At 71.8% G+C, this 224,254-nt stretch carries 221 protein-coding genes, 5 tRNA genes and 2 pseudogenes (1 of these 228 cut by a window edge); 87 read left to right on the top strand and 141 right to left on the bottom strand.

The genetic code is table 11. The annotated features are described in order from the left end of the window. The 41 genes from ABD350_RS09045 to ABD350_RS08845 form a co-directional block, all read right to left on the bottom strand. Positions 1-231 carry the start of a GH25 family lysozyme gene (locus tag ABD350_RS09045; RefSeq protein WP_344347304.1) on the bottom strand. Its footprint begins 1,200 nt before the window's first position, so the window shows 231 of its 1,431 coding nt (coding positions 1-231); the start codon lies at positions 229-231; its stop codon lies off the left edge, out of view. 67 nt (positions 232-298) lie between these two features. Then, entirely contained in the window at positions 299-724 is a 426-nt protein-coding gene (locus tag ABD350_RS09040) for a hypothetical protein (protein ID WP_344347303.1), read from the bottom strand. A 99-nt stretch (positions 725-823) separates the two neighbouring features. Continuing rightward, positions 824-1,372, bottom strand: a complete 549-nt coding sequence (locus ABD350_RS09035) for a hypothetical protein (RefSeq protein ID WP_344347301.1) — start codon at positions 1,370-1,372, stop codon at positions 824-826. 9 nt (positions 1,373-1,381) lie between these two features. Then, entirely contained in the window at positions 1,382-5,344 is a 3,963-nt protein-coding gene (locus tag ABD350_RS09030; RefSeq protein ID WP_344347300.1) for a LamG domain-containing protein, read from the bottom strand. Between the two features lie 49 nt (positions 5,345-5,393). After that, positions 5,394-9,095, bottom strand: coding sequence for a phage tail tape measure protein (locus tag ABD350_RS09025; protein ID WP_344347299.1), 3,702 nt, complete (start codon positions 9,093-9,095; stop codon positions 5,394-5,396). A gap of 51 nt (positions 9,096-9,146) precedes the next feature. After that, on the bottom strand, positions 9,147-9,617 hold the full coding sequence (locus ABD350_RS09020) for a phage virion morphogenesis protein (protein ID WP_344347298.1): 471 nt from the start codon (positions 9,615-9,617) through the stop codon (positions 9,147-9,149). A gap of 228 nt (positions 9,618-9,845) precedes the next feature. After that, positions 9,846-10,205, bottom strand: coding sequence for a hypothetical protein (locus tag ABD350_RS09015; RefSeq protein ID WP_344347296.1), 360 nt, complete (start codon positions 10,203-10,205; stop codon positions 9,846-9,848). Between the two features lie 43 nt (positions 10,206-10,248). After that, on the bottom strand, positions 10,249-11,496 hold the full coding sequence (locus ABD350_RS09010) for a phage tail tube protein (protein WP_344347295.1): 1,248 nt from the start codon (positions 11,494-11,496) through the stop codon (positions 10,249-10,251). A gap of 2 nt (positions 11,497-11,498) precedes the next feature. Further along, entirely contained in the window at positions 11,499-11,822 is a 324-nt protein-coding gene (locus ABD350_RS09005) for a hypothetical protein (protein ID WP_344347294.1), read from the bottom strand. A 51-nt stretch (positions 11,823-11,873) separates the two neighbouring features. Continuing rightward, positions 11,874-12,410 (bottom strand): hypothetical protein, encoded by a 537-nt coding sequence (locus ABD350_RS09000; RefSeq protein ID WP_344347293.1) that lies wholly within the window; start codon positions 12,408-12,410, stop codon positions 11,874-11,876. Continuing rightward, a complete protein-coding gene (locus ABD350_RS08995) occupies positions 12,407-13,255 on the bottom strand; it encodes a hypothetical protein (RefSeq protein ID WP_344347292.1) in 849 nt (282 codons plus the stop codon). Before ABD350_RS08995 ends, ABD350_RS09000 begins: the two co-directional genes overlap by 4 nt. A 27-nt stretch (positions 13,256-13,282) precedes the next feature. Continuing rightward, positions 13,283-13,639 (bottom strand): hypothetical protein, encoded by a 357-nt coding sequence (locus ABD350_RS08990; RefSeq protein WP_344347291.1) that lies wholly within the window; start codon positions 13,637-13,639, stop codon positions 13,283-13,285. 86 nt (positions 13,640-13,725) lie between these two features. After that, positions 13,726-15,222: a hypothetical protein gene (locus ABD350_RS08985; protein ID WP_344347290.1), complete on the bottom strand. Its 1,497-nt coding sequence runs from the start codon at positions 15,220-15,222 to the stop codon at positions 13,726-13,728. A 77-nt stretch (positions 15,223-15,299) separates the two neighbouring features. Then, positions 15,300-16,895 (bottom strand): hypothetical protein, encoded by a 1,596-nt coding sequence (locus ABD350_RS08980; protein WP_344347289.1) that lies wholly within the window; start codon positions 16,893-16,895, stop codon positions 15,300-15,302. Then, positions 16,895-17,269 (bottom strand): XkdF-like putative serine protease domain-containing protein, encoded by a 375-nt coding sequence (locus tag ABD350_RS08975; protein ID WP_344347288.1) that lies wholly within the window; start codon positions 17,267-17,269, stop codon positions 16,895-16,897. Before ABD350_RS08975 ends, ABD350_RS08980 begins: the two co-directional genes overlap by 1 nt. Next, complete coding sequence (locus ABD350_RS08970; RefSeq protein ID WP_344347287.1) at positions 17,269-20,469, bottom strand: phage portal protein; 3,201 nt, start codon at positions 20,467-20,469, stop codon at positions 17,269-17,271. Before ABD350_RS08970 ends, ABD350_RS08975 begins: the two co-directional genes overlap by 1 nt. Before the next feature lie 30 nt (positions 20,470-20,499). Continuing rightward, positions 20,500-20,907, bottom strand: a complete 408-nt coding sequence (locus tag ABD350_RS08965; protein WP_344347286.1) for a hypothetical protein — start codon at positions 20,905-20,907, stop codon at positions 20,500-20,502. Positions 20,908-20,921: 14 nt separating this feature from the next. After that, positions 20,922-21,242 carry a hypothetical protein gene (locus ABD350_RS08960; protein ID WP_344347285.1) on the bottom strand — a complete coding sequence of 107 codons (321 nt, stop codon included), beginning with the start codon at positions 21,240-21,242 and terminating at the stop codon, positions 20,922-20,924. Between the two features lie 12 nt (positions 21,243-21,254). Continuing rightward, positions 21,255-23,717: a hypothetical protein gene (locus ABD350_RS08955; protein WP_344347284.1), complete on the bottom strand. Its 2,463-nt coding sequence runs from the start codon at positions 23,715-23,717 to the stop codon at positions 21,255-21,257. A gap of 25 nt (positions 23,718-23,742) precedes the next feature. Beyond that, positions 23,743-24,381 carry a hypothetical protein gene (locus ABD350_RS08950; RefSeq protein WP_344347283.1) on the bottom strand — a complete coding sequence of 213 codons (639 nt, stop codon included), beginning with the start codon at positions 24,379-24,381 and terminating at the stop codon, positions 23,743-23,745. Between the two features lie 2 nt (positions 24,382-24,383). Then, entirely contained in the window at positions 24,384-24,602 is a 219-nt protein-coding gene (locus tag ABD350_RS08945) for a hypothetical protein (protein ID WP_344347282.1), read from the bottom strand. Then, the gene (locus ABD350_RS08940) at positions 24,599-24,781 is read right to left on the bottom strand and encodes a hypothetical protein (RefSeq protein WP_344347281.1); all 183 of its coding nucleotides are present in this window, start codon (positions 24,779-24,781) and stop codon (positions 24,599-24,601) included. The genes ABD350_RS08945 and ABD350_RS08940 overlap by 4 nt, the downstream gene beginning before the upstream one ends. Before the next feature lie 20 nt (positions 24,782-24,801). Next, positions 24,802-26,430: a phage terminase large subunit gene (gene terL, locus ABD350_RS08935; RefSeq protein WP_344347280.1), complete on the bottom strand. Its 1,629-nt coding sequence runs from the start codon at positions 26,428-26,430 to the stop codon at positions 24,802-24,804. A gap of 22 nt (positions 26,431-26,452) precedes the next feature. Next, complete coding sequence (locus ABD350_RS08930; RefSeq protein WP_344347279.1) at positions 26,453-26,920, bottom strand: hypothetical protein; 468 nt, start codon at positions 26,918-26,920, stop codon at positions 26,453-26,455. 26 nt (positions 26,921-26,946) lie between these two features. After that, positions 26,947-27,528 carry a hypothetical protein gene (locus tag ABD350_RS08925; RefSeq protein ID WP_344347278.1) on the bottom strand — a complete coding sequence of 194 codons (582 nt, stop codon included), beginning with the start codon at positions 27,526-27,528 and terminating at the stop codon, positions 26,947-26,949. Between the two features lie 5 nt (positions 27,529-27,533). Then, positions 27,534-27,845: a hypothetical protein gene (locus ABD350_RS08920; protein ID WP_344347277.1), complete on the bottom strand. Its 312-nt coding sequence runs from the start codon at positions 27,843-27,845 to the stop codon at positions 27,534-27,536. Positions 27,846-27,930: 85 nt separating this feature from the next. Further along, positions 27,931-28,188, bottom strand: a complete 258-nt coding sequence (locus tag ABD350_RS08915; protein ID WP_344347276.1) for a hypothetical protein — start codon at positions 28,186-28,188, stop codon at positions 27,931-27,933. Between the two features lie 66 nt (positions 28,189-28,254). After that, the gene (locus ABD350_RS08910; RefSeq protein ID WP_344347275.1) at positions 28,255-29,778 is read right to left on the bottom strand and encodes a hypothetical protein; all 1,524 of its coding nucleotides are present in this window, start codon (positions 29,776-29,778) and stop codon (positions 28,255-28,257) included. 129 nt (positions 29,779-29,907) lie between these two features. After that, positions 29,908-30,273, bottom strand: a complete 366-nt coding sequence (locus ABD350_RS08905; RefSeq protein WP_344347274.1) for a hypothetical protein — start codon at positions 30,271-30,273, stop codon at positions 29,908-29,910. 131 nt (positions 30,274-30,404) lie between these two features. Further along, positions 30,405-30,605 carry a DNA-binding protein gene (locus ABD350_RS08900; protein WP_344347273.1) on the bottom strand — a complete coding sequence of 67 codons (201 nt, stop codon included), beginning with the start codon at positions 30,603-30,605 and terminating at the stop codon, positions 30,405-30,407. A gap of 119 nt (positions 30,606-30,724) precedes the next feature. Continuing rightward, a complete protein-coding gene (locus tag ABD350_RS08895) occupies positions 30,725-31,321 on the bottom strand; it encodes a hypothetical protein (protein ID WP_344347272.1) in 597 nt (198 codons plus the stop codon). Between the two features lie 55 nt (positions 31,322-31,376). After that, the gene (locus ABD350_RS08890; RefSeq protein ID WP_344347271.1) at positions 31,377-32,441 is read right to left on the bottom strand and encodes a PhlD; all 1,065 of its coding nucleotides are present in this window, start codon (positions 32,439-32,441) and stop codon (positions 31,377-31,379) included. Between the two features lie 101 nt (positions 32,442-32,542). After that, a complete protein-coding gene (locus ABD350_RS08885; RefSeq protein ID WP_344347270.1) occupies positions 32,543-33,433 on the bottom strand; it encodes an MmyB family transcriptional regulator in 891 nt (296 codons plus the stop codon). Positions 33,434-34,033: 600 nt separating this feature from the next. Then, positions 34,034-34,648 (bottom strand): hypothetical protein, encoded by a 615-nt coding sequence (locus ABD350_RS08880; RefSeq protein WP_344347269.1) that lies wholly within the window; start codon positions 34,646-34,648, stop codon positions 34,034-34,036. Then, entirely contained in the window at positions 34,645-35,157 is a 513-nt protein-coding gene (locus tag ABD350_RS08875; RefSeq protein ID WP_344347268.1) for a hypothetical protein, read from the bottom strand. Before ABD350_RS08875 ends, ABD350_RS08880 begins: the two co-directional genes overlap by 4 nt. Further along, complete coding sequence (locus ABD350_RS08870; protein WP_344347267.1) at positions 35,154-35,735, bottom strand: hypothetical protein; 582 nt, start codon at positions 35,733-35,735, stop codon at positions 35,154-35,156. The genes ABD350_RS08875 and ABD350_RS08870 overlap by 4 nt, the downstream gene beginning before the upstream one ends. A 95-nt stretch (positions 35,736-35,830) precedes the next feature. Further along, on the bottom strand, positions 35,831-36,013 hold the full coding sequence (locus tag ABD350_RS08865) for a hypothetical protein (RefSeq protein WP_344347266.1): 183 nt from the start codon (positions 36,011-36,013) through the stop codon (positions 35,831-35,833). A gap of 1 nt (position 36,014) precedes the next feature. Next, entirely contained in the window at positions 36,015-37,550 is a 1,536-nt protein-coding gene (locus ABD350_RS08860; RefSeq protein ID WP_344347265.1) for a hypothetical protein, read from the bottom strand. A gap of 210 nt (positions 37,551-37,760) precedes the next feature. Then, positions 37,761-37,964, bottom strand: a complete 204-nt coding sequence (locus tag ABD350_RS08855; RefSeq protein ID WP_344347264.1) for a hypothetical protein — start codon at positions 37,962-37,964, stop codon at positions 37,761-37,763. Beyond that, positions 37,961-38,152: a hypothetical protein gene (locus ABD350_RS08850; RefSeq protein ID WP_344347262.1), complete on the bottom strand. Its 192-nt coding sequence runs from the start codon at positions 38,150-38,152 to the stop codon at positions 37,961-37,963. Before ABD350_RS08850 ends, ABD350_RS08855 begins: the two co-directional genes overlap by 4 nt. Positions 38,153-38,366: 214 nt before the next feature. Beyond that, positions 38,367-38,615, bottom strand: coding sequence for a helix-turn-helix transcriptional regulator (locus ABD350_RS08845; RefSeq protein WP_344347261.1), 249 nt, complete (start codon positions 38,613-38,615; stop codon positions 38,367-38,369). A 300-nt stretch (positions 38,616-38,915) separates the two neighbouring features. Here ABD350_RS08845 and ABD350_RS08840 point away from each other — a divergent pair, with 300 nt between their 5' ends. Together ABD350_RS08840 and ABD350_RS08835 are read left to right on the top strand one after the other, a co-directional pair. Beyond that, positions 38,916-39,962: a helix-turn-helix domain-containing protein gene (locus ABD350_RS08840; protein WP_344347260.1), complete on the top strand. Its 1,047-nt coding sequence runs from the start codon at positions 38,916-38,918 to the stop codon at positions 39,960-39,962. Between the two features lie 81 nt (positions 39,963-40,043). After that, positions 40,044-40,436 (top strand): hypothetical protein, encoded by a 393-nt coding sequence (locus ABD350_RS08835; RefSeq protein WP_344347259.1) that lies wholly within the window; start codon positions 40,044-40,046, stop codon positions 40,434-40,436. A gap of 119 nt (positions 40,437-40,555) precedes the next feature. Here ABD350_RS08835 and ABD350_RS08830 read toward each other — a convergent pair whose 3' ends face one another. Next, the gene (locus tag ABD350_RS08830) at positions 40,556-40,855 is read right to left on the bottom strand and encodes a hypothetical protein (protein WP_344347258.1); all 300 of its coding nucleotides are present in this window, start codon (positions 40,853-40,855) and stop codon (positions 40,556-40,558) included. A 165-nt stretch (positions 40,856-41,020) separates the two neighbouring features. On the opposite strand from ABD350_RS08830, the gene ABD350_RS08825 reads away from it, so the two are divergent. The 32 genes from ABD350_RS08825 (at position 41,021) to ABD350_RS08670 (ending at position 60,104) form a co-directional block, all read left to right on the top strand. Continuing rightward, entirely contained in the window at positions 41,021-41,266 is a 246-nt protein-coding gene (locus ABD350_RS08825; RefSeq protein ID WP_344347257.1) for a hypothetical protein, read from the top strand. Continuing rightward, entirely contained in the window at positions 41,263-41,445 is a 183-nt protein-coding gene (locus ABD350_RS08820) for a hypothetical protein (RefSeq protein ID WP_344347256.1), read from the top strand. The genes ABD350_RS08825 and ABD350_RS08820 overlap by 4 nt, the downstream gene beginning before the upstream one ends. A gap of 147 nt (positions 41,446-41,592) precedes the next feature. Further along, positions 41,593-42,999: a hypothetical protein gene (locus ABD350_RS08815; protein ID WP_344347255.1), complete on the top strand. Its 1,407-nt coding sequence runs from the start codon at positions 41,593-41,595 to the stop codon at positions 42,997-42,999. A gap of 88 nt (positions 43,000-43,087) precedes the next feature. After that, positions 43,088-43,306 carry a hypothetical protein gene (locus ABD350_RS08810; RefSeq protein WP_344347254.1) on the top strand — a complete coding sequence of 73 codons (219 nt, stop codon included), beginning with the start codon at positions 43,088-43,090 and terminating at the stop codon, positions 43,304-43,306. Positions 43,307-43,370: 64 nt separating this feature from the next. After that, positions 43,371-43,766, top strand: a complete 396-nt coding sequence (locus tag ABD350_RS08805) for a hypothetical protein (RefSeq protein ID WP_344347253.1) — start codon at positions 43,371-43,373, stop codon at positions 43,764-43,766. Further along, positions 43,763-44,239: a hypothetical protein gene (locus ABD350_RS08800; RefSeq protein ID WP_344347252.1), complete on the top strand. Its 477-nt coding sequence runs from the start codon at positions 43,763-43,765 to the stop codon at positions 44,237-44,239. The genes ABD350_RS08805 and ABD350_RS08800 overlap by 4 nt, the downstream gene beginning before the upstream one ends. Positions 44,240-44,362: 123 nt before the next feature. After that, complete coding sequence (locus ABD350_RS08795) at positions 44,363-45,310, top strand: hypothetical protein (protein WP_344347251.1); 948 nt, start codon at positions 44,363-44,365, stop codon at positions 45,308-45,310. A gap of 143 nt (positions 45,311-45,453) precedes the next feature. After that, on the top strand, positions 45,454-45,918 hold the full coding sequence (locus ABD350_RS08790; protein ID WP_344347250.1) for a hypothetical protein: 465 nt from the start codon (positions 45,454-45,456) through the stop codon (positions 45,916-45,918). Positions 45,919-45,944: 26 nt separating this feature from the next. Further along, complete coding sequence (locus ABD350_RS08785) at positions 45,945-46,244, top strand: hypothetical protein (protein ID WP_344347249.1); 300 nt, start codon at positions 45,945-45,947, stop codon at positions 46,242-46,244. Between the two features lie 114 nt (positions 46,245-46,358). Next, positions 46,359-46,961, top strand: a complete 603-nt coding sequence (locus ABD350_RS08780; protein ID WP_344347248.1) for a hypothetical protein — start codon at positions 46,359-46,361, stop codon at positions 46,959-46,961. A gap of 143 nt (positions 46,962-47,104) precedes the next feature. After that, a complete protein-coding gene (locus ABD350_RS08775) occupies positions 47,105-47,800 on the top strand; it encodes a hypothetical protein (RefSeq protein ID WP_344347247.1) in 696 nt (231 codons plus the stop codon). A 124-nt stretch (positions 47,801-47,924) separates the two neighbouring features. After that, positions 47,925-48,380: a DUF2958 domain-containing protein gene (locus ABD350_RS08770; protein WP_344347246.1), complete on the top strand. Its 456-nt coding sequence runs from the start codon at positions 47,925-47,927 to the stop codon at positions 48,378-48,380. 144 nt (positions 48,381-48,524) lie between these two features. Beyond that, positions 48,525-49,073: a hypothetical protein gene (locus tag ABD350_RS08765; RefSeq protein ID WP_344347245.1), complete on the top strand. Its 549-nt coding sequence runs from the start codon at positions 48,525-48,527 to the stop codon at positions 49,071-49,073. An 83-nt stretch (positions 49,074-49,156) separates the two neighbouring features. Then, positions 49,157-49,954, top strand: coding sequence for a M48 family metallopeptidase (locus tag ABD350_RS08760; RefSeq protein ID WP_344347244.1), 798 nt, complete (start codon positions 49,157-49,159; stop codon positions 49,952-49,954). 88 nt (positions 49,955-50,042) lie between these two features. Then, a complete protein-coding gene (locus ABD350_RS08755; RefSeq protein ID WP_344347243.1) occupies positions 50,043-50,777 on the top strand; it encodes a hypothetical protein in 735 nt (244 codons plus the stop codon). 82 nt (positions 50,778-50,859) lie between these two features. Next, positions 50,860-51,237, top strand: coding sequence for a hypothetical protein (locus ABD350_RS08750; RefSeq protein ID WP_344347242.1), 378 nt, complete (start codon positions 50,860-50,862; stop codon positions 51,235-51,237). A gap of 88 nt (positions 51,238-51,325) precedes the next feature. After that, positions 51,326-52,240, top strand: coding sequence for a DUF6197 family protein (locus ABD350_RS08745; RefSeq protein ID WP_344347241.1), 915 nt, complete (start codon positions 51,326-51,328; stop codon positions 52,238-52,240). Positions 52,241-52,322: 82 nt separating this feature from the next. Next, positions 52,323-52,529, top strand: a complete 207-nt coding sequence (locus tag ABD350_RS08740; RefSeq protein ID WP_344347240.1) for a hypothetical protein — start codon at positions 52,323-52,325, stop codon at positions 52,527-52,529. A gap of 74 nt (positions 52,530-52,603) precedes the next feature. Continuing rightward, positions 52,604-52,987: a GNAT family N-acetyltransferase gene (locus ABD350_RS08735; RefSeq protein ID WP_344347239.1), complete on the top strand. Its 384-nt coding sequence runs from the start codon at positions 52,604-52,606 to the stop codon at positions 52,985-52,987. Positions 52,988-53,080: 93 nt separating this feature from the next. Next, entirely contained in the window at positions 53,081-53,704 is a 624-nt protein-coding gene (locus tag ABD350_RS08730; RefSeq protein WP_344347238.1) for a hypothetical protein, read from the top strand. Between the two features lie 73 nt (positions 53,705-53,777). Continuing rightward, positions 53,778-53,963 (top strand): hypothetical protein, encoded by a 186-nt coding sequence (locus tag ABD350_RS08725; protein WP_344347237.1) that lies wholly within the window; start codon positions 53,778-53,780, stop codon positions 53,961-53,963. Positions 53,964-53,992: 29 nt separating this feature from the next. Then, positions 53,993-54,445, top strand: a complete 453-nt coding sequence (locus ABD350_RS08720; RefSeq protein WP_344347236.1) for a hypothetical protein — start codon at positions 53,993-53,995, stop codon at positions 54,443-54,445. A 197-nt stretch (positions 54,446-54,642) separates the two neighbouring features. Next, positions 54,643-55,008: a hypothetical protein gene (locus ABD350_RS08715; protein WP_344347235.1), complete on the top strand. Its 366-nt coding sequence runs from the start codon at positions 54,643-54,645 to the stop codon at positions 55,006-55,008. A 255-nt stretch (positions 55,009-55,263) separates the two neighbouring features. Then, positions 55,264-55,611 (top strand): hypothetical protein, encoded by a 348-nt coding sequence (locus ABD350_RS08710; RefSeq protein ID WP_344347234.1) that lies wholly within the window; start codon positions 55,264-55,266, stop codon positions 55,609-55,611. Between the two features lie 69 nt (positions 55,612-55,680). After that, on the top strand, positions 55,681-55,956 hold the full coding sequence (locus ABD350_RS08705) for a hypothetical protein (RefSeq protein ID WP_344347233.1): 276 nt from the start codon (positions 55,681-55,683) through the stop codon (positions 55,954-55,956). 318 nt (positions 55,957-56,274) lie between these two features. Then, on the top strand, positions 56,275-56,490 hold the full coding sequence (locus tag ABD350_RS08700; RefSeq protein ID WP_344347232.1) for a hypothetical protein: 216 nt from the start codon (positions 56,275-56,277) through the stop codon (positions 56,488-56,490). 81 nt (positions 56,491-56,571) lie between these two features. Next, positions 56,572-56,952 (top strand): hypothetical protein, encoded by a 381-nt coding sequence (locus ABD350_RS08695; protein ID WP_344347231.1) that lies wholly within the window; start codon positions 56,572-56,574, stop codon positions 56,950-56,952. Positions 56,953-57,069: 117 nt separating this feature from the next. After that, on the top strand, positions 57,070-57,438 hold the full coding sequence (locus ABD350_RS08690; RefSeq protein WP_344347230.1) for a hypothetical protein: 369 nt from the start codon (positions 57,070-57,072) through the stop codon (positions 57,436-57,438). Between the two features lie 131 nt (positions 57,439-57,569). Beyond that, complete coding sequence (locus tag ABD350_RS08685; RefSeq protein ID WP_344347229.1) at positions 57,570-57,716, top strand: hypothetical protein; 147 nt, start codon at positions 57,570-57,572, stop codon at positions 57,714-57,716. Between the two features lie 772 nt (positions 57,717-58,488). After that, entirely contained in the window at positions 58,489-59,235 is a 747-nt protein-coding gene (locus tag ABD350_RS08680) for a hypothetical protein (protein WP_344347227.1), read from the top strand. 75 nt (positions 59,236-59,310) lie between these two features. Then, a complete protein-coding gene (locus tag ABD350_RS08675; protein ID WP_344347226.1) occupies positions 59,311-59,661 on the top strand; it encodes a hypothetical protein in 351 nt (116 codons plus the stop codon). Between the two features lie 20 nt (positions 59,662-59,681). Then, positions 59,682-60,104 (top strand): hypothetical protein, encoded by a 423-nt coding sequence (locus tag ABD350_RS08670; RefSeq protein WP_344347225.1) that lies wholly within the window; start codon positions 59,682-59,684, stop codon positions 60,102-60,104. Between the two features lie 273 nt (positions 60,105-60,377). Here the strand turns inward: ABD350_RS08670 and ABD350_RS08665 are convergent, their stop codons facing one another. The 18 genes from ABD350_RS08665 to ABD350_RS08580 all read right to left on the bottom strand — a co-directional run bounded on the left by ABD350_RS08665 (position 60,378) and on the right by ABD350_RS08580 (position 70,500). Beyond that, a complete protein-coding gene (locus tag ABD350_RS08665; protein ID WP_344347224.1) occupies positions 60,378-60,974 on the bottom strand; it encodes a hypothetical protein in 597 nt (198 codons plus the stop codon). A 93-nt stretch (positions 60,975-61,067) separates the two neighbouring features. Beyond that, positions 61,068-61,478, bottom strand: coding sequence for a hypothetical protein (locus ABD350_RS08660; RefSeq protein WP_344347223.1), 411 nt, complete (start codon positions 61,476-61,478; stop codon positions 61,068-61,070). Between the two features lie 20 nt (positions 61,479-61,498). Next, entirely contained in the window at positions 61,499-61,702 is a 204-nt protein-coding gene (locus ABD350_RS08655) for a hypothetical protein (RefSeq protein WP_344347222.1), read from the bottom strand. A gap of 220 nt (positions 61,703-61,922) precedes the next feature. Beyond that, positions 61,923-62,423, bottom strand: coding sequence for a single-stranded DNA-binding protein (locus ABD350_RS08650; protein ID WP_344347221.1), 501 nt, complete (start codon positions 62,421-62,423; stop codon positions 61,923-61,925). 22 nt (positions 62,424-62,445) lie between these two features. Continuing rightward, a complete protein-coding gene (locus tag ABD350_RS08645; RefSeq protein WP_344347219.1) occupies positions 62,446-62,781 on the bottom strand; it encodes a hypothetical protein in 336 nt (111 codons plus the stop codon). 5 nt (positions 62,782-62,786) lie between these two features. Beyond that, positions 62,787-63,668, bottom strand: coding sequence for a hypothetical protein (locus tag ABD350_RS08640; RefSeq protein WP_344347218.1), 882 nt, complete (start codon positions 63,666-63,668; stop codon positions 62,787-62,789). After that, entirely contained in the window at positions 63,665-64,150 is a 486-nt protein-coding gene (locus tag ABD350_RS08635) for a hypothetical protein (protein ID WP_344347217.1), read from the bottom strand. The genes ABD350_RS08640 and ABD350_RS08635 overlap by 4 nt, the downstream gene beginning before the upstream one ends. Then, entirely contained in the window at positions 64,132-64,662 is a 531-nt protein-coding gene (locus tag ABD350_RS08630; RefSeq protein WP_344347216.1) for a RusA family crossover junction endodeoxyribonuclease, read from the bottom strand. Before ABD350_RS08630 ends, ABD350_RS08635 begins: the two co-directional genes overlap by 19 nt. 18 nt (positions 64,663-64,680) lie before the next feature. Then, positions 64,681-65,079, bottom strand: a complete 399-nt coding sequence (locus ABD350_RS08625; RefSeq protein WP_344347215.1) for a hypothetical protein — start codon at positions 65,077-65,079, stop codon at positions 64,681-64,683. After that, the gene (locus tag ABD350_RS08620; protein ID WP_344347214.1) at positions 65,076-65,633 is read right to left on the bottom strand and encodes a hypothetical protein; all 558 of its coding nucleotides are present in this window, start codon (positions 65,631-65,633) and stop codon (positions 65,076-65,078) included. Before ABD350_RS08620 ends, ABD350_RS08625 begins: the two co-directional genes overlap by 4 nt. Positions 65,634-65,707: 74 nt before the next feature. Beyond that, positions 65,708-66,586: a hypothetical protein gene (locus tag ABD350_RS08615; protein WP_344347213.1), complete on the bottom strand. Its 879-nt coding sequence runs from the start codon at positions 66,584-66,586 to the stop codon at positions 65,708-65,710. Between the two features lie 24 nt (positions 66,587-66,610). Continuing rightward, on the bottom strand, positions 66,611-67,048 hold the full coding sequence (locus tag ABD350_RS08610) for a hypothetical protein (RefSeq protein WP_344347212.1): 438 nt from the start codon (positions 67,046-67,048) through the stop codon (positions 66,611-66,613). Between the two features lie 245 nt (positions 67,049-67,293). Continuing rightward, positions 67,294-67,542: a hypothetical protein gene (locus tag ABD350_RS08605; RefSeq protein ID WP_344347211.1), complete on the bottom strand. Its 249-nt coding sequence runs from the start codon at positions 67,540-67,542 to the stop codon at positions 67,294-67,296. Positions 67,543-67,589: 47 nt separating this feature from the next. Further along, positions 67,590-68,144: a hypothetical protein gene (locus ABD350_RS08600; RefSeq protein ID WP_344347210.1), complete on the bottom strand. Its 555-nt coding sequence runs from the start codon at positions 68,142-68,144 to the stop codon at positions 67,590-67,592. Positions 68,145-68,440: 296 nt separating this feature from the next. Then, the gene (locus ABD350_RS08595; protein ID WP_344347209.1) at positions 68,441-68,842 is read right to left on the bottom strand and encodes a hypothetical protein; all 402 of its coding nucleotides are present in this window, start codon (positions 68,840-68,842) and stop codon (positions 68,441-68,443) included. 1,252 nt (positions 68,843-70,094) lie between these two features. After that, a tRNA-Ile gene (locus ABD350_RS08590) sits at positions 70,095-70,171 on the bottom strand. A gap of 177 nt (positions 70,172-70,348) precedes the next feature. Then, positions 70,349-70,421: transfer RNA gene (locus ABD350_RS08585), tRNA-Asn, on the bottom strand. Positions 70,422-70,427: 6 nt separating this feature from the next. Further along, positions 70,428-70,500 (bottom strand) — tRNA-Asn (locus ABD350_RS08580). A gap of 158 nt (positions 70,501-70,658) precedes the next feature. Here ABD350_RS08580 and ABD350_RS08575 point away from each other — a divergent pair. The 4 genes from ABD350_RS08575 to ABD350_RS08560 all read left to right on the top strand — a co-directional run bounded on the left by ABD350_RS08575 (position 70,659) and on the right by ABD350_RS08560 (position 76,261). Then, a complete protein-coding gene (locus ABD350_RS08575; protein WP_030777052.1) occupies positions 70,659-70,952 on the top strand; it encodes a hypothetical protein in 294 nt (97 codons plus the stop codon). Between the two features lie 60 nt (positions 70,953-71,012). Beyond that, positions 71,013-72,452: an FGGY family carbohydrate kinase gene (locus ABD350_RS08570; protein WP_344347208.1), complete on the top strand. Its 1,440-nt coding sequence runs from the start codon at positions 71,013-71,015 to the stop codon at positions 72,450-72,452. A 150-nt stretch (positions 72,453-72,602) separates the two neighbouring features. Further along, the gene (locus tag ABD350_RS08565; protein WP_344347207.1) at positions 72,603-74,336 is read left to right on the top strand and encodes an ABC transporter ATP-binding protein; all 1,734 of its coding nucleotides are present in this window, start codon (positions 72,603-72,605) and stop codon (positions 74,334-74,336) included. Then, positions 74,336-76,261, top strand: a complete 1,926-nt coding sequence (locus ABD350_RS08560) for an ABC transporter ATP-binding protein (RefSeq protein ID WP_344347206.1) — start codon at positions 74,336-74,338, stop codon at positions 76,259-76,261. The genes ABD350_RS08565 and ABD350_RS08560 overlap by 1 nt, the downstream gene beginning before the upstream one ends. Positions 76,262-76,293: 32 nt before the next feature. Here the strand turns inward: ABD350_RS08560 and ABD350_RS08555 are convergent, their stop codons facing one another. The 5 genes from ABD350_RS08555 to ABD350_RS08535 form a co-directional block, all read right to left on the bottom strand. Next, positions 76,294-77,460, bottom strand: a complete 1,167-nt coding sequence (locus ABD350_RS08555; protein ID WP_344347204.1) for an RNA polymerase sigma factor — start codon at positions 77,458-77,460, stop codon at positions 76,294-76,296. Positions 77,461-77,625: 165 nt separating this feature from the next. Next, positions 77,626-79,533, bottom strand: a complete 1,908-nt coding sequence (dnaG, locus tag ABD350_RS08550; protein WP_344347203.1) for a DNA primase — start codon at positions 79,531-79,533, stop codon at positions 77,626-77,628. Positions 79,534-79,580: 47 nt separating this feature from the next. Continuing rightward, positions 79,581-80,846, bottom strand: coding sequence for an NAD(P)/FAD-dependent oxidoreductase (locus tag ABD350_RS08545; RefSeq protein ID WP_344347202.1), 1,266 nt, complete (start codon positions 80,844-80,846; stop codon positions 79,581-79,583). A 104-nt stretch (positions 80,847-80,950) separates the two neighbouring features. Then, on the bottom strand, positions 80,951-82,249 hold the full coding sequence (locus tag ABD350_RS08540) for a deoxyguanosinetriphosphate triphosphohydrolase (protein ID WP_344347201.1): 1,299 nt from the start codon (positions 82,247-82,249) through the stop codon (positions 80,951-80,953). Between the two features lie 113 nt (positions 82,250-82,362). Next, the gene (locus ABD350_RS08535) at positions 82,363-83,151 is read right to left on the bottom strand and encodes a sirohydrochlorin chelatase (RefSeq protein ID WP_344347200.1); all 789 of its coding nucleotides are present in this window, start codon (positions 83,149-83,151) and stop codon (positions 82,363-82,365) included. Positions 83,152-83,350: 199 nt separating this feature from the next. Between ABD350_RS08535 and ABD350_RS08530 the strand changes: the two genes are divergently transcribed. The 6 genes from ABD350_RS08530 (at position 83,351) to ABD350_RS08505 (ending at position 90,894) form a co-directional block, all read left to right on the top strand. Continuing rightward, the gene (locus tag ABD350_RS08530; RefSeq protein ID WP_344347199.1) at positions 83,351-84,028 is read left to right on the top strand and encodes a SanA/YdcF family protein; all 678 of its coding nucleotides are present in this window, start codon (positions 83,351-83,353) and stop codon (positions 84,026-84,028) included. A gap of 133 nt (positions 84,029-84,161) precedes the next feature. Further along, positions 84,162-86,414 (top strand): molybdopterin oxidoreductase family protein, encoded by a 2,253-nt coding sequence (locus ABD350_RS08525; protein WP_344347198.1) that lies wholly within the window; start codon positions 84,162-84,164, stop codon positions 86,412-86,414. Positions 86,415-86,485: 71 nt separating this feature from the next. Beyond that, positions 86,486-87,319: an arylamine N-acetyltransferase family protein gene (locus tag ABD350_RS08520; protein WP_344347197.1), complete on the top strand. Its 834-nt coding sequence runs from the start codon at positions 86,486-86,488 to the stop codon at positions 87,317-87,319. Between the two features lie 208 nt (positions 87,320-87,527). Beyond that, positions 87,528-89,177, top strand: coding sequence for a M4 family metallopeptidase (locus ABD350_RS08515; RefSeq protein ID WP_344347195.1), 1,650 nt, complete (start codon positions 87,528-87,530; stop codon positions 89,175-89,177). A gap of 323 nt (positions 89,178-89,500) precedes the next feature. Continuing rightward, positions 89,501-90,046, top strand: coding sequence for a hypothetical protein (locus tag ABD350_RS08510; RefSeq protein WP_344347194.1), 546 nt, complete (start codon positions 89,501-89,503; stop codon positions 90,044-90,046). 272 nt (positions 90,047-90,318) lie between these two features. After that, positions 90,319-90,894, top strand: a complete 576-nt coding sequence (locus tag ABD350_RS08505) for a class F sortase (RefSeq protein WP_344347193.1) — start codon at positions 90,319-90,321, stop codon at positions 90,892-90,894. Positions 90,895-90,920: 26 nt separating this feature from the next. Here ABD350_RS08505 and ABD350_RS08500 read toward each other — a convergent pair whose 3' ends face one another. Beyond that, positions 90,921-91,265: a winged helix-turn-helix transcriptional regulator gene (locus ABD350_RS08500; RefSeq protein ID WP_344347192.1), complete on the bottom strand. Its 345-nt coding sequence runs from the start codon at positions 91,263-91,265 to the stop codon at positions 90,921-90,923. Between the two features lie 99 nt (positions 91,266-91,364). Here ABD350_RS08500 and ABD350_RS08495 point away from each other — a divergent pair, with 99 nt between their 5' ends. The 6 genes from ABD350_RS08495 to ABD350_RS08470 all read left to right on the top strand — a co-directional run bounded on the left by ABD350_RS08495 (position 91,365) and on the right by ABD350_RS08470 (position 98,226). Next, positions 91,365-92,252, top strand: coding sequence for an NAD(P)-dependent oxidoreductase (locus tag ABD350_RS08495; RefSeq protein ID WP_344347191.1), 888 nt, complete (start codon positions 91,365-91,367; stop codon positions 92,250-92,252). Between the two features lie 304 nt (positions 92,253-92,556). Beyond that, a complete protein-coding gene (locus ABD350_RS08490) occupies positions 92,557-93,771 on the top strand; it encodes an NAD(P)/FAD-dependent oxidoreductase (RefSeq protein WP_344347190.1) in 1,215 nt (404 codons plus the stop codon). Then, positions 93,772-96,381, top strand: a complete 2,610-nt coding sequence (gene nirB, locus ABD350_RS08485; protein ID WP_344347189.1) for a nitrite reductase large subunit NirB — start codon at positions 93,772-93,774, stop codon at positions 96,379-96,381. Continuing rightward, positions 96,378-96,749 carry a nitrite reductase small subunit NirD gene (nirD, locus tag ABD350_RS08480; RefSeq protein ID WP_344347188.1) on the top strand — a complete coding sequence of 124 codons (372 nt, stop codon included), beginning with the start codon at positions 96,378-96,380 and terminating at the stop codon, positions 96,747-96,749. The genes nirB and nirD overlap by 4 nt, the downstream gene beginning before the upstream one ends. Positions 96,750-96,797: 48 nt before the next feature. Continuing rightward, positions 96,798-97,382, top strand: a complete 585-nt coding sequence (locus ABD350_RS08475) for a TetR/AcrR family transcriptional regulator (protein ID WP_344347187.1) — start codon at positions 96,798-96,800, stop codon at positions 97,380-97,382. Positions 97,383-97,458: 76 nt separating this feature from the next. Further along, positions 97,459-98,226: an SDR family NAD(P)-dependent oxidoreductase gene (locus tag ABD350_RS08470; protein ID WP_344347186.1), complete on the top strand. Its 768-nt coding sequence runs from the start codon at positions 97,459-97,461 to the stop codon at positions 98,224-98,226. Positions 98,227-98,285: 59 nt separating this feature from the next. Here the strand turns inward: ABD350_RS08470 and ABD350_RS08465 are convergent, their stop codons facing one another. The 3 genes from ABD350_RS08465 to ABD350_RS08455 are packed head-to-tail and all read right to left on the bottom strand — an operon-like array spanning position 98,286 to position 101,255. Beyond that, complete coding sequence (locus ABD350_RS08465; protein ID WP_344347185.1) at positions 98,286-99,119, bottom strand: carbohydrate ABC transporter permease; 834 nt, start codon at positions 99,117-99,119, stop codon at positions 98,286-98,288. After that, complete coding sequence (locus ABD350_RS08460; protein WP_344347184.1) at positions 99,112-100,014, bottom strand: carbohydrate ABC transporter permease; 903 nt, start codon at positions 100,012-100,014, stop codon at positions 99,112-99,114. The genes ABD350_RS08465 and ABD350_RS08460 overlap by 8 nt, the downstream gene beginning before the upstream one ends. After that, positions 100,011-101,255 carry an ABC transporter substrate-binding protein gene (locus ABD350_RS08455; protein ID WP_344347454.1) on the bottom strand — a complete coding sequence of 415 codons (1,245 nt, stop codon included), beginning with the start codon at positions 101,253-101,255 and terminating at the stop codon, positions 100,011-100,013. The genes ABD350_RS08460 and ABD350_RS08455 overlap by 4 nt, the downstream gene beginning before the upstream one ends. A gap of 216 nt (positions 101,256-101,471) precedes the next feature. Here ABD350_RS08455 and ABD350_RS08450 point away from each other — a divergent pair, with 216 nt between their 5' ends. The 3 genes from ABD350_RS08450 (at position 101,472) to ABD350_RS08440 (ending at position 103,212) form a co-directional block, all read left to right on the top strand. Further along, positions 101,472-102,050, top strand: a complete 579-nt coding sequence (locus tag ABD350_RS08450) for a DUF4232 domain-containing protein (protein WP_344347183.1) — start codon at positions 101,472-101,474, stop codon at positions 102,048-102,050. Positions 102,051-102,230: 180 nt separating this feature from the next. Next, a complete protein-coding gene (locus tag ABD350_RS08445) occupies positions 102,231-102,692 on the top strand; it encodes an excalibur calcium-binding domain-containing protein (RefSeq protein WP_344347182.1) in 462 nt (153 codons plus the stop codon). A gap of 157 nt (positions 102,693-102,849) precedes the next feature. After that, on the top strand, positions 102,850-103,212 hold the full coding sequence (locus ABD350_RS08440; RefSeq protein WP_344347181.1) for a hypothetical protein: 363 nt from the start codon (positions 102,850-102,852) through the stop codon (positions 103,210-103,212). Between the two features lie 126 nt (positions 103,213-103,338). On the opposite strand, the gene ppdK is transcribed toward ABD350_RS08440, so the two are convergent. Continuing rightward, positions 103,339-106,059, bottom strand: coding sequence for a pyruvate, phosphate dikinase (gene ppdK, locus ABD350_RS08435; protein WP_344347180.1), 2,721 nt, complete (start codon positions 106,057-106,059; stop codon positions 103,339-103,341). A gap of 492 nt (positions 106,060-106,551) precedes the next feature. After that, positions 106,552-107,790, bottom strand: a complete 1,239-nt coding sequence (locus tag ABD350_RS08430; protein WP_344347179.1) for an ROK family protein — start codon at positions 107,788-107,790, stop codon at positions 106,552-106,554. 120 nt (positions 107,791-107,910) lie between these two features. On the opposite strand from ABD350_RS08430, the gene ABD350_RS08425 reads away from it, so the two are divergent. From ABD350_RS08425 to ABD350_RS08415, 3 genes are read left to right on the top strand one after another with little or no spacing between them, the layout of a single operon-like run. Continuing rightward, the gene (locus ABD350_RS08425; protein ID WP_344347178.1) at positions 107,911-109,401 is read left to right on the top strand and encodes an MGH1-like glycoside hydrolase domain-containing protein; all 1,491 of its coding nucleotides are present in this window, start codon (positions 107,911-107,913) and stop codon (positions 109,399-109,401) included. Continuing rightward, positions 109,398-111,335: an amylo-alpha-1,6-glucosidase gene (locus tag ABD350_RS08420; protein ID WP_344347177.1), complete on the top strand. Its 1,938-nt coding sequence runs from the start codon at positions 109,398-109,400 to the stop codon at positions 111,333-111,335. Before ABD350_RS08425 ends, ABD350_RS08420 begins: the two co-directional genes overlap by 4 nt. 60 nt (positions 111,336-111,395) lie before the next feature. Then, on the top strand, positions 111,396-113,105 hold the full coding sequence (locus ABD350_RS08415; RefSeq protein ID WP_344347176.1) for an alkaline phosphatase family protein: 1,710 nt from the start codon (positions 111,396-111,398) through the stop codon (positions 113,103-113,105). 33 nt (positions 113,106-113,138) lie between these two features. Here the strand turns inward: ABD350_RS08415 and dusB are convergent, their stop codons facing one another. Together dusB and ABD350_RS08405 are read right to left on the bottom strand one after the other, a co-directional pair. Then, positions 113,139-114,272 carry a tRNA dihydrouridine synthase DusB gene (gene dusB, locus ABD350_RS08410; protein WP_344347175.1) on the bottom strand — a complete coding sequence of 378 codons (1,134 nt, stop codon included), beginning with the start codon at positions 114,270-114,272 and terminating at the stop codon, positions 113,139-113,141. A 53-nt stretch (positions 114,273-114,325) separates the two neighbouring features. Continuing rightward, positions 114,326-115,195, bottom strand: coding sequence for a helix-turn-helix transcriptional regulator (locus tag ABD350_RS08405; protein WP_344347174.1), 870 nt, complete (start codon positions 115,193-115,195; stop codon positions 114,326-114,328). Here ABD350_RS08405 and ABD350_RS08400 point away from each other — a divergent pair. Together ABD350_RS08400 and ABD350_RS08395 are read left to right on the top strand one after the other, a co-directional pair. Continuing rightward, complete coding sequence (locus ABD350_RS08400) at positions 115,194-116,726, top strand: MFS transporter (protein WP_344347173.1); 1,533 nt, start codon at positions 115,194-115,196, stop codon at positions 116,724-116,726. The two genes, ABD350_RS08405 and ABD350_RS08400, sit on opposite strands and share 2 nt — an antisense overlap. Before the next feature lie 45 nt (positions 116,727-116,771). Continuing rightward, a complete protein-coding gene (locus ABD350_RS08395; protein WP_344347172.1) occupies positions 116,772-118,226 on the top strand; it encodes an MFS transporter in 1,455 nt (484 codons plus the stop codon). A 9-nt stretch (positions 118,227-118,235) separates the two neighbouring features. Here the strand turns inward: ABD350_RS08395 and ABD350_RS08390 are convergent, their stop codons facing one another. Beyond that, positions 118,236-118,793 (bottom strand): DUF2690 domain-containing protein, encoded by a 558-nt coding sequence (locus ABD350_RS08390; RefSeq protein WP_344347171.1) that lies wholly within the window; start codon positions 118,791-118,793, stop codon positions 118,236-118,238. Positions 118,794-118,986: 193 nt separating this feature from the next. Between ABD350_RS08390 and ABD350_RS08385 the strand changes: the two genes are divergently transcribed. The 5 genes from ABD350_RS08385 to ABD350_RS08365 all read left to right on the top strand — a co-directional run bounded on the left by ABD350_RS08385 (position 118,987) and on the right by ABD350_RS08365 (position 122,303). Beyond that, on the top strand, positions 118,987-120,201 hold the full coding sequence (locus ABD350_RS08385) for a helix-turn-helix domain-containing protein (protein ID WP_344347170.1): 1,215 nt from the start codon (positions 118,987-118,989) through the stop codon (positions 120,199-120,201). Positions 120,202-120,355: 154 nt separating this feature from the next. Further along, on the top strand, positions 120,356-120,649 hold the full coding sequence (locus ABD350_RS08380; protein ID WP_344347169.1) for a hypothetical protein: 294 nt from the start codon (positions 120,356-120,358) through the stop codon (positions 120,647-120,649). After that, positions 120,646-120,879, top strand: coding sequence for a DUF7848 domain-containing protein (locus tag ABD350_RS08375; protein ID WP_344347168.1), 234 nt, complete (start codon positions 120,646-120,648; stop codon positions 120,877-120,879). The genes ABD350_RS08380 and ABD350_RS08375 overlap by 4 nt, the downstream gene beginning before the upstream one ends. A gap of 98 nt (positions 120,880-120,977) precedes the next feature. Beyond that, on the top strand, positions 120,978-121,112 hold the full coding sequence (locus ABD350_RS08370) for a hypothetical protein (RefSeq protein ID WP_344347167.1): 135 nt from the start codon (positions 120,978-120,980) through the stop codon (positions 121,110-121,112). After that, positions 121,113-122,303 (top strand): methyltransferase domain-containing protein, encoded by a 1,191-nt coding sequence (locus ABD350_RS08365; protein ID WP_344347166.1) that lies wholly within the window; start codon positions 121,113-121,115, stop codon positions 122,301-122,303. A 14-nt stretch (positions 122,304-122,317) separates the two neighbouring features. Here the strand turns inward: ABD350_RS08365 and ABD350_RS08360 are convergent, their stop codons facing one another. Together ABD350_RS08360 and ABD350_RS08355 are read right to left on the bottom strand one after the other, a co-directional pair. Then, a complete protein-coding gene (locus ABD350_RS08360) occupies positions 122,318-122,914 on the bottom strand; it encodes a TetR/AcrR family transcriptional regulator (RefSeq protein WP_344347165.1) in 597 nt (198 codons plus the stop codon). Positions 122,915-122,938: 24 nt separating this feature from the next. Next, positions 122,939-123,949 carry an aldo/keto reductase gene (locus tag ABD350_RS08355; RefSeq protein WP_344347164.1) on the bottom strand — a complete coding sequence of 337 codons (1,011 nt, stop codon included), beginning with the start codon at positions 123,947-123,949 and terminating at the stop codon, positions 122,939-122,941. 167 nt (positions 123,950-124,116) lie between these two features. On the opposite strand from ABD350_RS08355, the gene ABD350_RS08350 reads away from it, so the two are divergent. Further along, on the top strand, positions 124,117-125,169 hold the full coding sequence (locus ABD350_RS08350) for a chitinase (RefSeq protein WP_344347163.1): 1,053 nt from the start codon (positions 124,117-124,119) through the stop codon (positions 125,167-125,169). A 65-nt stretch (positions 125,170-125,234) separates the two neighbouring features. Here ABD350_RS08350 and ABD350_RS08345 read toward each other — a convergent pair whose 3' ends face one another. Beyond that, entirely contained in the window at positions 125,235-126,617 is a 1,383-nt protein-coding gene (locus tag ABD350_RS08345) for a glycine--tRNA ligase (RefSeq protein WP_344347162.1), read from the bottom strand. A gap of 160 nt (positions 126,618-126,777) precedes the next feature. On the opposite strand from ABD350_RS08345, the gene ABD350_RS08340 reads away from it, so the two are divergent. From ABD350_RS08340 to ABD350_RS08325, 4 genes are all read left to right on the top strand, one after another. After that, complete coding sequence (locus ABD350_RS08340; RefSeq protein ID WP_344347161.1) at positions 126,778-127,743, top strand: metal ABC transporter substrate-binding protein; 966 nt, start codon at positions 126,778-126,780, stop codon at positions 127,741-127,743. A gap of 17 nt (positions 127,744-127,760) precedes the next feature. Next, a complete protein-coding gene (locus ABD350_RS08335; RefSeq protein ID WP_344347160.1) occupies positions 127,761-128,534 on the top strand; it encodes a metal ABC transporter ATP-binding protein in 774 nt (257 codons plus the stop codon). Continuing rightward, positions 128,534-129,436 (top strand): metal ABC transporter permease, encoded by a 903-nt coding sequence (locus ABD350_RS08330; protein ID WP_344347158.1) that lies wholly within the window; start codon positions 128,534-128,536, stop codon positions 129,434-129,436. The genes ABD350_RS08335 and ABD350_RS08330 overlap by 1 nt, the downstream gene beginning before the upstream one ends. 62 nt (positions 129,437-129,498) lie before the next feature. After that, entirely contained in the window at positions 129,499-129,909 is a 411-nt protein-coding gene (locus ABD350_RS08325) for a Fur family transcriptional regulator (protein WP_344347157.1), read from the top strand. A 98-nt stretch (positions 129,910-130,007) separates the two neighbouring features. Here the strand turns inward: ABD350_RS08325 and ABD350_RS08320 are convergent, their stop codons facing one another. From ABD350_RS08320 to ABD350_RS08305, 4 genes are read right to left on the bottom strand one after another with little or no spacing between them, the layout of a single operon-like run. After that, positions 130,008-130,850 (bottom strand): isoprenyl transferase, encoded by an 843-nt coding sequence (locus tag ABD350_RS08320; protein WP_344347156.1) that lies wholly within the window; start codon positions 130,848-130,850, stop codon positions 130,008-130,010. Between the two features lie 31 nt (positions 130,851-130,881). Continuing rightward, positions 130,882-131,628 (bottom strand): DNA repair protein RecO, encoded by a 747-nt coding sequence (gene recO, locus ABD350_RS08315; protein ID WP_344347155.1) that lies wholly within the window; start codon positions 131,626-131,628, stop codon positions 130,882-130,884. Between the two features lie 30 nt (positions 131,629-131,658). Then, on the bottom strand, positions 131,659-131,874 hold the full coding sequence (locus ABD350_RS08310) for a hypothetical protein (protein WP_344347154.1): 216 nt from the start codon (positions 131,872-131,874) through the stop codon (positions 131,659-131,661). Then, on the bottom strand, positions 131,871-132,071 hold the full coding sequence (locus tag ABD350_RS08305; RefSeq protein ID WP_344347153.1) for a hypothetical protein: 201 nt from the start codon (positions 132,069-132,071) through the stop codon (positions 131,871-131,873). Before ABD350_RS08305 ends, ABD350_RS08310 begins: the two co-directional genes overlap by 4 nt. Before the next feature lie 352 nt (positions 132,072-132,423). Between ABD350_RS08305 and ABD350_RS08300 the strand changes: the two genes are divergently transcribed. The 5 genes from ABD350_RS08300 to ABD350_RS08280 are packed head-to-tail and all read left to right on the top strand — an operon-like array spanning position 132,424 to position 138,932. Continuing rightward, a complete protein-coding gene (locus ABD350_RS08300) occupies positions 132,424-134,046 on the top strand; it encodes an ABC transporter substrate-binding protein (protein WP_344347152.1) in 1,623 nt (540 codons plus the stop codon). Positions 134,047-134,050: 4 nt separating this feature from the next. Then, on the top strand, positions 134,051-135,007 hold the full coding sequence (locus ABD350_RS08295) for an ABC transporter permease (RefSeq protein WP_344347151.1): 957 nt from the start codon (positions 134,051-134,053) through the stop codon (positions 135,005-135,007). After that, positions 135,007-136,983 (top strand): dipeptide/oligopeptide/nickel ABC transporter permease/ATP-binding protein, encoded by a 1,977-nt coding sequence (locus ABD350_RS08290; RefSeq protein WP_344347150.1) that lies wholly within the window; start codon positions 135,007-135,009, stop codon positions 136,981-136,983. Before ABD350_RS08295 ends, ABD350_RS08290 begins: the two co-directional genes overlap by 1 nt. Beyond that, positions 136,980-137,984, top strand: a complete 1,005-nt coding sequence (locus tag ABD350_RS08285; RefSeq protein ID WP_344347149.1) for an oligopeptide/dipeptide ABC transporter ATP-binding protein — start codon at positions 136,980-136,982, stop codon at positions 137,982-137,984. Before ABD350_RS08290 ends, ABD350_RS08285 begins: the two co-directional genes overlap by 4 nt. Further along, entirely contained in the window at positions 137,985-138,932 is a 948-nt protein-coding gene (locus ABD350_RS08280) for a dihydrodipicolinate synthase family protein (RefSeq protein ID WP_344347148.1), read from the top strand. 484 nt (positions 138,933-139,416) lie between these two features. Here ABD350_RS08280 and ABD350_RS08275 read toward each other — a convergent pair whose 3' ends face one another. The 4 genes from ABD350_RS08275 to leuA all read right to left on the bottom strand — a co-directional run bounded on the left by ABD350_RS08275 (position 139,417) and on the right by leuA (position 144,296). Then, positions 139,417-140,340 (bottom strand): RNA polymerase sigma-70 factor, encoded by a 924-nt coding sequence (locus ABD350_RS08275; RefSeq protein WP_344347147.1) that lies wholly within the window; start codon positions 140,338-140,340, stop codon positions 139,417-139,419. 113 nt (positions 140,341-140,453) lie between these two features. Beyond that, positions 140,454-141,653, bottom strand: coding sequence for a sialidase family protein (locus ABD350_RS08270; RefSeq protein ID WP_344347146.1), 1,200 nt, complete (start codon positions 141,651-141,653; stop codon positions 140,454-140,456). 50 nt (positions 141,654-141,703) lie between these two features. After that, the gene (locus ABD350_RS08265; RefSeq protein ID WP_344347144.1) at positions 141,704-142,399 is read right to left on the bottom strand and encodes a TerB family tellurite resistance protein; all 696 of its coding nucleotides are present in this window, start codon (positions 142,397-142,399) and stop codon (positions 141,704-141,706) included. A gap of 175 nt (positions 142,400-142,574) precedes the next feature. Next, positions 142,575-144,296 carry a 2-isopropylmalate synthase gene (gene leuA / locus ABD350_RS08260; protein WP_344347143.1) on the bottom strand — a complete coding sequence of 574 codons (1,722 nt, stop codon included), beginning with the start codon at positions 144,294-144,296 and terminating at the stop codon, positions 142,575-142,577. 342 nt (positions 144,297-144,638) lie between these two features. Here leuA and ABD350_RS08255 point away from each other — a divergent pair, with 342 nt between their 5' ends. From ABD350_RS08255 to ABD350_RS08245, 3 genes are read left to right on the top strand one after another with little or no spacing between them, the layout of a single operon-like run. Next, positions 144,639-145,709, top strand: coding sequence for a M4 family metallopeptidase (locus ABD350_RS08255; protein WP_344347142.1), 1,071 nt, complete (start codon positions 144,639-144,641; stop codon positions 145,707-145,709). A 21-nt stretch (positions 145,710-145,730) separates the two neighbouring features. Then, positions 145,731-145,997 carry a protealysin inhibitor emfourin gene (locus tag ABD350_RS08250; protein WP_344347140.1) on the top strand — a complete coding sequence of 89 codons (267 nt, stop codon included), beginning with the start codon at positions 145,731-145,733 and terminating at the stop codon, positions 145,995-145,997. Between the two features lie 44 nt (positions 145,998-146,041). After that, complete coding sequence (locus ABD350_RS08245) at positions 146,042-147,358, top strand: GH1 family beta-glucosidase (RefSeq protein ID WP_344347139.1); 1,317 nt, start codon at positions 146,042-146,044, stop codon at positions 147,356-147,358. Positions 147,359-147,361: 3 nt separating this feature from the next. On the opposite strand, the gene era is transcribed toward ABD350_RS08245, so the two are convergent. Next, positions 147,362-148,315, bottom strand: a complete 954-nt coding sequence (gene era / locus ABD350_RS08240; RefSeq protein WP_344347137.1) for a GTPase Era — start codon at positions 148,313-148,315, stop codon at positions 147,362-147,364. A 174-nt stretch (positions 148,316-148,489) separates the two neighbouring features. Between era and ABD350_RS08235 the strand changes: the two genes are divergently transcribed. Both ABD350_RS08235 and ABD350_RS08230 read left to right on the top strand, forming a co-directional pair. Continuing rightward, positions 148,490-149,800 carry an ammonium transporter gene (locus ABD350_RS08235; RefSeq protein WP_344347135.1) on the top strand — a complete coding sequence of 437 codons (1,311 nt, stop codon included), beginning with the start codon at positions 148,490-148,492 and terminating at the stop codon, positions 149,798-149,800. Continuing rightward, on the top strand, positions 149,797-150,135 hold the full coding sequence (locus tag ABD350_RS08230; RefSeq protein WP_344347134.1) for a P-II family nitrogen regulator: 339 nt from the start codon (positions 149,797-149,799) through the stop codon (positions 150,133-150,135). The genes ABD350_RS08235 and ABD350_RS08230 overlap by 4 nt, the downstream gene beginning before the upstream one ends. 43 nt (positions 150,136-150,178) lie before the next feature. On the opposite strand, the gene ABD350_RS08225 is transcribed toward ABD350_RS08230, so the two are convergent. The 16 genes from ABD350_RS08225 to hrcA form a co-directional block, all read right to left on the bottom strand. Continuing rightward, positions 150,179-150,532, bottom strand: coding sequence for a cytidine deaminase (locus ABD350_RS08225; protein ID WP_344347133.1), 354 nt, complete (start codon positions 150,530-150,532; stop codon positions 150,179-150,181). 47 nt (positions 150,533-150,579) lie between these two features. Then, on the bottom strand, positions 150,580-150,939 hold the full coding sequence (locus ABD350_RS08220; RefSeq protein WP_344347132.1) for an MmcQ/YjbR family DNA-binding protein: 360 nt from the start codon (positions 150,937-150,939) through the stop codon (positions 150,580-150,582). Beyond that, entirely contained in the window at positions 150,936-152,237 is a 1,302-nt protein-coding gene (locus ABD350_RS08215) for a hemolysin family protein (protein WP_344347130.1), read from the bottom strand. The genes ABD350_RS08220 and ABD350_RS08215 overlap by 4 nt, the downstream gene beginning before the upstream one ends. A 9-nt stretch (positions 152,238-152,246) precedes the next feature. Further along, positions 152,247-152,744, bottom strand: a complete 498-nt coding sequence (gene ybeY, locus ABD350_RS08210; protein WP_030777220.1) for an rRNA maturation RNase YbeY — start codon at positions 152,742-152,744, stop codon at positions 152,247-152,249. 12 nt (positions 152,745-152,756) lie between these two features. Beyond that, positions 152,757-153,839 (bottom strand): PhoH family protein, encoded by a 1,083-nt coding sequence (locus ABD350_RS08205; protein ID WP_344347129.1) that lies wholly within the window; start codon positions 153,837-153,839, stop codon positions 152,757-152,759. Positions 153,840-154,065: 226 nt separating this feature from the next. Beyond that, entirely contained in the window at positions 154,066-155,223 is a 1,158-nt protein-coding gene (locus ABD350_RS08200) for a carbohydrate kinase family protein (RefSeq protein WP_344347128.1), read from the bottom strand. Between the two features lie 92 nt (positions 155,224-155,315). Next, positions 155,316-156,605, bottom strand: coding sequence for a glucarate dehydratase family protein (locus tag ABD350_RS08195; protein WP_344347127.1), 1,290 nt, complete (start codon positions 156,603-156,605; stop codon positions 155,316-155,318). Between the two features lie 140 nt (positions 156,606-156,745). Beyond that, positions 156,746-157,750: an adenosine deaminase gene (locus ABD350_RS08190; protein WP_344347125.1), complete on the bottom strand. Its 1,005-nt coding sequence runs from the start codon at positions 157,748-157,750 to the stop codon at positions 156,746-156,748. A 20-nt stretch (positions 157,751-157,770) separates the two neighbouring features. Further along, complete coding sequence (locus ABD350_RS08185) at positions 157,771-158,676, bottom strand: ribonuclease Z (RefSeq protein ID WP_344347124.1); 906 nt, start codon at positions 158,674-158,676, stop codon at positions 157,771-157,773. Positions 158,677-158,682: 6 nt separating this feature from the next. Further along, positions 158,683-159,036 carry a histidine triad nucleotide-binding protein gene (locus ABD350_RS08180; protein ID WP_344347123.1) on the bottom strand — a complete coding sequence of 118 codons (354 nt, stop codon included), beginning with the start codon at positions 159,034-159,036 and terminating at the stop codon, positions 158,683-158,685. A gap of 71 nt (positions 159,037-159,107) precedes the next feature. Continuing rightward, positions 159,108-162,338, bottom strand: coding sequence for a S41 family peptidase (locus ABD350_RS08175; protein WP_344347122.1), 3,231 nt, complete (start codon positions 162,336-162,338; stop codon positions 159,108-159,110). Between the two features lie 57 nt (positions 162,339-162,395). Beyond that, on the bottom strand, positions 162,396-162,788 hold the full coding sequence (locus ABD350_RS08170; protein ID WP_344347121.1) for a VOC family protein: 393 nt from the start codon (positions 162,786-162,788) through the stop codon (positions 162,396-162,398). Positions 162,789-162,807: 19 nt separating this feature from the next. Next, positions 162,808-163,545, bottom strand: a complete 738-nt coding sequence (locus tag ABD350_RS08165) for a 16S rRNA (uracil(1498)-N(3))-methyltransferase (protein ID WP_344347119.1) — start codon at positions 163,543-163,545, stop codon at positions 162,808-162,810. Continuing rightward, positions 163,542-164,630: a nitronate monooxygenase gene (locus ABD350_RS08160; protein WP_344347118.1), complete on the bottom strand. Its 1,089-nt coding sequence runs from the start codon at positions 164,628-164,630 to the stop codon at positions 163,542-163,544. The genes ABD350_RS08165 and ABD350_RS08160 overlap by 4 nt, the downstream gene beginning before the upstream one ends. A 166-nt stretch (positions 164,631-164,796) precedes the next feature. Further along, entirely contained in the window at positions 164,797-165,933 is a 1,137-nt protein-coding gene (dnaJ, locus tag ABD350_RS08155) for a molecular chaperone DnaJ (protein WP_189756483.1), read from the bottom strand. Beyond that, positions 165,934-166,950, bottom strand: a complete 1,017-nt coding sequence (gene hrcA / locus ABD350_RS08150) for a heat-inducible transcriptional repressor HrcA (RefSeq protein WP_014672649.1) — start codon at positions 166,948-166,950, stop codon at positions 165,934-165,936. Positions 166,951-167,111: 161 nt separating this feature from the next. Here hrcA and ABD350_RS08145 point away from each other — a divergent pair, with 161 nt between their 5' ends. Next, positions 167,112-167,834 (top strand): MBL fold metallo-hydrolase, encoded by a 723-nt coding sequence (locus tag ABD350_RS08145; protein WP_344347117.1) that lies wholly within the window; start codon positions 167,112-167,114, stop codon positions 167,832-167,834. Positions 167,835-167,902: 68 nt separating this feature from the next. Beyond that, on the top strand, positions 167,903-168,775 hold the full coding sequence (locus ABD350_RS08140) for a DUF3097 domain-containing protein (protein ID WP_382466648.1): 873 nt from the start codon (positions 167,903-167,905) through the stop codon (positions 168,773-168,775). A 98-nt stretch (positions 168,776-168,873) separates the two neighbouring features. Here ABD350_RS08140 and hemW read toward each other — a convergent pair whose 3' ends face one another. From hemW to lepA, 4 genes are all read right to left on the bottom strand, one after another. Next, positions 168,874-170,106, bottom strand: a complete 1,233-nt coding sequence (gene hemW, locus ABD350_RS08135) for a radical SAM family heme chaperone HemW (RefSeq protein WP_344347116.1) — start codon at positions 170,104-170,106, stop codon at positions 168,874-168,876. Positions 170,107-170,161: 55 nt separating this feature from the next. Next, on the bottom strand, positions 170,162-171,982 hold the full coding sequence (locus ABD350_RS08130) for a SpoIIE family protein phosphatase (RefSeq protein WP_344347452.1): 1,821 nt from the start codon (positions 171,980-171,982) through the stop codon (positions 170,162-170,164). Positions 171,983-172,171: 189 nt separating this feature from the next. Continuing rightward, positions 172,172-174,043 carry an AMP-dependent synthetase/ligase gene (locus tag ABD350_RS08125; protein WP_344347115.1) on the bottom strand — a complete coding sequence of 624 codons (1,872 nt, stop codon included), beginning with the start codon at positions 174,041-174,043 and terminating at the stop codon, positions 172,172-172,174. A 262-nt stretch (positions 174,044-174,305) separates the two neighbouring features. Next, entirely contained in the window at positions 174,306-176,180 is a 1,875-nt protein-coding gene (gene lepA, locus ABD350_RS08120; RefSeq protein WP_344347114.1) for a translation elongation factor 4, read from the bottom strand. Positions 176,181-176,405: 225 nt separating this feature from the next. On the opposite strand from lepA, the gene rpsT reads away from it, so the two are divergent. Further along, positions 176,406-176,672 (top strand): 30S ribosomal protein S20, encoded by a 267-nt coding sequence (gene rpsT / locus ABD350_RS08115; protein WP_004001350.1) that lies wholly within the window; start codon positions 176,406-176,408, stop codon positions 176,670-176,672. Between the two features lie 431 nt (positions 176,673-177,103). On the opposite strand, the gene holA is transcribed toward rpsT, so the two are convergent. From holA to leuS, 13 genes and pseudogenes are all read right to left on the bottom strand, one after another. Then, entirely contained in the window at positions 177,104-178,093 is a 990-nt protein-coding gene (holA, locus tag ABD350_RS08110) for a DNA polymerase III subunit delta (RefSeq protein WP_030604975.1), read from the bottom strand. Between the two features lie 87 nt (positions 178,094-178,180). Then, complete coding sequence (locus tag ABD350_RS08105) at positions 178,181-178,426, bottom strand: hypothetical protein (RefSeq protein ID WP_344347113.1); 246 nt, start codon at positions 178,424-178,426, stop codon at positions 178,181-178,183. Positions 178,427-178,796: 370 nt separating this feature from the next. Then, on the bottom strand, positions 178,797-179,678 hold the full coding sequence (locus ABD350_RS08100) for a YceI family protein (RefSeq protein WP_344347112.1): 882 nt from the start codon (positions 179,676-179,678) through the stop codon (positions 178,797-178,799). 187 nt (positions 179,679-179,865) lie between these two features. Further along, positions 179,866-180,147, bottom strand: a pseudogene (locus tag ABD350_RS08095) (ComEC/Rec2 family competence protein); the annotation flags it as partial. A 778-nt stretch (positions 180,148-180,925) separates the two neighbouring features. After that, entirely contained in the window at positions 180,926-182,854 is a 1,929-nt protein-coding gene (locus ABD350_RS08090; protein WP_344347111.1) for a TniQ family protein, read from the bottom strand. Between the two features lie 16 nt (positions 182,855-182,870). Continuing rightward, on the bottom strand, positions 182,871-184,130 hold the full coding sequence (locus ABD350_RS08085; RefSeq protein ID WP_344347110.1) for an ATP-binding protein: 1,260 nt from the start codon (positions 184,128-184,130) through the stop codon (positions 182,871-182,873). Continuing rightward, complete coding sequence (locus ABD350_RS08080) at positions 184,127-186,379, bottom strand: transposase (RefSeq protein WP_344347109.1); 2,253 nt, start codon at positions 186,377-186,379, stop codon at positions 184,127-184,129. Before ABD350_RS08080 ends, ABD350_RS08085 begins: the two co-directional genes overlap by 4 nt. Next, on the bottom strand, positions 186,376-187,269 hold the full coding sequence (locus tag ABD350_RS08075; RefSeq protein WP_344347108.1) for a TnsA-like heteromeric transposase endonuclease subunit: 894 nt from the start codon (positions 187,267-187,269) through the stop codon (positions 186,376-186,378). Before ABD350_RS08075 ends, ABD350_RS08080 begins: the two co-directional genes overlap by 4 nt. A 180-nt stretch (positions 187,270-187,449) precedes the next feature. Beyond that, positions 187,450-189,933, bottom strand: coding sequence for a ComEC/Rec2 family competence protein (locus ABD350_RS08070; RefSeq protein ID WP_344347107.1), 2,484 nt, complete (start codon positions 189,931-189,933; stop codon positions 187,450-187,452). After that, on the bottom strand, positions 189,930-190,646 hold the full coding sequence (locus tag ABD350_RS37930; protein WP_382466647.1) for a ComEA family DNA-binding protein: 717 nt from the start codon (positions 190,644-190,646) through the stop codon (positions 189,930-189,932). Before ABD350_RS37930 ends, ABD350_RS08070 begins: the two co-directional genes overlap by 4 nt. A 574-nt stretch (positions 190,647-191,220) precedes the next feature. After that, positions 191,221-192,066, bottom strand: coding sequence for a DegV family protein (locus tag ABD350_RS08060; protein ID WP_344347105.1), 846 nt, complete (start codon positions 192,064-192,066; stop codon positions 191,221-191,223). 72 nt (positions 192,067-192,138) lie between these two features. Then, entirely contained in the window at positions 192,139-192,879 is a 741-nt protein-coding gene (locus ABD350_RS08055) for a hypothetical protein (protein ID WP_344347104.1), read from the bottom strand. A gap of 173 nt (positions 192,880-193,052) precedes the next feature. Continuing rightward, a complete protein-coding gene (gene leuS / locus ABD350_RS08050) occupies positions 193,053-195,935 on the bottom strand; it encodes a leucine--tRNA ligase (protein ID WP_344347103.1) in 2,883 nt (960 codons plus the stop codon). Between the two features lie 402 nt (positions 195,936-196,337). Here leuS and ABD350_RS08045 point away from each other — a divergent pair, with 402 nt between their 5' ends. Then, the gene (locus tag ABD350_RS08045; protein ID WP_344347102.1) at positions 196,338-197,609 is read left to right on the top strand and encodes a ferric reductase-like transmembrane domain-containing protein; all 1,272 of its coding nucleotides are present in this window, start codon (positions 196,338-196,340) and stop codon (positions 197,607-197,609) included. Then, a complete protein-coding gene (locus ABD350_RS08040) occupies positions 197,606-199,216 on the top strand; it encodes a ferredoxin (protein WP_344347100.1) in 1,611 nt (536 codons plus the stop codon). Before ABD350_RS08045 ends, ABD350_RS08040 begins: the two co-directional genes overlap by 4 nt. A gap of 118 nt (positions 199,217-199,334) precedes the next feature. On the opposite strand, the gene ABD350_RS08035 is transcribed toward ABD350_RS08040, so the two are convergent. Next, positions 199,335-199,407: transfer RNA gene (locus ABD350_RS08035), tRNA-Ala, on the bottom strand. A 115-nt stretch (positions 199,408-199,522) separates the two neighbouring features. Between ABD350_RS08035 and ABD350_RS08030 the strand changes: the two genes are divergently transcribed. After that, complete coding sequence (locus tag ABD350_RS08030; protein WP_344347098.1) at positions 199,523-200,734, top strand: glycosyltransferase 87 family protein; 1,212 nt, start codon at positions 199,523-199,525, stop codon at positions 200,732-200,734. On the opposite strand, the gene ABD350_RS08025 is transcribed toward ABD350_RS08030, so the two are convergent. The 8 genes from ABD350_RS08025 to ABD350_RS07990 form a co-directional block, all read right to left on the bottom strand. After that, positions 200,724-200,957 carry a hypothetical protein gene (locus tag ABD350_RS08025; RefSeq protein WP_030653820.1) on the bottom strand — a complete coding sequence of 78 codons (234 nt, stop codon included), beginning with the start codon at positions 200,955-200,957 and terminating at the stop codon, positions 200,724-200,726. The two genes, ABD350_RS08030 and ABD350_RS08025, sit on opposite strands and share 11 nt — an antisense overlap. A gap of 434 nt (positions 200,958-201,391) precedes the next feature. Next, a tRNA-Ala gene (locus ABD350_RS08020) sits at positions 201,392-201,464 on the bottom strand. A gap of 92 nt (positions 201,465-201,556) precedes the next feature. After that, on the bottom strand, positions 201,557-202,225 hold the full coding sequence (locus ABD350_RS08015; protein ID WP_344347097.1) for a histidine phosphatase family protein: 669 nt from the start codon (positions 202,223-202,225) through the stop codon (positions 201,557-201,559). After that, a complete protein-coding gene (rsfS, locus tag ABD350_RS08010; protein ID WP_344347096.1) occupies positions 202,225-202,668 on the bottom strand; it encodes a ribosome silencing factor in 444 nt (147 codons plus the stop codon). Before rsfS ends, ABD350_RS08015 begins: the two co-directional genes overlap by 1 nt. A gap of 125 nt (positions 202,669-202,793) precedes the next feature. Then, the gene (locus tag ABD350_RS08005; RefSeq protein ID WP_344347095.1) at positions 202,794-204,587 is read right to left on the bottom strand and encodes a LytR C-terminal domain-containing protein; all 1,794 of its coding nucleotides are present in this window, start codon (positions 204,585-204,587) and stop codon (positions 202,794-202,796) included. Between the two features lie 16 nt (positions 204,588-204,603). Then, the gene (gene nadD, locus ABD350_RS08000; RefSeq protein ID WP_344347094.1) at positions 204,604-205,290 is read right to left on the bottom strand and encodes a nicotinate-nucleotide adenylyltransferase; all 687 of its coding nucleotides are present in this window, start codon (positions 205,288-205,290) and stop codon (positions 204,604-204,606) included. Positions 205,291-205,346: 56 nt separating this feature from the next. Continuing rightward, the gene (locus ABD350_RS07995) at positions 205,347-205,511 is read right to left on the bottom strand and encodes a hypothetical protein (RefSeq protein ID WP_030777300.1); all 165 of its coding nucleotides are present in this window, start codon (positions 205,509-205,511) and stop codon (positions 205,347-205,349) included. Between the two features lie 166 nt (positions 205,512-205,677). Continuing rightward, positions 205,678-205,842 (bottom strand): hypothetical protein, encoded by a 165-nt coding sequence (locus ABD350_RS07990; RefSeq protein WP_344347093.1) that lies wholly within the window; start codon positions 205,840-205,842, stop codon positions 205,678-205,680. A gap of 103 nt (positions 205,843-205,945) precedes the next feature. Between ABD350_RS07990 and ABD350_RS07985 the strand changes: the two genes are divergently transcribed. Then, the gene (locus ABD350_RS07985) at positions 205,946-207,028 is read left to right on the top strand and encodes a M48 family metallopeptidase (protein WP_344347451.1); all 1,083 of its coding nucleotides are present in this window, start codon (positions 205,946-205,948) and stop codon (positions 207,026-207,028) included. Between the two features lie 98 nt (positions 207,029-207,126). Here ABD350_RS07985 and ABD350_RS07980 read toward each other — a convergent pair whose 3' ends face one another. The 5 genes from ABD350_RS07980 to proB all read right to left on the bottom strand — a co-directional run bounded on the left by ABD350_RS07980 (position 207,127) and on the right by proB (position 212,135). After that, entirely contained in the window at positions 207,127-208,194 is a 1,068-nt protein-coding gene (locus ABD350_RS07980) for an SCO2583 family membrane protein (RefSeq protein ID WP_344347092.1), read from the bottom strand. Positions 208,195-208,291: 97 nt separating this feature from the next. Further along, a complete protein-coding gene (locus tag ABD350_RS07975; RefSeq protein WP_344347091.1) occupies positions 208,292-208,858 on the bottom strand; it encodes an SCO2584 family spore wall biosynthesis protein in 567 nt (188 codons plus the stop codon). A 121-nt stretch (positions 208,859-208,979) separates the two neighbouring features. Beyond that, the gene (locus ABD350_RS07970; RefSeq protein ID WP_344347090.1) at positions 208,980-210,266 is read right to left on the bottom strand and encodes a glutamate-5-semialdehyde dehydrogenase; all 1,287 of its coding nucleotides are present in this window, start codon (positions 210,264-210,266) and stop codon (positions 208,980-208,982) included. A gap of 149 nt (positions 210,267-210,415) precedes the next feature. Further along, positions 210,416-210,841: a hypothetical protein gene (locus ABD350_RS07965; RefSeq protein WP_344347089.1), complete on the bottom strand. Its 426-nt coding sequence runs from the start codon at positions 210,839-210,841 to the stop codon at positions 210,416-210,418. Positions 210,842-211,028: 187 nt separating this feature from the next. Continuing rightward, positions 211,029-212,135: a glutamate 5-kinase gene (gene proB, locus ABD350_RS07960; protein ID WP_344347450.1), complete on the bottom strand. Its 1,107-nt coding sequence runs from the start codon at positions 212,133-212,135 to the stop codon at positions 211,029-211,031. Positions 212,136-212,396: 261 nt separating this feature from the next. On the opposite strand from proB, the gene ABD350_RS07955 reads away from it, so the two are divergent. Then, the gene (locus ABD350_RS07955; protein ID WP_382467024.1) at positions 212,397-213,074 is read left to right on the top strand and encodes a hypothetical protein; all 678 of its coding nucleotides are present in this window, start codon (positions 212,397-212,399) and stop codon (positions 213,072-213,074) included. 73 nt (positions 213,075-213,147) lie between these two features. On the opposite strand, the gene ABD350_RS07950 is transcribed toward ABD350_RS07955, so the two are convergent. The 3 genes from ABD350_RS07950 to ABD350_RS07940 are packed head-to-tail and all read right to left on the bottom strand — an operon-like array spanning position 213,148 to position 219,430. Further along, positions 213,148-214,293: a glycosyltransferase family 4 protein gene (locus tag ABD350_RS07950; protein WP_344347088.1), complete on the bottom strand. Its 1,146-nt coding sequence runs from the start codon at positions 214,291-214,293 to the stop codon at positions 213,148-213,150. Continuing rightward, complete coding sequence (locus ABD350_RS07945; RefSeq protein WP_344347086.1) at positions 214,290-217,163, bottom strand: bifunctional glycosyltransferase/CDP-glycerol:glycerophosphate glycerophosphotransferase; 2,874 nt, start codon at positions 217,161-217,163, stop codon at positions 214,290-214,292. Before ABD350_RS07945 ends, ABD350_RS07950 begins: the two co-directional genes overlap by 4 nt. 8 nt (positions 217,164-217,171) lie before the next feature. Next, positions 217,172-219,430, bottom strand: a complete 2,259-nt coding sequence (locus ABD350_RS07940) for a bifunctional glycosyltransferase/CDP-glycerol:glycerophosphate glycerophosphotransferase (RefSeq protein WP_344347085.1) — start codon at positions 219,428-219,430, stop codon at positions 217,172-217,174. Positions 219,431-219,690: 260 nt separating this feature from the next. Between ABD350_RS07940 and galE the strand changes: the two genes are divergently transcribed. After that, positions 219,691-220,662 (top strand): UDP-glucose 4-epimerase GalE, encoded by a 972-nt coding sequence (gene galE / locus ABD350_RS07935; RefSeq protein WP_344347084.1) that lies wholly within the window; start codon positions 219,691-219,693, stop codon positions 220,660-220,662. Positions 220,663-220,734: 72 nt separating this feature from the next. Here galE and obgE read toward each other — a convergent pair whose 3' ends face one another. The 5 genes and pseudogenes from obgE to ABD350_RS07910 all read right to left on the bottom strand — a co-directional run. After that, on the bottom strand, positions 220,735-222,180 hold the full coding sequence (gene obgE, locus ABD350_RS07930) for a GTPase ObgE (RefSeq protein WP_030777329.1): 1,446 nt from the start codon (positions 222,178-222,180) through the stop codon (positions 220,735-220,737). A gap of 137 nt (positions 222,181-222,317) precedes the next feature. Beyond that, the gene (gene rpmA / locus ABD350_RS07925) at positions 222,318-222,572 is read right to left on the bottom strand and encodes a 50S ribosomal protein L27 (protein WP_023550764.1); all 255 of its coding nucleotides are present in this window, start codon (positions 222,570-222,572) and stop codon (positions 222,318-222,320) included. Between the two features lie 14 nt (positions 222,573-222,586). After that, positions 222,587-222,907, bottom strand: coding sequence for a 50S ribosomal protein L21 (rplU, locus tag ABD350_RS07920; protein ID WP_028422127.1), 321 nt, complete (start codon positions 222,905-222,907; stop codon positions 222,587-222,589). A gap of 209 nt (positions 222,908-223,116) precedes the next feature. After that, positions 223,117-224,178: an iron-containing alcohol dehydrogenase family protein gene (locus ABD350_RS07915; RefSeq protein ID WP_344347082.1), complete on the bottom strand. Its 1,062-nt coding sequence runs from the start codon at positions 224,176-224,178 to the stop codon at positions 223,117-223,119. After that, positions 224,166-224,254 (bottom strand): annotated as a pseudogene (locus ABD350_RS07910) (phosphocholine cytidylyltransferase family protein); the annotation flags it as partial. The pseudogene ABD350_RS07910 and the gene ABD350_RS07915, both read right to left, overlap by 13 nt.

Below are 224,254 nucleotides of genomic sequence, written 5' to 3'. Positions count from 1 at the left end.
GACCGAGTTGCACTGGTCAACGAAGAACTGCGCCTGCGCCTGCACGTCGCCAGGGCGGGCGAAGTGGTAGAAGCCGACGATCGCGCCGGCCGCACGCGCGTATGCAGCCTGCGCGGACTGCTTCGGGTTGATGTAGGAGACGCCCTCGGTGGCCTTGACGAAGACGAAGGAGAGTCCCCCAACATCGGGGGTGGAGGACTGGTAGGAGCTGACGTCGATGCCGGTGAGCATCAGATGACCTCCATGGGTCGGGGCAGGGCGGCGCGGCGGCGCCGGCCGGGCGTGGGGTGTGCGGGGTCTACGCGTCGTCGTCGTGGTGGCTGACGATGCGTGGCGGCGGCGCGGGCAGCTCGATGCCGAGTTTCGCCGCGAGGGCCTGGTTGACGAGCTGCTGGTACGTTGCGTCGCGGTTGTAGGCGTCCCGGAAGGAGGAGCCGGAGTTCGGGACGAGTTCGGCGGCGAGCGCCCGGACGGCTTCCTGGCTCTCCCGGACATCGGCGACCTCCTGCCGGAGCGCGGAGACGTGCTCCAGGACGCCGGGCCGGGGCGGTGTCGAGTCGGGGTCGCCGAGGAGCTGGTCGAGGCGGTCCCAGCGGTGTACGCGCCGGCGCAGGGTGGGCCGGATGCGGCGGGCGAGGGCGGCGACGGTAAGGACGGTGCCGAGGGCTCCCCCGGCGACGGAGATGGTCTCGAGGGCGTCGGTGCCCGAGGACGCGAGGTACACGTGGTGCCGCCTATAGGGAGCGGGCCCCGTGCCGGATGGGTGCGCGGGGCGGTCGGTGGGGGGATGGCGGGCCGCCGGCGTGCGGCGGCCGGCCGGTGGTCAGCCGGTGATCCAGGCGACGGAGAGCGAACTGCACACGTCGCCGCCAGGGTTCGTGTTCAGGGCGGCGCCGCTGGCCTGGTTGCCCTGCACCTCGAGGTAGTCGCCGACGTCGCAGTACACGTGCGTCGCGGTGACGAGGCCGTGGGAGTGACCGGCTGGCGACGCCGGCGTCTTCACGAACGTGCCGTTGATGGCTCCGCCGTTCTGGGTGAGGCGGACCGCGCGGGCGCCGGTCGCATTGGCGACGAGGCCGACGGAGCCGATGACGAGGTATGTGCCGGCGACCTGGACGGTGTAGCGGCTGCTGTTTGTCGTCGTGCTGTGGCCGTTGTCCGAGTCGTAGTCCTCGGTGTCGAGGGTGAGGGACGTCCAGGTGTTGTCGGCCAGGGACTGGGCGGTGCTCTGGTGGGCGCGGAACCTGGGCGCGCCGTTGCCGGCCGACCCCATGAGCCAGTCGCCCATCGCCTTGACGCTGGCGTTCCACAGGGCGCCGGTCAGGTAGGTGCCGGGCGCCTCGGCGGCGATGACGGGGACGGTGCGGGCCACGGGTGTCTCCTAGTAGGCGAAGGCGATCGAGTCGAACGCGGCGGTGGCGTCCCACGCGGTGGGGTCGTTCTTGCCGGCGGGCAGCGGTTCGCAGACGACGTCACCGGCGGCGTGCGTCTTCGTCGTCGCCGTGGTGGTCGTGACGGTGGCCGTCGTCCATCCGGGGCTGGTCGCGCTGACCGCGGCCACGGTGACGGTCTCGGCGTTCGCGGTGCCCTGGCCGAGGGTGAGTTGCTGGCCGGGCGTGAGCTGCGATGCGAGCGGCGCTCCGCCGTTCTCCGGGACGGTGTGGATGGTGAAGGTGTCGAGGTACTGGACGCCGTCGGTGCAGTTGTAGAGCAGGTACACCAGGGGGCGGACGGCGACGATCTCCGGGCGTACCCGCTGGGGGTTGCTCGGGTCGGTGTTGGGGCCGGCGCCGCCCGGGGTGGCCGTGCCCGAGACGTATCCGGTGTACGTGGTGTAGGTGGACCCGGGCTGGGTGCCGCGGGCCGCGCAGTAGATCTGCGCCGAGAGGGTGTTCTGCCCGCTGATGTTGACGCGGTTCCCGTCGGCGTCGATGCCGGTGAGGCCGACGTACACGTTCGGCGAGCCCGTGGTGGGCGCGGTGGCGGTACGGATCGTCGCCGACACCCGGTACGTCGTCGTCGGGTCGTACGGGATGGCCGTCTGGTCTTCCATGATCGTGTACGTCGTGGCCTTGGCGGCCGATGTCTGGGTGCCGTCCGTGGCCGTCGTAATCGGGCCCTGGGGGGCGTTGCCGCCGACGACCTGCCAGGTGCCGGGAGTCGTGAAGCCCCAGTTGTAGACCTGGGTGACCTGCGGGGCGTTGATGCTGAGTGTCGTCCGGCCGACCGTCGGGGCCGCGGCGAGGGTGGTGTGCCAGGCGGCGAAGACGCCGTAGGGGGTGAGGTCGGCCGGCGAGCACTGGAGGGTCAGCCACGCCTCGCCGTCGTCGGTGAACTCCCACACCAGGTTCTCGACGTAACAGTCGATCTGGACCGCCGGCGCGCCCGGGGGTCGGCGCATCACTCGTATCCGGGTGCCGAGTTCCAGGCCGAGGCATACCGGCCAGAGGGCGGGTACGGCGCTAGGGTGCAGCTTCAGGGAGCTGACGCGGGTGGCTGGCTGCCGGTACCGGGACAGGAGGTAGTTGGCCGCGTCCTGGCACTCGTTGGGGTCCTGCGCGTTGATCGTGCGGGACATGGTGCGGGGGAAGTAGGAGGTGACCGAGGCGTCGTCGACGGCGTAGAAGTTCTGGCTGGTGCCCTCTTGGGTGACCGTGACCTGGTTCGACAGGTGTGTTGAGTCGAAGTCGAGTTGGCAGTCCTCGTAGGGCAGCTCGCCGAGGTCGACGCGCTCCCCGAACGTGTGGACCGGGGCGGACGCGTTGTAGCGGGCGCTGCGGCCCCTGAAGGTGATGTTGCCCGTGGCGTCGAAGTAGTGGGCGCCGTTCTCGGTGTCAACGACCGCTTGCAGAGCGGTCATGGCGTCCTGACCGTCGATGTTCGCCGGGCCCATGGCCGTGGTCAGGCCGGGCTGGATGTTTTTGCCGCCGGTGTACCCGGCGTAGCGGAGGATCCGGGAGTACCGGGCGTCGGAGGACTCGCCGGCGCAGTTGTTCCGCCACGCGGCGTAAATCTGGTACATCGCCGCCGTCGACAGGGCGGTCGGGAACTCGGCGAGGAAGCTCATGTCGCCCTTGAAATTGAACGTCGTGCCGTTGCCGACGGTGGGGTCGACCCAGCAGCCGACGTTGTCGGAGACGAGGCCGGACGGCTCGAGGTCGCCACCGATGTTGGTGTACTGCCAGTACCACTCGTCGACGCGGATGTTGATCTTCTGCCCGTTCCGGTTGTAGCTGACGAGGGCGAGGTGCCAGTTGCCGTCGTTGACCACGGGGTTCTGGGCCTTGAAGTAGAACCAGCCGCCGGACGTCGGCCCGCCCAGGCTGACCCGGAAGTAGCCGTCGCTGTCGATCCAGAACCACATCTGGGAGCCGCCGGGCATGCCGTTGGTCCGGGTCCGGGAGAATGCGGACCACAGCACCACGCGGGAGGCGATGGTCGTCGGGCCGGTGTAGCGGAAGGCGATCATGCGCGTCCACTGGCTGAGGTCGGCGGGGCCGAGGATGCCGGCCGAGCCCAGGTTGATGAAGGAGGCGCCGCCCGTGACCAGGTTGGTGCCGGGGTTGCTGTTGTTGACGGTGGCGACGGTGCCCGTGCTACCGGTGTACGCGCGGTCGGGGTCGTTCGCGGTGACCGCGTTCCCGAGGGTGATGCTGCCGGCGCCGTACTTGCCGATGCCGATCTGCACGCCGGGGTTGTTGCCGGTCCAGTCGGCCAGGAGCGTGCTGCCGGCGGGTTCGTCGAGCCTGTAGACGAACCGCGGCGTGTAGGTGTTCAGCTCCATCGTCAGGGCGTCGTTGAGCTGCCGCTGGCTCAGCAGGGAGAACGCATCGACGGCGGTCGGCTCGACGACCCCGTACAGGCCCTGCATGTCCCACTGCGACGGCCACCGCTCGGTGAACCCGGCGTACAGCGGGTACCAGGCGCCCGGGCACGTCCACGTCGACGCGACCGCGCCCTCCTCGACCTGGACGCCGTCGATCTGGACGGAGGCGGCGGCAGCCGCGGACGTGGCCAGGGTGACGCCGACGTTGATACCGGCGGCGTTCGCCGGCGCGGTGGCGGTGAGGACGAGGGTCGTCCACCCGGCCGACGCCGCCCCGGTGAGGGTGCTGGTCGTGCCGTAGGCGTAGGAGTTTGGGGTCGTGGTGGTGCCGGCGGCGTACCAACCGAAGTGCGGTCGGACGGTGAGGCTGGTCGACGCGGTGACGTTCCGGACCTGCATCTGAACCGTGTACGTGCGGCCCGGGACGACGGCCAGGCGCGGCCAGTGCATGATGCGGGCGGGCGCGGTCGCGCCGGCCGGCACGGCGAACTGGAGGACGGTGTTGCCGAGCCATGCGTCCGTCGCCGTGACGAACGATCCGCCGGTGTCGGTGTCGCTGAAGATCTCGGTGGCGGGGCTGATCGCGCCGGTGGCCTGGCCGGCGTCGCCGCCGGTTGCGAGGGCCGGGTCGGCAAGGTTCCTCGACCGCGGCCACTGGGCGCGCTTGCGGTACGGCTGGTAGGGGGCGATGTGACCGGCCCACGGGCCGGCGTCGTTGGCGGGGTCCAGGGCCGCGTCGGTGTTGGCGAGGGTCATCGACGCCTCGCCGGATCGGATCTGGTCGAGTTCGTACTGCCGGCCCCGCTGTATCGACACGGTGCCCCGTGTGCGGTCCGTGACGTCGACGAGGCGGTCCTGAGGTGAGGTTCCGGCGTTGGCGTTCCAGAACGGACCCCAGGCGGCCTCCACGCGCGGCCAGTTGGGATTGAACGGGCCGCCGACGCGCGTGTTGACGTGGGAGAAGACGGCGGCGTTCCCGGGGAGTTCCGTTGCGGTCGCCGACGTCTCGAGGCGGAGGGTGACGTTCGTGGCGTCGAAGCCGTAGGGCAGGGATCCCCACTCGGTCCACGTGAGGCCGTCGGGGGACGTGCCGGCGTAGAAGGCCCCGCCGGCCTCGCGCAGCCGCCACCAGCGGTGTGCGTGCGGGTCGTATGCCGGCAGGGTCAGCGTCGTCATGCCGCCGGTCTGCGCCGCGAACTGGAAGACGCCGCTCTCGAGGCGCATCGTGATGGCGTTCGAGTCGTCGTAGCGGATCCGCATCACCGTGCGGACGTGTCCGGCACCGTTCGCTGCCGGCCGGACCTGCACGTACACGTACGAGCCGGTCGCGTCGTAGAGGACGCCGGCGGTCGTCGCCAGCCTGTTGATGGCGCCCGACGCGGTCGGCACGGCCACGGACACCTCGGCGTTGACCGTGTCGAGCGTGGTCGCGCCGGGCGTTGTGGCGCCCCACAGGGCCGTGTTGAGGGTCGGCGCGGTGAACGCGTCGACGAGCGTCTCCAACTTCGGGTTGGCCACCGGTCACCACCAATCTGGCGCCGGTGGCGCCCCTCGAGCTGTCTGGTTGTCAGCGCTTGTACGCGGTGTACGTCGTCGGGTTGCGCATGCCGAGGCGCAGCATCTGCTTCTCGACGACGTCGCGGAGCTTCTTCTCGGTGAGGACGTGGCCCTCGACCGCGACGTGCACGGTGTTGTGGACGACCGTGCCGCGGCCGTTCGGGCCGGTGATGCCGCCGACGGCGAAGTTGGCCCCGCTGGTGCCGGCAGCCGCGACGGACCCGGCGAGCCGGTGAACGGCCCGGGTCGCGTGGTGCGCGCCGCCGTTGACACCGTTTGCGAGGCCGCGCGGGATCCACTGGCCGATCGCGGCGAACACCCTGCTGGGGCTCTTGATGCCGAGGGCCTTCTTGATCGCCGCCTGCATGGACTTGGCAATCTTGAGCATCTGCTTTTCGATGGCCTTCTCCTGGGACTGGAGTCCCTTGATGAGGCCCTTCGCGGCGTTGATGCCGTTGCCGTACATAGCGTCGGCGACCGCCTTGCCGGCGGTGTCGGCGGCGCTGTTCGTCTGCTTGTTCAGCTTGTTGATCTGGTCGATCTGGCCCTTGGTGGCCGACTGGAGTGCGGCGGCTGTCGCTCCGCCCTGGTCGACACCGGCCGCGGCTATCTGGGCGATGAGGTCGGCGGACAGGCCCTTCCTCTTGAGGGCTTGCAGTTGCGCGGCGAACGCCATCGCCTTCTGCATCTGGTCCTGCATCTTGTTGACGACGTCTTGCGAGGTGAGCGCGATGCCGTCCTGCGGGGCCTCGGTGACGATGGAGAACCCCTGCTTTATGCCGTCCGAGACGGACTTGACCTCGTCCGACCACTTCTTCTGGAGGTCGGACAGCTTCTTCTGCGCGTCCTTGATCTTCTGGGCGACCGAGTCACGCTTGGAGGCCAGCGCCCGGAGGGTCTTGTCCTCCCTCTTCGCGTACGCCTCGAGTTTCTTGATCGTCGCCTCGTGGGCGGTCACCCACTTGTTGCTGACGCCGCGGCTGCCGCGCAGGTCGGCCACCTTGTTGTACGTCCGCATGAGCAGGGACTCGATGCGGTTCGTGGCCGTCTTGACCTTGGCCGTGGAGCCGGTGAGGCCGTCGACGAGGCCAGTGTTCAGGTAGATGCCGATCTCGCGAAAAACCCGGGAGGGAGAGTGGATGCCGAGGACGGACTTCATCCCGCTGACCATCCCGGAGCCGATCGACTTGACCTTGTCGATGGCTGCGCGCCCCATGGACGTGACGCCCTGGATCATGCCGGCGATCAGGTCTTTGCCGGCGCTCAGCAGCAGCCGCCCCATGGCGCCGAGGCCGGCCTTGATCCGCGCGGGCAGGCCGTGAACCCAGGCGATCAGGTCGACGGCCTTCTGTACCGTCGCCGTCTTGAAGCTCGACCAGGCGGACGTCGCGACCGAGACGATGCGGCTGCCCAGGGCGGCGAGGGCCGCCTTCGCCCGCCCCGGGAGGCCAGCGATCCAGCTGATCAGCGACTTTCCGACGGCAACCGTGCCGTGGTACGCCGAAACGAAGCCGGCCCTGATCTTGTCCCAGTACTTCACGATCAGAGCGACCGCGATCCCGATAGGCCCCGTCAGGATCACGAGCAGCAGCGGCCAGTGCGACTTCGCGAACGAGACGACCCAGCCGATAGCCGCGCCGATAGCCTGAAACGCGGCGTTGACGAGGTTCCGGAACCAGGCGATCTTGTTGTACGCCAGGACCAGGCCGGCGACGAGGGCGACCAGGCCGCCGATGATGAGCGTGATGGGGTTGGCGCTCATCGCCAGGTTCAGCGCCCATTGAGCGACCGCGGCAGCCCTCTCCGCGATGGCGGACGCGACCAGGGCGACCTTCTGCGCCGTCCAGGCCGCAACCGCCCTCAGAGCGGCCAGCGCGGACGCGGCCATGCTGCGCGTGTACGCCAGGGCCTGGACGCTGGCGGCCCTCATGGCCGTGCCGACGCCCCGCACGCCGGACACGAGGCCCGTCCATGCGGCCTTCCCCGCGGTCGCGGACACCCGGCCGATGCTCAGGGCGAAGTTTTTGACGGCTCCGCCGGCGGTCTTGGCGCCGCTCGCCGCGGCGTCGAAGCCCTTGCGGAGTGCGCCGCCGAAGGTGCCCGCCTTCCCGGATGCCTCCCCGGCGGCGACCTCGGCGGACCGAAAGCCGCGCACGACGTTCGCGCCGGCCTTGACCGCGCTGACGCCCATCTTCCCGAAGGAGACGACGGTCTTCGCCGCGGACATGGTCAGCTTCGCGGCATACGCGACGACGGACAGGACGAGGACACCGCCGATGACGGCCGCGAGGGCGACGGCGACGTCCTTGTGCTGCCCGAACCAGGCGACCACGGAGGTGACGACCGGGATCAGCTTGGTGCCGATCTCGATGGCCAGCACCGAGATGGTCTGCTTGGCCTTGTCGAGCTGGACGTTGAACAGCTTCTGGGTGGCGTCCCAGCCCTCGACGTCCTTGGAGGCGTTGTTGAAGCTCTCGCCGACCTTCTTGACGCGTTCGTGGAATCCCTCAGTGCTCTCCCCCGTCAGCTGGAGGGTGGTGTTCAGGCCGATGGCCCCGCCGGTCATACGCCTGATGGCGTCGGTGTAGGTCGTCGCGGCCGGCCCGCCGCGCTTCAAGGCGTCGTTGAACCCGTGGCTCTTGTTCTGGAGGGTTGCGTACTGCTGCAACAAGTTCGCCTGGGACGGTGTGAGCCCCTTCAGCGCCTTGCGCCAGTCCCCGAGGGAGATGCTGCCGTCGGAGTACGACCTGGCCAGACCCTGGATGCTCTTGGGCATCTCCCGGATCATGATGGTGGCGTCTTCGGCGGCCTGCTTCGAGTCGTTGAAGGTGGAGAGGAGGATCTTGCCGGACGGGCCCATCTTGGACAGCACCGTCGTGGTCAGCAGGTCCAGGGTGCCGGTCAGGCCGCGTTCGCCGATCTTGGTCGAGACGTCGGTAGCGGACAGGCCGAACCGCGCCATCGTCTGTGCCGCGACGTTGTTCGGGGAGGCCAGGGACCGGATGGTGGAGGCCAGTTCCTGGGTACCCTCGCGCGCGCTGGTGCCGTGCTGGGTGAGTGTCGCGAGGGCGCCGGCGACCTCTTCGAACTTGATGTGATTCGCGGACGCAATGGGAAGGACCGTCGCCAAAGAGCCGGAGAACTGCTCCATGGTCATCTTGCCCTCGCCGGCCGCAGTCTTCAGACCGTTCATGACCCGGATGGAGTCGGACGCCTTGAGGTGGTACGACGCCATCACCGACGTCATCGCGTTGGTGACGGTGTCGAGGCGGGCGTTCTCCTCGCGGGCGCCCTGGGCGGCGGCCTTGAGCACCTTGAGGCCCTCGGCGCCGCGGTACCCAGCCTTCTCGACCTGGTACATGCCGTCGGTGAGGTTGCGCCAGTCGGTGCCGGTGCCCGAGGCAATGTCGAGGATGCCCTGCCGGACGGTCTTGAGGTTCTTGAGAGTCTCGCCGGCCGCGGTGTGCAGGACCATCGTCTCGGCCTCGAAGTCGCCGGCCATCTTGACCGAGGCGACGCCGACGCCGGCTCCGATGAGGGAGACGGAGCGGCCCATCTGGGCGAGGCCGGCATAGGCGGTGGCGCCGGCCCGCTTGAAGCCGGCCGCGGTGCCGTCGACCTGCGTACGGGCCTCCGCGAGTGTGCCGCGGAGCTGGGTCATGTCGCCCAGGAGGCGGACGACAACGGGCGGCAGCAGCGAGCCCTCGGACACGGCGCCCCCTTCTCTGGGCAGGGCGCCGTCCGGGCGCGATGGTGCGGTGGGTCAGTGGCGGTTCATGGCCGCGTGCCAGGCGGAGGAGTAGAGGCGGGTGAGGACGCCAGTCCGGACCAGCCGCTCGTAGGCCGGCCGGACGTACGGGCGGGGCGGTAGCTCGGTGGCTCCGCCGCGGCCGGTGACGCCGCCGAGTTCCTGGATCCGGCCGTATACGGCGGTCGGTCCGATCGATGCCGCCCAGCGGCCGGTGCCGAGTGGGGCGGGGCCCTTGACGGTGATGGATCGGCGCAGGGTGCCCGTCACGAGGGAGGGGGGCTCTCCCGGGCTGGACGGTGTCGGTGTGCCGCGCGGGTGGCTGGTGCGGGCCAGCTCGACCTTGATCTCCCGCTCGACGAGGTGGGCGGCCTGCGCCGTCGCCGTGCGGGTCGCCGCGTTGAGTGAGGCGATCATGCCGGTGAGGGCTTGCCCCAGTGCGGCGGCCCCCGCGACCTCGATTCCACCGTGGCCTCCGTGGCCCATGCGGTCACCCCCGTTCGGCTTCCCGCATCGCCTGCTCGTGCGCGGCCTCCTTGGCCGCATCGACTTCGAGCGCCATCAGCGGCAGCCAGACGTCGACCCACGCCGGCAGTTCGTCGACCTGGGCCGGTGTCCACCCGTACCGCTCGGCGTACCAGAGGTAGTCGTACGCCTGATCGACGGCGGTGATCGGGTGGCCGGCGGGGACGGCGTGCCCCTCCAGCCGTGCCCTTAGGCGGCGGAGGGCTCGGTAGGGGACGCCGGGTCCTTGGCGTCCTTCGGGTCGGGCTTGCCCGGGAACAGGAGCTGACGGGCGGGCTCGACCGCCTCCGACAGGGCGTCGTCGTCCTCGAGCGGCACCAGGTCCAGGGACGCCGGCATCTCGCTCGGGATGGGGAACGGGTACGACCAGTCGATGATGAGGACGGCCAGGAGACCGTTGATGAGGTCGAGGGCAGCGCCGACGTCGCCGCCCTCCGTGTCGTGTACGGCGCGGAGCGCCTTCTGCTTGTCGCCGCGGCGCAGGGTGTGCGGGTCGCGGAGCTGGACCCAGGCGCCGGAGGGGAGGGTGACGCGGTTGGTCGTAGACATGGGGCTCCGTTCGAGGGGGTGAGGGTGGAGGGGGAAGCGTGGCCTAGTAGGTGCCGGGCGGGACGTTGTTGGTCGCCGAGACCTTGATGGGCGAGTAGCCGCCCGATCCGCCGGCGTTCGCCGTGTTGAACAGGGCGGAGAAGCTGTTGCCGTACTCGACGGCCGCCTTCCCGCCGTCGGCCTCGGACTCGGTGAACGCGGCGATGCCGCAGTCGACCTGGAAGACGACCTTCTGCGCGCCGGTCAAGCCGTTGTCGATGTACAGCTGGAGGCTGGGCTGCGTGTTGTTCAGCATCCAGAGGAGAGGACTCTCGTCGGCGGCGACGAAGTTGAGCTTGCCGTCAACGCTGAGGCCGCCGCGCTGGATGATGTACGGGGTCTGCGTGCCCGTGACGGTGAAGTACGGGCTGAGTTCCCGCTTGATCGTCAGCTCGCCGTCGGTGACGGTGGCCACCTGCGTCACCCCGGACGCCGGCCCGCCGATACCGACGGTCATGCGCCAGGAGGCGACCGGGAGCACGGTCGACGGGGCCGCAACCGGGGCCGTGGCCAGGGGCACGGACGGGAACGACGTCCCCTTACCCGACCAGGTGAGCAGTTCCGACTCGGCGTTCCACTTCAGACCGAGTTCGCTGACGCAGAACCCCGGGTACTGGCGCGCCCCGGACGTCCCGGTGGGGCCGAGGAAGTGCGTGACGGTGTGGCTGATCGGCTGGCCCGACCCGCTGTTGAGGAGGCTGTGGACCTGCGTGAACGGGGCCGTGACCGGCTGCACGGCCTCGTTCGAGGCGTGCTGGTAGGCGAGGCCGCCGGCCGGCGTCGACAGGGGGATGGTGTAGGGACCGGATCCGGTCGGGGCGCCGGTGATGAAGCACTCCGCGGTGGCACCGGTGCCGATCTGCACGGTGGTGCCGGCCGGGATGGTCGCCACGGCGGTGATCGAGGTGGCGCCGGCCGTCACGGACTGGGACAGCGTGGTGCCGCCCGAGCCGGTCGGGGTGCCGACGTACGCGAGGTCACCGAGCACGTTGCGGAGGAAGTAGCCGATGCCGTCGCCGTAGGCGGGGCCGCCGAGTTCAAGCTCCGCCGTCTTCGTGCCGGCGATCTTCGCGAACGAGTCGCTGCCCATCGACCCGCGCCAGCTCTTGTCGTCCAGAAAGTTCTGGTTGTCCTTGGGTTTGACCTCGTCGACGAGGACCGTGGCCGTCATCGCTACGGGTGACCCCTGCGTGACCTCATTGGCGATGCCTACAAACTGCTTGGCAGGTGCGAAAGTTCTGGGCGTCGCCACCGTCACTCCTGGAAGGGCAGGGCCGGCGCGTTGTCGGCGGCCTGGTTCGGGCTCTTGCTGGTCGGGCTCCAGCGGCCGTCTGCGGGCGGGCCGAAGGGCCAGGCGTAGACGGTCGCGGGGCGGTCGGCGGTCGCGGCCCGGGCGGTGAGCGGGACGTGCGGGTACACGCAGTCGGTGAAGTGCGTGTACTCGTAGACGCCCGGGCGCGAGCCGGTCTGCTCGGCGGGGGCCGGTGACGGCGTGGAGGTACGGACGGCCGACGCGGTCACGGCCGGCTTGTCCGGGACCGACGCGGTGTCGTCCTTGGCGGGCTTGGTGGAAGGCATGCGGGCTCCGCGGGCGAGAAGGTAGTCAGAGGGGTGCGGCCGGCCGGCGGGTCAGGCGTTGACGAACTCGATCGCGACGAACGCGATCTCGAGGAAGCTCTTGGTGAGTTCGGCCTTCGTCTCGGGCTGGCCGTACCGGACGTCGATGCCGTCCATGCCGCCGTCGACGTGCTCGCCGGCCTGGAAGACGGCGCCACCGAGGGTGCGGTCCGCGCGCATGTGCTCGACGATCGCGTCGCGTAGGGCGTGCACGTCGTCCTGGGCGTCCTCGGCGTAGGCGCAGTTCGAGCGGATGAAGACGTTGAGGGTGACCTCGTAGGTGACCTGCTTCATGCCGCCGTGTTCGCCGCCGAGGGCAATCCGGCGCTCACTGTGCCGGGGGATGAAGACGACGATCTGGGCACCGGTACGGGATCCGGGCGGCTGGCCCCAGACGTAGTCGGCGTGGTCGTCGCGTTTGGCCCAGGCCCTGCGGACGACACCGACGCCGTACTTCGACAGCGGCGAGGACCGGTAGGTGCGGGTGGGTTCGTCGTAGGCGCCGCCGAGGTACCGGCAGATGCCGTCGAGGACCGATTGAACGCTCACATGCGCCTCGCGTACGAGTTGAGGATGCGCTCGGCCTCGGCGACCAGGCCCGAGCCGTCCTTGCGGCTGTCCTGCTGCCGGGTGCCCGGCGAGAGCGACGTGTCCGGGTAGGAGTCCTCGGCCGCGGTGTCCGGCCGCATCAGTTGGGCGATGGTGTAGTTGATGACCGCCAGGCGCATGTCTGCCGGCATGCCGGACAGGCCGGCGCCGCTGGTGTGCGCGTGCACGATCGGGGCCGCCAGCGGGACCGTCACGGCCGTCAGGGCCGCCGTGACGGCCGGCGGGGTCCAGGCCGGGGACACGGTGACGGTCTCCTCCGCGCCGGGCGACCACAGCCGGTATCGGGCGCCGGGCAGGATGCCAGTGGCGTCGCCGACGGTCAGGAACGTGTCGCCCGGGCCGGCGGTGTCGGTGAGGACCGTGGACACCCAGCCGGCGGTGTACGTGATGTCGGCCCAGACCCGGCCGCGGACCGCGGTACGGCCGACGGGTATGTAGATCGTCTGGTTCGTGTCGACCCGGGCCGCCGGCGCGGCCTGGTACGTCATGCGGGACAGGGTCGAGCCGTAGGAGACCGCGGCGACGGACAGCACCGGCCGGTCCGACGGGAACAGCACGAGGTGGCCGTCGTAGTCGATGCGGCCCTGGGTACTCAGGTCGACGCGGTGCGCGCCGAGCGGCTGGTTGCAGACGGTGTCAGCCCAGGCGGACGCCATCAGGAGGACGTTCGTCAGCTCCGCCGTCTGCGCGTCGGGGTCCATGATCCCAGACCGCAGCGTGTCGAGGTCGAGGTACGTCGGGTGGGCCCGGAACTCCTCGGCGGTCACGTACGGGGTGGCGGCCATCGGGTCACCTCCTCCGGTGCCGGCTGGTTACTGGGCGGTCTTCGCCGCGGCGCGCTTGGCGGGGACCTTCTTCGCCGGCGCGGGCGCGGGCTCGGCCGGGGCGGCCGGCTGGGTGAGGGCCGCGGTCGCGGAAGCCGCCTTGACGAGCTGCTCGACGGCGGACAGCAGCGTCGAGGGGTCCTTGCGGCGCTCCAGCTCCTCGTTGATGAGGCGGTTCTGCCGCTCGATGTCCGTCTCCCACATCGGCCGGCCGCGGTAGTGGAAGCCGTGGAGGCGGTCGCTGACCCCGTCGGGGAAGTCGAACGCGCCGGTCTCGTCAGCCTGGAAGTTTCCGTATTCGGGATCGTCGAGGGCGGTCACGCCCATGCGCGAGTACAGGCGCATTGTCTGCTCCAATCGGTGAGGTGGAGGAGTGAGGGGCACCAGCCGGGGCCCGGTAGCGCGCGCTACGGGGCCCCGGCGGCGGCACGTCAGCCGACGTTGGACAGGACGCCCATCGCGACGGGGGCGCGGTTCACGAACGCGCCGACGCTCCTGATCTCGAACTCCCGGCGCGGGCCGCCGCCGGCCTGGCCCGGGACGCGGCTGATGCCGTAGTCGAACTGCGCGCAGTCACGCAGGTTCCGGTACTCGAGGACGTTCGAGATGTTGGCCTGCGGGAAGGGGACGCGGTCGGTGCGGGCGATGATCGTGCCCGGGGGCAGCGAGGTGTGGACCTCGATCGGGACGGTGATACCGCCGGCCGGCGCGTTGACCAGCTCACCGACACGGCCGCCGGCGGTGACGTTCAGCCGCCCGCTGGTGTCGGTGTTCAGGAAGGTCGTCGCGGAGGACGAGCCCAGGACGAGGTTCGCGATCTGCTGCGCCTGGGCGGCGTTCATCATGAGCGCGGTCGGGGACGCCTTGATGGCATTCCACAGGGGCAGGAAGATGTAGTCCTCGATCTCGGCGATGTTGCCGCCGTCCAGGGTCAGCGCGCCGCCGTCCAGGGACTTGAAGGTGGACGGGTTCGCGGTGCCGGTGCCGGCCTGCACCCACTGGCCGTTCCCGTTGTAGTCGCCGCTGAGCGTCGCGAGGAAGCCGTCGTAGTCGTTCGCGTTCGCCGAACCGTTGTCGGCCGCCGCGTTGAACGTCGGCTTGGCGTTGACGACGCCCTTCCAGTTGCTGGTCAGGTCCGGCACCGCGGTACCGGACGGGAGCGGCTGGTCGGCGGTGATGACCTTGGTGAAGGTCACGGTGTTGACCGTGGTGGTGGTGTAGTACCGCCAGGTGTTGCCGTCGGCGGACTGGAACCAGTCGTACGCGACGGCGCCGCGGACGGCCGACACGGTCGCCACGACGGAGTTCGACGAGCCCGACGCGAACGTGGTGCTCGCGCTGTTGCCCTGGCTGTTGCCGGACCCGTAGTAATAGCCCGAGCCGGTACGGGCGGCGACGCCGACGTACACGGTGGCCGCGCCGATGGTGCCGCCGGTCGGCTGCTGCGCCAGGGTCGGCGCAGCAGGCCGGGGCAGCGCAAAGGACTGGCCGCCGAGCAGCTTGCGGTCGTCGCCGATGAGGACCTGGTTCAGGGTCTGGAACGTCGCGACCTGGAACGGATCGGCATAGCCGGTGGCGAGGTCGAAGGCGTCCTGGGTCGCCATGCCGGCGAGGCCGGTGGGCTTGTACTTCGCCTGGAAGTCCTGCTCGGAGAAGATGACCTCGTTGGCCGCGTAGTCCCAGCCCATCGACGGGTCGGGCTGCGCCGCGGTGGTGTCCATAATCGCACGCCACACGGCGTAGGGGTTACCGTCCGGGCTCTTGACGCGAGCGACGATGTCGCGGAACGGGGTCACGACCGGGATCAGGGAGACGAGCCCGGACAGGTCGTAGCTGTAGAAGCCGGTGTTCTCGAGGATGCCGGTCGTCTGCGCCTTGGCGATGCCCGCCAGGGTCTCCTCGGTGACGTTTTCGAGCGAACCGCTCAAGGGTGCCTCCTGGGCATGCAAGAACCCCCGGCGCGTCACGCGTCCGGGGGTTCGGGGTTCGGGAAGGGGGAGGGCGCTTAGGCGCGCCGCTGGTGAATCGCCTGGAGAGCGGCGATGGCGCCCTTCTGCATCGCGACCGCGGCCTCGTTCTGCTCGGCGGCGGTACCGGAGTAGAGGGTCCGCTTGAGTTCGCGGGCCTTGGCCAGGTCGACCTGGGGCGCTCCGGTGTCCTGGCCGCGCAGCATGCCGGGCGGCGGGACGGCTCCCTTGGCGAACACCTTCGGCTCGGCGGGCTGCTCCTCCAGCGTCTCGAGGCGGCCCTTCAGGGTCTCGACGATGCTCGCCAGTTCCACGACGGCCTCACCGGTCTTGGTGAGCTGTGCCGTCTGGTCGGCGCTGTGTTCGTCGAGCAGCCCCTTGACCAGCTCGCGGATGTCGCTGCTCTTGAGAATGTCGTCCGAGTCGGTGTCGGTGGTCTTGGTGACGTCGTCGCCGTCGGCCGGCGCGGCGTCGTCGGTGGTGGTGTCGGTGGTCTTGGCGACGTCCTCGGCGGGGACACCGACCTCGGCGGCCGGCGCCGGCTCGAGGTCACCGGCGGGCGGCGCCTCGGCGGGGGCCTCGGGGGCCGCCGGCTCATCGGCGGCGTCGGCGCCGGAAATCGGGGTGATCTCGGTCGGGTCGACGATCCCGACCAACTTGCCCTTGGCGTCGTAGACGGCGACCATCGGCGCCTTGCCCTCGTCGCCTTCGGCCTTGCCGATGGTGTCGACGGCCGCGGCCGGGGTCTCGACGATCTCGGGGGCGTTGCCGGTGTCCGGCTGCATGTCGGTCTCCTTCTTGGCGACCGGACGGCCGCTCTCGGTGTCGGGGGCGTCCGGCGCTGGCAGGGACGCGAGAACCTTCTGCAGAGACTCGACCGCCGAGCGGATCGCGGCCTCGTTCCTCGCGGACAGCGACCGGCCGGCCTTGGCCACCCGGGACAGGGACTCTATGACGTCCAGGTGACCCGCGTCGAAGGTGCCGAGGGCCTTGCCGACGACGTCCAGTTCAGCGGTGCCGCGTACGACCTCGGCTTCCTCGTCCACGGCGAACGGGGCCAAGACGCTGATGGCGTAGTCGATGGCGCAGGCCGCGTCTTCCAGGTCCATCGCGGAGTCGAAGTCGTCGCTGTCACCGGCCGCGGCTTCGAGGAGTTCGCGGTCGGCCATGACGCCGAGCGCGGACTTCGCGCGGGACAAGATCGAGGTCCACTTGCGGGCGGTGGCCGCGTCCACGGCCTCCCACGCCGGAGAGCCCGGGGTGCTGACGTCGCCGGGGGCGCTGTCCTCGGGCTCGGCGAGTACAACCGTCGGGTCGAGGTCGGCGTCGGCCATGTCCGCGTCCTTCGTGATGGGGGCGTCGGGCACGAGGCGGCCACCGGCCTTCTGGATGAGCTGGGCGAGGGCGCCGGGGGTGCCGGTCATCGTGACCGTCTCCCCCACCTGGTCGGCGGGTTCGGCGCCCTTGCCGATGAGATCGCGGACCAGGTCCGGCGCCATCAGGCCGGCCGGGCCGCCGTCGGCGGCCGACTTGGCCATGAGGAAGGGGAGTCCGTTCGCCGCCTTGTCGACCAGGTCGACGCGATCGATGTCGGCGTCCACCAGTTCGGTGAACTCGTCGGGGGTGTGGGGCATCAGCTACTCCGTGGGGTGATACGGCGCGCCGAGCCCTGCGGCGACCAACCGGTGACGCGCCCGGACTTGTAGAGCTGCCAGGCGTGTTCGTCGAGGATTGCGCCGACGAGCCAGTCACCGGCCTTGACGACGACGTCACCGAGGTCCCAGTCAGGGCCGCGGTAGATGTACGACTCGACGACCGTCGCGGCGCCCTCGGTGCCGTCGGCGTGGAACAGGCCGGACTCGGGGCCGTTCTGGAGGAACCGCCATGCGGCCTTCTCCAACTCCTCCGGGGAGAAATAATCACGACCGCCATCCGCCCCGCGCTTGATCATGGGGTCGGGGCCGGCCTGATAGGCGACGCCGAGGACGTAGCGCTGCTCGTCGGGCATCAGGAGCCTCCTGTCACGGGTACGAGGGCGCAGCGGCACCAGGGGTGGCCGGGCGGGGATGTCTGGCCGGACGGGAACTGGGATCCCGGCCTGCGGGCGCCACCGTCGGCGTTCTTCTGGCAGATGGGGCAGACCCGGCCGTCTCCGGCGGACGCCCACTCGATGCGCTCAATGCCGTTCGCCTGGTAGGTGCGGAGGCTGGCCTGCGATATCGCGCGGCACAGCTCCGTCGTGGCGATCATCTCGGCGCGGGTCGCGTCGGTCAGCAAGTCCTCGATCGCCTGCGCGATCGTGGTGGGACTGTCGCCCCGCTCGGCGCCTTCCGCGAGGAGCCGGCCGAGGGCCGTGACCCGGGTAGCGGCTATCGAGCGGATGGTGACGCCGGTGTCGCGGAGCAGGGCCGCGAGGCCGGCGCCGTCGCCGGCGGGCCCGAGGAGTAGTTCAGCGGCCTTGGCGTCGCCGGGCTCCCAGCCGTCCCAGTTGATGCTGGCAGCGATGCCGGCCTCTACGCCTGCGGCGTCCGCGGCGGCGACGAGGCCGATGAGGTAGCCGTCGGTGTAGATGCCGCCGATCGTCGCCTCCAGTGCGGCGGCCAGGTCGGGGGCGTTCTTCTCGAGCCAGCGTTCGGCCTGCTCGTTGAGGTCCCGGACCCGGTCGGCCTTCCGGCCGGCCGACGACCGCGGGTTCAGAGCCAGCCAGGCGTCGACGAGTCGGCGGGGGTTGACGGCGCCACGGAAGGCGGCGGCGATCCGGGGAGCCCAGTAGCGGATGGCCTTGATGTCCATCCGCCAGCCGAGCCACCGGCCGTCACCTTCGTCAGCGCCCGCGCCTTTTGGGTCGCGGGCCGCCTTGAGTAGGGGGGTCATCTTGTCGGACACGGACTCGCCGTCGTCGTGGCCGGTGCTGCCGTCGGTGTGCTGCCACCCGTCGACGTCGTCGTACGCGGCCGGCCGTCCGCACGGGCAGACGGCGTCGCCGCTGTCGAGCGCGCGCAGGACGAGGTGCAGGGAGGCGAGCAGTTCAGGCCTGACGGCCGGGTTGTCGCGGAGCTGCTCGGGGTCCCACCAGGCGACGGACTCGACGTTATCGCCGTCGGGATCGTCGGGGTTCGTCACCTGGTCACGGCGGCCGAGGTCGAGCATCGACTCGCAGGGGACGGTGTAGACGAAGCCGGCGTAACACCCGGACACCCAAGCTGGCTCGGCGACGACCAGCGCGGCCATGCCGTCGGGGTCGAACGGCAGGATGAAGTGCGTCTCCTCGCACCACTCTCGTACTGCGGTCCCGACCGGGCGTTCATCGCCCTCGCCGTGACCACCGGGGAACTCCCACATGCCGGCCGCCGGGTCGTCCGGGTCCAGCGCGCGCTGGATCATGAGGACGCGGCCGGTGTCGGCGGCGCGGACTACGAGGCCGGCGCACGCTATCTCGCCGGCGTCCTTCCGCACCGCGGCGCGGCCGTGCTGGTTGAGGCGACGGGCGGTGTGCGCGGGTACGTGGTGGAACTCGAAGTCGCGCCAAGCGCCGGACCGTCGGCGGGCCTTAGGGAACGAGCGGAACGCGGACATCTCGCGTTTGACGAGTTCGCGGTCCGGTAGGTCCGTGTCCTCGTCGTCAAGGTCGTAGCTGTGCAGGCCGGTACCGGCGGTGATACCGGCGTCGCCGCCGGCCGGTGCCCCGGCGTCCTTGGCGATGGCGCCGGCCGCCTCACGTACGGACGCCTGGTAGGCATCCTCGGCGATGTCGACGGCCACCGCGTCGGTCGTACCGGGCGCGGGGACGACGCCGGGCGGCGTGACGGCCGGCTGGGCCGGTATCGGCTGCTCCTCGGCCGGCGCGAACGTCTCGGGATCGACGACACCGCCCAGGCCCTGGATTGCCAGCAGCGGGACGGGCCCGGAGCTGGTGTTGTTGTAGAACCTCGGCGTGGGCCGGCGCGGGTCGGCGGGCAGGCCGAGGAGTTCCTCGCGGCCCTCGTCCGGGGACGCCATGCCCTTGTCGATGTAGATACCCCACGCCTGGGCGAGCTGGAGCCGGTCTTCCTTCTCCTGGCCCGTGTCGAACGCCATCTTCAGCGGGAGGCCCAGGTCGTGCTGGAGGAAGTGCGTCAGGACGTCCTCGATGTGCGCGATGAGCGGCAGGTCGCCGACGCGGTGCTGCACGTCGGCCTGCGTCTCCCCCGACGACTTGTTCACAGTCTCGGTGAAGCCCAGGTCGGAGGGGACGATGTGGTACGCCGCGCACGTCTTCCGCATGAGGAAAAGGCTGAACGAGTCCGAGAAGTCCTTTTCGTTCGACCATTCGATTCTGCCGCCGCCGGGCATCCATCGGATCTGGTGCTTCGCGGCCTGATCGCCGTACATCGCGGCGTCCCAGTAGCCCTGGAACTCTTCGATCTGCTGCGGAGTCCAGGTTTCCGGAGCGCTGGCGAAGGCCTCCGGGATGTTGCCCTCGGTGAACCGCTGGAGGAAGTACGCCTGGAAGCGGAGGTCGGTGTTGCTGTTGAGGAGGATACTCTCGAGCGGGGCATACCCATACGGGGAGTTCGACCGGGGCCGGAACGGCACGTACACGAGGTCGTTGCGGGTGAGCCAGTTCCAGGGCAGACCGTTTACGTACTGCACGTACGCCTCGGCCGGCGGCTCCGGCGAGTTGCCCCAGTAGTCGAGGAGGGGGGCGATGGTCGTGCCGTCGACGACGCGGAGACCGATCGCACGGCCGCCGCGGTTCCGGAGCCGGTAGAGGGCGCCGGCGTCGAACGCCAAGATGTCGTACAGCCAGGTCGCCAGCCACGACGACCACGGCGTCTGCCGGTCCGGCTTGGCCATGACGGCCATGCCGATGTCGATGAGTTCGTCGGCGTCACCGCGGAAGCCGCGCGCGGGGACGAGGGACCAGTCCAGGGCGCGGATGGAGTCGATGCGGTGCCAGATGCACATCTGTGCGACGTCGTATGCCTCGACCAGGCCGCGGAGCGTGTCGAAGCTGACGCGCTCGTTCGCCTTCGGCCGGGCCGAGATGTTGTACCCGGTGACGTAGTCATGGCTCCGGGGGGTGCGGCTGTACCCGTCGTACGGGGAAATCGGCGCGCCCGGGGAGAAGGGGCGCGTCGGGGTCATGCCGGCGGCTTCCTCACCGGCCTGCATGTCGGTCGGCGTCCGGGCGCCGAACGCCTTGGCGAGACGGTCGCGGAGGCTCATCGAGCGGTGCCTCCTATCTACGCGTGGGCATCAGTCGCCGCTGCCGGGGAACCAGTGGTCGGGCAGTTGCAGGGCCGGGGCGGGGTCGTCCAGCGGGGCAGGCTCCGGGGTTTCCGGTGTGCAGTTGCAGCCGGGCAGGTTCGCCGGGTTCGGGGCCGTGCACGTGCTGTCGTGGATGAGGGCGGCACCAGCAAGGCTGATGGCGTGGGCCGCGCACGCGTAGACGGTGCGGGTCATGCCGCGCGCGGTCGGTAGCGGCCCGAACTCGGGGGCGGGGAGTTGGATGTCGGCCAGGAGGAGGAGGTGCTCACGGCGGTCCTGCTCGACGGCGACGGCCGCGGCGACCTCGTCGGCGGTTGGGCGTCGTTGCCAGTGGACGACCGCGGTCTCACCGCATGCTGTGCAGGTGGGCCCGCTGGGCGGGGTCGGGGTGGCCACTGCCGGTCTCCTCGTCAGGTCACGAAGAGCTGCCCGATGTTGATGACGGGCTGCTCGGGGTCGTCGGTGATGCGCAGCCACACGGCGTACCGGCCGGGGGCGAGGGTGGGCCCGGTGCTGCCGGGCCCGATGAGGACGTGCGCCCGGTAGGCGTTGCTGCCGGGGATGGCGGCGGTGCCGTCCCAGCCGCCCGGGTACCAGGTCGTCGGCCGGGCCCCGATCGGGGCGAACGCGAAGTCGACCGGGTCCGTGGTCGGGTTGTAGGGCTGGCCGGCGACGGTGACGTCCACGTGGGCCTGGACGTACTGCCGGCTGTCGCGGTCGATGCTCTGCACGCCGGCGCCTCTCTATTCGTCGGTGTTCCAGCGCCCGCCGGTGAGCCACGCCCGCCAGGTCGCGCCGGGTTCGTGGACGGTCCAGCGAGCGACGAGGCCGACGGCGGCGAGGGTCAGGTCGCGGAGGGCCCGCGTGATGGTCAGGCCCGTCGTGACGGCGCAGGCCGCACCGGCGGCGAGGAGGAGGGTGAAGATCCGGGCGGTGCTCGCCGACGCCGTGACGGCCGTTGTGCCGGCCGTGGTGTGGCGGACGCCCCGGCGGACCAGGGCGGCGGCGAGTGTGTCTGCCCGGATCGTCAGGGCCGCCGCGCGAGCGAGGTGCCGGGTGCTGGTAGCGGTCGTCGTGTGCTCGAGGGCCGCGGCGCGCAGCAGGGTGACGGCCGGGAGGGCCGCGGCGGCGAGGGCGCGGTCGATACCGGCGCGTACTGCGGTGCCGGCGGTCGCCGTCGTGGTGAACGGCCGTGCCAGGGCCCGGGTGGTGCCCGGGGTGCCGGCGACGGCCGCGGTGATGGTCCAGCTGAGGGCCCGGGCGTAGGTGAGGACCTGGGTCACGGTCGCGACGGCCGCGGTGGTGACGCCGGTGGCGCGGGTGAGTGTGCCGACGGCGGTCGATGACGTCCGCTGGGTGGTGGCGGCGTCCCGTTCGAGGGTGCTGGCCGCCCGAACGGTCGTCGTGAAGGTGAGCAGCGCGGCCCGGACCCGGGTAAGCGTTGCGGACACGGCCGCTGTGACGGCCAGGACGGCCGCGTAGGCGAACCGGAAGGCCAGGCTGGTCGTTCCGGTCGCCGCGGTGGTGATCGTCCGTCCTACGCGGGCGTGGGTGGCGCCGTCGCCGGTCGTTGCGGTGGTGTGGTCGGTGCTGATCGTGCGGGTGAGGTGGGCGGGCCCGTTGATCGCCGCGATGTCGGTGCGGGTGAGGGCTCGGCGGATGCTCTTGTCGGCCGTCACGCTGGCGGCGAGGACGGCGAACATGTCCCGGCCAGCGGCGAGGACGGTCCGGACCGCGGCGGCCGTTGCCAGGACGACCGTGTACGCGACTGGGGCGACCAGGCCGACGGCTACGGTGCCGGTCGCCCTGAGGCGCCGGCCGATCGTGCGGGCCGTCGTCCCGGTGGCGGTCGCCGCCGCGGTGTGGGTGCGTGCGAACGTCGTCCAGACGGTGCCGGCACCCATGCCGGCGGACGCCGCGGTGTACGCGGCGCCGGTGGCCCGCCGGATCGTGCTGGCCGCGCGGGCCGGGGCGGCGACGATCGTGCCGACTGCCCGTCGCACGGCGCCGGTGACGCCGGCGGTTGCGGCCACGGGCCGGTCGATGCCCCGGCTGGTGCGCCCGGTCCCGGCGCCGGCGCCGGTGAGGGCGACGGCGGGGCCGCGGGTGACGGCGGCCGTGCCGAGTGTGGGTGTCCTGGTCTTGATGCCGAGGCCGCGTGTGAGTGCTGCGCCGGCGGTGCGCGCGGTGGGGAGCGCTGTCGCCAGGGCGCGGCGCACGGCCGGGCTGATGATCCCGGATGTGGCGACCGTTTGGGTGGCGGCGCGGCGGGTGCTGCCGGCGCTGTGCGCGGTGCCGGTGAACGGTCGGACGACGGCCCGGGCGATGCCGGTGCCGCCGGCGACGAACCCGACGAGGAGCAGCGCGCGCAGGGTGGTTGCGGCGATGGTCCGGGCGGCCGTCGCGGTCGCGGTGAATCGTCGGGCGGCGGCGCGGGTGTATGCCGCGGTGTTCGTAGCGGTCGTGGCCCGGGCAGTCGCGGCGGCGCGCCGCACGCTGCTGGCGCCGGTGCCGGTCGCGGCCCGGACGATGCCGGCGCGGCGGCCGAGGTTGGTCGCCGCGGTGGCGGTGCGGGTGAGGTCGACGGCCGCCGATGCGCGCACGAGGACGGCGGCCGTGGCGTACTTGCCGGCCGGGCTCTGCGTGCATGTCGGTGCGGTCGCCGTGGTCAGGGCGGGGTTCCACACCACGCCGTTGCCGGCGGCCGTGGTGGTGTACGTGAATCCTTCGGTGGTGCCAGCGCCGGCGGTGTTGGTCAGGTAGACATACCCCATGTAGCACTCGGCGCCGGTCGGGGTGAGTGCCGGGTAGGTGATCGTGGCGGTCGCTGTTCCGGAGGTCGTGGTGTCGCTGCTGTCGCCGGTCCAGACGGTGTTCGTGAGACTGCTCGTGAACTGGACGGCGACGAGTTCCGTGGAGACGCCGGCGATGTCGCTGTTGTAGGTGACGGTGATCGTCGTCGACGCCGTTGAGGCGATCACGCCGAGCCAGATTTCGATGGTGCCGTTCACGGTGGCCTGTGACGCCGATGCGATGCGGGTCCAGGTGTCGGGGCCGCCGCCGGTCACGGACGCGGTGCCGATGTCCGCGTCGGCGATACGGACGACGAGGACCCAGGCGTTGCCGATGACGGCGCCGGACACGGGGAGGTTGCCGACGCCGTTGCCGCGGTTCTGCTGGAGGCTCCCGACGGTCGAGATCGTCACGGGTTACCTCCTCCGGCGGGGTCGGTCAGGAGAAGGACAGCTTCGTCGTGGCGGTCAGGGAGTCGCCGGCGTTCAGCGCGAGACCGGTGAACGAGGCGTGGACGAACAGCGAGCCGTTCGTCACGGACCCCGATCCGGGGGCGTTGCCGGCGGTCACCGTGGCGCCGCTGGAGTGCGTCGTGGCGGCCGAGCCGTTGACGCCGCGGGTCACGGTCCACGTGGTGGTGCCCTGGCCCGCGGTGACGGTCATGACCTCGCTGTCCACTTGGAGGTGGAAGTTGCCCGAGCCGGGGAAGCCGGCCGCGGATGCCACGGTGATGGAGGTGGCGCTGGCGGATGACACGGCCGCGGACAGCGTCGTCGAGGCAGGCTTCGACGACGAGTCGCTCAGGAACGTCTCGGTGATCGTCTGCGAACTGGCGCTCGTCAGGGTCCCGGTGACCTGGTAGGTGTCGTTCGTGCTCGTCGTGGTCACCTGGCTGGACGTGCCGACGACGCGGGCCTCGGTGGCCTCGGTGAACGGGGCGACGTCGGACGACGCGGCGGTACCGGCGCCGGTCCCCCAGCCGATGTTCTTCGGCTCGGCCTGCGACGGCGTGGAGCCGATCAGGCGAGACGCGACGATCTCACGGCCCTTGGCGGTGAATGCGACCGTGGTGGCCATTCCTACAACTCCTTACCGGCGGCCCGTGCCGCGGATCGGTTGGCCGCTCGTGCGCGGCGGGTGAAGCGGGGCTGGCCCCACAGGCGCCACCAGAGGCGGCGGAGGGGGTTGCGGTGCCAGTAGACGCCGCGGCCGAGGTCGATGACCGTGCCGTCGGCGCGGGTGATCACGAAGTGCGTCTCGGCGGCGCGGTGCGACGCCTTAGCGGCCGGGTCGCTCATACCGCCGCCCGACGGGCCGCGGTGTGAACCGTGGCAACGTGCTCACGCCAGGCGGTGAGATCGATCTCCACGACCAGGTCGCCGGGACCAGCGCCCGCGGCTTCTTTGACGGGGACGGCGACGTGGTCCGGGCAGATCGGGCAGTCGATGGGCACGTGGGTGCCGAGTAGGGACGCCATCGCGTGCGCTCCTTGAGGGGTCAGGGCTGGCCGCGGAAGCGGGCGTCACGCATGCGTTTGCGGATGACGGCCGGGTCTTCCGACATGGCGGCGTACGGGTCGAGGTCGGGTGAGGCGTCGTCGGCCGGCGGCTCCTCGTTGGCCTGCGGTTCCGGCTCGGTGGTGGTGCCCTCGGCCTTCGCCCGGTAGTGGGCGATCCAGGCGTGCGCGCCGGTCTGGTCCAACAGGAGGTAGGCCAGGGCCTGGCTGGTCGCGTCGACCATGTCGTCGTGGGCGGCGTTCGGGAACGCGGCGGCCTCGTCGATGAGTTCCTCGGGATCGAACAGTTCGACGGCCTTCTCGGGCAGGAAGACGTTGCCGGCCTCAAGGACGGGGCTCACGGCGGTCGCCCGGGCGTACTTCGACTCCGTCGGCGTGACGGCGATGATGCCCGGAACTTTCGACTTGAGGGTCGAGATCACCGCGGTGCCGTTCGCCTTGTCCTCGACGAGTTTCGCGGTCGCCCCGGGCCAGCGCTTCACCATCGCCTCGAACGCGGCGAGGGTGTCGGTGAACGACAGGCGCTTGCGGATCTGGTCAAGGAGGTAGACGTCCGCGCCCTTGCGGGCCCAGACCTGGCCAACGACGTAGTCGCTCGACCGCGTGTCTTTGAAGGCCATGTCCCAGCTCATGATCACCTGATCGCACTCCTCGACGCGGTAGGCGTCGGGCCGGTCAGCGTCCTGCGACCACAGCGGGGTGCCGTAGCGACGCCACCACTGCCGTCGCCAGACGTCACCGGTGGTCGGCGACGGCCGGCCCTGGTACAGCGACGTCCACGTACGCGAGCCGACGTCCTGCCGGGTCTCTTCCCAGTCTTTCGCGGTACGGCCGCGGGCCGAGATCAGGTATTCACCGGGGGCGCGGCCGAGCGGGTCGGTCTGCCCCTGGTTCGGGTCGTGGTCAGCCTGTGCCGGCACGTTGATGTGCCGCCACTCGCCGCGCACGTCCTGGGCAAGGAGCCGGCCAGCAAGGTCGTCCTCGTGCCATCGAGTGAGTACGACGATGACGACGGTGTCCGGCCCGAATCGTGTGCGCGCGGTGTCCGTCCAGAAGTCCCACACCCGCTCGCGGAACACCAGGCTCTCGGCCTGGGCGCGGTCCTTGATCGGGTCGTCAATAATGAGCACGTCAACGGGTCGGCCGGTGAGGGCGCCCTGGACTCCGACGGAGTAGACGCCGCCGGCGTGGTCCTGGATCTGCCACTCGGCCGCCGACGCCGTATCCCGGCGGATCCGCAGCCCGAACTTGTCCGGGTTGGCGGCGATGTCGTTACGGATCGCGCGGCCCCACCGGCGGGCGGTGCCGAGTTCGTACGACGCAATCGCAATACGCTTGTCAGGATCACGGGCGAGCAACCAGGCGGGGAAAGTCCGGGATACGCGCTGGCTCTTGCCCTCCTGCGGGGGCATGGTCCAGATGAGGCGCCGGCAGCGGCCTTCCGCGGCGTCGATGAGGTTCTGATCGAGGAGGGACAGCGCCGGCGTCAGGACGACACGCGGGTCGAGTTCCCGGGCCAGGTCGTGCGGGGTCGGGTAGCGGTCGACGGCGTCGCTACGGCCCTCGAGTCGGTCGGCGGCGAGTGCGAGCGCGTCCATGTCGCTGGACACCTCGGGCGCCTCCTCCCGGGGGTTACTCGGCCGTGAGGGCGGTGTGGAGGGTATCGAGGACGCCGATCACGTCGGGGATTCGCATGCAGTCGATGTACATGTCGACGAGGTCGCCGTCGACGACCTTGATCTCCCACTCGCCGCCGAAGTCCTCGTCGGCCCAGTAGTAGGTGCCGGCGTCGGCGGCCTCGATGCCGTCGGGGGCGTCGTCGAACCAGCCCTTCCCCATGAGCTTGTCGATAGCGGCGCCGACGGGCGCCTGCGGCATGCCGCGGAACTCGACGGTGCCGCGGGCCTGATCGTCAACGCACACGGTGCCTTCACCGAGTCCGTCGTGCTGCCAGTTCATGCGCAGGTCGCAGCACCCGGTCGGGTAGGGCATACGGCCGAGGAGGGGGAACGCGGTGGTGGCCGCGGTGACGGCCGCCTCCTGCTGCGTCTTGAAGGCGCGTTCCCACTCGTCAAGGGCGAGTTCGGCGTCGTGTTGCAAGGTGGTGCTCCGGGGGTGCGGTGGTTCTAGACGGCACGCAGGTGCCGGGCGGCGGCCTTACGGGCGTCGTCCGCGGCCTGCCCGGTGACGCCGGCGGCGGCGAGTGCCGCCTCGAGGGCGGAGACGAGGGCATCGGCTTGCCTCTCCGTCACCCTGGCCATGCGGTCCTCGATGTTCAGCCTGGCGATCAGGCCGAGGACGTGCCCGGTACGGTCCATCGCGCGCTCGTAGAGGCTGATCTCGGCGCGTAGTTGCTCGGCGCCGGAGGCACCCTCGTACCGGATGCGGTCGCCGAGGTCGTTGACGATGGCGCTGATGGCTTCCTGCCAGGCGAGTACTTGGCCGGCGAGCTTGGACAGCGCGGCGAATGGATCGGCGACCGGAACGACGTCGAGCGCGGCGAGTACCTGCCGGGCCTCAGCGTCAGCCATCTCCGCCCGCGCGGCGGTGCGCTGGGTGCGGGTGTTCCCGCCGTGCAGCCGGCAGTGGCCGAAGCCGACGTGGTCGGTGCCCCAGCCAGCGGTGAACGTGCACGTCTCGCCGGGGGCACCCTGCCGCTTCTGCGCGCCACACCTCGGGACATCACCCCCGGCATGTTCGGGTCGCATGCTGGTCACTCTCGGCTCCGCTGGTTGAGGCGCAGCATGCGCACCCGGCGGTCACCGATGTTCAGGGCCGTCGACACGGCGTTGAGGTCGCCCTTCATCGCGGCGCCCCAGACGGCGGCCTGGAGCCGGTTGAGGCGTAGAACTTCGAGGACCCGGAGCGGGTCCATGGGGAGGCCGTCGTACTGGGTGTCGGCGACCGCGGTAGCGGCTTCGAGGGCGTCGGCGGGGTCGTCGTAGCCGAGTCGGTCGGCGATGGTGGCCCAGTCGACGCCGGCGAGGCAGAGGGTGAGGGCCTGGACGGCGCGCTCGTCGGACACAGCGGGCCTCCTGGGAGAGGGAAACGCTCACGGCCCGCTCCCCCGGTGTCGGGCGAGCGGGCCGTGTGGGCAGGATGTTCGGTTGTCAGTAGGTGCCGATGCGGGGGCCGTAGTCCTCGCCGGTCAGCTGCCGGTACCGGGCGCACGCCTCGAGGTAGATCACGCCCTCCTTGAAGCGCATACGGGCCGGGCTGGCACCGACGCGGTCCAGGATCGTGCGGAATCTGACGACGTCCGGCGCCGCTGCCTTCGTCATGCGGGCGAGGGCGGCGTAGTCGGGGTTCGCGGCGATGCCGTTACGGCGCGGTCGGCGACCCATCGTCAGTTCGCGTGCGCGTCCCATAGCGATTCTCCCTGGTCAAGCGACTGTTTCGTGTAGCTACAGAATCAGGGAGAGTCGGGAGGCTTCTCAAGCCGCTTCGGCGAGTTCGTCGGATTCGTCGACATCGGCGAAGGCGTCCTCGACACCGTCGGGCAGGTGTACGTCGACGTCGCCGCACGCCTTCGCGGCCTCGGACCGGTTGCCCTTGCAGAAGACGAGGACGTCCTGATGGGTGCGGGCGAGTCCGCGGGTGCCGGTGAAGGTGCGGCCGGCCATGATGGCGCTCGTACCGACCGCGGTGACGAGGACGGCGCCGGACGCGTAGACCAGGCCGGCCTTCACGGCCGCGCGGATCGTCGACCCGCGAAGGTCGTGCAGCGCACCACGGTTGTCGCGGGCGTCGCCGGTGACGAACACGGCGAACCTGTTGGGCTTGAGGGCCTTGGCGACGCCGGCGATGATCCGCTCGTACACCTCGTCGAACGCATCGTACGACATCGCCGACAGGTCCTTCGGGTCGTCGCTGTACTCCTCGAGGTCGTAGTACGGCGGGCAGGTGAACACCATGTCAGCGCTGTTCGGTTCGAGGGTCTTGACCCAGTCAGCGCTGTCGCCGATGGACCAGGACGGATCGGCGGCGAGCATTCGCCGGCCGGCGAACTCGTCGCGCTGCTCACGGTTCGACTCGACCTGCTCGGGGCGGAGGTCGTTGCCGTGGTACGGCCGGCCGAGGATGCCGGCGACGATGCCGCGGACGGATCCGCCGGCGAACGGGTCGAGGATCTTCCCGCCGGGCGGGCAGAACCAGCGGTACGCCAGTTCACAGACGACCGGGTCGAACACGGACGTACCCGAGGCGACGGCATCGTCCGGCCGTATGTAGTGATCCGCTTCGAACTCGGCCGCGGTCAGCGGCCGACCGAGGGCCTGTTCGACGACCCGCTTCTTGTCGTAGTACTTCGGGTCGGCCTTCGCCATGCCCTCGAAGACCAGATTGTCGCCGCGGCCGACCTCGGACCGCATGCCCAGGCTCAACCACTGCTTCTTGCGGGTACGCCACCAGCCCTGGCGGGCGTCGAGAACATCGAACGGTGGGATCAGGAACCGGTCCGCGAGGCTCGGCTTCTCCGCCGGCTCCGGGTCCGGGCCGGCGTCGTTGCTGCCGTCGAGGTCGTCGAGGTCGGGCGGGGTGATCAGCGCCATGACGTCGGAGTCGGTGTAGCCGGTGCCCTCGTAATCGCCGTCGAGGTAGCTGAGGAGTTCGGCGAGGGCGTCGTTGTCGTACCCGCCCAATTCAGCCAACCGGTTGTCGGCAAGGTTGATCCGGCGGGCCTCGTCGTCGTCGCAGAGGATGATCTCGCAGCGCGCGGTGGTGCCGTCCCAGGACCCGTCGGCGCACATCGCGCACGGGTTCTTCTCGTGGTCCGCGTACTGGCACCGGCCGGCACCGTGCGCCTGGAGGGCCTGCATCGTGTGGTTGCCGGCGAGGACGACGAGCGGGCCGCCAGGTATCTGCCGGACGACGAGACCGCGGTACTGGCCGTTCCTGCGAAGGCTGACCAGGATCTCGGCGGGGTCGCCACGCTTCGCGTTGCCGGGGAAGGGGGTCAATTCATCAAAAGGAACGTCGCGGGTCTCAACGTAGATGGCGCCGGGCATACGTGGGTCTCCCGTGAGGGGTCGGGGGTGAAGGGGGCGGGGCCCCGGCCGAGGAGTCGGCGGCCGGAGCCCCGCGCGGGGTCAGCCCTGGGCGGGAGCCGGGGCGGGCTCGACCTGCTCCGAGGCTGCGGGGGCCGCGTCATCGGCCGGGGCGGCCGGCGCGGCGGGCAGGGTGCCGTCGACGACGGCCTTGATCTCTCCGGTGGCCTTGCGCAGCTCGGCGAAAACCGCGGCGACGATCTCGTCCTTGACCTTGTCCAGCTCGGGGACGAGCGTGGCGACCAGGCCGCGAACGAAGGCGTCGAGTTCGTCCTTGCCGCCGCCGAGCAGGTGCGCGAACTCGCTCTTGATGTGGTCGACGAGGTCGCGGAACCGGCCGGCGAGGGAGTGCCCCTCGTCTTCGAGGTCTTCGACCAGGCCGTGCAGGTCCTCGAGTGGCGCGGACATGGTGCCTCCATGCAGGGAGTGTTGGTGGGGGGTGCCGGCCGCCACGCACCCCTCAATGCGTGGCGGCCGGCAGCAGAAAGGCCCCGCCGGAAACGTTCGTCCGCGCGGGGCCGGTCTAGGGGGTCGGCGGGTTATACGCCGACGGGGAGAGCGGTGCGCTTCGGCGGCACCTTCACGGCGCCGGTGGCGACGTCGCGCAGCTCGAGCCAGTCGTACAGGCCGCCGTACGAGGTGATGCGGCCCTCGCTGGCCCACCGGGTGACGGTGCCCTTGGGCTTGCCGATGAGGTGGGCGATGTCCGACGGGGAGAGGAGGACGGGCCGGTACGTCATCGAGGGTGTGCCTCCCGGAAACGCCGAAGGGCCGCCCGGCGTGGGCGGCCCTTTCGACAGAACTCTCAAGACTGCCAGGACTATGACTCACTCTGGCCAGCCAAGTCAAGTCAGTGTCGCTACACGGTATAGGTGAAGTCGCCCGTCAGAGCGGGCATGCCCACCATGGTCTTCGCCCTCGGCCGCTGCGTGCCCTTGTCGGCCGGCGCCTTGCGGTGTCGCCCGGCCGGGCGCTCCCCGGTGTCGGGCTTCCAACTACTCCACTCTTCCGTCACGACCGGCTTGCGATGCCGGCCGGTCCCCGGGATGGATGCACCGAGGGTGTAGGTGTGCAACTTGACCGGCTCAACGGTCGGTGTCCAGTGCCCGGGGGCCGTGCGGTACTCCGGCATGATCGCGGTGAGAGATTCCGTACCGGTCGGCGCCGCCGACTCAGCCCCGGCTCCGGCGGGGGCGTGGGAGAGGACGGCTTGGGCCTCACCGATGGACAGGCCCAGCGTGGACACGAGGGCACCGAGGCCCATGAGGGCGCGCAGGGTGACGCTGCCGGTTGCCGGAACCGGCCGGGGCGCGGCGTGTCTGCCCGTCGTCGACGTGTCCGGCTGCTCGTCGGCAGGGACTCGGAGCGACAGGGTCGGTGCGTCGTCGGTGACGAGCTTGAGGTGGGATCCGCTGCGGGTGCTTCGGGGTCTCGGGGTCGCTACGTCGGTAGACATCGGTGGGTGGTCCTCGCGGGCCAGGCGCGTATGCGCAGTGGAGATGTGAGGGTGGTCAGGTCCAGGCGCCGTAGATACCGGCGACGGTGAAGCCGGGGCCGAAGGCGGTGAGCAGGCCGGGGCCGGGTGCGGGCGGGTCTTCGTAGGTGCGTCGCAGGACGTCCAGGATGGCGACACCACCCAGGTTGCCGTTCTGCCGCAGGGAGTCGTGCGAGTGCTGGCCGGCCTTGTCCGCGTCAAGGCCGACTCCGGTGATGACGTCGTCGATGATGCGGGGGCCGCCGGGGTGCACCGCCGCCCACTCGACCGGGCGCTCGCCTAGCCAGTCCGTGAGGTACGGCAGGGCATCGGCGGCTGCGGTGGCCGCAGCCTTCGTCGACTCGAAGTGCAGACCCTGTTCGTCGATGGTGCCCCAGTACCGGTCGCGACTGTTCGGCATGACCAATTCGTACGGGTCGGACGCGATGAGGCCCGTCGGGGGGTGGTTGCGGTCGTCGATGCCGGTCACGATGCAGGCGCCCGCGCTGTCGCCGAACAGGCTCCTGTAGATCATCGACTGCGGGGTGTCCTCGGTCGTGTGGTAGATCGTTGAGAGGGTCTCGGCGGCGACGACCAGCACGCGCGTGCCGGGCCGGGCGTCGGTGTGGAACAGGGCTTGCGCGAGCGCGTGGGCGCCGCCGCAGCAGGCCAATGTGGTCAGCGGCGTCCGCGCCACGGTGGGCTTCAGGCCGAGGCGCTCGATGAGGTGGATATCGAGTCCGGGGACGGTCCAACTGGTGGTGTGGCTGGTGACGATGGCGTCGATGCCGCCGGGGTCGAGGCCGGCGGCATCGAGGGCCTGACGGGCTGAGGTCTCGGCGAGGTCGAGGGCGTCGTTGAACGCCACCTCGGCACGGTAGCCGACGCCGCTGGGGCGGGCGGCTTCGAACAGCGGGCGGGACCAGTACCGCTGGTCGACCCCGGCGTTGCGGATGAGTCGCTGCCACACGTTCATACGGGGGTGTGTGCGGGTGGGGTCGTCCGGGTGCCGGTAGGTGCTGGCTATGTGGTCGATCAGGGCGTCAGTCGTGATGCGGTGTGGGGCGAGGGCGATGAAGGGTCTACCGACGTGCGCGGGCACGGCGTCCTCCAGGAACGTTGACGTGAAACGGATGAAGGGGGTAGCGGTGGGGGGCTGGGCGGCCGGTGTCGGGGAGTGCTGGCCGCCCGGCCGGTCTGTGACTACGCGCCGAGGTACCGGGCGCGTAGGGGCGGGAGCGGCTGCGGGGGCTGCTCGCCAGGGTCAAAGATCATGGTCATGGTCGAGAAGGTGCTCGACGTCTTCGGGGACGAGGTGTGCAGGCTCATCCACCCGGGCCCGTGGTCGGGGTGGTTGTAGGGCCGGCAGGCGCCGTCGGGGTGTACCCAGATGGGACCGAAGTCGCGGTATATGGGTCCGGCGTCGGGGTCGGCGAGGATCCGCTGCTCCAGGTCGGCCAGGTATGCGTCGGTGGGGTGCGCGGCTCGGGCCGCCCAGACGTGTGGAGCGACCAGCGGCGCCCACGACGTCTTCCAGTCACCCAGGACGGTTCGAGCGTCCCGGTCGAGGAGCATCCACTCCATGGTGTTTTTCGGTATTCGCTGCCCAGGAAAGATCCGGGTGAACTGCCGGTTATAGGCGACCAGTTCCCACCGATGATTTGTGATGTAGGCGGCGTGCGGGATGCTGTTGAGGACGCGGAGCCAGGAGCCGGGAATCTCTTCCTCGGTGTCCGGGTGCAGCGGGTACGGCGGGTCGCGGCGCCAGGTCATACGCCACAGCCACACCCATTCATGGGGGTTCAGCTTGAACAGTTCCCCGACGCCTTTCAGGACGTGTTCGGGGGCGTTGTTCAGGCGTCCGTTCTCCAGGCGCTCATAGGTACCGCGGCCGAAGCCCAGGACCTGGTCTACCTGCGGCTGCGTCAGGCCGCCTCCGGCCGCGCGGCGCCCCTGGGGTGCGTGTCGGGTGAAGCCGTAGTCACTCGGGGACAGTTCGGACCTACGCCGCTGAAGCAGAATCCGCAGTGCCTCTTTCAGGGCGCCCTGGTCCACGTCGTCCTCTCCCCATGATCGTTGATCGATCCACATCATTACCGACTTGGTGGCGCCCATTTGCCTGCGAAATTTGCAGGCAAATGATCGAAGCGCTGGAGCTTGCCTGCACTCCGCCCTCGAAGTCCACAGGCAACCCCTCCAGAACTAACCGCATCATGCCTCTCACCTGGGGGTATAGCAGTGCGTGACGATAGTTACCATGCGTCATGAAGGTACAATGAGGGCAATAGGCGCATTCCGGCTTGACCTCCAGTAAGAGGCTTACCAGCCGGTTTTTTAGTTTCGCTTTGCCATTCGTTGCGGCGTATACGCCACACGCACTCACGCTGGACCGGGACAACAAGACGACCTGATCCGCCACTAACCCCAGCTCCTGGGGCCCGGACGCGACCACCGCACCCGCCCACCCCTGATCGAGGTCAGCTCAATGACAAACAGGACGACCGGCACGGTATGGCCCCCATCGGTACGCCGGGCAGTGGCCGTCATAACGCGGCAGGTCCCGCCGCCTGGGAGGGACGGCGGGACCCGGCATGGGGGCGGGCGGCGCGGAGTGGTCAACTATCCGGCGCTGGGGGGAGATGCCTCGGTAGATCAGCGGGAGACGGTGGGTAGATGAGCCGGTAGACACGCAGGTCAGGCCGCGGTAGATGCTTCGGTAGACGTCTCCTGGGCGGTGGTCGGGGAGGGGTCGTCGAGGTCCCTCCGGCGGACACCCCACGTCGGCACGCCGCCAACCTTCACGCTGCGGTCAACCGTGACCTTGAGAGCCGTCAATCGGACGCGCAGATCGGTCACCGTCCAGTCGGCCGTCAGGGCGGCCGTCGGAGGGTGCCGCTTGAGGTAGGCGAGGACGGTGCGGAGGTGCACCCCGGAGCCGCTACCCATGAGGGTCAGCAGGAGGGTGCGGACGGCTTCCCGGTCGAGCACCGGAGCGGCCTCCGCGGCGCCCTCCTCGTCGGCTCCGACGGCCGCCTGGGCGGTGGTCTTCCCCGCGCGCCAGGCGGCGACGGTCCAACTGCCGGCGAACAGCCACATCAGAGCGGGTAGAGCCCGGACGATGCGCCACAGCAGGTACAGGCCGATGGCCAAGAGCACGATCCGGAGCCAGCAGCCGAGGACGGCCCGCCAGCCGGTGAGGTCGGCGCGGCGACCGCGTGCGACCCAGGCGGCGGCGCGCCGGCCGAGGCTGCGGGCGACGGTGACGGAGCCGGTGGCGAGCCGGGCAGCGGGGCGAGCAAGGCGAGTCACAGCAGCCCCGAACTCTGCACGGCGGCGACCACGGCGTCACCTATGCCGTTAAGGGCGCTGGGCAGCCAGAAGAGGGCGCCGGTGACCCCGGCCGTGAGGGTCAGGACGCTGCCGACGAAGACCCCGCCGATGATCCGGCGCCGGTCCTTCGTCCCGGCCTCCTTGTAGGCGACGACGGTGAGGAACGCGACGACGATGACCACGCCGGCGCCGGTGGCGCCGAGGCCGACGAGCTGGCCAGTGGTCAGTCCGCTCGCGGATGAGGTGCCGGTCGCCGCGTCGCTGGCGCGCGCTCCCGCGCGGTTGGCGACGGGTGCTGCGTGGGTGTGGGTCCAGCCGAGGATGCCGCCGGGGCACGCGGCGGCGCAGGCCGCGGCGCCGAAGCCCCGGCCGAAGGGAACCAGGAGCTTCATCTCCCGATTGCCCTTCCACCAGGGCCGCAGGTTGGCAATCAGAACGAGGACGGCGGCGAGGAGACCGCTGACGGTGAGGGTGGTGGTGCCGGTCATCGGTGCACTCCGGTGAACAGGGTGAGGCCGTCGTACCAGTCGAGGACGCCGGGGGCGCCGAGCAGGGCGACGACGAGGAAGAAACGGGGCAGGGCGCGGCTGGGCTGGCCGGGCGGGCTGCTGTGGTGGTCGATGGCCCAGGCGGCGGTGATGGCGACGCCTGCGATGACGTAGGCGGCGAGGATGCCGGCCTCGGCCCTGGCCTGGTGCACGGTGTGAGCCCAGATCCCGACCGGGCTCCGGCCGACGGCCCACGGCACGAGAGCAGCAAGGAGCGCGGCGACCATCCGCCAGGTGAGCAGCGCGTCCCATAGCCGCTCCCACAGGCGCGGCGGACGTTCCTCCTCCACCGGGCCCTGGACGATTTCGTGCACGTGGTGGTGGTGGACGACGACCTCGGCGGGCGGTGGAGGTGGCGGTGCGGGAGGGGGCGGGCTGGTGACGACGGGCGGGGGCGGCGGGGTGCGCCACGGTGGCTCTTCGCCGGGCTCGGGCGGTCTCGGCGGCAGCGGCGCGCCGGCCGGAAGAACACGGGTGGGGGTGATGGGACGGGGACGGGGCTGGTCGGGTGTGGGCATGGTGGGGTCCTCGTGGCCGAAGGGGCGGACGCCGAGACGGCGAAGGTGGTAACGAGTGCGCAGCTCTTGTCCGTCGGGGCCCGGCTGCGCATCCGTCACTCGTCGGGCCCGTCTTCGGGTTTCGTGCGGTTGCGGTTGCGCTGGATGCGCTGGCTGGACCACTCGTCGGAGTCGAGGATGTCGTCGACGGGGGCCGCCGGGTCTCCGCTGTCGAGGAGGTTGTCGAGCCAGTCCTCCTTCTCGTCCCTGGCGTCCTCGTCGTCGGGTGTGGTGGCCACGTCAGGCCTCCTTCGCGTTGGTCATGTCGGTCGCCGCCTCCGCGATGGCGTCGGCGAGGTTGTCGGCGAGCAGGGGCTGGATGCGTTGCGCCCTCGGCTGGCCGATGCGCAACTCGCGCTGCAACAGGCGGAGGGGGGCCTTGCGGTTGTGCTCGCGGAGGGAGCGGATGTTCAGCTCCCTCGCATCCCGCATCAGCCGCTCGTCGGGGAGCGGCAGGTGCACCATGCGGCGGGTGTCGGACGACTGCTCGGCAACGGTGCGCCGGGGTGTGGACGGTTGCGCACTTGCCGCAGGTGCGCACACTTCGGGATGCGGTGCCCCCATGGGGGCCAGGTCCAGGATCAGCGCATTCGGGTGCGCATCCCTCCCGGGCGGCTGCGCACTAGGGGACGGCTGCGCAACTGCGATGGCGGATGCGGCTGCCGTCTCGAAGTCGTCCTGTGCGCCTCGCGGTTCGGCAGCGTCCAACGGATGCGCACTCGAGTGCGATGCGGTGGTGAGCATAGGGTGCAGCGGCGGTTGCGCAGCCCGGGGCCGGCGGGCGATGTTCACCAACGTCGGGGTGACTGGCACGCCGTGCTGGGTGACGAGGGATGCGAGGTCCGCATCCGTCGCATCCGGGTGCGCGGCGTGCACTCGCCGGATCGCGTCGAGAGGCTCCATAGCGCGCAGTTCGGCGCCGGCTACGCCGAGCGGGGTGGTCGGGTGGGGGGCCACTGCGGGGGTGCTGGTCCACGGGGAGACGACGTCAATCGTGCGGAGCTGATCGGCGCTGCGGCGCGCAGCCAGGAGCTGGAGGAGCTGGTGTCGCTGCTCTCCGCTCGTGCCGACGGCTGCGCGGGCGACGGATGCCTTGAGCGCAGCCCTCCCCCAGGGGCCCAGCCAGCGACGAGATGCGAGTCGTACCGCGCGGGCGGTCGCCCGGTCGCGGGTGACCTGCGCGGCGGTCCGGCCCCGGACGGCGAGCCCGAGGTAGGACAGCAGGCGCTCCCGCAGTTCGTGGCCGATCTGGGCGGGCAGGCCCGTGGAGAGGGCGTCGGGTCTGCGGACGCGGATCTCAAGGCCCATCGCGAGGTGCCACAGCAGGGCGGCCATGATGGGGCCGAAGAAGGCCCGGACGATGCCTGCCCACCAACCGCTTTCGGTGAAGGCTGGCACGATCTGGACGCTGGCGATGACCCAGACGAGGACGCCGGGTACGCCGGGGGTGCCGGCGGCGCCTTCGGCGGCGGTTGCCCGCTTGTTCGTGCGTGCCATGACGCCGCACACGACGAGCGCGATCTCGCCGGCGGCGAACATGAACAGGCGCTCGCCGCGGCTGGCCATGCCGAGGTGGTCGCGGGCGAATCCCCAACTGGTGTCTCCGCTGTAGGCGGTGCAGACGATCGCGCCGATGGCTGCGGCGAAGACGGAGGCGCCGGTGCGGCGGGCGATGAGGTAGCTGGCGGCGAGCACGGCGAGCAGCAGCAGGCCGATGGCGAGGACGGCCAGCGACGGCTCGGTGGTGGCCCACCGGGTCAGCTGGTCAGCGATCACGATGCTCCTCCGGGAGCGGGTCAGCGGCGACGGACGCGCCACGGGTAGGTGGTGAGGGGGGTGCGCTGGTCTGTAGCTGCGGTGACCAGGGCGCAGCGGCGTGGATTCCCGGCCGGCGAGCGGCTGCTGGAAGTGGTGGGGAAGGAGTCCGTTGCCGCGTGGGAGCCGGCCGCCCCGGCTCGGTTGGCTGCCGGGGCGGCCGGGGATGGTTCAGCGACTGGAGCGGTAGCGGTACCAGGGGCCGGTCTGCTGCCGGTCCCCGGTCTCCCAGTTCTCCGCCTTCTTGGCGGTGCGGCGGGCCCCGGACGTCTTGGCCCGGCGGAAGCGGTCGGCCGGGCCGGTGACGGTGACGCCGGCGGCGGGGTAGCTGCGGCTGGTCTGCGCGCCCTTGAACGGGTTCTTCATCTTCTTCATCGGCGGGCCGCCGCTCGGGTCATCGCGAGCTGGTTGCGGGCCGCCCCGGCGGCGGCCTGCCGCCCGTTCGGCGCGGTCGGATCGTTGGGGCGCAGGTCTGCGGCGCACGCGCGGAGCGTGGCAGGCTCGGCCATGAGCCGACTGGGGCGGGGCGCGCGGCGCCCCCTGGGGTCGGTACCGTTGGACACGGTCACTCCTCCTGGTACTGGCAGGCGGTGTGATCAGGTCGCCCAACGCTCCATCGCCGGGCGACCCGCCCCGGTCGGTGCTCCAACACCGGCCGGGGTCGGCCCTGACTGGTGCTCCAACACCGGGCAGGGCCACTTTTCACGAGGAAGTTTGATCCCGTGATGGGGTCAAACTTAGGGCGAAATCAACTACGGGTCAAGGTCGTTGAGTTCGTCAGACGTCAGGTGTGCGCCGGCCGCGACCGGGGCGGTGCGCCAGCCATGCATCGATGGTGGAGGAGCGCCAGACGGGCGAGCGCTGCGCCTGATCATCCGGCAGAGGGAAGTCGGCGGGGCGCACGGGGAGCCCGTCGGCGACACGCTTGCGAGTGCGCTTCAGGTACAGACGAATGGTGCCCGGCTGGACGCCGGCCCTGTCTCCCACCTGGGCGGTGTCGAGATACGGGTCGCTGTCGTGGGGCACGTCGTTAACTCCTCGTCCTCGCGGTAGCGAGAACAACGGTAACGGTTGAGCGATGAGCACGACTCCTGTCACCCCCTATCCGACCAGCACTCTCGTTGAGTTTGACCCCATCAGGGGGGCATACTACAGGGGTCCTACTGGGCCGTAAACGCCAAGACGGCCGCCGGAGGTGAGAGTCCGGCAGCCGTCCACGTAGGCGCGCGGCGGGTCGGGAGCCCGCCGAGCAATGTCCCCATATCGCAAGGACCCTCCGATGGTACTTACTCCGACGCCCGGTGCGCACCCCATGAGGGTGACCCGGTGAGTCTCGATCCGATCCTGTGGGCGCTAAAGGACGCGCCCGTCGCCGACACCCTGGAACGGATCGTCCTCGTCACGCTCGCCGAGCGCTGCGCCCGGGCCGACGGCTGCACGGCTTTCCCGTCGCGCGACACGATCGCGCAGACCGCCCTGGCCGACCCGAAGACCGTGCAGCGCGTGCTGCGCAGACTCGAGACCCGTGGCCTCATCGCCAGGGGCGACCAGTCCGCGGCCCGCTACCTCCGCGCCGACCGCCGACCGATCGTCTGGGACCTCCTCATCCCCTACAGCTGGTTCCCGAACCCTGAGCGGATGAACACCGAACGGATCCAGGCGGGCCTCCCCCCGCTGACACCGGCGGACCGCCCCGACATCCCGCCGGCACCGGAACGGAAGAAGCGCGCCGACGCCGGTAAGACCAGGTCGCAGGGGCGGGGGGACTCGCAGTCCCCCCGCGAAGAGAACGACGGGGGGACTGACAGTCCCGAACGGGGGGACTACGAGTCCCGCACGGGGGGACTTGAAGCCCCCCGAACATCCCCTAAGAACCACCCCTCTGATGCCCCCCTCCTGGACGCCGCGCCGACATCGGCTGCGCCGGCCGCCGTGGGGATACCGGGCGAGGGAGGGGGAGACGATCATTCGGTGACGGACGACCCCGCCACCACCTTCGTCGATGGCCTCCCCTACGGCCGTCAGGTGCCGAACCGCTCCACTAGGGAGCGCCTCGTCGCCGGGGTCCGGAACGCGTACGCCGCCGGCTGGACCCCGCGCGCCTTGCAGCGCCACCTCACCGACGACACCCGCAGCGCCAAGTCCCTCGTCGCCGTATACCTGCACCGCCTGGCCGAACTCCCCGACCCGACCGCCGTCGCCGCGTCCATGGCCGCCGACGCGACATACACGCCGCCGACGTACACCGCGCCGACCGTCCCGGACGCCGTCCCGCCGAACGAGGCCCTGGCCGCCGCCCGGGCCGCAATCCGGGCGCGGCGCGGTGAGCACATCCGCGGACGGGACCACCGCCCGTACGTGCCGGGCACCTGACGACGCGTCGGCGGGACTCGACTTGCGCGCGGTCGGGCCCAGCCATCTGTCGGACCCCCTGCCTAGCCTGAAGAGGTGACCATGCTCGATCTTTCTGACGCCGAGCGGCGGCTCCTCGCGTATGCCCTGGATCTGGCCGCCGAGCAGATGGCATCGCACGGCGACGAGTTCACCGGCGATGACGATGCCGCACTGGTCCGGCTGCGCCGGCTGGCCGCCGAGGCGAGGCCGGATGAAAGCGGCACCGAAGCACAGCCGCCACGGTACCGCTGGACCGTCGAGACCCATGACGATGTCGCCGACGAGTGGGCGCCCGGCACCTGGCATCTGGTCCGGTGCCTCGCCGTCGAGCGGTACGAAGCGCTCAACCAGAGCCATCCGGTACGGCGGGACGGCACGCCCGCGGAACGGCGCCTGGTCCGGGAGACGACCACGTACACCATCGAGGAGCCGACGGCATCGACCGGCGTATGACGACGGGCCCCAACCAGGTGCGGCTGGGGCCCGTAAGGGTGTGAAAGTGCTGGCTAGTTGTCGGCCTCCGAAGTGGTACTTGCGGCGGTCACGTCGTTGAGCATTCGGGGTGGTCGTCGCTACGCCTTCCTCCGTGCAGCGGACCGGGCCTTGGCGTTCTCCTCGGCCTCCTTCTTGATCTGGCGGGCGCGCCGCTTGATCTTCGGGACTAGGTCGGCCGGCGGCCGGGTCGGCATGGCGGCGCCCTCCTTGTGGAGGAACCAGTCGAGGTATGCGCGCAGGTTCTCGGCGCGAGCGCTGCCGCCGCCGACGGGGGTCTCACCCATCAGCTCAAGCGCGGCCTGGAACTCATACCACTGGTCACCGATACGAATCTGGCGGGGCGGGGTGTGGGTGTCGGGCAGGTATCCGGGTGCCATGCCGGCCACCGTACAGGTCATGTAGCTACATGTGCAAGCAGACACACGCACCGTCGTGTAGATACACGGCCCCCGCGCGCACACCTTGACGCGTAGCTACACATCCCCCTTACTGTGTAGCTACGCGGGCCGCCGAGAGCGGCCCCACATCAGGAAGGACCGACCATGACCAAGCGCACCCGCGAAGTCGCCCTCGCCGACGGCCGCATCGTACACCTCACCGCCGGCGAGATCCGCGCCCTCAGGCGGTACGTGAGGATGAACGGCGAGCACGGCAGCGGCCCGGAGGGCTACCAGTACGACCCGGGGAACGTCTCGCCCGCGACCGTCCGGAATCTGATCGAAAAGGGAATCTTCGAGATGACCCCCGCCGGCGTGCCGCGGTTCGCCAGGGGGGTGCTGTCGAAGTGACGACCACCCTCGAGCAGCCGACCGGCAACGTCGACACCCCCGAGGTCGAAACGCCGGCCGAGCCCCCGCGCTACATGCGCCGCGGGAAGTGCGACACCGGTCGGCCGCTGTGCGGGAAGCCCGCGCGCTGGTACCCGGCCGGCTGGCGGTGCGACGAGCACCGACCCAGCTCCCGCTGAACACCCCGCCGCGCCCCGGTCCCTCGACCTGACCGGGGCGCCGACAGATTCCCCCAACAAACCCCCTTGCATGTAGCTACACGCCGCCTGTACCGTGTAGCTACACCGGGCCGGAACGGACGGCCCCGAACCCACGGAGCACCGACCATGCACACCGCACACACCGCCGACGCCCTCATTCGGAGGTACAACCTCAGCGGCAACATGCTCGCCGCGATCCGCAGCGGCGCGAACGGCCGGATCCTCAGCTGCGCCGTCGTCACAGAGAAGGCCCTCGTCAACCGGGGCATCATGCACCCCACCGAGTCCACCCTGACGGCCCTCGGCCGGCAGATCCTGGACGCGCTCAACGCCGCCCGCGGCGCCGTCGAGCCGGCCACGCCGGCCGCGGGCGAGACGCCGGCCCCGGAGGTCGTCGAGGGTGTCGTCGTCCCCCACGCCGGCGTCACCAAGGGCTGCCTTCCGGTGCACGCCGACGGCTCCGACACCCGTGCCGCGATCGAGGCCCTGGGCAACCTGAAGCTCGCCGTGCTGACCGACGACTTCGAGCCCGGCGAGGGCCACGATGTCCGCGGCTTCATGGTCGACCCGCGCGGTAACGGCCGGGTGGCCGTGTACTGGGTGTTCGGTGGCGACATCCGCGAGCGCGACGGCGAACCCTTCAAGGTGGAGCTCCAGATCGCCGCCGACAAGTTCCGGGAAGCAGGTTGGACGGTCGAACGTCGCTCGGTGTTCTGCGTGTTCGCGCACCGCCCGGCACCCGTCATCCCGGTCCCCGAGTCGGAGTGGACGCAGTTCCCGGTGCAGGTAAAGGCCGGCGACCTCATCGAAGCGAAGACCGCCACCCGGAATTCGGAGCCGTCGACCATCCGCCGCCGCGTCAACCGCGAACCGTGGCTGATCGGCCGTAACTCCGCCGCGATCAGCGACGGCAAGGGCCTGGACTCGGTCTTCACCGACACCATCCGCGTCATCGACGAGACGCCGGCAGCGCCGGCCCTGATGTCCGAGGCGATGCAGCGGAACGTCGACGCAGCCAACGACGTGCTCGCCGGCGCAGAGGCCCAGCCGCCGGCCCCGGAGCGCCTGCGCGACCAGATCTCGTACGGCATCCAGTGGCGCAAGGACGGCGGGGAGTGGTTCGGGAACGTCGTCACCTCCGCCCTGGATAACCGGGACGAGGTCGACAGGTACGTCGCCGACGTGCAGGCCCTCGCCCAGCCCGGCGTCGAAGTTCGGGCGGTCGAGATCCGGCTGACGCACACCGCGCTTCCCATGCCCGGTGAGGGGAAGCAGTCCGATGTCGACCACGGGCCGGTCGAGGCCCGCACCCTGCGCTCTGGATGCCTCGTCGACTGGTACGGCGCCGAGCGCCTGGTCTGGAAGGTCGAGTACCGCCACGCCGGTAACTACCTGCGGATCCACACCGTCCCGCCGGCCGGCGAGCACCCCAGTTACTCCACCTTCACCCCGAGCCCCGAGACACGCGTTGAGCTGATCTCCCGCGGCCCGGCGGTCGACGCCACCGGCCGGCCCGTCGACGAGGAGCGCTGACCCCGGCACGGGCCGCTCGACCCGGCCCGTGCCCCTCACCCCCGGCCGGCCGCACACCGCGGCCGGCCCTCACCGAAGGGATCACGAGATGTCCGCTGCCCCCCAGCGGCCCCCGGCCTTCGAACCGGTCATCATGCCCACCGACCAGGAGGAGTACCGGCGGATGCGCCAGGAGAACCCCCGCCCGGGCCCCTGCTGCGACTCCGCCGGCCCCGTCCAGCACTGGCCGCTGTTCCAGCACTGCGGCGGCGGAAACGGCCCCGGCCTCCCTGTTCGCCCGCACTGCACCTGCGACGCCTGTTTCTGACCCCACCCATCCGGTCGGCCGCCCACACCGGCGGCCGACCCCGTGCCCAGGAAGGGACACACCTATGACGACGCAGATACCGGCCGAGGTTCCCACCGCCGAGTTCGAGCTGATCCGCCTTCTCAAGTCGACGCCGGCCAGTGACCGGTGGTCGATATGCGAGCGCCTCGAGAAGCAGCTCGGCGACCGGGCCAAAGCCCACCGGCTGTTCGAGCGTGCCGGGGCCGAGGTGATGCACGGCGAGGCGTGCGAGCGGCTCCGCCGGAACCTGCGGACGGCCCTCGAGGCCGCGACGGCCGAACTCCGTAAGGCCGAGGGCCTGGTCGTCGAGCTGTGCGGGCCGTCCGTGTACGACGTCGAGTACGCCGAGGGTGTCGCCGGCGACGACCTCCTGCACCTGATCTCCACCGCGCACCGCTCGGCCCGGATCGCGTCGACGCTGCAGAAGGCCATCGGATGAGGTGCCGGCTGTTCACCCACTGGTCCGTCGGGCTGGACTCGTGGGTGGACGCCACCGGCTACGAGCCTGCCCGAGCCCCGTGGGAGTTCACCGCGTACCTGTCGTGCGTGTGGGAGTCCATCCCGGGCGTCGAGGAGTGCGGGGTCTGGTTCTACACGGTGCCCACCGGGCCGGCGCGAGTCATCGCCGGCCGGATCGTGGCCCGGATGCACTGGAGCGTGGACGTGCCCACCGAGGCGTGGCGGGCGTGGCGCGCCGAGTACGACCGGGGGGCGCCCGTCCTCCCCGGCGTACGGCGGGACGCCCTGCGGTACCTCGCCGGCGAGCTGTTCGTGTCCGGTTCGATCGCCCCGACGGACGCCGTCCTGACCGTGACCCGGGCCCGCGAGGGTCGCCGGCCGGCGTGGCAGTCGGTTCCGGACCCCATCCGGGTGTACCGGCCCGAGGATCGCGTCCCCGCCGGTCGGCGGTAAGTGCCCGACGCCCCGGCATCCCGCCGGGGCGTTTCTCACCTCCCCCGCTTGCATGTAGCTACACACCCCCTTAGAGTGTAGCTACACATAGAGGGCGGACCGCCCCACACCAAGGAGGATCCAGTGGACACCACCGAGACGTTCGAGCCCGTCGACTCCGCCAACGTGCACAAGGGCGACCGCGTCCGGTTCGTTACCGCCAACAACGGCTTCGGTGGCGGCGACAACGTCTGGCGCACCGGCACGGTCACCAAGGTCACCGAGAAGACGGTCCGCGTGGAGTGCGACAGCAACGCCTTCGGCTCCACAGCCGTCCTGCGGCGAAACCTGGCCGCCTGGAAGGCGCGCTGTGTCACCAAGGCCGCCACCGGACAGCCCGCCGACAAGCCGGACAACACCGACGAGGAACTGCCCGCCACGGTCGTCGAGGCCGCCACCGGCATCATCGTCATCACCAAGGACGGGGACCGCCCCCAGTACGACGTGTGGCTCGACCAGAAGCACATCGGCACCATCTTCGACGAGACCGGCGCCAACCTGGCCCGTGGCGGCTTCGCCGCGTGGTCCCCGAAGGCCCAGCGCAAGGACGGCATCGTCGGCTTCTACGCCACCAAGGAGGAGGCCGGCGACGCAATCGGTCGCCTGCACCGTCCGGTCGGCCCGCGCGGCATGACCGAGCCCCGCAACCGTAGCGACAGCCTCAGCTTCCACGCCCTGCCCGCCGACCGGCAGGCCGCGGTCACCGCCCACGCTGCCCGCCTGCACGCCGAGGGTGGCCGCACCGCCGCCCGCTGCTGGAGGGACGCCCTGGACGCCGACTGGCGCGAGCACCTCGAGATCCCCGACGAGGACACGCTGCGCATGTGTGTCGCCGTCATGGGCGGCGAGATCCACACCGTGGCGCCCGGGAGCGACGACACCCACGTCTATCCGCTGTGCCGGACGGGCGGCCAGAACAACCGCCTAACGAAGTACCGCTTCGTCGACGGCGCCGACCTCACCTGCCAGCACTGCGTCGGCTACCGCGAGGGGCGCGCCGCCGCGCGGGCCCGGAAGGCCGCCCGCACCTGACCGGCCCCCGACCGCCCCGGCTCCTCGACCTGGCCGGGGCGGTCGCATTTTTTCTCGCGAACGGACTTGTATGTAGCTACACAACTAGGGCAATTTGTAGCTACACGACGGGGCGCCGAGCCCCCGACCGAAGGAGAACCCCCATGTCCCGCGCCGCCGCCCTCGCCGCCCTGGTCGCCTACAACGACCGCAACGAGCCCACCGAGAACATCGACGGCCGCATCGCCGAACTGATCGCCGAACTCGCCGACCTGGCCGGCGACCCGGAGGCCGCCATCGACGCCGCCCGCGAGAAGGCCGCCGGCCGGCGCCGCTACTACCGCAACCCGGCCGGCGAGCGTCAGAACACCGCCTCGGACCTGATGAAGCACTACGTCGCCGAGAACCACCGGGCCAGCGAGGCCGCGAACTACGCCGCCGGCGCCATCTCCCGCGCCATCAAGGCCGGCAACGAGGCAGCCCGGGTGCGGGGCGAGGAGAAGTGGCACGCGCTCACCGAGGAACGCAGCACCATCACCCGCCGCCTGATCGCTGCGTGCGGCGCGTTCGACACGGCCCGGGCCGACTGGTTTGCCGCACATGGCGTCGACGCCGACACGACCGACTGACCGCCCCACATCCCGAGAGGAACCCCATGCACGCGTGCAAGGACCGCACACACCGCCCGCAGTGGGTCGTCGTGCAGCGGAACTTCAACCGCTCCGCGTTCAACGGCTACCGGGTGACGCCGTCGGCGTACTCCCTGATCCGGTGCACGACCGTCGACTGCCGCAAGGTCTGGCGCACGAAGGCCGCCTTCGTCAACGCGCTGCCTGACGCCTGCGCCGGCTGCGGCCGGCCGGCGGACACCCGGTGCCGTATCTGCCGACAGTCACACTGCCGGCCGTGCCTGACCGACCACCACCACGAGGGCTACGGCACGCCGACCGACTGAGTTTTCCCAGATCAGGAGGTCTACCAGCCTTGCGTGTAGCTACATGTACGGGCAAGCTGAAAGCACAACGGGGCGCACCGGGCGCCCCACCAACACCCCCCAGGAGGGGTCGCCATGCAGAACACCACCACCGAGGCTCGCTGCTCGCACTGCCTGATGCCGACGGAGGTCGCGACCGACGGCGTCGCGGACGCCCACGACTTCCCGTATGCCGTGGACAACTACGGCCAGTGCAAGGGTTCCGGCAAGGCGACCCTGGCCGGCCCCGCAACCCCGCCGGCCGTCTGGGGCGCCAACTTCACAACCCTGATGGAAATCGGCGTCCTGCCCTCGCCGCTGCCGCAGGCCAAGCGCGAAGGGTGGACGGTCACCATCACCGGGGTCCGCTTCACCCACTCCGCCCACTGCTGGAAGTGCCGTCAGTGCGTGTACGTCGCCACCGAGGGCGGTGTCATCCAGATCGGGTTCGACCACAAGGGCAAGGGCTTCGAGAAGGAGCGCGCGGGCGCCCGGCCGGCTTACGACGGCCCCTGCCCGAACGGGTGTGGCAATCGGGTCGTCTTCGGCGGGCAGTCCTGGCACCGACCGAGCGCGAGGCCCGTGGCCGACGCCCGCACCGTGCAGTGGCGCGAGTGGGAGCAGCTGCGCCGCGACCTGGGCGTACACACCCCGGACATGACTCCGTCCGACCTGGCGCGCCTGCGCAGCGCGCACTGACGGTAACCCTGGGGGCGCCGGCGACTCGACCGCGCCGGCGCCCTTTTTTCTGCCCCGAACCTCCTTGCATGTAGCTACACACCCCCCTTAGTCTGTAGCTACACGCCAGGGCGAAAGCCCCTGATCAGATAGGAACACGCCGGATGAGCACCGCCACCGCAAACACCCCCCGCACCCGGATCACCGACCCGAAGGTCCAGCCGAAGGACCGGGCCATGAAGAAGGTCTGGCTGCTCGAGAACCTGATCTTCCACGCGCGCACCGGGGCCGGGGAGAAGGCGGCGGCCGAGCGCATGCTTGACCGCGCCATCGAGGCCGCACGCAAGGAAGGCGAGATCACCGGCGACAAGGACAGCGCCGGCGCCTGGTACGGCTACCGGCTGCCCGAGGTCTGGTACGGCGAGAGGTACGAGGAGGTGAAGACCCTCTCCCTGACCGAGATAGCGGCCCGGATCCGTGCGGACATCAAGCTCGCCCGGAAGGTCGAGGCGAAGCTCGGCGCCGCGACCGGCACGGAGGTCGCCGTGGTCGACGGACTCGGCGCCCTGGCCGCCATGCCGAAGACCATCAAGGTGTCCGTCACCCGTGACTACTTCGCCGGGGGCGGCTCCATCGACGTCCGTATCTACAACCTCCCCGAAAAGGGCTGGGGCTACGTCCGGGAGACGGACAACTGGGGGCAGCCGCGCTGGGTCCCGAACGCGGAGCTGCGCGGGATCATCAAGGCCCTCGAGAAGATCCACGGCTGGTACAACTTCGACGGCTCCGACGCGACGGTCGACTACTTCCACGTCAACTACTACGGCGGCGTAGAGGTCGACTGGCGCGAGCGCCCCTGACCGGCCCCGCCGCCCGCCGCTCCCCGGCCCTCGACCTGCCGGGGCGCGGCCCCCATACCCCCCATGCACCACCGACCCCGATCACCTGGGGCCGGCATCCCACCGACCCGTGAAGGGGCCCCACATGGCCGAGCAGAACACCGAGAACGCCCCCCGTAGGCTCGAGGTCACCCTCACCCCCGAGGTCTGGCGCCGCGAGCGCGGTCACGCCTTCTACCCGGCGGCAAAGGCGCTGCACGCGATACCGTCGCTGTACGGGACCGACGGCACGCCGGGCGAGCACAAGACCGTCCACGCCCACTACTTCGCCGCCTGGGGTGACTGGTACATCGTCGAGTTCGACCATGCCAGCGGGAAGGCGTTCGGCTGGGCCCGCCTCGGCGCCGACGACTCCCAGGGCGAGTGGGGGTACATCGACCTCCCCGCACTGGAGTCGTTCCGGTCGGCGCGCGGCCTGCCGAACTTCGTCGAGCGCGACTTGAGCTTCACGCCGGCGCCGGCACACGAGGTACTGCCGGCGGGCCGCCGGCGGATGCGTTGCCGGGACGAGGCATGCACAACGTGCCGGCCGGCCGACTGACCGCAGCCCGCGTCCCGACCGTCCGCCAGTCGGGGCGCACCCACTCTCTGACGAGGCAACGACGCCTTGCGTGTAGCTACATGCAGCCCTTAGGTTGTAGCTACACGGAGCGGAACGGCCGCCCCGATACCCAAGGAGGGCCTCATGTTCGGAGAGCACGAGAAGGACCTGCACCTCACCCACTTGCAGCGGACACTGCCCGTCGCGGTCGCGGTGGACGGCCGGGAGCGCCCGGTCGACCGCATGGCCCTGATGGCCGTCATACGCGAGGAGCTGCTGCCGTTCATCACCTACGGCCCCAGCTACGAGCAGGCGGTCGCCGAGGGCCTGCGCCGCGCGCTGTACCACTACAGCCTGCACCGCGGGCAGCAGTTCGCCTACTGGCTCGGCAAGACCCTGCGCGCCGGTATCAAGGCCCGCCGCGTCGAGCCCTACGACCGGGACTTCGTGCACGTCACGGCGACCGCGTGGGGTATCTCCCACGCGACCGGGACGGACATCGAGGGCGCGCAGCTGAACGTCCACGGGTTCGATGAGTCCGTGCCGAACGACAGGGGCGGCGTCGGCGTCACGTTCCGCCACCCCGTGTACGACGGCCTGCGCTTCCGGACCGTGGAGGACTCGTCAGAGTTCGCGTACCGCGCGGGGCTGCTCAAGCGGCACGGCCGCCGCTGGGCCGACACCCGCGCCTAACCCCGCCCCGCCGCCGCGCCCCGGGTCCTCGACCTGCCCGGGGCGCGGCACCCCGCCCGACAACACCTCGAAGGACACCACACGTGAGCGTTACCACCCCGCCCCTGGCCGGCCAGATCAAGGCCGCGCTCCGGGACGCCGACCTCCTAACCGCCTACACCGTCGAGGTCCGCGTCAGCACCCGCAGACGGACGCTTGGCGCCACCATCGAGCCGGGCGGCCAGGCCGTCACCCTCGCCGTCCCTGCCGGCACACAGCCGGCCGACGTCGTCGCCGACGTCCGACGCATGCAGGATCGGATCGCAGGCGCCGCCCTGAAGGCCCGCGCGGTCGCCCCCGACCACCCGACCGTGAACCTCGTCAGCGGAGAGGGCTTCCGGTGGCTCGGCCGCCCGGAGCGGCTCCGGGTCCTCGACGGGCGCGGCCCGGTGGACCGGGTGCACACCAGCGTCTACGGCTGGCGGCTGCACGCCTACCGCGACGACCTCGCCAAGCACGGCGCCCGGCCGATCATCGACTGGTACCGCCGCGAGGGCACCGCGTGGCTCCAGCGGGAGGCGCCGGCCCTCTGGTCGCGGATGACGTACCGGCAGCCCCTCCCGGCGCTACGCGTGGCGGACATCGGCAGGAGGCGCTGGGGTGTCTACCAGCACGCGCCCCACAGGGTGACCCTCGCCTGGCAGACACTCCAGCTCCCCCTCGGCATGGCGCGGTACGTGCTCCTCCACGAGCTGGCCCACGCCACCCGGCCGCCCGGCAGACCGCACGGCCCGGAGTTCTGGACGGTCGTACGGCGCGTCATGCCGGATTACGAGCGGGTCCGCCGGGACCGGGATGAGTACGGCCGCACGTTGTGGATGGGCGACGTCACCGGCCGCTGACATCACTCCTTGCGTGTAGCTACACTAACCCTCTAAAGTGTAGCTACACAGGGCGGGCGCACCGCCCCATCACCGCGTAGGAGAGCCGGTGTTCACCGAAACCATCACTGGCAAGCACGGCAACACCGAGACGGGCACTGCGACCGAGCCGCACGCCATCACCCTGCTGCGCCGCGCCGTGAAGCGCCGGGGCTGCACGGTCGAGGCCACCCGCACGGGCGGCGTCATCATCGAGTGGGACATCTGGGACGGCGGCATCACGCCGAAGAGGTGCACGATCACCCTCGAGCCGACGGCGCCGGTCGGGAACATCACGAAGACCGTGCGCGCCGACCTGGCGGCCATTGACGCCCGGTCGGGTTCCTACCTGGTCATGGAGGCCGAGCCCGAGTTCCGGATCAACGTGGGCCGCATCCGCGCCGGTCTGCACGGTGTTCCGCCGGCCGCGACGAAGAGGCTCATCGACCGGGGCCTGGTCGGCGTCGGCGCGCCGTACTCGGCGACATCGAACGGGTTCCTCGTCGAGACGCGCGTGCCGGTGCGGGTGCCCCTCGCGGCCCGGTTGGCGATGCTCGCCGCCGACCATCGGACGCGGGCCTCGGCGCCGGCCGGGTACGTGCGGCCGGCGGACATCGGCATGACGGGCACGGTCGGACTGAACAAACCCGGCCGTCGCGCCGGCATGGTGTACGACCGCAGCAGTGCGGCGAGCTGCACGTGCCGGCGCTGGACGGGCACGTACGACGGCGCTGACGAGGCGCGCCGGGCGGCCCGCAGGCATCGACAGGACGCCACCGCGGCGTTCGTCCGGGCCCTCCCGTAATCCGGGCTTGCGTGTAGCTACACACACCCTTAGATTGTAGCTACACGGGCGGACGGACCGCCCCCGACGGAAGGGTCATCCAGTGACCTGCATCGAGTTCCTGCCGGTGATCGTGACCAACCTCCCCGACACCGAGGAGCAGCCCCCGCTCCTTGTCGACCCCGTCCACGCCCGCATCGCCCGGGCCGACCAGGTCGCCGCCGGCGACACCGTCCTCGCCACCCTCCCCAACTACGGGCAGCACGGCCTGCTGACTACCGAGTACTTCAATGAGAGCTACGAGGCGCACCCGATGCCCTACGACCCGACCTGCGGCTGCGGCTCCTGCGCGAACCTCGCCGACCACGACGGCCCGGTCGTCAACCTCGGCGACACAAACCCCTGGGACGTGTGCGACCCCTGGCCGGCCGACGACCTCGCCCTGATCGTCCCCGCCCCCACCCGCCAGCTCACCGCCTGACGACCCCACACGCCGCCGTCCGGGCACCTCGACCGCGCCCGGGCGGCGGCCGCCCCACACACCCCGACGAACGCCCCGGAGGGCACCTATGCACTACAGCGCCAAGAGCACGGTCCTGCCGACGAACGCCCCCGACCTGCTCAACTGGGCCGCCGCCCACATTCAGGTCCGCGGCTTCCACGACGGCCGCGACGGCAAGCGGTTCGGGTACGACGGCTCGACGACCACGACCGCACTCCTACGCCCGGGCATGCTCGGCGCCCTCGACGTTGCCGGTGGCGACGGCCGGCAGTCGTCGGCCCGCCGCTACGACTACGACGCTCTGTACGCCGCGCGGCGCCTCGCCCTCGACGCCCTCGCCGACCTCGCGGCCGGCGGCGCTGTACTGCACGACAGGCTCCGGGTCGACGAGTACAAGCACCGCCGCTTCATCGTGCACGAGTGGGGCATGAAGGGCGGGCGTACGGGCGCCGAAGCCGCCGCGCTGTTCCGGGAGGCCGCCCTCTATGCCGAACACGCCGCTGTGGCCGCCACACGGCCGGGTCGACCCCCGCGTCGGATCCGGCCGGCGTCCGTGGCTGCGGTGCTGGAGTGGGCGGCCAGGCATCTCGAGGACGTCGGGCACAGTGCCGACCACTTCACGCATGGCCCTGGGTACGTCGAGAGCGCCCCGTGCACGATGCTGCACGCCCTGGACCGCGCGCTGGTCGCGGCGAAGCCATACCCGTCCGACGGACCCGAGGCGTGGGACGCCTACCGGGAAGCCGCCCCGACCGCGCTGCGCCTGGTCGCCGAACACGTCGCCGGCCGGCCCGTCAACGCCCGCAACGACTACGACACGAAGGCGCTCCAGCGTGCGGTCGTACTCGCCTGGGGGAACAAGTCGGGGGTCACGACGGCAAGGGTCGTCGCGGCGTTCCGTGCGGCCGTGCCGGCCGTCGAGGACGCCGGCGCCATTGAGGACGAGGTGCCGGCGGAGCCGGGGCAGGTGGCTTTCTTCTGAACCGGACTTGCATGTAGCTACACGCCCACTTAGTCTGTAGGTACACACCAAGGGGACCCCCAGCCCAGACGGAAGGACCCCGATGCCCGCGACCGACATCCCGTTCATCTCCCCGGCACTCATTGCCGCCGCCCGCAAGGCCACCGCCCTCGACCAGCGCATGCCGGCCAGCATCAAGCCCGCGGCCGAGCGCCGCTACGCCGCCAGTCAGGAGCGGCGCCGGCTCGTCGCGGAACTCCCCTTCCCCGGCATGGGCCTGGAGATCCCCCTCCACGCGTACGCCGGCTGACCCCCGCCCCGACCACCCACCCGCCCCTGCCACTCGACCGGGCAGGGGCGGGCCCGACACGAAGGCAGCACCGCATGGACACCACCGACACCACCCCCCGGATCGTCCGCAAGACCGATCCGGAGGCGTCCGAGACCTGGCTCCTGATGTACGCCGGCGACCTACTGATCGGGTACGCGGACGTCATCGAGCGCGGCGACGAGATTTGGCTCGCCGAGATCGGCGTGCACCCGAAACACCGGGGCCGCGGCCTGGCGACCGTGCTCCTTCAGGCCGTCGTCGCCGAGTACGCCGGCGCCCAGATCGCACTGTCGGCCGAGCCGTACACCCCGGTCCTTGAGAACTGGCCGCGGGAGGAGGGCTTGACGGCCGACACGCTCGCCGCCTGGTACAGCCGGCACGGCTTCCGGGCCGCCCCAGATGAGGGCTCCCCCCGTCGCATGGTCCGCGTTCCGTGACCCACCGCCAGGCTTGTGTGTAGCTACATGCACCCTTAGTCTGTAGCTACACGGGGCGGGCGGGCCGCCCCGCCTGAACAAAGGGAACCCCGGATGGCCAGCGCAGAACCCTCTCTCATCCGCACCCCCCGCGCCCAGCTCATCGCCGACCTGATCACCCCCATGAACCGCCACGGCGGCCGGGTCGTCGAGGTCGACGCCCACACGGTCATCCCCGACCTGATCGACCTGCTTGACGCCGCAAACGCCCGCGTCCGCGGCATGCGCGCGGTCGTCGTCGAACTCGACACCCCCGACGGGCCGGTACCAGCCGCGGCCCTGCGATCGGCTGTCGGCCTCGCCGAGCGCAGCGACTTCGTCAAGCTCTGGGGCCTGGCCCTGGAAGCGGTCCACGGCAAGCCGACCACCATTGACGAGGTGATTGCCTGGTCGAAGGTGCCGCTGGAAGACCGGTTCGACCAGGCATACCCGGGCGTGCAGCTCCACTCGAACAAGGGCTACGAGTCCGAGTCGACGCTCTACGCCCGCGGCTGGTCCGCCGTCGTTCAGCTCGCCCGCCTACTGCGCGCCGCAATCACCGCTTGGCCCGAGCCGAACTGGCCCACGCAGGTCCGCCGCGAGACGTTCCTGCGGAACGCGGTCGCCGCCTGGAGCGAGGGCCGCGTGGACGACCTGAGGGCACTGATCGCCGAGTACGACCAGGACGCCGGCGCCTGACCCGCCGTCGGGCCCCCCCCCCNNGGGGGGCCCGACGCCTGCACACCATCCACACCCCGAGAAAGGCCACCACATGACCGCTACGGCCACCACCGGCCCGACCTGCACCCAGCACGGCCCCATGTCGCCGCGGACCGCTCGCACCCCGGAGCAGCGCTTCACCGGCACCTGGTGGGCGTGCATCGCCCCTCGCTGCTTGAACGCCTACCTCCAGCCGTCCGCCCAGCTGCTCACCCAGCTGCGACACCAGGACGCCTGACCCACCACCGCCCGAGAAAGGCCACTACCGTGAAGCGCTCCACCCTGCTCATGTTCCACTACGCCAACCACAGCCGGGACATCGACAACCGCACGTCGATGGCCGATGCCCGCACCGCGCTGTGCATCGAGTCGGGCGTGGCCCTCGAGGACATCGACCCGGCGACCGGACACGACTGGTCGCGCCGGGCATACGACAACGTCCGGGCGTCGTGGGTCTCGACCGTGAAGTACCACGGCCTGACCGACGGGTACCTTCAGGCGGGTCTGCGCGAGGCGTTCGGCCGCTGGGCGGAGCGTCGGCCGGAGTTCACCGAGGGCGACGACTGGGAGACGGCGGCCGAGGTCGCGCACCGCACGTACTGGGATGACGAGGTGGGCCACCTGTGCAACGCCAGCGGGTGCGTCGCGTGCTACCCGCTGGCGGCGGAAGATTTGGCGATCCCCGCGGAGATAGCGGCGCTGGACGCGGCCGGCGCGTAACGCCCGCTCCCGGCCGGCAGCCTCGACGCGATCCGGCGTCGGGGCCGCCGGCGTATGCCGGCACGGTCGGCCGGCGGGGCGGGCGTCGGCACGCTGGATTCCCGTCCGAACCGGACTTGCGTGTAGCTACACGATTCCCTTAGGGTGTAGCTACACGGAGCGGATGAGCCGCCCCGCAACCCCGGAAGGGAACCGAAATGAACGAGCCCCAGAGCCTGGCCGAGAAGATCACCACCCGCGCCGAGGTCGCCCTCGCCCGCGAGGCCGACGTCCGCGCCGACTTCACGGCGTCCATCACCGCCGGTGCCGCGCTGACCCCGTACATCCTCAAGCCGGTCATGGTCGCCGAGGCCGAGGCCCAGCCGTGGCGCCAGGTCGCCCGCGCGATCAAGCGGGGCACCGACCCGGTCGCCGCACTGCGCGAGGCCCGCGAGGACGCCACGGAGACCCTGCTCGAGACCGCGCCGACGCGCAGCACCGACGGCCTCACGAACGAGGCCGACCACATCCAGCGCGAGGCCCTGCGCAAGTTCCTCCGCGACACGCGGCGCGCTATCGCCTGACCGTCGACCACCGGCCCCGCCACTCGACCGGGCGGGGCCGGCCACCCCCGGACCGTTCGCCACGCCCCCCAGCCCCGCCAGGCCGGGGGGCGTCGCCATCCGCCCGGGAACGGCCCCAGACCCACCCGCGACACACGGCGGCACTGATCGTCGGCGTCCGATTGGCCGCCCACCCCCTTGTGTGTAGCTACACAGGCCCTTAGAGTGTAGCTACACGGACGGGGACGGCCCGTCCGACCGGCCCAGGAGGCGCACATGATCAAGCACAGCCGCATCGCCCGCCGCGTCATTCGCGAGCGTTCAGCCGCCACCCGCCTCGTCAACGCCCTCCGCCGGGGCCGCGCGCGCTCGATCGCCACCCACGCCATCGCCGCGGGTGTCCCGGCCGAGACCGCGAAGGGCGTGGCCAGCGCCCTGCGCACCGTCGCCAAGCGCCTCGACGTCAAGCCGGTCCGCACGGTCAACAACCGCCGCAACGGCCGCCACCCGGGCAAGGTGCGCCACCACTACACCCCGGCACAGGTCGCCGTGCTCCGCGCGCACTACAAGCCGCGCAAGGCCGAGTACGTCGACGCGGTCGCCCGCATGGCGCTCGCCGCCTGACTCGAACACTCCGCGCGGCCCGGTCCCTCGACCTGACCGGGCCGCGCCCCGACACGCACCCAAGGAGTCGTGACTACGGACCAGCACACCACCCCCGCCGCCGAGCAGGCCGGGGAGCAGGGCTTCTACGTGAGCGCCCGCTACCAGGACCGAGCGAAGCTGCTGCTCGGCCCGTACGCGACGCACCAGGAGGCCCTGGACAACGTCGACCGGGCGCGCCGGTACGTCGTCGAGCACGACGTGCGTGGCTGGCTGTACGCCTTCGGGACGGTGCGCGGCGAGATGAAGCCCGGACGAGCGCTGCCCACCGGCCACCTCAACGACCGGCTCGGCCTGACCGAGTAGGTGCCCACCCCGCGCGCCCCGGTCACTCAACCTGGCCGGGGCGTGCCTACCGCTCGCTGCGCCCCACCGGCGGGGCCCTGACGGCCGTGTGCGGCCCGGAGATTCCGGCTGCGCCACAGGGGGTCGCGCGCGCCGTCCTGGCCGCGAGTCGGCTATGTGCCGGCCTTGCGAGGGTCATAGCGCCGGCTCCGGCGAGGCGTGCGCCGCTCTCGGTACGTGCGGCCGGGGCAGATTCTCGCTTGCGTGTAGCTACATAACCCCTTAGTCTGTAGCTACACGCCAGGGGGGAACGCCCCCGGGCCAGCGAAAGGGAACACAATGCCCGAGACGACCGCCGCCCGCGCCGCCCTTAACACCTACACCGCCACCGTCCCCGGCGAGCGCGGCGAGACCCGCCGGACACAGGCCACCGACCTGATCGTTGACCTCCTGCTGTGCTTCGAGGAGGACACCGCCCACGCGATCCTCATCGACGTCGAGCGCCGCCTCGAGGAGGAGCGCCCGGCCATCACGCCGCGATTCGTCGGCGTCTGATTCCCCGGGGGCCCCGGTCACTCGACCAGACCGGGGCCCCGGCCGCCCCAACGCCCACCGCACCCCGAGAAAGGGCACCGCATGAGCACCAACACCGACGCCACGACGGTCACCTTCCCGTCCGGCTCGACCGTCGACCTCCCCGCCGGCATGATCCCCTGCCGTCGACCGGAAGCCGTCACGTACGACGGGAGCCGGTACATCCTCGTCGGCACCACCCCGGCCGGGCGCGAGATCCGGTCCTCCTACAGCTGCGCCGCGTATAGCCGGGCCGTAGACGTGCACTCGATGCGCGCGGCCGTCGCGAAGGTGCGCGCCCGGGCCAAGCAGTACGAGGAGCGTGATCTGACGCTCAAGGCCCAGAAGGCGCGCCGGAATGCCGACTGGATGGAGGCGCGGCATGCCGTCGCAATAGCGGACTGGGCCGCCGACCCGGCACCGTGCTCCTGCCCGGAGGACTGACCGCCCATCGCTGCGCCCCCGCCACTCGACCAGGCGGGGGCGCTTGTGTGTAGCTACACATCCCCTTAGTCTGTAGCTACACGGGGCGGAGCGGCCGCCTCGGGCGGAAGGAGTCCGATGCACACCACGACGCAGGCCCTACGCGACGGAGGGACGGTGGAGCTGCCCGCCGGCATGACCCCCTGCCGCCGGCCGCTGCGCGTCCTCTACACCGGCGAGGAGCGCCGGGTCACCGCCCGTACGCCCGCCGGAGCAGCCATCTACACCTCCTGGTCGTGCGCCGCGTACGCCCGGGCGGCCGAGATCGCCGCCGAACGACTCCTGGTCGCCCGCCTGCGGGCCCGGGCCGAGGAGTTCGATGCGGCCCGCGCTCCGGCCGCTGCGGCGAAGCTACGGGTTCAGGCGGACCGCCGGGAGCAGCAGTTGGCGCTGACGCTTGCGGCGTACGCCGACGATCCGGTGCCGTGCACCTGCCCGGAGGGCTGACCTCCACCCCCCCTACGCTCCCCGGCGCCTCGACCTCGCCGGGGGGGGCGTTTCCATGTCCGGACCGGCCTCGCGTGTAGCTACATGAACGACTAGTCCGTAGCTACACACAGAACCGAAGGGGGCACCCGATGACACTCAACCAGGACACCATCGACGCCGTGTTCACCGCCACCGCCACCACCACCTGGACGGACACGAACCTGGGCCCGATGGCGCACGTGACAGTCAACGGCAAGGAGTACACCTCGACGTCCACTGTTCCGGCCGGCACCTAGCGAGCATCAGCTAAGTGTCCGCGGAGTTGATGCGGTGGCGTCCCATCCAGTCGGCAGGACTGGCGGCCACGGCGGCGGCGACCGTAACCTTCGAGGTGGGCCTCTGGTCTGACTCCAACAAGAAGTGCGGCACCGCCACGGCGTCCCTGTACACAGGGACCCACCCTTTGCAGAGGGGTGCGGTGCCGTGCTTCGTTTTGCGGAGGGTTCGGACGAACTGACCCCTTCGCGCCCTTTACCCGAGGGGCGCGCACCACACGCACTGGTGGCTCCCCGTGTCGGCGCTGGTGCCGGAGAGCTGATAGTGCGGACATGTCGCCGCGACCTCTTCGGCCGAACGTCCCGCGCCCTCCCCCGCCCGTTGAGGCGCTATACCCGTGGGACTGGCAGTCCATGCGGTACGCCGGCGCGAAGGGCGACGACCAGCTCGACACGGCGATGCGGACGTGGTGCGAGCGCCATCAGCAGGCCGTGTCGGAGTGTGAGGAGCCGGGACCGCCCTGCCCGGGCGCGCCGGCGCACGAGCACGGTGAGCCCGGCCAGCCGGGACCGTGCACGGGTTGGGAGCAGACCCGCCGGTGCATGTGCCCGGCGTGCTGTGGCGATACCCCGGACATGTACGGCTTCGTCGGGGATTACTGACCGGCCGTGCGTCCGTCACCCGGTCGAGGGGAGACAGGCAGCACGACTTTCCACCACCACTTGCGTGTAGCTACACAAACCCTTTATCGTGTAGCTACACCGAGACGGAACGCCCCAAGGAGACGCGGACATGAACGCCACGAACACCATCACCCTCACCACCAAGGACCACGAGGCGCTGGAGCTGGTCGCTGGCGGCGATGTCATCGCCTGGCTGCGCGGCGAGAAGGACTACCGCACCATCAACGGCAACACCGAGAACCGCCTCCACCGGGCCAGCCTGATCGAGGAAGTCAAGGTCGGCACTCGTACCCGCCGCGTGGCCGGCGTGACCATGAGCTACGACGTCAAGGTCTGGGCCCTCACCCAGGCCGGGCGTGAAGCCCTCGCCCCCACCGCGCCGGCCGCGGCCGAGCCGGTCGTCGAGACGGCACCGGCCGAGGCCCCGAAGGCCCCGAAGCTCACCACCGCCCGGCGGCGCGCACTGGCCCTCATCGCCGCCGGCGGCGTCACCGTCCGCGAGTCGCACATCGGGGCCCCGCTCCGGATCGCCAACACGAAGGGCGACCGCGTCCGCCGCGACGTGTTCAACGCGCTGCTCCGCGACCGGCTCATCACGGTGGACACCGCAACGTCGCTGTACGCGGGCCAGTCCGTGACCCTCACGCCGGCCGGCCGCACGGCGCTGGGCGTCGTCCCGTCGTCCGTGAAGACCGCAAACACCCGGGCGCACCAGGTGCGGGCAATCGGGCGGCAGCACGCCGACGACGCGGCGGGGATGGGCGTGTGCACGGTGTGCGGGGAGGTCGGCGAGTGGACCGCGCTGGTGGACCTGGCGCCGAACGCGTACGGCTGCTCCGCGCGTTCGCGGTACTGACCCGGATCACCGGTCGGCCCCGCCACTCGACCTGGCGGGGCCGGCCCCATCCACCGCACACCTGAAAGGCACCCCATGACCACACACCGCATCCTCTTCCAGGCCCCCGCCACCGCCACCCGCGACGTCGACCTTCCCCACGGCCTCACCGACCGCGCCGCAATCCAGGAGGCCGCCGAAGACCAGGGCATCGACTTCCCAACCGTGTGCAACGGGTGCGAGACCCACATCGACCTGTCCGACGACTGGAAGCCCGTAGCCATCGACGGCACGCCGCTCCCCAGCCCGGACGACGAGGCAACGGTGGAAGCCCTCAGCGACACCATCGAGCAGTTCTTCAACGAGGTCGACATCGAGACATTCGAGTCCGACGACCTCGCCACCGCCATCCTCCGGACCCTCAAGTGCGCCGGACTCACCAACTAACCCGCCCCCGAGAAGAGACCATGCCTCAGACACCCGACGTCATCGTCAGCCTCACCCGCTTCACCGTGTCCGTCCTCCCCGCCAACGACGTCAACCACAAGGCGTACGCTCTCCAGGTCGAACTGAAGCCCCACGGCTGGGTCGTACACGACGGTCACGTGTACTTCGATCCCGACGGCAGTGAAGCGTTCAGCCAGTCCACGGCGTACCACTTCGCCGACCACGAGGACGCCCTCGCCCTGGCCAAGCGCCTCGCCCCCGGGCTCACCGTCAACGGGCACACCGCGACCGAGGTCTACCACCAGACCCGTCGGCCGGCCGCGCTGCCCCTCGCCACGCCCTGCGCCGACGGCACCTGCACCCACCCCCTGAACTGGCACCGCGAGCCCGACGGATGCACCGTGTGCGCCTGCGCCCGATTCCGGCCGCCCACCGACAACTGACCCCGGAAACACGTGAAGGCCCCCGAGCGACGATGCTCGGGGGCTTACGCGCGTGAAGCGTCATGACCTGCGGCGAACGGCCGGACCCTCATGACCATCGGGTGTCGTGTCGCTACAGGTGTAGCTACGGGGTGATGCGGCAGTGTCGGTGCCAGGCGTCGCGGATGGTTCGGATGAGTGCGGGGGTGCCGGTGACGATGAGGCCGACGAGGCATACGAGAGCGGCCCCAGCACATGCGAGGGCCGCTATCACGAGGTCTCCGGGCTCCACGGTCACCGGGTGCCGTCCGGGGTCGTAGATGGCGGTTGCGGACCGTTCAGGCCGGTACGGAGAATGTCGAGGGTGTCGCGGGCGTGTTCGGCGGCGCCGGGGGTGGGGCGGCCGTTGTCGACGGCGAGCTGGTTGAAGCGGGTCACCAAGGCTATGGCGCGCCGGTGCCGGGCCAGTTCGGTGCGGAGCTGTTCGAGTTCGTCGTCGCGTTCGTCGAGGACGGCGTCGGCCAGGTCGTACTCGTTCGCCCCGAACCGTGGGGGTCCGCCCGGGGTGGTCGGCGGCCAGGTGAGTTCCTTGATGCGGTCACGGATGATGCCGGCGTATCGGTTGCGGCGCTCATGCCGCGCTTGGTCGTCGGCGAGTCCTCGAGGGCGCCGGCCGTGCCGGGTGGTATCGGCGAGGAGGCGTCGGATGTTCGCCGCGATCTCCGGGCCCGGGTCCGGCGGCGGGGTCGTGATGGTCGCGTGGTAGCGCAGCCCGGCCGCGCGTTCCTCCTCGGTGGGTTCGAGGAGCTTCCCGCAGTCGCCGGGGCACGGGTCGAAGATGGAGTGGACACCGGCCGGGCACTCCTCTGCGCGGGTCGGCTGGTTACGCATCGGTGCTCCTCGGATGGTCGCCGTCGGCTGGCCGGGGCGGGGCGGCGCTGGGCCGGAGGCCGTCGAACTGGGCGGTGGGCAGCGGGGGCTTTGTCATGCGTCGTCCTTGTTGCGGATCACGGCGAATATGGATGCGGCGGCCTTTCGCTTGGCGGGTATGTGCATCCAGCGCTGGGCGAGGGCGATGACGCGGCGTAGGGCGTCGGGGTCGTCGCCGGCCGGTGGGGCCGGCGGTCGTTCGGCGGGCGGCCCCGGAGTCCGCTCCGCCTGCCGGGTGGTCTCGACGGCGCGGGCCTTGCTCTTCCAGTACCGCACCGACCGCTCCAGCGCGGCGTTGCGTCGGTGGAGTTCCTCGGCCTCGAGGGCCCGGCCCGGGCGGCGGGTGGCACGGTGGAGGCCGGTACGGAGCCGCTCCCCCTCGTCCAGGGTGAGCCCTCCCTTGCGCACGGCGCGCTCGATGAGGTTCTTGATCTGGTCGGGGGTGGGCGTCTTGGGGTTGGGCATGAGGGCGGGTCCTGGCGGGTTCAGGTGGTGGCGAGCTGGGCGGCCCAGAGAGTGAGGAGGCCGGCGTGTTCCGCTGCTCGGCCGACGCAGGCGCCGCACCAGGCGAGGCCGGCGGGCGGTTCGGTGGGCATCGGGTCGAGGATGACGGCCGACGAGTCGACGACTCTCCAACCGTGCACGCCGCAGTACGCCTGTCGGCCGGCGTACTTGCCGTCTTCTCGCATGATGTGCAGGCGGCGGACTTGGCCGGCTCGGCGGCCGGAGCGGTCGTAGTATCCGCGGTAGAAGGCCCTCACTGCGTGGGCTCCTTCGTCGGAGCGGTGTATCGGTAGGTGCGGGGGCGGTGTTCGTCGCAGCGCCAGCCGCCGGCGTAGAAGCGGGCGGGCTTCCCGCACCGGGGCCGGCCGGTGTCGCAGCCGGCCTCGTGGTCGTACGCGCCGGGCATTAGAACGGGGGTTCGTCGTCGTAGTTGCTGCCGCCCTGGGCCTGGTCGTTCCAGGCGCCGCCGGCGGCCGACTGCTGCTGGTCGCTGTTCCAGCCGCCGCCCTGCGCCTGGCCGCCGCCGTAGCCCTGGTTGTTCCGGCGTACCCGCTCGACGCGGGCGGTGGCGTTCCGGAGGGACGGGCCGACCTCCTCGACGTCCAGTTCGTACACGGTGCGCTTGATGCCCTCGTTGTCCTCGTACGACCGCTGCTTGAGGCGGCCCTGGACGATGACGCGCATGCCGCGCTGGAGGGATTCGGCGACGTTCTCCGCTGCGTGCCGCCACACGGAGCAGGTGAGGAACAGCGACTCGCCGTCCTTCCACTCGTTGGTCTGCCGGGCGAAGGTGCGCGGGGTCGACGCGATGCGGAACTTGGCGACCGCGACCGCGGAAGGGGTGAAGCGGAGTTCGGGGTCGTCGACGAGATTCCCGATGACGGTGATGATCGTTTCGCCAGCCATGGCGTGTGCGCTCCAGGTGTGTTCAGGCCGCGGGGTCGCGGTCGGTGAGGTAGGGGGCGTCCGGGTCGTAGTCGGGCGTAGGGGCCGCGGTGTCATCGGTCGTGGTGGCCGGGGCGCGGCGGCGGGGCGGGGTGGCCGCAGTCGTGCGGCCGGTGGTGTACGGGGCCCCGGGGCGCCGGTACGTCTGGTGACCGAACGGGTTCCCGATGTGGTAGTTGGGGCAGTACCGGCACTCGTAGATCACAAGGCGGTGCCGGCCGGGCTGCCGACGGAGGCGCTTCCAGCGCCGTTTCGCCTCGGCGTGTGAGGCGTACGGGACCTTCGTGCGGCAGCTGATGTCCTCGTCGCTGGCGGTCACCGGCGTCATGCCGCGGCCCGCTGCCGGTTCGCCGCGGCGATGTAGTCCGGGTCGGTGAAGCGGGGCTCGTCAACCCAGGTACGGGCGCCACCGGCCTCGGTGCGTACGCGGACCTTGATCCGCTCCCAGGTGCGGCGCAGCGATTCCTCGTCCATGTCGAGGCGTTCGGCCATGATGTCCCAGGGCATGTCGAGGTACCGGGCGGCGTAGGCGATGGCGAGGGTGCGGGTCCGGCCGGACATGAGGACCTGGTCGCCGGCGAGGCGGCGGAGCGCGGCGGCGGGGTCGGCGGCGCCGAAGTCGCCCTTGTTCGCGGGCCCGGTGCGCGGGCGGGCCCGCGGGTCGTCGAGCGCATCGTCGTCCCAGGCGAGGGGTGACGCGCACTGCCCGATCTTGGCGGCCAGGCGAGCCTGCTCGGCCTCATCGGCGGGGATGCCGTGTTCCTCGGGGGCCCACGTCCAGCGTTGGTCGTAGAGGGCGCACACGGCGAGGTGCTCGATGACCGGGACGGCCTGCTCATGCTGCTCGTCGAGGAAGTTGCCGACCTTGTGCATGGGCCAGCCGAGGGCCGCGGCGAGGTCCCGGTACGGCCAGCCGAGGGTGTGCAGGGCGCGGAGCCGGCGGCGGGCGCCGAGGGGCGACGTCGTGTCGTACAGCCGGGCTTCCCGCGGGATGGGCAGGGAGAGGATGCGGCGTTCGACGTCCCAGCCGATCGGCTCCCCGCGGAACGCCCGGCGCAACTGGGCAGGGTTGATGAGGCGGGCGTGGACGGTGATCTCGCGGTCGGTGACGCCGACGTATCGCAGGGCGCGGACGTGCACGGCGGCGGTGAGGCTGCGCACCATCCGCGTGACGGGGACGGCCGGGACGGCGACGGCGGTCGTCATGTTGCTCGTGCTCCTTCCAAGGACTTGGTGCGCCGGCGGGCGTTGTCGCAGCCGCGGCACTCAATGGCGCCGCTCGGGCGGACGTAGCCGTGCTCGGCGAGGTCATGTGTGCCGGCGGGGCAGGGGCCGGCGAGGGTGACGCCGTGCAGCGCGGCGTAGAGGAGGCGTTCACGCTGCCGGCTGATGTCGTCGGTGAGGTGGGGGCCGTGAACGCACAGCCGGGCGCCGCAGCCGGCCTTGATGAGACCGACCGGCTCGGTGTCGTGGTGCAGGACCCAGGCGACGTGGCGTGCCGGGTACCGGACGTCGTCGACGTAGAGGACCGGGGTGGTGCCCTTGTCGGCGGTGCCCTGCCAGATGCGGTGGTCGCCGACGCGGTGCCGGCGGTCGCGGAACGCCCAGACGACTTCCGCAGGGACCGCGCCCGGGGTGACGGGCGCGGTCCGGACGATCCGGCGGGCGGTCACGATGCCGGGGCCCACACGGGGATGAGGCCCGGCTGGTCGCGCCAGACGTGGATGACGGCGCCTGGCTGGTCGAGGGCGTGCAGCCCAAGCTGCGGGTACGTCTTCGACAGGTCGCGGTAGCGGATGACGCGGGCGTCGTCGGCCCAGGCGCCGGCCTGGGTCAGCGCGTCCTCCGTGCTGCGGAGGAGCTTGGAGAGGTCGGGGTAGACGGTGTGAGCAACGCGGTCCTTCGGCATCCGCGCGGGCGCCGGCAGCGTGAAGTGCATCTCCCCGACAAGGGGGCCGTCGAGCTTCACGAAACCGGGGCGCCGTACTACGAGCCGCTCCGCGGCGTCCTTCACGGCGTCGCGCCAGGGCTTCACCTTCGCCGACGACTCGACGAGGATCGGAACGAGGTTGCCCTTCTTCGACCGGCGGTACCGGCCGGTGGGCTTCTTGCTGCCCTGCGGGCCGGGGACGCCGTAGACGACGAGGGAGAACTCGGGGGCCGGCAGGTCGCTGATGTCGGGGTGCAGGGGGACGGACACGGGGTTCTCCGGGGCGGGTCAGGATGTGGTCTTGTGGCGGTCCGCGCCGGCGCGGGTGATGAGCCACAGGGGGGCCGGCCGGCGTATCACGGGCGGCACCGTGGCCCGCGCGAAGGCGCTACAAGCGGCCGTGTCGTCGCGGGCCTTGTTGAGGTCGGCGGGCCAGGTGACGCCGGTCCGGTGCCGGCGGTGTCGCGTGCACGGGATGACGGCGTCGAACGGGTGCATCTCGTCGCCGGTGTAGATCAGCGTCGCGCCCTCGGCGTCGGTCGTCGTTGCGGTGCCATCACCGCGGCCGGTCCAGTCGTCGAAGAGGATCCCGAAGCCGTAGGCGATGCCGTAGAGGTAGGCGCGAGCGCGCCCCTCCTCCGCCGGCGTCGGGCCCGGCCTCTCCGAGGCCGAGCCGTCGGTGGTCACTGCTCCGCCCCGCCCTGGCCGCTGTCAGCGTCACCGGCGGTGAGGGCGCGGAGGCCGGTGAGGTGGCGGAGTTCGCCGGCGGCCCACGCCGCGGCGACGGCCTTCCTGCCGGCGTCCCCGCCCTCGAACCGCACCGAGTGCGTCCGGGTGCCCTCCTTCATGACGACGCCGGGCACCTCAAGGATCTCGCCGCCGTCGCTGCTGACGACCTCGGCGGCGCCACGCTTGGCCATGGCCTGGAGGAGCTGCTCGCGGTACGCCGGCCGGACCTCGGTGACGATGACCGTGCGGGTGATGACCTCGTCGGGGGCGTGCTCGGCGACGAACTCGGTGAACGCGTCCTCGTCGTCGACCTCGGGCTTCGGGTCGGGGTTGACGGCGGAGATGCTGGCGACCTTGATGCCGTTCGGGAGACGTACGGCGACCTTCTCCAGGTCGAAGTCCTCGAGCGTCGTCTGCGTGCCGACACGGTGCTTCTTGAGGGTGTCGGCCACCTGCGCGCTGAGAACGGTGAGAACGGCTTCCTCGAGGATCTGCTGCTTGAAGTTCTGCATGATCTGGCTCCTGGAAGGTGTCGGGGCCGGGCCGCCGCCGGTCGAGGGGCGGCGGCCCGTACGCGGGGCGAGAGTTACTTGGGGTCGACGGCCGGGGCGTCGGCGGCGATCTTGATGGCGGCAAGCGACGTCTTGCCGTCGCGGACGGCGTTCCACGCGGTGAGCACCTGGGCCATGTGCCGACCGTCGCTGACGTCGCGCTTCGCGTCCTTGTCGGTCATGACCCGGTTGCGGAGGGTCAGAACCGGGTGACGGAGGGGGAGTTCGGCGCCGTCGCCCAGGCGCTGGAAGAACCAGACGGCCTCGTCGGCGGCGATGCGTGAGGTGAGGTGGTGGGCCGCGCCGACGACGGAGGGCGGAATGTAGCGGAAGGAGTGGTACACGCGGACTGCTATCTCGGCGGAGCGGCGCAGGCTGGGGTTCGCGTCGAGGAGGGCGTTGAGTTCGGGGGTTGTGGCGCTCTCGCCCGCGGAGAACCGCTTGTCGCCGTTGTCCCAGAGCCAGACCTTGCGGGCGACGGAGGCGAGGATCGCGGAGTTGTGCTCGCCGCGGAGGGCGAAGACGTCGCCGGCGGTCCGCTTGGCGCCGCCGTCCATCGTGTCCTGCGCCTTCAGGGGCAGGCCGGTGACGACGAGGGTGGTGATGGTGACGCCCGACTTCACGACGGCGAGGAGGCGGTGCTGGCCGTCCAGGATCGTGCCGTCGTGGGCGATCTTGACCGCCTCACCGTTCACGTCCCACTGGCCGGCGAGCATCATGCGCACGTTGGCGTTGACGCGGTTCTGCCGGATCGGCCGGTTGTGGGTGTTGCGGCGCAGCATGTCCCGGGCGACGTCGGGGGTGATGACGACGAACTCGGCCTTCACGTCGACGACGGCCGGCGCAGCAACGAGCTTCGGGTGGGTGAACGGGTCGGCGGCCGGGCGGGTCGAGTGGACGACGGCAGTGGTCATTGCGGGTGTGCTCCTTCGGTGGTGTTACGCGGCGGCCGACGCGGGTGCGGCGGTCGTGAGGGAGTGCGCGAAGTCGCGCAGGGTCTGCGGGATGTCGGCGGGGTCGACGCCGAGCAGGTCGGGCCAGGCCGACAGGCGCTCGATCGGGTCGTCGGTCCAGTCGGCGTCGGGCCGGATGGTCGCCAAGTAGGCGGCGAGGGCGCGCAGGGTGTCCATGACGGCCGGTACGCGCTCGATGTAGGCGCGGGCGGTGTCGGCGGCCTCGCGGTCCGGGATGGCGAAGACGAACGGCAGGGAGCCGGTCGTCGCTTTGTAGGCGGCGGCGGGAACGTCGAGGCGCTCGCTGGTCGGGTCGACGAAGTTCAGGCCGCCGGACCAGAGTCCGAAGCGCTCGATGTCGTCGGCCATTTCGAGGGCGCTCTGCACCATGAACCAGGTGGGTGTCGTGTCGGGTGCGGGCATGGCGAGTTCTCCCGTTGGCGGATGTGGTCTTGGGTGGTGCGGCCGGGCGGGCGGGATGTCGGGGCTCGACCGCTCCGCCCGGCCTGCTTGGGGGTGGGCCCGGTTCGGCAGTGACCAAGCTAAGGCGTTTCTATTGCGCGCGCAATAGAGAGTGGGGAGATTTCCCAGGGCGTGCCCGGTGGGCACCCCCAGGCATGCCGAAGGCCCCGCCCCCCGGGTGTCGGGGGCGGGGCCTTCGGGTGGGGTTACGCGGTGCGCCGGCCGTTCGCGGCGAGCCAGCCGCGGGCCAGGTCGCGATGGAACTCGAGGAGCACGGATCGGCTGACATGCTCACCGCGCCGGCCGTACACCTTGTACGTCGGGCGGTCGGCGGCCGTGTACTTGCGGCGCAGGTCGCGGGCGCTCATCGGGTACGGGCTCGTGGCAACCACGGCTTCGGCTTCGTTCCAGGTGATCAGGTCGGGCGGGTACCGCTTGAAGAAGGCGGCGGTCACGCAGCCCGGTTGTGCTGGCAGGGCGGGCAACTTCGGTTCCGGTGGGGTCAGGCGGCGGCGACGTCGCGGTGGGTGATGTGGTGCTGGACGACCTCGGCGAGGGTGAACACCCGCGGGACGCCGGGTGCGATCGCGCAGCGGACGACGCGGCAGGTGGCGGCCCAGTCGTCGGTCGACGTCCGGGTCCCGACGAGGGACCAGGCCATGCACGCGGGGCACGCCAGTTTGCCGAGGATCCCGTCCGCGTCGCCGATGGTGAGCGCGGCCCGCAGGTCATGAACCAGGCGGAGTTGGGCGTAGTCGAGCCTGGCTTCGTCGCTCGTCTCGGCGAGTTGGGCGGCATAGTCGGCGACCGCGGTACGGCCGGCGGGGACTTCGCCCCCGTGCCGGCGCGTGAAGTCTGCGAGGGCCCGGTCGAGATCGAGGGCCAGGTCGTACACGCCCAAGTTGTAGGGCGTACCGGCATGTGTGCGGGTCGCTCGTCGCTCGGGTAGCGCGAGCGCGCCGGCAAGCCGGGTCGCGCCGGCTCTCGACCAGTGCGGGTCGGCGGCAACGGCGTAGGTGAGGGCGGAGCGCTGACGCGTGGACTCCTGGTTACTCATGTGACGCCCCCATGCGTTCGGTGATGTGCGCAGCAACGGCCGCCCGACTAGGCAGGAAGACGGAAAGTGATCTTCCGGTTGCGGCCAGCGCCCAGCATCTTGCCAGGCGCGGTGGAAGGTTTGGAGGTTGGGTGAAGGCACACGAGAGACATCGCGAAGCCTTTACCGAACGCATGCACGATTTTGGCATGCACCTCCGGAAAAAACAGAACCGCCCGTACAACCCTTCCCGCATTGCCCGTTTTTGACGGGTTGGGGGGTTGTCGGGCGGTGACGCCGGCGATAACCGGCGAACGTCAGCGCTTAGCCTTGGCGGCCTCCTCGGCGGCGTGCACCAGATCACGGAACAAGCCCGTCATCTGCACGGCCGACGTGAAGTCGACGCCAGCGTCAGGGTCCGGCGGGAGATGCCCCTGGCCTTCACGAAGGACGAGGAGACCGCTCGTCAGGCGCTCCAACTCCTTCGCCACCACGGACACGGTCGCAACCGTCGCCTCGTCGCCGAGATCGAGGCCGGCGTTCCTGAAGACGCCCGTCCAGTGCCGAACAGCCTCGGCCGCAAGTTGGCCCTCCACCGTCGCCCCTGGAAGGGCGGCCGGGTCGGCCGTGCCCGGCTGCGCGCCGCGGCGGCCGGCAAGGGAGACGACCGGGGCGAGGCTATCGCCGTCGGACTCCGGCTGGTGTGCCGTCGCTGGCATGCGTGTCTCTCTCCATGCTGAGTGGCTTGCGATCATCGCGTGTAGGCGGGCCCTCACGCCGATACATCTACCGGCAGGGTGGCAGACGGCTACGCCCACCGCCACCGTTTCGGGGAATGCCTAACCGCTCCGTAACGCATGGCTGCCCACGATACCGTCGACAATCAGCCACAAAGCAACCGCCCTCACCCACTCATGTCCAATTTTGCCGACATGATCACAAGCGCGCTGAAGGCGGCGAGCCTCATCGGGAAGCCGGGAACATGGTCCCGGCATGCGGGTGATTGTAGACAGGTCTCGCGGCAAAAGGTAGCCCCCGCTTCCGGGCGGCCGACCGGGACGAGCGTCGAGTCACCGGTGCTGGCGCGACTCGTCACCATCGCGGTGCAGCACCTCTCCTGACGGAGAGCGGAACGAGCGCGTCGCATGGCCCGGGCAGCAGAAAGCCCGACCGGTATCTAGGCGGCCGGGCTCACTGATGTATCGCGGAAGACCGTGAAACCGGGGTAGGAGCCCGGTGACGAGGTCTTGGGTGCAGACGTTGCCGTTACACCCACGCCTGATCGTACCGGTGAGGTCGACGGAGTCAACGTTGGCTGTCGGTCCGTGCGGCCCGGCCGAGACGTCGACCAACGTGTCACGCGGTGCCGTCGACCGGCCCGCCAGCCATCGGGGTGTCCGGCGTCCGGGCGATGCCCTCACGATGCGGCTTGGTCTTGATCGGTCCGGCCGTAGGCCGCGGCCCTCGCGCGCCTACAACCGCGCCTCCGGCGGGACGGCAACCACATCGCCCGCGCCACCTACTACCTCGGCCTTACGAACGGACATCAACCCACCGAACTGAGAGGGGTCCGTGAAGAGGGTCTCTGATTCGTACAACAAACCGGGGCCTTCGGTGTACGACAAGCCGTGCCGGTCGCCCTGCAACAAGCCGTGCCGGTCGGGTCCTACAAACCGTGCCGGTCGCTATCGACACTCCCGCCCGCTTCGCGCCTCTCGGAGGGCGCCTGCCGATCAAGGACGGCTCAACGCGGCTGCCCCGCTGTCGGGGTGACAGGTGCGCAGGGGGCCGAGCGGGCGCCCCCGCGCCGCGCGCGGCCTGCATCGCCGGCAGGCAGGGAGGAAAACCCGATCTGACATCTCGGCCGAGCATTGGCCGAGCTAATGATCTTGGACGGCCAGTTGGACGCATCGAAGACTGCCGCCGAGACGGCAACTATGCAGGTCAGAACGTTCCTGCGTCATCCTGCTGTGGTGGGGCGGGTGGGACTCGAACCCACGGCCGACGGATTATGAGTCCGCTGCTCTAACCGGCTGAGCTACCGCCCCATAGCGGCGTGTCGCGTACAAGTGTGCGCGCCGTCTGCCGCAGCATAGCCGCTCATACGATCTCCTGCCTCGGATGGTCGGCTTCCACGCCGCTGCTCATGACCTTGAGGACAGCGGCGCGGGCGCCGCGGTTCCCGGGGACATGAAAAAGGACCCCTGAGGGGTCCTCGTTCAGCGCTCCCCCGACTGGACTCGAACCAGTAACCTGCCGGTTAACAGCCGGCTGCTCTGCCAATTGAGCTACGGAGGACCGAAGCTCCCCCGACTGGACTCGAACCAGTAACCTGCCGGTTAACAGCCGGCTGCTCTGCCAATTGAGCTACGGAGGATCGCCTCGTTTGCATCGAACGTACCTACCTGGGTATTCGCCAGGGGGCGGCCGCTCGCTGCGACACATACATTAGCGCAAGCAGGGGGGTGCTCCGCCAATCGGTACCCTCGGCGCCAGCGCCGCACCAGATACCTACGCACGGGAAGGGTGGCAGCCATGCGCTACCGGCTCACGTTCCTCGCCGGTCTGGCCCTCGGTTACGTACTCGGCACCAAGGCCGGACGCGAGCGCTACGAACAGTTGAAGAAGTCGGCCCGGCAGATCGCGCAGAACCCCGCGGTCCGCAACACCGCCGAGACCGCCGCCCAGCAGGGCCGCGTCTACGCCGGCAAGGCCTTCCACACGGTCGGCGACCGCATCCCCGAGTCGGTGGCCCACCGGGTCCGCTCGCTCCGGGAGCGCAACGGCCACGGCACCCGCGAGGACGACTGGGGCACCAGCACCACCTGACGTTCCGCCCTCGGGCCCCTCGGCCGAAGCCGGGCGCGGCGGTACGGCAAAATTCTCCGCATGGGGATAGTCGCCGGCTTGGACAGCTCACCGGAGTTCACACGCATCGTGGTCTGCGACACGGACACCGGTGCCGTACTACGACAGGGGTACGCCCCGCACCCGGTGGAGGGCCGGCCCAGCGACATCGACCCGCAGGCCTGGCTGCTCTCCCTCGGTGAGGCGGCCGGCGGCGGTCTGCTGGAGGGGGTGCAGGCCATCGGGGTCTCGGCGCAGCAGAACGCCGTGGTCCCGCTGGACGCCCAGGGCAACACCGTCCGCCCGGCCCTGGTCGGCGGCGACAAGCGCGCGCAGGTCGCCGCCGCCGACCTGGTGGACGCGCTCGGCGGCCGGGAGGCCTGGGCGCAGGCGGTCGGCTGTGTGCCGGGGGCCGCCCAGCCGGTCACCAAGCTGCGCTGGCTGGCGAAGAACGAGCCGGAGAACGCGCAGCGCGTCGCCGTTCTGCTCCAGGCCCACGACTGGCTGGTCTGGCAGCTGCTCGGACGGCCCCTGCGGCGCACCACCGACCGCGGCGGGGCCTCCGGCACCGGGTACTGGTCGGCGGCCACCGGCGCCTACCGTCCCGACCTGGTCGAGCTGGCGCTCGGCCACCAGGCGGTGCTGCCGGAGGTGATCGGCCCCGCCGAGGCGGCCGGCACCACCCCGGAGGGGCTGCTGATCTCGGCCGGCACCGGGGAGACCATGGCCGCCGCGTTCGGGCTGGGCCTGGGCCTCGGGGACGTGGTGGTGTCGCTCGGGGCCTCCGGTTCGGTGATGGCCGTGCACCCGGAGGCGCTCGCCGACCACTCCGGGATGATCACCTCGCTCGCCGACGCCACCGGCATGCACCTGCCGGTGGTCACCACCCTGAACGCCGTACGCGCCCTGCGCGGCACCGCCGAACTGCTCGGCCTGCCGGACCTGGAGAGCCTGTCCGAGCTGGCGATGAAGTCCACGCCGGGGGCGCACGGGCTGGTGCTGCTGCCGTACCTGGAGGGCGAGCGGACGCCGAACCTGCCGCACACCGCGGGCACCCTCGCGGGGCTGCGGCGCGAGTCGATGCGGCCCGAGCACCTGGCGCGGGCCGCCTTCGAGGGCATGCTGTGCGGGCTGGCGGACGCGCTGGACGTGCTGCGCGGGCGGGGCGTGGAGGTGCGCCGGATCTTCCTGCTGGGCGCCGCCGCCGAGCTGCCCGCCGTGCAGGCGTCGGCGCCGTCGCTGTTCGGCGCGCAGGTCGTCGTACCGCAGCCGGCGGACTACGCGGCGATCGGTGCGGCCCGGCAGGCGGCCTGGGCGCTCGGGGTGTCGCAGGGCGCCCTCGATCCGCGGACCCCGCCGGCCTGGCAGGGCGCGGCGGCGCAGGTGCTGGAGCCGGGTGAGGAACTGGCCGTGGGACAGGCGGTGCGGCAGCAGTTCACCGCGGTGCGGGAGCAGACCCACCCGGGGGCATTTCACGCATAAGAGGGCACAACAGGTCTCGACTCCGCGAAACCCCGGGCCAGTAGGGGCAAACCTTCGGGTTAATCGGTTGAGGTAACGCGGGTGGAGTGTCCGACGATAGGGGCCAAGGGCAACCGACCAGCCCCTGTCGCCGACTCCGAGAGACGTAGCGTGCTCATACGACTTCTACGGACCTATCTCAGGCCCTACAAGAAACCCATCACCCTGCTGGTGGCGTTCCAGTTCCTCCAGACCTGCGCGACCCTCTACCTGCCCACCCTCAACGCCGACATCATCGACAACGGTGTCGTGAAGGGCGACACGGGCTACATCCTGTCCTTCGGCGCCCTGATGATCGGCATCTCGCTGGCTCAGGTCGTGTGCAACATCGGAGCCGTGTACTACGGCGCCCGGACCGCCTCGGCGCTCGGCCGGGACGTGCGCGGTGCCGTCTTCGACCGGGTGCAGTCCTTCTCCGCACGTGAGGTGGGTCACTTCGGGGCGCCCTCCCTCATCACCCGTACGACGAACGACGTCCAGCAGGTCCAGATGCTGGTCCTGATGACGTTCACCCTGATGGTGTCGGCGCCCATCATGTGCGTGGGCGGCATCGTGCTGGCGCTCGGCCTGGACGTGCCGCTGTCCGCCGTGCTGATCGCGGTCGTGCCGGTGCTCGGCGTCTGTGTGACCCTGATCGTGCGCCGGCTGCGCCCGCTGTTCCGGTCGATGCAGGACCGGCTGGACACGGTCAACCGGGTGCTGCGCGAGCAGATCACCGGCAACCGGGTGATCCGCGCCTTCGTGCGGGACTCCTACGAGCAGCAGCGGTTCGGCCGGGCCAACGCGGAGCTGACCGAGATGCAGCTGGCCACCGGCCGGCTGCTGGCCCTGATGTTCCCGATCGTGATGACGGTGGTGAACCTGTCGTCCATCGCGGTGGTGTGGTTCGGCGCGCACCGCATCGACAGCGGCGGGATGGCCATCGGCGACCTCACCGCGTTCCTCGCCTATCTGATGCAGATCGTCATGTCCGTGATGATGGCCACCTTCATGTTCATGATGGTGCCGCGCGCCGAGGTCTGCGCCGAGCGCATCCAGGAGGTGCTGGACACCGCCTCCAGCGTGGTCCCGCCGGCGGCCGGCGTCACCGGGCTGCGCTCCCACGGGCACCTGGAGATACGGGGCGCGGGCTTCCGCTATCCGGGCGCCGAGGAGCCGGTGCTGAAGTCCATCGGCCTGACGGCCCGGCCCGGCGAGACCACGGCCGTGATCGGCTCCACCGGCAGCGGCAAGTCGACGCTGCTCGGGCTCGTCCCCCGGCTGTTCGACGCCACCGACGGCGAGGTTCTGGTGGGCGGCGTGGACGTGCGCGAGATCGATCCGGTGCTGCTCGCGAAGACCGTCGGGCTCGTCCCGCAGAAGCCGTACCTGTTCGCCGGCACGGTCGCCACCAACCTTCGCTACGGCAATCCGGACGCCACCGACGAGGAGCTGTGGCACGCGCTGGAGGTCGCCCAGGCCAAGGACTTCGTGACGAAGCTGGAGGGCGGCCTGGACGCGCCGATCGCGCAAGGCGGCACCAATGTCTCCGGCGGTCAGCGGCAGCGGCTCGCCATCGCCCGCACGCTGGTGCAGCGCCCGGAGATCTATCTCTTCGACGACTCCTTCTCCGCGCTCGACTACGCCACCGACGCCGCCCTGCGCGCCGCGCTGGCCCGGGAGACCGCCGAGGCCACCGTGGTGATCGTGGCCCAGCGGGTGTCGACCATCCGGGACGCGGACCGGATCATCGTGCTGGACGAGGGCCGGGTGGTCGGCTCCGGCCGGCACGCCGAGCTGATGGCAGGCAACCAGACCTACCGGGAGATCGTGCTCTCCCAGCTGACGGAAGCGGAGGCCGCCTGATGGCCGGTCCCATGGGACGCATGATGGGCGGCGGCCCCGACCAGCGCTCGCTGGACTTCAAGGGGTCGGGCAAACGGCTCGTCGCCCGGTTCCGGCCGGAGCGGCTGACGATCTACGCGCTGCTGCTGTGCGTGGTCGTCAGCGTGGCCCTGAGCGTGGTCGGCCCGAAGATCCTCGGCCGCGCCACCGACCTGGTGTTCGCCGGCCTCATCGGCCGGGAGATGCCGCACGGCGCCACCAAGGAGCAGGTGCTCGACTCCATGCGCGAGCGCGGCGAGGGCCGGGTCGCGGACATGCTCAGGAGCACCGACTTCACCCCCGGCAAGGGCATCGACTTCCCGGCCGTGGGAGAGGTGCTGCTGCTCGCCCTCGGCACCTTCCTGGTCGCGGGACTGCTGATGGCGGTCGCGACCCGGCTGGTCAACCGGGCCGTGAACCGCACGATGTACCGGATGCGCGAGGATGTCCAGACCAAGCTGTCGCGGCTGCCGCTGTCGTACTTCGACAAGCGTCAGCGCGGCGAGGTGCTGTCCCGGGCGACGAACGACATCGACAACATCGGGCAGACCCTCCAGCAGTCGATGGGCCAGCTGATCAACTCGGTGCTGACCATCGTCGGTGTGCTGGTGATGATGTTCTGGGTGTCCTGGATCCTGGCGCTGGTGGCCCTCGTAACCGTCCCGCTGTCGTTCGTGGTCGCCACCCGGGTCGGCAAGCGCTCCCAGCCGCACTTCGTGCAGCAGTGGCGCTCCACCGGCACGCTCAACGCCCACATCGAGGAGATGTACACCGGGCACGCCCTGGTGAAGGTGTTCGGGCGGCAGGAGGAGTCGGCGAGGCAGTTCGCCGAGCAGAACGAGGCGCTGTACCAGGCCGGGTTCAAGGCGCAGTTCAACAGCGGCGTCATGCAGCCGTTGATGATGTTCGTGTCGAACCTGAACTATGTGCTGGTGGCGGTCGTCGGCGGGCTGCGGGTCGCCTCCGGCGCCCTGTCGATCGGTGACGTGCAGGCGTTCATACAGTACTCGCGGCAGTTCTCCATGCCCCTGACGCAGGTCGCGTCGATGGCGAACCTGGTGCAGTCCGGTGTGGCCTCCGCCGAGCGGATCTTCGAGCTCCTGGACGCACAGGAGCAGGAGGCGGACCCGGTGCCGGGCGAGCGGCCGGCCGAGCTGCTCGGGCGGGTGTGCCTGGAGCACGTGTCGTTCCGGTACGACCCCGACAAGCCGCTGATCGAGGACCTGTCGCTGACGGTGGAGCCGGGGCACACCGTGGCGATCGTCGGCCCGACCGGCGCGGGCAAGACCACGCTGGTCAACCTTCTGATGCGGTTCTACGACGTCTCGGACGGCCGGATCACCCTGGACGGGGTGGACATCCGGACGATGACCCGGGACGAGCTGCGCTCCGGCATCGGCATGGTGCTCCAGGACACCTGGCTGTTCGGCGGCACCATCGCGGAGAACATCGCCTACGGCGCCGCGCGTGAGGTCACCCGGAGCGAGATCGAGGAGGCGGCGCGGGCCGCGCACGCCGACCGGTTCATCCGGACGCTGCCCGACGGCTACGACACCGTGATCGACGACGAGGGCACGGGCGTCAGCGCCGGTGAGAAGCAGCTGATCACCATCGCGCGGGCGTTCCTGTCCGACCCGGTGATCCTGGTGCTGGACGAGGCGACGAGCTCGGTGGACACGCGCACGGAGGTGCTGATCCAGAAGGCGATGGCCAAACTGGCGTCCGGCCGTACGTCGTTCGTGATCGCACACCGGCTGTCGACGATCCGGGACGCGGACACCATCCTGGTGATGGAGAACGGGTCGATCGTCGAACAGGGCGCGCACACCGAGCTGTTGGCGGCCGGCGGGGCGTACGCACGGCTGTACCAGGCGCAGTTCGCGCAGGCCGTGGCCGAGGTGGACTAGGCGCGGGGGGCCGTCGCCGGGCGGCGGCCCCTTCAGTCCAGGTAGCCCCTCAGCTGCTCCGCGAAGGCGTGGTCGCGGAGCTTGCCCAGGGTCTTGGACTCGATCTGGCGGATCCGCTCCCGGGTCACGCCGAACAGCCGGCCGATCTCCTCCAGCGTGCGCGGACGCCCGTCGGCCAGGCCGTAGCGCAGCTGTACGACCTTCCGCTCGCGCTCCCCCAGGGTGGACAGCACCGCGTCCAAATGCTCGCGCAGCAGCAGGAAGGCGGCCGACTCCACCGGGCTCGCGGCGTCGCCGTCCTCGATGAGGTCACCGAGGGCGACGTCGTCCTCCTCGCCGACCGGGGCGTGCAGCGACACCGGCTCCTGGGCGAGGCGCAGCACCTCGCGGACCCGCTCGGGCGGCAGGTCGAGATGGGCGCCGACCTCTTCCGCGGTGGGCTCGTAGCCGCGTTCCTGGAGCAGCCGCCGCTGCACCCGGACGACCCGGTTGATCAGCTCCACGACGTGCACCGGGACGCGTATGGTGCGGGCCTGGTCGGCCAGCGCCCGGGACATGGCCTGGCGGATCCACCAGGTGGCGTAGGTGGAGAACTTGTAGCCGCGGGCGTAGTCGAACTTCTCCACGGCCCGGATCAGACCGAGGTTGCCCTCCTGGACGAGGTCGAGCATGGTCAGTCCGCGGCCGACGTACCGCTTGGCGACGGAGACGACCAGCCGCAGGTTCGCCTCGATGAGGCGCCGCTTGGCCATCCGGCCCATCACGACGAGCCGGTCCAGGTCGAGCGCCAGCTCGCTGTCCAGGTCGGGGGTGGTGCCCAGCTTCTCCTCCGCGAAGAGGCCGGCCTCGACCCGGCGGGCGAGCTCCACCTCCTCGGCGGCGGTGAGCAGCGGGATACGGCCGATCTCGCGCAGGTACTGCCGGAACAGGTCGGCCGAGGGCCCGCCGGACTCCGCCCGCGCGACGACCGGGACCTCCACCTCCGCGGCCTCGCCCGGCTCGTCCGGCTCGTCCGGCCCGTCCGACCCGTCCGGCTGCTCCGCCCGCGCCGCCTCCCCGGCGGCCGGATCCGGGTCCAGGCCGGCCCGCCCTTGCGGGGGTACGGCCACGAGGACGCCGGTCTCCGCGTCCGGGTCGTCCGCGCCGGTGCGGGTGGCGCCGGCAGTGCTGTCGGTCTGGGCGAGGGTCCGGGTCTGCACGGGGGGCGACCTCCAGGATGATCGCTGCGAAGCCGAGCGGCAGCGGCAGCGTGCGCTCCGAGGCTCGGGCACCGCCCCCAGTGTGGGGTACGACACAACACCGCCACGAGGGGCGTGCGGTGACTTTTTGCATCCGTCCGGTGACGTGCTGGTGATTCCGGCGCCCTACAGCGCCTCCGCGCCCCGTTCCCGCAGGGCCTGGTCGTACTGCTGGAGGACCCACATCTCGTTCTGCACGGCGGCCAGTTGGGCGGGGTCGCCGCCCGTGGAGAGGCGGGTCAGCTGGGACTGGATGTCGCGGATGCGGCGTTCGACGGCGCGGCGGCGGATCTGGACCAGGACCGTGCCGGCGTAGGTCTCGTCCACCGTGCGGCGCAGGATCGGCTCGACGGCGAGCTCGGTGACCATGGAGCGGACCGTGTCGTCCGGCGCGGCCTCGCGCACCCGGACCAGGTACTCCTGCGGGTCGGGCACGCCGTACTCCGCGCCGCCCGCCTCCGCGATGGCCAGCCGTACGGCCGCGTACGGCGGTGCCGTGAACTCGTCCACGCCGTACGCGTCGAACGCCGGGGAGACCAGTTCGGGCCGCTGGAGGGCGAGTTTGAGCAGTTCGCGTTCGGCGGCGTAGACGGGGTTGCGCAGGGTCAGTGCCGGGCCGGAGTTCGCCGGGCGCGGCGCCTCGGTCCACTGCCGCTCGTCCGGGCGGCGCCGGTCGGACCGCTGCGGCCCCTTGCCGCCCTCGCGGGCCCAGCGGGCCAGCTGGGCGACCCGGCGGACCACGAACTGGGTGTCGAGGATGCCCAGCATCCCGGCCAGCTCCACGGCGACCTCGTGCTGCGCGCCGCTGTTCTTGATCTTGGCGACGACGGGCGCGGCCTCGTCCAGCGCGGCGGCCCGGCCGGCCGGGGTGTCCAGGTCGTAGCGGCCCACGATCTGCCGGAGCGCGAACTCGAAGAGCGGGGTGCGCGGTTCGACCAGGTCGGCCACCGCCTCGTCGCCCTTGGCCAGGCGCAGGTCGCAGGGGTCCATGCCGTCGGGCGCGATCGCGATGTACGTCTCGGCGGCGAACTTCTGGTCGTCCTCGAAGGCCCGCAGCGCCGCCTTCTGCCCGGCCGCGTCACCGTCGAAGGTGAAGATCACGCGGGCGCTGCCGTTGTCCATCAGCAGCCGCCGCAGGATCTTGATGTGCTCCCCGCCGAAGGCCGTACCGCAGGTCGCGATGGCCGTCGTCACCCCGGCGAGGTGGCAGGCCATCACGTCGGTGTAGCCCTCGACCACCACCGCGCAGCTGGCCTTGGCGATGTCCTTCTTCGCCAGGTCGATGCCGTACAGCACCTGGCTCTTCCTGTAGATCGGCGTCTCGGGCGTGTTCAGGTACTTCGGCCCGTTGTCCGCCTCGTACAGCTTGCGGGCGCCGAAGCCGACGACCTCGCCGCCGATGTCCCGGATCGGCCACATCAGCCGGCCGCGGAAGCGGTCGATGGGGCCCCGGCGGCCCTCCTGGGACAGCCCGGAGAGGATCAGTTCCTTGTCGGTGAAGCCCTTGCCGCGCAGATAGCGGGTGAGGTGGTCCCAGCCCTGCGGGCTGTAGCCGACCCCGAAGTGCACGGCGGCGGCCTGGTCGAAGCCGCGCTCGGCGAGGAAGATCCGGCCGGCCTCGGCCTCGGCACTGCCGGCGAGCTGCTCGGCGTACCACTGCGCGGCGATCTTGTGCGCCTCGACCAGGCGGATCCGCTCGCCGCGCTGGTGGGCCGGGTTGTACCCGCCCTCCTCGTACCGCAGCGTGATGCCGGCCTGCGCGGCCAGCCGCTCGACCGCCTCCGAGAAGGAGAGGTGGTCCACCTTCATCACGAAGGTGATGGTGTCGCCGCCCTCCTGGCAGCCGAAGCAGTGGAAGAGTCCCTTGCTGGGGCTGACCTGGAAGGACGGCGACTTCTCGTCGTGGAACGGGCACAGGCCCTTGAGGTTGCCGCCGCCCGCGTTACGCAGCTGGAGGTACTCGGAGACCACGGCGTCGATCGGGACCGCGTCCCGTACCGCCTTCACGTCCTCGTCGTTGATCCGTCCTGCCACGGATGAATTCTACGGGGGCGCGGCGGCGCTCCCGGTGCCTTCGGGGGTCACGGGACGAGCCCGGCGAGCGGCACGTGCGGGTCCGACAGGGCCTCGGTGTTCACCCGGGCCCCGGAACGGATCAGGTTCTGGATGTGCTCTGTGACATCCCACACGTTCACGTTCATCCCGGCCAGTACGCGCCCCTCGCGCACCCAGAACGCGATGAACTCCCGCTTGCCCGCGTCGCCGCGGATCACCACCTCGTCGTACGACCCGGGCGGTGCCCAGCCGCTGTACTCCATGCCCAGGTCGTACTGGTCGGTGAAGAAGTACGGCACCCGGTCGTAGGCGACGTCCTGGCCGAGCATGGCCCGCGCGGCGGCCGGGCCGCCGTTCAGGGCGTTCGCCCAGTGCTCCACCCGCAGCCGGGTGCCGAACAGGCCGAGCGGGAAGGACGCCACGTCGCCGGCCGCGTGGATGTCGGGGTCGGACGTGCGCAGCCGCTCGTCCACCAGGATGCCGCCGCCGTGCGCCCGGTCGGCGATCTCCAGTCCGGCCGCCTCGGCGAGCGCCACCCGCGGTGCCGCGCCGATCGCCGCGAGGACGTCGTGCGCCGGGTGTTCCTCGCCGTCGTCGGTGCGGACCGCGAGGACCATGCCGTCCTGCCCGACGATCTCGGTGAGCCTGGCCCCGAAGTGGAAGCGGACGCCGTGCTCGCGGTGCAGCTCGGCGAAGACGTTGCCCAGCTCCGGGCCGAGGACGCCGTGCAGCGGGGTCGGCTCCGGTTCGATCACCGTCACCTCGGCGCCGTACTGCCGGGCCGCCGCCGCGACCTCCAGCCCGATCCAGCCGGCGCCCGCGATCACCAGGTGCCCGTTGTCCCGGCCGAGGTGCTGGAGCACCCCCTTCAGGCGCTCGGCGTGCGCGAGGCGGCGCAGGTGGTGGACGCCCGCCAGGCCGGTGCCGGGAATGTCCAGGCGGCGCGGTTCGGCGCCGGTGACCAGCAGCAGCTTGTCGTAGCGGACGAGAGTGCCGTCGTCACCGAAGCGGACCGTCTTCGCCGTACGGTCGATACGGTCCACGGTCTGGCCGAGGTGCAGCTCGACGTCGTGCCGCGCGTACCAGGCGGGCTCGTGCACGAAGACGCTGTCGCGCTCCGCCTTGCCGAGCAGATGGCCCTTGGACAACGGCGGACGCTCGTACGGGTGGTCGCGTTCGTCGCAGATCAGTATCACCCGTCCGCTGAAACCCTCCGCCCGGAGCGTCTCGGCCGCCTTCGCACCGGCGAGACCGCCTCCGACGATGACGAATGTCTGATCCGCGTCGACCACTTGATGCCTCCTCGTAAGGGTGCCGCCACGTGCGAGCCTCCCGCACGCAGCGTGATGCGGGAAGAGGGGGTGACCCGATCAGGCCACGGAGGGTCACTTTCCGTTCACTCGCGTCCCGTCAGTCTCGCGTGCAGCGACAGCGCGGAGGCGTCGGTGAGGGAGGCGATCTGGTCGACGATCACCCGCTTGCGCGCCCGGTCGTCGTCCGCCGCGTCGAACAGCGCGCGGAACTGGGGGTCCAGTCCGTCGGGCGCGCGGGCGGTCAGCGCCTCGGCCAGCTCGGCGACGATCACCCGCTGGTCGGCGCGCAGCCGCTCCTGCTCGGCGCGCTGCATCACATACCGGTCCGCGACCGCCTTGAGCACCGCGCACTCCATCCGGGCCTGCCGGGGTACGACCAGCCGGGCGGCGTACCGGGTGAGCCGGCCCGTGCCGTACGCGGCCCGGGTCGCGGTCTCGGCGGCCAGGCAGAACCGGCCGATGAGCTGGCTGGTGGCGTCCTTCAGCCGGGCCTGGGCGACGGCCGTGCCGTCGTAGCCGTGCGGCCACCACTCCTCGTCCTGGAGGCGGTCCAGGGCGGCGTCGAGTTCGGCCAAGTCGGTACCGGCGGGGACGTAGCGGCCGACGGCCACCTCGAACACCGCCCGCCGTTCCGGCTCCGCGTGCAGGCAGCCGGGGTCGATGTGGCCGGCGTGCAGTCCGTCCTCGACGTCGTGCACCGAGTAGGCCACGTCGTCCGACCAGTCCATGACCTGCGCCTCGAAGCAGGTGCGGGTGGCGGGGGCGTGGGCCCGGACCCAGTCGAAGACGGCGCGGTCGTCGTCGTACACACCGAACTTCGGTGACCCGGGCGCGGTGGGGTGCCCGCCGCGCGGCCAGGGGTACTTGGTGGCGGCGTCGAGGGTGGCGCGGGTGAGGTTCAGCCCGACGGAACGGTCCTCGGTGAACCGTTTCGGCTCGATGCGGGTGAGGAGCCTGAGGGACTGGGCGTTGCCCTCGAAACCGCCGCAGTCGTCGGCGAACTCGTTCAGCGCGCTCTCGCCGTTGTGGCCGAAGGGCGGATGACCGAGGTCGTGGGCGAGACAGGCCGCCTCCACCAGGTCCGGGTCACAGCCGAGGGCCGCGCCCAGTTCCCGGCCCACCTGGGCGCATTCCAGGGAGTGGGTGAGACGGGTGCGCGGGCTGGCGTCCCACATCCGGTTCCTGGTTCCCGGGGCCACCACCTGCGTCTTGCCGGCCAGTCGGCGCAGGGCGGCGGAGTGGAGGATGCGGGCGCGGTCGCGCTGGAAGGCGGTACGGCCGGGGCGTTTGTCGGGTTCGGGGGCCCAGCGTTCGGCCGACGCCGGGTCGTACGCCGGGTCGTATGCCGTGCCGTATGCCGTGGGGAGTGCGGTGCCTTCCATGGATCGACAGTAAGCCTGATCGCCTGCCTGGTTCTCCTTTCGGGCGGCCGCGGGTTCGTTGCGGCTTGTCGCGCCCACGCGGCGCAGCCGCACATCGATACGGCCCCGCGTCCCTAGGCGGCTTCGGCCCACCCTGTGGACAGGCTCTGGTCGTAGCGGTGGAGCACCAGGCGGGCCATCGTCTCGTGCGCGCCCAGCGGCGCCGAGGCGATCCATGGCGCCTGGGAAGCGCACTGCGTCGCGAAGCGGCCCGGAGCCGTGAAACAGGAAGCGACCGCCACCCGGTGCCGGCCCCCGGCCGCCAGGGCGCGCAGGGCCGTCGGGACCGTCGGGGTCGCCGCCGAGGCGTACGCGGGGACGACCGGGACGCCCAGGCGGCCGGCCAGGAGGCGGGCCGTGCGGCGGATGTCGGTGGCCGAGTCCGGGTCGCGGGAGCCCGCCGCCGCGAGGACGACCGCGGTCGTGCGGCGGGCGGCGCCGTCCAGGGTGGCCGGCCAGCCGGACTCGGTGAGGCGGGCGTGCAGGGCCTCGGCGAGCAGCGGGTGCGGGCCGAGCGGAGCGGCCACGCTCGCGCGTACCGGTGCCTGGGCGGCCAGCTCGGGGATGTCCTGCTTGACGTGGTAGCCCCGGCCGAGGAGCAGCGGGACGAGGACGGCGCGGGTGTCGCCGAGGGCGGCGAGGGTGTCGGGCAGCAGGGGCTCGTTCAGCTCGATGTGGCCCAGGCGGACCGGCAGGCCGGGGCGCAGCGCGCGGACCCGTGCCTCCAGGGCCCGGACGGTGGTGAGCGCCCGCGGGTCGCGGCTGCCGTGGGCGACCAGGACCAGGGCGGGCGGTGCCGGGCGGCGGCTGCCCGGCGGGGGGACCGGCCGGACGCGGGTGCGAAGTGGGGTCGACGCCGTCATGGCAGGATCCTGGCCCCCGCAGGTTGCGCCCCCGTTGCCGGACCGTCACGGGCGTTTTCCCTACCATCACCCCGGCCGGCGGCGGGATGTGAGGCGAACCGGACGGGCGCCGGCGGCGTCCTCCTCAGTCGGGGACGGTCGGACCGGGAACGATCCGGTCCGGGGACGATCCGGTCCGGCATGGTCAGGGGGGCGTCGTATGAGGATTCGCCGGCCACGATGGCCGCGTACCCGGGCCGGGCGGCGACGGCTGCTGTGGGCCGTGATGGCCGGGTGTGTGCTGGCGCTGCTGCCGGCGACCTGGCTGCGCCTGGCCACGGCGGACCGGCTGCGGACCACGGCGGACGTGCCGCGCACCGAGGTCGCGGTGGTGTTCGGGGCGGGGCTGTGGCACGGGAAGCCGTCGCCGTATCTCGCGCACCGGCTGGACGCGGCGGCGAAGCTGTACCGGGCGGGGCGGATCGAGGCCGTCCTGGTCACCGGGGACAACAGCCGCGCGGACTACGACGAGCCCGACGCCATGCGCGCCCACCTCACGGAACACGGGGTGCCGGACCGGCGGATCGTCGGCGACTACGCCGGCTTCGACACCTGGGACTCCTGCGTCCGGGCGAAACGGATCTTCGGGGTGGACCGGGCGGTGCTGATCAGCCAGGACTTCCACATCCGGCGGGCGGTGGCGCTGTGCCAGGCGGCGGGGGTGGACTCGTACGGCGTCGGGGTGGCCGCCGAACACGACGTGACCTGGTACTACGGCGGGACGCGCGAGCTGTTCGCGGCGGGCAAGGCGGCGCTGGACGCGGTGTTCCGGCCGGATCCGCGGTTCCTCGGGCCCCGGGAGCCGGGGGTGGCGCGGGCGCTGGCCGCCGGCCGCTGACGTGCCCGCCGACCGGTCCGCCGACCGGTCCGCCGTCCTCACGGTGGGCCGGACGGCGCGGGGAGGTGGCCGTGCCGGGGGTGTAACCGGAGGCGGCCCGGGGGCGTAACACGGCGGACGCACGCTGGGCGGCATGGAGAAGACCTCGACGCCCACCCACTGCCCGTACTGCGCCCTGCAGTGCGGGATGAACATCACGCCCCTTCCCCAGGGGGGCGTCGAGGTCACCGAACGGGCGGACTTCCCGGTCAACCGGGGCGCGCTGTGCGGCAAGGGCCGCACGGCGGCCGAGGTGCTGTCCCCTGCGGTACGGCTGACCACCCCGCTGGTGCGCGAGGGCGGCCGGCTGGTGCCAGCGGACTGGCCCGAGGCGCTGGACCGGATCGCCGGGCGGCTCGCGGCGACCCGGGAGCGGTACGGCCCGGACGCGCTGGGCGTGTTCGGCGGGGGCGGACTGACCAACGAGAAGGCGTACGCGCTGGGCAAGTTCGCGCGGGTGGTGCTGGGTACCTCGCAGATCGACTACAACGGCCGGTTCTGCATGTCGTCGGCCGCGGCGGCGGGCACCAAGGCGTTCGGCCTGGACCGGGGGCTGCCGTTCCCGCTGGAGGACATCCCGAGGACGGGGTGTGTGATCCTCGTCGGCTCCAACCTGGCCGAGACCATGCCGCCGTCGCTGCGGTTCTTCACCGAGCTGCGGGAGAACGGCGGCACGCTGATCGTCGTCGACCCGCGCCGGACGAGGACCGCCGAGCAGGCCGACCTGCACCTGGCGCCCCGCCCCGGCACCGATCTCGCCCTGGCGCTCGGCCTGTTGCACCTGGTGGTGGCCGAGGGGCGGACGGACGAGGCGTACATCCGGGAGCGGACCACGGGCTGGGAGGAGGCGCGGGCCGCGGCGATGGCGCACTGGCCGGAGTACGTGGAGCGCATCACCGGCGTGCCGGTTCCCCGGCTGCGCCAGGCCGTACGCATGTTCTGCGAGCCCGAGGCGGCGATGGTGCTCACCGCGCGCGGACCGGAGCAGCAGTCCAAGGGCACGGACACGGTGGGCGCGTGGATCAACCTGTGCCTGGCGACCGGCCGGGCGGGGCGGCCGCTGTCCGGGTACGGCTGTCTGACCGGGCAGGGCAACGGGCAGGGCGGGCGCGAACACGGCCAGAAGGCCGACCAGTTGCCCGGCTACCGCAAGCTGGACGACCCGGCGGCGCGGCGGCACGTGGCCGGGGTGTGGGGCGTGGACCCGGACAGCCTGCCGGGTCCCGGGCGCAGCGCGTACGAACTCCTCGACGCGCTCGGCACGGACGTGCGGGCGCTGCTGCTGATGGGCTCCAACCCGGTGGTGTCGGCCCCGCGCGCGGCCCATGTCGAGGAGCGGCTGCGCTCGCTGGACTTCCTGGCCGTGGCCGACGTCGTGCTGTCGGAGACGGCGGAGCTGGCCGACGTGGTGCTGCCGGTGACCCAGTGGGCGGAGGAGACGGGCACGACGACCAGCCTGGAGGGCCGGGTACTGCTGCGCCGACGGGCGGTCGCCCCGCCATCGGGCGTCCACAGCGACCTGTACGTCCTGCACGAGCTGGCCGGCCGGCTCGGCGTGGAGAAGGGCTTCCCGACCGACCCGGAGGAGGTCTTCGCGGAACTGCGCCGCGCCAGCGCGGGCGGCCCGGCCGACTACTCGGGCATCACCTACCGCCGCCTGACCGAGGAGAACGGCGTCTTCTGGCCTTGCCCGGAGGAACCGCCCGCCACGGCCGGGCCGGCCGACAGGGCGGTGATCGCCGGGGTCGTCGAGACCGCCGGGACCGCTGAAGCCGGCGGCGGGGACGCACCCCCGGTCGTTCTGCCCGGTGGCGGGGGCGTGGTTCCGGTCGGCCTGTCCGGGGGGCCGGGGGATGCCGACGGCTGCGCCCCCGTACATCACCCCGGCACTCCCCGCCTCTTCCTGGACCGTTTCGCCACCCCGGACGGGCGGGCCCGGTTCGTGGCCGTGGTGCACCGGGCGACCGCCGAGGAGCCGGACGCCGAGTATCCGCTGCTGCTGACCACCGGCCGGGTGGTGTCCCAGTACCAGTCGGGGGCGCAGACCCGGCGCGTGGCGGAGCTGAACGCGGCGGCGCCGGGACCGTTCGTGGAGCTGCACCCCCGGCTCGCGGCCCGGCTGGGCGCGGCCGACGGGGATCCGCTGGCCGTGGTCTCGCGGCGCGGCCGTGCCGTGGCGCCGGCCCGGATCACCGACACGATCCGCCCGGACACCGTCTTCATGCCCTTCCACTGGCCGGGCGAGGGCCGCGCCAACACCCTCACCAACCCGGCGCTGGACCCCACCTCCCGGATGCCGGAGTTCAAGTCGTGCGCGGTGCGGGTGGAGGTCGTAGGGCGGTCGTAGGGCCACGGTCGGAGCGCGGTTCGGTCCGGGGGACGCGGTGGGCGGGGGGCGCGCTCGCGTAGGTTCGGGGTATGTCCGACAAAGAGCACTACGACCTCGACGCCTACCTGGACCGGATCGGCTGGAAAGGTGAACGGCGAGCCGACCTGGCCACCCTGCGGGGCGTGCACCTGGCGCATTCACTGGCACTGCCGTTCGAGAACCTGGACCCGGTGGCGGGCTCGGCCCCTTCCCTGGCGCCCGGCGACCTGATGGCCAAGATGGTGCGCGGTCGGCGCGGCGGCTACTGCTACGAGCACAACACCCTGCTGCGGCTGGCGCTGGAGGCGCTCGGGTTCCGGGTGACCCCGCTGGCCGGGCGGGTGGTGCTGGGCGCCGGGGAACCGGAGAGCCGGCCGCGTACGCACGCGATGCTCCAGGTGGAGGTGGCGGGCGAGCCGTGGCCGTATCTGGCGGACGTCGGCTTCGGCGCGGTCGGCGCGCTGCTGCTGCCGGTGCCGCTGGTGAGCGGCACCGGGTTCGAGGGCGCCGGGCGCCGGCACCGGCTGGCGCGGCTGCCGCACGAGGGGCCGTCGGAGCTGTGGGAGTTGCGGGCGTACGACCCGCGGACCGGGCGGTGGCAGGGCCAGTACGTGTTCACCCGGGAGCCGTTCACGGCGGGCGACTTCGAGGTGTTCAACTGGTTCGTCGCCACCCACCCGCGCTCCCCGTTCACCCGCCGCCCCTACCTCCAGCGGGTCCTGCCCGACGGCCGCCATCTCTCCCTGGACGGCGGCCTGCTGACGGAGACACTGGCCGACGGCACGGTCACCGAGCGCGTGCTGACCGACGAGGCGGAGACGCGGCGGATGGTGGTGGAGGAGTTCGGCATCGCCGTGCCGGAGGGCACCGCCCTGCTCGGCTGAGCCGACGGCGGGCGGGCCGGTCGCCGCCCGGGGCCGGGGGGCGGGCGGTGGCGGGCGGTTCGCCGTACCTCTACGGCGGTCACCGGTTCTCCGCCAAGATCCGCAAAGCTCCACCACGACCCCTATGGACATGACATGTCATGCCCACTTAAATCTCGGGAACCAGCGCCACCCCCCACGCCTGACGGGCGCCTTCCCGAGGAGACAGATGAGCCGGATACGGCAGCATGCCCGAGGAACCCGCCGCACGGTCACCGCCGGTGTCGCCGCCGCCACCGCGACCCTGCTGGCCGTCGGCCTCTCCCCCACCGCCCACGCCGAGGGCGCACGGACCCGGGCCACCGCGATCGACAACGCGGCCTCCGCGCTCCTGGCCCACGCCTCCGCCCTGGGCCTCACCGCCCCCCAGGACACCAGCGTCCGGGACGTGATCGTGGACAAGGACGGCACCCAGCACGTCCGCTACGACCGCACCTACCGCGAACTCCCCGTCCTCGGCGGCGACTTCGTCGTCCACCTGGCCCCGGACGGCACCTACCTGGGCGCCGACCGCGCCACCCGGCGGACCGTCTCCGTGCCCACCGTCACCCCGTCGGTCTCCGGCCCCGAGGCCGCCGGTCTCGCGGTGGGCGCCCTGCGCGCGGCCCACCCCGGCACGGCGCTGAAGCAGGCCAAGGCCAAGCCGCGGCTGGTGGTCGACGCCCTGCACGGCACCCCCAGGCTGGCCTGGCGCACCACCGCCGTCGGCCTGGACTCGCTCGGCAATCCGGTCGCCCGGACCATGCTGACCGACGCCCGCACCGGCGCCCGGATCGACGCCTGGGACAGCATCGAGACCGCCACCGGCGACGGCGCCTCCCTCTACAGCGGGACCGTGCCGCTGGAGACCACCCCGTCCGGGTCGTCGTACCAGCTCAAGGACCCGACCCGGGGCAACACCTACACTGGTGACGCGGCGAACAAGACCGATCTGTGCATCCTCGGCATCTGCTTCAGCCGGGCCCCCGCGACCCTGTTCTCGGACACCGACAACCACTGGGGCACCGGTGCCGCGGCGGACCGCGCCTCGGCCGCCGTCGACGCCCAGTACGGCACCGACCGGACCTGGGACTACTACAAGAACGTGCACGGCCGTACCGGCATCGCCGGGGACGGCAAGGGCTCGTACAACCGCGTCCACTACGGCAGCAACTACAACAACGCCTTCTGGGACGACAGTTGCTTCTGCATGACGTACGGCGACGGCGACGGGACCACCTTCGGGCCGCTGGTCGCGCTCGACGTCGCCGGGCACGAGATGTCCCACGGGGTGACCTCGAAGACGGCCGCGCTGACCTACTCGGGCGAGTCCGGCGGGCTGAACGAGGCCACCTCCGACATCCTCGGCACGATGGTGGAGTGGTACGCGGACAACCCCTCCGACGCCGGTGACTACCTCATCGGCGAGAAGATCGTGAAGCCCGGCTTCGGCAAGGCGGCGCTGCGCTTCATGGACAAGCCCTCGCGGGACGGCGGTTCGGCGGACTACTGGAGCTCGTCGGTCGGCAACCTCGACGTGCACTACTCCTCCGGCGTCGCCAACCACTTCGCCTACCTGCTCGCCGAGGGCAGCGGCGCGAAGACCGTCAACGGCGTCGCCTACGACTCGCCGACCTACAACGGCGCCAAGGTCACCGGCATCGGCCGGGACAAGACCGGCAGGATCTGGTACCGGGCGCTGACGGTCTACATGACGTCCTCGACGAACTACAAGGGCGCCCGTACGGCGACCCTGAACGCGGCGAAGGACCTCTACGGCGCCGGCAGCGCGGAGTACGACGCCGTGGCGGCGGCCTGGAGCGCGGTCAACGTCGGCTGACCTCCGCCGGACGTTCCGGGGCCGGTGTCCGCCCGGGCACCGGCCCCGGTGTGCGTACCGGCGGACGCGCTGACGTGTCGTCACCCGTTCACCGGCACCGCCACTCCATTCGTGCTCTTTTCATAATTCTTCCTCCCGGTTGCCCCGCACCCGCCCGCGACCTGCCGAAACGCCGCGCGGGCTCACCCGCGCGGGTGGCGGGGCCGCCACCCGTTCACCGCATTCCTGACGCCTCCTCGGCAAGCGGGTCGGCCGCCGAGCCACTTATCTCGGAAGGGCAGGGGCGCACCCCTGGACGAGTCGGACAAGCTCTGGGGAGCACCATGCAACGCACTGCCCGTCTCCTGGCCGGTACCGCGCTCGCCGTCGCCGCCGCGGCACCCGCCCACGCCGTGGCCGCCACGGACCCGGCGGCGCCGCGCACGACGGCTCCGGCCGGCCGGCTGGAGGTCCGGCCCGCCACCGTGACGCCCGGCGGCCAGGTCACCGTGAGCACGGCCGCGTGCGGGTCGCCGGGCGCCGCGACCGGGGACGCGGGCGCGCTCGGCGCCGGCACCTTCCCGCTGGCGCCCGGCACCGAGAAGGGGCGGGTGTCCGGCCGGTTCCGGGTGCCGCCGAGCGCGCAGCCGGGCACGTACGAGATCGTCGCCCGGTGCGCCGAGGGGGACCTCCAGGTGGCGGGCGACCTGGTGGTGGCGCTCAGCGCGGTGCACGGCCAGGTGCAGCCGCGCGGAAGCGTGAAGACGGGGGTCGGCGGCGGACTGGGCCCCGACCCCGTGCAGACCACGGCGGGTGTGGCGGCTCTGGCCGTCGCCGCCGCGGGCGGTACCTGGCTCCTGCATCGCCGGGCGAGAGGCGACGGGATCTGACGGACACCCTCCGCTGTCCGTCCACCGGTACCGCACACCCCACCCCCTCCGGGTCCGACGCCCCTCGCGGCCCGGAGGGGGAGGGCATCCGAAGGACCCCACCTGGGAAAGAGGGGCCGCACATGCACGACAGCGACGGGGAGGCCGGGCGAGTCGACAGCGGTGGGGGCGCCGGGGGTGGCCGGCCCGGCCGAAGGGGCTCGGGTGGTGGGAAAGCCGGGCGGGGGCGCCGGGGTCGGCTCGGGGACGGTGTCATAGCCGCCGTCACCGTGGTGGCCCTCGGCTCGGGGGTGTGGCTGCTGGCCGGCACCGGTCCGCGGACCCCGCCGCAGCCGACGGCCGCCGAGGGCCGGGCCGAGCCCGGCGGCGAGCGGAACGCGGCCCCCGCCCTCGCGCCCTCGCCGCCGCTGCGCGTCCGCATCCCCGCGATCCGCGTGGACGCGCCCCTGACCGGCCTGTCCCTCACCCCCTCCGGCAGCCTGGACGCCCCGCCCGCCGAGGAGCGGAACCTGGCCGGCTGGTACGAGGCCGGGACCACGCCCGGGGAGACGGGCACCGCGATCGTCGCCGGCCATGTCGACAACGCCGACGGCCCCGCCGTCTTCTACCGCCTCGGCGCGCTCAAGCGTGGCGACCGCGTCGAGGTGGACCGCCGGGACGGCACCGTGGCGCTGTTCACGGTGGACGCGGTGGAGGTGTACTCGGCCCGCGACTTCCCCGACGACAAGGTGTACGGCGCCGCCCCCCGCCCCGAACTCCGCGTCATCACCTGCGGCGGCGGCTACTCGAAGACCACCGGCTACCAGGGCAACGTGGTGGTGTTCGCGCACCTGACGGAAGGCCGCTGACCGCCCGCCCCCCTACGGCGCGATCCTCAGCGCGCCGCCGGTTCCACGCCCAGTACGTGCCTCTTCCCCCACGCCGCCAGCGGCTCCAGCGCCTCGTTCAGCTGGTCGCCCATCTCGGTCAGGGAGTACTCGACGCGCGGCGGCACCTCCGCGTAGTCCTCACGGTGCACGATGCCGTCGGCCTCCAGCTCCCGCAGCTGCGCGGCGAGCACCTTCTCCGTGACGCCCGGCAGCAGCCGGCGCAGCTCCCCGAACCGGCGGGTGCCCTCCCCCAGCGCCCACAGGATCAACACCTTCCACTTGCCGTCGATGATGTCCATCGCCGCGTCGGTACCGCAGTGGTACGCCCCCGGCCGTCGCCCCACCGGCATGCCGTTCCCCCTTCCGACCCGCAGGCTTCCCCGCGGGTAACCACCCACTCCAAAGTACGTACTTACGCGCGGTGGCTCTCCGGAGGGAGCCTAGTCGCCATGAACGACACCACGTCTTCCTCCGGCCCCCGTACCTCCCTGACCCTGCTCGGCACCGGTGCCATGGGCACCGCGCTCGGCCGCGCCTGGCTCGCCGCCGGGCACTCCCTGACCGTCTGGAACCGCACGCCGGAGCGGACGGCCGCGCTGACCGCCGAGGGCGCGGTGGCCGCCGACAGCGCGGCGGCGGCCGTGGCCGCGAACCGGCTCGTCGTGGCCTGCCTGCTGGACGACACCTCGGTGGGCGCCGCCCTGGAAGGTGCCGACCTGACCGGCCGGGACCTGGTGAACCTCACCACCGGCACCCCCGCCGACGCCCGCGCCCGCGCCGCCTGGGCCGCGGAACGGGGCGCTCGCCTGCTGGACGGCGGGATCATGGCCGTACCGCCGATGATCGGCACGCCCGGCGCCTTCGTGTTCTACAGCGGTGACCCGGAGCTGTTCGAGGAGCACCGGGACACCCTCGCCGTCCCGGCCGGCACCGAGTACGTCGGCGCCGACCCGGGGCTCGCCGCGCTGCACGACGTGGCGCTGCTGACCGGCATGTACGGCATGTTCGCGGGGATCACGAGCGCCTTCGCGCTGATGCGGGACACGGACGTGGCCCCCAAGGAGTTCGCCCCGCTGCTCGTGTCCTGGCTGAACGCGATGGCCGGCCAGGCGCACGGCATGGCCGACCGGCTCGCCTCCGGGGACTACACCACCGATGTCGTCTCCAACCTCGCCATGCAGGTCGCGGGCACCGGCACCCTGCTGCGCACGGCCGAGGAACAGGGGATGAGCCCGGAACTGATCACCCCCTTCTTCGACCTGATGCACCGCCGCCTGGCCGACGGCCACGGCACGGAGGACACCACCGGCCTGACCGACCTCCTGCGAACCCGCTGACCACCGGCATCCGGTGGCACCGGAGCCCGCCGTCCGCCAGGGCCCGGTGACCGTCTGGTCCGAATGACCGCCAGGGCCCGGTGACCACCCCGGGACCCGGCGTCCGCCTCCCCCTCCCCCCTTCGCGCCCCGCCCCCACTCCCCCGCTCCTCCCACTCCCCCGCTCCCCCCACACCCCCACACACCGCGCCCCGCTCCCGCCCGGCCCCCTCACACCCCCCGCCCCGCCCCGCTGAGGGCAGCGTTCCTCCCGGGAAACAGGCGTGATGCCGCCGGGTAACCTCCGGCCCGCACGCTCGGGGACATGACCTCGAATACGCGTGTGGTGGTGATCGGCGCCGGCCTCGCGGGCGTACGGCTCGCCCGGCGCCTCGGTGAGCTGGGCACGCCCGCGCTGCTCGTCGGCGACGAGGAGCACGCGCCGTACAACCGGGTGCTGCTCGCCGAGGTGCTGGCCGGCCGGTACGCGCCGGAGGTGATCACCCTCCCGCCGCCGGCCGGCCTGCTGCGCACCCGCGTCACCGGCATCGACCGCGCCGCCCGTACCGTCTCCTGCGCCGACGGCATGTCGATCGCCTACGACACGCTGGTCCTGGCCACCGGCTCCAACCCGGTGCTGCCCCCGCTGCGCGGCCTGTTCACACCCGACCGGCGGCTGCCCGAGGGCGTCCACTCCTTCCGCACCCTCGACGACTGCCTGGGCCTGACCAAGGCGGTCCGGCCGGGGGTGCGCGCCGTCGTCATCGGCGGCGGCCTGCTCGGCGTCTCCGCCGCCCGCGCACTGGCCGTCCGCGGCGCCCAGGTGGTCCTCGCCCAGCAGGCCGAACGGCTCATGGAGCGCCAGCTCGACCCGGACGCCTCCCGCCTGGTGCGGCGCCACCTGACCGACCTGGGCGTGGAGGTGCACACCGAGTGCCGGGTGCGGGACGTGCGCTGCGTGGCCGGCGCGGTCCGCTCGGTGGAGCTGGCCGACGGCTACGCCCTCGACGCCGACCTCGTCGTCCTCGCCTGCGGGGTACGCCCCCGTACCGGGCTCGCCGAGCAGGCGGGCCTCGCCGTGCGCAAGGGCGTCCTGGTGGACGACGAGCTGCGCACCTCCGACCCGCGCATCCACGCCATCGGCGACTGCGCCCAGCACGACGGCACGGTCTACGGCCTGGCCACCCCGGCCCTCGAACAGGCCGAGGCGCTCGCCGAGTTGATCGCGGGCGACGCCGGCGCCCGCTACCGCGGCACCCGTTCCCTGACCCGGCTGACCCTGACCGGCCCCGGCTCCCCCTTCGACCTCGCCGCGTTCGGCGAGACCGAGGCGCGCCCCGGCGACGACGTCGTACGGCTCGCCGACGCCACCCGGGGCACCTACCGCAAGGTCGTCGTCCGCGACGACCGCCTGGTCGGCGGGGTCCTCGTCGGCGAACTCGGCACCGTCGGCGCGCTCGCCCGCGCCTGGGAGGGAGCGGAGCCGCTCCCCGACGACGGGCCCCTGCTGCACCTGCTCACCAACGATGGAGGCTCCTGAATGACCGCCACCCCGGGGGCCACCCCCACGATCGTGCTCGTCGGCCACGGCATGGTCGGCCAGCGCTTCCTCGAAGCGCTGGCCGAGCGCGGCCTGACCGCCACGCACCGCGTGGTCGTGCTGTGCGAGGAGCCGCGCCCGGCGTACGACCGCGTGCAGCTCACCTCGTACTTCTCGGGCCGTACGCCCGAGGATCTCTCCCTGACCGACCTGGAGTTCATCAAGGACCACGGCATCGAGCTGCACATCGGCGACCCGGCCGAGACCATCGACCGCGCGGCGCGGACGGTGACCGCCCGCTCGGGCCTGGTCGTGGACTACGACGTCCTCGTCCTGGCCACCGGCTCCTACCCGTTCGTGCCGCCGGTGCCGAACAAGGACGCCACCGGCTGTTTCGTCTACCGCACCATCGAGGACCTGCTCGCCATCGAGGAGTACGCCAAGTCCCGGGCGACGACGGGCGCGGTGGTCGGCGGCGGGCTGCTCGGCCTGGAGGCCGCCGGCGCGCTCAAGGGGCTCGGACTCGACGCGCACATCGTGGAGTTCGCGCCGCGCCTGATGCCGGTGCAGGTGGACGAGGGCGGCGGGGCGGCCCTGCTGCGCACCATCGAGCAGATGGGCCTGACGGTGCACACCGGCGTGGGCACCCAGGAGATCGTGACCGGCCCCGACGGTGCCGTGACCGGCATGAAGCTGTCCGACGGCTCCGAACTGGCCACCGACCTGGTGGTGTTCAGCGCCGGTGTCCGCCCCCGCGACCAGCTGGCCCGGGACGCGGGGCTGACGGTCGGCGAGCGCGGCGGCATCGCGGTGGACGAGCAGTGCCGGACCGTGTCCGACCCGCGTGTCTTCGCGATCGGCGAGTGCGCGCTGGCCGCCGACGGCCGGGTGTACGGCCTGGTGGCGCCGGGCTACGAGCAGGCCGAGACGGCCGCGGCCACCATCGCTTCCGACGAGGCCGCCTTCACCGGCGCCGACCTGTCCACCAAGCTGAAGCTGCTCGGCGTGGACGTCGCCTCCTTCGGCGACGCGCACGGCACCACCGAGGACTGCCTGGACGTCGTCTACTCCGACTCGCGCGCCGGCCTGTACAAGAAGCTGGTCATCGGCGCGGACGGCACCCTGCTCGGCGGCATCCTGGTCGGCGACGCGGAGGCCTACGGCACCCTGCGCGCCCTCACCGGCTCGGTGCCCCCCGTCTCCCCCGAGTCGCTCGTCCTGCCCGCCGGAGCCGGCGCGGGCGACCGGCTCGGCCCGTCCGCCCTGCCGGACGACGCCATCATCTGCTCCTGCCACAACGTCACCAAGGGCACCATCCGCGGCGCGGTCACCGAGCACAGCTGCACCACCGTGCCCGAGGTGAAGAAGTGCACCAAGGCCGGTACCGGCTGCGGCAGTTGCGTGAAGGTGCTGGGCCAGCTGGTCACCGCCGAGCTGGAGGCGTCCGGCGTCGAGGTCGACAAGGGGCTGTGCGGCTGCTTCGCCCAGACCCGCGAGGAGCTGTACGAGATCGTCCTCGCGCTGCGCATCACGTCGTACCGGGAGCTGCTGGACCGCTACGGCCGCGCGGACGCCCGGGGCGGGGAGGGCTGCGAGGTGTGCAAGCCGACGGTCGGCTCGATCATCGCCTCCCTCGCCCCCGCCATCGGCGCGAGCGGCTACGTCCTGGACGGCGAGCAGGCCGCGCTGCAGGACACCAACGACCACTTCCTCGCCAACCTCCAGAAGAACGGCTCCTACTCGGTGGTGCCGCGCATCCCCGGCGGGGAGATCGCGCCCGAGAAGCTGATCGTGATCGGCGAGATCGCCCGGGACTTCGGCCTCTACACGAAGATCACCGGCGGTCAGCGGATCGACATGTTCGGCGCCCGGGTGGAGCAGCTGCCGCTGATCTGGGCCCGGCTGGTGGACGCCGGCTTCGAGTCGGGGCACGCCTACGGCAAGGCGCTGCGCACGGTGAAGTCGTGCGTGGGCTCCACCTGGTGCCGGTACGGCGTGCAGGACTCGGTGAGGATGGCGATCGACCTGGAGCTGCGCTACCGGGGCCTGAGGTCCCCGCACAAGCTGAAGTCGGCGGTCTCCGGCTGCCAGCGCGAGTGCGCGGAGGCCCAGTCGAAGGACTTCGGGGTGATCGCCACGGCCGGCGGCTGGAACCTGTACGTCGGCGGCAACGGCGGCGCCACCCCGCGCCACGCGGACCTGCTCGCCCAGGACCTGTCCGACGCCGAACTGGTCCGGCTGATCGACCGGTTCCTGATGTTCTACATCCGCACCGCCGACCGTCTGGAGCGCACCTCCACCTGGCTGGAGCGCCTCCCCGGCGGCCTGGACCACGTACGGGACGTGGTGGTGCACGACTCGCTCGGCATCTGCGACGAGCTGGAGCGGCTGATGCGGGAGCACGTCGCGCACTACCGGGACGAGTGGGCCGAGACGGTGGGCGACCCCGAGAAGCTGGCCCGGTTCGTGTCCTTCGTGAACGCCCCGGACACCCCCGACCCGGTGGTCTCCTTCGTCCCGGAGCGCGACCAGATCAAGCCCGACCTGCCGTTGCTGTCCATCGGGCTGCGGCCCGCCGACGACGTCCTGGAAGGAAGCGCCCAGCGATGACCCTGGCAGTTGAGACGACCGACGTGAAGGTCCAGCTCCGGCTGGCGGACGCCTGGTTCACGGTCTGCGACCTGAGCGTGCTGGTCCCCGGCCGCGGGGTGGCCGCCCTGCTGCCGGACGGCCGGCAGGCGGCCCTCTTCCGGGACCGCGCCGACCGGCTGTACGCCGTCGGCAACCGCGACCCGTTCACCGGCGCGGCCGTCCTCTCCCGGGGCCTGACCGGCACCCACCAGGGCCGCCCCTTCGTGGCCTCCCCCCTGCTGAAGCAGCGTTTCGACCTGCTCAGCGGCGCGTGCCTGGACGACGAGGCGGTGCGGATCCCGGTGTACGCGGTGCGCACGGTGTCGTCGTCACCCGCAGCCTCTTGACGGACAGGTTTCTTGACGGATCGGTTCAGTAAATCTAGGCTCGCCCACATGGGCAGGACCAAGGAATTCGACCCGGACGCCGCGCTCCAGTCGGCACTCGAGCTGTTCTGGCGGCGCGGCTACGAGGCCACCTCGATGGCCGACCTGGTCGAGCACCTGGGCATCGGCAGGGCGAGCCTGTACGCCACCTTCGGCAGCAAGCACGAGCTGTACCTGAGGGCGCTGGACCGGTACGGGCAGGCGCAGCAGCCGGTGCTGGTCCGCGAGCTGTCCGCGCCCGGCCCGGTGCTGCCGGCCGTGCGCGGCCTGGTCCGGCGGTTCGCCGCCGAGGCCACCGCGGCGGCGAGCCGGGAGCAGGGCTGCCTGGTCACCAACACGGCGGTCGAGCTGGCCCCGCACGACCGGGAGGCCGCCCGCCGGGTGGAGCACAGCTGGGACACCATCGAGACCTTGCTGCACTCCGCCCTGACGCGCGCGCGGGCGCAGGGCGAGCTGGCGCCGGACCGCGATCCGCTGGCCCTCGCCAGGATGCTGTTCGTGCTGCTCCAGGGCCTCAGGGTGGTCGGCAAGGCGTCGGCGGACCCGGCCCGGGTGCGGGACGCGGCGGAGCAGGCCCTGGCACTGCTGGACTGAGGACGCGCCTCTTGCGGAGGCGCGTTTTTCCGACCCCGATACTGAACCGATCGTTCAAGACAAAAGGGACTTCACCATGACGCACCGCTTCTCCGGCCGGACCGCTCTCGTCACCGGCGCCGGCTCCGGCATCGGCCGGGGGGTGGCCCTCGCCCTCGCCCGGGAGGGCGCCCAGGTCGTCGTCGCCGGGCGGCGCCGCGCGCCCCTGGACGAGACCGTGGCGCTGATCGAGGGCGCGGGCGGCAAGGCGCTTGCCGTGACCGCCGACGTCTCCCGGGCCGGACAGGTGCGGGACCTGGTGGCCGCCGCCGTGGACCGGTTCGGCTCGCTGGACGTGGCGGTCAACAACGCCGGTGTCCTCCAGGGCCGCGGGCGCCCCGTGGGCGAGCTGCCCGAGGAGGACTGGCACCGGATGATGGACATCAACGTCACCGGGGTCTTCCTCGCCCTCCAGGCCGAGATCGCGCAGATGCGCACGCAGCCGGACGGCGGCGCGATCGTCAACATCGCCTCCCGGATCGGCATGCACAGCCGCCTGCCCGGCGTCGCGGGCTACGCCGTCAGCAAGGCCGCCGTGTCGGTCCTCACCCGCGCCGCCGCCCTGGACCACATCGCCGACGGCGTGCGCATCAACGCCGTCAGCCCCGGCTCCACCGCCACCGGCATGTCCTTCAAGCCCGGCGAGACCGAGGCCGACCGGGCCGCGCGGATGCGCACCGAGGTGCCGCTCGGCCGGGTCTCCACCATCGAGGAGGTGGCCGCGGCGGTGCTGTACCTCGCCTCGGACGACGCGGCCTCGGTGGTCGGCGCCGACCTGGTGATCGACGGCGGCTCCACGGCCTGAACCGGCCCGTCCCCGCGGGTCGGCCGGTTCCGCGGGTCGGCCGGTCCCCGTCCCGCGGGTCAGTCGATCCCGGACCGTTCCACCCCCGCCACGATCCACCGCTGGAAGCACAGGAACACCAGCAGCAGCGGCAGGATCGACACGGCCGCCGCGACGAACAGCTCGTGCAGTCGTACGACCTGCGCGGTCGTGAACGAGGACAGGGCCACCTGCACCGTCCAGGCGCTCTGGTCCTGCCCGATCACCAGCGGCCACAGGAAGGAGTTCCACGCGCCGAGGAACACGATCGTCCCCACGGCCGCGAACACCGGACGGGCGTTCGGGACGACGATCCGCCAGTACGTCCGCCAGTACCCGAGCCCGTCCACCTGCGCGGCGTCCTCCAGCTCCCGGGGGAAGCCGAGGAAGTACTGCCGGAAGACGAAGCAGGCGAACGCGGAGAACAGCGTCGGCACGATCAGACCGCGCAGCGTGGAGACCCAGCCCAGCGACGACACCAGCACGAAGCCGGGCACGAAGGTGACGGCCGCCGGGACCAGCAGCGTGCCCAGGATGCCGTAGAACACCTTGTTCGCGTGCCGGTAGGGGATGCGGGCCAGGCCGTAGCCGGCGAGGGAGGCGAGCAGCAGGGTGCCGACGGTGGTGGCGACGGCGATCAGCGCGGAGTTGAGCAGGGACCGGGCGAACGGCACCGACGGGTCCTCGAACAGCTCCCGGACGTTGCCCCACCGCACCTCGGCGGGGAAGAAGGTCCACTCCGGGGAGGTGATGTCCCGCTCGTCGGCCAGCCCGTTGCGCACCAGCAGGTAGAAGGGGACCAGGAAGAGCAGGGCGAGCGCGATCAGCAGGGCCAGCCTGAGCGCCCGCCCGGCCCGCACCAGGGCGTCATCCATCGCCGTCCGTCCTTCCCAGGCGCAGCCAGCGCGCCTGTGCCACCGTGACGACCGCGACGACCAGCGCCAGGATCACCGCGCCCGCGCTGCCGAGGCCCAGGTTCTGCCCCTGCCCGAGCGCGGTGTAGTAGAGGTAGACCAGCGGCGGCCGGGCGTACGGCGGATAGCCCCGGGCGTCGGACAGCAGGTTGTAGAACTCGTCGAAGGCCTGGAAGGCGCCCACGACGAGCAGCAGCAGCACCGCGACCGAGGTGCCCCGCAGCTGCGGCAGGGTGATGTGCCGCAGCACCGTCCAGCCGGGCCGGGCCCCGTCCACGGCCGCCGCCTCGTACAGCGCCGGGTCGATCCGCTGGAGCCCGGCGAGGAACAGGATCATGTAGAACCCGGCCTGCAACCACAGCCGTACGGTCACGATGACCAGCCAGTACCAGGGCGGGTAGGTGGTGGACAGCCAGGCGACGGGCTCCCCGCCGAACCAGCCCAGCACGGTGTTCGCCAGCCCGAACCGCACCCCGTTGAAGATCGACATCTTCCAGATCAGCGCGGCCACCACATAACTGCACGCGGCCGGCAGGAAGAACACCGACCGGAAGAACGCCCGCGCCCGGCGGACCCGGTTGACCATCAGGGCGAGGGCCAGGGAGAACCCGTAGGTGACCGGCACGATGAAGACGGTGAAGAGCAGGAACGTCTTCAGGCTGTCCAGGAACGCCGCGTCCCGCAGCATCGCCGTGTAGTTGTCCAGCCCGGTGAAGCGGGTGGGCGTGACGGTGTTGTGCGCGTCGAAGAAGCTCAGCCAGACGCTCCACAGCAGCGGTACGCAGGTGAACAGCGCGAGCCCGAGCGCGAACGGCCCGACGAACACCCAGAACCACAGGGCTCTGTGCCGCCTCACCGGCGCACCCGGGCGATCTCCTGGACCACCTTCCCTACGACGGCCCGCAGTTCACGCTCCGGATCCGCCCCGTCCTTGATGATCCGGCTGAGGGCGTCCTGGTAGGCGGTCTGGCCGGCCGGGGTCCACAGCAGCGGCTGGGCGTAGCCGTGGTCGGTGGCGAACCGTACGACGTCGGCGGCCGGGCCCTCGCGCAGCGGGGCGGCCTCGGTGGCCAGGGAGCGCCGGGCGGGGATGTGGAAGCCGTAGGAGAGGGCGAAGTCCTTCTGGTAGTCGGTGCGTTCGACCCAGAGCCATTTCACGTACTCCTTGGCCGCTTGCCTGTGCCTGCCGCGGGCGCTGACGGCGGCGCCGTAGGCCCCTACGGGTACGGCGGGCCGGCCCTGGGCGCCGCCGTCCGCCGGGAACGGCAGCACCCCGAAGTCGTCCCCGAGTTCGCTCTTGATCCGGGGCAGCGCCCACAGACCCGACCACTGCATCGCGGTCAGCCCCTGGAGGAGGGCGGAGGGGTCGGACCAGTCGGCGGGCGCGCCGAGGAGCAGGGACTTGTCGGCGTACAGCCGGCGCAGTTTGCCGAGGGTGCGGGCGGCGGCGGGATCGTCGAAACCGACCCGGCCGTCGTCGGTGACGAGCGGAAACCCGGCCGCGTGCAGGGGAGTTCCGCCCAGCACCCCGACGCCTCCGTCGTTGCCGAGGAAGAGGCCCTTGGTCGTGTCGTCGGTCAGCGCCCGGGCGGCGTCGACCAGGGCGTCCAGGGTGGTGGGCGGCTCCACACCGGCGTCGCGCAGCAGGCTCTTGCGGTAGTACAGCACCTGGGTGTCGACGACCTGGGGAATCCCGTAGACCCTCCCCTCGTGGGTCTTCGGCGCGAGCACGGCCGGGTTGAAGTCGTCCCTGACGCCCGCCAGCAGGTCGGTGAGATCGAGGACCTGGCCGCCCCGGATCTGGTCGAGGGTGGGCCCGTTGACCTCGAAGACGTCCGGCCCGGAGTCGGTGAGCAGGGCGGCGGCGGTCTGCTGGTCGTAGTTGCCCGGCCGCCACTGCACCGAGACCTCGGCCTCGGGGAAGGCGGCGGCGTACCGCCGGACGGCCCGTTCCGTGCCCGGCTCGCCGTACTGGTGGTACCACTGGGACAGCCGGGGCCCGGAACCGCCGGCCCCGCGCCCGGTGTTCGATCCGCACGCCGTGAGCAGTCCGGTGCCCGCGCCCGCGGCCAGCAGTGTCCTGCGGCTGATCGTCATCGTGTGCCCCCTGACGTCCGTCATCGATGCACGGCCCAACGATCAACCATGCGCGGCGATTACGAAAGACGCGTTGCGGCCGTGTGTCGGCCTTCGCCGCCTGCTGGGCACCCGGATCCCGTGTCCCGGCACCGGTGCGCAACTTTTCCGCTCCGGGGCGCATCCAACACAGTGACCTTCATGCACCCCTTCGCCACGAAGAAGGAGAATGTGCCCATGACCGAGAAGCCGAATCCGGCGACTCCGCCTCCCGCTCGACGCCCGGCGTTACGCCCCCGGATCCCGCGGGGGCGCGGGCCGGTGACCGCGCTGGCCGCCGCGCTGCTGGGCGTCACGGCCGCCGGGGCCGCCTGGAGCGCGACACCGGCGGCGGCCCGGACCACGACGGCCATGCGGACCTGCGCGGTGAGCGACCTGTACCTGTCCATGGGCGGGAAGGAGGGCGCGGCCGGATCCCTGTACTGGCCGGTCCGGTTCACCAACACCAGCACCACCAAGTGCGCCCTGCGCGGCTACCCGGGCGTGAGCGTCCTGGACGGCGCGCACCACCGCATCGGCCCGGCGGCGGGGCACAGCGGCCGGAGCTACGGCACGGTCACCCTCTCCCCCGGCCGCTCCGCCACGGCGGTCCTGCGCACCACCAACGGCCCCGTCGGCGGCCCCTGCGAACGCACCGGCACCTACCTCCAGGTCTACCCGCCGGCGTCCCGCAAGGCGACCCTGATCCCGGCCCCCTGGAAAACCTGCTCCCGGGTCTTCCAGACGGGCCCGGTGAACGCGGACGGCGGGTTCTGAGCAACTGGGAAACCGAGCCGAGCAGCCGGCGCCTCCCGGCGGGCGCCGGCCCGTGCGCCTTTCACCCCTCCTTTTGTTCATCACGAAACCATCACCTCCCTTCACGTGCGGCGCCCCGCAATTACGGTGGTCGGCACGTGCCACCGCCCGGGGTACGCGCCATCGCCCGAGGGGGGCACCATGACCAACCCGTACACCCCGCCGTCCACCCCACGGAATCCTCGCTGGGCCCGCAAGCGCTACGTGCTCCCCGCCCTCGCCCTCGCCCTCTTCGTCGGCGTGGGCATAGGCGCCGCGGGCGAGGACCCCGCGTCCGGCACCGAGCCGACCGCCGCCCAGCCCCGCCCGACCGTGACCGTGACGGCGACAGCCACGGCCACGGCCACCCACACCGCGGACCCCGAGCCCGCTCCCACCGTGACCGAGACCCGTACCGTCAAGGTCACCACGACCGTCACGGCACAGTCGGCGTCCGCCGGCGGCACGTCCGGCGGCGAAGCCGCCGACGCCGACGGGTCCGGCAGCGTCTACTACGCCAACTGTTCGGCGGCCCGCGCCGCCGGCGACACCCCCCTGTACGCGGGCGACCCGGGCTACGACTCCCACCTCGACCGGGACGGCGACGGGGTGGCCTGCGAGTAACCGGATCCGCCCGGCTGCCGTCCGGTGGCGTCTCGACCGGTACGTGCGCCTGTCAGCCGACGACCGCAACGACGCCGCCGGGGGTGCCCCGCCACACCCGCTGCCCCGCACGGTCGACACCGGGTCCCGCCCGACGACCTGACGAAGGGATGACTTCATGAGTGAGGACGGCCGGATCTTCCGGGAGGCCTGGATCGCCGGGGTGCGCAAGCACTTTCCCGGTGAGCCGAAGGACGGTTACGTCACGCCGTGGGAGGAGACTCCCGCGTGGGAGCGGGAGGCCGCCGCTGCCGTGTGCGGGCAGGTGCGGGAGTTCGTCCGGGGCAGCGGGGGGCGGGCCGTTCGGCTGAGCCGGGAGCAGAAGGGGCAGTTCGTCGCCGTGTGCTGGGCGGCGCAGATGTACCGGCACTTCGAGGATCCGAAGCCGGGGTATGTGGCCGGCTGGGACCGGCTCCCCGCCTGGCAGCGCGAGACCGACGCCGACATCTTCGAGGCCGTCGAGCAGAACATGGGCGGGTGAGCGGGCGGGGCGCGCGAAGGGGCGGCACCCCCCGCACCGGGGTGCCGCCCCTTCTCTTTCGTGCGCCGGGGCCGTCGTCGATCGGTGAGGGTCGGGGACCGGCGACGGCTCCGGGGCCGGGGTGGGTCAGCGGTGGTCGCTGCCCGCCGACTGGGTGGCCGCGCGTCCCGCTTCCAGTCGGGCGACCGGGATGCGGAACGGGGAGCAGGAGACGTAGTCCAGGCCCGCCTCGTGGAAGAAGTGGACCGACTCCGGGTCGCCGCCGTGCTCGCCGCAGACGCCCAGCTTGAGGTCGGGACGGGTGCGGCGGCCGGCCTCCGCGGCCGACCTGACCAGGGAACCGACGCCGTCCTTGTCGATCGTCTCGAACGGGCTGACGCCGAAGATGCCCTTCTCCAGGTACGCGGTGAAGAAGGACGCCTCCACGTCGTCCCGGCTGAAGCCCCACACCGTCTGCGTCAGGTCGTTCGTGCCGAAGGAGAAGAACTCCGCCGCCTCGGCGATCTCGCCCGCCGTGAGGGCGGCGCGCGGGAGTTCGATCATCGTGCCGATGGCCAGCCTGAGCTTCGTACCCGTCGCCGCCTCGACCTCCGCGATGACCCGGTCCGCCTCCTCGCGGACGATCTCCAGCTCCTGGACCGTGCCGACGAGCGGGATCATGATCTCCGCGCGCGGGTCGCCCTTGGCCGCCTTGCGCTCGGCCGCCGCCTCCGCGATCGCGCGGACCTGCATGGTGAACAGGCCGGGGATGACCAGGCCGAGGCGTACGCCGCGCAGGCCCAGCATCGGGTTCTGCTCGTGCAGCCGGTGCACCGCCTGGAGCAGGCGCAGTTCGTTCTCGTGCGGCTCCTGCCGGGACTCCGCCAGGGCCACCCGGACCGACAGCTCGGTGATGTCGGGGAGGAACTCGTGCAGCGGCGGGTCCAGCAGCCGGATCGTCACCGGCAGGCCGTCCATCGCCTCGAAGAGCTCCACGAAGTCCTGCTTCTGCAGCGGCAGCAGGGCCTTCAGGGACGCCTCCCGCTCCTCCTCCGTGTCGGCCAGGATGAGGCGTTCGACCAGCTCACGGCGGTCACCGAGGAACATGTGCTCGGTGCGGCACAGGCCGATGCCCTGGGCGCCGAAGCGGCGGGCCCGCAGCGCGTCCTCGGCGTTGTCGGCGTTGGCCCGCACCCGCAGCCGGCGCTTGCGGTCGGCGAAGGCCATCATGCGGTGCACGGCCTCCACCAGCTCGTCGGCGTCGTCGGCGCCCGGGTGCATCCGGCCCTCGAAGTACTCCACGACCGGGGACGGCACGACCGGGACCTCGCCCAGGTAGACCTTGCCCGTGGAGCCGTCGATGGAGATCACGTCGCCTTCCTCGACGACGTGCCCGCCGGGAACCGTCATCCGGCGCCGCTTGGTGTCGACCTCAAGCTCCTCCGCGCCGCACACGCAGGTCTTGCCCATGCCCCGGGCGACCACGGCCGCGTGGGAGGTCTTGCCGCCCCGGCTGGTCAGGATGCCCTCGGCCGCGATCATGCCGTCCAGGTCGTCCGGGTTGGTCTCCCGGCGGACCAGGATGACCTTCTCGCCCGACCGGGACCACTTCACGGCCGTGTACGAGTCGAAGACCGCCTTGCCGACCGCCGCGCCCGGCGAGGCCGCGATGCCCCGGGCGACCTGCTCGACCTTGGCGTCCTCGTCGAAGCGCGGGAACATCAGCTGGGCCAGCTGGGCGCCGGTGACGCGCTGGAGCGCCTCCGTCTCGTCGATCAGGCCCTGGTCCACCAGCTGCGTGGCGATCCGGAAGGCCGCGCCCGCCGTGCGCTTGCCGACGCGGGTCTGGAGCATCCACAGCCGGCCGCGCTCGATGGTGAACTCGATGTCGCAGAGATCCTTGTAGTGGTTCTCCAGGGTCTCCATGATCTTCATGAGCTGGTCGTACGACTTCTTGTCGATCCGCTCCAGCTCGGCGAGCGGCACGGTGTTGCGGATGCCCGCGACCACGTCCTCGCCCTGCGCGTTCTGCAGGTAGTCGCCGTAGACGCCCTGGTGGCCGGAGGCGGGGTCGCGGGTGAAGGCGACGCCGGTGCCGGAGTCGGGGCCGAGGTTGCCGAAGACCATCGAGCAGACGTTGACGGCGGTGCCCAGGTCGTGCGGGATGCGCTCCTGGCGGCGGTAGAGCTTGGCGCGGTCGCCGTTCCAGGAGTCGAAGACCGCCTTGATGGCGAGGTCCATCTGCTCGCGCGGGTCCTGCGGGAACTCCCGGCCGGCCTCCTTCTTGACGATCTTCTTGAAGGTGGTGACGAGCTTCTTCAGGTCCGCGGCCTCCAGGTCGGTGTCGACCGTGACCTTCTTGGCGGCCTTGGCCTTGTCCAGGGCCTCCTCGAAGAGGTCGCCGTCGACGCCGAGCACGGTCTTGCCGAACATCTGGATGAGGCGGCGGTAGGAGTCCCAGGCGAACCGCTCGTCGCTGGCCTGCTGGGCCAGGCCCTGCACGGACGCGTCCGACAGGCCGATGTTGAGGACGGTGTCCATCATGCCGGGCATGGAGAACTTGGCGCCGGAGCGGACCGAGACCAGCAGCGGGTTGTCCGCCTGGCCCAGCTTCTTGCCCATCTTCCGCTCCAGGGCGTCGAGGTGCGCACTCACCTCGTCACGCAGTGCCGCGGGCTCCTCACCGCTGTCCAGGTAGACCTTGCAGGCCTCCGTGGTGATGGTGAAGCCGGGAGGGACCGGCAGACCGAGGTTGGTCATCTCGGCGAGATTGGCACCCTTGCCGCCGAGAAGGTCCTTGAGGTCCTTGTTGCCCTCGGTGAAGTCGTAAACGAACTTCGGCGCGTGGGGTTCTTTGTTTTCCGACACGGGTCTCGACTCCTTGAGGCCACGGTGGCTGCCCTGACGGCGAGGAACATACCCAGATCGAAGGTGGTTGGGTACGTCTACTTGCCCGTCATACGGCTGTAACCACCCGTCCGCCAGCGGATCGAAAGTCAAAGCTTGGCAAGCCTGACGGAGATTATGTTTTCACTTCTTGAACGCATCGCCGCCCACAGGTGCGGATTTCCGCTCACATGAGCACTCACCGACACGACTGATTTCGATCGCTGAACGATCAAGGGGTGGCACCCAGTGCCACCCCTTGGAGAAGTGCAGTCGCACATGATCCGCTCATCTGAGCGCTACCCCTATCAAGGGTGGCGAGAATCACGCTGCCACAGGCCGCCGAATTCCACCATGCGGACGACGCGTCGGACACCAGTCGCAACCGGAAACAGCCCCGTCACACGGGCCGGGACCCGCCCCCGCGACACCGGCCCGGAGCCCTCCCATCGCATCGCCCCCACCCGGACCCGGTCACACCCCCATCGCCGCCAGGCGCTCCTCCACCCGGTCCGGGGCGTACAGGTGTTCCACGACCAGGGCGCCGGCGCCGACGAGGCCCGCCCGGTCGCCGAGGCGGGAGGTGACCACGTCCAGGTGGGCCGTGGAGCGGGGCAGGGCCCGCTGGTAGAGCAGTTCGCGCACGCCGGTCAGGAACGGCGTGCCCGCCAGGTCGCCCGCGATCATCAGCACGCCCGGGTTGAGCAGGGTCACCACCGTCGCCAGCACGTCCCCGACCCGGCGCCCGGCCTCCCGGGCCAGCGCGGCGGCCTCCGGATGTCCGGCGGCCAGCAGGTCCCGCACATCGGAGCCGGAGGCGGCCGGCACCCCGGACGCGGCCAGCCGCCGGGCCACCGCGCCCCCGCTGGCCACCGCCGCCAGGCAGCCCTGCGAACCGCACCGGCACACCGCGTCGGCGCCGACCCGGATGTGCCCGATGTCGCCCGCGCCGCCGTCCACGCCCCGGTAGATCGAGCCGTCCACCACCACCCCGGCGCCGATACCGGTGGATATCTTGACCAGCACGAAGGCCGTGCAGTCGGGGTATCCGGTGCGCTGCTCGCCGTAGGCCATGAGGTTGGCGTCGTTGTCGACCAGCACCGGAACCGCGGGCGCCCCGGTGCGCTCGGTGAAGGCGCGCGACATCCGGCCGCGGATGTCGTAGCCGTCCCAGCCCGGCATGATCGGCGGCTGCACCACCCGGCCGGTCTCGCTGTCCACCGGGCCCGGCACCGCGAGTCCGATGCCGCACACCTCCTCCGCCCGGTGCCCGGCCTTGACCAGCAACTCCTCGAACCAGCCGCCCAGTTCGCCGAGGACCGACTCCGGGCCCTCCTCCACCACCAGCGTGCCGGACTGCTCGGCGAGGATCTCCCCGGTCAGCGAGAGCACGGCCGCGCGGGCGTGCCGGGTGTCCAGGTCGGCGGCGAGGACCACCGCGTGGGAGTCGTCGAACTCCAGGGTGATGGAAGGGCGTCCGCCGAGCGGCGAGTCGACCGGACCGCCGGCGCCCTCGCGCAGCCAGCCCGCCCGGAACAGCCGGTCCAGGCGCTGGCCCACGGTGGCCCGGGACAGTCCGGTCGCCTGCTGGAGCGCCCCGCGCGTCACGGCCCGGCCGTTGCGCACCAGGGCGAGCAGATCGCCGGCTCCCGCCTGGGCTCCGCTCCTGCCGCTCCTGCCGTTCCTGGTGGCCCTTCCCGGACGTCCGGTCATGCGCACCCCCTTGTGTTTCTCCAGCTTGCCTTACATATTGAGTTTTGCGTGTTAAATAGACGTAACCCTACGGTGGCCGCAGCCGAACTCGCGCGGCCGGACGTCATCGGGGAGCCCCGAGTGGATCGCACCGCCCAGCTCAGTACCCGTCCCTTCCCGTACGAGATCGCATACGATCCACCGACCGCACCGCCGTCCCCGCACGTCAGGGCCGCCCGGGTGCTGGCGGCGAACTGGACCGGCGCCTCGACGGTCCCGTCCCGGAAGCTGTACCCGCACCAGTGGTCGTGGGACTCCGCGTTCATCGCCATCGGGCTGCGGCACGTCTCGCCGGCGCGGGCCCAGACGGAGCTGGAGACGCTGCTGGCCGCGCAGTGGGCCGACGGGCGCGTCCCGCACATCGTCTTCAACCCCTCCGTCCCGCTGGACGCCTACTTCCCGAGCCCCGACTTCTGGCGCTCCTCCACCGCGGGGCGCGCCGCGGGCGCCCCGCGCACCGTACAGACCTCCGGCATCGTGCAGCCACCGGTGCACGCGCTGGCCGCCTGGCTGGTGCACCGCGCCGACCCGGCCCTGTCCCGCGCCCGCGGCTTCCTGGCCCGGGTCTACCCGAAGCTGGCCGCCTGGCACCGGTATCTGCTGCACCGGCGCGACCTGGGCGGCGCCGGACTGGTGTCCGTGGTGCACCCGTGGGAGCAGGGCATGGACAACAGCCCCTGCTGGGACGCCCCGCTGGCCCGGATCGCCCCGGCCCCGGCCCGCTCCTTCCGCCGCGCCGACCTCGACCACGGCGCGGCGGAGGACCGGCCGACCGACCTGGACTACGGCCGGTACGTGCGCCTGGCCGCCGACTACCGCGACCGTGGATACCGGGACGGGCCGGGCGGTGAACACGGCACCGGGGGCGGGGAGTTCGCCGTGGAGGACCCGGCGTTCAACGCCCTGCTGATCGCCTCCGAGCACGCCCTCGCGCGGATCGCCGAGGAGCTGGGCGCCACCGGTGCCGCCCGCCGCGAGCGCGCCGAGCGGCTGACGGCGGTCCTGGTGGAGCGGCTGTGGGAGCCGGCCGCCGGGATGTTCCTGTGCCGGGACCTGCGCGGCGGCGGACGGCGGCCCGAGCGCTCGGTCTCCGGGCTGATCCCGCTGCTCCTGCCCGGCCTGCCCCGCGCCGTGGCCGCCGCGCTGGTGGCCACCCTGCGCGGGCCGCACTTCTCGCTCGGCGACCGCACCCGGCTGGTGCCGAGCTACGACCTGCTCGGGGAGGCCTTCGACCCGCACCGGTACTGGCGCGGCCCGGCCTGGTTCAACACCAACTGGCTGCTGGAGCGCGGGCTGCGGACGCACGGCGAGACGGCCACGGCCGACGCCCTGCGCGCGGCGTTCCTGGACCTGGCCGACGCCACCGGCTTCGCCGAGTACGTCGACCCGTACACCGGCGAGCCCTGCGGGGCGACCGGCTTCGGCTGGACGGCGGCGCTCGCGCTGGACCTGTACCACCGCGAGCCCGCATCACACGCACGTCAAAGGCCGGACAAGAGCCCGTCAAGGGACGTGTCCGCGCCCGGCACCGGCACGTTCGACAGGAGTGACCAAGGAGGGGACCGGGGATGACGGACCGGCATCATCTGCTCGTGCACGGCGCCACCTTCGCCGCCGTGGGCGACCGCGGCGACATCAGCGGGGTACGCGGCGGCGGCTCCCCGGACGGGTTGTTCGTCCGGGACGCCCGGCACCTCAGCCGCTGGCAGCTCACCGTCGACGGGGCGGTGCCCGAGGTGCTCAGCCCGGTGACGGACGGGGACGAGACGCGCTGTGTACTGGTCCCGCGCGGCGGCCGGCAGGAGCCTCCGGCCTGCACCGTCTTCCGTGAACAGGCCGTCGGCGACAGCTCGTTCGTGGAGTCGCTGAAGGTCACCAGCAACCGCCCGGTGCCCACCACCATCCGGCTCGCGCTCACCGTCGACGCCGACTTCACCGACCAGTTCGAACTCCGCTCCGACCACCGCACCTACGTCAAGACGGGCGCCGTACGCTCCCGCCAACTCCTGCCCGACGGCATCGAGTTCGGCTACCGCCGGGCCGACTGGCGGTCCTGTACGACGATCACGGCCGAGCCCGCGCCGGACGCCGTGGAGGAGACCGGCACCGGTGCCCGCCGCCTGGTGTGGGCCCTCGACCTCGCGCCGCACGGTACGACCGAGCTGCTGCTGCGGGTGATCGCCCGCCCGCACGGCGAGAAGCGCGCGCTGCGCGTGCCCCGCGACCCGGCCGCCGTCCACCGCCAGTTACGCGCGAAGGAGGAGGAGTTCACCCAGGGCATGGCCTTCCCCACCGGCTGGCCGGAGCTGGCCTCGGCCTGCGTCCGGGGCCTGGCCGACCTGGCCGCGCTCCAGGTGCCGGCCGGCGGACCGGACGGCGAGGAAGTGCGCGTCCCGGCGGCCGGCGCGCCCTGGTTCCTCACCCTGCTGGGCCGGGACGCGCTGCTGACCTCCCTGTTCACCCTGCCCTACCGCCCCGGGCCGGCCGCCGCCACCCTGCTGGCCCTGGCCGCCACCCAGGCCACGGACACCGGTGACTCCCCGGTCGCCCAGCCCGGCAAGATCGTGCACGAGGTGCGGCACGGGGAGCTGGCCCACTTCGGGCAGGTGCCGTTCGGCCGCTACTACGGCTCGGTGGACGCCACCCCGCTGTTCCTGGTCCTGCTCGGCGCATACGTCGAGCAGACCGGCGACACGGCCCTGGCCCGCCGGCTGGAGCCGCACGCCCGGGCCGCCATCGGCTGGATGCTCGACCACGGCGGGCTGACCTCGCGCGGCTATCTCGTCTACCGCGCCGACGAGGGCGGCCTCGCCAACCAGAACTGGAAGGACTCCCCCGGCGCGATCTGCTGCGCCGACGGCACCCGGCCCACCGGCGCGGTGATGGCGGCGGGCGCGCAGGGCTACGCGTACGACGCGCTGCGCCGTACCGCGTCGGTGGCGCGCGGGGTGTGGGGCGACGAGACGTACGCGGCGCTGCTGGAGCAGGCGGCGGCCGATCTGCGGGATAGGTTCCAGCGGGACTTCTGGATGCGGGAGCGGTCGTTCCCGGCGCTCGCGCTGGACGGACAGGGCCGCCAGATCGACGCGCTCGCCTCCGACGCCGGGCATCTGCTGTGGTCGGGGCTGCTGGACAAGGAGTACGGCGAGGTGGTGGGCCGGCGGCTGCTGGAGCCGGACTTCTTCTCCGGCTGGGGCGTGCGCACGCTGGCCTCCGGGCAGGCGGCCTACCACCCGCTGTCCTACCACCGCGGCTCGGTCTGGCCGCACGACAACGCGCTGATCACGCTGGGCCTGGCACGCTACGGGCTGCACGACGAGGCCCGTACGGTGGCGCACGCGCTGGTCGACGCGGCGGCGGTGACGGGGTACCGGCTGCCGGAGGTGTGGGCCGGGTACGGGCGGGACACGCACGGCGAGCCGGTGCCGTATCCGCACGCCTGCGGACGGGAGGCCCGGTCCGCGGCGGCGCCACTGGCCTTGCTGACGGCGGTGGGGGGCGCCTGAGCGGACGATGTTCCGCGCTCCTCGGTGAACAGCGCCCTGCCGTGAGCCGTATCGAAGGGCATGCGTCAGTCAGTCGTGGCCGGGGCCGGGGAAGCCGGGCCGCAGGAGTCCGTACGCAGGGCGTGGTGGCCGGGCAGGGCGCGGGCGCTGTCCGGCACCCTGACCGGACTCGCCGCCCTCCTCGTGCTCGGAGCGCTCGTGCTGCCGGACTCCGTGGACCGGCTCGGGCCCGCCGCCTTCGTGCGCGTACCGGCGGAGGCCGTCGTCGGGGCGGTGCTGCTGCCCGCGCTGCCGCGCCGGCCCCGGATGGCGGTGGCGGCGGGTTCCGGGGTGCTGCTCGCGGCGCTGACCGTGCTGAACGCGCTGGACATGGGCTTTCGGCAGTACCTCGGCCGGACCTTCGACGTGGTGCTGGACTGGAGCCTGCTCGGGGACGCCAAGTCGTATCTGGAGGACTCCCTCGGCACCACGGTGGCCCTCGTCGCCGTGGCCGGGACCATCGCCCTGATCCTGCTGCTCTTCGTGCTGCTGGCGCTGTCCATGGTGCGGCTGACCGAGCTGCTGGCCCGGCACCCCGCCGCCGCCCATCGCGGCGCGTCGACAGCCGCCGTGGCGTGGGTCGCCTGTGCCTCGCTCGGCCTCCAGCCGGCGGCCGTGCCGCTCGCCTCCCACCGCACCGTGACCGCGCTGCGCGACCGGGCCCACCGGGTCTCGGAGACCCTGCGGGACGAGGCGGAGTTCCGGAAGGTGGCCCGGGCGGACGCGTTCGGGACCACCCCGGGCGACCGGCTCGTGCCCGGTCTGCGCGGCAAGGACGTGATCTTCACCTTCGTCGAGAGCTACGGCCGGAGCGCGATCGAGGACCCGGGCATCGCGCCCGGCGTGGGCCGGATGCTCGACGCCCGCACCAAGGCCCTGGCCCGGGCCGGTTTCCACGCCCGGAGCGGCTGGCTGACCTCGGCGACGTACGGCGGCAGCAGCTGGCTGGGCCACTCCACCACCATGTCGGGGCTGTGGATCAGCAACCAGCAGCGCTACCGCACGGTCATGGCGAGCGACCGCCTCAGTCTGACGGAGGCGTTCCGGAAGACCGGCGCGTTCGAGACGGTCGGGGTGATGCCGGGTGTGCGCAAGAGCTGGCCGGAGCAGAAGTGGTACGGCCTGGACAAGGTGTACGACGCCTTCGGGCTCGGCTACCGGGGGCCGAGGTTCAGCTGGTCGACCATGCCCGACCAGTACGCGCTCCAGCAGTACCAGGAGCGGGTGCACGGCAAGCGGCCGGCCGCGGGCAAGGGGCGGCTGTCGCTGCTCATCCTGACCTCCAGCCACCAGCCCTGGGCGCCGGTCCCGCGGATGGTGGACTGGGACCGGCTCGGCGACGGCTCGGCCTTCAGGGCCATGGAGGCGACGGGCAGCAAGGCGGCGGACGTCATCGCCGACACCGCCAAGTCCCGCGCGGAGTACGGCAGGTCGATCCGGTACTCGGTGACCGCGCTCACCGAGTGGCTGGAGCGGTACGGCACGAAGGACACCGTGCTGGTGTTCCTCGGCGACCACCAGCCCATCGCCCGGGTCAGCGGCACCCACGCGAGCCGGGACGTGCCGGTGTCGCTGGTCGCCAAGGACCCCGGGCTGCTGGACAGGATCGACGGCTGGCACTGGACCGACGGCCTGCGCCCCGCCCGCGACGCCCCGGTCTGGAAGATGAGCGCCTTCCGCGACCGCTTCCTGACGGCATACGGCTCGACACCGGGGCCGGGGAGGAACTGACACGCCCTCTCAGCCGACCGGGTCCTCGGCCGGTCAGCCGCCGGAGGTGTCCAGCTCCGCTTCCTCTCCGACGCCCGCGCAGTCGTAGGGGTCCTTCAGCCACCCGTCCGGCAGCACCACCCGGTTGTTGCCGGAGGTCCGGCCCCGCGGCCCCTCCGCCCCGGCCGGCCACGCCTGGTCCAGGTCCAGCTCGTCCAGCCCGGCCCGCAGCTCCCGGAGGGACGAGGTGATCGCGAGCCGCTTGCGCATCTCGGAGCCGACCGCGAAGCCCTTCAGGTACCAGGCGACGTGCTTGCGGAAGTCGACCACGCCCTTGGACTCGTCACCGCTCCACTCCCCGAGCAGCGTGGCGTGCCGCACCATGACGTCGGCGACCTCCCGCAGCGTCGGCCGTACGAAATCCTCGGTACGTCCCTCGAACCCGGCCACCAGGTCCGCGAACAGCCACGGCCGGCCCAGGCACCCCCGGCCGACCACGACCCCGTCGCAGCCGGTCTCCCGCACCATCCGCAGCGCGTCCTCGGCCGACCAGATGTCGCCGTTGCCGAGCACCGGGATCTCCGGCACGTGTTCCTTCAGCCGGGCGATGGCCTCCCAGTCGGCGGTGCCGCCGTAGTGCTGGGCGGTGGTACGGCCGTGCAGCGCGATGGCGGTCACCCCCTCCTCGACGGCGATACGGCCGGCGTCGAGGTAGGTGATGTGGTCGTCGTCGATGCCCTTGCGCATCTTCATGGTCACCGGCAGGTCCCCCGCGCCGGTGACCGCCTCGCGCAGGATGGCCCGCAGCAGGTTCCGCTTGTACGGCAGCGCCGAGCCGCCGCCCTTGCGCGTCACCTTCGGCACCGGGCAGCCGAAGTTCAGGTCGATGTGGTCGGCGAGGTCCTCCTCCACGATCATGCGGACGGCCTTGCCGACGGTCGCGGGGTCGACGCCGTACAGCTGGATCGAGCGCGGCCGCTCGCCGGCGTCGAACCTGATCAGCTGCATGGTCTTCTCGTTGCGCTCGACCAGCGCCCGGGTGGTGATCATCTCGCTGACGAACAGGCCCTTGCCGCCCGAGAACTCCCGGCACAGGGTGCGGAACGGCGCGTTGGTGATCCCCGCCATGGGTGCGAGCACGACGGGCGGCGTCACGGTGTGCGGCCCGATGGAGAGCGGGTGGGGCATCGTCAGGGCTCCGGTACGGATCTACGGCGACAGGGGCAGGACTCCATTGTCCCTCACCCGGCCGGGCGCTCGTCGGGCAGTTCCGCGAGCCGCTCCAGCCGCTCCTCGCTCTCCTCGTCGGCGGGCAGATAGGCGACGACCCGGTGGGCCGGGGACTGCGGGGCCAGCCACATGTTCCGGTGCTCCAGCCGGATCAGCCCGACCCGGGGGTGCCGGTACCGCTTGACGTGCGGGGACATCGGCGCGACCTCGTGCCGTTCCCACAGCCGGCGGAACTCGGCGGAGGCCTTGAGCAGCCGGTTCAGCTGCTGCTTCCAGGCGGGCTCGGCCACATGCTCGGCCATACCCGCGCGGTACTTGGCGATCAGGTCGCGCAGCATCTCGTCCCGGTCCAGGAAGTCCCGCTTCCAGCGTTCACTGGTGGTCAGCAGCCACAGGCAGTTCCGGTCGGCCGGGGGCAGCCCGGCGGGGTCGCCGAAGAGCTGGGCGTAGGGGCGGTTGGCGGCCAGGACGTCGTAACGGGCGTTCTGCAGGGAGGCCGGATAGGGGGCGAGCCGTTCGACGACCTTCAGGGCGGTCTTGGCGGCGACCGGGTACTCCGGCCCGGTGCGCGGATCGTGGGTGCCGGCCAGGGCGAACAGGTGGGCGCGCTCGGTGGGGTCCATCAGCAGGGCGCGGGCGACGGCGTCCAGCACCTGCGCGGAGACATGGGCGGCGCGGCCCTGCTCGATCCACGTGTACCAGGTGACGCCGACCGCGGAGAGCTGGGCGACCTCCTCGCGGCGCAGTCCGGGGGTGCGGCGGCGGGGGCCGCGGGGCAGGCCCACCTGCTCGGGGGTGATCCGCTCGCGCCGGCTGCGCAGGAAGGCGGCCAGTTCCCGCCGCCGTATCTCCGTCTGCTGCTCGGGCACTGCGATGGTCATGGCACCCAGGGTGCCGTCCGGCCGTACCCCTGTGCCAGTTGGTGCCGGTACCCGGATAACCACCGTCTGGTACCCGGCTGCGGACCCGGCGCAGAGTCGGGGCGTGACCACGACCACCTCTTCCGCGCCCGCCGCCCCGCCGCGGGCGGCCCTGTCCCCGCTCGGCCTGTTCACCCTGCTGCTCGGCGCCGCCCTGCCGATGATCGACTTCTTCGTCGTGAACGTGGCGCTGCCGACGATCGAGCACGATCTGCACGCGCCCCCGGCCACCCTGGAGATGGTGGTGGCCGGGTACGCGGTGGCGTACGCCGTGCTGCTCGTGCTGGGCGGCCGGCTCGGGGACACCTTCGGCCGGCGGCGGCTGTTCCTGTGGGGGGTGGCCGGTTTCGGGCTGACCTCGCTGGCCTGCGGACTGGCGCCGGGCGCGTGGTGGCTGGTGGCCGCGCGGGTGGCCCAGGGGGCGGCGTCGGCTCTGCTGCTGCCGCAGGTGCTGGCCACCATCCACGCCACGACGTCCGGTGAGCGCCGGTCCCGCGCGGTCGCCCTGTACGGCTCGGTGGGCGGGGTGTCCATCGTGCTCGGGCAGGTGCTGGGCGGGGTGCTGGTCGCCGCCGACCTGGCGGGCACCGGCTGGCGCGCGGTGTTCCTGGTGAACGTGCCGGTGGCGGTGGCCGGGCTCGGCTGTGCGCTGCGGTCGGTGCCGGACAGCCGGGCGGAGCGTCCGGCACGCGCGGATCTGGCGGGTACGGCGCTGCTGGCGGCGGCGCTGTGCGCGCTGCTGCTGCCGCTGACCGAGGGCCGGGCGGCGGGCTGGCCGCTGTGGTCGGTGCTGCTGCTCGGCGCGGCGCCGCTGTGCGCCCTGGCCTTCCACCGGGTGGAGCGGCGGGCGGAGCGCACCGCCGGGAGCCCGCTGCTGCCGCCGTCGCTGCTGGCGTCCGCCGGGGTGCGCCGGGGTCTGCTGCTGGGGCTGCCGGTGTTCACGGGCTTCGCGGGCTGGATGTTCGTGACGGCGGTCACGCTGCAACAGGGCCTCGGGTACGGGGCGTTGCGGGCGGGGCTGGCACTGGTGCCGATGGGGGTGGCGCAGTTCGCCGCGTCGATGCTGGCGCCGCGCGCGGTGGGGCGGTTCGGCGGGCGGGCGGTGGCGCTGGCGGCGGTGGCGCACATCGCGGGCCTGGCGACGATGGCCGCGACGGCGCTGCTGGGCCCCTGGCCGCACCTGAGCCCGCTCGCCTTGGCGCCGGGCCTGGCGCTGTGCGGGATCGGCCAGGGTCTTCAGCTGCCGCTGTACTTCCGGTTCCTGCTGGCGGCGATCCCGGACCGGCTGGCCGGGACGGGCAGCGGCCTGGCGGCCACGCTCCAGCAGTCGTGCCTGGCGGTCGGGGTGGCAACGCTCGGCTCGCTGTTCCTGTCCCTGGTCCCCGGGGCCGGGATGCGCCGGGCGCTGGCGGTGGTGCTGGCGGTGCAGGCGGCCGGGCTGCTGGGGCTGATGGTGCTCGGCCTCCGGCTGCCCGACAAGGATCATGTATGACTCATTAGTTAGACGCACTATCGACATGGGCGTACGATGGCGCACATGCCCGAGTTGAGCCCTCGCCGACGCATGCTCGTGCTCGCGATCTGCTGTATGAGCCTGCTGATCGTGAGCCTGGACACCACCGCGCTGAACGTGGCGCTGCCCGCCATGCAACGCGATCTGGACGCCACCACCTCCGGACTGCAGTGGACCATCGACGCCTACACGCTCGTACTGGCCTCGCTGCTGATGCTCGCCGGCTCCACGGCCGACCGGATCGGCCGCAGGCGGGTCTTCATGGCGGGCCTGGCGGTGTTCACCGCGGGTTCGGTGCTCTGCTCCCTCGCCCCGAACCTGGAACTGCTCGTCGTGTTCCGCATGATCCAGGCGGTGGGCGGCTCGATGCTCAACCCGGTCGCCATGTCGATCATCACCAACACCTTCACCGACCCCCGCGAGCGTGCCCGCGCGATCGGCGTGTGGGGCGCGGTCGTCGGCATCGCCATGGCGGCGGGCCCGCTGGTCGGCGGGCTGCTGGTGCAGTCGGTGAACTGGCGCGCCATCTTCTGGCTCAACCTGCCGGTCGGCCTCGCGGCCCTCCTGCTCACCTGGCGCTACGTCCCCGAGTCCCGCGCGCCCCGGGCCCGCCGCCCCGACCCGGTCGGCCAGCTGCTGGTGATCGCCCTGTTCGGCGCGCTGACGTACGCGATCATCGAGGCCCCGGAATCCGGCACCGGCCCCGTCCTCCCCTTCGCCGCGATCGCCGTCGCCGCCCTCCTGGCCCTCCTCTGGTACGAGCCCCGGCGCGCCGAACCCCTCATCGACCTGCGCTTCTTCCGCTCGGCCCCGTTCAGCGGTGCCACCGTGATCGCGATCAGCGCGTTCGCGGCCCTGGGCGGCTTCCTGTTCCTGTCCACCCTGTACCTGCAGAACGTGCGCGGTCTCGACGCCCTGCACGCGGGCCTGTGGATGCTGCCGATGGCCGTGCCGATCCTCCTGTGCGCCCCGCTGTCCGGCCGACTGGTCGGCAGCCGCGGCCCGCGCGCCTCCCTGCTGGTGGCGGGTGTGGCGATGACCGCGAGCGGTGTCCTGTTCGCCGCGTTCGAGGCGGAGACGGAGAACGCCACCCTGCTGCTCGGCTACGTCCTGTTCGGCATCGGCTTCGGCTTCGTGAACGCGCCGATCACCAACACGGCCGTGTCCGGCATGCCCCGCGCCCAGGCGGGGGTCGCCGCCGCCGTCGCCTCCACCAGCCGGCAGCTGGGCTCGACGCTCGGCGTCGCGGTGGTCGGCGCGGTCCTGGCCTCCGGCATCGGCTCGTCGCCGTACCGGCAGACGTTCGTCTCCGCGGCCCGTCCCGGCTGGTGGATCCTCGCCGGCTGCGGCCTGGCCGTCCTGGTCCTCGGCCTGCTGACCAGCGGCCGCTGGGCCCGCCGCACGGCCCGGCGGACGGCGGCGAGCCTGGAGACGGCGGAGATACGCCCGGTGGCGGAGACGGTGTCGAAGGGCGCATGACCCGGCCGGTCACCGCCAGGCGGAGGCCTCGCTCGCGTGGATGCAGTAGTGCTCGAAGGTGCTGCCGCCACCGGCCTTCGGCACCGCGCACGCGGTGACCTGGAACTCGCCGTCGGGGACCGACACCATCTGGGTGAACTGGTCGTTGTCGTACGCGATCTCGGCACTCCGCGTGCCGCCGCCCGTGACACCGACCGTCACCTGGTCGCCGGGGCTGCCCTGCTCGATCTTGGCCCAGACCGCCTCGCAGTCCTCGCTGTAGCGGATCTGGAGCAGCGCGGGATTGTCCACGACGGGCTTGAAAGTCCGCGCGTCCTCACCGCACCCCTGGTTCTGCGGGTTCTTCCCCTCGCAGGCGTCTCCGTCCCCGGGGCAGGCCGGCTCGTCGAAGAGCGACTTCAGCACATGATCCCCGAGCGGGGTCATGAAGGCGCCGGCCCCGGCACCGACGATGGCGACCGCGTACGCCAGCGCCGCCGGACCACTGAGCCATTTCTTCCACCAGGGGCGCCGGGGCGGGGGGTCGGCGGGTGCCGTGGAGTCGTCTCCGGTGTTGGTCGTCGTCATGAGAACACTCACCTTGATGTGCCGCTCGTGACGGCAGGATCGCCCGCCCGCCGTCGCAGACGTAAGGCGCACACGGAAGCAGAGGGGCGCGAGGGAGCCCCACGCATGCGCCCCGTGCCGCGCCCGCCTCCGTCCGGAAGCGCCCCGGCCGACACCCGGATGCCACGAGCTCCCCGGCGGTAGCTTGGTCGGCATGGTGAGTGAACACCTGGGTGACCGGATCGCCCGCTTACGGCGGCTGGCCGACCTCACGCAGGAGGCGCTGGCACAACGGTCCGGAGTGTCCGTGGACTTGGTGCGGAAGCTCGAACAGAAACGGAAGCACAGCGCCCGGCTGCCGACCTTGCACGCCCTGTCCGGGGGGCTGGGAGTGGAGCTGACCGCGCTCCAGGGAGACCCTCCCGCGATACCGTCGACCGGCGAGCCCGACCCCCCGCAGATGGTCGCCCTGCGCCGCGCGATCATGCCCCCGCTGTTCCTCCCCCCTCAAGAACCGAAGGGCGTCGAGAAGCTGTCCCTCCCCCTCCTGTGGCGGGAGATCGCCGACGGCTGGACGCTGTACCACGGCGCGGAGTTCGGGCGCCTCATGGAGGTGCTGCCCGGCATGATCGACGACGCCCGGTTCGCCGCCGCGGTCGGCACCACGGACGAGCGGGCGGCCGGAGAAGCCGCCCTGGGCAAAACCCTCCAGCTGGGAGGGCATCTGGCCATCCGCCTCGGCAAGACCGACCTCGCGTTGAGCGCTCTGGAACGCGCCATGAACGCGGCCGAGAGGTCTGCGGACCCGCTGCTGCCTCGCATGATCAGCAACTCCGTGGCCTGGAACTGCCAGCGGCAGAACCGCTTGGACGACGCCAGACAGCTCGCCGTCCACGCGGCCGACGGCTTGGAGCGCGAACGCGGCAGGACAGCCGAGGGCCTGCGTGTCTGGGGCGGACTGATCATGTCGGCGGCCACATCCGCCGCGCGCTCCGGCGACTACGACACCGCCAGCGACATGATGAGCAGTGCCGAGGACGCCACCCGTCGGCTCGCGGCGCTCGCACCCCCGGCGGACGGCAGGATGGTCTCCGTCTTCAGCAGATCCTCCGTCCGCATCGAACGCGTCCGCCTCGCCGTCCAGCACGCGCGCCCGGAGGAGGCGCTGAGCCTCGCGAAGGGAATGCGGCTCGGTACGGACATCCCTCCGTCGTGGCGTACCTGGCTGATCCTGGACGTGGCCCGGGCCTATACGGACGTCGGGGACGCCGAAGGGGCCGTGAAGGCGCTCGAAAAGCTGCGGCGGACCGCCCCCACATGGATGCGGCACCATACGCACGCCGTGGCCATCGTGACCGACCTCTGGGCCGGCTCACACCGCCCACCGGGGCTGCGAAAGCTCGCCGAGTTCCTGGGGGTCGCGACTTAGCGTCACGAAAGTGGGACGCTCCGCCCCTGTTGTCGGTAGGCGCCGGGCGAGAGGGTTCTCTGCCAAGGACCCCCGCGACCGTGGCGACGGCCCGGGGGCATGGCCGCCCACTCCGTGGAGGTTGATGACAGTGCCCGAAGCTGCAGCGAGCCGGATGGACCGTCCCCGTCTGCTGCCGTGGTCCGAGAACGGCAAACGCGCGTATCTGCACGCCGGTGACCCGAAAGGCATCGTCAGCCGGCTCGCCGACGAGATGGAGGAAGCCCAACTGGGCGCGGGACGCGAGGTGCTGGGAGCGGCCCGGGCGCTTCTGGGCGACCCTGAGGCGTCCCGGCCGGAGCTGCGCTTCACGGCGGCGAGGCTGACGGAGTGCCTCTTCGACGCCCTCCGGGTCGCGGAGTCGCGAGGCGAACGCCTGGCCGACGACGAGGGCGAGGACGACCGGTGAGCCGCACGGTGCTCCGCTTCGTCCCGCACACGATCCGGCACGTGCCGGAGGGCGGTGTCGTCTACGAAACCTTCTGCGCCACGAAGCCCGGCGAGTGCGCGGAGACGTCCGGCCCGAAGGACGACCAGGCCGCCGCGCAGAACTGGTGCCTGCGCCACACCGGCCGTACCGGGCACGACCTGTTCCGCCGCGTCGTCACGGATCACGCCCGGGTGACACACGACGAGTGAACCCGGCCCAGCCCGCCCCCACCGTACGGGGGGCAGGGCCCTGCAAGACCCCCCGTCTCACACCCGTGGGACGGGTCACTCCCCACGGAGGCAACACGATGCGCGACTGGTGGCTCACGATGGCCGACGGCAACCCGCAGGACGACAGCGACAGCGGCAACAAGCACGGCGGCGGCGGGTCGGACGAGGGCGGCAACACCAACGACGGCCGGGGCCCGGCGGACGGCCGCTAGATGACCGGGCACCACGAAGCGAAGGCCGGTCCCGAGCGGCTGGCCTCCGCACTCATCGAGAAGGCGGCGCTGACCTCGGACTGGCTGCCCGCGTACCGGCGTGCGCCCCGCCACCTGTTCGTGCCGGACGTGATCTGGCCGGGGCGCGCGGGCATGAACCGGCAGGACGACCGGGTCATCCGGGGCCAGGAGCCTGACATTTGGTGGCGTGCCGTGTACACGGATGCGCCGATCACGACCCAATGGGATGACGGCGCCCACACCGGTCCCGGCAAGGGGAAGATCCCCACCTGCTCCAATTCCATGCCGACCATAGTGTTCTCCATGCTGGCCGCGCTGAGCGTCGAGGACGGTCACCGGGTGCTGGAGATCGGTACCGGAACCGGCTGGAACGCCGCCCTCCTGTGCCACCGGGTCGGCCCGGAGAACGTCGTCACGGTCGAGGTGGACGAGGTCAGCGCCCGGGACGCTCGCGAACGCATCCGGCGGGCCGGGTTCCATCCGCTGTGCGTCGTCGGTGACGGCACCGAGGGATACCCGCCGGGCGCACCGTACGACCGCACCATCGCCACCTGCTCGGTCGGCAGTGTGCCCCGTGCGTGGATCGAGCAGACCCGGCCCGGCGGCGTGGTCGTGACACCCTGGGGACCGACGTACGGCGGCGAGGCCGTCGCCCGGCTCGTCGTCGGCGACGACGGCTCGGCGTCGGGTCACTTCGTCGGCTCGTCGGCGTTCATGCGGCTGCGCGCCCAGCGGGTCCCGCGCCGCCACGTCCGCGAGTACCTGGGCGGCCGGAAGTGGCCCGCCGACGGCGTGCGGTCCCTGACGAGGCTGTCCCCGGACGACATCGGCGACTGGGCCGTCATGTTCGCCATCGGGGTGCGGGTGCCCGGCGCGTTCCCGTGGATGGAGGAGTACGACGACGGCTCCTACACCCTGTGGCTGCGGGACACGGCCGTCACCTCCTGGGCGACCGCCGACTGCGAGACGGACCGCGCCGAGTTCGAGGTGTACCAGGCCGGTCCGCGCAGGCTGTGGGACGAGGTGGAGACCGCCTACCGCTGGTGGGAGCGACAAGGCCGCCCCGGCTTCGAACGGTTCGGGCTGACTGTCGACGGCGACGGCGAGCGCGTGTGGCTCGACTCACCGGACCACCCCGTACCGGCCCGGCGGCCGGACGGCCGCGGGTAGCCGCCCCAAGGGCCCTACCCCACCGCCCGCAGCCCCCGCACCAGCAACCCCACCAGCGCCTCGAACTCCTCTCCGATGCCCGGTGCGGTCCACTCCCGGGCGTAGCACGGGTCGTGGAAGCGGCCCGTCGCCTGGAAGACGGCACGGGCCGTGGTGGCCGGGTCGGTGACGGCGAAGTCGCCCGACTCCGCGCCCGCCGCGATGATGCGGGTCAGCTGGCCGGTGAGGTCGGCGATGTGGTCGTGGACCACGCCTCCGAGCTCGTCGACGAGCACCGTGTACGTGGCGAACAGCTCGGGATCGTCGCCCGCCTTGTGCCGCTTGGCCTCGAAGAGGGCGGCGAGCCAGTCCCGCAGCCGCTGCTCCGGGGCGCGGTCCCCGGCGGCGGCGATCCCGGCGAGCCGCTCGGAGGTGCGGTCCAGCCAGCGCTTGGTGACCGCCTCCCGCAGTGCCGCCTTGGTGCGGAAGTGCCGGTAGACGCTGCCATGGCTGACGCCGAGCGCGCGGGCCACGTCGACCACGGTGGCCTTGGCCGGGCCGTGGCGGCGCAGCACCTCCTCGGTGGCTTCGAGGATGCGCTCGGCGGTCAGGGTTTCGCTGGTCGATGGCATGCCTAGACGGTACCCGGCACGCCGTCAGCGTTCGCTGTCGAGCATGGCCATCTGCTCCGCCGCGTACCGCTCGCCGGCCGCCGCGTCCGCCGGTACGGCGGTCTCGATGGCGGCGAGGTCGGCCGCGTCCAGGGTCACGTCGAGCGCGCCCAGGGCCTCGCCGAGCCGCTGCCGGGTGCGGGCGCCGACCAGCGGCACGATGTCCTCGCCCCGGGAGAGCACCCAGGCGATGGCGATCTGCGCTACGGAGACGCCCTTCTGCTCCGCGATCTTCCGCAGCGACTCGACCAGGGTGAGGTTGTGCCGGAGGTTGTCGCCCTGGAAGCGGGGCGAGTGGGCGCGGAAGTCGTCGGCGGCGAAGTCCTGGCCGGCCGAGACGTGGCCGGAGATCAGCCCGCGCGAGAGCACGCCGTACGCGGTGACGGCGATGCCCAGTTCGCGCAGGGTGGGCAGGATCTCCCGCTCGGGGCCCCGGGAGATGAGCGCGTACTCGATCTGGAGGTCCGCGATGGGGGCCGTGGCGGCGGCCCGGCGGATGGTGTCGGCGCCGACCTCGCTCAGCCCGATGTGCCGGACCCAGCCCTTCTCGACCAGTTCGGCGATGGCGCCGACGGTCTCCTCGATGGGCACGTCCGGGTCGAGCCGGGACGGGCGGTAGATGTCGATGTGGTCGACGCCGAGGCGCTGGAGGGAGTAGGCGGCGAAGGTCTTCACGGCGGCCGGGCGGCCGTCGAAGCCGTACCAGTCGCCGTCCGGGCCGCGCAGGGCGCCGAACTTCACGCTGACCAGCGCGTTCTCCCGCAGTGCGGTGGGGGCGGTGCGCAGCGCCTCGTTGATCAGCAGTTCGTTGTGGCCCATGCCGTAGAAGTCGCCGGTGTCGAGCAGGGTCACGCCGGCCTCCAGGGCCGCGTGGAGGGTCGCGATCGACTCGGCGCGGTCCGCCTCGCCGTACATGCCGGACATGCCCATGCAGCCCAGGCCGAGGGCGGAGACCCGGGGGCCGGTGGTGCCGAGGTTTCGGGTTCGCATCGTCATGCCCCCACTGTGACATGACGACTGACAGATTTCAATATCTGTCAGTCCAATAATGTCTACACGCATCTCGCGTCCCGCGTGGTCCAGACCTCTTGACGAATGGTCTGGACCAGCGCACTGTCATGTCTGCGACACCCCATCGACCCGAACCCCCGCCGGGAGGCCCGATGCTCCGCCGCACCCTGCGCCTGCTCACCGCCGCCCTGACCGGCGCCGTCCTCGCCCCGCTCGCGATCGCCAGCGCGCCCGCCGCCTCCGCCGCCGACACCTGCGCGGTCAAGTCGCGGCCGGCGGGCAAGGTGCTCCAGGGCTACTGGGAGAACTGGGACGGCTCCGCCAACGGCGTCCACCCGCCCTTCGGCTGGACCCCGATCACCGACTCCCGCATCCCCGCCCACGGCTACAACGTGATCAACGCGGCCTTCCCGGTGATCCGCTCCGACGGCACCGCGCTGTGGGAGGACGGCATGGACGCCGGGGTGAAGGTGGCCACGCCCGCCGAGATGTGCCAGGCCAAGGCGGCCGGACAGACGATCCTGCTGTCCATCGGCGGCGCGGCGGCCGGCATCGACCTGTCGTCCCAGACCGTCGCCGACCGGTTCGTGGCGACGATCGTGCCGATCCTGAAGAAGTACAACTTCGACGGCATCGACATCGACATAGAGACGGGCCTGGTCGGCAGCGGCAACATCAACCAACCGTCCCCGTCCCAGGCCAACCTGATCCGCATCATCGACGGCATCCTCGCCCAGATGCCCTCCAACTTCGGCCTGACGATGGCCCCGGAGACGGCGTACGTCACCGGCGGCAGCGTTACCTACGGCTCGATCTGGGGGGCCTACCTGCCCGTCATCAAGAAGTACGCGGACAACGGCCGCCTGTGGTGGCTGAACATGCAGTACTACAACGGCAGCATGTACGGCTGCTCGGGCGACTCGTACGCGGCGGGCACCGTGCAGGGCTTCACGGCGCAGACCGACTGTCTGAACAAGGGCCTGGTGGTGCAGGGCACGACGGTCAAGGTGCCCTACGACAAGCAGGTTCCGGGCCTGCCCGCCCAGCCCGGCGCGGGCGGCGGCTACATGTCCCCGTCCCTGGTCGCCCAGGCCTGGCGGAACTACGGCTCCTCGCTCAAGGGCCTGATGACCTGGTCCGTGAACTGGGACGGCTCGAAGAACTGGACGTTCGGCGACAACGTCAAGGCGCTCCAGGGCCGTTGAGCGGACGCGGACACACGAATGCCGGGCGGGCCGACATCGGCCCGCCCGGCATCACGCGCTCGTGACTAGGCGCCCAGCAGACGCTGCGCCAGGTACCCCTCGATCTGGTCGAGCGAGACCCGCTCCTGCTTCATCGAGTCACGCTCGCGCACGGTGACGGCGTTGTCCTCAAGGGTGTCGAAGTCGACGGTCACGCAGTACGGCGTGCCGATCTCGTCCTGACGGCGGTAGCGGCGGCCGATGGCGCCGGCGTCGTCGAACTCGATGTTCCAGTTCTGCCGCAGCGCCTGGGCGAGACCCTTGGCCTTCGGGGACAGCTCCGGGTTGCGGGACAGCGGGAGCACCGCGACCTTCACCGGGGCGAGGCGGTGGTCCAGGCGCAGGACGGTCCGCTTCTCCATCTTGCCCTTGGCGTTCGGCGCCTCGTCCTCCACGTAGGCGTCGAGGAGGAAGGCCAGCATGGTGCGGCCGACACCCGCCGCCGGCTCGATGACGTACGGCGTCCAGCGCTCGCCGGCCTCCTGGTCGAAGTAGGAGAGGTCCTGGCCGGAGGCCTTGGCGTGCGCGGAGAGGTCGTAGTCGGTGCGGTTGGCGACACCCTCCAGCTCGCCCCACTCGCTGCCGCCGAACCGGAAGCGGTACTCGATGTCGGCGGTGCGCTTGGAGTAGTGGGAGAGCTTCTCCTTCGGGTGCTCGTACCAGCGCATGTTCTCCTCACGGAGACCCAGGCCGGTGTACCAGTTCCAGCGCTGCTCCATCCAGTATTCCTGCCACTGCTCGTCCTCGCCCGGCTTGACGAAGAACTCCATCTCCATCTGCTCGAACTCGCGGGTGCGGAAGATGAAGTTGCCGGGCGTGATCTCGTTGCGGAACGACTTGCCCATCTGGGCGATGCCGAACGGCGGCTTGCGGCGCGAAGTGGTCTGCACCTGGGCGAAGTTGGTGAAGATGCCCTGGGCGGTCTCGGGGCGCAGGTAGGCGACGGAGCCGGAGTCCTGGGTGGGGCCGAGGTGGGTGGACAGCAGGCCGGAGAACTGCTTGGGCTCGGTGAACTGGCCCTTGTTGCCGCAGTTCGGGCAGTTGACGTCCGCGAGGCCGTTCGCCGGGGCGTGGCCCTTCTTCTCCTCGTACGCCTCCTCCAGGTGGTCGGCGCGGAACCGCTTGTGACACGAGGTGCACTCGGTCAGCGGGTCCGTGAAGGTGGCGACGTGGCCGGAGGCGACCCAGACCTCGGAAGCCAGGATGACGGACGAGTCGATACCGACGACGTCCTCGCGCGACGTCACCATGTAGCGCCACCACTGGCGCTTGATGTTCTCCTTGAGCTCGACACCCAGCGGTCCGTAGTCCCAGGCGGCCTTCTGGCCGCCGTAGATCTCACTGCAGGGGAATACGAAGCCACGGCGCTTGCTCAGGCTGACGATGGTGTCGATCTTGTCGGCGGCCACGGTGCTCTCTTCATTACGACGACGGGCGTTGAAGCGAGATGCTTCCAGCGAATGATTCAGGTTACCGGCGCAGGCTCCCCCACGACCAAATCGGCCCCTGTCCAGACCGTATGACGAGCGTTGTTGACAACGGTTTCCACATTTGTTGAAAATGACTGTCATGAACGTACGACGACGCCTCATATCCACCGCCGCGCTGGCCGCGGCCACCGCGCTCGGGACCGCCACTCTCGCCGGCTGCTCCGGCGACGCGGCGGGCACGGGCGACACCGGCAAGTTCGACGTCGTCGCGTCGTTCTACCCGATGACCTTCCTCGCCGAGCGGATCGGCGGGGACCACGTCCACGTCACCACCCTCACCTCCCCCGGCCAGGAACCGCACGACCTGGAGCTCAGCACCCGGCAGACCGCCTCCCTGGAGGAGTCCGACGCGGTCCTGTACCTGAAGAACCTCCAGCCCGCCGTCGACAAGGCCGTGGACCAGTCCCCGGTGGACACGAAGATCGACGCGGCCTCCCTGACCACGCTGGAGAAGCACGGCAACGAGGTCGGCGGCCACGCGGCCGGACACGACGACCACGACCACGGCCACGGCGAGGAGGCGGGCGAGGACCCGCACATCTGGCTCGACCCGGTGCGCTACGCCCAGGTCGCCGAGGGCGTCGGCAAGGCCTTCGAGAAGGCCGACCCCGACCACGCGGCCGACTACAAGAAGAACACCGCCGCCCTGGTGAAGCAGCTGAACGCGCTGAACACCGAGTTCGAGAACGGCCTCGCGCACACGAAGAGCAAGGTCTTCATCACCACCCACGCCGCCTTCGGCTACCTCGCCGAGCGCTACGGCCTCACCGAGGAGGCCATCAGCGGCCTCGACCCCGACTCCGAGCCGAGCGCCGCCCGGGTGAAGGACCTGGAGAAGATGGCCAAGGCCGACGGCGTCTCCACGGTCTTCTACGAGACCCTCGTCAGCGACAAGACCGCCAAGACCCTCGCGAGCGACACGGGCCTGAAGACCGACGTCCTCGACCCGATCGAGGGCATCACGAAGCATTCCCGCGGCCAGGACTACTTCGCGGTCCAGCGGGCCAACCTGAAGGCGCTCCAGCAGGCGCTGGGCGCCAAGTGAGCGGCACGGGAGACACCATGACCACCGGGGAACCCGTCATAGCCCTGCGCCAGGTGAGCGCCGAACTCGGTGCCCGCCCCGTGCTGCGGGGCATCGATCTGACCGTGGGCCGCGGCGAGGTCGTCGCGCTGCTCGGCGCCAACGGCTCCGGCAAGTCCACGGCCATCCGCGCGATCATCGGCCAGGTGCCGGTCAGCGGCGGCACCGTCGAGCTGTTCGGCACCCCGCGCCGCTCCTTTCGCGACTGGGCGCGCGTGGGCTACGTCCCGCAGCGCACCACGGCCGCGGGCGGCGTCCCGGCGACGGTCACCGAGATCGTCTCCTCCGGCCGTCTCGCCCGCACCCGCTTCGGGCTCTTCCACAAGGCCGACCGGGAGGCCGTCCGGCGCGCCCTGGAACTGGTCGGCATGGCCGACCGCGCCAAGGACTCGGTGACCGCCCTGTCCGGCGGCCAGCACCAGCGGGTGCTGATCGCCCGCGCGCTGGTCTCCGAGCCGGAGCTGCTGATCATGGACGAGCCGATGGCCGGCGTCGACCTGGCCAGCCAGGAGGTCCTGGCCCAGACCCTGCGGCAGCAGGTCGAGGCCGGTACGACGGTCCTCCTCGTGCTGCACGAGCTGGGCCCGCTGGAGCCGTTGATCGACCGGGCGGTCGTCCTGCGCGACGGCTGCGTCCTGCACGACGGCCCGCCGCCGCGCGCGGTCGGCCAGCACGCCCTGCCCGGCCACGACCACGTACACCCGCACGCACCGGCGGGCGCCGAACCGATCCGCACGGGACTGCTGAGCTGATGGAATTCCTGAACTACGCCTTCATGCAGCGGGCGCTGCTGGCCGCCGTGCTGGTCGGCATCACCGCGCCCGCGGTCGGCATCTACCTGGTCCAGCGCCGCCAGGCCCTGATGGGCGACGGCATCGGGCACGTGGCCATGACCGGCGTCGGCCTCGGCTTCCTGCTCTCCACCTCCCCGGTGTGGATGGCCACGGCCGTCTCCGTGCTCGGCGCCGTCCTGATGGAGCTGATCCGCTGGTACGGCCGCACCCGCGGCGACATCGCCCTGGCCATGCTCTTCTACGGCGGCATGGCCGGCGGCGTCATGCTGATCAACCTGGCGCCGGGCGGCTCCAACGCCAACCTGACCTCGTACCTGTTCGGCTCCCTGTCCACGGTCTCCCCGTCCGACGTGACCGCGATCTGCGTGCTCGCCGCCTTCGTGCTGCTGGTCACCCTGGGCCTGCGCCGTCAGCTGTTCGCGGTCAGCCAGGACGAGGAGTTCGCGCGGGTCACCGGGCTGCCGGTGCGTGCCCTGAACCTGCTGACGGCCGTCACCGCGGCCGTCACCGTGACCGTCGCCATGCGGGTGGTCGGGCTGCTGCTGGTGTCCGCGCTGATGGTCGTGCCCGTGGCGGCGGCCCAGCAGCTCACCCGCAGCTTCACCGTCACCTTCGTGATCGCCGTGGCCATCGGCGTGGCCGTGACCGTCAGCGGCACGATCACGTCGTACTACCAGGACGTCCCGCCCGGCGCCACGATCGTCCTGCTGACCATCGCCGCCTTCCTCGCGCTGACCGCGCTCGCCACCCCGCTGGCCCGGCGGCGCGCCCGCGCGGCAGCCGCGGCACGGCCCGCCCCGGACCCCGCGGAGTGCACGATTCCGGCCGCGCGCGGCACCGCGGACGAGATCGGCGTCTGACCGCCGATCGTCCGGGCTGGCACAATGGCCCGGGCAGAAGCGAGCCATCGAAGGAGGCAACGGTGACGACCGCTGGACCGCCCGTGAAGGGGCGCGCGACCCGCCAGCGTGCAGCCGTGGCGGCGGCCCTGGACGAGGTCGACGAGTTCCGCAGCGCCCAGGAGCTGCACGACATGCTCAAGCACAAGGGCGACTCCGTCGGGCTGACCACGGTCTACCGCACCCTCCAGTCCCTCGCCGAGGCCGGCGAGGTCGACGTCCTGCGCACCTCCGACGGCGAGTCCGTCTACCGCCGCTGCTCCAGCGGCGAACACCACCACCACCTGGTCTGCCGCGCCTGCGGCAAGGCCGTGGAGGTGGAGGGGCCGGCCGTCGAGAAGTGGGCGGAGGCCATCGCGGCGGAACACGGCTACGTCAACGTGGCCCACACGGTGGAGATCTTCGGCACGTGCGCGGAGTGTGCCGCGGGCTAGCCGCCGTAAGAGAGCGGGGGCGTTGCCGGCTACGGGCGCGTTGCGGCCGGTCGCGCAGTTCCCCGCGCCCCTCGGCGGGGCGCGGGTGAGGGTGGCGGCTAGGAATCGCCCTTCATGGCTGCCTCCATGGCCAGCAGTTCCTCGTTCGGGACGGCGCCGCCGAAGCGGCGGTCCCGGGAGGCGAACTCCATGCAGGCCCGCCACAGGTCGCGGCGGTCGAAGTCGGGCCACAGCACGTCCTGGAAGACCATCTCGGCGTACGCGCTCTGCCACAGCAGGTAGTTGGAGGTCCGCTGCTCGCCGCTCGGCCGCAGGAACAGGTCGACGTCCGGCATGTCCGGGTAGTACAGGTACTTCTGGACGGTCTTCTCGGTCACCTTCGACGGATCGAGCCGGCCCGCCCGCACCTCCTCGGCGATCGCCTGCGCCGCGTCGGCGATCTCGGCACGGCCGCCGTAGTTCATGCAGAAGTACAGGGTGAGCAGGTCGTTGCCCTTGGTCTGCTCCTGGGCGACCTGAAGCTCCTTCGCCACCGACTTCCACAGCTTGGGCATGCGGCCCACCCAGCGCACCCGGATGCCGAGCGCGTCGAGCTCGTCACGGGTCTTGCGGATGAAGTCGCGGTTGAAGTTCATCAGGAAGCGGACCTCGTCGGGCGAGCGCTTCCAGTTCTCGGTGGAGAAGGCGTACAGGGAGATGTTGCGCACGCCGATCTCGATCGAGCCCTGGAGCACGTCCAGCACCCGCTCGGCGCCGACCTTGTGCCCCTCCGTGCGCGGCAGCCCGCGCTCCTTGGCCCACCGTCCGTTGCCGTCCATGACGATCGCGACGTGGTTCGGCACCAGCTCGCCCGGGAGCTTGGGCGCGCGCGCACCGGACGGATGCGGCTCCGGCGCCTTGTACTCGCGCCGCTGGCGCCCCAGGATCCCGCGTACGACCATGTGCTTCTCGTCTCCTCGACCGTAGCCGTGCTTACTTCTCTACGTAGCGCAGGGAGCGCAACCCGCGCTCCAGGTGCCAGTGCAGGTAGGCGGACACCAGCCCGCTGCCCTCGCGGACATACCTCGGCTCGCACGCGTCCGCCGTCTCCCAGTCTCCCGTAAGCAGCGCCCCCAGCAGGACCAGGGTCCGCGGGGACGGCACGACACTGCCGGGCACCCGGCAGTCGGCGCACACCGAGCCGCCGGAGGCCACGGAGAAGAAGCGGTTCGGTCCCGGCATCCCGCACTTCGCGCAGTCGCCGAAGCTGGGCGCGTAGCCGTTGACGGCCAGGGACCGCAGCAGGAAGGCGTCGAGGACGAGATGCGGCGCGTGCTCGCCCCGGGCGAGCGTCCGCAGCGCCCCGACGAGCAGCAGGTACTGCTGAACCGCCGGCTCGCCCTCGTGGTCGGTGAACCGCTCGGCGGTCTCCAGCATGGCCGTCCCGGCGGTGTACCGGGCGTAGTCGGTGACGATCCCGCCGCCGTACGCAGCGATGGTCTCGCTCTGCGTGCACAGCGGCAGGCCACGCCCGACCAGCTCACTCCCACGGGCGAAGAACTGCACGTCCACGTGGGAGAACGGCTCCAGCCGGGCCCCGAACTTCGACTTCGTCCGCCGCACCCCGCGGGCCACGGCACGCACCCGTCCGTGCCCGCGCGTGAGCAGGGTGATGATCCGGTCCGCCTCGCCCAGCTTCTGGGTGCGCAGCACGATGCCGTCGTCGCGGAACAGACTCATGGCCCCATTCTCGCCCATGCGCGGGAGCGGCTAGAGCACCTCCCCGCGGCTGCGGGCGTTGGCGTAGGCGGTGGCCGCGCTGAGCCGCTCGGCCGGGGTGGCGCTGCGCAGCGCCCCCGGCTCGGCGTCCCACTCGCGCCCGCCGCCGTAAGGTCTCACCTGCACATACGGCCCCTCGTGCCCCATGACGATGCCGACCTTCCCGGTGCGGGTGTCCATCACATGACTGCCGACGACGGGTTTCACCGGGCCTCCCCCGCCAGTGCCGCCGCCAGCAGGCGCGCGGTCCGGACCGAACACCGCCCGAGGTCCACCAGCGGGCAGGGCACCTCCCGCACGAGACTCACCGGATCGAGCCCCAGCGACGGGAGCACGACCCCGGCCTTTTCGAGAGCCGACCGCAATTCCCTCAACGCCTCCTCCGCCTCTTCGATGCCGCTCACTCTGCTCCCCTTCCGTTTGCGAGTTTACGCTTTGTACATCAAGCGTGACGCTCCGCTTTTCCACCCGGAAGGGGGCTCCGGTCCGGGTCGGCCGTGGCCGGAGGTCCGCGACAGGCGGTGCGGGAGTTCTCGGGCGCGGAACGCGAACGCGCCGGAAGGGGGCCGGATTCACCCGGGTGGAGCTGGGGTGCGCGGGTTCGTTCGCGTGCGCTGTCTTGACCACCCCCACGGCCCCTCCTATCGTCGCGCTACCGAGCGGACGTAGGACGTAGGACGTCGTCTCTCACTCCTCCCACCACCTCCCCCTCCACCCCCCTCCCCCTCACCGGCTCACCGACCTGCTGGAGGACCCGTGCGCGACGACGTGTTTCCCGACGTACCGGCACCGCGCCGCCGGTCGTTACTGCTGGGTGCCGGGGCGGTGGGCGCGGGGGCGGTGCTGGCGGGGTGTTCCGCCGGGCCGGAGTCGACCAACGACACCGGTGGCGGGGGCGGCGGCAAGGACCGGACGCTGACCGCCGTCATCGGCTACGGCAACGACGGCAGCTGGGACCCGACGCAGACCGCCTCCGCGTTCGCGATGGCCGCCAACAATCACATCTACGAGGGACTTCTCGACACCGACCCGATCACCCGGGCGCCGTACCCCGCCCTCGCCACCGCGCTCCCCGCCGATCCGAACGCCACCACCTGGCGGTTCACGCTCCGCGACGGCGCCACGTTCCACGACGGCAAGCCCGTCACCGCCGACGACGTCGTGTTCGTCTTCGAACGGATCCTCGACGCCAAGACCCAGACCCTCGCCAAGGGGTTCTTCGCCCCCTGGCTGGACTCCGTCCGCAAGACCGGCGCCCGGACCGTCGAGCTGAGGCTCGCCTTCCCGTTCCCGGACGGGCTCTCCCGGCTCACCCTCGCCAAGATCATGCCCGCGCACGTCTACTCCCGGCCCGGCGCCTGGGACGACGCGGTCAAGGGGCTGGCCGTGGGCTCGGGGCCGTACCGGCAGACCGCGCACCACCCGAAGTCGAACACCACCTTCGAGGCGTTCGCCGCGTACAACGGCCCGCGCAGGCCCGTCTTCCGGAAGATGAACTGGCTGACCATCGTGGACGCCTCCTCCCGGGTCGCGCGGATCTCCGGCACCGACGCCGGCGCGCAGATCGCCGACAACATCCCCTACGCCAACATCCCCCGCCTGGAGCGGGGCGGGCTGAAGGTGGCCGGCGGGGCCGGGATGAACAACCTGTTCCTGATGTTCAACACCCGGCACAAGCCCTTCGACGACGTGCGGGTGCGCCAGGCCCTGCACTACGCCATCGACAGCGAGAAGATGGTGCGGGTCGCCCTGAAGGGGCACGGCAGGCCCGCGTCCTCCTTCCTCGACGAGGGCAACCCGGCCCACCGGCGGGCCGGGACCGTCTACGACTACGACCCCGGCAAGGCGAAGGCGCTGCTGGCGGCCGCCGGGGTGACGGACCTGAAGGTCGAGATCATGGCCGTCAACGTCAGCTGGATCGTGGACTGCCTGCCGACCGTCAAGTCCTGCTGGGACGCGGTGGGCGTGCGCACCACGCTCGCGCCGCAGGAGACCACGGCCGTGTTCACCAAGCTGGACCAGCGGCGGGACTACCAGGTGGTGGCCGCCGCCTCCAACCCCAACCAGTTCGGGCTCGACGCCGACCTGATCATGCGCTACAACCACGGCCCCGAGAACCTGTGGATGCGGTACACGCGGTGGGCGGACCACCCGGTCGCCCGGCGGCTCTTCACGGACATGGACCGGGCGACCCGGGAACCGGACCCCGCGAGGAAGAAGGCGATGATCCAGGACTACCTCGACGTCGTCGCCGAACAGGCCGTGCTGTACCCGGTCGTCCACAACGAACTGATGACCGCGTGGGACCCGCGCGAGCTGGACGGGATAAGGCCCCAGCCCTACCCCGGCATCAACCTCCTCCAGGCCCGCTGGATCTGACGGCATGACCACCGTCGTACGCATCCTGCTGCGCCGCATCGCCCTGCTGGTGCCGCTGCTGCTGGGCATCGTGCTGTTCGTGTTCCTGGTGATGCGGTTCTCCGACGCCGACCCGGCCTCCGCGTTCTTCCAGGGCGCCAACCCCACCCCCGAGCAGCTGCACGACTTCCGGGAGCGCAACGGGCTGCTCGACCCGCTGCCCGTGCGCTACGTCCACTTCGTCGGCGACGTCCTCCACGGCGACCTCGGCACCAGCGCCCTCACCCGTGCCCCGGTGCTCGACCAGGTCACCACCGCCCTGCCGCTCACCCTCCAGCTCACCTTCCTCGGGCTCGCCCTGGCCGTCGTCCTGGCGCTGGCCGGCGGGGTGACGGCGGCGGTGTACCGGGACCGGCTGCCGGACCAGATCATCCGGGTGGTCTCGCTGGTCGGGGTCGCCGCGCCGGGCTTCTGGCTGGCGCTGCTGATGATCCAGTACCTCGCCGTGGACCGGGGCTGGTTCCCCACCGGCGGCTACATCAACCCGGGCGACTCGGTCACCGGCTGGCTGCGCACCATGGCACTGCCCGCCGTCGCCCTGTCCCTGCCGGTCGCCGCCCAGCTCACCCGGATCGTGCGGACCTCGATGGTGGAGGAGCTGGACAAGGACTACGTCCGCACGGCGATCGGCGGCGGGCTGCCGCCGCGCGTGGTCGTCGGCCGCAATGTGCTGCGCAACGCGCTGGTCAACCCGCTCACCGTGCTCGGACTGCGGGTCGGCTATCTGCTCGGCGGTGCCGTCGTCATCGAGACGATCTTCTCGCTGCCCGGCATGGGCAAGCTGATGATCGACGCGGTGCAGAACGGCGACCCGGCGGTGGTGCAGGGCGTCGTCCTGACCACCGCGACCGGCTTCGTCGTCGTCAACCTCGTCATCGACATCCTGTATCTGCTGGTCAACCCACGACTGAGGGCGGGCTGATGGTCACGCGCGCGAGGCTCACCGAGCGGCTGCTGCGGCCCGGCGTCCGGCTGCGCGGCCGGCGCCGGCTGCCGCTGCCGTCCAAGGCCGCGGTCTGCTTCCTGGCCCTGGTCGTCCTGGTCGCCCTCCTGGCGCCGGTCCTGGCGCCGGACGATCCGCTCGACATGCGGGACCCGGTCGGCGGGACGGGGGCACCGTCTGCGGCGCACTGGATGGGGCAGGACAGCCTGGGCCGGGACATCCTGAGCCGGCTGATGCACGGCGCCCGCTGGTCGCTGGCCATCGGACTGGGCGCCACCGCGCTGGCGCTGGTGGCCGGGGCCGTGCTCGGGGCCGTCGCCGCGACCTCCCGCAAGGCCGTGGACGAGACGCTGATGCGCTGCCTGGACGTGGTGATGGCGTTCCCCGGCATCGCGCTGGCCGCCGTGCTGGTGGCCGTGTTCGGCGGCGGGATCACGGTGCTGATCTGCGCCCTCGCGTTCCTGTTCACCCCGCCGGTGGCGCGGGTGGTCCGGGCGAACGTGCTGGACCAGTACGGCGAGGACTACGTCACCGCCGAGCGGGTCATCGGCGCCCGCACCCCGCACATCGTGCTGCGCCACGTGGCCGTCAACTGCGCCGCCCCCGTGCTGGTGTTCTGCACGGTCCAGGTCGCCGAGGCCATCGTCTTCGAGGCGTCCCTGTCCTTCATCGGCGCGGGGGTCAGGCCCCCGGACCCGTCCTGGGGCAGTGTCATCGCCGACGGCAAGAACATGGTGCTGACCGGCGGCTGGTGGGCGACCGTCTTCCCGGGGCTGCTGATCCTGGTCACCGTGCTGTCGCTGAACATCCTCTCCGAGGGCCTGTCGGACGCGTGGGCCGCGCCCGCCCCCAGGGAGGTGCGCTCGCCCGGGGACCGGCTCCGGACGCCCGAGCCCGGCACCGGCGGGGTGCTGCCGCTGCCCGGTCTGGCCGAGGCCGCCCGGCGGCTGCGCTCCCGGGCCCGGCCGCTGCCCGACCGGAGCGGACAGCCGGTGCTCGCGGTGGAGAACCTCACCATCGGCTTCCCGGACCGCCACCGGGGGGTGGACATCGTGGCCGGGGTCGGCTTCGAGGTGTACCCCGGCGAGGTGCTGGGCCTGGTGGGCGAGTCCGGCTGCGGCAAGTCGCTGACCGCGCTCACCGTAATGGGACTCCAGCCCAAGGGGGCCCGGATCGGCGGGCAGGTGCGGTTCCGGCAGCGGGAGCTGCTGACCGAGCCGGCCCGGGCCCGGCGCCGGCTCCTCGGCCACGAGATGGCCATGGTCTACCAGGACGCCCTGTCCTCGCTGAACCCGGCCATGACGATCCGCGCCCAGCTCGGGCAGCTCGTCCGGCGCGGCGGCCGCCGCAGCCCCGCGGAGCTGCTGTCGCTGGTCGGGCTGGAACCGGAGCGCACCCTGCGCAGCTATCCGCACGAGCTGTCCGGCGGGCAGCGCCAGCGGGTGCTCATCGCGATGGCGCTGTCCCGCGAGCCGGGGCTGATCGTCGCCGACGAGCCGACCACCGCCCTGGACGTCACCGTGCAGGCCCAGGTCGTGGAGCTGCTGCTGCGGCTGCGCGAGGAGCTGGGCTTCGCGCTGGTCCTGGTCTCGCACGACCTGGCACTGGTCGCGGACGTCACCGACCGGGTGGCGGTGATGTACGGCGGGCAGATCGTGGAGTCGGGGGTGACCGCCGACCTGGTGGCGGCGCCGGCCCACCACTACACGCGCGGCCTGCTGGGCAGTGTGCTGTCGCTGGAGTCGGCCGAGGAACGGATGACGCAGATCAAGGGCGTCGTGCCGTCCCCGGCCGACTTCCCGGCGGGCTGCCGCTTCGCCGACCGCTGCCCGCTGGCCACCGAGGTGTGCCACACCACCGCCCCGGTCCCGGCCGGCACCGCAACGCACACGGCCGCCTGCCACCACCCGGCGGTGGAGCTGACGAACACGGAGAGCGAGGAGGCCCTGCAATGACCGCCGTGGTGGAGGTACGGGACGCGCACGTGGTGCACCGGGCGCGCGGCGGCGGGCTCTTCCGGCGGGACCGGGTGTACGCCCTGACCGGCGCCGACCTGTCCGTGGCGGCCGGGGAGACGGTGGGCGTGGTCGGCGAGTCGGGGTGCGGGAAGTCGACCCTGGCGAAGGTGCTGGTGGGCATCCAGCGGCCGGTCGCGGGGACGGTGGCGTTCGGCGGCCGGGACCTGTGGGCGATGCCGGCCGCCGAACGCCGGGCGACCGTGGGGGCGGGCACCGGGCTGGTCTTCCAGGACCCGTCGACCGCGCTGAACCGCCGGCTGACCGTCCGCCGCATCCTGCGCGACCCGCTGGACGTGCACCGGCGCGGCAGCCGGGCGCAGCGCGAGGAGCGGGTACGGGAGCTGATGGCGCTGGTGGGGCTGCCCGGGGCGCTCGCCGACGCCCTGCCCGGGCAGCTGTCGGGCGGGCAGCGGCAGCGGGTGGCCATCGCCCGCGCGCTGGCCCTGGACCCGGCGCTGGTGGTCGCCGACGAGCCGACCAGCGCCCTGGACGTCTCGGTCCGCGCGCAGATCCTGAACCTGCTGCTGGACCTGAGGGAACGCCTCGGCCTGGCGTTGGTGTTCGTCTCGCACGACATCCAGACGGTACGGCGGATGAGCGACCGGGTGATCACGATGTACCTGGGCCGGATCGTGGAGGAGACCCCGGCCGGCCGGGTCACCGACGCGGCCCGGCACCCGTACACCCGGGCCCTGTTCTCGGCCACGCCGGGCCTGCTGGACCCGATCGACCCGATCCCGCTGACCGGGCCGGTGCCCTCGGCGACCCGCCCGCCGAGCGGCTGCCCGTTCCGCACCCGGTGCTGGAAGGCCGACGAGCTGTGCGCCCGGGTGATGCCGGACTTCTCGGCCGCGTCACACCCCGCTCACCGCTACCGGTGTCACCATCCTGTGGAGGAGGACACGTCGACCGAAGACCTAGCGCGCCAGGAGCCCTGAATGACCCTTCCCGCCCCGCTCACCGGTGTCGTCCCGCCCGTCTGCACGCCCCTGACACCGGAACGCGAGGTGGATGTGCCGTCCCTGCTGCGCCTGGTGGATTTCCTGGTGGAGGCGGGGGTGCACGGGCTGTTCCTGCTGGGCTCGACCTCGGAGGCGGCGTTCCTGACGGACGCGCAGCGCCGGCAGGTGGTGGCGGCCGTGACCGCGCACGTGGGCGGGCAGCTGCCGGTCATCGCCGGTGCGATCGACATGACCACCCCGCGCGTCCTGGAGCATGTCGCGGCGGTCACCGGGGCGGGCGCGGGGGCCGTCGTCGTCACCGCCCCGTTCTACGCCCGCACCCATCCCGCGGAGATCGTCCACCACTACCGCCGGATCGCCGCCGCCAGCCCGGTCCCGGTGATCGCCTACGACATCCCCGTGGCCGTGCACACCAAGCTCCCCGCGGATCTGGTGCTGGGGCTCGCCGGGGACGGCGTACTGGCCGGGATCAAGGACTCCAGCGGGGATCTCGCGGCCTTCCGGGAGCTGGTCACGGGCTCCCGCGCCCACCCGGGCTTCGCGGTGCTGACCGGGTCGGAGCAGATCACCGACGCGGCGCTGGCGCTGGGCGCGGACGGCGCGGTGCCGGGTCTGGCCAACGTCGACCCGCACGGGTACGTGCGGCTGTACCGGCAGTGCCGGGCGGCGGACCAGGAGGGCGCGCGGGCCGAACAGGAACGTTTGTGCGCCCTGTTCAGGATGGTCGGCGTAGGCGATCCGGCGCGGATGGGCGGCGGTTCGGCGGCGCTGGGCGCGTTCAAGGCGGCCCTGCACCTGCGCGGCGTCATCGACTGCCCGGTGACCGCCGAGCCGCAGGTCCCGCTGTCCGGCGAGGAGGTCGAACGGATCGGCAAGTACCTCGCGGCGGCGGGCCTGCTGGGCGAGGACACACACAAACGCTGACCCGACGCACGGCCCACACCCGACGCACGACCCGCCCCGGCGAACGGCCCACACCCGGCGCACGACCCCTGCCCGGCGCACGGCCCACGCCCAGCGAACGGCCCACACCCAGCGAACGGCCCCTGCCCGGCACCTGTCTTTCGCGGCGCACGCCCGCGCACGGCACGCACCCGCCTGCCGGCGCCCACGCCCGCCCCACGCCCACGCCCGCCCCGCACCCGACGCACGGTCCGACCCGACGCACGACCCACACCCGGCGAACGGCCCACACCCGGCGCACGACCCCTGCCCGGCACCTGCCTTTCGCGGCGCACGCCCGCGCACGGCCCACACCCGCCTGCCGGCGCCCACGCCCGTCCCACGCCCACGCCCGTCCCAGGCCCGCGCCCGCCCCGCACCCGACGCACGGCCCACACCCGGCCAACGGCCCACACCCGCGCCCAAGCCCGCACCGGCACCCCGCGCCCGCGCCCGCGTGCCGCGTTCACCGCGCTTCCCGGCGCGCCTCCCGCACCGCGTGGTGCACCGCCCAGGCGTCCGCCACCGGGCCCATGTGGCCGAGCTTGTCGGGGTTGGCCACGAGGCGGATGGCCTGGATCCGCCCGTCGAGGACGTCGAGCGCCATGGCGTTGAGCACCCGGCCCTCGCCGTCGCGGAGGACCGCGCCGGGCTGCCCGTTGATCTCGTGCGGTGCCCAGGTGACGCCGGCCCCGGCGAGCGGGGGGAAGACGGCGGCGAGCAGCCGGGCCACGTTCTCGGCGCCCCTGATGCTCCGGGCCGACTGCGGTGCCTTGCCGCCGCCGTCGCCGGCCATCGACACATCGGCGGCCAGCAGGTCCCGCAGCGCTACCACATCGCCCTCGCGCAGGGCGTCGAAGAACCGGGCGGCCAGGGCGTCCCGCTCGGTGCGGTCCGCCTCGAAGCGGGGCCGGCCCTCGGTCATATGGCGGCGGGCGCGCACCAGAAGCTGGCGGCAGGCCGCCTCCGAGCGCCCGACCGCCTGGGCAACCTCGGGGAAACCGAAGTCGAACACCTCCCGCAGCACGAAGACCGCGCGCTCCAGCGGGCTGAGCCGTTCGAGGAGCAGCAGGGCGGCCATCGACACCGAGTCGGCCAGCTCCGCCGAGCGCTCCGGGTCCTGGTAGGGGTCGGCGAGCAGCGGCTCGGGGAACCAGGGGCCGACGTAGGCCTCCCGGCGGACCCGGGCCGAGCGCAGTACGTCGATGGACAGCCGGGTCACCGTGGCCGACAGGAACGCCTTGGCCGACCGGGGCCGGATGGGGGAGGCGGAGAAGCGCAGCCAGGTCTCCTGGACGGCGTCCTCGGCCTCGCCGACGCTGCCGAGGATCCGGTAGGCGATGGAGAACAGCAGGGGCCGCAGCTCCTCGAACTCCTCGGTTCCGCTCACGCTCGTGCTCATACCGGACGCCCCCGCCGCCGCCGATCACCGCACCACATCATCCACTCCTCCGCCGGAATCGCTTACCCCCAGGACGAGACGGCGGCCCCTCCTGTGACATTTCAGGGCAGCGGGACCCGGCGGAACTCCAAGGACTCGTACGGGCTGTCGGCGCCGGTCTCGTAGAGGACGCCGATGTGGCGGGGGCCGAGCTGGACGAGGTCGGAGTAGGCGGACCGGCGGTCGGTCAGGGTGAGCAGCGGGGCGAAGGTGCGGCCGGCGTCCGCGCTGGCCCACAGGGCGAGGGCGCGGCGGGCGGTGGGTACCGAGGGCGCGGAGAACAGCAGGGGCGCGCCCGGGGTGTCGGGCTGCAGGACGCTTCCCTGGACCACGGGGACGGCGTCCAGGGTGGGCTGGGCGGCGTAGGGGCGGTCCAGGGTCCGGCCGCCGTCGCCGGAGTGGCTGTCGAGCCGGTTGCCGGGGGCGGTGCCGTTCTGGTCGCGGGCGGCGAGGTAGACGCGGCCGTCGGGGAGCTGGGCGGCGCTGGTCTCGTTGGCGTTGGTCACGCCGTCGTAGACCGCGTCCACGAAGCCCAGGTGCCAGGTGAGGCCCATGTCGTCGCTGTAGAGGGCGTGACCGCCGTAGTACTTGGCCTCCTGGCCGGTGTCGCGGGAGCCGGCGGGCGGGGCCGCGGAGTGGTTGGCGGGGATGAGCAGGCGTCCGGTGTGCGGGCCGTGGGTGAGGGCGAGAGCGTGGCCGGGTCCGGTGGCGTACCAGCGCCAGTCCGGCCGCTTCACCGCGTCGGTGATGTCCCGGGGGGCGGTGAAGTGCCGGCCGTCGTCCGCGCTGCGCTGGACGTAGACCCGGCGGCCCTGCTGGGGGGTGACCTCGCCGCGCATGATCCGCGCCTCGGTGGCGCTGCCGCTGTTGCCGCAGGTCAGCAGGACGATGTCGCCGGTGCGCGGGTCGACGACGGGCGCCGGGTTGCCCCGGGTGTCGCCGTGTCCGGCGGCGACCACGGTCAGCGGGCCCCAGGTGCAGCCGCCGTCGGCGGAGCGGCGCAGCACGACGTCGATGTCCCCGCTGTCCTGGGCGCCGCCGCGGCGGCCCTCGGCGAAGGCGAGGAGGGTGCCGGGCCGGGTCTTGACCACGGCGGGGATGCGGTAGACGGCGTAGCCGCCCTCGCCGGAGACGTACGGCACGGAGGAGTCGCAGGTGCCGGGCGCCGCGTGGGCGGGTTGCCGGACGGTGAGCGCGGTGAGGGCGCCGAGTGCGGTGAGGAGGGCGAGGACGGTCGCGTGGGAGCGGCTGCGCGGGGTCACCCCCTGATGCTGCCCGCGACGGGCGCGCCGCCCTTACTCCGGCGGGGTGATCAGGAGGGGGTGCGGGCGGCGGCCAGCAGCCGGTTCACGTCGTCGGCGCGGATGGTGAGGGCCGCGCCCACGGTGGCGAGGGCGTCGCGTTCGGCGGGGATGTAGGGGCCGTCGGCGAGGGCGATGCGGGCGCCCTGGAGGAGCAGGGCCTCGCGGCCGGCCGGGGCGAGGTGCGGGGCGAGCGGGTCCAGGGCCTCGTGCAGCTCTATCGTCAGCCCGGCCCCGGACGGCTGCTCGAAGTACCGGCCGGTGTCGGCGGCGAGGGCGTCGACCAGGGCGGCGAGCTGCTCCTCGGTGCAGTCGGCGAAGCCGGCCGCGCGGACCGTGGCGGCGGCCGTCTCCAGGGCCGTACGGGAGGAGGTGCCGCCGGCGGCGAGGACCGCGAGGGCGACGGTGTGCACGGCGTCGCGGAGCATCGCGGAGAAGCGGCGGGTGGTGGGGTGGCCCAGGACGTCGGTGCCGAAGTGGTGCCGGCAGGCCGCGCACTCCACCACCGGTCCGGTCTCGCCGCGCGGCAGCAGGGGCACCCCGAGCAGGGTGAGCCTGCGGCGCCCGGTGAGCCGCTGGTAGTTGCGGTCGCCGCCGCAGCCGGGACAGAAGAACTCTCCGTCGCCGACGGGCGTCCACGCGGTGCGGGTGCCCAGGATGCGCAGGGCCCCGGTGGCACGGCCGTCTCGTCCCCGTACTGGCAGCACGTCGCACCTCCGTAACGGCGCGGCAGCATCGCCGCGCTGGCGTGATGTTAGCCACATCCCGGAGGCGTAGTCAGTACCCCGGAGGAGACCTTTCCGTGACCTGGGGGCGCTGTGACCGAAAACCGGTCCCCCGCCCGCCGGTGCGCGGCGGGCGGGGGACCGGCGGGCGGACCCGTCAGCGGGCGGCGCGGTTGACCGCGGAGACGACCGCCTTCAGCGAGGCGCGCGTGGTGTTGGCATCGATGCCGATCCCCCACAGGACCTGGCCGTCGATCGCGCATTCGATGTAGGAGGCGGCCTGCGCGGAGGCGCCCTCGCTCATCGTGTGCTCCTGGTAGTCCAGCAGGCGTACGTCGATGCCCAGGGCGTGCAGGGCGTCGAAGAAGGCCGAGATCGGACCGTTGCCGGAGCCGGTCAGGACGGTGTCCCGGCCGTCGACGGTGGCCTCGACGGTGAGGGTGTCCACGCCGTCGGTGTCCGTCGTGGACTGGCCGGTCTTCACCTGGATGCGGCCCCAGGGGTTGTCCGGGTTGGGCAGGTACTCGTCCTGGAAGACGGCCCAGATGTCCTTCGGCGTGATCTCGCCGCCCTCGGCGTCGGTCTTCGCCTGGATGATCCTGGAGAACTCGATCTGCATCCGGCGCGGCAGGTCCAGCTTGTGGTCGTTCTTCAGGACGTAGGCGATACCGCCCTTGCCGGACTGGGAGTTGACCCGGATGACGGCCTCGTAGGAGCGGCCGACGTCCTTGGGGTCGATGGGCAGGTACGGCACCGCCCACTCGATGTCGTCGACCGTGACGCCCCTGGCCGCGGCGTCGGCCTCCATGGCGTCGAAGCCCTTCTTGATGGCGTCCTGGTGGGAGCCGGAGAAGGACGTGTAGACCAGGTCGCCCACGTACGGGTGGCGCGGGTGGACCTCCATCTGGTTGCAGTACTCCCACGTACGGCGGATCTCGTCGATGTCGGAGAAGTCGATCTGCGGGTCGACGCCCTGGGAGAACAGGTTCATGCCCAGGGTCACCAGGTCGACGTTGCCGGTGCGCTCGCCCTGCCCGAACAGGCAGCCCTCGACGCGGTCGGCGCCGGCCATCAGGGCCAGTTCGGCGGCGGCCACGGCGGTGCCGCGGTCGTTGTGCGGGTGCGCGGACAGGCAGACGTACTCGCGGCGGGAGAGGTTGCGGTGCATCCACTCGAAGCGGTCCGCGTGCGTGGACGGGGTGGAACGCTCCACGGTGGCGGGCAGGTTGAGGATGATCTCGCGGTCCGGGCCGGGCTGCCAGACGTCCATGACCGCCTCGCAGACCTCCAGGGCGAAGTCCAGCTCGGTGTCGGTGAAGATCTCCGGCGAGTACTGGTAGCCGAACTCGGTCTCGGGGCCCAGCAGTTTCCCGGCGTACTCCATCACCAGGCGGGTGCCGTCGACGGCGATCTGCTTGATGTCGTCCCTGGACGCGCGGAAGACGACCCGGCGGAAGACCGGCGCGGTGGCGTTGTACAGGTGGACGGTGGCGCGCCGGGCGCCCTTGAGGGATTCCACCGTGCGCTCGATCAGGTCCTCGCGGGCCTGGGTCAGCACCGAGATCGTCACGTCGTCGGGGATCGCGCCCTCTTCCTCGATGATCGAGCGCACGAAGTCGAAGTCGGTCTGGCCGGAGGCGGGGAAGCCGACCTCGATCTCCTTGTAGCCCATCTTCACCAGCTGGTCGAACATCCGGCGCTTGCGCTCGGGCGACATCGGGTCGATCAGGGACTGGTTGCCGTCGCGCAGGTCGGTGGAGAGCCAGCGGGGCGCGGCGGTGATCCGCTTCCCGGGCCAGGTGCGGTCCGGGATGTCGACCTGCTCGTAGCGGCCGTACTTGTGGATCGGCATGGGGCTGGGCTGCTGGCGGTTGGCCATGATGCGTGGGCTCCTCGGGGTGTCGCGGATATCCGGACGGACGGCCGACGACGCAACGCCAGAGCTCCGCGGGGAGGGAGTCGGCCTCGACTACAGACCCTCGCCGCGGCAGCTAAGAAGAAGCAGCCAGGAACGCATGATGTCGTGCAGCCTAGCCGAGCCGTTCCGGGCGCGCGGGCCTGTCCCAGTATGCGGGACCCCACGGCGAAGCAGGACAAAAGGTGTGCCGCACCACATCGCCGTACCACAACGTCACGGAGTGTGGCCACCGTTGTCCGGGTATTTCACCAATCATGGTGGCAGGTAGTGACAGTGAGGTCACACAATGCGATGGTTCCAGATATGACCACCCACGGGGGCTCCGAGCCCGTCTTCTGCACGATCGTGCCGCCGCACGTCCTCGACAAGCTCGCCCGGCACGACGACCCCGCCCTGTCCGGACCGGCCCGCCGGTCCCTGGAGCACGACGCCTACCAGCGCACCAAGCGCCGCCTGACCACGGTGATCGGCGCCTCCGCCGCCGCCGCGCCCGAGGGCGCCGCCGACGACCGGCCGCACCGCACCATCTACGACGCCGAGCACACCCAGGACCTGCCCGGCACCAAGGTCCGCGAGGAGGGCTCCGAGCCCGGCTCCGACGCCTCCGTCAACCGCGCCTACGCCGGCCTCGGCGCCACCTTCGACCTGTATCTGAAGGTGTACGGCCGGCACTCCATCGACGGCAACGGCCTCCCGCTGGACGCCACCGTGCACTTCGGCGAGGGCTACGACAACGCCTTCTGGAACGGCGAGCAGATGGTCTTCGGCGACGGGGACAACGAGGTCTTCCTCGACTTCACCATCCCGGTCGACGTCATCGGCCACGAGCTGACCCACGGTGTCACCCAGCACACCGCCAACCTGGACTACCACGGCCAGTCCGGCGCGCTCAACGAGTCGCTCTCCGATGTCTTCGGCTCGCTGATCAAGCAGTACACCCTCGGCCAGACCGCCGCCGAGGCCGACTGGCTGATCGGCGCCGGGCTGCTCGCGCCGCGCGTCACCGGCACCGCCCTGCGCTCGATGAAGGCCCCGGGCACGGCGTACGACGACGATGTCCTCGGCAAGGACCCGCAGCCGGCGCGGATGGAGGACTACGTCCGCACCAGCCGCGACAACGGCGGAGTGCACATCAACTCCGGCATCCCCAACCACGCCTTCTACCTGGCCGCCACCGCCCTCGGCGGCCACTCCTGGGAGAAGGCCGGGCAGATCTGGTACGACGTGCTGACCGGCGGCGACCTCAAGGAGGACGCCCAATTCACCGACTTCGCCACGCTGACGGTGAAGGCGACGCGGGAGCGGTACGGCGCCGGGGACGAACTGCGGGCCGTGCAGAAGGCCTGGGAACAGGTGGGGGTGCGCACGCTCTAGTTCCGTACTAGACACGTAGCCATGCGTATTCGAGTACGGCGTACAGGCGGTTTCGCGGGCATCGAGCGGCGGGCCGAGGTGGACACCTCCTCCCGGCCCGACGCCGAGGAGTGGCAGGCGCTGGCCGGACGCGTCCTCGCGTCCGGCCGGGGCACACCGCCGGCGGGCGTCCCGGACGGCTTCGCCTACGAGATCACGGTCGACGGCCGCACGGTGTACACGGCCGATCCCCGACTGACGGACGACCAGAGGGAGTTGGTCACACGGGTACTGAAGGAAGGCGCGTGACGGGGCGTTGACTTCCGTCGCCGGTGGTGCGGATGATCCCGCCCATGGCGACTGACGCAGGCACCGAGATCCCCCGGTTCCCGGCCGGCTTCCTGTGGGGCGTGTCGACCTCGGCCCATCAGATCGAGGGCGCGGCCGAACTGCGGGAACCGTCCGTCTGGGACGTGTTCACGGCCGGGCCGGGGCGGGTGCGGGACGGCTCGACGGCGGCGGTGGCCTGCGACCACTACCACCGCTACACCGAGGACGTGGCCCTGCTCGCGGGCCTCGGCGTGAACGCCTACCGCTTCTCCGTCTCCTGGCCCCGGGTCCTCTCCCCCGGCGGCCTGGACTTCTACGACCGCCTGGTGGACGAGCTGTGCGCGGCGGGCGTGCGGCCCGTGCCCACCCTCTTCCACTGGGACCTGCCCGCCACACTGGACTGGCTGGACCGCGACACCGCGTACCGGTTCGCCGACTACGTCTCGGTGGTGGCGGACCGCCTAGGCGACCGGGTGGCCACCTGGATCACCCTCAACGAGCCGGCGGAACACACCCTGCTGGGCCACGCCATCGGCGCCCACGCCCCCGGCCGGCGGCTGCTCTTCGACGCCCTGCCCGCCGCCCACCACCAGCTCCTCGCCCACGGCCTCGCGGTACGGGCGCTGCGCGCGGCCGGCGCGGCGGACATCGGCATCGCCAACTCCCACGGCCCGGTCCGGCCCGCCTCCGACGACCCGGCGGACGTGGCGGCGGCGGAGCTCTACGACACCCTGCTGAACCGGCTGTTCGCCGAGCCGGTGCTCCTGGGCGCGTACCCGGAGGGCACGGCCGAAGCGATGGGCGGGAACGTGGCGGAGGACCTGAAGGTCATCGCGGGGCCCGTCGACTGGTACGGGGTCAACTACTACGCGCCGACCCGGGTGGGTGCTCCCGGGGACGGCGACGGCGCGTACGGCGGGCTGGCGCTCCCCGCCGAACTGCCCTTCTCGGTACGGGAGATCGAGGGCCGCCCGGTGACCGGCTCCGGCTGGCCGGTGGTCCCCGAGGGCCTGACCGAACTGCTCACCGGCTTCCACGACCGCTACGGCGACCGGCTCCCGCCCGTCGTCATCACCGAGAACGGCTGCTCCTACGAGGGCGTCGACGACCAGGACCGCATCGCCTACCTGGACGCCCACATCCGCGCCGTCCACGCCGCCCGCGCCGCCGGGGTCGACGTCCGCGGCTACTTCGTCTGGTCCCTCCTGGACAACTTCGAGTGGTCCGAGGGCTACACCCGCCGCTTCGGCCTGGTCCACGTGGATTACCGGACGCTCAAGCGCACCCCGAAGTCGTCGTACCACTGGTACCGGAAGGTGCTGCGGGCCCAGCGCCGGTGAGGCTCAGAAGCCCAGCTTGCGCAGCTGCTTGGGGTCGCGCTGCCAGTCCTTGGCCACCTTGACGTGCAGGTCCAGGAAGACCGGCGTGCCCAGCAGCGCCTCGATGTGCTTGCGGGACTTGATGCCGACCTCCTTCAGGCGCTTGCCCTTGGGGCCGATGATGATGCCCTTCTGGCTGGGGCGCTCGATGTAGACGTTGGCGTGGATGTCGAGCAGGGGCCGGTCGGCGGGGCGGTCCTCGCGCGGGAGCATCTCCTCCACGACCACCGCGATGGAGTGCGGCAGTTCGTCCCGCACGCCCTCCAGCGCGGCCTCCCGGATCAGCTCGGCCACCATCACCTGCTCGGGCTCGTCCGTGAGATCACCCTCGGGATAGAGCGCCGGCCCCTCGGGGAGCAGCGGGATCAGCAGGTCGGCCAGCAGGTCCACCTGCTTGGCGCCGACCGCCGACACCGGCACGATCTCCGCCCACTCGATGCCCAGCTCCTTGCCCAGCTGGTCGATGGCGATCAGCTGCTCGGCGAGGGCCTTGGGGTCGACCAGGTCGGTCTTGGTGACGATCGCGACCTTCGGCGTCTTCTTGATCCCGGCCAGCTCCTTGGCGATGAACCGGTCACCGGGGCCGATCTTCTGGTCCGCCGGCAGACAGAAGCCGATGACGTCGACCTCGGCCCAGGTCGTGCGGACCACGTCGTTCAGCCGCTCGCCGAGCAGCGTGCGCGGCTTGTGCAGCCCGGGGGTGTCGACCAGGATCAGCTGCGCGTCCGGCCGGTGCACGATGCCCCGCACCGTGTGCCGGGTGGTCTGCGGACGGTTGGAGGTGATCGCCACCTTCTGCCCGACCAGAGCGTTCGTCAGGGTGGACTTGCCCGCGTTGGGGCGGCCCACGAAGCAGGCGAAGCCGGCGCGGTGGACGGACTCGGCGGGCTGCTCGGAAGTCTGGGTACGAACGCTCATGCCGCCCATTCTCCCTGATCCACGAAGCCGCGCCGCACCACCTCCGCCGGCGGCGCCCGCCGGTGGGCTTCCGGGGACCCGGCGGCGACGAAACGTCACGGAAACACACCCGTAGGCGACCGGAAACGCACACCGGTGACCCTCTGACGCAGCCCCCACCCGTTGGAGACGCCCGTGACCCTCGCCGCACCCCACGTCGACACCGGCGACACCGCCTGGCTGCTCGCCGCCACCGCCCTCGTCCTGCTGATGACCCCGGGCCTGGCCCTGTTCTACGGCGGTATGGTCCGCACGAAGAGCGTCCTCAACATGCTGATGATGAGCTTCGTGTCGATCGCCCTGGTCACGGTGGTCTGGCTGGCGGCCGGCTACTCCCTCGCCTTCGGCGACGACCTCGGCGGCGGGCTGCTCGGCGGCCTGGAGCACGCGGGGATGCGCGGCCTCGGCCCGGACAGCGTCCACGGCACCGTGCCGGCGGTGCTGTTCGCCACCTTCCAGCTGACCTTCGCGGTCATCACGGCCGCGCTGATCAGCGGCGCGGTCGCGGACCGGACGAAGTTCTCGGCGTGGCTGGTCTTCGTACCGGTGTGGACCCTGCTGGTATACGTTCCGGTCACCCACTGGGTGTGGGGCCCCGGCGGCTGGATCCTGGACCGGCTCGGCGCCCTCGACTTCGCCGGGGGGCTGCCCGTCGAGATCACCTCCGGTGCCTCCGGTCTCGCCCTGTGCCTGGTCCTCGGGCCCCGGCTGGGCTTCGGGAAAGAAGCCATGCGCCCGCACAACCTGCCCATGGTGGTCCTCGGCGCCGGTCTGCTCTGGTTCGGCTGGTTCGGGTTCAACGCCGGTTCCGCGCTCGGTGCGAACGGCCTCGCCGCCGCCGCGTTCCTGAACACGCTCGCCGCCGGCTGCACCGGCCTGCTCGGCTGGCTCTTCGTCGAGCAGCGGCGCGACGGCCACCCGACCACCCTGGGCGCCGCCTCCGGCGCGGTGGCCGGCCTGGTCGCGATCACCCCGTCCTGCGGCACGGTCTCGCTGCTCGGCGCCCTGGTCGTGGGCCTGGCCGCCGGGATCGTCTGCTCCTACGCGGTGGGCTGGAAGTTCAAGCTGGGCTACGACGACTCCCTGGACGTCGTCGGCGTCCACCTGGTCGGCGGGATCATCGGCACCCTGATGATCGGCCTGTTCGCCGAGAAGGCGATGACCGGCGGCGCCGAGGGCCTGTTCCACGGCGGCGGACCGGCCCCGCTGGGCCGGCAGTCGGTGGCGGTGGCGGCCGTGGCGGCGTACGCGTTCTCGGTGACGTACGGGCTGGGCAGACTGCTCGACAAGGTGCTGGGCTTCCGGGCGGACGAGGAGCAGGAGTACACCGGTCTGGACCTTACGGTGCACGCCGAGACCGCATACGATCACGGCGTCCTGGGCCACGCCGCCCCGGTCTCCCACTCCGCCCCGCTCTCCGCCCAGAAGGTCAAGACCCAGGCATGAAGCTCATCACCGCGATCGTCAAGCCGTACCGTCTGGACGAGGTCAAGACCGCCCTGCGGGAGCTGGGGGTGCACGGGCTGACCGTGACCGAGGCCAGCGGCTACGGCCGGCAGCGCGGACACACCGAGGTCTACCGGGGGGCCGAGTACCGGGTCGATCTGGTGCCGAAGGTGCGCATCGAGGTGGTCGTGGCGGACGCGGTCGCCGAGGACGTGATCGACGCGGTGGTCGGGGCCGCCCGGACCGGGAAGATCGGCGACGGGAAGGTGTGGGCCGTCCCCGTGGAGACGGTCGTCCGGGTGCGGACCGGCGAGCGCGGGCCCGACGCGCTCTGACCGCGGCGCCCCGGCGGCGGCCAGAGCGGCCCAAGGAAGGGTGTCAGGTGGCGGGGACGGTGGTCCGTACCGTGCCGTCGGGGGCGGCGAGGAGGACCGGCGTGCCGGAGCCGCCGAGGTCGGCCACGGCGGACAGGTCCTCGGCCGGGACCGCGTCCGCGTCGCTCACCACGGCCGCCGCCTCCAGGGACCGCGCCCCCGAGGCCGCGGCCATCGCGACGGCGGTCCGCAGCGCGCTCAGCTTCAGCGAGGGCAGCTCCACCGTCCCGGCGACATAGGTGCGCCCGGTCTCGTCCCGTACGGCCGCCCCCTCGGGCACGACGTTGCGGGCCCGCGCGGAACGGGCCAGGGTGACGATCTTGCGGTCCTCGGGGTCAAGCCCGGTGCTCTCGGTCATGCCCCGAGCATACGAAGCCGTGCCGGGTCCGCCCCGCCACGGGTATGTCACGGCCGGTCGAGCCGCAGCCGCTCCGCCCTCGGCAGACCCGCCACCACCAGGTCGTAGGAGTCCTCGATCAGCTCCCTGACCAGCCGGTCCGGCAGCCCCCCGGCGACGGTCACCGTATTCCAGTGCCGCTTGTTCATGTGCCAGCCGGGGACGATCAGCCCCTCGTGCTCGCCGCGCAGCCGGACCGCGTCCTCCGGGGCGCACTTGAGGTTGACCGTCAGGGGCCGCGCGTCCAGGGCCGTCAGGGCGAACATCTTGCCCAGCACCTTGAAGACCGAGAACTCCGGGCCGAACGGGAAGTCCTCCACCGCCGCGTCGAACGACAGGCAGAAGGCGCGCAGCTCCTCGGGGGTCACTCGGCCTTCTCCTCCTCGGCGGCCGGCCCGGCGACCGGCTCGACCAGCACCGTGACGATCTTGTTGCGGCGGCCGGCCGCGGCCTCCGCGGTCAGCCGCAGCACCCGCTCGTCGGGCAGGCCGACCTCGGCGGAGGCGCCGGCGATGGGCACCCGGCCGAGCGCCTTGGCGAGCAGCCCGCCGACGGTCTCCACGTCCTCGTCGTCGTACTCCTCCAGGCCGTACAGCTCGCCGAGGTCGGTGATGTCCAGGCGGGCGGTGACCCGGAAGCGGTCGTCGCCCAGGTCCTCCACGGGCGGCAGTTCCCGGTCGTACTCGTCGGTGATCTCGCCGACGATCTCCTCCAGGATGTCCTCGATGGTGACGATGCCCGCGGTGCCGCCGTACTCGTCGATGACGACGGCGACGTGGTTGCGTTCCTTCTGCATCTCGCGCAGCAGGTCGCCGGCGTTCTTGGTGTCGGGCACGAACACGGCCGGGCGCATCGCCGTGGACACCAGGTCGCCCTCCGCCTCCCGGCTGATGTGCGTCTTGCGGACCAGGTCCTTCAGATACACGATCCCGATGATGTCGTCCTCGCTCTCACCGGTGACCGGTATCCGCGAGAAACCCGACCTCAGGGCCAGGGTGAGGGCCTGGCGGATGGTCTTGAAGCGCTCGATGGTGACCAGGTCGGTGCGCGGGACCATGACCTCGCGCACCAGGGTGTCGCCCAGCTCGAACACCGAGTGCACCATCCGGCGCTCCTCGTCCTCGATCAGCGACTCCTTCTCGGCGAGGTCGACCAGCGCGCGCAGCTCCGCCTCGGAGGCGAACGGGCCGTGCCGGAAGCCCTTGCCGGGGGTGAGGGCGTTGCCGATGAGGATCAGCAGGTTGGGCACCGGGCCCATGATCCGGGCCAGCGGCAGCAGCACATAGGCCGCCGCGGTCGCGGTGTGGATCGGGTGCTGGCGGCCGATGGTGCGCGGGGAGACGCCGACGGCGACGTACGACACGAGGACCATCACACCGAGGGCGACCAGCAGGGCCTCCCAGGTGGTGGGGAACTCCTGGAGGCAGGCGTAGGTGACCAGGGTCGCGGCGGCCATCTCGCAGGCCACGCGGACCAGCAGGGCCACGTTCAGATAGCGGGTGGGGTCGGCGGCGACCTGGGCGAGTCTTGCGCTGCCCCGCCGGCCGGACTTCACGGCCTCCTCGGCGCGGAAGCTGGAGACGCGGGCGAGGCCCGCCTCCGCGCAGGCGGCGAGCCAGGCCACGACGACGAGCGCGATCGCGCCGAGCACGAGCTGAGCGGACATGCGGCCCGCTTACGAGACGGTCGGCGCGGGCGACGGGCCGGTCAGGCCGCGCTCGGCCCGCCAGCCGTCCACGATGGCCGCCTGGAGGCCGAACATCTCGGCCTTCTCGTCCGGCTCCTCGTGGTCGTATCCGAGCAGGTGCAGCACTCCGTGGACGGTGAGCAGCTGGAGCTCCTCGTCCATGGAGTGCCGCGTGGGCGCCTCGGCGCCCTGCCGGGCGGCGACCTCCGGGCACAGCACGATGTCCCCGAGCAGCCCCTGCGGCGGCTCGTCGTCGTCCTTGGACGGCGGCCGGAGCTCGTCCATCGGGAAGGACATGACATCGGTGGGGCCCGGCAGGTCCATCCACTGGATGTGCAGCTGCTCCATGGCGTCGGCGTCCACGACGATCACCGAGAGCTCGGAGAGCGGGTGGATGCGCATCCGCGCGAGCGCGTAGCGGGCGATGTCCAGGATCGCCTGCTCGTCTACCTCGGTGCCGGACTCGTTGTTGACGTCGATCGACATGGTCGTGCTGGTCTACTTCCCCTTGGAGCCCTTGGCACCGGTCGTGCCGCGGCCGCCCTTGGGGGAGCCGCCGTTCTCGGTGCCGTGCTTGCTGTCGTACTGCTCGTACGCGTCGACGATACGGCCCACCAGCTTGTGCCGTACGACATCGTGGGACGACAGCCGGGAGAAGTGGACGTCCTCGACGCCGTCGAGGATCTCCTGCACCTGCCGCAGGCCGGACTTCTGCCCGCCGGGCAGGTCGACCTGCGTCACGTCACCCGTGATCACGATCTTCGAGTCGAAGCCGAGGCGGGTGAGGAACATCTTCATCTGTTCGGGGCTGGTGTTCTGGGCCTCGTCCAGGATGATGAAGGCGTCGTTGAGCGTGCGGCCGCGCATGTAGGCGAGCGGCGCGACCTCGATCGTCCCGGCGGCCATCAGCCGGGGGATGGAGTCCGGGTCGATCATGTCGTGCAGCGCGTCGTACAGCGGGCGCAGATACGGGTCGATCTTCTCGTAGAGCGTGCCGGGCAGGAAGCCGAGGCGCTCGCCCGCCTCCACCGCCGGACGGGTCAGGATGATCCGGTTGACCTGCTTGGACTGCAGGGCCTGCACGGCCTTGGCCATGGCCAGGTAGGTCTTGCCGGTGCCGGCGGGGCCGATGCCGAAGACGATCGTGTGCTTGTCGATCGCGTCGACGTACCGCTTCTGGTTGAGGGTCTTGGGGCGGATGGTGCGGCCACGCGAGGACAGGATGTTCTGCGTGAGCACCTGCGCCGGGGTCTCGGGCCCGTCGTTCGTGCCGTTCTCGCTCGCCTTGAGCATGGCGATCGAGCGTTCCACTGCGTCCTCCGTCATCGGCTGCCCGGTGCGGAGCACCAGCATCATCTCGTCGAACACGCGCGAGATCAGGGCGACGTCGACGGGGTCGCCGACCGCGCTGATCTCATTGCCCCGGACGTGGATGTCGGCCGCCGGGAAGGCCCTCTCGATCACGCGCAGGAGGGAGTCGCCGGAACCCAGCACGGTCACCATGGGGTGCTGGGCGGGGACGGTGAACTGTGCTCTCGCCTGCTCCTGCGCGGGGGTGTGAGCTGTCGGTGTCTCTGTCATGGGCCGGCGCTGAAGGCCTGCGCTTCCTCCTCGTCACGGCCGCACGGCTGACGGCGGCCTCGCACTATCCAGGGTACGACGGGGGGATGACAACGCCGTAGGGCTTTTCCTACGACCGTTTTTCCGTCCTGCCGTTTTCCCGTCCTGCCGTTTTCCCGTCCCGCCTTTTTCCGTCCGGCCGTCCCGTCCTGCCGCCCTGCCGCCTTTCGTTCGCCGCCGCTCCCGCTCAGGCCGAGCGGCCGAACCCGAGGGTCGGCACGGCCCGGCGCAGCGGCCAGGGGCGGTCCAGGCGCTGGGGGACGAGATCGTCCAGGAAGGCGTACCGCGCCAGGGCCAGCGGATCCTGCCCGGGCAGGGACCGCACCTCGCGCCACCACGCCCCGATCTCCGACCAGCCGGGCGCGGACAGCGAACCGCCGAACTCCTGCACCGACAGCGCGGCCGTGAGCCCGGCGAAGGCCAGCCGGTCGGCCAGCGGCCAGCCGGCCAGGGAGCCGGTCACGAACCCGGCGACGAACACGTCCCCGGCACCGGTCGGGTCCAGCGCCTCCACGGCGATCGCGGGGACCTCGGCGGCCTCCCCGGTGCGCCGGTCCACCGCGTAGGCGCCCTCCTCGCCGAGGGTCACCACGGCCACCGGGACGTGCTCGGCCAGCGCGTGCGCGGCGGCCCGGGGGCAGTCGGCGCCGGTGTAGCGCCGGGCCTCCTCCGCGTTGGGCAGGAACGCCTCGCAGTGCTTCAGGTCGGGCAGGCCGGCCAGGTCCCACGCGCCCGTCTCGTCCCAGCCGACGTCGGCGAAGATCCGGGTGCCCGCGCGGGCGGCCGCGGCGATCCACGGGGCGCTGCGGCCCGGGGTGAGGGAGGCCACGGCGGCCCGCGCGCGGGGCGCCCGGGCGGGGGCCCCGTCGTGGCCGAAAACGGCCTCGGGCGGCGGCTCGTGCCCGTGCGAGACCATGGTCCGCTCGCCCTCGTAGGCCATGGAGACGGTGACCGGGGAGTGCCAGCCGGGCACGGTCCGCGAGGCCGAGAGGTCGATGCCCTCGCCCTGTTCCAGCGCGTCCCAGCAGTACTCGCCGTAGTGGTCGTCGCCGAACGCGGCGGCCAGCGCGGTGCGCAGGCCGAGCCGGGCCAGGGCGGCGGCCATGTTGGCGACCCCGCCGGGGCTGGAGCCCATGCCCCGGGCCCAGGACTCGGTGCCGCGCACCGGCGCCGAGTCCAGGCCGGTGAAGATGATGTCGAGGAAGACCGTGCCGGTGAGGTAGACGTCCCAGGGCGGGTCGCCGGGGGTGCGCAGCGCGGCGAGCGGGTCGACCTGGACCTGGCGGCGCGCTGCCTGGGTGAGGTATTCCGGTTCCTCTCCGGTGAGGGTGTGCGACGGCGTCACGGTGCGCTCCCTGGCGTGGTGCGGTTCTGGCCAGTGTGCACCAGGTCACGCACCGGAACGCCAGGGGCCGGTCACCGCCGGGCACTCGCCGGTCACCAGCGGGGCATCGCCGGGGTGCACCAGGCGGGGTCGGCGACGCGCATGGCCGCCGCGTCGTCGCGGTCGCGCAGGGCGCCGTCGTCGTCGGCCCACCGCCGGTGCAGGCGGGCCAGTTCGTCCCGGTCGAGTTCGACGCCGAGGCCGGGCGCGTCGGACACGGCGACCCGGCCGCCCTCGAAGGCGAGCCGCTCGGTGAGGACGTCCTCGGACTGCCAGGGGTAGTGGGAGTCGCAGGCGTGGTGCAGTTCCGGGACCGTGGCCGCCACCTGGGTCATCGCGGCGAGGCTGATGCCGAGGTGGGTGTTGGAGTGCATCGACACCCCGACCCCGAAGGCGGCGCAGATCGCGGCGAGCCGCTGGGTGTTGCGCAGTCCGCCCCAGTAGTGGTGGTCGGACAGCACGACCTGGACGGCGTCCCTGGTGAACGCCTCCTTGATCTCGCCGAAGGTGGTCACGCACATGTTGGTGGCCAGCGGCACGTCGGTGCCGGCGGCCACCTCGGCCATGGCGGGGGTGCCCAATGTCGGGTCCTCCAGGTACTCCAGGACGTCTCCCAGTTCCTCGGCGACCTTCAGGGAGGTGGCGACCGACCAGGCGCCATTGGGGTCGAGCCGCAGCGGGTGCCCGGGGAAGGCCTCGGCGAGGGCGCGGACGGCGGCGATCTCCCGCTCGGGCGGGAAGACCCCGCCCTTGAGCTTGAACGAGCCGAAGCCGTGCCGCTCGCGCAGCCGGCGGGCCTGTTCGACCACGCCGGCCGGGTCGAGCGCGGCGCCCCACTCGTCGGGTTCGGCGGGGACGCCCGCCGGGTGCCCGTCCCACTTGTAGAAGAGGTAGGCGCTGTACTCGACGGCGTCGCGGACCTTGCCGCCGAGCAGCGCGTGCACGGGCAGGCCGAGCGCCCTGCCCTGGGCGTCGAGGCAGGCGACCTCGAAGGCGGACAGCACCGACAGCCGCAGTTTGTCGGCGGTCTGCACCCCGCGCAGCCCGCCCGCGTCGGTCCCGCCCTCGACCCGGGAGGCGTCCACGGCCAGGTCGATCCCGAACAGGGCGTTCACGTCCATGACCGAGCGTCCGGTGAGCCGTTCGGCCAGCGGCCGGGCCAGCTCCAGGTACCTGGTGTCGCCGTAGGTCTCGCCGAGCCCGGTGACGCCGTCGGCGGTGACGACCTCCACGATCAGCCGCGGGGTGTACGGCTGGTGTACGCCCTGGGTGTTGAGCAGCGGCGGGTCGGCGACCAGGATCGGCGTCAGCCGTACCTCGGCGATGGTCAGATCACGGGCCACAGGGAGACTCCACCATCTCGCATCATGAATTACGTCTACATATGAGAACGAACGCTAGACGGTTCTACCCCTGGTCACCACACCCCCAAACAACACCGTGGCCGGGATCACACACCCCGGCCACGGCCGCCCCGGCACCCCTACGACACGTCGTCCCCGAACTCGTACGCGTCCACCTCGGCGAGATAGCGGGCCCGGCGCTCCTCGTCGTCCTCCAGGAAGGAGGCGAGGAAGGAGTTGCGGGCCAGCTCGCGCAGCCGGTCCCTCGACAGGCCCAGGCTCTCGTGCACGGCCGCGAAGTTGTCGCCCGCGTACCCGCCGAAGTACGCCGGGTCGTCGGAGTTGACCGTGCACAGCAGCCCGGCGTCGAGCATGGCGGGCAGCGGATGGTCGGCGAGGGTGTCGACGGTCCGCAGGCGCACGTTGGACAGCGGGCACAGGGTGAGCGGGATCCGCTCCCGGACCAGCCGCTCCACCAGCGCCGGATCCTCCACACAGCGCAGACCGTGGTCGACGCGCTCCACGCCCAGCACGTCCAGCGCCTCGGTGACGTACTCCGGCGGCCCCTCCTCACCGGCGTGCGCGACCCGGCGCAGCCCGAGCGCGGCGGCGGCCTCGTACACCTCGCGGAACTTCGCCGGGGGATGCCCGACCTCGGCGGAGTCCAGGCCGACACCGGTGATCCGGTCCAGGTACGGCCGCGCGGCCTCCAGCGTGAGCAGGGCCGACTCGGCGGACTCGTCCCGCAGGAAGCACATGATCAGCCTGGTGGAGACGCCGTGGTTCGCCTCGCTCTCCCCCAGCGCCCGCCACAGCCCCTCCACGACCGTGCCCAGCGGCACGCCCCGGGCCACATGGGCCTGCGGGTCGAAGAAGATCTCCGCGTGCCGCACGCCCTGCGCGGCGGCCCGGGCGAGGTAGGCGTTCGCCAGGTCGGCGAAGTCGTCCTCGGTGCGCAGGACGGCCATCAGCTCGTAGTACAGATTCAGGAACGACTGGAGGTCCGCGAAGCGGTAGGCCTCGCGGAGGGCGTCGGTGTCCGCGTACGGCAGGCTCACGCCGTTGCGGGCGGCCAGCTCGAACGCCAGCTCCGGCTCCAGGGTGCCTTCGATGTGGAGGTGCAGTTCTGCTTTCGGGAGAGGCATCAAAGCATCGTACGGGTGTTTTACCGGCGTTTCGGAACCGGTACCCGCAGCAGATCGTGGGCCACGGTCAGCTCCCCCGTGAACCCGGCCGCCCGCGCCTGCCGCTCGAACTCCCCGGGCTCGGTGTAGCGCTGGCTGAAGTGGGTGAGCACCAGGTGCCGCACCCCGGCGTCCCGGGCCACGGCGGCGGCCTGCCCGGCCGTCAGATGCCCGTGCTCGACGGCGAGGTCCGTGTCCTCGTCCAGGAACGTGGACTCGATCACCAGCAGGTCGCAGTCCTCCGCGAGCGCGTGCACGCCGTCGCAGAGCCGGGTGTCCATGACGAACGCGAACCGCTGTCCGCGCCGTACCTCGCTGACGTCCTCCAGGGCCACGTCCCCGAGCCGCCCCTCCCGCTGGAGCCGGCCCACGTCCGGACCCTGGATGCCGTGCGCGGCGAGCCGGTCGGGCAGCATGCGGCGGCCGTCGGGTTCGACGAGACGGTAGCCGTAGGACTCCACCGGGTGGGAGAGACGGCGGGCCTCCAGGGTGTAGGACCGGGTGACCGCGAGGAGGCCGTCGGCGGCGACCGGGGCCTCGGTGAGGGAGACGGTCTCGCGGTAGGCGGTCGCGTAGCGCAGACGCTCGAAGAAGCGCCGGCCGGAGCGCGGATAGTGCGCGGTGATCTCGTGCGGCACCTGGTCCAGGTTGATCCGCTGGATGACTCCGGCGAGGCCCAGGGAGTGGTCGCCGTGGAAATGCGTGACGCAGATCCGGTTCAGGTCGTGGGCGGCGACCCCGGCGCGCAGCATCTGCCGCTGCGTGCCCTCGCCGGGGTCGAACAGGATGCCCTCGCCGTCCCACCTCAGCAGATAGCCGTTGTGGTTGCGGTGCCGGGTCGGGACCTGGCTGGCGGTGCCGAGAACCACCAGTTCACGTACGGACACGGGCGCTTATCCGGGGGGCCACTGGAGGCCGCGGCCGCCGAGGACGTGCGCGTGGGCGTGCCAGACGGTCTGGCCGGCACCGCTGCCCGTGTTGAAGACGAGACGGTAGCTGTCGAGCCCTTCCGCGTCGGCCACGGCCTTGGTCTCGGCGAGCACGTCCGCGGCCACCTGCGGTGCTCCGGCGGCGAGAGCGGCCGCGTTCTCGTAGTGGGCCTTGGGGATGACCAGGACGTGGGTGGGGGCCTGGGGGTTTATGTCCCGGAAGGCCACGGTCGTCTCTGTCTCCCGGACGATCGCCGCCGGGATCTCGCCCGCGACGATTCGGCAGAACAGGCAGTCGTTCTGCGGCTCTCCGGCCATGCGCTGCGCTCGCTTTCAGGGGTGATCAACAGGGTTGGCATGGTAGCCCGTCGGGGGCGGGTCGGCACCGCTCAGTCCGGGAGCCCCGGAGGCGTCTTCGCGGGGTTCGTCTCCAGTGCCTCCAGCGCGAGCGCGATCGCCGCGTCCAGCTGGGCGTCCGTGCCGGAGGCCCAGTCCTGGGGCCGCTGGACGACCTCCACGTCCGGGTCCACGCCGTGGTTCTCCACGTCCCAGCCCAGGCCCTCCAGCCAGATCGCGTACTTCGGCTGGGTGACCAGGGTGCCGTCGACCAGGCGGTAGCGGCTGTCGATGCCGATGACCCCGCCCCAGGTGCGGGTGCCGACGACCGGGCCGATGCCGAGGGCCTTGATCGCCGCGTTGACGATGTCGCCGTCCGAGCCGGAGAACTCGTTGGCGACGGCGACGACCGGGCCGCGCGGCGCGTCCAGCGGATAGCTGGTGGGGCGCATGCCGCGGGCCAGGTCCCAGCCGACGATCCGGCGGGCCAGCTTCTCCACCACCAGCTGTGAGGTGTGGCCGCCGCGGTTCTCCCGGACGTCGACCACGAGTCCCTCGCGGGCGACCTCCACCCGCAGATCGCGGTGGATCTGCGCCCAGCCGGGGGCCTGCATGTCGGGGACGTGGAGATAGCCGAGGCGGCCGGCGGAGGCCGCGTGGACGTGGGCGCGGCGGTCGGCGACCCAGGCGTGGTAGCGCAGCGGCTCCTCGTCGGCGATGGGCACGACGACGGTGTGCCGGGGTTCGCCGCCGCCGGCCGGGGAGACGGTCAGCTCCACCGGATGGCCCGCCGTACCGACCAGCAGCGGGCCCGGGCCCGCCACCGGGTCGACCGGGTGGCCGGCCACCGCGATGACGGCGTCCCCGGGGCGGACCGCGACGCCGGGCGCGGCGAGCGGGGAGCGGGCCTGCGGGTCGGAGGTCTCCGACGGCAGGATCCGGTCGATCCGCCAGCTGCCGTCCTCGTGCCGGGAGATGTCGGCGCCGAGCAGGCCGAGCCGGGCGCGGCCGGAACCGCCGCGCGGGGTGACGTAGGCGTGCGAGGTGCCGAGTTCGCCGTGCACCTCCCACAGCAGGTCGACCAGGTCGCTGTGGGTGGCGAGGCGGGCCAGCAGCGGGCGGTAGCGGTCGAGGATGCCGGACCAGTCGGCGCCGCCGAGGTCGGGGCGCCAGAAGTGGTCGCGCATGAGGCGGCCGGTCTCGTCGTACATCTGCCGCCACTCGGCGGCCGGGTCGACGGTCCCCCGGACGCGGGCGAGGTCGACGGTGACGCTGGTGTCGCCGTCGTCGTCGCCGCCGGTACGGCGGTCGCTGGGCACGACCCGCAGCCGGCCGTCGCTCCACAGCAGCAGCCGTTTGCCGTCGCCGCTGACCTCGAAGTGGTCGGCGTCGGCGGCGAGGTGCTCCAGGCGGCGCTGGGCGAGGTCGTAGCGCTCCAGCTCGGTGTGCGGGTCGGAGTCCTCGGGGTGGGCACGGGTGGCGCCGAGGGCCCCCTGCACCGGGTGGCGCAGCCACAGGACGCCGTCCTTGGCGGCGCGCAGCGTGGAGTAGCGGCCGGCCTCCACCGGGAAGGGGATTATGCGGTCGGCGAGCCCTTCGAGGTCGATGCGGGTGGCGGGGGCGCCCTCGCTGTCGGGGGTCTCGTCCTTGTCGGGGGTCTCGAAGGGGCGGCCGTGGCGCTGCGGGCCGAACGGCGAGGGGGTGGTGGCGGCCAGGGTGATCAGGTGCGGGCGGGCGCCGACCACGAAGGCGAGGTCGAAGACGTGTTCGTCGTAGACCGGGTCGAAGGCGCGGTGGGAGAGGAACGCGAGGTGTTTGCCGTCGAGGGTGAAGGCGGGCGCGTAGTCCTGGAAGCGCAGCGGGGTCGCCTCGGTGACCGACAGGTCGGTGGTGTGGGCGATGCGCAGCTGGGACAGCGGGCGCGGGCCGGGGTGGGACCAGGCCAGCCAGGCGGAGTCCGGGGAGAAGGCGAGGCCGGAGACCTCGCCGTCGTCGCTCCGGTCGACCTCGCGGACCTCGCCGGTCTCGCGCTCGACCAGCAGCAGCCGGCCGTCGTGCGCGGCGACGGCGGCCCGGCCGCCGTCGGGTGCCATGGCCAGCTCCAGGACCCGGCCGAGCTGTCCGGCGGCGAGCCGGCGCGGCGGGGCGCCGGGCACGGTGCCGGTCGCCGGCGCGAACTCCAGGGCGTCCTCGCCCTCGGCGTCGGTCACCCACACCACCCACTCCTCGCCGTCGGCGCGGAAGGCGCGCGGCATCCGGGCGCGGACGCCGGGGGTGGCGGCCAGGGCGCGGGCCGGGCCGGAGCGGTGGGTGACCCAGTGGACGCCGCCGCGCACGCAGACGGCGCTGCCGCGCGCGGTGTGGCCGGGGGACGCCTCGCCGAACCAGCGGGAGGCGTTGACCGGGTACGGCCTGAGGTCCACGCGGGGCCCGCCGAGCCGTACCTCCAGCCGGCGCGGCTCGGCGCCCTCCAGGTCGTCCAGCAGCCACAGTTCACCGGCCGAGCCGTACACGATCCGGGTGCCGTCACCGGCCGCGTGCCGGGCGTAGAAGCCGTCGAGAGGGGTGTGCCGGCGCAGGTCGGAGCCGTCGGCGAGGGAGGAGTAGAGCGCGCCGGTGCCCTCGTGGTCGGAGAGGAACGCGATGCGGTCACCCGCCCACACCGGGCACTCGATGTTCCCGTCGAGGTCCTCGTGCAGCCGCACGAACTCCCCGGCGCCTTCCGCGCCTTCGGCGGCCCGGTCGATCCACAGCTTGCCCGCCGTGCCGCCCCGGTAGCGCTTCCAGTAGGCGGCCTCGCGGCCCATCGGCGCGGACAGCAGCACGGTGGCCGGGCCGAGGGCGACGCCGCCGACCGGGCCGTAGGGCAGGGTCTCGGCCGGGCCGCCGTCCAGCGGGACGGCGTGCGCCCAGGTGTGCCGGAAACTGTGCCGGCCGTGCGCGCCGAGCGCGAGGACCCGCCCGTCCGGGGTCCAGCCGCACACCTCCGTACGGGAGTTGCCCCAGTACGTCAGCCGTTTCGCGGGCCCGCCGTCGACCGGGGCGACATGCACCTCGGGGGCGCCGTCCCGGGTGGACGTCCAGGCCAGGTGCCGGCCGTCGGGCGACAGACGGGGCCGGCTCACCGGCATGTTGTCGGCGCTGACCCGCCAGGCCCGGCCGCCGTCCAGCGGAGCGAGCCATACGTCGTCCTCGGCGACGAAGGTCACCAAGTCGCCGTGCAGATGGGGGAAGCGGAGGTATCCGGAGCCGTTTGCGGTTCCCGTCGAAGCGCCCTGAGTCACCCCGTCACTCTACGCAGCGACCGGCCCGGCCCGCCCCCGGTTTCCGGTCACTCGGGGTCAGCCGCGCAGCAGCAGCCACTCCTGGAGTTCCACCAAGTTGCCCTCCGGGTCCTTCAGATGGGCCACGCGCATGCGGTCGGTCATGGGGGCCGGACCGTGCAGCAGGGCCGCGCCCCGGGCGGTGATCCCGGCACAGTAGGCGTCGAGGTCGTCGACGCGCAGCACGACCAGGGAGCGGTGCCCGGTGGCGGTGTCGCCCAGCTCGGCCAGGACCTCGGCCATCATCGAGCGGTCCTGGAGCGCGATCCCGGCGGAGCCGGTGTGCGGGCTGAACTTCTCGTACGGTCCCCCGGTCGCGCCGGACTGCGGCTTGAGGCCGAGGACATCGGCGTAGAAGCGGTAGCAGGCGGTGAAATCGCTGACCAGGAGCCGGACTTGGGCGAGTTCCACGGTGTTCTCCGAGCGGTGTTCAAGACCAGCGGCCGGTGCGCCCCAGGAGCAGGGCCGCGGCGGCGGTGCCGGCGGTGGAGGTACGCAGGACGGTCGGGCCGAGGACGTACGGCGTGGCACCGGCCTGGGCGAAGAGCGCCAGTTCCTCCGGGGAGACGCCCCCCTCGGGGCCGACGACCAGCACGATCTCGCCCTCGGTGGGCAGCGGTGCGGTGGCCAGCCGGTCCGTGCCGCTCTCGTGGAGTACGGCGGCGAAGTCGGCGCGGGCGAGCAGCGCGGCCACCTGCTTGGTCGTCGCCGCGTCCGCGACCTCGGGGAAGCGGACCCGGCGGGACTGCTTGCCGGCCTCGCGGGCGGTGGCCCGCCACTTGCCGAGCGCCTTCAGCCCGCGGTCGCCCTTCCACTGGGTGATGCAGCGGGACGCCTGCCAGGGCACGATCGCGTCGACGCCGACCTCGGTCATGGTCTCGACGGCGACCTCCCCGCGGTCCCCCTTGGGCAGGGCCTGCACGACGGTGATCCGCGGGCTGGGCGCCGGTTCCTCGGCCACCGGGTCCATGCGGACGATCAGCCGGTCCTTGCCCTCGGTGCCGGTCACCTCGCACACCGCGTAGCGCCCGGCGCCGTCGGTGAGGACGACCTCCTCGCCGGGCCGCAGCCGCTTCACGGAGACCGCGTGGCGGCCCTCGGCGCCCTCCAGGACGTACCGGTCGCCGTCCGGCTTCCAGTGCTCCACGACGAAGACAGGGGCGGTCACGCGCCCTCACCCCCCTTACGGGACTCGTCCGACAACGCTGTCCGGGCCTCGGCGAGTTCCGCCGCCAGCACCTCCACCAGCCGTCCGGCCGGCAGTTCCCGGGCCATCCGGTGGCCCTGCCCCGCCCACAGCGCCATGCCCTGCGCGTCACCGGCCTTGGCGGCGGCCTTGCGCAGCGGCGAGGTGAGGTGGTGGACCTCCGGGTAGGCGGCGGGCGCGTACGGGCCGTGCTCGCGCAGGAACCGGTTGACCAGGGAGCGGGCCGGGCGGCCGGTGAAGGCGCGGGTCAGCCGGGTGCGCGCGAAGAGGGGGTCGGTCAGCGCCCGTTTGTGCGGGTCGGGCGCGCCGGACTCCTCGGTGGCGAGGAAGGCGGTGCCGAGCTGCGCCGCGTCGGCGCCGGCCGCGAGGACGGCGGCGATCTGGCCGCCGCGCATCAGGCCGCCGGCGGCGACGACCGGGATGTCCACGGCCTCGCGGACCTGCGCGAGCAGCGACAGCAGTCCGACGCCGGCGCCGTCGTTCTCGGGCGAGTCGCGGTGCGTGCCCTGATGGCCGCCGGCCTCCACGCCCTGCGCGATCACCGCGTCCGCGCCGGCCGCCTCGACCGCGCGGGCCTCCTCCGCGGTGGTGGCGGTGACCAGGGTGAGGGTCCCGGCCCGGCGCAGCCGCGCGACGACCTCGCGGTCCGGCACGCCGAAGTGGAAGGAGACCACCGGGACCGGGTCGTCGAGCAGGACGGCGAGCTTGGCGTCGTAGCCGTCGTCCCGGCCGCCGTCCGGGTCGCCCAGCTCGGTCTCGTACCAGGCGGCCTCGCCGGCCAGCTGGTGGGCGTAGACCTCGACGGCGCCGGACTCCGCGTGCTCGGGCTGCGGCATGAACAGGTTGACGCCGAACGGCCGGCTCGTGAGCCCGCGCAGCCGCTTGATCTCCTGGTACATCCCGTCGGCGGTCTTGTAGCCGGCGGCGAGGAACCCGAGGCCGCCGGCGTCGGAGACGGCGGCGGCGAGCTGCGGGACGGAGACTCCGCCCGCCATGGGGGCCTGCACGATCGGGAGGGGGAGGAGATCGGTCAGCGGGGAGGACATGACGGCATGGTGTCACGTCCCCGGGACCGGTCCGAATCGGGGCATCCCCCGGAATATCCCCGAGGCACCCCCGACATGCCCCGGGGATGCCCGCCGGGCTCGGCGCCTTCGGGGACGCGTCCCTCAGCCGACGTCAGCGACCGTCGAACGCGTCCCTCAGACGACGTCAGCGACCGTTGAACGCGTCCTTCAGCCGGGAGAACAGGCCCTGCTGACCCGGCTGGAACTGGCCCTGGGGGCGTTCCTCGCCGCGGAGCTTGGCCAGCTCGCGCAGCAGGCGCTCCTGCTCGGGGTCGAGCTTGGTCGGGGTCTGCACCTCGACGTGCACGACCAGGTCGCCCCGGCCGCCGCCGCGCAGATGCGTGACACCGCGGTCGTGCAGCGGGATCGACTGGCCGGACTGGGTGCCGGGCCGGATGTCGACCTCCTCCATGCCGTCCAGCGTCTCCAGCGGGACCTTGGTGCCGAGCGCCGCGGCCGTCATCGGGATGGTGACCGTGCAGTGCAGGTCGTCGCCGCGCCGCTGGAAGGTCGGGTGCGGCAGCTCGTGGATCTCCACGTACAGGTCGCCGGCCGGGCCGCCGCCGGGGCCGACCTCGCCCTCGCCCGCGAGCTGGATCCGGGTGCCGTTGTCGACACCGGCCGGGATCTTCACGGTGAGCGTGCGGCGCGAGCGCACGCGGCCGTCGCCGGCGCACTCCGGGCACGGGGTCGGCACGACCGTGCCGAAGCCCTGGCACTGCGGGCACGGCCGGGAGGTCATGACCTGGCCCAGGAAGGACCGGGTGACCTGCGAGACCTCGCCCCGGCCGCGGCACATGTCACACGTCTGGGCGGACGTGCCGGGCGCCGCGCCCTCGCCGTTGCAGGTGTTGCAGACGATGGCGGTGTCGACCTGGATGTCCTTGGTCGTCCCGAAGGCCGCCTCGTCCAGCTCGACCTCGATCCGGATCATCGCGTCCTGGCCGCGCCGGGTGCGCGAGCGCGGCCCGCGCTGCGACGCCGTACCGAAGAACGCGTCCATGATGTCGGAGAAGTTGCCGAAGCCGCCGGCCCCGAAGCCGCCCGCGCCGGCGCCGCCGGACTGCGAGAGCGGGTCGCCGCCGAGGTCGTAGACCTGCTTCTTCTGCGGGTCCGACAGCACCTCGTAGGCGGCGTTGATCTCCTTGAACCGCTCCTGGGTCTTCGGATCCGGGTTGACGTCCGGGTGCAGCTCGCGCGCGAGCCGCCGGAACGCCTTCTTGATCTCATCCTGCGACGCGTCGCGGCGCACGCCGAGAACGGCGTAGTAGTCCGTGGCCACTTACGACTCCGCCAGGATCTGTCCGACGTACCGTGCCACTGCGCGTACCGCTCCCATCGTTCCCGGGTAGTCCATGCGGGTCGGTCCGACCACGCCGAGCTTGGCAACCGCCTCGCCGCCCGAACCGTAGCCGACCGACACGACGGACGTGGAGTTGAGTCCCTCGTGGGCGTTCTCGTGGCCGATGCGCACGGTCACGCCCGGGTCCTTCGCCTCGCCGAGGAGCTTGAGGAGCACGACCTGCTCCTCCAGTGCCTCCAGGACGGGCCGGATCGTGAGGGGAAAGTCGTGTCCGAAGCGGGTGAGATTGGCGGTACCGCCGATCATCAGCCGCTCCTCGTTCTCCTCCACGAGTGTCTCCAGCAGGGTGGAGAGCACCGTGGAGACCGTACCGCGGTCCTCCGGATCGAAGGCGTCCGGCAGGTCCTCGACCAGCTTGGGCACATCGGTGAACCGGCGGCCCGCGACCCTGCTGTTCAGCCGGGCCCGCAGATCCGCCAGCGAGGCCTCGCCGAACGGGGCCGGGCAGTCGACCATACGCTGCTCGACCCGGCCGGTGTCGGTGATCAGCACGAGCATCACGCGCGCCGGGGCGAGCGAGAGCAGCTCCACGTGCCGGACCGTGGACCGGGTCAGCGACGGATACTGCACGACGGCGACCTGCCGGGTCAGCTGCGCGAGCAGCCGCACCGTGCGCGCCACGACGTCGTCGAGGTCGACGGCGCCCTCCAGGAAGTTCTGGATCGCGCGGCGCTCGGGCGCGGTCATCGGCTTCACGCCCGCGAGCTTGTCCACGAACAGACGGTAGCCCTTGTCGGTGGGGATGCGCCCCGCGCTGGTGTGCGGCTGCGCGATGTACCCCTCGTCCTCCAGGGCCGCCATGTCGTTGCGGACGGTGGCCGGGGAGACGCCGAGGTTGTGCCGCTCGGTGAGCGCCTTGGAACCGACCGGCTCCTCGGTGCCCACATAGTCCTGGACGATGGCGCGCAGCACCTGAAGCCTGCGTTCACTCAGCATCCGCGCGCACCTCCAGCACGTCGTCCCTCGTCCCATCGGGTCGTCCGCCTGGCACTCTTCCCACGCGAGTGCCAGCATTCCCCGGCCCAGTGTACGGCCGTCGGGTACACCCGGGGCAAGGTCGGCCCGCCCCGCCGGGTCCTACCGCTAGCGTCGCGGGTATGACCGTGACTTGGGAAGAGCTGGGGTGGGAACGGCTGGCGGCCGGGGTGGGACGGTGCCGGCTGCCGGGCTGGGACTGCACGGCGGGGCTGGTCGTGGGCGAGGGGACGGCGCTGCTCGTGGACGCCGGTTCGAGCCTGGCGGAGGGGGCCCGGCTGCGCGCGCGGGCCGAGGATCTGGCGGGCGGCCGTGTGACCCATCTCGCGCTCACCCACCCCCACTTCGACCATGTGTTCGGCGCGGCCGCGTTCGCCGGGGCGGAGGTGTACGGGGCGGTCGGCCTGGACGCCGTGTTCGCGTTCGAGCGGGCGGAGCTGCGGCTGGACGCGGTGCGCAACGGGCTGCCGGTCGCCGACGCCGACGAGGCGGTGGACGCGCTGGTGGCCCCCCGGCACCCGGTGTCCGGCGAGTGGACGCTGGACCTCGGCGGCGGCCGCCAGGCGCTGCTGGCCAACGTGGGTCCGGGCCACACGGCCCACGACCTCGCGGTGCTGATCCCCGGCTCCCCGGAGATCGTCTTCTGCGGCGACCTGGTGGAGGAGTCCGGCGAGCCCCAGGCCGGCCCGGACGCGGTCCCCGCCCGCTGGCCGGACGCCCTGGACCGGCTGGTGGCGCTGGGCGGCGAGGACGCACTGTACGTGCCCGGGCACGGGGCGGTGGTGGACGCGGCGTTCGTACGGCGTCAACGGGACGAGCTGGCGGCACGGTTCGGCGTGATCTGAACGGCGTTCCGGTTCGGATTCCGGCGTGTCGCACTTGTCACGTCGCGGCTTCTCCTATCGTCATCCGAATGCGCCCACCCGTCTCCCGCCACCGCCCTTCCAACGAGGGCCCTCCGGGCCCGCGCCCTCGTGTGTACTCGCCCGATCTGACCCCTCCCTGGAAGAGGAAGCCACAGCCGGTGCCGGAGGTGGCCGCCGAGCCGGGCCTGGTGGTGGAGGAGGCCGGTACCGGGTTCTGCGGGGCGGTGATCCGCTGCGAGGCGGGCACGGTGACCTTGGAGGACCGCTTCGGCAAGCACCGCGTCTTCCCGCTGGAACCGCGCGGCTTCCTGCTGGAGGGCAAGGCGGTCACGCTGGTCCGCCCGGCCGCCTCCCCGGCACGCCCCACCCGTACGGCGTCCGGCTCGATCGCCGTCCCGCAGGCACGCGCGCGCGTGGCCCGCGCCGGCCGTATCTACGTCGAGGGCCGGCACGACGCCGAGCTGGTCGAGAAGGTCTGGGGCGACGACCTGCGCATCGAGGGCGTGGTCGTGGAGTACCTGGAGGGCGTGGACGACCTGCCGGCCATCGTGGACTCCTTCGCCCCGGGCCCCGACGCCCGCCTGGGCGTTCTGGTGGACCACCTGGTGCCGGGCACGAAGGAGTGGCGGATCGCCCAGTCGGTCACCAGCGACCACGCCCTGGTCGTCGGTCACCCGTACATCGACATCTGGCAGGCGGTGAAGCCCTCCTCCCTGGGCATCGAGGCGTGGCCGGCGGTGCCGAAGGGCCAGGACTGGAAGACGGGGGTGTGCCGGGCGCTGGGCTGGCCCGCGGAGAACACCGGCGCGGTCTGGCAGGCGATCCTGAAGCGGGTGGGGTCCTACCGGGACCTGGAGCCGGAACTGCTGGGACGCGTGGAGGAACTGATCGACTTCGTCACGGGCAGCGGTGGGGCCTGACGTCAGCAGGACGCACTCGCCGCGTCCCCCCGGCGGCAGCCTACGAACCAGGTCAGGGACCGAACGGGCGCTCCGGGGGGATTCGCTCACCCGAGTGATCAGTCCACGAGGTCCCGTACCACCGCGTCCGCCAGGAGACGTCCGCGCAGGGTGAGGACGGCCCGTCCCCCCTCGTACGGCTCCTCCTGGAGCAGCCCGTCCGCCAGCGCGCGCCGGGCAGCCGCGAGGCCCTCCTCCTTCAGCAGGGACAGCGGGACACCCTCGCGCAGCCGCAGTTCCAACAGGATCCGCTCCACGCGGCGGTCCTCGTCCGACAGGACCTCGCGGCCGGCGCCCGGAGAGCGTCCGTCCGCGAGCGCCGCCGCGTACGCGCCGGGGTGCTTCACGTTCCACCAGCGCACGCCGCCCACGTGCGAGTGCGCCCCCGGTCCGGCGCCCCACCAGTCGGCGCCGCGCCAGTAGAGCTCGTTGTGCAGGCAGTGGCCCGCCTCGGAGGTGGCCCAGTTGGAGACCTCGTACCACTCGTAGCCCGCCCGGCCCAGCGTCTCCTCGGCGATCAGGTACCGGTCGGCGTGCACGTCGTCGTCGGTCATCGGGACCTCGCCCCGGCGGATCCGGCGGGCCAGCCGGGTGCCCTCCTCCACGATGAGCGCGTAGGCGCTGACGTGGTCGGGGCCGGCGCCCAGGGCGGCCTCCAGGGAGGCCCGCCAGTCGTCGTCGCTCTCCCCCGGCGTGCCGTAGATCAGGTCGAGGTTGACGTGTGCGAAGCCCGCCGCCCTGGCCTCCGCCACGCACGCCTCGGGACGGCCGGGGGTGTGGGTGCGGTCGAGGACCTTCAGCACATGCCGCCGGGCGCTCTGCATACCGAAGGAGATCCGGTTGAAACCGCCCTCGCGGAGGGTGGCCAGGTAGGCGGGGTCGACGGACTCCGGGTTGGCCTCCGTGGTGATCTCCGCGTCCGGCGCGAGACCGAACTCCTCGCGGATCGCCCCGAGCATCCGTACCAGATCCCCGGCGGCCAGCAGGGTCGGCGTACCGCCCCCGACGAACACCGTGCGGACCTCGCGCGGGTCGTCGCCCAGCACCTTGCGCGCCAGCCGGATCTCCTGGATCAGGGTGTCCGCGTAGTTGTCCCGGGAGGCGAGCACTCCGCCGGTGCCGCGCAGCTCGGTCGCGGTGTAGGTGTTGAAGTCGCAGTAGCCGCAGCGGGTCGCGCAGTACGGGACGTGCAGATAGAAACCGAGCGGGCGGGCGGCGGCCCCGGCGAGCGCGGACGCGGGCAGCGCGCCGTCGGCGGGGACGGGCTCGCCGTCGGGGAGTGCGGAAGGCATGCCTTCCATTGTCCAGCACCGCGGGCGTTGCCCCGCTGCCCGCGGCCCGGGGGCGTCACTCGGCCTGGAGGACCAGCAGGGCCAGGTCGTCCGCGGGCAGGTCGGCGCCGAAGTCGTGGACCAGGCGGCGGATGCGCTCCGCGATCAGCTCGGCGCCGAGCCCGGCGCAGCCGGACAGGGCGTGGGCAAGTCCGTCGCCGTCGTCGAACTGGCGGGTACCGGAGCGCCGCTCGGTCACCCCGTCGGTGACGCACAGCAGGCTGTCACCGGACCGCAGCTCCACGGTCTCGCTGGTGTACGTCTCGTCCTCCACCACACCGAGCAGGGTCTGCGGGCGGGCGACGGTGCGCACGGTGCCGTCCGGGGCGAGGACCAGCGGCAGCGGGTGGCCGGCGGAGGCGAGGGTGCAGCGGATCCCGTCGGCGTGCGGGGTCAGCTCGCCGTAGAGGAGGGAGAGGAAGCGGGTCTGCGGGCCGTCCCCCAGGGCCGGCGGCCGGCCGCCGGCGGCGACCAGGGCGCGGGCCGCCGCGTCGGCGGCCTCGGTGGCGTCGTCCAGCAGCAGCTGGTTGAGGCGGTCCAGGACGTCGGCGACGCCGTATCCCTCACGGGCGAGCAGCCGCAGCCAGGGACGGGCGAGGCCGATCACCACGGCCGCCTCGGGGCCCTTGCCCTGGACGTCGCCGACGGCGAAGCACCAGCGTCCGTCGCCCGCCGGGAACAGGTCGTAGAAGTCGCCGCTGGGGCCGCCCTGGTCGCAGGGTTCGTAGACCAGCGCGCTGCGCACACCGGGGATCTCGGCCACCGCGCCGGGCAGCAGACCGCGCTGGAGGACGGCGCTGATGGTGGCCTGGCGGGCGTACTGGCGGGCCGCGCCGATGGCCAGGGCGACCCGTCGGCTCAGGTCCTCGACCAGGCCGGTGATCTCGTCCGGGAAGCCGGCCGGTCCGCACCGGCCGATGACCAGCGTGCCGAGCGGCCGGCCGCCCGCGACCAGCCGGTAGGCCAGCGCCGTTCCGTCGGTGCCGTGCGGGCCGAGCGCGTGGCCGGGCCAGGGGTAGGGCCCGGGGCCGGAGCGCGTGCCGTCCGGCGGGCGCGGCGGTTCCTTCTCCAGCGCGGCGCGCAGTTCCTCGATGCGGGCCTCGCTGGCGTGCCAGACCCGGGCGGGGCCGTCGCGGGCGCCGCCGCGGGCGGTCGCCTCGTCCTCCAGCCAGACCGCGCACCAGTCGGCCAGCCGGGGCACGATCAGCTGGCCGGTGAGCGCGGCGACCAGGTTCTCGTCGAGCTGTCCGGCGAGCAGGTCGGAGGCCTCGGCGAGGAAGGACAGGGCGCCCCGGCCGAGCCAGTCCCGGTCGCCGTCGGCGCGGTGCGGCTGCGGGGCGAGGTCCTCGGCGACCTCCAGGGCGGGGCCGGGAGCGGGGCCGTCGAGGGCGTCGCTGCCGCCCGGGGGCAGCCGGGCCCAGACGGTCTTGGCGCCGGTGCGGTAGGTGACGCCCCAGGATTCGGCGAGCGTGGCGACGAGGCGCAGCCCGCGCCCGTACTCGGGGGTCTCGTACGGCGCCTCGCCGCCGCCGGCGTCCCGTGGGGCGCGGGAGGGGTGCCGGTCGCTCACCTCGATGACGAACGCGCCGGTCTCCTCCAGCCGCCACTCGACGTGCACGTCCGTGCCGGCGTGTACGACGGCGTTGGTGACCAGTTCGCTGACGACGGCCATGGCGTCGTCGGCGAGCCGCGCCGGGGTCCCGGGCGCCTCGGCCAGCGCGGCCCGCACCAGCCCGCGGGCCGACCCCGGGGCGAGGGGGCTCCCGGCCAGCGTGGCCCGCCCCCGCGCCGCGTCTGGCCGAGACTCGATGTCCCGCTGTGTGGGTATGGCCGCCATGTCCATGCGGCCAGGGTGACAGACCGGACCCGTCTATAAGCGCGGAGTCACGGAACTGACCGGAAGACGGAACCTTTCGAGCGCCGGTGAGCGTAAAAGGGGCGCGTGACCGCGCCGGTACGCGGTCGCGCCGCGTGGCGGAAAACCGCGGCCGGGCCGCGGACGGGGCCCACGGTCGCCCCCGGCGGGCTACGCCTCTCTGGTACCGGCGTACATCTCGTCGATCAGGTCCTTGTACGTCCGCTCCACCACCGGCCGCTTCAGTTTCAGGCTCGGCGTGATCTCGCCGTGCTCCACATCGAGGTCGCGCGGCAGCAGCCGGAACTTCTTGATGGTCTGCCAGCGCTGGAGCCCGGCGTTGAGCTGCCGCACATACCCGTCGACCATCTCCACGGTCTGCGGCGCGGCGACGATCTCGGCGTACGTGCCCTCCAGACCGTTCTCCTTCGCCCACTGAAGGATCGCGGGCTCGTCGAGGGCGATCAGGGCGGTGCAGTAGTTCCGGTCGGCGCCGTGCACGAGGATGTTGGACACGTACGGGCACACCGCCTTGAACTGGCCCTCGATCTCGGCCGGGGCGACGTACTTGCCGCCGGAGGTCTTGATGAGGTCCTTCTTGCGGTCGGTGATACGCAGATAGCCGTCGGGCGACAGCTCGCCGATGTCGCCGGTGTGGAACCAGCCGTCGGACTCCAGCACCTCGGCGGTCTTCTCGGGCTGCTGGTGGTAGCCCTGCATGATGCCGGGGCCGCGCAGCAGGATCTCGCCGTCGTCGGCGATGCGGACCTCGGTGCCGGGCAGCGGCTTGCCGACCGTGCCGGTGCGGTAGGCCTCGCCGGGATTGACGAAGGAGGCGGCGGAGGTCTCGGTGAGGCCGTAGCCCTCCAGGATGTGGATGCCGGCGCCGGCGAAGAAGTAGCCGATCTCGGGCGCGAGCGCGGAGGCGCCGGAGACACAGGCGCGCAGCCGGCCGCCGAAGGCCTCGCGGAGCTTGGCGTAGACGAGGGTGTCGGCCATCTTGTGCTTGGCGGCGAGCCCGAACGGCGCCGAGGCGACACCGGTGCGGCGGAAGTTGTCCTGGGTGACCTTGGCGTACTCGCGGGCGACCTCGGCGGCCCACTGGAAGATCTTGTACTTGGCCGCGCCGCCCTCGCGGGCCTTGGCCGCCACGCCGTTGTACACCTTCTCGAAGATGCGCGGCACGGCCGCCATGTACGTCGGCCGCACCACCGGAAGGTTTTCGATGATCTTGTCCACGCGGCCGTCCACGGCGGTGACGTGCCCGACCTCGATCTGGCCGGAGGTGAGCACCTTGCCGAAGACGTGCGCGAGCGGCAGCCACAGGTACTGGACGTCGTCGATGGTGACCAGGCCGGTCGCGGCGATCGCCTTGGCCATGTACGCCCAGTTGTCGTGCGGCAGACGCACACCCTTGGGGCGGCCGGTGGTGCCGGAGGTGTAGATGAGGGTGGCGAGCTGGTCCTTGGTGATCGCCCCGACCCGCTCCTTGATCAGCTGCGGGTGCTGCTCCAGGTAGGCGGCTCCGCGCTCCTCCAGCTCGGCGAGGCTGATCACCCAGTCCCCGGTCTCCACACCGGCCGGGTCGATCACCACGACCTTGGTGAGCGCGGGCAGCTCGGGGCGCTTCGCCACGGCCTTGGCGAGTTGTGCCGCGTCCTCGGCGACCAGGACGCGGCTCTCGGAGTCGGAGAGGATGAACGCGGACTCGTCGGCGTTGGTCTGCGGGTAGACGGTCGTGGTGGCACCGCCGGCGCACATGATGCCGAGGTCGGCGAGGATCCACTCGACGCGGGTGGAGGAGGCGAGCGCCACCCGCTGCTCGGGCTCGATGCCCAGTTCGATGAGCCCGGCCGCGATCGCGTACACCCGTTCGGCCGCCTCCGCCCAGCTGAGCGACTCCCAGTCGTCGGGGCCCTCGCCCGCGGCCGGCGGAACGGGGTAGCGGTAGGCCTCGGCGTCCGGTGTGGCCGCCACGCGCTCCAGGAAGAGGGCCGCCACGGAGGGCGGACGGTTCTCGATCAGGGTCTGTGTGTCGCTCACGACATCCTCCGGGGCCCGCGACGGTGCGGCTGACTCGATGCGGCTGGGTTGACTCACGGTGGGGTGGCGGGACTGTTGTTTAACTCGCGAGTAACTAACGAGCAGGGATCAGGGTAAGGCGCGACCGCCCGGCGCGTAAGGGGCATCGGCATGACACTTTCCGACACGGGGCCGCGCCCGTCACGCACGGGGGCCCGCCGCGCTTTCGCACGACGGGCCCCCACCTGCCCGCTTTGCGGACGTGACCGGCTGTAACCTCCGGTTACTTCTTGCCCTTGCCCGACCCCGCGCTGTCATCGCTGGACAGGACGGCGATGAAGGCCTCCTGCGGAACCTCCACGGAACCCACCATCTTCATCCGCTTCTTGCCTTCCTTCTGCTTCTCCAGCAGCTTCCGCTTACGGGAGATGTCACCGCCGTAGCACTTGGCGAGGACGTCCTTGCGGATGGCGCGGATGGTCTCGCGGGCGATGACCCGGGCGCCGATGGCGGCCTGCACCGGCACCTCGAAGTTCTGCCGCGGGATCAGTTCCTTGAGCTTGGCGACGAGCCGCACGCCGTACGCGTACGCCTGATCCTTGTGGGTGATCGCCGAGAAGGCGTCCACCTTGTCGCCGTGCAGCAGGATGTCGACCTTGACCAGGGAGCTGCTCTGCTCGCCCGTGGGCTCGTAGTCCAGGGAGGCGTAGCCGCGCGTCTTCGACTTCAGCTGGTCGAAGAAGTCGAAGACGATCTCCGCGAGCGGCAGGGTGTAGCGGATCTCGACCCGGTCCTCGGAGAGGTAGTCCATGCCCAGCAGCGTGCCGCGCCGGGTCTGGCACAGTTCCATGATCGCGCCGATGAACTCGGTCGGCGCGAGGATCGTCGCCCGCACGACCGGCTCGAACACCTCGGCGATCTTGCCCTCGGGGAACTCGCTCGGGTTGGTGACGGTGACCTCGCTGCCGTCCTCCAGGATCACGCGGTAGACCACGTTGGGGGCGGTGGCGATCAGGTCGAGGCCGAACTCGCGCTCCAGCCGCTCCCGGATCACGTCCAGGTGCAGCAGGCCGAGGAAGCCGACGCGGAAACCGAAGCCGAGGGCGGCGGAGGTCTCCGGCTCGTAGACCAGCGCGGCGTCGTTGAGCTGGAGCTTGTCCAGGGCCTCGCGCAGCTCCGGGTAGTCGGAGCCGTCCAGCGGATACAGACCGGAGAAGACCATCGGCTTCGGGTCCTTGTAACCGCCGAGCGCCTCGGTGGCACCCTTGTGCTGGCTGGTGACCGTGTCACCGACCTTGGACTGCCTCACGTCCTTCACGCCGGTGATGAGGTACCCCACCTCACCGACGCCGAGGCCGTCGGCCGGCAGCATCTCCGGCGAGTTGACACCGATCTCCAGCAGCTCGTGCGTGGCGCCGGTCGACATCATCTTGATGCGCTCGCGCTTGTTGAGCTGGCCGTCGATGACACGGACGTACGTCACGACACCGCGGTAGGAGTCGTAGACCGAGTCGAAGATCATCGCGCGGGCGGGCGCGTCGGCGACACCGACCGGCGCCGGGACCTCCTTGACGACCTTGTTCAGCAGCACGTCCACACCGAGACCGGTCTTCGCCGAGACCTTGAGCACGTCGTCCGGTTCGCAGCCGACCAGGTTCGCCAGTTCCTCGGCGAACTTCTCCGGCTGCGCGGCCGGCAGGTCGATCTTGTTCAGCACCGGGATGATCGTGAGGTCGTTCTCCATCGCCAGGTAGAGGTTGGCGAGGGTCTGCGCCTCGATGCCCTGGGCGGCGTCGACCAGGAGGATGGTCCCCTCGCAGGCGGCCAGCGACCGCGAGACCTCGTAGGTGAAGTCGACGTGCCCGGGGGTGTCGATCATGTTGAGGATGTGGGTCGTGCCCTGGTCGGGGCCCTCGGTCGGGGCCCAGGGCAGACGCACCGCCTGGGACTTGATCGTGATGCCGCGCTCGCGCTCGATGTCCATCCGGTCGAGGTACTGAGCACGCATCTGCCGCTGCTCGACCACACCGGTCAGCTGGAGCATCCGGTCGGCGAGCGTGGACTTGCCGTGGTCGATGTGCGCGATGATGCAGAAATTGCGGATCAGAGCCGGGTCGGTACGGCTCGGCTCGGGCACATGGTTAGGGGTCGCGGGCACGCAGGGTCCTGTCTCTTGAGGCGCCTTATGCCTCGGGTCGGATCGTTACGTAGTCTCCATGGTCCCACGGGGCGGGACCTAGGGCCGTTTTGGGCCGCCCGGAGGGCCACTGGTACTGTAGATGGCTGTGCCTCATGCCCTCTCAGCGCGAGGCACGTCCGAAAATTTTGGATCACCGGTTCGGGACCCGAGCGGCCCCGCGCCTGAACCTGAAAAGGCTCCTTCGTGGCGAACATCAAGTCCCAGATCAAGCGGATCAAGACCAACGAGAAGGCCCGGCTGCGCAACAAGGCCGTCAAGTCCTCTCTGAAGACCGCGATCCGCAAGGCCCGTGAGGCCGCTGCCGCGGGTGACGTCGAGAAGGCCACCGAGCTGCAGCGCGCTGCCGCGCGGGCGCTCGACAAGGCCGTCTCCAAGGGCGTCATCCACAAGAACCAGGCCGCCAACAAGAAGTCGGCGCTTGCTTCCAAGGTCGCTTCCCTCAAGGGCTGAACCTCCTTTCTGATCTGATCGCCGGAAAGACCCAGGGCGGGCCCTCTCTCATCCGCTCCCGACCGGCACCCCCGGACCCACGCGCGGCCTGCGTTCGCCACGCGGGCGTGGATCCACAAGCTTGATCCGACGGCCCCGGCGCCTTCGCCTTTCCCCAAGGCGGGCATCGGGGCCGTCGGCATGCCCTGGGGTGGGCGGCGGGACTCAAGCGCTGAGGGTTTTCGCGCGCGGGTGGTGGGGCGCGCGGGTCCGCCGAGTGAAGGCCGGCTCTTCGGTGAGCGGAGCCGACCGGTGAGCGGAGCCGGTCATGCGGTGCCCGTGTTCCGGTGGGGTGGGACCGAGCCACCCCGGCCCGGTGGCTCATCGGCAGGCGCACGGGCCGGCCTGCCGCCACCCTTGTGCCGGCTCGCCGGTGGCGGGGAGCCGTCCGGTCAGGCCCGGCCTCTGGAGCGGGCGGCCCGGGCGATCACCACGACCGCCTTCTCCAAGGCGTACTCGGGATCGTCGCCGCCGCCCTTCACGCCCGCGTCGGCCTCCGCGACCGCTCTGAGTGCCACCGCGACCCCGTCCGGCGTCCAGCCCCGCATCTGCTGGCGCACCCGGTCGATCTTCCACGGCGGCATGCCCAGCTCCCGCGCCAGATCGGCCGGCCGGCCGCCCCGGGCCGAGGACAGCTTGCCGATCGCCCGCACGCCCTGTGCCAGCGCGCTGGTGATCATCACCGGCGCCACGCCCGTCGCCAGCGACCATCTGAGGGCCTCCAGCGCCTCCGCCGTACGCCCCTCCACGGCCCGGTCGGCGACCGTGAAGCTGGAGGCCTCGGCGCGCCCCGTGTAATACCGCCCGACGATCGCCTCGTCGATCGTCCCTTCCACGTCGGCGACCAACTGCGAGACCGCCGAGGCCAGCTCCCGCAGGTCGCTGCCGATGGCATCGCACAGCGCCTGGCACGCCTCGGGTGTGGCCGACCGCCCGAGGGAGCGGAACTCGCCCCGGACGAAGGCCAGCCGGTCCGCCGGCTTGGTCATCTTCGGGCAGGCCACCTCCCGCGCGCCCGCCTTGCGCGCCGCGTCCAGCAGCCCCTTTCCCTTGGCGCCGCCGGCGTGCAGCAGCACCAGAGTGATCTCCTCGGCGGGCGAACCGAGATACGCCTTCACGTCCTTGACCGTGTCGGCGGACAGGTCCTGCGCGTTGCGTACGACCACGACCTTGCGCTCCGCGAAGAGCGACGGGCTGGTCAGCTCGGCGAGTGTGCCGGGCTGCAGCTGGTCCGGGGTCAGGTCACGTACGTCCGTGTCGGCGTCGGCGGCCTTGGCGGCGGCCACCACCTCCCGCACGGCACGGTCGAGCAGGAGGTCCTCCTGGCCCACGGCAACGGTCACCGGGGCGAGAGGGTCGTCATTCGCAGTCTTCCTGGCCATCGCTTACAGCATCCCACGCGGCACTGACAGCCAACCGGCGCCGCCACCCCGACCGGACCCGGAGCGGACCCCGAGGGCGGCTCGGGGTCACGGTTCCTCGCGCCAGCCGTCCCACTCCCCCGCGAACGCGTCCAGCTCGGCGGGGTCGAGCCGCTCGCGTTCGTCCCGCAGGACCACCAGCCACTGGGCGTCCTCGGCGTCGTCCTCACCGGCCAGCGCGTCCCGGACGAGCCGGGGCTCCTCGTCGATCCCGAACCGCTCCCCGAGCGCCTCGGCCGCTTCCTCGGCGGCGTCGCGGTCGGGCAGCACCAGCACGTGTCTCACATCGCTCACGGGCCCATTCTCCGGCACCGGGTGAGAACCTCCGGCCCTGGTAGGCGGCCTTCGGCCCTGGTGGGCGGCCTCTGCCCCGGTCGGTCCGGCCGAGGTCGGCCGGAACGTTCAGCGGCCGCCACCGGTACACCCGGCGTCCGCCACCTGTACGCCCGGCCTGCGCGACCGGTACTCACGGTTCCCACTGGTGCGCCGGCCTTCGCCACCGGTTCTCGTGGCACCGCCGCAGGACGCGCCCACCGCCCCACCCCGTACCCGTGCCGGCCCTGATCCCGGAGGCTCGGCCCTCACCGTGGCAGGCGCGGCAGCGCCCGGAGCCACCACCGGCTGCTTGGACATGCCCGCGGCCAGGACAGGGTGATCCGGGCGGTCAGCTCTTCGGCACGATCTGCACGTCCAGGTCGACGCGGATGCTCGGTCCGACCGCCGCGATGCCCCGGGCCAGCATCGACTGCCAGCTGATCGTGAAGTCGTCCCGGTGCAGTTCGGTGGTGGCCCGGCAGGCTGCTCGCGTCTCGCCCTCCACCCCGTTGCCGAGCCCGAGGTACTCGGTGTCGAGCGTGACCGTGCGGGTCACGCCGTGCAGCGACAGCGCCCCGACGACCGCCCACCGGCTGCCGCCCTTGTGCACGAAGCGGTCGCTGTAGAACTCCAGCGCCGGGAACCGCTGTACGTCCAGGAAATCCGCCGACCGCAAGTGGTCGTCGCGCATCCGGATCCCCGTGTCGATGGAGGACGCGTCGATCACCACGTGCATCGCCGACTGTTCCATCCGCTCGGCGATCCGCACCACCCCGGCGAAGGAGTTGAACCTGCCGTGGATCCGGGCCAGTCCGATGTGCCGCGCGGTGAAACCGATCGAGGAGTGCGCGGCGTCCACGTCCCAGTCGCCCGGCGCCGGCGGTTCCGGCGGCTGGGCCACCTGGAGCGTCACATCGCCCAGCGACGCGAGGGAGTTCTCCCCGACCAGCGCGGTGGCCCGGTACGGCGCGTAGCCCTCGGCCGCCACCGCGATCCGGTACTCCCCCGGCGGCACCATGGTCAGGAACAGGCCGTAGGGGTCGGTGCCCCCGGCCACCACCCGTCGGCCCATGGCGTCACCGACCGTCACCTCGGCGCCCGTCACGGGCTCGTTGACCGGGTCGACCACCCGGCAGCTGAGCACTCCGGCATGCGGCGGTGTCCGGATCCCCGCCAGGGGATTCGTCCGTTGCAGGCGGTTTCTCTGATTACCCAACAAGCGGCCGAACATCCACGACACCCCTGTACCCCTCGACATGATCCATTGCCGAAGGTTCATTCGATCACTGATGCGGCTTTCGAGGCAACACGGACCCACATCACAGCAATCCACTGGATGCGCCGGGACTGATCCGAATTGGTCGTTCAGGTCAGGTTTTCACGCTGCCGTCACACAGCTCCTACCGCGTGGCGCCGGGTCAGCGCTCGCTCGTCACCCGCATCTCCCCCTCCCTCCCTCCGGTCCCGGTGAGCGCGAGTGCCCCGTCCCGGTCGGTGCGCAGGACCGTCGCTCCGCCGGTCCGCAGGGCGGCCACGGTCGACGGCGCCGGATGGCCGTAGGAGTTGCCGGCACCGGCGGAGACGAGCGCCACCCGGGGTGCGGCGAGGCGTATCAGCCGGGGGTCCTGGTAGGCCGAGCCGTGGTGGGCCACCTTCAAGGCGTCCACCCGGGCCAGCCCGGCCGCCGCCGGAGACCTGAGAATTTCAGCGAGACATGGCACTTTTCAGCGAGAGCTGGCACCGCTCCGACTGGAATCTCATGAAGGGCGTCAGTCTTTCGACGCAGGGGGTCCGGTGGTTCTGCATCACCGGACCCCCTGAGCCTCGCTGTTAGTTGCGCGTTGCCCTTGTCCAGTCGATCAGCTTCTGCATGAACTCAAGCAGCGAGTCATGCCGTCGCTGAGGGAGGAAAGGCCACGTCAGGAAGGCCGGCGCCATCAGGACAACGATGATCAAGACAGGCAGGAACCGAAGAACAGTGAGTAGATACCGAGGGTTGAATACCTCAAGAATAGTAGAGAAATAGCCCAGCACAGTGAATTCCTTCTGGAACGAGCTGTGGCAGGCATCGGAATGACTTGCTCCCTGAGACCACCACAGCGTTGCCTTGGGTCTAGGTGCGTGTTGACGCAACCGACCCTTGCACCTGTGCGCCGAAGCAAGTCTTGAGGTCTTAGCGTTATGGCCCTTACGTGCTTCACGAAGACGTGGCACTGCCAGCCCTAGGTGCAGGTCACCAACCATTCCCTAAGGCGCTCGCTCAAGAGTGCTTTCGGCGAGTCTCGTTTCGCCGGGGAGCCACTCCTCTTCTGCTGGTGTGTCCTATGCGGGAGTGTAGCGAGGCGGACAGGGACCTTCAAGGAGGACAAGAACGGCCATCTTGTGCCGACCGCCGCGCGTCCCGGCCGGGTCCGGCCCGGCCTCCATGCCGTCGGCGATGCGCGCGACCTGACTGCTATGAAACTGGATCACACCTGCTCAGGTGCTGCTGCGTGAGGCTCTTCCAGTCCGGTGCGAGGTCCAGGGGCTCGCTTCAGAGGATGGGGTTTGCCCTCGGTCGATGATCGGTGTCAGGTAGGCAGCGTACTCCTCGAGCACCGTGATCATTTGGGTGTCGGTGGGCCTTGTGTTGCCGTGTCGTATGCGCGCCCAGACCGCGTCGACGCTGTTCCGCCATTTCCTCTGCGTCTCGGGGTCTTGTTGATCGCAGATGGGCGTCGGGGCAAAGACATGCTCTGCCTGTGTCATAAGGGACCAGAGGATGACGGATGCGATGTTCCGTTTTCGGTCACTGAGATCAACGGCAAAGCCCCCACCAGCAGCGTAATTGCCGACCGGGACGGCGATGCGGCTGGCGATTACTTCCCATGGCCTCGGGCCGATGCACCACGACGCCAGTGCCTTTCGACGCTGCTCGTAGTCGATGAGATTATCTCTGGCATCGAGTTCGGCTGCGAGATTGCGGAGTGCAGTTTCAAACTCAAGCGGGTCAGGGCGCTTTCGGGCCCATCCGTGAACGTGCTTAGGGCTGTCTGCAATCCGGGCGGCGATGGCCGGATCCCCCAAATATAGACTCAAGCGGTCCGCGGCCTTCTGAATCGAGCCGCCGGATGCTGCTTGGCAGAGCCGAATCGCGACAGTCCGCCGGAGACGGACCGTCGCGATGCCGTCCATGTGCGCGAAGTGCCGTTGATACCAGTCTTCTTCGAGGAACTGAGGAATATGCTCCGGGCGGAAGCGGGTCCTGCGGACCGGTTGCTTCAAGCTCCGTCCAAGGGATCGCCCGGCATAGGTCTGCAGCACTGAGGAGACCGCTTGGAGAAACCCTTCCGAGCACTGGGGGCGGGTATTCAGGAAGGCGCGAGCCCAACTGACCTTGGAGGGCCGGCGTTCAGGTTCATCGAGAAGGAGCCGTAAGTGACTGGCGAAGGTGTCCGGGTCGCCCGCCCGCAGCAGGCGGTCCGCTGCCAGGAGGAGGGCCGCGTGCGGCTGTGCCTCCATCTGGGGCATGTCGCTGACGGCGTGGACGAGCGTCGACCGGGACCGGGGGGTCTCATTGGCGGCTGCCTCCAGGAATGAGACGAGATCTTTATTGTCCAGGAGATGGCGGGATTTGGGCCATGACGCCCTCAAGATTTGGCAGGCCGTTCTCAGATCCGTGAAGTAGTGAGCAGGGGATGTCGAGTGCCCGAGAGTTATCACCTCATCAGGACCAACCGGATTCAGAAGGCCGAGCAATAATTGCTGGAACTCCTCGTATTCGACTGGCAGCGGTTGAGAGTTGACCGAGTCTCGGTCAAGGCGATGCCCGCACTGCCCGTCGACGAATGCTCTGCATTGTGCCGGGTGCAGGCTTGCCTCGCGCCAGCGGGGAAAGTGCCGGACAGTGCTGCGGGTCGCGGTGGGAAGGATCACCGATTTGCATGCTGGGCATTCGTGTTCCAGGAAGCGGCGGTGTGCCAGGCAGGCGAAGACCGGCGGAAGGCGCCAACAGGTCTTCCAGGCCCCGCCGAAGGCCTGTTCCACCGGGTTGTCCTGGCCGGTCAGGCATTGGGGGCAGTATCGGGTGGCGTGCATGAAGAGCCAGCGGTGTTGTTGGTTCGCCAGGCCGTTGCGGCCGCTCGGGGAGGGCTGTGCGGGCGGGTAGCGGCTGCTGTAGGTGTCCAGCAGCATGGCGTCCACTTCGGTGTCCGTGGCCTTGATCATCCGGGCAAAGGTGTGCCGTCGCTCGGCGGTGAGGCCGATAAGAAGCGGCACCGGCAGGACGGCCCGATCTGCGCGGTCGGCGAGTCCGGTGCGGACGGCCAGTTCTGCTGGCGAGGTGTGCAGTCGGAAGGCGAGCCGAAGGAGGAATCCGGGCAGGGACTCGTCCGGCAGCGGCGGAAGGCTTCGGGCCAGGGGACGCAACGGGGGCAATGCCGTCTCACTTCCGGACTGCGGTCATCTGGGGGACGCCCTTGTCGTCGAAGACGGTGTTGCGCGGTCTGCGGCCCTGGACTGCCTTCTTCGCCGGAAGGGCCGGCGGGACCTCGCCCTCCTCCCCGGCGGCCCGGTCGCGCTTGGGATGCTGGGTGCGGATGATCACTCTGTCCAGCAGTTCCTCGGTGATCTCTTCGATGCCGGTGTCCATGGCCAGCGAGGCGCCGTCCTCGATCAGCCGCTCGATCAGCCCGACGACACCGCCGGTGCGACGGTAGATGTACTCGGGCATGCGACCGCCTGTCAGCATGCCCTCGCGGGCGTTGAACAGCCTGAGCTCGTCCTCCAGTCCGGTGAGATGGTCGACGAAGTCGGCGATCTCGTCGGCTGTGTCATAGCTGAACGGCCGCAGGTCGACGAGGTCGAACCGCCTGGCGGTCTGGGTGGACGCCTCGTCCCTCCAGTCCTCGTGACCGGGTTCGGGAAACTCCCACTGGCCGGTGGTGGGGTTCTGCCAGCCTCCCCTGAGCAGGCCGGAGTCGGGGATGCCGACACCGATCAGGACCAGGGTGACGCGCATGCTCATCAGGGCCCTGATCAGGTCGAGGGTGTCCTGGTCGTCCTTGCGGTGCATGCGGAGCCGGGTGATGTCGTCCAGAATCAGCACGCGGGTGCGATGATCACGCAGGGACGCACGGACCTGCTGGACGAGCTGGGTCAAGGTCATGTTGCGACCGCTGGTGCCGAAGAAGTCCAGGATGGCCTGGCAGGTCGATTTCGGTGTCGCAGTGACCGGCGTCTGAACGTAGGCGACGGTGGCCCGAAGATCGCGGGCACCGGGCAGCTCGGGGACGTCCACAAACTCCTCGAGCCCCAGCCACAGGTCCTCGAACGCGGCTGCCGCCTCGGCAGCCGTTTCCGTCTTGCCCTGGTTCCCACCACCGTTGATCATGAGTCCGGGACGCGTGGTCGGCTTCTGCTTCATCGCATTGCTCAGCAGCCGGTTCCCCATCAGCTCGGAGACGACCAGGCTCATCGGAGTGTCCAACAGCGGCAGGTTGGCGTGGGTGGCCCGGCGATGGAGATCGTGGATGGCCTTGTCGCGCTTGCTCTTGTTGTCATAGACGGCGCGGGAAATGCGGGGTGCGGGGACGAACGAGTGCCGCGTCAGCCTCCACCGCGTCCAGCCCTCAGCGGTCTCCCGGTCCGGGACCTCGCCCGGCAGAATGAATCCCTCGGCAGCAAGCCTGGCTTCGACACTCACCGTGCTTCCCCACGTTCTGTCTCGTCATCGCGTACCGAATCCGCCTCGGCCGGTTCGTCCGCGGCCAGCAGAGCGTGGGCCCTGCGGCGGGATCCGTCTCCCAGCCGGCGGGGGGCTCGGGGCGGCTGCAGGATGGCGGCCTCGCGCCGGCTGCGGCGCTCGGCGTCCACCGCCTCGTCCACTCGGACCGGTCGGCTGGGCCGGCTGCCGATGGCGGCGCCGGGCGTGCCCGCGGCGGGCCGGTCAGCCGCTGCCGTCTTCACCTGGGCTGCCTCACGGGCCCGTTCCCTGCGTTGGGCCTTGGTCAGCTGTCCCGGCCACTGCTCGGCCTTGACATGGGCGGCGAGCAACTCCAGCAGTAGGGGCAGCAGTTCGCTGTCCGTGCGGGGCTTGAGACCGGCCTGTTTCGCCGCGGTCAAAAGTTCGCGTACCCGTGCGTCAGTGAACGCGGGGATCTCGCCCGCCGGCGGCATGCCCGTCCACCGCAACTCGTGCCAGTCGTGCGTGCGCGGGTCCTGGAAGAACGCGAACCGTGCATCGCGCGGGTCGCGGTGCACAGTCCAGCGGTCCTTGTGCCGCCCGCCGCGACCGGATCCCTCCTCGTCGCGGTAGGGGTCCAGGGCCCTGCCGTCATACCAAAGTCCGCGGATCTTCACCCCCCTCTTGCCCTGGATGATGACCTGGTGCCGGGGCAGCAGCTGGTAGTAGAGGCTCGGCGAGGGAATCTCCAGGGCCCATCCGCCCTGGGCCATCGACGCGGCGAACAGCGTGTTCGGGCTGTGATCGCCGACCGGGTCCCAACAGGGGGCGTACTCGCCCATGCGCCGGTTCTGCCAGATGCGGACGATCCAGGTCGCCAGCAGATGCTCCATCTCCGCGACGGTGAGGACCGCGTCGCCCTCGATGTCGGCGCCACGGTCGGATGCGTCGACGCCGGTGTAGCCGGGCAAGTACTCGAACAGCATCGAACGGGCGGACCCGAATGCCCGCTCGACCGCCTGCTTGTCGGTCGGCCGCAGAACCCGCGCCGGCAGCACCTTCACACCCAGAACGTGCTGAGCCTGAACGAGGTGATGGTTGCGGTAGACGCTGCCGTGATCGGTCGTGACCGTCTCCGGCGCGAAGAACGGCAACGCGGCGACCTCGTGCCCGGCGAACTCCGCGACCAGGGCCGCCGGGACGCCCGGATAGGGCCACTCCATGTCCTCGCCCCAGTCGTCCCGCATCGGCAGCGGCATCGTCACGTCCCGCAGCAGCATCGCGACGTCGGTCGACGTGTCCGAGACCAGCGTCAGACGGAACCCGACCAGCGAGTGCGTGTAGACACACATGGCCAGCGTGAGATAGACGGTGACCGGGTCGTCGAAGACCGTCTCGCGCAGCATCACCGGCAACACCGTGGTGTCCAGGGCAACGACCTGACCGGGCCTCTCGACGATCACGTGTTCGCCCGTGGTCTCCAGCAGCGCGGAGCGGGCATAGCGCTGACGTGCGCGACCCGTGCCGAACCACTCCCGCCAGACCACTCGCAGCGTGCCGTAGCTCGGGATCTTCTCGGCGGCCTCCTCGCCGTAGGTCTCCAGCACGTACTGGTGGATGAGGCCGACCCGGGCCCGCATGTTGATCTTCGACCGGTGCAGGGTCTCCTGCCGGACGGCGAGGATCGCCTTGCGAACCTCGTCCGTGATGCTCGGGTGTCCGCGCGAGGCGGGGGTCCAGCGGTCGTCGGCGCATCCCATCGTGACGTCGGCCCGCCGTTTGGACTCCCACCGAGTCAGCGTCCGGTAGCTCACTTGGGACAGACCCAGCACCTTCGCGTGTTCCGGATCAAGGGCCTTCAGCTCGGCGACCTTCGCCCGCCGCCGTTGGGTCACGGTGGTGCAGTCCGGGTCGTACTCGGGCCGAGGCTCACCCGGCCCGGGGTGCAGCGGGTCACCGCCGCGGTATCCCGTCTCGACTTCCAGCAGGTGGCCCCGCCTGATCTGCAGCAAGGTCCGTTGGTGATCGGTGAGATCGTCCTCGGTCCTCGGCTGCAGACGCCGTCCCGACACGGTCGCCACCGTCGAACGCCGGCAGCGAGGATGGTGGGCGAGCATGCGGAACGACACCGTCTGCCGCGTCCCCGTGTCGGACGTCAGCAGCACCCTGCCGTACTGCGGTTCGACGAGATCCACCCGCCATTCCTCGTCGTCCAGGATCAGGCTCTCGCCGATGGCCAGTTCCAGCAGCCCGGCCGCCTGCCCGCTCATCGAACGGCCTCCCTCGCGACGCGAAGGATGCTGCTGTCGCCGAACGGAGCTGCCAGGTCGACGCCCAGCTGGCGGTGCCAGAGCAGGTGCAAGATCACCGGTCGGGCAAGGGAAGGGAACTCGTAACTGTCCGCCAGCGCGCGGAAGGTGAGCGGCTGCGACAGGGCCTGGGCGGCCCGGGCCGTCTGCAGCAGCATCGGCTTCAGGCCCAACCGGTCCTGCATCGGGCGGCGCCGGGAGTAGAGCAGGTCGACGTTTCTCCAGGTCAGCGGCCTCCATCCCGTGACGACGGCGTAGCCCCACCCCAACGCGAGCGCGACCTCGGACGTGGCCGCGAACTTCATCAGATCATCGTCATCCATCCGGCCTGCGGGCCTGACATCCACAAGCCACCTGCCTCGCCTGGAAACCAGAAGGAAATCGGGAATGTGCTCACGCCAGCCGCCCTCTCCTTGGAACTCCAGCAGGAAAGGCTGCGACAGCATTTCCTCCGCATCACCCGTGAAATCCGCCATCGCGAGGAACTGATCCTCACGGTGAGACTCGAAAGCATGCTGACGCCCGGTCGACAACACTGACTCCAGACCCGGGCGATGGAACTGCCCTTGGCGCCAGGTGAAGCCCCGCCAGGGAACGCAGCCGGTCAGCGGCACCGCGTTCAAGCCCTCGACCGGGCCGGCCCGCTTCACCTTGCCGACCTTCCACGTCGCACTCCACCGGGCCGACCAGCCACGATCGAGGTTCAGCATCGCCCGGCCGACCGCGAGATTCTCCTCACCGCAGAGGAGGGCGAGGTCCTCCCAGCCGCACGCATCCGACCAGAGCGGGCTGGCAACCCTCCCCTCAGATACGCGCGAGGCGACAGGCCCTTCCACACTGGTCTGCTTCATAGGAACAGCAGACAGGGGCGCGCAGAAGGTAAGGAGAGATTTGAGCAAAGAGGTGCCAACAAGCGTGAAACCTGCGTAAGGTGCCACCCCTCACCGGCAATCAGTGCCAACCATCATTGACAGATTTTGCCGGGACCGCAGGTCAGCGCTCTCACTCGGTGCCACCCGCGATTGAAATTCTCAAGACCGCAGCAGGGCCTGCTGGGCCGGGGGTTCGAGGTCCCCGAGCAGCAACAGCCGCAGCCCGCCCGTGCGTACCAGCAGCGTGACACTGGCGTCGTTCGGCCCTTCCGGCCGCAAGGCCGGGCCGGATACGGAGGCGGGTGTTCGACTTCCGGAGGGCACCCGGGCTCCCTGGGGCGGGGGCCACAGGACCCGCCAGGTGAGCGGTCCGACGCCGCGTTCCTCTCCCGCGACGGCCGTCACGACCGGGATGTGCCGCTCGGCCGCCTCCTTGCGGACGAACCGCGCCTGGTCCGCGGGCTCCGCGAGCCCGGTGGTCTGGATCGCGGCAACCGAGCGACCCCGCAGGACGCCGGGCAGGCCCGCCACGTGGTCGGCGTGGAAGTGGGTCAGGATCACCAGGGGGACGCGGGTGATGCCCAGCCGCCGCAGACAGTCGTCGACCAGTGCGGGATCCGGTCCGGCGTCCACGACCACCCCGGTTCCCTCGCCCGCCGCCAGCACCGTCGCGTCGCCCTGTCCGACGTCGCACATCACGAATCTCCAGCCGGGCGGTGGCCAGCCCGTGATCACCCGGGTCAGCGGAGCCGGCCGGGTCACGACCAGCACGAGCAGTATCCCGAGCAGACCGCACCACACGGGGTGCCGCAGCAGCCTCCGGCCGAGCGACACGACGGCCACGGTGACCGCCGCGAGCGCCAGTGCCCCCGGCCAGCTCCCCGGCCAGTCCACGCCCGCGCCGGGCAGCGCCGCCCCGGCCCGGGCGACTCCCGCGATCCACCCGGCAGGCCAACTCGCGCACCAGGCCAGAGCGTTGGCCACCGGCATCAGCAAGGGCGCCGTCACAAGTGCCGCGAACCCCAGTACCGTCGCCGGCGCGACCGCCAGCTCGGCGAGCAGGTTGCACGGCACCGCCACCAGGCTCACCCGGGCCGACAGCACCGCCACGACCGGCGCGCACACGGCCTGGGCCGCGGCAGCCGCCGCCAGCGCCTCGGCGAGCCTCGGGGGTACCCGGCGCCGCCGCAACGCCTCGCTCCAGCCCGGCGCCAGTACCAGCAGCGCGCCGGTGGCCAGCACCGACAGCAGGAAGCCGTAACTGCGAGCCAGCCACGGGTCGTACAGCACCAGCAGCAGAACGGCCGTGGCCAGAGCCGGGATCAGCGATCTGCGGCGCCCGGTGGCCAGGGCGAGCAGTGCGACGGCACCGCAGGCCGCGGCCCGCAGGACGCTGGGGTCGGGCCGGCAGACGATCACGAAGCCCAGCGTCAGCGCTCCCGCGAGCAGGGCCGTCACCCTGAGCGAGAGGCCCAGGCGTGGTGCCAGACCTCTGCGTTCGGCCCGTTGCGCCAGGCCCGGCGGTCCGATGAGCAACGCGAGCAGGACGGTGAGGTTGCTGCCGGAGACGGCGAGGAGGTGCGCCAGGTCCGTCTCGTCGAAGGCGTGGTCCAGCTCGGGTGTGATCCGCGAGGTGTCCCCGACGACCAGTCCGGGAAGCAGCGCCCGCGCGTCCCCCGGCAGGTCCTCGGTCGCCTCCCGCAGCCCCGCCCTGAGCCGGCCCGCGAGCCGTTGCGGCCCGCTCGGCCCCGCCACGATCCGGGGCACCGGCCGGCCGCGCACCCGGAGCACGGCCGCCGTCCGGTCGCCGCCCGTGAGCGCGGGCGCCAGCCGCCCGCCGACCCGGAGCCGCGTGGACGGCAACAGCCCGAGCCAGGCGGCTCGCCCACCCGGCCGGTGCCGTTCGGCTCCGGCCGGCGGCCCGGGACCCCGGCTTCTCCCGGCGCTTCCCTCCGGTGCCGGGACATCCGCGTCGACGATCAGCAGCACGGGCGTCCGGATCCGTGTCCGCCGTCCGCCGGCCACCTCCACGCTCAGCACCTCGGCCCGCGCCAGCACGGCCGTCGGTGCCATGTGGTCGCCGCTCACCCGTGGCCCGCTCAGCCAGGGATCGCCGCTCACCTCGACCTCGGCGGTGACGGTCGCGAACCGCCGGGCCAGCTCGGGCACCGGGCCGCGCCGTACATCGGCCCCGTGCAGTCCGGCGGAGACGGCCGCCGCGGCGGCACAGAGCAGCACCGCGGCGACGGTGGCCCGCGCCCAGCGAAACCGGCCCCACACCCACCCGGCCGTCCCGGCCCGTCCGGTCCGCCCGGACTGTCCGGGTAGCCAGGACTGTCCAGGCCGCCCAGGCCGCCCAGGCCGCCTTGACCGCCCCGACCGTCCGCTCCGCCCTGTCAGCCCCGTCCGCCCGGCCCGGCTCGGTCGCCGCACCGACAGCAGCAGGACACCACCGAGCAGGCAGCCGAGGACGGTCCCGGCGGTCCAGGCCGCCGGTGCGTCCAGGGTCAGGGCCGCCGTGCCCCAGGCGGCGAGCGCGGGCGGCACCAGGCGCAGGTCCAGGGGGTCGGCCCGACCGGTCGGCGCGGGGCCGCTCCCCTCGTGCCCGGCGCCCGGTGCGGCCGCGTCGAGCGCGCGGCTCATGGCCGTACCAGGTCGCGCAGATCGGTGAACCGGCTGTCACCGATGCCGTTGACCTCGCGCAGTTCGTCCACCGAGCGGAAACCGCCGTGCTGGGTGCGGTAGTCGATGATGTGCCGGGCCAGTACCGGGCCGACTCCGGGCAGGGTGTCGAGCTGGTCCGCGGTGGCGGTGTTGAGGGACACCGGCGCGGCCGGGCCCGTGCCGGTCGCACCGGAGAGGGGCCCGGGCACCGAGCCGGCGGGAGCGGCTCCCACGGGGACACCAACGAGGACCTGCTCACCGTCGACCAGGAAACGGGCCCGGTTGAGCCCCTCCGTACTCACGCCCGGCCGGACCCCGCCCGCCGCTCGCAACGCGTCGGCCACCCGGGCGCCGGACGGCAGCCGCAGGATTCCTGGTTTGCGGACCTTGCCGCCGACGTCCACGACGATCTCCGCGCCGGGTGTCGCCGAGGCGGCCCCGGTCACCGCGGTCGCCGTCTCCTCCTCCTTCTTGGTGAACGGGGGCTGCGCGTGGACCACTTGCGGGGCGCTCACGGACTGGGTCCGGCCCGACCAGAAGTGCTGCGCGGCGAAGACGGCAGCGATCACGAGCACCACGGTCAGGGCCACGACCGCTCGCCGCTCCAGCCCGTACCGCGTCTGGAGCCATACCGGCATCCGCTCCCGCAGCGCCAGCCCGGCGCGTTCGTGCCAGCCCGGAGCCGTGGGCACCTGCGCCTCTCCCGGGCCCCCCGGTTCCGGCGGCTGCGCGCCACCGGCCCGTTCGTCCTTCGGTAAAAGGGCGGATGACGGGGGCGGTGGGGCAAGGTCGGCAGGTGAGCGCGGCGGGACCGCGCTCACCGCTGCCGACGCGCCGGCGGAGCCATCCGGATCCGGCGGCGCGTTCCCGGACTCCCGCCACTGCACCGCCCGTTCACCGAAGAGGAGTTCCGCTCGGCGGCGCAGTTCCTCCGCCGGCGCGGGCGGACGACTGCGGGTGCGACGGTGTTCGGCGGGGCCGGGATCGGTGGCGCGGTGACCGGTGACGCGCTGTCCGATGGCCCGATGTCCGGTGGCGCGGCGGTGCCGGACGCGGCCGTCGGAAGCCGGGCCACGGCCGGGGCCGCTGGTCGGGGTCGCGATGCGGGAGCGGGATCGAAGTGCCATGTGACGAGGATGGAGCACTTCGCCGCATCACGATGATCTTGGTGAATTCCCGTGCATTACCGCCCGGTTGTGGATAACTCCGCCACCCACACGAGTGAAACCGACAGGACGACAGGCGAGCCGGGCCCCCGCCCCGGCCTCAGCGAGGCGAGACGACCGCCCCCAGCAGACCAGGCCCGGTATGTGCCCCGATCACCGCTCCGACCTCGCTGACATGCAGGTCGGCCAGGCCCGGGACGCGTGCCCGCAGCCGGTCGGCGAGCGCGGCGGCACCGTCGGCGGCGTCGAGATGGTGAACGGCGATGTCGACCTCCGCGTTGCCCGCCCGCTCCACGGTGAGCTCCTCCAGACGCGCGATCGCCCTGGACGCCGTACGCACCTTTTCGAGCAGCTCGATACGGCCGTCGTCGAGTTGGAGCAGGGGTTTGACGGCGAGCGCGGAGCCCAGCAGCTTCTGCGCGGCGCCGATACGGCCGCCTCGGCGCAGATAGTCGAGCGTGTCGACGTAGAACACGGCGGATGTCCCGGCGGCCCTCTTCTCGGCGGCCGTGACGGCCTCGTCCACCGTGCCGCCCGCCTCCGCGGTCTCGGCCGCGGTGAGGGCGCAGAAGCCGAGCGCCATCGCGATCACCCCGGTGTCCACCACGCGTACGGGCACCGGTGCCTCGCGCGCCGCGAGGACCGCCGCGTCGTAGGTGCCGGACAGCTCGGCGGACAGGTGCAGGGAGACGATGCCGCTCGCGCCGGAGTCGGCGAGTCCGCGGTAGGTCTCGGCGAACACCTGGGGGCTGGGGCGGGAGGTGGTCACGGAGCGCCGTTTCTGCAGCGCCTGGGCGAGGGAGCGGGTGGAGATCTCGGTGCCCTCTTCGAGCGCCTGGTCACCGAGGACCACGGTCAGCGGGACCGTGGTGATGCCGTGGCGCTCCATCGTCCGGGGCGGCAGGTAGGCCGTTGAATCGGTGACGATCGCGACATGGCGGGACATGAGCTGGAGGTTACCTGGCGCAGTGCCCGCTCGGCAGCCCGGCCCCTGTCGGGTGCCCGGTAAGCGGCCCGCTCATGTGGTGCTCTCGGGGCGGGGCTTCTTCTGCCACGGGACGGTCGGGCGCCACGAGGGTCCGGTGATCGCGTCGGGGGCGGGCCGCGCGGTGGCGGGAGCACCGGCCGCCCCGGCCCGCGCCTGCCCCGTGGCGGGGCCGTCCGCAGGGGCGGCGGGGGTGTCGGACCAGTGGGAGGACGTCTGGCCGGGCTCGGTTCTCGTCCAGTGGCGCAGGGCGTCCGCCTCGATGCCGATCTGGGCGCTGAGGTGGTCCAGCTCGTCGTCGGAGAAGCGGCGGGCCCGGTCGCGGACGGCCCAGCGCAGGGAGTCGGCGGACTGGGTGATGCGCTCGGTGCGCGCGCGGAGTTCGGGCAGGCGCGCGGCGAGCGTGGCCCGGTCGGGCTCGGTCTCCAGGCGCTTGAGGTCGGCGTCCAGGTCATGCCCGTGGACGCTGAGCCGTTCGAAGAGGCCGAGGGACTCCTTCAGCGACTCGTCCTCGGCCGCGCCCGCGTGCAGCGCGTCCTGCGTGGCCCGCATGGAGGTGCGCAGGGCGAGCCGCAGCCGGGCGATCTCGCCGGCCGGCCCGGGCTGCGCGACGGACTTGGCGCGCAGGGTGTGGTCCTCGACCGTGCGGCGGGCCTGCGCGATGGTCCGGTCCACACCGCGCTTGGTGGCGCGGACGGCCTTGACCGTGGCGTAGGCGCCCAGGGCGACGAAGATCAGGAAGAGCAGGGCGAACACGGTGAGCACTACGTCCATGGCGCTCCTCCTCCGGTCGGTGCGGTACGGCCCGCTGCGCCTCTCCACGGTAAACGCAGCGGGCAGGCCCGGAGTTCCGTCCGAACCCCGAACCTGCCCGTAGGGGACTACCCCGAGCCGGTGGAAGCACCCGTCTCGTGCCCCGGTGTACGCCGGTGTTTACGCGGCAACGATCACGCGGGAACGATGTTGACCAGCTTCGGCGCCCGCACGATCACCTTGCGGATGCCCGCGCCGCCCAGCGCCGCGATCACCTTCTCGTCGGCCAGCGCGACCTTCTCCAGCTCCTCCTCGGAGATGGCGGGCGGCACCTCCAGCCGGGCCTTGACCTTGCCCTTGATCTGCACGACGCAGGTCACCGTCTCGTCGACGACGTAGGCGGGGTCGGCGACCGGGAAGTCCCGGTGGACGACGGAGTCGGTGTGGCCCAGCCTGCGCCACAGTTCCTCGGCGATGTGCGGGGCCAGCGGGGCGACCATCAGCACCAGCGGCTCGGCCACGGACCGCGGCACCGCGCCACCGGCCTTGGTCAGGTGGTTGTTCAGCTCGGTGACCTTGGCGATGGCGGTGTTGAAGCGCAGGCCCTCAAGGTCCTGGCGTACGCCGTCGATGGCCTTGTGCAGGGCGCGCAGGGTCTCCTCGTCGGGCTCGGCGTCGGTGACGGCGACCTCGCCGGTGGCCTCGTCGACGATGTTGCGCCACAGCCGCTGCAGCAGCCGGAACTGGCCGACCACCGCGCGCGTGTCCCACGGGCGGGAGACGTCCAGCGGACCCATGGCCATCTCGTACAGGCGCAGCGTGTCGGCGCCGTACTCGGCGGCGATCTCGTCCGGGGTCACCGCGTTCTTCAGGGACTTGCCCATCTTGCCCAGCAGGCGGGTGACCTTCTCGCCCTGGTAGTAGTACGCGCCGTCGCGCTCCTCGACCTCGGCGGCGGGCACCGCGATGCCCCGGCTGTCGCGGTAGACGTAGGCCTGGATCATGCCCTGGTTGAACAGCTTGTGGAACGGCTCGGCGGAGGAGACGTGCCCCAGGTCGTAGAGGACCTTGGACCAGAAGCGCGCGTACAGCAGGTGCAGCACGGCGTGCTCGGCGCCGCCGACGTACAGGTCCACACCGCCGTGCGGCAGGCCCTCGCGCGGGCCCATCCAGTACCGCTCGATCTCCGGGTCCACCAGCCGGCTGTCGTTGTGCGGGTCCAGGTAGCGGAACTCGTACCAGCAGGAACCGGCCCAGTTGGGCATGGTGTTGGTCTCGCGGCGGTACTTCCTGGGGCCGTCGCCCAGGTCCAGGGTGACGTTGACCCATTCCTCGTTGCGCGAGAGCGGGGTCTCGGGCTGGGTGTCGGAGTCGTCCGGGTCGAAGGTGCGCGGGCTGTAGTCCTCGACCTCGGGCAGCTCCAGCGGCAGCATCGACTCGGGCAGCGCGTGGGCGATGCCGTCCTCGTCGTAGACGATCGGGAAGGGCTCGCCCCAGTAGCGCTGGCGGCTGAACAGCCAGTCGCGCAGCCGGAAGTTGACGGTGCCCTCGCCGATGCCCTCGCGCGTCAGCCACTCGGTGATGCGCGCCTTGGCGTCGGCCACGCCCAGGCCGTTCAGGCTCAGGTCGCCGTTGTCGGAGTCGACGATCTTCGCGTCGTGGGAGACGAAGGCGTCCTCCCAGGTGGACGGGTCGGTGCCGCGGCCGTCGGTCGGCTCGACCACGCAGCGGACGGGCAGCTCGAAGGCACGCGCGAAGGCGAAGTCGCGGCTGTCGTGGCCGGGGACGGCCATGATCGCGCCGGTGCCGTAGCCCATCAGGACGTAGTCGGCGATGAAGACCGGGATCCGCTCGCCGCTGACCGGGTTGGTCGCGAACGCGCCGGTGAAGACACCGGTCTTGTCCTTGGCCTCGGCCTGCCGCTCCACGTCGGACTTCGAGGCGGCCTGCGCCCGGTAGGCGGCGACGGCGTCGGCCGGAGTGGCGTGGCCGCCGGTCCACACCTCGTGCGTGCCCTCGGGCCACGCCTCGGGGGTGAACTTCTCGACCAGCGGGTGCTCGGGCGCCAGCACCACGTAGGTCGCGCCGAACAGGGTGTCCGGGCGGGTGGTGAAGACCGTGATGCGCTCGCCGTCGATCGGGAAGTCGATGCGGGCGCCCTCGCTGCGGCCGATCCAGTTGCGCTGCTGGAGCTTGATGGCCTCGGGCCAGTCCAGCTCCTCCAGGTCCTCCAGCAGCCGGTCGGCGTAGGCGGTGATGCGCATGTTCCACTGGCGCAGCTTGGCCTTGAAGACGGGGAAGTTGCCGCGCTCGGAACGGCCGTCGGCGGTGACCTCCTCGTTGGCCAGGACGGTGCCCAGGCCGGGGCACCAGTTGACGGGCGCGTCGGAGGCGTAGGCCAGGCGGTACTCGCCCAGGATGTCGGCGCGTTCGCGGGCGCTCAGCTCGTGCCACGCGCGCGTGGTGCCCGGAACGGCGCGTTCACCGGACTCGAACTGGGCGATCAGCTCGGAGATCGGGCGGGCCTTGCGCGCCTCGTCGTCGTACCAGGAGTTGAAGATCTGCAGGAAGATCCACTGGGTCCACTTGTAGTACTGCGGGTCGATCGTGGCGAACGACCGGCGCTTGTCGTGGCCCAGGCCCAGCCGGCGCAGCTGGGCCTTCATGTTCTCGATGTTGGCCTCGGTGGACACGCGCGGATGCGTGCCGGTCTGCACGGCGTACTGCTCGGCGGGCAGGCCGAAGGCGTCGAAGCCGAGGGTGTGCAGGACGTTGTGGCCGGTCATGCGCTGGAACCGGGCGTAGACGTCGGTGGCGATGTAGCCCAGCGGGTGGCCGACGTGCAGGCCCGCGCCCGAGGGATACGGGAACATGTCCATGATGAACTTCTTGGGCTTGGCGGCCAGCTCCGGGTCGCCCGCCAGGTCGCCCGTGGGATTCGGCGCCGCGTAGGTGCCGTCGGCGTCCCAGAAGTCCTGCCAGCGTGCCTCGATGTCGGCTGCCATGGCGGCCGTGTAGCGGTGCGGCGCGACCTCCGCCGACGCGGCGGCGGTGGCAGCGGGGTTCGTCTCGCTCATGATCCTCAAAGCTCCATCGATCGTCTCTGCCTGCGGAAATGAAAAAACCCCTCACGCAGGAGGGGACGCCGCGCCGATGCCGGCCTCACGGCTGAACCGGGGTCGGTACTGATCAGCGCGGCCCGCTAAGCAGAAGGCGTACGGCACGCATGGCGCTAGGGTACCGCAGCCCTTGAGCAAGCCGCGACGGGCTTCCGTATCCCTGAGGGACATGTCCACGAAGCCCGCCGGAAGTGAACAAAGGTCGGCGATTACTTCGCCCACCTCCCCCTATGGAACGCCACTCCGATCAGATTGTCCGTCGATAACAACGCAATAACCCAAACCCCGTACTGATCGGTATGGCGCCACTTAGAGTGCGGCAGCGGGACCGCTTTCCCGAAACTGCTCGGAGTCGCCCCCATGAACCCTCGTCGCAGTACCAGCTCGCTCCCTCTGCCGGGCCGCTCGGCCTATGGGATGGCGTCCGCCGTCGCCTTGCTGCTCCTCCCCGTGTCCGTGCCGGTCGGAGGCGTTCGGTTCCGCGAGTTCCTGGACTTCGGCGCGGGCGTGCTGTCCCTCGTCTCGCTGAGCTGCTCGGTGATCTGGGGCCTGTTCGCCCAGGACCGGATCTTCCTGAACACCCGGCAGCGGATCATCGGCCAGGCGGTGCACCGGACGACCGCGGTCGCCTCGATCGCGTTCCTGCTGCTGCACATCACCACGAAGATCGCGCTCGGCCACACGGAGGTGATCGCCGCGGTCGTTCCGTTCTCGCTCGGCGTCACCAAAATCGCCGGCCTGATCGGGCTGGGCTCGCTCGCGGCCCTGCTGATGGTCTTCGTGGGGGTGACGGGCGCCCTGCGCGGCGCCTTCGCCAGCCCTGCCCCGGTCGCGGCGCGCTGGCGGGCCATGCACATGCTGGCCTATCCGGCATGGTGCGCGGCGCTGATCCACGGTCTCTACGCGGGTCGCGCGGCCAAACCCGTCTTCGTGGTCCTCTACGGCCTGTCCCTGCTCGGCGTGATGGGCGCCCTCGCGCTGCGCGCCGCACCGCGCCCGGTCAAGCGCCGGGTCGCCGGCCGGCTGACGGCCCTGTTCGACCGCTCCGGGCGGCCCGGCCCCGACGAGCCGGAGGCGCGCCGCTCCCGGGCGGCGGACCCGGCCCGGCCCGCCCCGCACGGCCGCCGGGAGCCGCGTCCGGCACCCGCCGCCCCACTCCACCAGGCCCCGGCCGCCGAGCCCCCCGCCGGCTTCGCCGCGGCCTACCGCGCGGTGTCCGTCCCGAACCGCACGCGGCAGCCCTTCACGGCCGCCCAGGCGGCCGCTGCCGAGCTGCCGCCGGATCCGTGGCCTCCGTGGCCCCCGCAGGCCGTTCCGCGCCCGGACGGCCCCTACGGCGCCTCGGGCGGCTGGCCGGTCCCGTCCCCGCCGCCGGTCGGCGAGGCCCCGCCGTCCGCGGACGACCCGCTCCAGGACACCGGGTACACCCTCCCGGTCCACGGCGGTCCGGGCACCACCGGCTACGGCGGACGTGACGTGTACGACACCGCTGAGACGAACGGCTTCCACGGCACGTACCCCCCGGGTGACCCGTTCGACAGCGGTCCCGCCACCGAACCGCTGCCCGGCTCGCCCTACGGGGCACCGGGTTCGGGCGAACCATGGAACACGCCTTCCGGAGGCTTTGAGTGAACGAGGCCCTGCCCGACGTCCCCGAGGTCCGCGTGGTGGGTCTTCCCCAGCTCACGTCGGGCTTCGACCTTGTGGAGCGACTCGACCTGCCGATGCACCTGAAGGTGCACGGGCCGCTCGACCCGCTGGGCGGCGAACAGCTCGCCCAGCTCGCCGAACGCATCAACCTCAAGGGGCGCGGCGGAGCCGGTTTCCCCTTCCACAAGAAGCTGCGCTCGGTCGCCGAGTCGGCGATCAGGCGCGGGGTGCGGCCGGTCGTCGTGGTCAACGGCAGCGAGGACGAGCCGGCCTGCCGCAAGGACACCGTGCTGATCAACCGGGCGCCACACCTCATCCTGGACGGCGCCCTGCTGTGCGCGGAGGCGCTCGGCGCGCGCACCCTCGTCATCGGCGTCACCCGGGAGTCCACGCAGCGTTCCATGGAGGCCGCGCTCGCCGAACGCGGCCTGGGAAACAGCCGTAGATCGGCGCTGCGCGCATGGGTGCAGCGCAATCCGGTGCGCATGGTCACCGGTGCCGCCGCCGCGCTGATCCGATCGATCGACGGCGGCCCGGCGATCCCGCCCGGCCGCAAGGTCAGCGCCTCGCGCAGCGGCGTCGGCGGGGCGCCCACGCTGCTGTCGAACGCGGAGACGTTCGCGCAGCTCGCCATAGCCGCCCGCATCGGCCCGGAGCGCTACGCCCACACCGGTCTGTACGAGGAACCGGGCACCGTGATGCTCACCGTGTCCGGTGCGGTCGCCCGCCCGATGGTGGTCGAGGTGCCCACGGGCGTGCCGCTGCGCTACGTGCTGCAGCTCGCGGGCGCCCCGCCGGTGCCGCAGGGCGTGCTGACCGGCGGCTACCACGGCAAGTGGATCGACGCGGCGACCGTGGACGAGGCGATCGTCTCCCGCAACTCGCTGGATGCGGTGGGCGGTTCGCTGGGCGCGGGCGCGATCCTGCCGATCGGCCGGGAGACGTGCCCGCTGGGCGAGTCGCTGCGGGTGGCGCAATGGCTGGCCGAGGAGAGCGCCGGCCAGTGCGGGCCCTGCTATCTGGGACTGCCCGCCGCCGCGCGCGGGCTGGAGGACGTCCTGAACGGCGGTGGACCGGCGGCCCTGGAGGCGCTGAGGCAGGTCGCGCACAACGTGAAGCGGCGCGGGGCGTGTTCGCACCCGGACGGCTCGGCGATGTTCCTGGAGTCGACTATCGGGGCGTTCACCGACGACCTGGCGGCGCACGTCCTCGGAAACGGCTGCGGACGGCCCGTGGAGGGCGTTCTGCCGCTCTTCGAAGGGGGCGGGGCCCCTACGGGCGTCCCGGGCGGCGCAGACCCCGCGGAGAGCGGCGCGAGCCGGCAGAAGATCCACGTCGACTGGACGCTGTGCCGGGGCCACGGATTGTGCGCGGACATCCTTCCGGAGGTGTTCGAACTCGGCGCGGACGGCTTCCCGACCGTCGCCCAGGCGCGGGTACCGCGCCATGCGGAGGCGAAGGCGCTGCGCGCGGTGCGCCGCTGCCCGGCGCTCGCCCTGCGCATCGAGGAGGACACGCGCGGGCAGGCGCCGTCGCGCAATCTGCCGGTGCTCTCCCAGGGGCGCGGCCGGCGCGCGCTGGGCCGCTGAACCCACGTGCGGAGCGGGCCACCCGGGCCGGGTGGCCCGCTCTCGAAGTTCCACCGTGCTCCGCACGGCAACACGCCGAAGGCGGGCCATCCCCAGGATGACCCGCCTTCGACTTCTGTGGAGCTAAGGAGAATTGAACTCCTGACCTCCTGCATGCCATGCAGGCGCTCTACCAACTGAGCTATAGCCCCTTGTTTTGTTGTCTCGCCCGGTTCCCCCGGCGACGACGTAAACATTACAGGCCCGTGGACGCAGCACCAAATCGGTTTCGGCTTCACTCCGGTATGACCGCTAATGTCGGCTTCCATGACCGAGAGGGCGCCGTTCACAGCACACCGCCGGATCCCGGTCGCCCTGGGCGCGTGCCTGATGTCCTTCACGGCGTTCTGGGCCGCGCAGCGGGCCGCGCACGTGTCGATGGTCGACCTGATGGTCTACCGGGCCGAGGGAGCCACCGTGCGCGCCGGCGGCGACCTGTACGCGCTGCGCGCGACCACCGCGCACCTGCCCACCACCTACCCGCCGTTCGCGGCCCTGCTGTTCACCCCGCTGACCCTGCCGGACACCGCGCTGCTGCGCACGCTGGCCACGGCCGGCAATCTCGCCCTGCTGGTGGTCTTCGTACGGCTGTCGCTGAAACTCGTCGGCCACGCGCGCGTGGAGACCGTCTGGTGGGTCGCGGGGGCGGCCGTGTGGTGCGAACCGGTGTGGACGACCCTGCGCTACGGCCAGATCAACCTGTTGCTGGCCGTGCTGGTGCTGTGGGACCTGACCCGCCGGCCCGCCGACGGCCACGACCGCTGGAGCGGGCTGGGCCTCGGGCTGGCCACGGCGGTCAAACTGACGCCCGGACTGTTCCCGGTGTTCCTGCTCGCCACGGGCCTGGTGGACCGGCTGCGGGGCGGGCGGGGCGAGCCGTGGCTGCGGCACGCGCGCGGGGCGGCCGTCGCGTTCGCCGGGGCGACACTGCTGGCGGCGGCCGTCCTGCCGTACGACTCCTGGCGGTTCTGGACGCGCATGGTGTTCCACGCGAGCCGGGTGGGACTGGCCGAGGACACCGGGAACCAGGCGCTGCGCGGCATTCTGGCGCGGCTGCTGCACACACCGGACCCGGCGGCCGTCTGGGCGGCCGGCGCCGCCGTACTGGCCGCCCTCGGCCTGACGGTGGCGGTGCGGGCGGAGTCGCGGGGGCGGCGGGCCTGGGCGGTGTGCGCCTGCGCGGTCACCGCGCTGTTGGTCAGCCCGGTGTCGTGGACCCACCACTGGGTGTGGTGCGTGCCGCTGGTGCTGCTGCTGTGGACGCGCGGGCACCGGGCGGCGGCCCTGGGCACCGTGCTGGTCTTCTGGTCGTACCTGCCGTGGTGGGTGCCGCACGGGTCCGGACGGCCGGAACTCCACCTGGGGAGCGCGCACTTGCTGCTGTCGGCCGGCTACGGCGCCGCCGGTGCGCTCTTCCTCGCGCTGACCCGGACAGCGTCGCCGGGGCCCGGGGCCGGCGGGGTCCGGGTCAAGCCGTGACGAACTGGTAGAACCGCTTGAGCGTGCAGTGCTCCTCCAGGAGCCGGCCGTAGATCGGCTCGCCTTCCAGCTCCCGGTAGGTCTCGATGGGGTCGCCTTTTATGATCAGCGCCCGCGCGCATTCCTCGCACCAGTACTGGTAGTCGGGATTGATCGGCTCCATGTCGCGGACGATGGGCGTACCACTGCCGCACCAGTCGCACTTCCGCCGGTGTGCCCCCATCGATCAGCTCCAGGTGTGGCCGCAGGCCGTGCACACGTACGAGATCCCGCCATTGTCGCCGAGCACTTGCGCCACATGCGCGGAACCGCAGGAAGGGCAGCTCAGACGGGTGGTCGAATCCCGTATCAACGCCGCATCGAGGAGGTGGCCGACCTCCTCACGGATGCTCGCAGGCATCACTACTCCCTCCCGTCGGGCCGCGCCCCCTTCCGGCCGTTTGATTCTGCCACGACCGGACCAATACGGTCAGCGACGCCTCGGCACCAGTCCGGACACGGCGCCCGCCGAGGACGCCTCCGCGGAGGTGTACGGACCGGGGGCCCCGGACGACTCAGACCGGTTCACGACGTACGGCCGGACACAGAAAATCCCGCCCCCTGGCGGGGACGGGATCCTCATCACGATCTTTGACCACTCGACAGAGTGTCGATCCGTGGAGCTAAGGAGAATTGAACTCCTGACCTCCTGCATGCCATGCAGGCGCTCTACCAACTGAGCTATAGCCCCTGGTGTTCTTCCCGCTCGGCGGGGCGAACAAGAAGAACTTTAGCCTGTGACCTGCCGGAAAGTGAAATCCGGGGTCCGGGGGCCCGGGACGGTCAGTCGTCGTCGCCCAGGACGGGCTCCGGGAGGGTGCCCGCGTTGTGCTCCAGCAGGCGCCAACCGCGGGCGCCTTCGCCGAGCACGGACCAGCAGCAGTTGGAGAGGCCGCCGAGGCTCTCCCAGTGCCGGGCCTCCAGGCCGAGGAGCCGGCCGATGGTGGTGCGGATGGTGCCGCCGTGGCTGACGACGACGAGGGTGCCGTCCTCGGGCAGCTTCTCGGCGTGCCGCAGCACGATCGGGGCGGCACGGTCGGCGACCTCGGTCTCCAGTTCGCCGCCGCCGCGGCGGACCGCTTCCCCGCGCTTCCAGGCGGCGTACTCCTCGCCGTGGCGGGAGATGATCTCCTCGTGCGTCAGACCCTGCCAGACGCCCGCGTAGGTCTCGCGCAGGCCCTCCTCGCGGGTGACGTCGAGGCCGGTGAGGGCGGCCAGCTCGGCGGCCGTGTGCGCGGCCCGCCGCAGGTCCGACGAGACGATCGCGTCGGGCCCCAGGGAGGCGAGCAGCCGGGCGGCGCGGCGGGCCTGACCCAGCCCCGTCTCGGTCAGCTCGACGTCCGTGGTGCCCTGGAAGCGCCGTTCGACGTTCCACGAGGTCTGGCCGTGGCGCCACAGGATGATGCGGCGGCCCCGGCCCTTGCGGTCGGTCACCTCACCCGTGGCGCTCATCACCACTCCCCGCCCGGTTCCTGGTCGGCCTCGGCGGCCTGGAGCCTGGCGTGCTCCTCGGCCTTGCCCCGGGTGGCCTTGGCGTCGGCGGGCAGTTCGAGCTCGGGGCAGTCCTTCCACAGCCGCTCCAGGGCGTAGAAGACCCGCTCCTCGCTGTGCTGGACGTGGACGACGATGTCGACGTAGTCGAGCAGGACCCAGCGGGCCTCGCGGTCGCCCTCGCGGCGGACCGGCTTGGCGCCGAGTTCCTTCAGCAGGCGCTCCTCGATCTCGTCGACGATGGCCTTGACCTGGCGGTCGTTCGGCGCGGACGCGAGCAGGAAGGCGTCCGTGATCGACAGTACGTCGCTCACGTCGTAGGCGATGACGTCGTGGGCGAGCTTGTCGGCCGCCGCCTGGGCGGCGGTGTTGATGAGCTCAAGGGAACGGTCTGTGGCGGTCACTACATGGCTTTCCGTCGGCGGTCTTTTGTCATCAAGGGTCTCACGGACCGCCCGGCACACCCCACGTGATTACGGCGGCACCCGGGGCTCCCGGGCCGCGCTCCGCCCGGGAGCGCGGCCCGGGGTCAGGACGAGGACGGCTTGTAGTCGCGGCCGAGGACCACCGAGACGTCGGCGCCGGAGGAGACGGTGCCCTTGGCCACGGAGCCGGCGGGCAGGCCGAGGGTCTTGGCGACCTCGGTGGCCTTGGCCTGGTCGGCGGCGTCCGCGTAGGTCACCTTCGAGGTGGCCGCGGTGCCGACGGCGCTGCCGCCCTCCAGGAAGGTGAAGCCGCCGTTGAGGAGCACGACGCGGGCCTTCTCCGTGTCGTCCTTCACACCGGTGGCGTTCTGCACGGAGACCCGGACCGCGGAGCCGGCGTCGGGGCTCTTCGCGGTGCCGCCCAGGATGTCCTTCACCACGCTGTCGCCGGTCCCGGCGCTGAGCGTGCCGTCGGGCCGCACGGGCAGCACAGCGGTCTTGTAGTCACCGTTCTTGGCCAGGTCGGCGAGCCTGGCGAGGAAGCTGCCGAGATCCTTGTCGGTGAGCGGCGGATCGAGGATCTGCGCGAGCGTCTGCACGGTGGTGGTGGCGGCGGCCGGGTCGGAGGACATCTTGCGCAGCACCCCCTGCATGACCTGGCCGAACCGCTGCAGCTGGGCGTTCTCGGACTCGCCGGGGGCGCGGTAGGTCGCGTAGGCGACGGCCATCTTGCCGCTGAGGGTCTGGTCCCGGCCCTGGTGGACGAGCGGTGCGGCGCCCTTCTTCCTGGTGTCCGGGTCGGGCACGTCGGTGTCGGTGTCGATCTCGATGTCGCCGACGAGGTCGACGAGGTTCTGCAGGTAGGGGGTGTCGAGCCGCCAGCTGCCCTGGATGCTGGTGCCGAGGACGGTGTCGAGCTGGTCGCGGGTGCCGGAGGTGTCGTCGTCGTCCACGGACTTGGCGAGGGTCGTGGTGGAGCCGTCGTCGCCGGTCAGCGCCAGGGAGTTGGGCAGCAGGACGGTGGTGCCCTGCCGGGTGGTGGTGTTGTCGACCAGCAGCGCCGTGGAGGTGCCGCCCTTGACGGTGTTGTGCAGGTGGACGACGAGCACATCGCGTTTCTGGGCGGTGACCGGGGTGGCGGAGCCGTCCGCGCCGCCGGAGGAGGACAGTCCGGGCAGCTTTCCGGCGTACCAGAGGTAGCCGACGCCGCCGGCCGCGACGACGGCGAGGACGACGAGCAGGGCGATGAGCCGGCTGCGGGCGCGGCGGCGGGCCTCCTCGCGGCGCTCGGTGCGGTTCTCGGTGAACTTCAGCCAGTCGATGACGTCCTCGGAGTCGCCGTCCGGCTCCTCGACGAAGGCGAACTGCTCGGTGCGGTAATCGGGCTCGTCCGGTCCGGGCCCGGCCTCCTCGGCGCCGGTGCCGTCGCGCGCGGCCGGACCGTCCTCCGTGGGGCCGGCCTGCTGCGGGATGTAGGCGGTCTGCTCGGCGACCCGGGGCTGCCGCCCGCTGCCCGCGGCCTGCCCGTAGGGGTCGTAGCCGCCGGCGTCCGGGATTCCGGTGGCGTACGGGTCGTACGGGGTCTGGGAGCCGTAGGGGTCGCGGGGGGCGTAGGAGTCGTGGGTGGGATACGAGTCCTGGGTGGGATACGAGTCCCGGGTGGCGTAGGGGTCGTAGGCGGGCGGCTGGTGGCCGGGGGCGTAGGGGTCGTAGCCGTAGCCCTGCTGCTGGGCGTACGGGTCGTAGGCCGCCGGCCGGGCCTGCGGGACCTGCTGGGCCTGGGGAGCCTGCTCGGCCGGTACCTGCCGGTACACGGGCCGGCCGTACTCGTCGTAGCCGACGACTTCGTACGGAACGGCGCCGTAGCCCGTGTCACCCGCGTCGTATCGGTCGTTCACCGGTGCCCCTCTCGGCTCACTCGCCGCGGTACAGCTCGCGCTTGTCGATGTAGCGCACGACTCCGTCCGGGACCATGTACCAGATGGGGTCGCCCTTGGCGACTCGCGCGCGGCAGTCCGTGGAGGAGATGGCGAGGGCCGGCACCTCGACCAGCGAGACGCCGCCTTCCGGCAGGCCCGGGTCGGTCAGGTGGTGGCCGGGGCGGGTGACGCCGATGAAGTGCGCGTAGGAGAACAGTTCCTCGGAGTTGTGCCAGGTCAGCAGCTGAGCGAGGGCGTCGGCGCCGGTGATGAAGAAGAGGTCGGTGTCCGGGTTGAGGGCACGCAGATCGCGCAGGGTGTCGACGGTGTAGGTGGGGCCGCCGCGGTCGATGTCGATGCGGCTGACGGAGAACTGCGGGTTCTCGGCGGTCGCGATGACCGTCATCAGGTAGCGGTCCTCGGCCGGGGAGACCTCGCGGTGGGACTTCTGCCACGGCTCGCCGGTGGGGACGAAGACCACCTCGTCCAGGTGGAACTGCGCGGCGACCTCGCTGGCCGCCACCAGGTGCCCGTGGTGGATCGGGTCGAATGTCCCGCCCATGACACCCAGGCGCCGCTTGCCCGTGTGGGCGGGGGCGTGGCCCGGTCCGTGCTGCGGGCGCTTCACCGTGTCGTCGGCCGTCTCACGCGCCGGACCGGTAGGCATGTCCTGCTCTCCCATGCGTGCAGACCCTACCGGCCCGGCTTCGAACGTCCGGCCGGGGACGGGGTCCCCGCTCAGCGGTCGCGGTTGAAGCGCGTGGTGATCCACAGCAGCAGGAGCAGGATGATCAGGGCGCCGCCGCCGGTGACGAGCGGGTTCAGGCTCTCGTGGTTTCCGCCGCGCTCCTCGCCCTCGGCGGCGAGGGTGACCAACTGGGCTGCGGCGCTGTGGAAGCTCATCTTCGGCAGGACCTATCGCGTGTGGGCGGAATAAAGATGTCGGCTCATCGTAAGCGGGCGGCCGTGCGGCGATCACGCCGACTCCGCCGTTGGCGACGCGAGGACGCCGGCGGCCGGTCCGGCGAGGACCGTTCGCCGCGGGCGGGCGGGGAACTTTCGGCGCGCGTCAGTCGTCCTTGCGCTTGTAGCCGCTCAGCAGGAACCAGGCGGTCAGCGCACAGCCGAGGACCATCACGATCAGGATGACACGGAGCAGGTTGCCCGTCCCGTGCTGCTGGACGGCGCTCGTGGCGGCCTCGGTCAGCCGGGCGGCTGCGGGGTGGTGCTCCATGGCGGGGACTCCTTCGGGTGTACTGCCCGTCCACGGTATCTCCGCCTAGGCTGGGCCCCGCCTCGGGGGCGCGGTGGGCACAGACACGTACATGGGGGAAGACATGTCCGACGACGGCCGGCAGCAGACGGGGCACGAGCGGGTGCCCGGCAGGCAGCGCAGGCGTTTCCCGGGGATCTCCTCGCGCGCGTACGAGCACCCGGCGGACCGTTCGGCCCTGGTGGCGCTGCGCAAGCTGAGCGGGTTCGACACCGTGTTCAAGGCGCTCAGCGGGCTGCTGCCGGAGCGGAGCCTGAGGCTGCTGTTCCTGTCGGACTCGGTACGGGTCTCCGAGCGGCAGTTCTCCCACCTGCACGACATGCTGCTGGACGCCTGTTACATCCTGGACCTGGAGAAGGTCCCGCCGATGTACGTCACGCAGGACCCGCAGCCGAGCGCGATGTGCCTCGGCCTGGACGAGCCGATCATCGTGGTCAGCACCGGGCTGGTGGAGCTGCTCGACGAGGAGGAGATGCGGGCGGTCGTCGGGCACGAGGTGGGGCACGCGCTGTCCGGGCACTCGGTGTACCGCACGGTCCTGCTGTTCCTGACCAGCCTCGCGGTGAAGGTCGCGTGGATCCCGCTCGGCAATCTCGCGGTCATGGCGATCGTCACGGCGCTGCGGGAGTGGTTCCGCAAGTCGGAGCTGTCCGCCGACCGGGCGGGCCTGCTGGTGGGCCAGGACGTGCGGGCCTCGATGCGGGGCCTGATGAAGACAGCGGGCGGTAATCACCTGCACGAGATGAACGTGGACGCGTTCCTTGAGCAGGCCGAGGAGTACGACTCCGGTGGCGACCTGCGTGACTCCGTGCTGAAGATCCTGAACGTGCTGCCCCGTTCCCACCCGTTCACCACCGTGCGGGCCGCCGAGCTGAAGAAGTGGGCCGAGTCGCGGGACTACCAGCGGATCATGGACGGCCACTATCCACGGCGCAGCGAGGACAAGGACGCCTCCGTCGGGGACTCCTTCCGCGAGTCGGCGGCCGGCTACGCGAGTGATGTGAAGGGCTCCAAGGACCCGCTGATGAAGCTGGTCTCGGACCTGGCGGGCAGCGCGGGGGACCTGGGCGGCCGGGTCCGACGCGGCTTCGACGGCTTCCGGAGCCCTCCGCCGGCCGGGGGCGAGGCACCGGGCACGGACGGATAACCCCGCCGCGCCCCGGCCGCCCTCCCCTGGGCGGGGCCGGCAGCCGGCCCCGCCGCGCGTCCGGGAGCCCTAGCCGGGGCACGCGCGGCCGGCAGCCCTCACACCCTCGGCTGCGCGCCCGTGGCCAGTGTTCCGCAGAGGGACGGCGGGCTGTCCGTGTCGTAGGGGTCGGTGCCGGCGGGGCCGCCCGTTGCGGCCTCCTGGCCGGCCAGGAGGGGGCGCAGGTAGGCCGAGGAGTCGTCGGCGCAGGCGAGGGGGCCCGCCTGGACGTAGGACGCGATCAGCTGGACCTGGCGGGTGCGCAGGTCGTCGCGGTCCAGGTGGAACGTCAGCTCGCGGCGGACCGTGAAGAGGGACGCGGCGGCGTGAGGGGCGGCGGCGGGGCGTACGGCGTACACGAAGGTGTGGTCGGCGAAGACCTCCAGCGTCGCCGCGTCGGCCTCGGTGGTCCTCAGGGTGCCGAAGACGCGGATCCGGTCGTCGGCCAGCCGGGCTCGCGCGGGGTCGATGCGGACCATCCAGCCCGTGGGCGCGTGCCGCCCGTCCGCGGCGGGGTGGGCCAGGCTCCGGTCGAACTGGTCGAGCTGCTCGGAGTCGACCAGGGCCCGGACCGGGCGCACCTCGCGGCCGGCCAGCACCCCGGGATGGAGGGAGGAGCGGACGATGTAGTCCTTGACGGTGGTGAGGGCGGTCGTCACCTGGCTGTCGGAGAAGTGGGCGGTGCTGCGCGAGGCCGGCAGCGGAATGCCCTCGGCGCCGACATCGAAGGGGGCGGCGGGGCTGTGCGCGAACAGCTTCTCGGGATCGGCGGCGCCGGGCACCTCGCCCCGCGGGGCGAGCGGGACGACCGTCATCCGCAGGGCCGCCACGGACCGGCGGACCTGCGCGGAGCCGTAGGGCTGGCGGACGCCCATGTAGATCGCGGTGCCGAAGGCGACGGCGATCAGCAGGGCGAGGACCAGGACCTGCCGGGTGAGACCGCGGCGCAGGGGCGGGCGGCGCCGTACGGCGGGCGCGCGGTCGGCCATCCGCTCCACGGCGGAGGACTCCTGGAGGCGGGCAGCGCGGACGAACGACTCGTCGAAGACGACGGATCGGTATTCGTCCTCCGCACCGCCGGGGCCGCCCTCGGGTGTCCCCTCCGGTGGGTCTCCAGGCCCGCCCATATCTTGAGAGTAGGTTCGGCGGGCCCCGGGTAAACGCCCGGCCGGCGACAACTTCTGACAGGGTCTCAACAGGCGCGGGCGGGCGCTCGAAGGGCTCTCAGGGGGAGTGCGGGACGGCCGAGACGGCCGGCCGGGGAGGGGCGTCGGAGGCGGCGGGGGCGGAGGCGGTCTCCTTGCCGACGCCGGTCGAGGCGGGCGCGGGCACCCGGTCGCGGGAGCCCGAGGAGCCGCCCCGGTAGACGGCGGCGAAGGCCAGGGCGACCATGCCGACGCCCATCACGACGGCGAGGACCCAGGCGACGGGACGGTGCCAGCGGACCTGCTTGCCGTACGGTCCCTGGGGGCCGTCGCCGAAGGGGTAGGCGCCGTCCGGCTCGTCATCGTCATGATCTTGGCCGAATCCGGTGCTCTCGGGGCCGTAGCCCTCGTCGTAGCGCTCGCCTCGGGCGCGGGCGCGGCGGGCCTCCGCCTCGGAGGCCTCGGCTCTGGCCCGGGCGGCCGCCAGGAGGCGTTCGACGGCGGACGGCTCGTGGACCGTGGCCGCCTGTACGAAGGCCTCGTCGAAGACCACGGAGGCGAACTCTTCGTCCGACACCCCGTGGTCGTGGTCGTCGTCGGGCTCCCAGCCGTCAGGGAACGGCGTGCCCCCCACGTCCTCCGGCACGGGTCCAGAGTAGACCTGGGGGGTCGATTTGGGCAGACGGTATGGAGATTCGTCCGCCCGGTGAGACGGCTTTCGGCCGCGTTCCCCCGGGCCGGGGAGCGCTCGGCCGGACGGGTGAACCTCAGCGGCGTACGTGCCCGTCGCCGGTGACGATGTACTTCGTGCTGGTCAGCTCCGGCAGCCCCATCGGGCCGCGGGCGTGCAGCTTCTGGGTGGAGATGCCGATCTCGGCGCCGAAGCCGAACTGGCCGCCGTCGGTGAAGCGGGTGGAGGCGTTCACGGCGACGGTGGTGGAGTCGACCAGCTGGGTGAAGCGGCGGGCGGCCTGCTGGGAGGTGGTGACGATGGCCTCGGTGTGGCCGGAGGTCCACAGCCGGATGTGCTCGACGGCCTTGTCCAGCGAGTCGACCACCGCGGCGGCGATGTCGTGGGAGAGGTACTCGGTCTCCCAGTCCTCGGGAGTGGCCTCGACCACGGTGGCCTTGGAGTCCTTGGCGTAGGCCATGACCCGGTCGTCGGCGTGGACGGTGACCCCGGCCTCGGCGAGGGCGTCCAGGGCGCGGGGCAGGAACTCGGCGGCGATGTCCTGGTGGACGAGGAGGGTCTCGGCGGCGTTGCAGACGCTGACCCGCTGGGCCTTGGAGTTGATCAGGATCTCGACGGCCGTGTCGATGTCGGCCTGGGCGTCGACGTAGACGTGGCAGTTGCCGGTGCCGGTCTCGATCACGGGGACCGTGGACTCGTTGACCACGGTCCGGATCAGGGAGGCGCCGCCGCGCGGGATGAGGACGTCGACCAGGCCGCGGGCGCGCATCAGCTCGCGGACGGAGTCGCGGCTCTCGCCGGGCACGAGCTGGACGGCGTCGGCGGGGAGCCCGGCGCCGCCGACGGCGTCGCGGATCACCCGGACGAGGGCGGTGTTGGACGCGTAGGCGGAGCCGGAGCCGCGCAGCAGGACGGCGTTGCCGGACTTCAGGCACAGGGCCGCCGCGTCGACGGTCACGTTCGGGCGGGCCTCGTAGATGATGCCGACGACGCCGAGCGGTACGCGGACCTGGCGCAGGTCGATGCCGTTGGGGAGGGTGGAGCCGCGGACGACCTCGCCGACGGGGTCGGGCAGCTTCGCCACGTCGCGGACGTCGGAGGCGATGGCGCGGACCCGCTCGGGGGTGAGGGTGAGCCGGTCGACGATGGCCTCGCTGGTGCCGTTCTCCCGGGCCTTGGCCACGTCCTTGGCGTTGGCCTCGACGATCTCGGCGGTCCGGACCTCCAGGGCGTCGGCGATGGCGAGCAGCGCGTCGTCCTTCACAGCGCGCGGGAGCGGCGCGAGGTCGGCGGCGGCGGCCTTGGCCCGGTAGGCGGCCTGGGTGACCGGGGACATCGAGTCGTACGGCGAGAGCGTGGTCATGAGGGAAGGGTAGTGCGCGGGGCGCGGCGGTTCAGCGGCCGTCCCACACCCCGAGACATCCCAAAAGGGATGAACCCCTCCCCCCGGTCTCCTGCCCCGGCCCCGCCCCGTGCCCCGCGCCCCTGCACCGGCCCCGGTCCCGGTCCCGGTCAGAACGGGTGTACGCCCACCGGTGTCGCCGGTGGCGGGCCGTAGCCCTCGGCGATGCGGTGGTGGTAGGTCACGCGGTCGATGACCTCCAGGCCGACGATCTCCCAGGCCGGCAGGCCGGCGGTCTGCCGGTGCTCGCCCCACAGGCGCAGCGCCACCGCGGCGGCGTCGTGCAGGTCGCGGGCCTCTTCCCAGTACCGGATCTCCGCGTGGTCGGTCGCGTATCTGCTGGTCAGCAGGAAGGGATGGTCGTGTGCGAGCTGTTCCAGGGCCCGCCGCAGTTCCGGCAGCGGCACCTTCTCGCCGGAGACGCTCAAGGTGACGTGCCACAGTCTGGGCAGGTCCCTGGGTTCCTCGTAGGTGTCCCCGGCCGCGACGCTCGTCAGAGCACCGCGGGACGCCGCCCCCGGGCGCACTCGTCTCACGACGGCCTCCTTCACGCATGGCCGGCAAGGCCGTATGGCTCGCTTGGCCTCTTGACGGAACGTGTTTCCTTCAACATGTTCCCGAGACAAAGTTGAGCAGGCCGCCGGACTTCGCGTGGGGGTTTTACGGAACGTCCCCCACCGGGGGCGTTCCGTACGCTCCGCTTTACGCGTGGTTTCGCGCGCGTCAGGCGCCCAGGAGCACCAGGTCGTCCCTGTGTACGACCTCGCGTTCGTACGCGGCGCCCAGCTCGCGCGCCAGCTCTCGGGTCGAACGCCCGATCAGCAGGGGGATCTCCTTGGCGTCGAAGTTGACGAGCCCCCGGGCCACCGCGCGGCCCCGCGCATCCCGCAGTTCGACGGGGTCGCCGGCGCTGAACTCGCCCTCCACGGCGGCGATTCCGGCGGGCAGCAGCGACTTGCGCCCGTTCACGACCGCGTCCACCGCGCCGTCGTCCAGGGTCAGGGCACCCTGCGGGGTGGAGGCGTGCTGGAGCCACAGGAGCCGGTCGGCGGAGCGCTTGCCGGTGGGGTGGAAGTAGGTGCCGGTGTCACCGCCGGCCAGTGCCTCGGCCGCGTGCACGGCGCTGGTGAGGACCACCGGGATGCCGGCGGCGGCGGCGATCCGGGCCGCCTCCACCTTGGTGACCATGCCGCCGGTGCCGACGCCGGCCCTGCCCGCGCTGCCGATCTCGACGCCCGCGAGGTCCTGCGGGCCCCTCACCTGAGCTATCCGGGAGGTGCCGGGCCGGCTGGGGTCGCCGTCGTAGACGCCGTCGACGTCGGAGAGGAGGACGAGCAGGTCGGCGTGGACGAGGTGGGCGACGAGCGCGGCGAGGCGGTCGTTGTCGCCGAAGCGGATCTCGTCGGTGGCGACCGTGTCGTTCTCGTTGACGATCGGGAAGGCGCCCATCGCGAGCAGTTCGTCGAGGGTGCGGGAGGCGTTGCGGTGATGGGCGCGGCGGCTCATGTCGTCGCTGGTGAGCAGGATCTGGCCGACGCGGACGCCGTAGCGGGCGAAGGAGGCGGTGTAGCGGGCGACGAGCAGGCCCTGGCCGACGCTGGCGGCGGCCTGCTGGCGGGCCAGGTCCTTGGGGCGGCGGCGCAGGCCGAGCGGGGCGAGGCCGGCGGCGATGGCACCGGAGGAGACGAGCACGATCTCCCGCTCGCCCCCGCTGCGGCTCTTGGCGAGGACGTCCACGAGGGCGTCGACGCGGTCGGCGTCCAGGCCGCCCTCGGCGGTGGTCAGCGACGACGAACCCACCTTGACGACGATCCTGCGGGCCTCGCCCACGGCCTGCCTTGCCCTTGCCACGGTGCCTTCCGTCCCCTCGCGCGCTGTCCGGCTGCCTGTCCGGCAATCTACGCGAAGCCGTGTGGATGGTGCGCCCGGGTCCGGTGGGTGGACAGCGGCGGGCCCGCTCGCCGACGAGGCTTCCCGTGGCCGGTTGTGACCGGTTCGACACCTTTCGGCACCGCGGAGGCGTCTGCGATCATGGGGTCCATGCGTCACTCGGGTTCGACACGTGCCGCCGTGGGCGCGGTCTGCGGTGCGATGGTCGTGATGTCTCTCGCGGGGTGCGCCACCTCGGACCGCGGAAGGCCGGCCGCGCACGCCCGGACGGACGACGCACAGCCGCGGCACACCGCGCCGAAGCGCGTCCCCGGTGTCGGGGACCGGCTGTGGGACCGCGTACCGGCGGACTCCCGTCAGGTGGTCGTCGTGTACGGCGCGGGCAGGAACTCCCCCGACTCGACCGTCGCCCTCTACGACAAGCACGGCCCGGTGTGGAAACGGGAGCGTTCCTGGTCCGGGCACAACGGCCGGAGAGGCTGGACGACGGACCACCACGAGGGGGACCAGCGCAGTCCGGTGGGCGTGTTCACGCTGACCGACGCCGGGGGCGTGAACGCCGCGCCGGACGCCAGGCTCCCCTACACCAGGTCCGCGGCCTTCCAGGCACCCCACTACTGGAAGAAGGAGTCGTGGCACGACTTCGACTACGTCATCGCCATCGACTACAACCGCGTGAAGGGCACCGCGCCCAACGATCCGACCCGGCCGCTGGGGCAGTCGAAGGGCGGCGGCATCTGGCTGCACGTGGACCACGGCAGCGGAACCTCGGCGTGCGTCAGCCAGTCCGCGCCGGACATGCGGTACCTGCTGCGCACGCTCGACCCGAAGGCGCACCCCGTCGTGGTGATGGGCGACCGGGAGGACCTGAAGGCGTGAGCCGGCCCGGGTCCTGACACGCGACGGAAGGGCCGGCCCGTGACGGACCGGCCCTCCGGCATGCCTGACGCGGTCAGCGCTCCAGGAACCTGAACAGTTCCTCCCACCGGTCACGGATGACCTTCGGCGAGTAACGCTGGACGTTCTTCCGGGCCAGCTCGCCCATCCGGTCGCGCAGTTCGGCGTCCTCCATCAGCCGGCCGAGCTTCTGGGCGAGTTCGGGGACGTTCCCGGGGCGGGCCAGGAGCCCGTCCTCCTCGTCGCGGACGATCTCGCGCACGCCCGGCGCGCAGTCGAAGGCCGCGCACGGCACCGCGCAGGCCATCGCCTCCAGCAGGGCCAGGGGGAAGCCCTCGCCCCGGGAGGACTGGACGAACACGGACGCCCCGCGCAGCGCGGCGGCGACGTCGTCCGTCTGGCCGGCCCACTCCACCCGGTCGTCCAGGCCGAGCCGGGTGCACTGGCTGCGCAAAGCCTCCTCGTCGGGGCCGGAGCCGTAGATCCTCAGGAGCCAGCCGGGGTGCTTCGGTGCCGCTTCCGCCCACGTGTCCAGGAGCATGTCGATGCCCTTCTGGTGCCCCAGACGGCCGATGCTCGCGACCACCTTCTCGGTGCGCTCGGAAGGGATCTCCGGCATCATCGGCAGCGGGTTGGGCATGTACCCGACGTTGTTCATGCCCCGGCCGATCCACAGGTCGGCGTCCTCGCGGGTCAGCAGCAGCAGGCGGTCGACGTTCTTGTAGTACCGCTCGACGCGCCCGAAGCGGGAGGAGCCGCGCGAGTACTCGTAGGACTCGTGGCTCATGCCGATGACCGGGTGGCCCGCGGTGTCCGCGAGGGCGACCCACTCCATGGCCCACACCTGGGTCACGATGATCATCGCTCCGGGCCGGGCGGCCCGGAAGATGGCCGACAGCCGGTCGGCGGCCGCCCGCATGCTCTCCTCGCGCGCGGCCTCGCGGCGCCGGGCCTGGAGGTTGGCCCGGTCCAGCAGGGTGCGGGCCTGCCAGCGGCCCGGCGGTCGCTCGTCGTAGAGCGTCACCGTGGTGAAGGGCGGGTTGTCGCCCAGGTCCATGGGCACCTCGGGCGGCGCGATGCCGACGATGGTCACCCGGTGGCCTTCCTCGGCGAACAGTTCGGCCATCAGCGCCTGCCAGCGGGCCACTCCGCCGAGTTCGTTGACCTCGTTGGCCACGAAAATGATGTCACGCTGTGTCATCGGGCGTCTCCCCGGTTTCCGAAGAAGCGATCGACGATCTGGGCGGCGGCGTCGCCGCGGTCGTACTCGCCGTACTGGGCCACGAATTCCTTCAGGCGCGCCTCCTGGCCGGAGGCGAGGGTGTCCAGGTCCTCCAGGACGCCGAAGAGGTCCTCCGCCGTGTGCACGACGGGTCCCGGGGCCTCCTGCGACAGGTCGAAGTACGTGCCGCGGCTGTTGTCCACGTACTCCTCCCAGTCGTAGGTGAAGAACACCATGGGGCGCTGGAGCAGCGCGTAGTCGAACATCACCGAGGAGTAGTCGGTGACGAGCGCGTCCGCGAGCAGCAGGACCGGGGTGATGTCCGGCTCCCCGCTGACGTTGACGACCCGGCCCGCCACGGAGGGCGGCAGCGTGACGTTGTTCAGGTAGTGCGTCCGCACGAGCAGGGTGAAGCGGTCACCGAAGCGGTCGGCGAACTCGTCCACGTCGAACGGGAACTCGAACTTCTTGACCTTGCCGTTCTGCTCCCGGAACGTCGGGGCGTACAGCACCACCGGGCGGTCCGGGCGGATGCCGAGCCGCTCGGCGAGTTCCCGGGCCGCCGGGTCGAGGGTGCCGGCGTCCTTGGCCCGGACGAGCGCGTCGTTGCGCGGGTATCCGGTGCGCAGCAGCCTGTCCTCGGTGATCCGGTAGGCCGGGGCGAGGGTCCGCTCGTCGTGCCGGCCGCGCACCACGAAGTAGTCGAACCGGTCGATCGCTTCCTGGTAGGCGCGCTGCTCGTGCTCCGGCTTGATGCGGTACTTCGGCTCGTCGAACCCCATCCGCTTCAGGGCGGAGCCGTGCCAGGTCTGGATGTAGGTGGTCTCCGGGCGCTTGCTCAGCTTCAGCGGGAAGCCCTGGTTGTCGATCCAGAACTCGGCCTGCGCCAGCGCCCTGAGGTAGGGCCACGACCAGCGGCGCACCAGTTCGACGTCCTGCGGGAAGCCCGTGGGACGCTCACCGGCGTAGGACCAGATGGCGTGGAAGGGCACGTTGCGGCGGCGCATCTCCTCGTAGATGGCGCGCGGGCTGTCGCTGTACTGCTTGCCGAGGTGGCTCTCGAAGACGACCGTGCCCTTGCGGACGGGCAGCAGCCGGATCATGCGGTGGTAGGTGTCGATCTTCCGCGGACCCGAGTGCAGGTCCTTGCGCACCTTGACGACCTTGCGGGCCATCTTCTTGGCCATCGTGGCGGGCGGGCTCTGCAGGTTGCGCCGCACCAGCGTCGAGGTGCGCTGGGCCAGCGCGCCGTGCTGGGCGAGCCGGAAGGCCAGGTGGCCCTTGGCGGAGGCGTGCGGCACGAGGCGGTCGGCCGTCATCCGGCCGAGCCGGGGACGGACCCGGACCACGCCGGCGTCCTCCAGCGCGGTCTGGCCGACGGTGAGCCGGCTGGTGGCCTGGACACCGTTGACGCTCAGGTAGAGGCGTACGTCCCACACCTCGTCGACGATGCCGAGGGGACGGAACTTGGCCGCGAGCGGCACGGTGGCCTGCCACGCGACCGACTCGCCCTCGTGCTGGACGCTCTGCACCGGGAAGCGGAACGTCTGCAGGCTCCTGCGGCGGGCGCGGAACTCCAGCTCGGCCTTCAGCTCCGCGTCCGGCGGGATCACCCCGAGCGGGTTGACGACCGCGCCGGACACCTTGATGCCCGCGGGGTTCTCCGCGTAGGAGGTCACCTGGTTGCGCAGCCACAGGCGCTGGACCGGCCGGGCGTGATAGCCGAGGTCGGTCACGTCGAGGATCTTGCGGGCCAGCGGGTCGTCGAGGTGCTCCGCGCACCAGTAGACCCGGCCGTCGCGCTCGGCCAGCGGGCTGGACACCTTGCGCGGGTTGATGAGCGTGTCGATCGCCGGGGTGAGGTTCTTCCAGTCCTCCTGCAGCAGCAGGTAGGCGCAGAGCCGGTGGACCGGGGACAGCTCCTCGTAGGCCTCCGGGGAGAAGCCCTGGATGTAGCCGCGGGCCAGCTCGGCGAACCGGTGGCGGTAGTCGTCGTCCAGGAAGGGCAGGTCGCGCAGGTACAGCACGAGGTCGTGCTTGAGGAACTTGCGGTCCTTGTGGAGCTTCAGCTCCGTCTGGCCCATCTCTTCGAGGACGCGGTCGATCCGGCGGTGGATCTCCACGCGGTCGGCGAAGTTGTTGATCTCGTGGCGCCGGTTGCTGATCGACTTGGCGGCGGCCTTCTCCACGACGTTCCAGTGGTAGACCGTGTTCGGGATCAGGGTGATCCGGGAGGCGGCCAGGTAGGCCTGCGCCGAGAAGAGCAGGTCCTCGTAGTGGATGCCCTTGGGGAAGGTCAGGCCGCTTTCCAGCAGGAACTCACGCCGGTAGCACTTGTTCGTCGACAAGGTGTCGAAGACCATCAGGTCCGGTATCTCGGCGACGGAGTCGAAGGTGCGGGTCTCCCGGTAGAGCCACGGGTACCACTTGACCTTCTTGCCGTTGCGGCTGTCCGTGTGGACGCGCAGGCAGAGCCCGGAGACCAGGTCGGCGCCCGTGCTCTCCGCGGCGTCGAGCATGTTGCGGCAGGCGTTCGGGTCCAGGGTGTCGTCGCTGTCCAGGAACATCACATAGCGGCCGCGGGCGACCGCGATGCCCTGGTTGCGCGGCTCGCCGCAGCCGCCGCTGTTCTCCGGCAGCCGGATGGCGCGCACCCGGTCCGACCGGGCGGCCAGCTGCTGTGCGACCTCGTAGGAGCCGTCGGTGGAGCAGTCATCGGCGATGACGACCTCGACATTGCGCAGGGTCTGGTCCAGGACCGACTGCACGGCGGTCGGAAGACGTGCCGCGTCGTTGAAGACGATGACGACGACGCTGATGTCGGGCGTTGTGTCGGGTTGCTGGGACACTGCAGCGGCTACCTCTGGCTCGTGTGGGTGGATATCAGGGCCGACGCGTCGCGGGACGGCTCCGGCGGCGGGGCGGGGGTCCGCTCGTCCAGAGGGACGACCGGCGGCAGATCCCCGAGTTCCTGTCCGAGGAAAATGTGGCGGACCACACGCTCTGCCGCCCGGCCGTCGTCGAAATCGCAGAAGCGGCGACGGAACCGGTCGCGTGCCCGGGCGGCCCGCTCCCCGCGCCAGGCGCCGGAACAGAGTACTTCGGCCAGCTCCTCCTCGGTGGTGGCCACCGCCCCCGGGCCCTCGGTGAGCACGTCGAAGTAGGTGCCGCGCACGGCGGAGTAGGTCTCCCAGTCGTCGGCGTGGACGACGATCGGCCGGTCCAGGTTGGCGTAGTCGAACATCGCCGACGAGTAGTCCGTGACCAGGCAGTCGGCGGCGAGGTAGAGACGCTCGACCGCGGGGTGGTCGGACACATCGATGATCCGGTCCTCGGCGCGCCATGCGGCCGGCCACTGGGCCGGGCGCTCGCCGGGGTGGGCCCGCACCAGCAGCACCGCGTCCGGCCCCAGCCGCCCGGCCAGCTTCGCCAGGTCCGGCCGCGGCGCGAAGCCGCGCCGGTACTCACGGCGCGTCGGCATGTACAGGAAGGCCGTCACGCCCTCGCCCAGTCCGAGCCCGCGACGGGCCTCGCGCACGTCCTCGGCGGTGGAGTTGAGCAGGATGTCGTTGCGCGGGTAGCCGGTCTTCAGGGAGGTGTACGAGCAGGGGTACGCCCGCTGCCACACCGCGCCGGAGAAGTGGTTGGAGACGAGGCTGAAGTCCCAGCGGTCGCTGCGCCGCAACAGGGCGGCGAAGTCGATGCCCGCCGAGGCCGGGTACCGCCGCCGGTCCAGCCCCATGGTCTTGAGCGGGGTGCCGTGGTGGGTCTGCACATGGACCTGGCCCGGCCGCCGCACCACGGCGTCCGGGAAGTTCACGTTGTTGACCAGATAGGTGGCGCGGGCGAGGGCCGCCCAGTACTCGCGCGATCCCGTCCGGACGACGTCGACGCCCTCGGGGACCTTGTCCACGGCGTCCGGGCGGACGGCCCAGACGCGGCGGATGTGGGGGGCGCGGCGGGCGAGCTCGGCGTCGATGGCGGCCGGGTTGCAGGACACGCCGCTGCCCCCGTAGGCGGAGAACACCGCCAGGTTCTCGTCGAGCGGCAGTCTGAGCTGGTGCCGGTAGTCGAGGCTCAGCGCGGTGCGTCTGGTGCGGCCGAGGGTGGTGCGCGCGTAGCCGCTCGCCTTGGCGCGGAGCTTGACGACGGCCTTGGCACCCACCATGCCGGCGTAGGCGTCGCGCTCCAGCAGCGTGTACTTCTGGCCGCGCGAGCCGGCCGGCTTGCGGAAGCCGGCGGGTATCCGGGCCCGGTAGTCGGCGGCGGCGCGGTGGAAGAACTCGGCCCGCGCCTCCCGCGGCAGCCGGCCGGGACGCTCCAGGATCGCCAGGTAGTGGTCGACCATCTTGCGGAACAGCGGTGCGCGCCACTGCTCGGCGTCCGCGCGGGTGTCGAGGAACTCGAAGACGCGGCGGTACTGCTCGAAGATGTCGAAGTGCTTGCGGCTGACGGTGGCGAGGATGTTGCCGCCCTCGCGCCGCTGCCGGTACAGCAGGCAGACGCGGTCCAGCACGGCGATGCGCTCGGCGCTGATCAGGGAGCGGAACGTCCACAGGGCGTCTTCGTAGTAGCCCGGCGGGAAGGTGAGGCCCTCCCGGGCGATGAAGTCCCGGCGGTAGGCCTTGTTGCAGACGATCTGCAGCAGGCTGAGCAGCTGCGGACGCTCGGCGAGGGGGAACACCCCCGGGCCGGCCTCGGTGAGCAGCCGCGCCTTCTGGTTCGGGCGTATCTCGCCGTCCCAGTAGGTGCGTACGTAGTCGTAGATCAGCACATCGGGATCACCAGCGGCCGTCAGCCGCTCCGCTATCGCGGCGAGCGCGCCCGGCGCCAGTGTGTCGTCACTGTCCAGGAACAGAACGTAGTCACCCTGCGTCACTTCCAGCGCGGCGTTGCGCGCCCGCCCGAGGCCCACGTTCTCCATGAGGTGGATCACACGAATGCGATCGTCCCGAGCGGCATACTCGTCGAGGAGGGCGCCGGAACCGTCCGGGGAGCGGTCGTCGACGGCGACGATCTCGTAGTCCTGGTAGTCCTGCCCGAGGACCGACTCAAGGCACTCTGCGAGGTAGCCCTGCACGTTGTAGACGGGGACGACGAGAGAGAGCCTTGGCATCCTGAGCAACCTGTCTCCGTGGCGGACGTTGACGACGCGAATCGCGGCCGGCACATGCGGCCATCGCCGACCCGAGTGCACACCGTCCATCAGCGTAGAGGATTAACAGGTTGTTTCCGTCGGGGCCACTCGTCATCCTACCGACAGTCACCGTAACGACATTGCCCCATTCCGCCACATAGGACCGGATTCGCCCGATTCGATTTTTCCGGGGCCGGGAGCCAGGCTGAACAGACTGACCACCGCTGTGAGAGGTGACGATGAGCTGGCTGGTAACTGGTGGCGCCGGATATATCGGCGCGCACGTGGTGCGCACCCTGATCCAGGGTGGTGAGGAGACCATCGTCTACGACGACCTCTCCACCGGCAGCGCCGACCGGGTGCCCGAGGGCACCGAGCTGGTGGTCGGCAGCGTGCTGGACGCCGACAGGCTGGAGCGGACGATCCGTGACCACCAGGTGACCGGCGTGGTGCACATCGCGGCCAAGAAGCAGGTGGGCGAGTCCGTCGAGCGGCCGCTGCACTACTACCGGGAGAACGTCACCGGGCTGCAGACCCTGCTGGAGGTCATGACCGCCACCGGGGTCGACCGCATCGTCTTCTCCTCCTCCGCCGCGGTGTACGGCATGCCGGACGTGGACCTCGTCACCGAGGACACCCCCTGCGCGCCCATGAGCCCGTACGGCGAGAGCAAGCTGATCGGCGAGTGGCTGCTCACCGCCGCCGCCCGGGCGCACGGACTGCGGGCCGCCTCCCTGCGCTACTTCAACGTGGCCGGGGCGGCCGAGCCCGCGCTCGCCGACACGGGCGTCTTCAACCTCATCCCGATGGTCTTCGAGCGGCTGGAGGCCGGCCAGGCGCCGCGGATCTTCGGCGACGACTACGCCACGCCGGACGGCACCTGCGTGCGCGACTACATCCACGTCCAGGACATCGCCGGCGCGCACCTGGCCGCCGCCCGCCGCCTCACCGACGCCGAGGCGGGCACGTCCCTCGTCCTCAACATCGGCCGCGGCGAGGGCAGCTCGGTGCGCGAGATGGTGGAGCGCATCCTGAAGGTCACCGGCCGTGAGGACGTGCGGCCCGAGGTCACGGAGCGCCGGCCCGGCGACCCGGCCCGCGTGGTGGCCTCCGCCGAGCGCATCCACCGGGAACTCGGCTGGTCCGCCGCACACGACCTGGACGACATGATCGAGTCGGCCTGGCAGGGCTGGCGGCACCGCCACGCGTGAACGCGCACGGGCGGCGCCGCATGGCGCCGCCCGTGTCCGTCACGGTCCCCGCCGGCCCCCGGCCGGCACCGCTCAGAACGGCTCGAAGTCGTCGAACTCCCGCAGCGCCTCGTCGTGCTCGGCCTGCTTGTCCCGGCGGCGCTGGGCCGCGGGGCGGGGCGCGTCGAAGCGGTGGTCCTCGCCACGGCGGCCGAGCATCTCCGCGCCGGACATGACGGTCGGCTCCCAGTCGAAGACGACCGCGTTCTCCTCGGGGCCGATGGCGACGCCGTCGCCCGCGCGGGCGCCCGCCTTCATCAGCTGCTCCTCCACACCGAGACGGTTCAGCCGGTCGGCGAGGTAGCCGACGGCCTCGTCGTTGTTGAAGTCGGTCTGGCGGACCCAGCGCTCGGGCTTCTCGCCGCGCACCCGGAACAGCGGCTCGCCGCCGGTGTCCTCGCGTACGACGGTGAAGCCCGCGTCGTCCACGGCCTTGGGCCGGATGACGATCCGGGTCGCCTCCTCCTTCGGCTTCGCGGCGCGCGCCTTGCCCACCAGCTCGCCGAGGGCGAAGGTCAGCTCGCGCAGCCCGGTGTGGGCCACGGCCGACACCTCGAAGACGCGGTAGCCGCGGGCCTCCAGGTCGGGGCGGACCATCTCGGCGAGGTCCTTGCCGTCCGGCACGTCGATCTTGTTCAGGACGACGATGCGGGGCCGGTTGTCCAGACCGCCGTACTCCCGCAGCTCGGCCTCGATGACGTCGAGGTCGGAGACCGGGTCGCGGTCGGACTCCAGCGTGGCGGTGTCCAGCACGTGCACCAGCACGCTGCACCGCTCCACGTGCCGCAGGAACTCCAGGCCGAGGCCGCGGCCCTGGCTGGCGCCGGGGATGAGACCGGGCACGTCGGCGATGGTGTAGACGGTGGAGCCCGCGGTCACCACGCCGAGGTTCGGGACCAGCGTCGTGAACGGGTAGTCGGCGATCTTCGGCTTGGCGGCGCTGAGCACGGAGATCAGCGAGGACTTGCCGGCGCTCGGGTAGCCGACGAGGGCCACGTCCGCGACGGTCTTCAGCTCCAGGACGATGTCGTGGACGTCGCCGGGCTCGCCGAGCAGCGCGAAGCCGGGCGCCTTGCGGCGGGCGGAGGCCAGCGCCGCGTTGCCCAGACCGCCCCGGCCGCCCTGCGCGGCGATGTACGAGGTGCCGTGCCCGACCAGGTCGGCGAGCACATTGCCCGCCTTGTCCAGGACGACCGTGCCGTCCGGCACCGGCAGGACCAGGTCCTGGCCGTCCTTGCCGGAGCGGTTGCCGCCCTCGCCGGGCTTGCCGTTGGTGGCCTTGCGGTGCGGGGAGTGGTGGTAGTCCAGCAGCGTCGTGACCGACTGGTCGACGGTCAGGATGACGTCACCGCCACGGCCGCCGTTGCCGCCGTCGGGGCCGCCGAGCGGCTTGAACTTCTCACGGTGGACGGAGGCACAGCCGTGGCCTCCGTTACCCGCGGCGACGTGCAGTTCGACGCGGTCCACGAAGGTGGTCATGGTGGGTGCCTCCAAAAGACGAACGGGTTTTACCTGTGTTAACACGCGAAAGGCGGACCCGCCTTCCCGCCCGGGAAGTGAGGTCCGCCTCGCGAAAGCGTTCAGCGCTGAATCAGGCGATCAGACGATCTGGTGATTCAGGCGACCGGAACGATGTTCACGACCTTGCGGCCGCGGTGGGTACCGAACTCCACCGCACCGGCCTGCAGGGCGAACAGCGTGTCGTCGCCGCCACGGCCGACACCGGCGCCGGGGTGGAAGTGGGTGCCGCGCTGGCGGACCAGGATCTCACCAGCGTTCACGACCTGACCGCCGAAGCGCTTCACGCCGAGCCGCTGGGCATTGGAGTCGCGACCGTTCCGGGTGGACGATGCGCCCTTCTTGTGTGCCATTTCTCCTCAGTCCCTTACTTCGCAGCCGTGGGGATCGACGTGACCTTGATCGCCGTGTACTGCTGGCGGTGACCCTGCCGACGGCGGTAACCGGTCTTGTTCTTGTAGCGCAGGATGTCGATCTTCTGGCCCTTGTGGTGGTCCACGACCTCGGCCTGGACCTTGATGCCGGCCAGCACCCACGGGTCGCTGGTCACGGAGTCGCCGTCGACAACGAGCAGGGTCGAGAGCTCGACCGTGTCGCCAACCTTGGCGGTGGAAATCTTGTCAACCTCAACGATGTCGCCGACAGCAACCTTGTGCTGGCGACCACCGCTGCGCACGATGGCGTACACGCGGATCTCACTTTCGCTCGCTTCAGAACCGGCACCCCCGCAGGCCAGCCGCCCAGAAACACCACAGACGACCTCTCCCGGCCAACCGTGTGCCCGGGAGGAAGAGGTTTACGGGGATGTGGCGTGTTAAGTGGACACGCCGACGGTCCAGGGTACGGGGCCACGGCCAGGGGGGTCAAACCGGGCCACCGGCCCGGCGGGCCACCGGCTCAGGCCGTGACCGCGGCGACGTACTCCGCGTACGCCTCCTCGATGCCCCGCGGCGACAGCCGCAGGTGTTCGAGGATCGTGTACCGGCCGGGCCGGGTCTCCGGGGCCAGCCGGACGGCCCGGACGAACTCGTCGTCGCCGAAGCCGATGTCCCGCGCCAGCACGGGCAGGCCGTGGCGGCGCAGCACGCCGGCCAGCTGCCGGGCTCCCTCGTGATCGCCCCGCAGATGCGTGGCGAAGGCGGCGGCGATGCCCACCTGCTCGCCATGGCTCGCCGCCCGCTTCGGGTACAGCAGGTCGAGCGCGCTGCCGATCTCGTGGCAGGCGCCCGAGCAGGGCCGGGTGTGGCCGGCGATCGACATGGCGATGCCCGAGAGCACGAGGGCCTCGGACAGCACGGTGAGGAACCCGTCGTCACCGCAGCCGCCCGGGTGGCGCAGCACGCTCTCGCCGGCCTGGCGGGCCATGGCCGCGGCCAGGCCGTCGACCTTCTCGCCCTTGACGCGGTGGGCCAGCTCCCAGTCCGCGACCGCGGAGATGTTGGACAGGGCGTCGCCGATGCCCGAACGGACGAAGCGGATCGGGGCCTCCCGCACCACCGCGAGATCCACGAGGAGGGCGATGGGCGCGGGCACGCCGTACGAACCCCGCCCGGCGTCGTTGTCCAGTATGGACACGGGCGAGCAGATGCCGTCGTGCGAGAGATTGGTGGCGACGGCGACCATCGGCAGCCCGATGCGCGCGGCGGCGTACTTCGCGCAGTCGATGACCTTGCCGCCGCCGACGCCCACCACCGCGTCGTACCCGCCGGGCTTCATCTCGTCGGCCAGCCGGATGGCGTCGTCCAGGGTGCCGCCGCCGACCTCGTACCAGGTGGCGCCCGGCAGGGAGGGGGCGATCCGCTCGCGCAGCCGGGCGCCGGAGCCGCCGCTGACCGCGACGGCGAACCGGCCGGACGGCGAGATGCGCTGGTCGGCGAGGACGCCCGCCAGGTCGTCCAGGGCACCCGGGCGGATGTCCACCACGACCGGCGAGGGGATCAGCCGGCTCAGTACCGGCACGCGATCTCCCGCCCCCGGGCCAGGTCGTCGTGGTTGTCGATCTCGACCCAGTCGACCTCGCCGATCGGCGCCACGT

The sequence above is a fragment of the Streptomyces nogalater genome (assembly GCF_039532885.1).
Lineage (GTDB): Bacteria > Actinomycetota > Actinomycetes > Streptomycetales > Streptomycetaceae > Streptomyces > Streptomyces nogalater.
The sequence above is the reverse complement of the archived record's forward strand: the minus strand, read 5'-3'. Positions and strand labels throughout refer to the sequence as shown.

Excerpts from the sequence above, each read along its gene's own strand:
- ABD350_RS08675 (WP_344347226.1), top strand. The coding sequence starts at position 59,311 with ATGACCACACACCGCATCCTCTTCCAGGCCCCCGCCACCGCCACCCGC.
- ABD350_RS08715 (WP_344347235.1), top strand. The coding sequence starts at position 54,643 with ATGAACGAGCCCCAGAGCCTGGCCGAGAAGATCACCACCCGCGCCGAG.
- nirD (WP_344347188.1), top strand. The coding sequence starts at position 96,378 with ATGACCCTGGCAGTTGAGACGACCGACGTGAAGGTCCAGCTCCGGCTG.
- ABD350_RS08905 (WP_344347274.1), bottom strand. The coding sequence starts at position 30,273 with ATGTCCGCGCCACTCGAGGACCTGCACGGCCTGGTCGAAGACCTCGAA.
- ABD350_RS08225 (WP_344347133.1), bottom strand. The coding sequence starts at position 150,532 with ATGACCGAGAGCACCGGGCTTGACCCCGAGGACCGCAAGATCGTCACC.
- ABD350_RS08405 (WP_344347174.1), bottom strand. The coding sequence starts at position 115,195 with ATGACCATCGCAGTGCCCGAGCAGCAGACGGAGATACGGCGGCGGGAA.
- ABD350_RS08870 (WP_344347267.1), bottom strand. The coding sequence starts at position 35,735 with ATGCCCACACCCGACCAGCCCCGTCCCCGTCCCATCACCCCCACCCGT.
- ABD350_RS08945 (WP_344347282.1), bottom strand. The coding sequence starts at position 24,602 with ATGAGCGACCCGGCCGCTAAGGCGTCGCACCGCGCCGCCGAGACGCAC.
- ABD350_RS08600 (WP_344347210.1), bottom strand. The coding sequence starts at position 68,144 with ATGAGTAACCAGGAGTCCACGCGTCAGCGCTCCGCCCTCACCTACGCC.
- ABD350_RS08770 (WP_344347246.1), top strand. The coding sequence starts at position 47,925 with ATGGCCGAGCAGAACACCGAGAACGCCCCCCGTAGGCTCGAGGTCACC.
- era (WP_344347137.1), bottom strand. The coding sequence starts at position 148,315 with ATGAGCGTTCGTACCCAGACTTCCGAGCAGCCCGCCGAGTCCGTCCAC.
- ABD350_RS07995 (WP_030777300.1), bottom strand. The coding sequence starts at position 205,511 with ATGAGCTTCCACAGCGCCGCAGCCCAGTTGGTCACCCTCGCCGCCGAG.
- hrcA (WP_014672649.1), bottom strand. The coding sequence starts at position 166,950 with ATGCTGAGTGAACGCAGGCTTCAGGTGCTGCGCGCCATCGTCCAGGAC.
- ABD350_RS08735 (WP_344347239.1), top strand. The coding sequence starts at position 52,604 with ATGGACACCACCGACACCACCCCCCGGATCGTCCGCAAGACCGATCCG.
- ABD350_RS08330 (WP_344347158.1), top strand. The coding sequence starts at position 128,534 with ATGGAATTCCTGAACTACGCCTTCATGCAGCGGGCGCTGCTGGCCGCC.
- ABD350_RS08245 (WP_344347139.1), top strand. The coding sequence starts at position 146,042 with ATGGCGACTGACGCAGGCACCGAGATCCCCCGGTTCCCGGCCGGCTTC.
- ABD350_RS08465 (WP_344347185.1), bottom strand. The coding sequence starts at position 99,119 with ATGGATGACGCCCTGGTGCGGGCCGGGCGGGCGCTCAGGCTGGCCCTG.
- ABD350_RS08500 (WP_344347192.1), bottom strand. The coding sequence starts at position 91,265 with ATGCCGGTGGGGCGACGGCCGGGGGCGTACCACTGCGGTACCGACGCG.
- ABD350_RS08525 (WP_344347198.1), top strand. The coding sequence starts at position 84,162 with ATGGAGAAGACCTCGACGCCCACCCACTGCCCGTACTGCGCCCTGCAG.
- hemW (WP_344347116.1), bottom strand. The coding sequence starts at position 170,106 with ATGCCTTCCGCACTCCCCGACGGCGAGCCCGTCCCCGCCGACGGCGCG.
- ABD350_RS08940 (WP_344347281.1), bottom strand. The coding sequence starts at position 24,781 with ATGGCGTCCCTACTCGGCACCCACGTGCCCATCGACTGCCCGATCTGC.
- ABD350_RS08825 (WP_344347257.1), top strand. The coding sequence starts at position 41,021 with ATGACCAAGCGCACCCGCGAAGTCGCCCTCGCCGACGGCCGCATCGTA.
- ABD350_RS08365 (WP_344347166.1), top strand. The coding sequence starts at position 121,113 with ATGACCGGGCACCACGAAGCGAAGGCCGGTCCCGAGCGGCTGGCCTCC.
- ABD350_RS08655 (WP_344347222.1), bottom strand. The coding sequence starts at position 61,702 with ATGCGAGAAGACGGCAAGTACGCCGGCCGACAGGCGTACTGCGGCGTG.
- ABD350_RS07980 (WP_344347092.1), bottom strand. The coding sequence starts at position 208,194 with ATGGGCGGGCCTGGAGACCCACCGGAGGGGACACCCGAGGGCGGCCCC.
- ABD350_RS08390 (WP_344347171.1), bottom strand. The coding sequence starts at position 118,793 with ATGACGACGACCAACACCGGAGACGACTCCACGGCACCCGCCGACCCC.
- ABD350_RS08695 (WP_344347231.1), top strand. The coding sequence starts at position 56,572 with ATGAGCACCAACACCGACGCCACGACGGTCACCTTCCCGTCCGGCTCG.
- ABD350_RS08710 (WP_344347234.1), top strand. The coding sequence starts at position 55,264 with ATGATCAAGCACAGCCGCATCGCCCGCCGCGTCATTCGCGAGCGTTCA.
- ABD350_RS08395 (WP_344347172.1), top strand. The coding sequence starts at position 116,772 with ATGCCCGAGTTGAGCCCTCGCCGACGCATGCTCGTGCTCGCGATCTGC.
- recO (WP_344347155.1), bottom strand. The coding sequence starts at position 131,628 with ATGAGTCTGTTCCGCGACGACGGCATCGTGCTGCGCACCCAGAAGCTG.
- ABD350_RS08140 (WP_382466648.1), top strand. The coding sequence starts at position 167,903 with ATGCGCCCACCCGTCTCCCGCCACCGCCCTTCCAACGAGGGCCCTCCG.
- ABD350_RS08665 (WP_344347224.1), bottom strand. The coding sequence starts at position 60,974 with ATGCGTAACCAGCCGACCCGCGCAGAGGAGTGCCCGGCCGGTGTCCAC.
- ABD350_RS08335 (WP_344347160.1), top strand. The coding sequence starts at position 127,761 with ATGACCACCGGGGAACCCGTCATAGCCCTGCGCCAGGTGAGCGCCGAA.
- dusB (WP_344347175.1), bottom strand. The coding sequence starts at position 114,272 with ATGCCCCACCCGCTCTCCATCGGGCCGCACACCGTGACGCCGCCCGTC.
- ABD350_RS08440 (WP_344347181.1), top strand. The coding sequence starts at position 102,850 with ATGAGTGAGGACGGCCGGATCTTCCGGGAGGCCTGGATCGCCGGGGTG.
- ABD350_RS08215 (WP_344347130.1), bottom strand. The coding sequence starts at position 152,237 with ATGTCCGCTCAGCTCGTGCTCGGCGCGATCGCGCTCGTCGTCGTGGCC.
- ABD350_RS08680 (WP_344347227.1), top strand. The coding sequence starts at position 58,489 with ATGAACGCCACGAACACCATCACCCTCACCACCAAGGACCACGAGGCG.
- ABD350_RS08810 (WP_344347254.1), top strand. The coding sequence starts at position 43,088 with ATGTCCGCTGCCCCCCAGCGGCCCCCGGCCTTCGAACCGGTCATCATG.
- ABD350_RS08640 (WP_344347218.1), bottom strand. The coding sequence starts at position 63,668 with ATGACGACCGCCGTCGCCGTCCCGGCCGTCCCCGTCACGCGGATGGTG.
- ABD350_RS08895 (WP_344347272.1), bottom strand. The coding sequence starts at position 31,321 with ATGTCTACCGACGTAGCGACCCCGAGACCCCGAAGCACCCGCAGCGGA.
- ABD350_RS08970 (WP_344347287.1), bottom strand. The coding sequence starts at position 20,469 with ATGAGCCTCCGCGACCGTCTCGCCAAGGCGTTCGGCGCCCGGACGCCG.
- ABD350_RS08575 (WP_030777052.1), top strand. The coding sequence starts at position 70,659 with ATGCGCTACCGGCTCACGTTCCTCGCCGGTCTGGCCCTCGGTTACGTA.
- ABD350_RS08495 (WP_344347191.1), top strand. The coding sequence starts at position 91,365 with ATGAACGACACCACGTCTTCCTCCGGCCCCCGTACCTCCCTGACCCTG.
- ABD350_RS08045 (WP_344347102.1), top strand. The coding sequence starts at position 196,338 with ATGAACCCTCGTCGCAGTACCAGCTCGCTCCCTCTGCCGGGCCGCTCG.
- ABD350_RS08775 (WP_344347247.1), top strand. The coding sequence starts at position 47,105 with ATGAGCACCGCCACCGCAAACACCCCCCGCACCCGGATCACCGACCCG.
- ABD350_RS08350 (WP_344347163.1), top strand. The coding sequence starts at position 124,117 with ATGCTCCGCCGCACCCTGCGCCTGCTCACCGCCGCCCTGACCGGCGCC.
- ABD350_RS08445 (WP_344347182.1), top strand. The coding sequence starts at position 102,231 with ATGACCAACCCGTACACCCCGCCGTCCACCCCACGGAATCCTCGCTGG.
- ABD350_RS08570 (WP_344347208.1), top strand. The coding sequence starts at position 71,013 with ATGGGGATAGTCGCCGGCTTGGACAGCTCACCGGAGTTCACACGCATC.
- ABD350_RS08560 (WP_344347206.1), top strand. The coding sequence starts at position 74,336 with ATGGCCGGTCCCATGGGACGCATGATGGGCGGCGGCCCCGACCAGCGC.
- ABD350_RS08995 (WP_344347292.1), bottom strand. The coding sequence starts at position 13,255 with ATGGCCGCCACCCCGTACGTGACCGCCGAGGAGTTCCGGGCCCACCCG.
- ABD350_RS08430 (WP_344347179.1), bottom strand. The coding sequence starts at position 107,790 with ATGACCGGACGTCCGGGAAGGGCCACCAGGAACGGCAGGAGCGGCAGG.
- ABD350_RS08030 (WP_344347098.1), top strand. The coding sequence starts at position 199,523 with ATGACCGAGAGGGCGCCGTTCACAGCACACCGCCGGATCCCGGTCGCC.
- ABD350_RS08230 (WP_344347134.1), top strand. The coding sequence starts at position 149,797 with ATGAAGCTCATCACCGCGATCGTCAAGCCGTACCGTCTGGACGAGGTC.
- ABD350_RS08340 (WP_344347161.1), top strand. The coding sequence starts at position 126,778 with ATGAACGTACGACGACGCCTCATATCCACCGCCGCGCTGGCCGCGGCC.
- ABD350_RS08520 (WP_344347197.1), top strand. The coding sequence starts at position 86,486 with ATGTCCGACAAAGAGCACTACGACCTCGACGCCTACCTGGACCGGATC.
- ABD350_RS08450 (WP_344347183.1), top strand. The coding sequence starts at position 101,472 with ATGACCGAGAAGCCGAATCCGGCGACTCCGCCTCCCGCTCGACGCCCG.
- ABD350_RS08660 (WP_344347223.1), bottom strand. The coding sequence starts at position 61,478 with ATGCCCAACCCCAAGACGCCCACCCCCGACCAGATCAAGAACCTCATC.
- ABD350_RS08025 (WP_030653820.1), bottom strand. The coding sequence starts at position 200,957 with ATGGGGGCACACCGGCGGAAGTGCGACTGGTGCGGCAGTGGTACGCCC.
- ABD350_RS08530 (WP_344347199.1), top strand. The coding sequence starts at position 83,351 with ATGAGGATTCGCCGGCCACGATGGCCGCGTACCCGGGCCGGGCGGCGA.
- ABD350_RS09015 (WP_344347296.1), bottom strand. The coding sequence starts at position 10,205 with ATGTCTACGACCAACCGCGTCACCCTCCCCTCCGGCGCCTGGGTCCAG.
- ABD350_RS08535 (WP_344347200.1), bottom strand. The coding sequence starts at position 83,151 with ATGACGGCGTCGACCCCACTTCGCACCCGCGTCCGGCCGGTCCCCCCG.
- ABD350_RS08250 (WP_344347140.1), top strand. The coding sequence starts at position 145,731 with ATGCGTATTCGAGTACGGCGTACAGGCGGTTTCGCGGGCATCGAGCGG.
- ABD350_RS08540 (WP_344347201.1), bottom strand. The coding sequence starts at position 82,249 with ATGGAAGGCACCGCACTCCCCACGGCATACGGCACGGCATACGACCCG.
- ABD350_RS08490 (WP_344347190.1), top strand. The coding sequence starts at position 92,557 with ATGACCTCGAATACGCGTGTGGTGGTGATCGGCGCCGGCCTCGCGGGC.
- ABD350_RS08290 (WP_344347150.1), top strand. The coding sequence starts at position 135,007 with ATGGTCACGCGCGCGAGGCTCACCGAGCGGCTGCTGCGGCCCGGCGTC.
- ABD350_RS08925 (WP_344347278.1), bottom strand. The coding sequence starts at position 27,528 with ATGCGACCCGAACATGCCGGGGGTGATGTCCCGAGGTGTGGCGCGCAG.
- ABD350_RS07985 (WP_344347451.1), top strand. The coding sequence starts at position 205,946 with ATGTCCGACGACGGCCGGCAGCAGACGGGGCACGAGCGGGTGCCCGGC.
- ABD350_RS08190 (WP_344347125.1), bottom strand. The coding sequence starts at position 157,750 with ATGCCTCTCCCGAAAGCAGAACTGCACCTCCACATCGAAGGCACCCTG.
- ABD350_RS08685 (WP_344347229.1), top strand. The coding sequence starts at position 57,570 with ATGACACTCAACCAGGACACCATCGACGCCGTGTTCACCGCCACCGCC.
- ABD350_RS08595 (WP_344347209.1), bottom strand. The coding sequence starts at position 68,842 with ATGCCAGCGACGGCACACCAGCCGGAGTCCGACGGCGATAGCCTCGCC.
- holA (WP_030604975.1), bottom strand. The coding sequence starts at position 178,093 with ATGGCCAGGAAGACTGCGAATGACGACCCTCTCGCCCCGGTGACCGTT.
- ABD350_RS08615 (WP_344347213.1), bottom strand. The coding sequence starts at position 66,586 with ATGACCACTGCCGTCGTCCACTCGACCCGCCCGGCCGCCGACCCGTTC.
- ABD350_RS08320 (WP_344347156.1), bottom strand. The coding sequence starts at position 130,850 with ATGGTCGTACGCGGGATCCTGGGGCGCCAGCGGCGCGAGTACAAGGCG.
- ABD350_RS08765 (WP_344347245.1), top strand. The coding sequence starts at position 48,525 with ATGTTCGGAGAGCACGAGAAGGACCTGCACCTCACCCACTTGCAGCGG.
- ABD350_RS08780 (WP_344347248.1), top strand. The coding sequence starts at position 46,359 with ATGCAGAACACCACCACCGAGGCTCGCTGCTCGCACTGCCTGATGCCG.
- ABD350_RS09020 (WP_344347298.1), bottom strand. The coding sequence starts at position 9,617 with ATGGGCCACGGAGGCCACGGTGGAATCGAGGTCGCGGGGGCCGCCGCA.
- galE (WP_344347084.1), top strand. The coding sequence starts at position 219,691 with ATGAGCTGGCTGGTAACTGGTGGCGCCGGATATATCGGCGCGCACGTG.
- ABD350_RS08700 (WP_344347232.1), top strand. The coding sequence starts at position 56,275 with ATGCCCGAGACGACCGCCGCCCGCGCCGCCCTTAACACCTACACCGCC.
- ABD350_RS08730 (WP_344347238.1), top strand. The coding sequence starts at position 53,081 with ATGGCCAGCGCAGAACCCTCTCTCATCCGCACCCCCCGCGCCCAGCTC.
- ABD350_RS08285 (WP_344347149.1), top strand. The coding sequence starts at position 136,980 with ATGACCGCCGTGGTGGAGGTACGGGACGCGCACGTGGTGCACCGGGCG.
- ABD350_RS08990 (WP_344347291.1), bottom strand. The coding sequence starts at position 13,639 with ATGCGCCTGTACTCGCGCATGGGCGTGACCGCCCTCGACGATCCCGAA.
- ABD350_RS08610 (WP_344347212.1), bottom strand. The coding sequence starts at position 67,048 with ATGCCCGCACCCGACACGACACCCACCTGGTTCATGGTGCAGAGCGCC.
- nirB (WP_344347189.1), top strand. The coding sequence starts at position 93,772 with ATGACCGCCACCCCGGGGGCCACCCCCACGATCGTGCTCGTCGGCCAC.
- ABD350_RS08075 (WP_344347108.1), bottom strand. The coding sequence starts at position 187,269 with ATGAAGCAGACCAGTGTGGAAGGGCCTGTCGCCTCGCGCGTATCTGAG.
- leuA (WP_344347143.1), bottom strand. The coding sequence starts at position 144,296 with ATGGCCAACCGCCAGCAGCCCAGCCCCATGCCGATCCACAAGTACGGC.
- ABD350_RS08160 (WP_344347118.1), bottom strand. The coding sequence starts at position 164,630 with ATGTCCTCCCCGCTGACCGATCTCCTCCCCCTCCCGATCGTGCAGGCC.
- obgE (WP_030777329.1), bottom strand. The coding sequence starts at position 222,180 with ATGACCACCTTCGTGGACCGCGTCGAACTGCACGTCGCCGCGGGTAAC.
- ABD350_RS08725 (WP_344347237.1), top strand. The coding sequence starts at position 53,778 with ATGACCGCTACGGCCACCACCGGCCCGACCTGCACCCAGCACGGCCCC.
- ABD350_RS09005 (WP_344347294.1), bottom strand. The coding sequence starts at position 11,822 with ATGCCTTCCACCAAGCCCGCCAAGGACGACACCGCGTCGGTCCCGGAC.
- ABD350_RS08975 (WP_344347288.1), bottom strand. The coding sequence starts at position 17,269 with ATGCCCGACGAGCAGCGCTACGTCCTCGGCGTCGCCTATCAGGCCGGC.
- nadD (WP_344347094.1), bottom strand. The coding sequence starts at position 205,290 with ATGGGAGAGCAGGACATGCCTACCGGTCCGGCGCGTGAGACGGCCGAC.
- ABD350_RS08015 (WP_344347097.1), bottom strand. The coding sequence starts at position 202,225 with ATGAGCGCCACGGGTGAGGTGACCGACCGCAAGGGCCGGGGCCGCCGC.
- ABD350_RS08815 (WP_344347255.1), top strand. The coding sequence starts at position 41,593 with ATGCACACCGCACACACCGCCGACGCCCTCATTCGGAGGTACAACCTC.
- ABD350_RS08475 (WP_344347187.1), top strand. The coding sequence starts at position 96,798 with ATGGGCAGGACCAAGGAATTCGACCCGGACGCCGCGCTCCAGTCGGCA.
- ABD350_RS08790 (WP_344347250.1), top strand. The coding sequence starts at position 45,454 with ATGTCCCGCGCCGCCGCCCTCGCCGCCCTGGTCGCCTACAACGACCGC.
- ybeY (WP_030777220.1), bottom strand. The coding sequence starts at position 152,744 with ATGTCGATCGACGTCAACAACGAGTCCGGCACCGAGGTAGACGAGCAG.
- ABD350_RS08070 (WP_344347107.1), bottom strand. The coding sequence starts at position 189,933 with ATGAGCCGCGCGCTCGACGCGGCCGCACCGGGCGCCGGGCACGAGGGG.
- ABD350_RS08875 (WP_344347268.1), bottom strand. The coding sequence starts at position 35,157 with ATGACCGGCACCACCACCCTCACCGTCAGCGGTCTCCTCGCCGCCGTC.
- ABD350_RS08255 (WP_344347142.1), top strand. The coding sequence starts at position 144,639 with ATGACCACCCACGGGGGCTCCGAGCCCGTCTTCTGCACGATCGTGCCG.
- ABD350_RS08515 (WP_344347195.1), top strand. The coding sequence starts at position 87,528 with ATGAGCCGGATACGGCAGCATGCCCGAGGAACCCGCCGCACGGTCACC.
- leuS (WP_344347103.1), bottom strand. The coding sequence starts at position 195,935 with ATGAGCGAGACGAACCCCGCTGCCACCGCCGCCGCGTCGGCGGAGGTC.
- ABD350_RS07970 (WP_344347090.1), bottom strand. The coding sequence starts at position 210,266 with ATGACCACGCTCTCGCCGTACGACTCGATGTCCCCGGTCACCCAGGCC.
- ABD350_RS08145 (WP_344347117.1), top strand. The coding sequence starts at position 167,112 with ATGACCGTGACTTGGGAAGAGCTGGGGTGGGAACGGCTGGCGGCCGGG.
- ABD350_RS08415 (WP_344347176.1), top strand. The coding sequence starts at position 111,396 with ATGCGTCAGTCAGTCGTGGCCGGGGCCGGGGAAGCCGGGCCGCAGGAG.
- ABD350_RS08980 (WP_344347289.1), bottom strand. The coding sequence starts at position 16,895 with ATGCCCCACACCCCCGACGAGTTCACCGAACTGGTGGACGCCGACATC.
- ABD350_RS08650 (WP_344347221.1), bottom strand. The coding sequence starts at position 62,423 with ATGGCTGGCGAAACGATCATCACCGTCATCGGGAATCTCGTCGACGAC.
- ABD350_RS07940 (WP_344347085.1), bottom strand. The coding sequence starts at position 219,430 with ATGCCAAGGCTCTCTCTCGTCGTCCCCGTCTACAACGTGCAGGGCTAC.
- ABD350_RS08100 (WP_344347112.1), bottom strand. The coding sequence starts at position 179,678 with ATGTTCGGCCGCTTGTTGGGTAATCAGAGAAACCGCCTGCAACGGACG.
- ABD350_RS08915 (WP_344347276.1), bottom strand. The coding sequence starts at position 28,188 with ATGGGACGCGCACGCGAACTGACGATGGGTCGCCGACCGCGCCGTAAC.
- ABD350_RS08295 (WP_344347151.1), top strand. The coding sequence starts at position 134,051 with ATGACCACCGTCGTACGCATCCTGCTGCGCCGCATCGCCCTGCTGGTG.
- ABD350_RS08800 (WP_344347252.1), top strand. The coding sequence starts at position 43,763 with ATGAGGTGCCGGCTGTTCACCCACTGGTCCGTCGGGCTGGACTCGTGG.
- ABD350_RS08370 (WP_344347167.1), top strand. The coding sequence starts at position 120,978 with ATGCGCGACTGGTGGCTCACGATGGCCGACGGCAACCCGCAGGACGAC.
- ABD350_RS07955 (WP_382467024.1), top strand. The coding sequence starts at position 212,397 with ATGGTCGTGATGTCTCTCGCGGGGTGCGCCACCTCGGACCGCGGAAGG.
- ABD350_RS08455 (WP_344347454.1), bottom strand. The coding sequence starts at position 101,255 with ATGACGATCAGCCGCAGGACACTGCTGGCCGCGGGCGCGGGCACCGGA.
- ABD350_RS08745 (WP_344347241.1), top strand. The coding sequence starts at position 51,326 with ATGCACTACAGCGCCAAGAGCACGGTCCTGCCGACGAACGCCCCCGAC.
- ABD350_RS08420 (WP_344347177.1), top strand. The coding sequence starts at position 109,398 with ATGACGGACCGGCATCATCTGCTCGTGCACGGCGCCACCTTCGCCGCC.
- ABD350_RS08855 (WP_344347264.1), bottom strand. The coding sequence starts at position 37,964 with ATGAAGAAGATGAAGAACCCGTTCAAGGGCGCGCAGACCAGCCGCAGC.
- ABD350_RS08785 (WP_344347249.1), top strand. The coding sequence starts at position 45,945 with ATGCACGCGTGCAAGGACCGCACACACCGCCCGCAGTGGGTCGTCGTG.
- ABD350_RS08900 (WP_344347273.1), bottom strand. The coding sequence starts at position 30,605 with ATGACGTACCGGCCCGTCCTCCTCTCCCCGTCGGACATCGCCCACCTC.
- ABD350_RS08180 (WP_344347123.1), bottom strand. The coding sequence starts at position 159,036 with ATGGCCGGAGAGCCGCAGAACGACTGCCTGTTCTGCCGAATCGTCGCG.
- ABD350_RS08055 (WP_344347104.1), bottom strand. The coding sequence starts at position 192,879 with ATGGACGTAGTGCTCACCGTGTTCGCCCTGCTCTTCCTGATCTTCGTC.
- ABD350_RS08690 (WP_344347230.1), top strand. The coding sequence starts at position 57,070 with ATGCACACCACGACGCAGGCCCTACGCGACGGAGGGACGGTGGAGCTG.
- ABD350_RS08885 (WP_344347270.1), bottom strand. The coding sequence starts at position 33,433 with ATGATGTGGATCGATCAACGATCATGGGGAGAGGACGACGTGGACCAG.
- rpmA (WP_023550764.1), bottom strand. The coding sequence starts at position 222,572 with ATGGCACACAAGAAGGGCGCATCGTCCACCCGGAACGGTCGCGACTCC.
- ABD350_RS08805 (WP_344347253.1), top strand. The coding sequence starts at position 43,371 with ATGACGACGCAGATACCGGCCGAGGTTCCCACCGCCGAGTTCGAGCTG.
- ABD350_RS08510 (WP_344347194.1), top strand. The coding sequence starts at position 89,501 with ATGCAACGCACTGCCCGTCTCCTGGCCGGTACCGCGCTCGCCGTCGCC.
- ABD350_RS08400 (WP_344347173.1), top strand. The coding sequence starts at position 115,194 with ATGGCACCCAGGGTGCCGTCCGGCCGTACCCCTGTGCCAGTTGGTGCC.
- ABD350_RS08280 (WP_344347148.1), top strand. The coding sequence starts at position 137,985 with ATGACCCTTCCCGCCCCGCTCACCGGTGTCGTCCCGCCCGTCTGCACG.
- ABD350_RS07990 (WP_344347093.1), bottom strand. The coding sequence starts at position 205,842 with ATGGAGCACCACCCCGCAGCCGCCCGGCTGACCGAGGCCGCCACGAGC.
- ABD350_RS08355 (WP_344347164.1), bottom strand. The coding sequence starts at position 123,949 with ATGACGATGCGAACCCGAAACCTCGGCACCACCGGCCCCCGGGTCTCC.
- ABD350_RS08360 (WP_344347165.1), bottom strand. The coding sequence starts at position 122,914 with ATGCCATCGACCAGCGAAACCCTGACCGCCGAGCGCATCCTCGAAGCC.
- ABD350_RS08830 (WP_344347258.1), bottom strand. The coding sequence starts at position 40,855 with ATGGCACCCGGATACCTGCCCGACACCCACACCCCGCCCCGCCAGATT.
- ABD350_RS08835 (WP_344347259.1), top strand. The coding sequence starts at position 40,044 with ATGCTCGATCTTTCTGACGCCGAGCGGCGGCTCCTCGCGTATGCCCTG.
- ABD350_RS08080 (WP_344347109.1), bottom strand. The coding sequence starts at position 186,379 with ATGAGCGGGCAGGCGGCCGGGCTGCTGGAACTGGCCATCGGCGAGAGC.
- ABD350_RS08380 (WP_344347169.1), top strand. The coding sequence starts at position 120,356 with ATGGACCGTCCCCGTCTGCTGCCGTGGTCCGAGAACGGCAAACGCGCG.
- ABD350_RS08950 (WP_344347283.1), bottom strand. The coding sequence starts at position 24,381 with ATGGCCACCACGGTCGCATTCACCGCCAAGGGCCGTGAGATCGTCGCG.
- ABD350_RS08205 (WP_344347129.1), bottom strand. The coding sequence starts at position 153,839 with ATGACAGAGACACCGACAGCTCACACCCCCGCGCAGGAGCAGGCGAGA.
- ABD350_RS08385 (WP_344347170.1), top strand. The coding sequence starts at position 118,987 with ATGGTGAGTGAACACCTGGGTGACCGGATCGCCCGCTTACGGCGGCTG.
- ABD350_RS08060 (WP_344347105.1), bottom strand. The coding sequence starts at position 192,066 with ATGTCCCGCCATGTCGCGATCGTCACCGATTCAACGGCCTACCTGCCG.
- ABD350_RS08670 (WP_344347225.1), top strand. The coding sequence starts at position 59,682 with ATGCCTCAGACACCCGACGTCATCGTCAGCCTCACCCGCTTCACCGTG.
- ABD350_RS08130 (WP_344347452.1), bottom strand. The coding sequence starts at position 171,982 with ATGGCGGCCATACCCACACAGCGGGACATCGAGTCTCGGCCAGACGCG.
- ABD350_RS08740 (WP_344347240.1), top strand. The coding sequence starts at position 52,323 with ATGCCCGCGACCGACATCCCGTTCATCTCCCCGGCACTCATTGCCGCC.
- ABD350_RS07950 (WP_344347088.1), bottom strand. The coding sequence starts at position 214,293 with ATGACACAGCGTGACATCATTTTCGTGGCCAACGAGGTCAACGAACTC.
- ABD350_RS08470 (WP_344347186.1), top strand. The coding sequence starts at position 97,459 with ATGACGCACCGCTTCTCCGGCCGGACCGCTCTCGTCACCGGCGCCGGC.
- ABD350_RS08620 (WP_344347214.1), bottom strand. The coding sequence starts at position 65,633 with ATGCAGAACTTCAAGCAGCAGATCCTCGAGGAAGCCGTTCTCACCGTT.